195 protein-coding genes and 1 riboswitch (2 of these 196 running past the window's edge) are annotated in these 230,686 nt (G+C 37.7%); of the genes, 90 read left to right on the plus strand and 105 right to left on the minus strand.

The genetic code is table 11. From position 1 onward, the window contains the following. On the minus strand, positions 1-309 hold the 5' end (the start) of the coding sequence (gene secD / locus N0B48_RS01645) for a protein translocase subunit SecD (protein WP_259836114.1). The gene continues 2,601 nt to the left of window position 1, outside the view; the window shows 309 of its 2,910 coding nt (coding positions 1-309); the start codon lies at positions 307-309; its stop codon lies beyond the left edge, outside the window. A gap of 218 nt (positions 310-527) precedes the next feature. On the opposite strand from secD, the gene N0B48_RS01650 reads away from it, so the two are divergent. Then, the gene (locus tag N0B48_RS01650) at positions 528-1,898 is read left to right on the plus strand and encodes a PQQ-dependent sugar dehydrogenase (RefSeq protein ID WP_259836117.1); all 1,371 of its coding nucleotides are present in this window, start codon (positions 528-530) and stop codon (positions 1,896-1,898) included. Between the two features lie 50 nt (positions 1,899-1,948). Here the strand turns inward: N0B48_RS01650 and hemN are convergent, their stop codons facing one another. From hemN to N0B48_RS01665, 3 genes are all read right to left on the minus strand, one after another. Beyond that, positions 1,949-3,307 (minus strand): oxygen-independent coproporphyrinogen III oxidase, encoded by a 1,359-nt coding sequence (gene hemN / locus N0B48_RS01655; protein WP_259836120.1) that lies wholly within the window; start codon positions 3,305-3,307, stop codon positions 1,949-1,951. 210 nt (positions 3,308-3,517) lie between these two features. Next, positions 3,518-4,531 (minus strand): WD40/YVTN/BNR-like repeat-containing protein, encoded by a 1,014-nt coding sequence (locus tag N0B48_RS01660; RefSeq protein ID WP_259836123.1) that lies wholly within the window; start codon positions 4,529-4,531, stop codon positions 3,518-3,520. 55 nt (positions 4,532-4,586) lie between these two features. Beyond that, on the minus strand, positions 4,587-6,128 hold the full coding sequence (locus N0B48_RS01665; RefSeq protein WP_259836126.1) for an APC family permease: 1,542 nt from the start codon (positions 6,126-6,128) through the stop codon (positions 4,587-4,589). A gap of 166 nt (positions 6,129-6,294) precedes the next feature. Here N0B48_RS01665 and pnuC point away from each other — a divergent pair, with 166 nt between their 5' ends. From pnuC to N0B48_RS01690, 5 genes are all read left to right on the plus strand, one after another. Next, the gene (pnuC, locus tag N0B48_RS01670; RefSeq protein ID WP_259836129.1) at positions 6,295-6,972 is read left to right on the plus strand and encodes a nicotinamide riboside transporter PnuC; all 678 of its coding nucleotides are present in this window, start codon (positions 6,295-6,297) and stop codon (positions 6,970-6,972) included. Further along, complete coding sequence (locus N0B48_RS01675; protein WP_259836131.1) at positions 6,969-7,634, plus strand: hypothetical protein; 666 nt, start codon at positions 6,969-6,971, stop codon at positions 7,632-7,634. The genes pnuC and N0B48_RS01675 overlap by 4 nt, the downstream gene beginning before the upstream one ends. Positions 7,635-7,725: 91 nt before the next feature. Further along, positions 7,726-8,493, plus strand: a complete 768-nt coding sequence (dapF, locus tag N0B48_RS01680) for a diaminopimelate epimerase (RefSeq protein WP_259836134.1) — start codon at positions 7,726-7,728, stop codon at positions 8,491-8,493. A 28-nt stretch (positions 8,494-8,521) separates the two neighbouring features. Next, positions 8,522-9,547 carry an endolytic transglycosylase MltG gene (mltG, locus tag N0B48_RS01685; protein WP_259836136.1) on the plus strand — a complete coding sequence of 342 codons (1,026 nt, stop codon included), beginning with the start codon at positions 8,522-8,524 and terminating at the stop codon, positions 9,545-9,547. A gap of 170 nt (positions 9,548-9,717) precedes the next feature. Then, positions 9,718-12,285 carry a TonB-dependent receptor domain-containing protein gene (locus N0B48_RS01690; RefSeq protein WP_259836138.1) on the plus strand — a complete coding sequence of 856 codons (2,568 nt, stop codon included), beginning with the start codon at positions 9,718-9,720 and terminating at the stop codon, positions 12,283-12,285. 50 nt (positions 12,286-12,335) lie between these two features. On the opposite strand, the gene N0B48_RS01695 is transcribed toward N0B48_RS01690, so the two are convergent. The 4 genes from N0B48_RS01695 to N0B48_RS01710 form a co-directional block, all read right to left on the minus strand. Beyond that, complete coding sequence (locus tag N0B48_RS01695; RefSeq protein WP_259836140.1) at positions 12,336-12,788, minus strand: adenylyltransferase/cytidyltransferase family protein; 453 nt, start codon at positions 12,786-12,788, stop codon at positions 12,336-12,338. 116 nt (positions 12,789-12,904) lie between these two features. Further along, positions 12,905-13,924, minus strand: coding sequence for a UDP-glucose 4-epimerase GalE (gene galE, locus N0B48_RS01700; protein WP_259836142.1), 1,020 nt, complete (start codon positions 13,922-13,924; stop codon positions 12,905-12,907). 18 nt (positions 13,925-13,942) lie between these two features. Continuing rightward, on the minus strand, positions 13,943-14,386 hold the full coding sequence (locus N0B48_RS01705; protein WP_259836144.1) for a hypothetical protein: 444 nt from the start codon (positions 14,384-14,386) through the stop codon (positions 13,943-13,945). 3 nt (positions 14,387-14,389) lie between these two features. After that, the gene (locus N0B48_RS01710) at positions 14,390-15,514 is read right to left on the minus strand and encodes a DegT/DnrJ/EryC1/StrS family aminotransferase (RefSeq protein WP_259836147.1); all 1,125 of its coding nucleotides are present in this window, start codon (positions 15,512-15,514) and stop codon (positions 14,390-14,392) included. Positions 15,515-15,600: 86 nt separating this feature from the next. On the opposite strand from N0B48_RS01710, the gene N0B48_RS01715 reads away from it, so the two are divergent. Next, the gene (locus N0B48_RS01715; protein ID WP_259836149.1) at positions 15,601-17,205 is read left to right on the plus strand and encodes a S8/S53 family peptidase; all 1,605 of its coding nucleotides are present in this window, start codon (positions 15,601-15,603) and stop codon (positions 17,203-17,205) included. Positions 17,206-17,558: 353 nt separating this feature from the next. On the opposite strand, the gene N0B48_RS01720 is transcribed toward N0B48_RS01715, so the two are convergent. Continuing rightward, complete coding sequence (locus N0B48_RS01720; protein WP_259836152.1) at positions 17,559-20,093, minus strand: phosphoenolpyruvate carboxylase; 2,535 nt, start codon at positions 20,091-20,093, stop codon at positions 17,559-17,561. Positions 20,094-20,199: 106 nt separating this feature from the next. On the opposite strand from N0B48_RS01720, the gene N0B48_RS01725 reads away from it, so the two are divergent. From N0B48_RS01725 to N0B48_RS01765, 9 genes are all read left to right on the plus strand, one after another. Then, on the plus strand, positions 20,200-20,988 hold the full coding sequence (locus N0B48_RS01725) for a hypothetical protein (RefSeq protein ID WP_259836155.1): 789 nt from the start codon (positions 20,200-20,202) through the stop codon (positions 20,986-20,988). Positions 20,989-21,090: 102 nt separating this feature from the next. Next, positions 21,091-21,495 carry a putative periplasmic lipoprotein gene (locus tag N0B48_RS01730; protein ID WP_259836157.1) on the plus strand — a complete coding sequence of 135 codons (405 nt, stop codon included), beginning with the start codon at positions 21,091-21,093 and terminating at the stop codon, positions 21,493-21,495. A gap of 347 nt (positions 21,496-21,842) precedes the next feature. Further along, complete coding sequence (locus tag N0B48_RS01735; protein ID WP_259836160.1) at positions 21,843-23,318, plus strand: serine hydrolase domain-containing protein; 1,476 nt, start codon at positions 21,843-21,845, stop codon at positions 23,316-23,318. A 42-nt stretch (positions 23,319-23,360) separates the two neighbouring features. Next, complete coding sequence (locus N0B48_RS01740; RefSeq protein ID WP_259836163.1) at positions 23,361-23,975, plus strand: hypothetical protein; 615 nt, start codon at positions 23,361-23,363, stop codon at positions 23,973-23,975. Positions 23,976-24,136: 161 nt separating this feature from the next. Next, positions 24,137-25,300: an iron-containing alcohol dehydrogenase gene (locus tag N0B48_RS01745; protein WP_259836166.1), complete on the plus strand. Its 1,164-nt coding sequence runs from the start codon at positions 24,137-24,139 to the stop codon at positions 25,298-25,300. 424 nt (positions 25,301-25,724) lie between these two features. Beyond that, on the plus strand, positions 25,725-26,186 hold the full coding sequence (locus N0B48_RS01750; protein ID WP_259836169.1) for a lipocalin-like domain-containing protein: 462 nt from the start codon (positions 25,725-25,727) through the stop codon (positions 26,184-26,186). Between the two features lie 66 nt (positions 26,187-26,252). Then, positions 26,253-26,909, plus strand: coding sequence for a GDSL-type esterase/lipase family protein (locus N0B48_RS01755; protein ID WP_259836171.1), 657 nt, complete (start codon positions 26,253-26,255; stop codon positions 26,907-26,909). Between the two features lie 14 nt (positions 26,910-26,923). Further along, the gene (locus tag N0B48_RS01760; RefSeq protein ID WP_259836173.1) at positions 26,924-27,892 is read left to right on the plus strand and encodes a tetratricopeptide repeat protein; all 969 of its coding nucleotides are present in this window, start codon (positions 26,924-26,926) and stop codon (positions 27,890-27,892) included. Between the two features lie 218 nt (positions 27,893-28,110). Further along, on the plus strand, positions 28,111-28,551 hold the full coding sequence (locus N0B48_RS01765; RefSeq protein WP_259836176.1) for a lipocalin family protein: 441 nt from the start codon (positions 28,111-28,113) through the stop codon (positions 28,549-28,551). Between the two features lie 48 nt (positions 28,552-28,599). On the opposite strand, the gene N0B48_RS01770 is transcribed toward N0B48_RS01765, so the two are convergent. From N0B48_RS01770 to N0B48_RS01785, 4 genes are all read right to left on the minus strand, one after another. Beyond that, positions 28,600-29,961 (minus strand): DEAD/DEAH box helicase, encoded by a 1,362-nt coding sequence (locus tag N0B48_RS01770; RefSeq protein WP_259836177.1) that lies wholly within the window; start codon positions 29,959-29,961, stop codon positions 28,600-28,602. Between the two features lie 239 nt (positions 29,962-30,200). Then, positions 30,201-30,710: a hypothetical protein gene (locus N0B48_RS01775; protein WP_259836179.1), complete on the minus strand. Its 510-nt coding sequence runs from the start codon at positions 30,708-30,710 to the stop codon at positions 30,201-30,203. An 88-nt stretch (positions 30,711-30,798) separates the two neighbouring features. Next, positions 30,799-32,448, minus strand: coding sequence for an ABC1 kinase family protein (locus N0B48_RS01780; protein ID WP_259836182.1), 1,650 nt, complete (start codon positions 32,446-32,448; stop codon positions 30,799-30,801). Positions 32,449-32,846: 398 nt separating this feature from the next. Further along, positions 32,847-33,053: a cold-shock protein gene (locus N0B48_RS01785; RefSeq protein ID WP_349644526.1), complete on the minus strand. Its 207-nt coding sequence runs from the start codon at positions 33,051-33,053 to the stop codon at positions 32,847-32,849. 201 nt (positions 33,054-33,254) lie between these two features. Between N0B48_RS01785 and N0B48_RS01790 the strand changes: the two genes are divergently transcribed. From N0B48_RS01790 to N0B48_RS01800, 3 genes are all read left to right on the plus strand, one after another. Next, entirely contained in the window at positions 33,255-33,419 is a 165-nt protein-coding gene (locus tag N0B48_RS01790) for a hypothetical protein (RefSeq protein ID WP_167375270.1), read from the plus strand. A gap of 118 nt (positions 33,420-33,537) precedes the next feature. Continuing rightward, positions 33,538-34,350, plus strand: coding sequence for a helix-turn-helix domain-containing protein (locus tag N0B48_RS01795; RefSeq protein WP_259836188.1), 813 nt, complete (start codon positions 33,538-33,540; stop codon positions 34,348-34,350). Between the two features lie 74 nt (positions 34,351-34,424). After that, a complete protein-coding gene (locus tag N0B48_RS01800) occupies positions 34,425-36,101 on the plus strand; it encodes an alpha/beta hydrolase-fold protein (protein WP_259836190.1) in 1,677 nt (558 codons plus the stop codon). Between the two features lie 140 nt (positions 36,102-36,241). Here the strand turns inward: N0B48_RS01800 and N0B48_RS01805 are convergent, their stop codons facing one another. Beyond that, complete coding sequence (locus N0B48_RS01805) at positions 36,242-37,750, minus strand: carbon-nitrogen hydrolase family protein (RefSeq protein WP_259836193.1); 1,509 nt, start codon at positions 37,748-37,750, stop codon at positions 36,242-36,244. A gap of 398 nt (positions 37,751-38,148) precedes the next feature. On the opposite strand from N0B48_RS01805, the gene N0B48_RS01810 reads away from it, so the two are divergent. Further along, a complete protein-coding gene (locus tag N0B48_RS01810; protein WP_259836195.1) occupies positions 38,149-38,631 on the plus strand; it encodes a hypothetical protein in 483 nt (160 codons plus the stop codon). Positions 38,632-38,675: 44 nt separating this feature from the next. Here the strand turns inward: N0B48_RS01810 and N0B48_RS01815 are convergent, their stop codons facing one another. The 9 genes from N0B48_RS01815 to N0B48_RS01855 form a co-directional block, all read right to left on the minus strand. Further along, the gene (locus N0B48_RS01815) at positions 38,676-39,641 is read right to left on the minus strand and encodes a pepsin/retropepsin-like aspartic protease family protein (RefSeq protein ID WP_259836197.1); all 966 of its coding nucleotides are present in this window, start codon (positions 39,639-39,641) and stop codon (positions 38,676-38,678) included. 379 nt (positions 39,642-40,020) lie between these two features. Next, entirely contained in the window at positions 40,021-41,550 is a 1,530-nt protein-coding gene (gene guaA, locus N0B48_RS01820) for a glutamine-hydrolyzing GMP synthase (protein WP_259836200.1), read from the minus strand. 168 nt (positions 41,551-41,718) lie between these two features. Continuing rightward, complete coding sequence (gene purD, locus N0B48_RS01825; protein ID WP_223607544.1) at positions 41,719-42,957, minus strand: phosphoribosylamine--glycine ligase; 1,239 nt, start codon at positions 42,955-42,957, stop codon at positions 41,719-41,721. 88 nt (positions 42,958-43,045) lie between these two features. Next, positions 43,046-44,563 (minus strand): bifunctional phosphoribosylaminoimidazolecarboxamide formyltransferase/IMP cyclohydrolase, encoded by a 1,518-nt coding sequence (purH, locus tag N0B48_RS01830; RefSeq protein WP_259836204.1) that lies wholly within the window; start codon positions 44,561-44,563, stop codon positions 43,046-43,048. 293 nt (positions 44,564-44,856) lie between these two features. After that, the gene (purN, locus tag N0B48_RS01835; protein ID WP_259836206.1) at positions 44,857-45,420 is read right to left on the minus strand and encodes a phosphoribosylglycinamide formyltransferase; all 564 of its coding nucleotides are present in this window, start codon (positions 45,418-45,420) and stop codon (positions 44,857-44,859) included. Between the two features lie 77 nt (positions 45,421-45,497). Beyond that, positions 45,498-46,490 (minus strand): phosphoribosylformylglycinamidine cyclo-ligase, encoded by a 993-nt coding sequence (purM, locus tag N0B48_RS01840; RefSeq protein WP_259836207.1) that lies wholly within the window; start codon positions 46,488-46,490, stop codon positions 45,498-45,500. Between the two features lie 310 nt (positions 46,491-46,800). Continuing rightward, complete coding sequence (locus N0B48_RS01845; protein WP_259836209.1) at positions 46,801-47,352, minus strand: NADPH-dependent FMN reductase; 552 nt, start codon at positions 47,350-47,352, stop codon at positions 46,801-46,803. 31 nt (positions 47,353-47,383) lie between these two features. Further along, positions 47,384-48,112: a pirin family protein gene (locus tag N0B48_RS01850; RefSeq protein WP_259836211.1), complete on the minus strand. Its 729-nt coding sequence runs from the start codon at positions 48,110-48,112 to the stop codon at positions 47,384-47,386. A 428-nt stretch (positions 48,113-48,540) separates the two neighbouring features. After that, the gene (locus tag N0B48_RS01855) at positions 48,541-48,921 is read right to left on the minus strand and encodes a winged helix-turn-helix transcriptional regulator (protein ID WP_259836214.1); all 381 of its coding nucleotides are present in this window, start codon (positions 48,919-48,921) and stop codon (positions 48,541-48,543) included. 93 nt (positions 48,922-49,014) lie between these two features. Here N0B48_RS01855 and N0B48_RS01860 point away from each other — a divergent pair, with 93 nt between their 5' ends. After that, positions 49,015-49,614 carry an FMN-dependent NADH-azoreductase gene (locus N0B48_RS01860; protein ID WP_259836216.1) on the plus strand — a complete coding sequence of 200 codons (600 nt, stop codon included), beginning with the start codon at positions 49,015-49,017 and terminating at the stop codon, positions 49,612-49,614. A gap of 496 nt (positions 49,615-50,110) precedes the next feature. On the opposite strand, the gene N0B48_RS01865 is transcribed toward N0B48_RS01860, so the two are convergent. The 7 genes from N0B48_RS01865 to N0B48_RS01895 form a co-directional block, all read right to left on the minus strand. Continuing rightward, positions 50,111-51,517 (minus strand): MFS transporter, encoded by a 1,407-nt coding sequence (locus N0B48_RS01865; RefSeq protein WP_259836218.1) that lies wholly within the window; start codon positions 51,515-51,517, stop codon positions 50,111-50,113. Next, positions 51,517-52,038 carry a nuclear transport factor 2 family protein gene (locus tag N0B48_RS01870; protein WP_259836219.1) on the minus strand — a complete coding sequence of 174 codons (522 nt, stop codon included), beginning with the start codon at positions 52,036-52,038 and terminating at the stop codon, positions 51,517-51,519. The genes N0B48_RS01865 and N0B48_RS01870 overlap by 1 nt, the downstream gene beginning before the upstream one ends. Before the next feature lie 12 nt (positions 52,039-52,050). Next, entirely contained in the window at positions 52,051-53,913 is a 1,863-nt protein-coding gene (locus N0B48_RS01875) for an alpha-amylase family glycosyl hydrolase (RefSeq protein ID WP_259836221.1), read from the minus strand. 167 nt (positions 53,914-54,080) lie between these two features. Then, entirely contained in the window at positions 54,081-56,237 is a 2,157-nt protein-coding gene (locus N0B48_RS01880) for a glycoside hydrolase family 97 protein (protein WP_259836223.1), read from the minus strand. 106 nt (positions 56,238-56,343) lie between these two features. Next, positions 56,344-57,423: a SusE domain-containing protein gene (locus N0B48_RS01885; protein WP_259836225.1), complete on the minus strand. Its 1,080-nt coding sequence runs from the start codon at positions 57,421-57,423 to the stop codon at positions 56,344-56,346. Between the two features lie 16 nt (positions 57,424-57,439). Further along, on the minus strand, positions 57,440-59,041 hold the full coding sequence (locus tag N0B48_RS01890; RefSeq protein ID WP_259836228.1) for a RagB/SusD family nutrient uptake outer membrane protein: 1,602 nt from the start codon (positions 59,039-59,041) through the stop codon (positions 57,440-57,442). 12 nt (positions 59,042-59,053) lie between these two features. Next, complete coding sequence (locus tag N0B48_RS01895; protein WP_259836231.1) at positions 59,054-61,807, minus strand: SusC/RagA family TonB-linked outer membrane protein; 2,754 nt, start codon at positions 61,805-61,807, stop codon at positions 59,054-59,056. Between the two features lie 325 nt (positions 61,808-62,132). Here N0B48_RS01895 and metG point away from each other — a divergent pair, with 325 nt between their 5' ends. Beyond that, complete coding sequence (metG, locus tag N0B48_RS01900) at positions 62,133-64,169, plus strand: methionine--tRNA ligase (RefSeq protein WP_259836234.1); 2,037 nt, start codon at positions 62,133-62,135, stop codon at positions 64,167-64,169. Positions 64,170-64,391: 222 nt separating this feature from the next. Here the strand turns inward: metG and N0B48_RS01905 are convergent, their stop codons facing one another. The 8 genes from N0B48_RS01905 to N0B48_RS01940 all read right to left on the minus strand — a co-directional run bounded on the left by N0B48_RS01905 (position 64,392) and on the right by N0B48_RS01940 (position 75,470). Next, complete coding sequence (locus tag N0B48_RS01905) at positions 64,392-65,096, minus strand: class I SAM-dependent methyltransferase (protein ID WP_259836237.1); 705 nt, start codon at positions 65,094-65,096, stop codon at positions 64,392-64,394. A gap of 318 nt (positions 65,097-65,414) precedes the next feature. Then, positions 65,415-66,227, minus strand: a complete 813-nt coding sequence (locus N0B48_RS01910) for a siderophore-interacting protein (protein WP_259836239.1) — start codon at positions 66,225-66,227, stop codon at positions 65,415-65,417. A gap of 105 nt (positions 66,228-66,332) precedes the next feature. After that, the gene (locus tag N0B48_RS01915) at positions 66,333-68,543 is read right to left on the minus strand and encodes a TonB-dependent receptor (protein ID WP_259836242.1); all 2,211 of its coding nucleotides are present in this window, start codon (positions 68,541-68,543) and stop codon (positions 66,333-66,335) included. A 636-nt stretch (positions 68,544-69,179) separates the two neighbouring features. Next, positions 69,180-70,772, minus strand: a complete 1,593-nt coding sequence (locus tag N0B48_RS01920; RefSeq protein WP_259836244.1) for an MFS transporter — start codon at positions 70,770-70,772, stop codon at positions 69,180-69,182. A 208-nt stretch (positions 70,773-70,980) separates the two neighbouring features. Further along, a complete protein-coding gene (locus N0B48_RS01925; protein WP_259836246.1) occupies positions 70,981-72,093 on the minus strand; it encodes an HlyD family secretion protein in 1,113 nt (370 codons plus the stop codon). Positions 72,094-72,117: 24 nt separating this feature from the next. Then, positions 72,118-73,428, minus strand: coding sequence for a TolC family protein (locus N0B48_RS01930; protein ID WP_259836249.1), 1,311 nt, complete (start codon positions 73,426-73,428; stop codon positions 72,118-72,120). An 89-nt stretch (positions 73,429-73,517) separates the two neighbouring features. After that, the gene (locus tag N0B48_RS01935; RefSeq protein ID WP_259836252.1) at positions 73,518-74,363 is read right to left on the minus strand and encodes a helix-turn-helix domain-containing protein; all 846 of its coding nucleotides are present in this window, start codon (positions 74,361-74,363) and stop codon (positions 73,518-73,520) included. Between the two features lie 39 nt (positions 74,364-74,402). Continuing rightward, positions 74,403-75,470 (minus strand): DUF2891 domain-containing protein, encoded by a 1,068-nt coding sequence (locus N0B48_RS01940; protein ID WP_259836254.1) that lies wholly within the window; start codon positions 75,468-75,470, stop codon positions 74,403-74,405. A 481-nt stretch (positions 75,471-75,951) separates the two neighbouring features. On the opposite strand from N0B48_RS01940, the gene N0B48_RS01945 reads away from it, so the two are divergent. Continuing rightward, entirely contained in the window at positions 75,952-76,854 is a 903-nt protein-coding gene (locus N0B48_RS01945) for a DUF4349 domain-containing protein (RefSeq protein ID WP_259836257.1), read from the plus strand. A gap of 122 nt (positions 76,855-76,976) precedes the next feature. Here the strand turns inward: N0B48_RS01945 and N0B48_RS01950 are convergent, their stop codons facing one another. The 5 genes from N0B48_RS01950 to dnaA form a co-directional block, all read right to left on the minus strand. Then, on the minus strand, positions 76,977-77,354 hold the full coding sequence (locus tag N0B48_RS01950) for a hypothetical protein (protein ID WP_099766631.1): 378 nt from the start codon (positions 77,352-77,354) through the stop codon (positions 76,977-76,979). Positions 77,355-77,549: 195 nt separating this feature from the next. Next, complete coding sequence (locus N0B48_RS01955) at positions 77,550-79,349, minus strand: lytic polysaccharide monooxygenase (protein WP_259836262.1); 1,800 nt, start codon at positions 79,347-79,349, stop codon at positions 77,550-77,552. Positions 79,350-79,848: 499 nt separating this feature from the next. Further along, entirely contained in the window at positions 79,849-80,547 is a 699-nt protein-coding gene (locus N0B48_RS01960; RefSeq protein ID WP_259836264.1) for an SAM-dependent methyltransferase, read from the minus strand. Between the two features lie 161 nt (positions 80,548-80,708). Continuing rightward, a complete protein-coding gene (locus N0B48_RS01965; RefSeq protein WP_259836266.1) occupies positions 80,709-81,158 on the minus strand; it encodes a low molecular weight protein-tyrosine-phosphatase in 450 nt (149 codons plus the stop codon). A 134-nt stretch (positions 81,159-81,292) separates the two neighbouring features. Continuing rightward, on the minus strand, positions 81,293-82,747 hold the full coding sequence (gene dnaA, locus N0B48_RS01970) for a chromosomal replication initiator protein DnaA (RefSeq protein ID WP_259836267.1): 1,455 nt from the start codon (positions 82,745-82,747) through the stop codon (positions 81,293-81,295). A 136-nt stretch (positions 82,748-82,883) separates the two neighbouring features. Between dnaA and N0B48_RS01975 the strand changes: the two genes are divergently transcribed. The 5 genes from N0B48_RS01975 (at position 82,884) to N0B48_RS01995 (ending at position 88,416) form a co-directional block, all read left to right on the plus strand. Further along, positions 82,884-83,294 carry an acyl-CoA thioesterase gene (locus N0B48_RS01975; RefSeq protein ID WP_259836269.1) on the plus strand — a complete coding sequence of 137 codons (411 nt, stop codon included), beginning with the start codon at positions 82,884-82,886 and terminating at the stop codon, positions 83,292-83,294. Between the two features lie 187 nt (positions 83,295-83,481). After that, the gene (pheA, locus tag N0B48_RS01980; protein WP_259836271.1) at positions 83,482-84,330 is read left to right on the plus strand and encodes a prephenate dehydratase; all 849 of its coding nucleotides are present in this window, start codon (positions 83,482-83,484) and stop codon (positions 84,328-84,330) included. A 370-nt stretch (positions 84,331-84,700) separates the two neighbouring features. Beyond that, entirely contained in the window at positions 84,701-85,408 is a 708-nt protein-coding gene (locus tag N0B48_RS01985; RefSeq protein ID WP_259836273.1) for a hypothetical protein, read from the plus strand. A 112-nt stretch (positions 85,409-85,520) separates the two neighbouring features. Next, positions 85,521-87,746: a DUF2339 domain-containing protein gene (locus N0B48_RS01990; RefSeq protein WP_259836274.1), complete on the plus strand. Its 2,226-nt coding sequence runs from the start codon at positions 85,521-85,523 to the stop codon at positions 87,744-87,746. 229 nt (positions 87,747-87,975) lie between these two features. After that, positions 87,976-88,416: a hypothetical protein gene (locus N0B48_RS01995; protein ID WP_259836277.1), complete on the plus strand. Its 441-nt coding sequence runs from the start codon at positions 87,976-87,978 to the stop codon at positions 88,414-88,416. Positions 88,417-88,471: 55 nt separating this feature from the next. Here N0B48_RS01995 and N0B48_RS02000 read toward each other — a convergent pair whose 3' ends face one another. Then, positions 88,472-89,749, minus strand: coding sequence for a replication-associated recombination protein A (locus N0B48_RS02000; RefSeq protein WP_259836280.1), 1,278 nt, complete (start codon positions 89,747-89,749; stop codon positions 88,472-88,474). A gap of 102 nt (positions 89,750-89,851) precedes the next feature. Here N0B48_RS02000 and yidD point away from each other — a divergent pair, with 102 nt between their 5' ends. Both yidD and lgt read left to right on the plus strand, forming a co-directional pair. Continuing rightward, positions 89,852-90,103: a membrane protein insertion efficiency factor YidD gene (yidD, locus tag N0B48_RS02005; protein WP_259836281.1), complete on the plus strand. Its 252-nt coding sequence runs from the start codon at positions 89,852-89,854 to the stop codon at positions 90,101-90,103. Positions 90,104-90,526: 423 nt separating this feature from the next. Beyond that, on the plus strand, positions 90,527-91,396 hold the full coding sequence (gene lgt, locus N0B48_RS02010) for a prolipoprotein diacylglyceryl transferase (RefSeq protein ID WP_283950690.1): 870 nt from the start codon (positions 90,527-90,529) through the stop codon (positions 91,394-91,396). A 299-nt stretch (positions 91,397-91,695) separates the two neighbouring features. Here the strand turns inward: lgt and N0B48_RS02015 are convergent, their stop codons facing one another. After that, entirely contained in the window at positions 91,696-93,213 is a 1,518-nt protein-coding gene (locus N0B48_RS02015) for an NAD(P)H-hydrate dehydratase (protein ID WP_259836284.1), read from the minus strand. A gap of 245 nt (positions 93,214-93,458) precedes the next feature. Here N0B48_RS02015 and mscL point away from each other — a divergent pair, with 245 nt between their 5' ends. After that, a complete protein-coding gene (gene mscL, locus N0B48_RS02020; protein WP_259836287.1) occupies positions 93,459-93,839 on the plus strand; it encodes a large conductance mechanosensitive channel protein MscL in 381 nt (126 codons plus the stop codon). Between the two features lie 214 nt (positions 93,840-94,053). Here the strand turns inward: mscL and N0B48_RS02025 are convergent, their stop codons facing one another. The 3 genes from N0B48_RS02025 to N0B48_RS02035 form a co-directional block, all read right to left on the minus strand. Next, a complete protein-coding gene (locus tag N0B48_RS02025) occupies positions 94,054-95,013 on the minus strand; it encodes a D-2-hydroxyacid dehydrogenase (protein WP_259836290.1) in 960 nt (319 codons plus the stop codon). 98 nt (positions 95,014-95,111) lie between these two features. After that, positions 95,112-95,516 (minus strand): LNS2 domain-containing protein, encoded by a 405-nt coding sequence (locus tag N0B48_RS02030; protein ID WP_259836292.1) that lies wholly within the window; start codon positions 95,514-95,516, stop codon positions 95,112-95,114. Between the two features lie 196 nt (positions 95,517-95,712). Further along, a complete protein-coding gene (locus N0B48_RS02035; protein WP_259836295.1) occupies positions 95,713-96,129 on the minus strand; it encodes a carboxymuconolactone decarboxylase family protein in 417 nt (138 codons plus the stop codon). A gap of 109 nt (positions 96,130-96,238) precedes the next feature. On the opposite strand from N0B48_RS02035, the gene N0B48_RS02040 reads away from it, so the two are divergent. The 4 genes from N0B48_RS02040 (at position 96,239) to gcvT (ending at position 99,318) form a co-directional block, all read left to right on the plus strand. Continuing rightward, positions 96,239-97,075, plus strand: a complete 837-nt coding sequence (locus N0B48_RS02040; protein WP_259836297.1) for an AraC family transcriptional regulator — start codon at positions 96,239-96,241, stop codon at positions 97,073-97,075. 173 nt (positions 97,076-97,248) lie between these two features. Continuing rightward, positions 97,249-97,758 (plus strand): isopentenyl-diphosphate Delta-isomerase, encoded by a 510-nt coding sequence (gene idi / locus N0B48_RS02045; protein ID WP_259836299.1) that lies wholly within the window; start codon positions 97,249-97,251, stop codon positions 97,756-97,758. A 3-nt stretch (positions 97,759-97,761) separates the two neighbouring features. After that, positions 97,762-98,232 (plus strand): hypothetical protein, encoded by a 471-nt coding sequence (locus N0B48_RS02050; protein WP_259836302.1) that lies wholly within the window; start codon positions 97,762-97,764, stop codon positions 98,230-98,232. Positions 98,233-98,241: 9 nt separating this feature from the next. After that, on the plus strand, positions 98,242-99,318 hold the full coding sequence (gene gcvT, locus N0B48_RS02055) for a glycine cleavage system aminomethyltransferase GcvT (protein WP_259836306.1): 1,077 nt from the start codon (positions 98,242-98,244) through the stop codon (positions 99,316-99,318). Between the two features lie 59 nt (positions 99,319-99,377). Here gcvT and N0B48_RS02060 read toward each other — a convergent pair whose 3' ends face one another. Then, positions 99,378-99,566 (minus strand): hypothetical protein, encoded by a 189-nt coding sequence (locus tag N0B48_RS02060; RefSeq protein WP_259836309.1) that lies wholly within the window; start codon positions 99,564-99,566, stop codon positions 99,378-99,380. A gap of 183 nt (positions 99,567-99,749) precedes the next feature. Between N0B48_RS02060 and N0B48_RS02065 the strand changes: the two genes are divergently transcribed. Then, on the plus strand, positions 99,750-101,501 hold the full coding sequence (locus N0B48_RS02065) for an alkaline phosphatase D family protein (RefSeq protein ID WP_259836311.1): 1,752 nt from the start codon (positions 99,750-99,752) through the stop codon (positions 101,499-101,501). Between the two features lie 126 nt (positions 101,502-101,627). On the opposite strand, the gene N0B48_RS02070 is transcribed toward N0B48_RS02065, so the two are convergent. Then, on the minus strand, positions 101,628-101,984 hold the full coding sequence (locus tag N0B48_RS02070; RefSeq protein ID WP_259836313.1) for an arsenate reductase family protein: 357 nt from the start codon (positions 101,982-101,984) through the stop codon (positions 101,628-101,630). A gap of 122 nt (positions 101,985-102,106) precedes the next feature. Here N0B48_RS02070 and N0B48_RS02075 point away from each other — a divergent pair, with 122 nt between their 5' ends. The 5 genes from N0B48_RS02075 to N0B48_RS02095 all read left to right on the plus strand — a co-directional run bounded on the left by N0B48_RS02075 (position 102,107) and on the right by N0B48_RS02095 (position 107,399). After that, positions 102,107-102,574, plus strand: a complete 468-nt coding sequence (locus tag N0B48_RS02075) for an acyl-CoA thioesterase (protein WP_259836316.1) — start codon at positions 102,107-102,109, stop codon at positions 102,572-102,574. 39 nt (positions 102,575-102,613) lie between these two features. Then, complete coding sequence (locus N0B48_RS02080) at positions 102,614-103,450, plus strand: GLPGLI family protein (RefSeq protein ID WP_259836319.1); 837 nt, start codon at positions 102,614-102,616, stop codon at positions 103,448-103,450. 35 nt (positions 103,451-103,485) lie between these two features. Next, positions 103,486-103,553, plus strand: a riboswitch (Fluoride riboswitch). Positions 103,554-103,584: 31 nt separating this feature from the next. Then, positions 103,585-104,889 carry a voltage-gated chloride channel family protein gene (locus N0B48_RS02085; RefSeq protein ID WP_259836322.1) on the plus strand — a complete coding sequence of 435 codons (1,305 nt, stop codon included), beginning with the start codon at positions 103,585-103,587 and terminating at the stop codon, positions 104,887-104,889. A gap of 238 nt (positions 104,890-105,127) precedes the next feature. Further along, positions 105,128-106,006, plus strand: a complete 879-nt coding sequence (locus N0B48_RS02090; RefSeq protein WP_259836325.1) for a LysR substrate-binding domain-containing protein — start codon at positions 105,128-105,130, stop codon at positions 106,004-106,006. Positions 106,007-106,463: 457 nt separating this feature from the next. Continuing rightward, positions 106,464-107,399 (plus strand): YeiH family protein, encoded by a 936-nt coding sequence (locus N0B48_RS02095; protein ID WP_259836328.1) that lies wholly within the window; start codon positions 106,464-106,466, stop codon positions 107,397-107,399. Between the two features lie 227 nt (positions 107,400-107,626). On the opposite strand, the gene N0B48_RS02100 is transcribed toward N0B48_RS02095, so the two are convergent. The 8 genes from N0B48_RS02100 to N0B48_RS02135 form a co-directional block, all read right to left on the minus strand. Beyond that, complete coding sequence (locus tag N0B48_RS02100) at positions 107,627-107,806, minus strand: hypothetical protein (RefSeq protein ID WP_047448256.1); 180 nt, start codon at positions 107,804-107,806, stop codon at positions 107,627-107,629. 177 nt (positions 107,807-107,983) lie between these two features. Then, on the minus strand, positions 107,984-109,225 hold the full coding sequence (locus tag N0B48_RS02105; protein ID WP_259836334.1) for an MFS transporter: 1,242 nt from the start codon (positions 109,223-109,225) through the stop codon (positions 107,984-107,986). A gap of 73 nt (positions 109,226-109,298) precedes the next feature. Continuing rightward, positions 109,299-110,867 (minus strand): ribonuclease Y, encoded by a 1,569-nt coding sequence (gene rny, locus N0B48_RS02110; RefSeq protein ID WP_259836337.1) that lies wholly within the window; start codon positions 110,865-110,867, stop codon positions 109,299-109,301. 230 nt (positions 110,868-111,097) lie between these two features. Beyond that, positions 111,098-111,385 carry a cell division protein ZapA gene (locus N0B48_RS02115; RefSeq protein ID WP_080778693.1) on the minus strand — a complete coding sequence of 96 codons (288 nt, stop codon included), beginning with the start codon at positions 111,383-111,385 and terminating at the stop codon, positions 111,098-111,100. After that, positions 111,385-111,687 (minus strand): hypothetical protein, encoded by a 303-nt coding sequence (locus tag N0B48_RS02120; RefSeq protein WP_259836341.1) that lies wholly within the window; start codon positions 111,685-111,687, stop codon positions 111,385-111,387. The genes N0B48_RS02115 and N0B48_RS02120 overlap by 1 nt, the downstream gene beginning before the upstream one ends. Before the next feature lie 140 nt (positions 111,688-111,827). Continuing rightward, positions 111,828-112,610 (minus strand): type IX secretion/gliding motility protein PorT/SprT, encoded by a 783-nt coding sequence (gene porT / locus N0B48_RS02125; protein ID WP_047448268.1) that lies wholly within the window; start codon positions 112,608-112,610, stop codon positions 111,828-111,830. 3 nt (positions 112,611-112,613) lie between these two features. Next, positions 112,614-113,345 (minus strand): bifunctional demethylmenaquinone methyltransferase/2-methoxy-6-polyprenyl-1,4-benzoquinol methylase UbiE, encoded by a 732-nt coding sequence (gene ubiE / locus N0B48_RS02130; protein ID WP_259836345.1) that lies wholly within the window; start codon positions 113,343-113,345, stop codon positions 112,614-112,616. Between the two features lie 3 nt (positions 113,346-113,348). Continuing rightward, positions 113,349-113,918 carry a hypothetical protein gene (locus tag N0B48_RS02135; RefSeq protein ID WP_259836348.1) on the minus strand — a complete coding sequence of 190 codons (570 nt, stop codon included), beginning with the start codon at positions 113,916-113,918 and terminating at the stop codon, positions 113,349-113,351. 101 nt (positions 113,919-114,019) lie between these two features. Here N0B48_RS02135 and N0B48_RS02140 point away from each other — a divergent pair, with 101 nt between their 5' ends. Both N0B48_RS02140 and N0B48_RS02145 read left to right on the plus strand, forming a co-directional pair. Then, positions 114,020-115,087: a 3-oxoacyl-ACP synthase III family protein gene (locus N0B48_RS02140; RefSeq protein ID WP_259836351.1), complete on the plus strand. Its 1,068-nt coding sequence runs from the start codon at positions 114,020-114,022 to the stop codon at positions 115,085-115,087. 67 nt (positions 115,088-115,154) lie between these two features. Further along, positions 115,155-116,360, plus strand: a complete 1,206-nt coding sequence (locus tag N0B48_RS02145) for a metallophosphoesterase (RefSeq protein WP_259836353.1) — start codon at positions 115,155-115,157, stop codon at positions 116,358-116,360. Positions 116,361-116,743: 383 nt separating this feature from the next. Here the strand turns inward: N0B48_RS02145 and N0B48_RS02150 are convergent, their stop codons facing one another. Both N0B48_RS02150 and N0B48_RS02155 read right to left on the minus strand, forming a co-directional pair. Beyond that, complete coding sequence (locus N0B48_RS02150; RefSeq protein ID WP_259836355.1) at positions 116,744-117,496, minus strand: polysaccharide deacetylase family protein; 753 nt, start codon at positions 117,494-117,496, stop codon at positions 116,744-116,746. Between the two features lie 84 nt (positions 117,497-117,580). Next, the gene (locus N0B48_RS02155; protein ID WP_259836357.1) at positions 117,581-118,546 is read right to left on the minus strand and encodes an NAD-dependent epimerase/dehydratase family protein; all 966 of its coding nucleotides are present in this window, start codon (positions 118,544-118,546) and stop codon (positions 117,581-117,583) included. Between the two features lie 275 nt (positions 118,547-118,821). Here N0B48_RS02155 and ggt point away from each other — a divergent pair, with 275 nt between their 5' ends. Both ggt and N0B48_RS02165 read left to right on the plus strand, forming a co-directional pair. Next, positions 118,822-120,510 carry a gamma-glutamyltransferase gene (gene ggt, locus N0B48_RS02160; RefSeq protein ID WP_259836359.1) on the plus strand — a complete coding sequence of 563 codons (1,689 nt, stop codon included), beginning with the start codon at positions 118,822-118,824 and terminating at the stop codon, positions 120,508-120,510. Positions 120,511-120,778: 268 nt separating this feature from the next. Continuing rightward, on the plus strand, positions 120,779-122,059 hold the full coding sequence (locus tag N0B48_RS02165) for a dicarboxylate/amino acid:cation symporter (RefSeq protein ID WP_259836361.1): 1,281 nt from the start codon (positions 120,779-120,781) through the stop codon (positions 122,057-122,059). A gap of 613 nt (positions 122,060-122,672) precedes the next feature. Here the strand turns inward: N0B48_RS02165 and N0B48_RS02170 are convergent. The 7 genes from N0B48_RS02170 to gyrB form a co-directional block, all read right to left on the minus strand. Then, positions 122,673-123,563, minus strand: coding sequence for a diacylglycerol/lipid kinase family protein (locus N0B48_RS02170; protein WP_371830614.1), 891 nt, complete (start codon positions 123,561-123,563; stop codon positions 122,673-122,675). Positions 123,564-123,567: 4 nt separating this feature from the next. Beyond that, positions 123,568-124,395, minus strand: a complete 828-nt coding sequence (locus N0B48_RS02175; RefSeq protein WP_259836364.1) for an RsiV family protein — start codon at positions 124,393-124,395, stop codon at positions 123,568-123,570. 99 nt (positions 124,396-124,494) lie between these two features. Then, positions 124,495-126,426: a transglutaminase-like domain-containing protein gene (locus N0B48_RS02180; RefSeq protein WP_259836367.1), complete on the minus strand. Its 1,932-nt coding sequence runs from the start codon at positions 126,424-126,426 to the stop codon at positions 124,495-124,497. Positions 126,427-126,434: 8 nt separating this feature from the next. Further along, positions 126,435-128,327, minus strand: a complete 1,893-nt coding sequence (locus N0B48_RS02185) for a DUF3858 domain-containing protein (protein WP_259836370.1) — start codon at positions 128,325-128,327, stop codon at positions 126,435-126,437. Between the two features lie 45 nt (positions 128,328-128,372). Continuing rightward, a complete protein-coding gene (locus tag N0B48_RS02190; RefSeq protein ID WP_259836373.1) occupies positions 128,373-130,295 on the minus strand; it encodes a transglutaminase family protein in 1,923 nt (640 codons plus the stop codon). A gap of 379 nt (positions 130,296-130,674) precedes the next feature. After that, positions 130,675-131,100: a DUF5684 domain-containing protein gene (locus tag N0B48_RS02195; RefSeq protein WP_259836376.1), complete on the minus strand. Its 426-nt coding sequence runs from the start codon at positions 131,098-131,100 to the stop codon at positions 130,675-130,677. Between the two features lie 84 nt (positions 131,101-131,184). Further along, a complete protein-coding gene (gene gyrB / locus N0B48_RS02200) occupies positions 131,185-133,119 on the minus strand; it encodes a DNA topoisomerase (ATP-hydrolyzing) subunit B (RefSeq protein ID WP_259836378.1) in 1,935 nt (644 codons plus the stop codon). A 230-nt stretch (positions 133,120-133,349) separates the two neighbouring features. On the opposite strand from gyrB, the gene N0B48_RS02205 reads away from it, so the two are divergent. After that, positions 133,350-134,693 (plus strand): cytochrome ubiquinol oxidase subunit I, encoded by a 1,344-nt coding sequence (locus tag N0B48_RS02205; protein ID WP_259837532.1) that lies wholly within the window; start codon positions 133,350-133,352, stop codon positions 134,691-134,693. Further along, on the plus strand, positions 134,690-135,694 hold the full coding sequence (locus tag N0B48_RS02210; RefSeq protein ID WP_259836380.1) for a cytochrome d ubiquinol oxidase subunit II: 1,005 nt from the start codon (positions 134,690-134,692) through the stop codon (positions 135,692-135,694). The genes N0B48_RS02205 and N0B48_RS02210 overlap by 4 nt, the downstream gene beginning before the upstream one ends. 75 nt (positions 135,695-135,769) lie before the next feature. Here the strand turns inward: N0B48_RS02210 and lysS are convergent, their stop codons facing one another. The 4 genes from lysS to N0B48_RS02230 form a co-directional block, all read right to left on the minus strand. Next, positions 135,770-137,464: a lysine--tRNA ligase gene (lysS, locus tag N0B48_RS02215; RefSeq protein ID WP_259836383.1), complete on the minus strand. Its 1,695-nt coding sequence runs from the start codon at positions 137,462-137,464 to the stop codon at positions 135,770-135,772. Positions 137,465-137,992: 528 nt separating this feature from the next. After that, positions 137,993-138,919 (minus strand): 23S rRNA (adenine(1618)-N(6))-methyltransferase RlmF, encoded by a 927-nt coding sequence (gene rlmF / locus N0B48_RS02220; RefSeq protein ID WP_259836385.1) that lies wholly within the window; start codon positions 138,917-138,919, stop codon positions 137,993-137,995. Between the two features lie 2 nt (positions 138,920-138,921). Further along, positions 138,922-139,296: a c-type cytochrome gene (locus tag N0B48_RS02225; protein ID WP_259836388.1), complete on the minus strand. Its 375-nt coding sequence runs from the start codon at positions 139,294-139,296 to the stop codon at positions 138,922-138,924. Then, positions 139,296-139,520: a hypothetical protein gene (locus N0B48_RS02230; protein ID WP_259836391.1), complete on the minus strand. Its 225-nt coding sequence runs from the start codon at positions 139,518-139,520 to the stop codon at positions 139,296-139,298. Before N0B48_RS02230 ends, N0B48_RS02225 begins: the two co-directional genes overlap by 1 nt. Positions 139,521-139,660: 140 nt before the next feature. Here N0B48_RS02230 and N0B48_RS02235 point away from each other — a divergent pair, with 140 nt between their 5' ends. The 15 genes from N0B48_RS02235 to N0B48_RS02305 all read left to right on the plus strand — a co-directional run bounded on the left by N0B48_RS02235 (position 139,661) and on the right by N0B48_RS02305 (position 152,459). After that, positions 139,661-140,305: a hypothetical protein gene (locus tag N0B48_RS02235; protein ID WP_259836394.1), complete on the plus strand. Its 645-nt coding sequence runs from the start codon at positions 139,661-139,663 to the stop codon at positions 140,303-140,305. Positions 140,306-140,558: 253 nt separating this feature from the next. After that, complete coding sequence (locus tag N0B48_RS02240) at positions 140,559-141,983, plus strand: anthranilate synthase component I family protein (protein ID WP_259836397.1); 1,425 nt, start codon at positions 140,559-140,561, stop codon at positions 141,981-141,983. Between the two features lie 70 nt (positions 141,984-142,053). Beyond that, positions 142,054-142,662, plus strand: a complete 609-nt coding sequence (locus tag N0B48_RS02245) for an anthranilate synthase component II (protein WP_259836399.1) — start codon at positions 142,054-142,056, stop codon at positions 142,660-142,662. 1 nt (position 142,663) lies between these two features. Next, a complete protein-coding gene (locus tag N0B48_RS02250) occupies positions 142,664-143,146 on the plus strand; it encodes a hypothetical protein (protein WP_259836402.1) in 483 nt (160 codons plus the stop codon). A 52-nt stretch (positions 143,147-143,198) separates the two neighbouring features. Beyond that, entirely contained in the window at positions 143,199-144,188 is a 990-nt protein-coding gene (gene trpD / locus N0B48_RS02255) for an anthranilate phosphoribosyltransferase (protein WP_259836406.1), read from the plus strand. Positions 144,189-144,255: 67 nt separating this feature from the next. Beyond that, positions 144,256-145,029, plus strand: coding sequence for an indole-3-glycerol phosphate synthase TrpC (trpC, locus tag N0B48_RS02260; RefSeq protein WP_259836408.1), 774 nt, complete (start codon positions 144,256-144,258; stop codon positions 145,027-145,029). Positions 145,030-145,128: 99 nt separating this feature from the next. After that, positions 145,129-145,815 (plus strand): phosphoribosylanthranilate isomerase, encoded by a 687-nt coding sequence (locus N0B48_RS02265; protein WP_259837533.1) that lies wholly within the window; start codon positions 145,129-145,131, stop codon positions 145,813-145,815. Between the two features lie 127 nt (positions 145,816-145,942). After that, positions 145,943-146,395 carry an IS200/IS605 family transposase gene (tnpA, locus tag N0B48_RS02270; RefSeq protein ID WP_259836411.1) on the plus strand — a complete coding sequence of 151 codons (453 nt, stop codon included), beginning with the start codon at positions 145,943-145,945 and terminating at the stop codon, positions 146,393-146,395. Positions 146,396-146,478: 83 nt separating this feature from the next. After that, positions 146,479-147,003 carry a hypothetical protein gene (locus N0B48_RS02275; RefSeq protein WP_259836414.1) on the plus strand — a complete coding sequence of 175 codons (525 nt, stop codon included), beginning with the start codon at positions 146,479-146,481 and terminating at the stop codon, positions 147,001-147,003. After that, positions 146,987-147,532, plus strand: a complete 546-nt coding sequence (locus N0B48_RS02280) for a hypothetical protein (RefSeq protein ID WP_259836417.1) — start codon at positions 146,987-146,989, stop codon at positions 147,530-147,532. Before N0B48_RS02275 ends, N0B48_RS02280 begins: the two co-directional genes overlap by 17 nt. A 4-nt stretch (positions 147,533-147,536) precedes the next feature. Continuing rightward, positions 147,537-148,721, plus strand: a complete 1,185-nt coding sequence (trpB, locus tag N0B48_RS02285) for a tryptophan synthase subunit beta (RefSeq protein ID WP_259836420.1) — start codon at positions 147,537-147,539, stop codon at positions 148,719-148,721. An 87-nt stretch (positions 148,722-148,808) separates the two neighbouring features. Continuing rightward, the gene (gene trpA, locus N0B48_RS02290; protein WP_259836424.1) at positions 148,809-149,543 is read left to right on the plus strand and encodes a tryptophan synthase subunit alpha; all 735 of its coding nucleotides are present in this window, start codon (positions 148,809-148,811) and stop codon (positions 149,541-149,543) included. Between the two features lie 79 nt (positions 149,544-149,622). Further along, positions 149,623-150,351 carry a lipoyl(octanoyl) transferase LipB gene (gene lipB / locus N0B48_RS02295; protein WP_259836426.1) on the plus strand — a complete coding sequence of 243 codons (729 nt, stop codon included), beginning with the start codon at positions 149,623-149,625 and terminating at the stop codon, positions 150,349-150,351. A 775-nt stretch (positions 150,352-151,126) separates the two neighbouring features. Continuing rightward, a complete protein-coding gene (locus N0B48_RS02300) occupies positions 151,127-152,080 on the plus strand; it encodes a protein-glutamine glutaminase (protein WP_259836429.1) in 954 nt (317 codons plus the stop codon). A gap of 67 nt (positions 152,081-152,147) precedes the next feature. Beyond that, complete coding sequence (locus N0B48_RS02305) at positions 152,148-152,459, plus strand: hypothetical protein (RefSeq protein ID WP_259836431.1); 312 nt, start codon at positions 152,148-152,150, stop codon at positions 152,457-152,459. A gap of 112 nt (positions 152,460-152,571) precedes the next feature. Here N0B48_RS02305 and N0B48_RS02310 read toward each other — a convergent pair whose 3' ends face one another. Then, entirely contained in the window at positions 152,572-153,324 is a 753-nt protein-coding gene (locus tag N0B48_RS02310; protein ID WP_259836433.1) for an SDR family oxidoreductase, read from the minus strand. Between the two features lie 237 nt (positions 153,325-153,561). On the opposite strand from N0B48_RS02310, the gene N0B48_RS02315 reads away from it, so the two are divergent. The 6 genes from N0B48_RS02315 to N0B48_RS02340 all read left to right on the plus strand — a co-directional run bounded on the left by N0B48_RS02315 (position 153,562) and on the right by N0B48_RS02340 (position 157,647). Then, positions 153,562-154,194 carry an NAD(P)H-dependent oxidoreductase gene (locus N0B48_RS02315; RefSeq protein WP_259836435.1) on the plus strand — a complete coding sequence of 211 codons (633 nt, stop codon included), beginning with the start codon at positions 153,562-153,564 and terminating at the stop codon, positions 154,192-154,194. Positions 154,195-154,227: 33 nt separating this feature from the next. Next, positions 154,228-154,662 carry a MarR family winged helix-turn-helix transcriptional regulator gene (locus tag N0B48_RS02320; RefSeq protein ID WP_259836437.1) on the plus strand — a complete coding sequence of 145 codons (435 nt, stop codon included), beginning with the start codon at positions 154,228-154,230 and terminating at the stop codon, positions 154,660-154,662. Continuing rightward, complete coding sequence (locus tag N0B48_RS02325) at positions 154,663-155,085, plus strand: organic hydroperoxide resistance protein (protein ID WP_223607449.1); 423 nt, start codon at positions 154,663-154,665, stop codon at positions 155,083-155,085. Between the two features lie 188 nt (positions 155,086-155,273). Then, positions 155,274-156,011 carry a hypothetical protein gene (locus tag N0B48_RS02330; RefSeq protein ID WP_259836442.1) on the plus strand — a complete coding sequence of 246 codons (738 nt, stop codon included), beginning with the start codon at positions 155,274-155,276 and terminating at the stop codon, positions 156,009-156,011. 11 nt (positions 156,012-156,022) lie between these two features. Continuing rightward, a complete protein-coding gene (locus N0B48_RS02335; RefSeq protein WP_259836445.1) occupies positions 156,023-156,751 on the plus strand; it encodes a hypothetical protein in 729 nt (242 codons plus the stop codon). Between the two features lie 173 nt (positions 156,752-156,924). Further along, on the plus strand, positions 156,925-157,647 hold the full coding sequence (locus N0B48_RS02340; RefSeq protein WP_259836449.1) for an NERD domain-containing protein: 723 nt from the start codon (positions 156,925-156,927) through the stop codon (positions 157,645-157,647). A gap of 15 nt (positions 157,648-157,662) precedes the next feature. Here N0B48_RS02340 and N0B48_RS02345 read toward each other — a convergent pair whose 3' ends face one another. Beyond that, positions 157,663-158,292 (minus strand): peptide deformylase, encoded by a 630-nt coding sequence (locus tag N0B48_RS02345; RefSeq protein ID WP_259836452.1) that lies wholly within the window; start codon positions 158,290-158,292, stop codon positions 157,663-157,665. 178 nt (positions 158,293-158,470) lie between these two features. Here N0B48_RS02345 and N0B48_RS02350 point away from each other — a divergent pair, with 178 nt between their 5' ends. Continuing rightward, complete coding sequence (locus N0B48_RS02350; RefSeq protein ID WP_259836455.1) at positions 158,471-159,142, plus strand: hypothetical protein; 672 nt, start codon at positions 158,471-158,473, stop codon at positions 159,140-159,142. A gap of 49 nt (positions 159,143-159,191) precedes the next feature. On the opposite strand, the gene N0B48_RS02355 is transcribed toward N0B48_RS02350, so the two are convergent. The 8 genes from N0B48_RS02355 to N0B48_RS02390 all read right to left on the minus strand — a co-directional run bounded on the left by N0B48_RS02355 (position 159,192) and on the right by N0B48_RS02390 (position 168,099). After that, the gene (locus N0B48_RS02355) at positions 159,192-160,064 is read right to left on the minus strand and encodes a ChaN family lipoprotein (protein WP_259836458.1); all 873 of its coding nucleotides are present in this window, start codon (positions 160,062-160,064) and stop codon (positions 159,192-159,194) included. A gap of 379 nt (positions 160,065-160,443) precedes the next feature. Beyond that, positions 160,444-161,472, minus strand: a complete 1,029-nt coding sequence (locus N0B48_RS02360; protein ID WP_259836461.1) for a hemin-degrading factor — start codon at positions 161,470-161,472, stop codon at positions 160,444-160,446. A gap of 4 nt (positions 161,473-161,476) precedes the next feature. Then, positions 161,477-162,127, minus strand: coding sequence for a class I SAM-dependent methyltransferase (locus N0B48_RS02365; protein ID WP_259836464.1), 651 nt, complete (start codon positions 162,125-162,127; stop codon positions 161,477-161,479). 2 nt (positions 162,128-162,129) lie between these two features. Continuing rightward, the gene (locus N0B48_RS02370) at positions 162,130-162,900 is read right to left on the minus strand and encodes a heme ABC transporter ATP-binding protein (RefSeq protein WP_259836467.1); all 771 of its coding nucleotides are present in this window, start codon (positions 162,898-162,900) and stop codon (positions 162,130-162,132) included. Further along, positions 162,900-163,940 carry a FecCD family ABC transporter permease gene (locus N0B48_RS02375; RefSeq protein WP_259836470.1) on the minus strand — a complete coding sequence of 347 codons (1,041 nt, stop codon included), beginning with the start codon at positions 163,938-163,940 and terminating at the stop codon, positions 162,900-162,902. Before N0B48_RS02375 ends, N0B48_RS02370 begins: the two co-directional genes overlap by 1 nt. Beyond that, positions 163,924-164,802, minus strand: a complete 879-nt coding sequence (locus N0B48_RS02380) for a heme/hemin ABC transporter substrate-binding protein (protein WP_259836473.1) — start codon at positions 164,800-164,802, stop codon at positions 163,924-163,926. Before N0B48_RS02380 ends, N0B48_RS02375 begins: the two co-directional genes overlap by 17 nt. 22 nt (positions 164,803-164,824) lie before the next feature. Then, the gene (locus N0B48_RS02385) at positions 164,825-165,949 is read right to left on the minus strand and encodes an HmuY family protein (protein WP_259836475.1); all 1,125 of its coding nucleotides are present in this window, start codon (positions 165,947-165,949) and stop codon (positions 164,825-164,827) included. Between the two features lie 11 nt (positions 165,950-165,960). Beyond that, positions 165,961-168,099: a TonB-dependent receptor plug domain-containing protein gene (locus N0B48_RS02390; RefSeq protein ID WP_259836476.1), complete on the minus strand. Its 2,139-nt coding sequence runs from the start codon at positions 168,097-168,099 to the stop codon at positions 165,961-165,963. A 508-nt stretch (positions 168,100-168,607) separates the two neighbouring features. Between N0B48_RS02390 and N0B48_RS02395 the strand changes: the two genes are divergently transcribed. Next, the gene (locus N0B48_RS02395) at positions 168,608-169,420 is read left to right on the plus strand and encodes a T9SS type A sorting domain-containing protein (protein WP_259836479.1); all 813 of its coding nucleotides are present in this window, start codon (positions 168,608-168,610) and stop codon (positions 169,418-169,420) included. A 198-nt stretch (positions 169,421-169,618) separates the two neighbouring features. Then, positions 169,619-170,917 carry a T9SS type A sorting domain-containing protein gene (locus N0B48_RS02400; RefSeq protein WP_259836482.1) on the plus strand — a complete coding sequence of 433 codons (1,299 nt, stop codon included), beginning with the start codon at positions 169,619-169,621 and terminating at the stop codon, positions 170,915-170,917. 163 nt (positions 170,918-171,080) lie between these two features. Here the strand turns inward: N0B48_RS02400 and N0B48_RS02405 are convergent, their stop codons facing one another. The 3 genes from N0B48_RS02405 to N0B48_RS02415 all read right to left on the minus strand — a co-directional run bounded on the left by N0B48_RS02405 (position 171,081) and on the right by N0B48_RS02415 (position 172,940). Next, positions 171,081-171,371: a putative quinol monooxygenase gene (locus N0B48_RS02405; RefSeq protein WP_259836484.1), complete on the minus strand. Its 291-nt coding sequence runs from the start codon at positions 171,369-171,371 to the stop codon at positions 171,081-171,083. 88 nt (positions 171,372-171,459) lie between these two features. Further along, positions 171,460-172,347, minus strand: a complete 888-nt coding sequence (locus tag N0B48_RS02410; protein ID WP_259836487.1) for a sulfite exporter TauE/SafE family protein — start codon at positions 172,345-172,347, stop codon at positions 171,460-171,462. A gap of 185 nt (positions 172,348-172,532) precedes the next feature. Beyond that, the gene (locus tag N0B48_RS02415) at positions 172,533-172,940 is read right to left on the minus strand and encodes an RrF2 family transcriptional regulator (RefSeq protein WP_034726378.1); all 408 of its coding nucleotides are present in this window, start codon (positions 172,938-172,940) and stop codon (positions 172,533-172,535) included. Positions 172,941-173,072: 132 nt separating this feature from the next. Here N0B48_RS02415 and N0B48_RS02420 point away from each other — a divergent pair, with 132 nt between their 5' ends. The 7 genes from N0B48_RS02420 (at position 173,073) to N0B48_RS02450 (ending at position 184,802) form a co-directional block, all read left to right on the plus strand. After that, positions 173,073-173,501: a DUF4268 domain-containing protein gene (locus tag N0B48_RS02420; protein WP_259836490.1), complete on the plus strand. Its 429-nt coding sequence runs from the start codon at positions 173,073-173,075 to the stop codon at positions 173,499-173,501. Between the two features lie 781 nt (positions 173,502-174,282). Next, on the plus strand, positions 174,283-174,921 hold the full coding sequence (locus N0B48_RS02425; protein WP_259836493.1) for a hypothetical protein: 639 nt from the start codon (positions 174,283-174,285) through the stop codon (positions 174,919-174,921). A gap of 149 nt (positions 174,922-175,070) precedes the next feature. Then, a complete protein-coding gene (locus N0B48_RS02430) occupies positions 175,071-175,889 on the plus strand; it encodes a DUF2314 domain-containing protein (RefSeq protein ID WP_259836496.1) in 819 nt (272 codons plus the stop codon). Positions 175,890-176,180: 291 nt separating this feature from the next. After that, positions 176,181-177,842, plus strand: coding sequence for a T9SS type A sorting domain-containing protein (locus tag N0B48_RS02435; RefSeq protein ID WP_259836499.1), 1,662 nt, complete (start codon positions 176,181-176,183; stop codon positions 177,840-177,842). Between the two features lie 6 nt (positions 177,843-177,848). Further along, positions 177,849-180,716, plus strand: coding sequence for a hypothetical protein (locus N0B48_RS02440; protein WP_259836501.1), 2,868 nt, complete (start codon positions 177,849-177,851; stop codon positions 180,714-180,716). 7 nt (positions 180,717-180,723) lie between these two features. Beyond that, positions 180,724-184,323, plus strand: a complete 3,600-nt coding sequence (locus N0B48_RS02445) for a DUF6443 domain-containing protein (protein ID WP_259836504.1) — start codon at positions 180,724-180,726, stop codon at positions 184,321-184,323. A gap of 59 nt (positions 184,324-184,382) precedes the next feature. Further along, a complete protein-coding gene (locus tag N0B48_RS02450) occupies positions 184,383-184,802 on the plus strand; it encodes a hypothetical protein (RefSeq protein ID WP_259836507.1) in 420 nt (139 codons plus the stop codon). Positions 184,803-185,377: 575 nt separating this feature from the next. Here the strand turns inward: N0B48_RS02450 and N0B48_RS02455 are convergent. Further along, a complete protein-coding gene (locus N0B48_RS02455) occupies positions 185,378-185,524 on the minus strand; it encodes a hypothetical protein (RefSeq protein WP_259836510.1) in 147 nt (48 codons plus the stop codon). Between N0B48_RS02455 and N0B48_RS02460 the strand changes: the two genes are divergently transcribed. From N0B48_RS02460 to N0B48_RS02470, 3 genes are all read left to right on the plus strand, one after another. After that, entirely contained in the window at positions 185,515-186,354 is an 840-nt protein-coding gene (locus N0B48_RS02460; protein WP_259836512.1) for an SDR family NAD(P)-dependent oxidoreductase, read from the plus strand. The genes N0B48_RS02455 and N0B48_RS02460 overlap by 10 nt on opposite strands. 374 nt (positions 186,355-186,728) lie before the next feature. Further along, positions 186,729-187,643 carry a helix-turn-helix domain-containing protein gene (locus N0B48_RS02465; RefSeq protein ID WP_259836514.1) on the plus strand — a complete coding sequence of 305 codons (915 nt, stop codon included), beginning with the start codon at positions 186,729-186,731 and terminating at the stop codon, positions 187,641-187,643. Between the two features lie 868 nt (positions 187,644-188,511). Beyond that, on the plus strand, positions 188,512-188,946 hold the full coding sequence (locus N0B48_RS02470; protein WP_259836516.1) for a hypothetical protein: 435 nt from the start codon (positions 188,512-188,514) through the stop codon (positions 188,944-188,946). Between the two features lie 174 nt (positions 188,947-189,120). On the opposite strand, the gene gldG is transcribed toward N0B48_RS02470, so the two are convergent. From gldG to kbl, 5 genes are read right to left on the minus strand one after another with little or no spacing between them, the layout of a single operon-like run. Continuing rightward, positions 189,121-190,791 (minus strand): gliding motility-associated ABC transporter substrate-binding protein GldG, encoded by a 1,671-nt coding sequence (gene gldG / locus N0B48_RS02475; protein WP_259837534.1) that lies wholly within the window; start codon positions 190,789-190,791, stop codon positions 189,121-189,123. A 4-nt stretch (positions 190,792-190,795) separates the two neighbouring features. Continuing rightward, entirely contained in the window at positions 190,796-191,524 is a 729-nt protein-coding gene (locus tag N0B48_RS02480) for an ABC transporter permease (RefSeq protein WP_259836519.1), read from the minus strand. 58 nt (positions 191,525-191,582) lie between these two features. Then, entirely contained in the window at positions 191,583-192,134 is a 552-nt protein-coding gene (locus N0B48_RS02485) for a CopD family protein (protein ID WP_259836520.1), read from the minus strand. Between the two features lie 15 nt (positions 192,135-192,149). Continuing rightward, entirely contained in the window at positions 192,150-192,671 is a 522-nt protein-coding gene (locus N0B48_RS02490; RefSeq protein ID WP_259836522.1) for a hypothetical protein, read from the minus strand. 32 nt (positions 192,672-192,703) lie between these two features. Further along, positions 192,704-193,900 carry a glycine C-acetyltransferase gene (kbl, locus tag N0B48_RS02495; RefSeq protein ID WP_259836524.1) on the minus strand — a complete coding sequence of 399 codons (1,197 nt, stop codon included), beginning with the start codon at positions 193,898-193,900 and terminating at the stop codon, positions 192,704-192,706. Between the two features lie 160 nt (positions 193,901-194,060). Between kbl and N0B48_RS02500 the strand changes: the two genes are divergently transcribed. Further along, positions 194,061-194,939 carry a cupin-like domain-containing protein gene (locus N0B48_RS02500; protein WP_259836526.1) on the plus strand — a complete coding sequence of 293 codons (879 nt, stop codon included), beginning with the start codon at positions 194,061-194,063 and terminating at the stop codon, positions 194,937-194,939. A gap of 433 nt (positions 194,940-195,372) precedes the next feature. Here the strand turns inward: N0B48_RS02500 and N0B48_RS02505 are convergent, their stop codons facing one another. From N0B48_RS02505 to N0B48_RS02525, 5 genes are all read right to left on the minus strand, one after another. After that, on the minus strand, positions 195,373-197,304 hold the full coding sequence (locus N0B48_RS02505; RefSeq protein WP_259836527.1) for a M1 family metallopeptidase: 1,932 nt from the start codon (positions 197,302-197,304) through the stop codon (positions 195,373-195,375). A 254-nt stretch (positions 197,305-197,558) separates the two neighbouring features. Beyond that, a complete protein-coding gene (locus tag N0B48_RS02510; protein ID WP_259836528.1) occupies positions 197,559-199,484 on the minus strand; it encodes a M1 family metallopeptidase in 1,926 nt (641 codons plus the stop codon). An 87-nt stretch (positions 199,485-199,571) separates the two neighbouring features. Continuing rightward, the gene (dacB, locus tag N0B48_RS02515; protein WP_259836529.1) at positions 199,572-201,041 is read right to left on the minus strand and encodes a D-alanyl-D-alanine carboxypeptidase/D-alanyl-D-alanine endopeptidase; all 1,470 of its coding nucleotides are present in this window, start codon (positions 201,039-201,041) and stop codon (positions 199,572-199,574) included. Positions 201,042-201,201: 160 nt separating this feature from the next. Continuing rightward, positions 201,202-203,649 carry a replication restart helicase PriA gene (gene priA / locus N0B48_RS02520; protein ID WP_259836530.1) on the minus strand — a complete coding sequence of 816 codons (2,448 nt, stop codon included), beginning with the start codon at positions 203,647-203,649 and terminating at the stop codon, positions 201,202-201,204. Between the two features lie 802 nt (positions 203,650-204,451). Next, positions 204,452-205,360: an AEC family transporter gene (locus tag N0B48_RS02525; protein WP_259836532.1), complete on the minus strand. Its 909-nt coding sequence runs from the start codon at positions 205,358-205,360 to the stop codon at positions 204,452-204,454. A gap of 275 nt (positions 205,361-205,635) precedes the next feature. On the opposite strand from N0B48_RS02525, the gene N0B48_RS02530 reads away from it, so the two are divergent. Next, a complete protein-coding gene (locus tag N0B48_RS02530) occupies positions 205,636-206,511 on the plus strand; it encodes a C1 family peptidase (RefSeq protein ID WP_259836534.1) in 876 nt (291 codons plus the stop codon). Between the two features lie 284 nt (positions 206,512-206,795). Here N0B48_RS02530 and N0B48_RS02535 read toward each other — a convergent pair whose 3' ends face one another. The 4 genes from N0B48_RS02535 to N0B48_RS02550 form a co-directional block, all read right to left on the minus strand. Then, a complete protein-coding gene (locus tag N0B48_RS02535; protein WP_259836536.1) occupies positions 206,796-209,279 on the minus strand; it encodes a beta-mannosidase in 2,484 nt (827 codons plus the stop codon). A 153-nt stretch (positions 209,280-209,432) separates the two neighbouring features. After that, positions 209,433-210,095: a copper homeostasis protein CutC gene (locus N0B48_RS02540; protein WP_259836537.1), complete on the minus strand. Its 663-nt coding sequence runs from the start codon at positions 210,093-210,095 to the stop codon at positions 209,433-209,435. A gap of 32 nt (positions 210,096-210,127) precedes the next feature. Continuing rightward, positions 210,128-211,120, minus strand: coding sequence for an isoaspartyl peptidase/L-asparaginase family protein (locus N0B48_RS02545; RefSeq protein ID WP_259836539.1), 993 nt, complete (start codon positions 211,118-211,120; stop codon positions 210,128-210,130). 145 nt (positions 211,121-211,265) lie between these two features. After that, positions 211,266-213,476, minus strand: coding sequence for a glycoside hydrolase family 20 protein (locus N0B48_RS02550; protein WP_259836541.1), 2,211 nt, complete (start codon positions 213,474-213,476; stop codon positions 211,266-211,268). 160 nt (positions 213,477-213,636) lie between these two features. Between N0B48_RS02550 and N0B48_RS02555 the strand changes: the two genes are divergently transcribed. Beyond that, positions 213,637-214,455, plus strand: coding sequence for a DUF4197 domain-containing protein (locus N0B48_RS02555; protein WP_259836544.1), 819 nt, complete (start codon positions 213,637-213,639; stop codon positions 214,453-214,455). A gap of 300 nt (positions 214,456-214,755) precedes the next feature. On the opposite strand, the gene N0B48_RS02560 is transcribed toward N0B48_RS02555, so the two are convergent. Beyond that, positions 214,756-215,409 carry a CoA transferase subunit B gene (locus tag N0B48_RS02560; protein WP_223607397.1) on the minus strand — a complete coding sequence of 218 codons (654 nt, stop codon included), beginning with the start codon at positions 215,407-215,409 and terminating at the stop codon, positions 214,756-214,758. Positions 215,410-215,839: 430 nt separating this feature from the next. Between N0B48_RS02560 and N0B48_RS02565 the strand changes: the two genes are divergently transcribed. Continuing rightward, entirely contained in the window at positions 215,840-217,642 is a 1,803-nt protein-coding gene (locus N0B48_RS02565) for an ABC transporter ATP-binding protein (RefSeq protein WP_259836547.1), read from the plus strand. Positions 217,643-217,706: 64 nt separating this feature from the next. Here the strand turns inward: N0B48_RS02565 and N0B48_RS02570 are convergent, their stop codons facing one another. Continuing rightward, on the minus strand, positions 217,707-218,408 hold the full coding sequence (locus N0B48_RS02570) for a CoA transferase subunit A (protein WP_259836548.1): 702 nt from the start codon (positions 218,406-218,408) through the stop codon (positions 217,707-217,709). A 161-nt stretch (positions 218,409-218,569) separates the two neighbouring features. On the opposite strand from N0B48_RS02570, the gene N0B48_RS02575 reads away from it, so the two are divergent. From N0B48_RS02575 to N0B48_RS02585, 3 genes are all read left to right on the plus strand, one after another. Further along, the gene (locus tag N0B48_RS02575) at positions 218,570-219,067 is read left to right on the plus strand and encodes a DoxX family protein (RefSeq protein WP_259836550.1); all 498 of its coding nucleotides are present in this window, start codon (positions 218,570-218,572) and stop codon (positions 219,065-219,067) included. Between the two features lie 244 nt (positions 219,068-219,311). Next, a complete protein-coding gene (locus tag N0B48_RS02580) occupies positions 219,312-220,835 on the plus strand; it encodes a toxin-antitoxin system YwqK family antitoxin (RefSeq protein ID WP_259836551.1) in 1,524 nt (507 codons plus the stop codon). 688 nt (positions 220,836-221,523) lie between these two features. Beyond that, positions 221,524-222,210 (plus strand): DUF3667 domain-containing protein, encoded by a 687-nt coding sequence (locus tag N0B48_RS02585; protein WP_259836552.1) that lies wholly within the window; start codon positions 221,524-221,526, stop codon positions 222,208-222,210. Positions 222,211-222,319: 109 nt separating this feature from the next. Here the strand turns inward: N0B48_RS02585 and N0B48_RS02590 are convergent, their stop codons facing one another. Continuing rightward, positions 222,320-225,058 (minus strand): fibronectin type III domain-containing protein, encoded by a 2,739-nt coding sequence (locus tag N0B48_RS02590; protein ID WP_259836554.1) that lies wholly within the window; start codon positions 225,056-225,058, stop codon positions 222,320-222,322. 291 nt (positions 225,059-225,349) lie between these two features. On the opposite strand from N0B48_RS02590, the gene rplS reads away from it, so the two are divergent. Beyond that, positions 225,350-225,706, plus strand: coding sequence for a 50S ribosomal protein L19 (gene rplS, locus N0B48_RS02595; RefSeq protein ID WP_223607391.1), 357 nt, complete (start codon positions 225,350-225,352; stop codon positions 225,704-225,706). A gap of 319 nt (positions 225,707-226,025) precedes the next feature. Here the strand turns inward: rplS and N0B48_RS02600 are convergent, their stop codons facing one another. Beyond that, a complete protein-coding gene (locus N0B48_RS02600; protein ID WP_259836557.1) occupies positions 226,026-227,021 on the minus strand; it encodes an alpha/beta fold hydrolase in 996 nt (331 codons plus the stop codon). 329 nt (positions 227,022-227,350) lie between these two features. On the opposite strand from N0B48_RS02600, the gene N0B48_RS02605 reads away from it, so the two are divergent. After that, entirely contained in the window at positions 227,351-228,406 is a 1,056-nt protein-coding gene (locus N0B48_RS02605; RefSeq protein ID WP_259836559.1) for a DUF418 domain-containing protein, read from the plus strand. A gap of 49 nt (positions 228,407-228,455) precedes the next feature. Here N0B48_RS02605 and N0B48_RS02610 read toward each other — a convergent pair whose 3' ends face one another. Next, a complete protein-coding gene (locus N0B48_RS02610) occupies positions 228,456-229,436 on the minus strand; it encodes an EamA family transporter (protein WP_259836560.1) in 981 nt (326 codons plus the stop codon). Between the two features lie 128 nt (positions 229,437-229,564). Continuing rightward, positions 229,565-230,686, minus strand: the 3' end of a protein-coding gene (locus N0B48_RS02615; RefSeq protein ID WP_259836562.1) for a T9SS-dependent M36 family metallopeptidase. 1,476 nt of this gene lie beyond the right edge of the window; only the last 1,122 of its 2,598 coding nucleotides appear in the window; its start codon lies off the right edge, out of view — the gene reads right to left on this strand; it ends in the stop codon at positions 229,565-229,567.

The following is a 230,686-nucleotide window of genomic DNA, read 5'->3' on the forward strand; positions in this document are numbered from 1 at the left end:
ATAATTCGTTAAATCATTCACTAGGTCTCTTTGGTTGATTTCCAAAAGAACGTTGATCCCACCTTTCAAGTCAAGACCAAGTTTCATTTCCTTGTCTTTGGCTTTAGTGTAATAAAGTTTTGTGAATCCCAGGTTCAAAGTATCTTTAGAAAGTCTTGTAATTTCTTTCTGATACTTTTCCGGATTGTCTCCTGCAACAGCAGTTGCCTGCCTTTCAATTTTGCTGGCGTACCAAGTTGGTAATAGCTCATTTAAGCAAATTAACCCTAGTACAATAGCAACAATTGTAATAAGTCCTTTTCCTTGCATTTTGTTATAACTACGTTAAATTAAGTCGGCAAATATAATGATTTTATTATTATTTTATGAATTTTTTAACAGCAGAAATGGTTTATTTTCAGATATATCGGGGTTTTAATTTCTATTTAAGATTTAATAATTTTTCCTCCTTATCGTAATGAAATTTTCAAATTCCGATTGGTATAAAATTTTCATTCACTTATCAATACACTAAATATCAAAATATTATGAAAAAACTATTTTTTACTTTGTGCATCTTTTCTTCTTTAATTGCTAATTCTCAAAGCATTAATTTAGTAGAATTTGCGTCCGGACTTACCAGTCCCGTCGAGATTACGAATGCCAATGACACCCGGCTTTTCGTCGTCCAGCAGGACGGAATCATCAAGATCATCCAGCCCAACGGAACGATCAACAGCGCTGATTTTATGAACATCAGCTCCAAAGTTCTTTATGGAGGAGAACGGGGCCTTCTGGGTCTTGCCTTCCATCCCCAATATGCAACCAACGGATATTTCTTTGTGTATTACAACAACACAGCAGGAAATATTATCGTAGCGAGATATTCCGTAAACCCTACAAATCCGGACCTCGCAGATCCCACGACTGAAAAAATTCTTCTGAATATTCCAAAACCTTTTGACAATCACAATGGCGGAAGTATTCATTTTGCGCCCGATGGAAATCTTTGGATAGTGACAGGAGATGGTGGAAGCGGCGGAGATCCCGGCAACAATTCCCAAAATATCAATTCACTTCTGGGAAAAATGTTGAGGATTGATGTCAATGCCACAGGACCCTATAATATTCCACCCGGAAATCCTTTTGCAGGAACTTTAGTGACCGGAGCTGATGAAATCTGGTCGTATGGACTTAGAAATGCATGGAAATTTTCATTCGATACCACCACAGGAAATGTCATGATCGCTGATGTAGGTCAGGGACAGATTGAAGAAATTAACAGAATGCCCATTACACAGGCAGGAATCAATTACGGATGGCGCTGTTATGAAGGTAATAATGCTTACAATACGGCAGGATGCGCTGCGATGGCAACGATGACCTTCCCGGTAGCGGTGTATAACCATTCCGGAGGGAAATGTTCTATAACCGGCGGTTATGTGTACAGAGGAACCCAATATCCATCGCTTCAGGGGAAATATTTCTTTGCTGATTACTGTTCTACCCAGATCGGAATATTGAATACGGACAATTCTATTGTGTGGGGTCCGGCCAGTCCTGGAAATGATTTCTCTACTTTCGGGCAGAATTCTCAGAAAGAACTGTTTGTAGCAGCTGTATCCAGCGGGAAGATATTTAAAATCACCACCGGAACTCTGGGAACAGACGAAACTTCTGAATTTAATCCTATAAGCATTCACCCTAATCCGGCTTCTGAAAAAGTTTTCATTGAAGGCCTTACAGACAAAAACAGCACTGCAGACCTGATCAGTACAGAGGGGAAAATAGTTTTAGAGAAAGCTAAAATTGAAAATGACGGCAGTCTCGATATTACAGGAATTACTCCTGGAGCCTATTATCTGATTATAAAATCGGGAGATGTGAAATCTTACAGTCAGAAACTTATTATTAAATGATAGAATATTTTACTCAATAAAAAAGCGGTTCCGATGGAGCCGCTTTTGTTTTATATCGTCATAGAGAAAATTCTCGTTTCAGGTTTGTTTCTCATCATTCTGAGATCAAATACCATCGCGACGTTTCTCGTAAATGCTCTTCCTTTTTCTGTGATCTTGATTTGATTATCATAGATCTCCACCAGTTCATCCTTTTCCATTTCCTCCAGCATTTCAAATGCATTCTCCAATTCAGGGAACGAATTTTTATCCGTAAAGGTGGTTTCAAGCTGGCACATCAGATTCAGAATATGTCTTCTCACGGTAAGATCTTCTTCATCCAGAATATGACCTTTTACCACCGGAATCTGACCTTCTTCCACGATCTTCTGGTATTCTTCCACCGTTTTCACATTCTGGGCAAAAGCATACCACGAATCTGAAATGGCAGACATTCCAAGACCTACCATCAATTGCGTATTGCTTGATGTATAGCCCATAAAGTTTCTGTGCAGTTTTTTATGGATAAGAGATTGGTACAGATCATCGTGTTCCAGAGAAAAATGATCCATTCCTACCTCAATATATCCTAAATCCTCAAGAAGTTTTTTCCCGTCCTCATACAGACGACGCTTTTCTTCGCCGCTTGGAAGATCGTTTTCGTCGAAACCTCTCTGTCCTACTCCTTTCACCCACGGAACGTGTGCATAGGAATAGAATGCCAGTCGGTCCGGCTTAAGCTCCATTGTTTTTCTGATGGTATGCTCCATGGCATCCCAGCTTTGATGCGGAAGTCCGAAGACAAGATCATGGCTGATTCCACGGTAACCGATTTCCTTAGCCCATTCCGTGACATTTTTCACATTTTCAAAAGACTGAATTCTGTTGATGGCTTTCTGAACTTTAGGATCGTAATCCTGAACTCCAAAACTCACTCTTCTGAATCCAAGATCATATAAAGTCTGAAGATGGTCCCTTGTGGTATTATTCGGATGTCCTTCAAAAGAAAACTCAGGATGTTCTGCGATTTCTACCGTTTCAAAAATCCCTTCCAATAAGGTTTTTAAGTTTTTAGGTGAAAAAAATGTAGGTGTTCCACCTCCGAGGTGAAGTTCTTTCAGTTTCGGTTTCTCCTCAAAAAGCTCAAGATAGAGTTTCCACTCCTTTAAAACGCTTTCCAGATATGGAATTTCAACGCTGTGTTGTTTTGTAATACGCTTGTGACAGGCACAGAACGTACACAATGCCTCGCAGAAAGGCAGGTGAATATAAATAGAAATTCCCTCCTCTGCATTGCTCTCATGAAAAGACCTGATCACCGTCTCCCTCCACTTTTCGGGCGAAAATGTAGTTTCGTCCCAATAAGGAACAGTGGGATAAGAGGTGTAACGCGGTCCGGGAATATTATACTTATCTATTAAAGAATTCATTTCAAAATTTAAAATATTATCGAATCATGAAATTGGGACTAAACCAGTTTCATCCTGCAAAATTAACCATTAGTTATGAATTTTAAACCATGAAATATATTAGGCCGTATTTTATAATGAGTCTAAATACGGTGGTTACTGGAATTTCTCCAAGAATGATAAATTCTATACGTAAGATTTACAATTCTGATGCAGTTATTATTCTTTCTGTTAAAACTTTAGTCTCATCAAAGAAATCCTGTCTTTTCCAGCAAAAACAACGGTATTTCCATCTATCCAACTGCAAACAAAGAATCCTTTTTCATCAGAAATTTTCTTCCATGTTTTCCCGAAATCAGAAGAATAACTGATGTGTTGATCTCCCACCGAAATCATTTCTTTACCCCTGGAACCGGGTTTTATTTTTACACAGGTCGTGTAGCCTGCATTCTGTCCGGATGCCTGAATCTGCCAGCTTTTGCCACCATCATTCGTCGTAGCAATATTATTGACATTGGCGTCCTGTTTGGTATAATCTCCACCTACTGCAACTCCAAAGTTGTCATCATAAAAATCTATTGAATACATGCCCTGAGAAGATTCTCCCTGAATAAAAGGCGTGTTGAATGTTTCGATTTCTTCCGTTTTAAAATTTAATCTTAAAATCCGTGAAGATTTCCCTCCGGTGGCGATCCACAGATATTTTTTTGTTGAAGCGATATTGGTATTGCTTGCTGCAAATGCGGCTTCACCAGTGTTCAGCTGTATATTATTTTTGAACATACTCCACTTGCCATCTTTGTAGACAGCCAGCTTGAGCATATTATCCTTATCTGCATCACTGAAGGTATAAGCCAGCTTATCATTCACAAAATGAAAAGCATCATAAAAAGCAGTTTTCACGGTATCTGTAAACACAGTTTCTGATGTTAAACTTTTTTTATCAATCTTAAAGAAATAAGCCGGACTCTCAATATTAATTGCATAAAAAGAGTTTTTATCCTGAGCCAGCGTTCTGAATTGTAGCTTCTTTTCAGATAATCTGATCTGTTTCTGATTTTTGACATTCTTCAAATCAACAAACCCGAATTTAGAATCTGTTCCGCTATACCAGACTTTCCCGCCATCAACTTCCAGAGCTCTGATGCTTATTTTATCGTTAAGAATTGTCTCGAAACTTTCTATATGTTGAGAAAATGTAAAAATTCCCAGAAAGGAACATAAAATGAGGATTAGCTTTTTCATATAAGACAAAAATAAAAAAATCCGCAGTTATCTGCGGATTTTGATGGTATGTTTTTTAATCTAAATCATGTTTTTCCAAAGGCTCCTGTTCTGCTTTGAAAGTTTCTCCGTAGCCTCCGTTTTGAAGCTTAGAGTGCTTTTTACTGTACAGGAAGTATACAAAGAATCCGATAATCAGCCATGCGAAAGAATACATCTGTGCTTCTTTGCTTAGGTTAAAGATCAGATAAACGTTGATCGCAATACCTAAACAGGCAATAAGCGGTAAAGCCGGAACTTTAAAGTTTCTCTGTAAAGTAGGTTCTTTTACTCTCAATACCCAAACTGCTACACACACCATGGTAAACGCGAACAGAGTTCCGAAACTTGTCATGTGTGCAAGATCATTAATAGGAGTAAGAGAAGCTACGATAGCAATCACAACGCCTAAAATAAGAAGGTTTTTTGTAGGTACTCCTGTTTTAGGATTTACTTTTGAGAAAGTAGCCGGGATCAATCCGTCTTTAGACATTCCTAAGAAAATTCTTGACTGTCCCATGATCATTACCATCAATACGGAAATCAATCCTACAGTAGCAGCAATAGTGATAATGTATCCTGCCCATGCGTATCCTGCGATATCAAATGCATAAGCTACAGGAGCTTTGATCGCATCCGGATATTTTCCAAGTGGATTAAAGTCTGTATAATGCATCATTCCCGTTAATACTAAAGAAACAAGGATATATAAAAGTGTACAGATGATCAACGAAGCGATGATCGCAAATGGTACGTCTTTTTTAGGGTTAATAGCTTCTCCTGCCTGAGTGGAAACGGCATCAAAACCTACATAAGCAAAGAAAATTGCAGATGCTCCTGCGACTACTCCTCCTATACCGTAAGCGGAATGCGAGACCCCGTTTTCGGTGATGGTTGTAGGCTCAGGAATGAAAGGCATCCAGTTTTTAAAAGGATCAGCAGAATTTAAAATGATAAAAGCTCCGGCAATGATCACGAAAATAATAGCGGAAACCTTCAGTACAACAATGAAATTATTAGCTTTAGCAGCTCCTTTTGTTCCTCTTACTAAAATAGAGATCACAAGGAAAACAATTAAAAACGCGGGTAAGTTCATAGAGAAACCTGAATTTCCTGCTGCAATATAAGTCTGCGGATCTGTGGTAAGATAAGCAGGAAGGTGCAGCCCGAACATTTTGAGGAGTTTCGCAAAATATCCCGACCAGGAGACGGCGACGGTCATAGATCCCATAGCGTATTCCAGTATCAGCCCCCATCCTATGATCCAGGCGAAGATTTCCCCTACCGTTCCATAAGCGTAAGCATAAGCTGATCCTTCTACAGGAAGAATGGAAGCAAATTCTGCATAGCATAAAGCTGCAAATACGCAGGCTATTCCCGCGATAACAAATGAAAGTGCCAGTGCAGGCCCGGCATTATAATAAGCACCCGTACCCGTAAGTACAAAAATTCCTCCTCCAATGATTGCCCCGATTCCGATAGCAGTAAGGCTCCATTTTCCCAGAACGCGTTTCAGCTGGCTCTTTTTGATATCAGCTTCATAAGCGCTCATTGGCTTCTTAACCCAAATTTTAGACATGTTTTTTTATTTAATTAAAGATTTACGAAAATATAAAAATTTTACAAACCTTAACGTTTATTGATAAACTTTCGTGATTTATTTTAAATAAAAGGATTTAAAAAACTGATTTACACATTATTTAATTAATTTTCAAAAGTGTTAATTTTTGTTTATTTTTGATCGCATGAATTTATATGATCTTTTCGTAAAGCCTTATGAAAACTACAGTGCCATACAAATCCTGCTTGAAGCCTCTGGTACGGTTTTCGGAATTTTGAGCGTGTATTTTTCAATTAAAAAGAATATCTGGGTCTATCCTACAGGGATCATCTCCACGCTGATCTATGTCTACATTCTCTTTAATTTCGGGCTGCTTGGCGACTGTATGATCAACGTCTATTACACGGCGATGAGTGTTTACGGATGGATCTTATGGTCAAAAAATTCTAAAGACCACGTTCACGTGGATGTTTCCTGGGCTACCCATAAAGAAAGAATCTTTGCAGGTGTTCTTTTTATATTAAGTCTGGGACTGGTAACGCTGATCTATTATTACAAACCTTATATTGATAATCACTTTTCTATGCAGGGTACGAATTTAGGATTGTATCATCTTGACTGGGCCAATTGGCTGGATGTGATCACCACTTCTATATTTTTAGTAGGGATGTGGTTTATGGCCAGACAGCGCATTGAGAACTGGATTTTCTGGATCATCGGAGATTTTATTTGTATCCCAATGATGATTTTTAAGGAGCTTGGTATCACTTCGGTTCAATATTTGGTATTTACTATAATGGCGATCTTAGGATACGTCAATTGGAAAAAAAGTTTAAAAGAAAAAAGTACAATAAAGTCATGAAAAATTTACTTAAAATAGCATTCAGTATCGTTGCTATTAGTACTCTGACATCTTGTTTAGCTTACTCAGACGGATACGCAAACAACGGTGGTTACGGAGACCCATATTATAACAACGGAAATTATTATGCTCCTTCCGGTTATTACGGAAACGGCGGTTATTATGGAAATGACGGCTACTATTACAGAAATGACGTCAATTATTATTATGATAGTGGTGTTCCTTATTATTATTATAATTCAGGGAACAGCAGAAGAAAGGTATATGTAGAAAGAAAATCTAATTCTAATATAACTTCCCAAAGACCGAATAACGGATTCAGAGGCCAGCCTACAGGCAGTGGGAACAGTAACAGCAATGGAAACGGATTCAGAAATCCAAACAGCAGTTACAATAACGGTAACAACAACCAAAGACCACAAAGCAACAACGGAGGCTTCAGAAATCAATCGGGTGGAACGTATCAGAACAACCAGGGAAGCCAGAATAATCAGAGCAGTGGCGGTTTCAGAAATTCACAACAGAATAATCAGAACCAAAACCAGAACAGCACCAGAACGGAATCTTCCGGTGGGTTCAGAGGAAGCTCAAGCCCTCAGAACAACACTCAGCAAAACAGCAGTCCTACGAGACAGCCGTCCAGCGGAGGTGGATTTAGATAAAACGATTATAAATAAGAAAACGAACAGCTAACACTGTTCGTTTTTCATTTTAAATATATTAATTTTGCTCGTTAATTTTACACTAAATAATATGGAATTTTATAAATATCAGGGAACTGGAAATGATTTTGTGATGGTAGATAACCGTGATCTTCAGTTTCCCAAAGAGAAAGATCTTATTGAAAAACTATGTGACAGACGTTTCGGAATCGGGGCAGACGGACTGATCCTTCTGGAAAATGAAGGAGATTATGATTTCAAAATGGTCTACTATAATTCCGATGGCGGTGAAAGTACCATGTGTGGCAACGGCGGAAGATGCCTTGTAGCCTTCGCTTTCTTCCTGGATATTTTTGAAGATAAATGTAAATTCATTGCTACTGACGGTGAGCACGAAGCTGAAATTCATAATGGAATCATTAAATTAAAAATGATTGATGTAGATACTATTTCCGAAGACGGAGAAGATACAGTGATGAATACCGGATCGCCTCATTATGTAAGATACGTGGAAGATCTGGTGAATTACAATGTTTTTGCAGAAGGAAACGGCATCAGAAATTCAGAAAAATATAAGGAAAAAGGTATCAATGTGAATTTTGTTGAAAAATTTGATGATGATGAGATTTTCGTAAGAACCTATGAACGAGGCGTTGAGGACGAAACTTTCAGTTGCGGAACTGGAGTTACAGCTTCTGCTTTAACTTTTCTGCAAAAACACAATCTAATCTCTGTAAAAGTTAAAACTTTAGGTGGCGATCTTAAAGTTCATGCTGAGAAAAATGGAAATTCCTTTCAGAATATTTGGTTGGAAGGTCCGGCGAAGCAGGTTTTTAGAGGAAAAATAGATCTTATTTAAAAACAAACTTTTAATCAATTTTTTAATAATGAAAAAAACTGTTCTCGTTATCGCTCTTATTATTTTTGGAGCGGCAGGATTTTTTGGTTTGAGATTTTATAATAAATATTACGGCAACAATGTGGAAAAGGATGGCTATGTCTTAATTCCCCATAAAGCGGATTTGAAGCAGATCCTCGACTCCGTGGCTACGTATGTAAAAGATAAAGAAGCATTCGAAACTGTGGCCAGAGATAAAGATCTTGACAGGTATTTTAAGCCGGGCCGTTACCATTTCCAGTCGGGAGCAGGAAACACCAACCTGGTGAATATGATCAAGGCCGGAAATCAGGCCGAAAACAGCTTCAGAATCGGAGATTTCGGGGATATGTATCAGATGATCGGAAAGGTAACGAAAAAGACTGAGCTTGATTCTTTGCACTTCGTGAATGATCTGAATCAGGTAGCTGTAGAAAAAGGATATAAAAATGCAGAGGATTTAAAGAAATACTTCTTCATCGATACCTATAATTTCTTCTGGACCGTTAGTCCGCGAGAGTTTTTCAAAAAATTCGATGAGCAGTACAATGAGTTCTGGACAAGTGACAGAAAAAATCAGGAACAGCAGTCGGGTCTGAGCAGAGATCAGATTTATGCTTTGGCATCCATTGTTTATAAGGAATCGGGAGGAAAAAAGGATGAGATGAAAACGATCGCAGGGTTATACCTGAACCGTTACAGAAAAGACATGAAGCTCCAGTCTGATCCTACAGTGATTTATGCCATCAATAAGCAGACTAATTTCAAGGAACAGATCAAGCGGGTATTTTACAAACACCTGTCTACTCCATCGCCTTATAATACTTATGCTAACAAAGGAATCCCGCCGGGACCTATTTGTGTAGTAGACAAAAGCTCGGTAGATGCTGTTTTAAATGCAGAAAACAACAATTATATATTTATGTGTGCAGATCCGGCAAGGTTCGGCTATCATAAATTTACGGCCAGCGCAGAAGAGCATGCGATCAATGCAAAAGCTTATCAGGACTGGCTGAATTCAAAAAATATAAAATAGAAAACTAATTTAACTTTTATTTAACAATACGATAATTAACTTTTAACACTTACATACGACTTATACATCTATAAATAATACATAAATTATAATATTTTGAAAATCACCCCAATTAATGATTTCACAATGTTATAAGTTATACTTTCACGATTTTACACAAACAATACCTTATGAATCAGACGGAAATTGTCAACATTTTCACAAAAAAAACGCTAGCACTTACTTTTGTACTTTCGGCAGCTGCAATGGCATTTGCTCAGGATAAAGCAGGCGTTACGGGAATGATTGTCAACAAAAACAACCAGCCGGTTCCTTATGCTTCTGTGACGTTCAGCAATAAAGTGAACAAAGCATTAAGCGATGCTGTACTTACCGACGAAAATGGACAGTACAAGCTGGAATTAGCTCCTGGAAACTATGATATCACAGTAGAAGCCATCGACTACAAGAAGAGCACTATTACTAAAAATATTGCAGGCCCCGGAAACATCGGTGCTTTATCTATACAACCGGAAGCCACAACCACTCTGGATGGTAAAACACAGGAAATCCAGGGAGTAGTTATTACTGCTGCAGCCACGAAGCCTTATAAAGTGGAGCTTGACAAAAGAACTTACGACCCTTCTCAGGATATTGTAAGTAAAGGAGGAAATCTTCAGGATGTCCTTTCTAATGTTCCTTCTGTTTCTGTGGATACTGACGGTACTGTTTCGATGAGAGGTAGCTCCAATGTAAGATTTCTGATCAACGGAAAACCTTCTGCCCTTCTTGGAATAGATGATGGTGCCAATGCGCTTCAGAGTATTCCTGCAGACCAAATTGACAGAATTGAAGTGATAACGAATCCTTCTTCTAAATTTGAGGCAAGCGGTACAGCGGGTATTTTAAATATTATTTTAAAGAAAAGCAAGAAGACCGGTTTCAATGGTAGTGTTATCGGAACTTTAGGATATCTTCCTCAAACCAACCTGAATGCCAACCTTAACTGGAGAAAAGGAAATTTCACATGGTTTCTAAATGGTGGCGGAGGTTACAGAGAATCTAAAAATACCACAAGAACAGATGATTTTTTTACGAATGCAGCGAAAAGTAATGATTTAGTTACCAGAAATCAGGACTCTGAAACGAAGAGTAAAAACAATAACTATAATGCTTCTGCGGGTATTGTTTATGATATTTCTGAAAAAACATCGGTGAACGCTTCAGGAACCGTAAGGACTTTTGACAGTGAGAATTTTGGAAATATTGATTATAAATATTCTTATTTCACAGATCCGAATGGAGTTTCAAACAGAAACACTTTTGGAACCAATAATAATTTAGCCTTCCAGGGAGATTTTGGTTTGGATCATAAATTTGATGACAAAGGTCAGAATCTATCTTTATCATTAAGCTTACAAAGAAGCAGATCATACAATGATACAGACATTAATGAAACTCAAAACGGGGCATTTTTACTGAACAATATTGTTAACCAAAACACAGTTAACAAATCGGTTATAGGTAAAGCTGATTATGAATTACCGATTGGTGAAAATTCAAAGTTAGAGGCGGGTTACAGAATAGATATCAATACGAACGATTATAGTAATGATGTTTTGCAGAGTACCGCTCAGACTCCCACTTTAAGCTTCCTTAAGCCGTATACTTATGATGCCACTTATAAGGAGACTTTCAATGCTTTTTATTTACAGTTCAAAAGTAAAATAGGTAAATTAGGATATCAGTTAGGTGTAAGAGATGAATTATCCAGAGTAGATATTAATTATCAAAACCTTGATCCTACGAAACCAGCCATTGCTACAACCAAAAACTACAATAATTTATTTCCAAGCGTTTATTTAAGTTATGAGTTTGCAAAGGATAATCAGTTGTTGGTGAACTATACAAGAAGAATTGACCGTCCGAGATCATTCTTTATGATTCCTAACCCGAACTATAATGATAATCAAAATATTTTTGACGGAAATATAGATCTTAACCCATCATATGTAGATTCCTTCGAATTTGGATACAGTATTTCAAAAAAGAAATTTACAATCAACCCAACCTTGTATTACAGACATCAGACTGATGATACGAAAATGCTGGTATTCAATCTGAAAGAAAAATACCTTGATGCCAACCTGGTTGAGCGCGAGCGTATTGTATCTCATACAAAACCTATTAATCTAGGTACGGATGACCGTTTCGGTTTAGATTTAAACTTCAACTGGGATGCAACAAGCTGGTTGAAATTCTTAGGAAACGTGGATGTGTTTGGCTATAATACAAAAGGAAGCACTCTATATGACACCTTTGATAAAGACGGTAATCCTATTCAGGCTGTTGCCGATTTTAATGGTAAAGGTTTTTCAACAAGAGCGAGACTTTCGTCAACAATTAAAGTAGATAAAACATTCAGTTTCCAGCTACAGGGATTCTACAGAGGGGGCCAGAAAACGGCTTACCAGGATAGAAAAGACATGTATGCCATCAGTCTTGGTGCTTCTAAAACCATTTGGAAAGGTGACGGAACTTTAGCATTTAATGTTCAGGATATTTTTAATACAAGAGCAATGAGGTCTACAACATACACAGCCAATAGCGTAAGAGATTCTTACATGCAATGGCAACCAAGACAATTCTCCGTTTCTCTTACCTACAGATTCAAGCAGGGCGAGAAAGTAGAACAGCCTAAAAGGAAAAAAGACATCAACTCCAATGCATCTGGCGACGACCAGCAAGGTCCAATGTAATCATATTACACATAAAAAAAATCCCGAAAAATATTTTTCGGGATTTTTTTTTATTTTACGGTTTCTGTCTGTTCGGATTTTTCTTTTTCCGCTTCGTAGATTCTTCTTCTAAGGTCGCTGGTAGAAAACCTGTGATCTCTTTTGTTGTAAAAGATCTCAATTCCTTTCTCTTCACAATACCTTTTTCCGGTAAAATCTCTGTCCATATAATCATCACCAATGATCCTTACATCGATCACAAAAGATTTTAAAATATCCTGCAGATCTTCTTCTGTGTAATACGGAATGATCTCGTCTACGGCATTAACAGCCTTCAACTGGATGTATCTTTCTACAATGGTCTGGCTCGGCTTATTTTTATTCGGACGATCGTGAGACGGATCGATCTGAAGCCCTACAATTAAATAATCGCACACTGTTTTAGCTTCTTCAAGCATTTTGATATGCCCCGCATGAAGCAGGTCAAATGAGGAAAATGTAATCCCTATTTTTTGTGTTTTCATACTATTTTCAATTAATATCCCGTGACAGTCAACATTTCTTTACTCTGTAAAAAAAGTGAAGACTGAAGGAAATGATTTTGTAATTTGTTTTATAATCTGTTTTTTAAGTTCTTCTTTTAAACGGTCTGAGAATCCAGATACAGCTGCCATTTCCAGACTGTTCTCAAAGATTCCTCCAATGACGTCTCCGATTTCCAGTGAAGCTCTTTTTCAGCTTTGCGGACATCGGCATAAGCAACCGTAATATCACCCTCTCTTCTTGCACAGATCTGGTAAGGAACCTTCACATCATTAGCCGTTTCGAAAGCTTTCACCACTTCCAGTACCGATACTCCTTTTCCTGTTCCCAGGTTAAAAATATCAATCACTGTTTCATCACTACTCTGCATCAGCTTTTTCAGGGCACTTACATGAGCCTTGGCAAGATCAACCACATAAATATAATCACGGACCGGAGTTCCGTCTACCGTATCGTAATCATCACCCCAGATATTCAGTTTCTCACGAATTCCTGCAGCAGTCTGCATCACGTAAGGAACAAGATTGTTGGGAACTCCCATTGGAAGTTCGCCCAGTTTTCCTGAAGGATGAGCTCCAATCGGATTGAAATACCTCAGGAGGGAGATTCTTCTGTTGTAAGCTTTCGCAAAATCAGTTAAAATCTGCTCTCCCATCTGCTTGGTCTTTCCGTAAACACTTTCCGGAAGCTTCAGCGGTGTATTTTCATCGATCGGCATTTTTTCCGCCTGCCCGTACACCGTACAGGAGGAACTGAATATAAAATTAGAAAGACCTCTTTCTTTAAATTCCTGAAGAATATTGATCAGCGTGAATAAATTATTCTCGTAATAATCCACCGGTTTTACCTGGCTCTCTCCTACTGCTTTGGAAGCTGCAAAATTGATACATCCTTCGATCTGATGGGCATCAAAAACCTGAGTAAGGAGTTCTCTGCGTCTTAAATCGAAAGGGTAAAAAAACGGCTTTTTGCCTGTAATCTCTTCGATATTCTTTAAAATAAATCTTTCCGAGTTGGATAAATCGTCTACAATAACGACTTCAAAACCATCGTTAAGAAGCTCAACTACTGTGTGGGAACCGATGTATCCGAGTCCACCCGTAACAAGTACTGCCATTTTTTTGTAATATTTTTTTTAATCTGTGTGTTTTCCTATGTTTTCTATGTCGCTCTTCGCGGGCGTATGTCTAAAGTAATTTATAAGTAATATTGGTCCTATTAAAAACAAAGTAAGCCCAAATAAAAAAGAATAAATATATGCTCCCCATTTCTCATCATAATTAATATAAAAGCTCAGCGAACCTAAAATGATGATCGAAATCCCTGCAACGTTTAAATACATAAACATTTTTTTTGATTCTTTAAAAACATGTACAAATGTCACAATCAATAATGTAAATACTATGAAGTTTAAAAAATAAACAGGAATTCTAAATTGAATGTATTTTGCTACTAATCTATAACCTTTAAGTAAAACATTAATTACAAATACTCCATAGTAAATAATCCAACCTAAAATAAAAACAATTGTAAAAAAATAAGCAAACTTATTCTTAAGTATTCTTTCGTCGTGAAGCATACCTTATCTCATAAACTCAATCACCGCATCCGTAATATACTTCAGCTGCTCTTCGTCTAATTCAGTGTGCATTGGCAGAGAAATCACCTGCTCAAGAAGCTTATCTGTATTCACAAAATCAGCATCATTGCTTTCCTGGTAATACGCTTTCTGCTTTCTCAAAGCTACAGGATAATAAATCATAGCCGGAATTTCTTTCTCTGTAAGGAACTTTTGAAGCTCATTACGTTTTCCGTTCAGAATTCTCAAGGTATACTGGTGGAATACATGGGTAGAGTTTTCAGCTCTTTTTGGCGTTAAAATATTTTCGTTTCCTGCAAAAGCTTCGTCATAATAATCAGCTGCCTTTCTTCTTGCATCGTTGTAAGAATCAAGATTGGGTAGTTTTTTTCTTAAAACCGCCGCCTGAATGCTGTCCAGTCTTGAATTCACCCCTACCTCATCATGGTAATATCTTTCGTACATTCCATGGTTAACGATACCTCTTAAACGGTGTGCCAGCTCGTCATTATTGGTGGTAATAGCACCTCCGTCGCCATAGCATCCTAAATTTTTTGAAGGGAAAAATGAAGTTGTTCCCACAGTCGCCATTGTTCCTGCGTATTTTTGAGTCCCGTCTGAGAATGTATACTCTGAGCCTATTGCCTGAGCATTGTCCTCAATCACAAACAGGTTGTGTTCTTCAGCAATTTTAAGGATCTCCTCCATATTCGCACACTGTCCGAAAATATGTACAGGAATGATCGCTTTGGTTCTTGGCGTAATCGCTTTTTTAATTTCTTCTGTAGAGATTGTGAATGTATCGTAATCTACATCTACCAGCACTGATTTCAGTTTAAGCAAATGAATAACTTCTACTGTAGCGGCAAAAGTAAAATCGGCCGTGATTACTTCGTCACCTTCTTGAAGGTCTAAAGCCATCAGCGCGATCTGCAAAGCATCCGTTCCGTTTGCACACGGGATCACATGCTTTACATCTAAATAAGATTCCAATTCATTCTGGAAAGACTTTACTTCAGGGCCGTTGATAAAGGCCGCAGAATCCATTACATTTAAAACTGCATTGTCTACATCATTCTTTATTTTGTAATACTGACTTTGCAAGTCAACCATCTGAATTTTTTTCATAAATAAATATTTGTGTAAAAATAAGGAATTTAAAATCCTATCAAAAATTTTATTGATTTTGTTTTATCTTTATACAAAATAACTTTATGAAAAAACTTTTACTCTTTTGTCTTCTAGTGGGTTACTCTACCGCAAATGCACAGACAGAGCTTGTTTTTGTTTATTTTTCAGGCAAACCGAACAAAGCTGCTTTTTATGCCAATCCGCTTTCAGAACTGACCCAAAAATCCCTTAACAGACGTACCTCGCTGGGTATTCCGCTCAATGATCAGGATGCTCCCATCGAACAGTCCTATATCCAGAACCTTCAGAATCTTGGTTTTACCGTTACCGATTACTCCAAATGGCTCAACGGAGCGGCTGTCAATGCCACTCCTGCACAGATCACCATTCTGCAGGCACAGCCGTATGTTTCATCGGTAGGACGTTTTGCAAGAAATAATTCAACGGTTACCAAAACAGCAACCCATGACAAATGGAATACCTCTTCCGATACGCAGAAAAACCTTACCGTTTTTGATTACGGTTCCGGTTCTGCACAGATCGATCAAATCAATGTGAGACCTCTTCACCTGGCAGGATTTACAGGAACAGGTGTTTCCATCGCGGTTATTGATGCTGGATTTCCCTATGTCAATACGGGATCTGCTTTTGAAAGAATACGCACCAACAACCAGATCAAAGCCGTGTATGATTTTGTCACCAAAACAGACAACGTCTACAGTACATCCATCAGTAATCACGGATCTGCAGTTCTCGGTGCTATCGGAGGCTATATTAAAGATATTTTTGTAGGATCCGCTCCCGATGCAGACTTTTATCTTTACCGCAGTGAAAACGCTGTAGGTGAAATTCCTGAAGAGGAATTATACTGGATAGAAGCCGCTGAAGAGGCGGACAGAAAAGGCGTTGATATGATCACCTCATCTCTTGGGTACAATATTTTTGATGACACACGATACAGCTATACTTATTCCGATTTGAACGGAACAACTTCCTTCATCGCAAGAGCTGCTGAAATAGCAGTTAATAAAGGAATTTTTGTTCTCGCCGCTGCTGGAAATTCTGGTGTGCAGCCATGGCACTACCTGCTGACTCCAGCCGACAATGCTAAAGTTTTCACAATAGGATCAGTAGACTCTGCAGGAAATTCATCCGGATTTTCATCCTATGGTCCGAATTCCGTAGGTGTAGTAAAACCTGATGCAAGCGCAAGGGGAACAGCTTCTGCAACAGTCAATAACAGTACTTTAACTGCCGTTAACGGGACTTCCATCGCCACCCCAATTGCCGCAGGTGGTGTTGCGTGTTTCATTCAGGCTTTTCCTTCTATGAACAGGGAACAGATGAGAACAAAACTGAGACAAACGGCTTCTCTTTATCCAGGTCATACAGACCAGATGGGCTATGGTATTCTGAATTTTGGAAGCGTTTACAACCAAGTGTTGAATACTTCTGAGATCGTGAAAAAAGAAAAATTCGCCATCTTCCCGAATCCTGTAAAAAATATTCTGAATATTGCTTCTGAAGGTGATATCCAATCGCTGGAGGTCTTTGATAATTTAGGAAAACTGATCAGAAAAAATACCGGACTGAAATCTATAAAAGTGGAAGATTTCCCAAAAGGAACGTATTATCTGAAAATTCAGACGAAGGACCAGGTTTTCTATGAGAAATTTCTGAAGGAGTAGTTTAAAAAAAAACGCAAATTACACTAATATTTTGCACAAATATCACAAATTTGAATCTGTAACAGAAGTTATAGAAAATGAAATTTATTCCGTTTTTAATGGTAATAAAAGACAATAATTCTATTTTTATCTCCCACAGATTGCTCAGATGACACAGATTTTTACTGCATTCAATATATTCAATAGGAACGGGCTTTAGCCCGTTTTACTTTTAATCATCAATCCAATGGCTTCAGCCAAAACCTAAACTCATTTCACAAAATCATTGTGTTCATTAGTGAATCCATTTGTGTCATTTGTGTTTAAACAAAAAAAAAAAAACGCCTCTCAATCGAAAGGCGTTGTCTTATAAATTAAGCAGAGTTTCTACTCGCATTAATATTTCCAAATAATGATCTGGTCACCAGCTTTTCATAAGCTTCTTTATTGCCTTCTCCTTTTTGGATTTTCATCAATGCATACTGCTGAATACTCAACAGCGGAAGCACAATCTTCTCCCGAATCTTCACCGATTTTCTGGACAGCGGATCTTCTTCCTGCAGCATTTTAAATCCGGTAAGTTCAAGCATAATATCTCTTGAAAGGGTGTATTCATCAAATAATATATTCCAGAACGCGCCGAATTTTGGATTGCTTTTAATATAATAAGTCAGCGGAAAATAGGATTTATTCATACTCATCATCGAGTTCAGCACTAAGGTTTTAAAGAAATCAGAACCTTTATACAGTTCTTTTACTTCGTCCAGTCTTCCCTGCTCTTTCATCTGCTGCATCGCAAATCCGAATCCGAAAAATCCTGGAACATTCTGCTTCAGCTGCGACCATGAACCTACAAATGGAATCGCTCGAAGGTCCTCAAATTTCAATTCGCTGCCATTTCCTCTTTTGGACGGGCGGCTTCCGATATTGGTTTTACCATAATATTCCAGAGTACTCATTTCCTGGAGATATGGAACAAACATAGGGTGAGCTTTCAAGTCTGAATATTTTTTATAACTGATATCAGCTAACTCAGCGATCAGTTTTCTTTCTTTTTCTGTAAGGTCTTTTTTAGAATTTTTAAATACATCATTTTCCACTCCGGCAGTCAGAAGCTGCTCAAAATTGTATTTGGCCTGTTCTTTATTTCCAAAAATACTGGTAATCGTCTGTCCTTGTATAGTCAGCTCAATTTTATTGTTGGCAATGGTGTTTCCTTGTGAAGCATAAAAATCGTGGGTTTTCCCGCCGCCTCTTGCGGGTGGACCACCTCTGCCGTCGAAGAATACCACTTTAATTCCATTCTGAACGGAAAGTTTAGTTAAGACTTCTTTTGCCTTATAAATCTCCCAATTCGCCTTCAGATATCCACCGTCTTTTGTTCCGTCTGAAAAACCAAGCATAATCGTCTGTTGGTTTCCTCTGCGTTCAAGATGCTTTTTATACACCGGATTCTGATAAAGTTCGTTCATTACATGTTCAGAATTAGCAAGACCTTCCATCGTTTCAAAAAGAGGAACGATATCCATATTGATATCTTCATCCTGATAACCACAGATCTTAAAAAATGCATAGACATTCATCACATCTTTTACAGCATCGGAATTGGAAATAATGTAGCGGTTCATTCCTCTTTGACCATTCAGATCCTGGATCTCGGAAACCTGTGATACGGTCAGTAAAGTATCTTTAATGATGTCTTCAAACTGATCTGCATCTACCTTTTCACCAAGCTGAATCAGTGTATTGAATTTTTCTTCTTCAGAAGCTTCTGCACCTTCATATACTTTAGCAAAAACCTCATCGATTACTTTCTGATGAATCCTGCTATCCTGACGGACATCCAGTGTTGCAAAGTGAGTTCCGAAAATTTTCACACGGTCTCTGAAATTAACCAGAAGATCTAAAAACAGAGCATTGTGTTCATTCACCAATATCTTTTCCGCTTCATCCGTTTTTTTCAGAATATCGTCTGCTGTGATTATGTTTCCGTTAAAGATGGCTCCATACAATTCATCGCTCAATTGGGTCAGCACTTCAGAAACACCCCTGAAACTCAATCTTCTTCTGATAAATTTCAAATGACTGTAATAGGATTTCAGGATCGCGGAACGGAGCTCTTCTGCTACTCTTTTTGTAACATCAGCGGTCACAAACGGATTTCCGTCTCTGTCTCCGCCCGGCCAGAAACCCAGCTGAATGATATCTTCATGAAGATGGAAATGTCCGTTTCCAAAGGTCGTTCTGATCTTCGTAAACAGTTCTCCGATTGTATCATAATACACATATCTTAAATAGGAAATAATGCTAAGCGCCTCATCAATAGGCGTTGGTTTTTCTTTATTAACAAAAGGAGTTTTTCCCAGTTGCTGCAAAAGCATATCAATTTGTGTTACAGAATCACTGGTAATAGCGCCACGCAAGTCCTGAATAATTCTCTGTACCGAGCTTGGATAAAACTGGGTTGGATGCGCTGTAAACACAACTTTTACGGTAAAATCTTTCAGCTTTTCACGGACTTTTTCAAGCTTATGGTCCTGAAATGAACGTTCAAAAAGATTCGTCACCGTTCCACTGTCACTTTCGGAATGGAGATTGGGAAATGCAGCATCTTCAATACTGTCAAATAATACCACCTGTCTTTCAATGTACTGAATGATCTTAAAAAGCAGTTCAAGTTTCTGCTCTTCCGTTTGAAGGTCGGTATGGTTTTTAAAGAATTCTTCGACAATTTCCTCAGGGGTTTTGCCTTCTTCATATCCGTTTCGGCTTTCCTCGTAAAGGAATGGAAGAAGCATCCCGATATTGGTCATTTTATCATAAGGCAGGCTCATAAATAATGAATTGTAGATCTGGAACTTATTCTCCACGATCTGCCTGAATTTTTCTGCTCGTTGGTCGTGTATCATATAACAAATGTAATGGATTTTGGAATTAAATGAATTGACAAATGACAAAAAAATAAAGTGCCATGAATAAAATTATTTTACAGTTTTTTGATAAAATTAATTAGTTTTGGTGCCTAGGTTTTCTGTTTCCATGATCAAATTCAATTTCAAAGCCAATATCAATACATCCGGGACTGCAATCGACAAGAAAGGTTTAAAAATCATCTTAATTGTTTTTTCGCTATTTATTTTAATCGGTATAGCCATGTTTGTAGGCTTCTGGTCCTTTGCCTTCAGTAGGATCGATTATATACAAAACGCAAACGTGGAGCGGTACGAGCAGAAAAAAGCTATCGCTGCTCTTCCTGTTTTGAAATGTGTAGTCTATACGGATCAAACAATAACTTCCCCTGCATCCGGCGAAGAGGCGGCCCTTTATCTCCTGCGTGTTGGTAATGTAAAATCCTATATAGCTTCATCTGAGGCCCATTACGGCCAGTATAGAACTTATGAAAATTTCGACTACAATATGGTTGCGAGATATCCAAAAGGGACAAAGCTTTCTATCAACGGTAAATTATACCCCATTGATTTTAAACTCTGCATTATGGACAGTCTTGGCGGCGGAGAAACGCATTTCACTAAAGATATCTACAGTGCAAAAGCTCATGAAAAATACGATATACGGGTTTATAAAACTTCAGAAAACCTAAAAATGGATGCACTGAGAAATCTTCATCCGTGGATCAAGGATTATTATCATTCTTATAAAGGTTTGAAAAATATTTTAGTGCAAGAATATGTATTCAAAAATGGAGATTCTGTCTATATCAAAGGAAAGATAGAGCATAATAAAATTGTTCCGTTTGTGGAACATATGTTATATACTCCTTCGACATTAAGCGACAATCAGTAAACTATTCCGGAATATTCAGGAGTCGTCATCACATTCAGGTTTACAATAATTTTGAATACAACCATTTAATGATTAATTTTACTTTTCACAGAAATTAATCCAATGAAAAATATATTTATCTTTTTTTTAATGGCTTTTACTCTAACAGCCTGTGGTGAAGATTGCTATAATGCTCCCCAAACGATAGCTTTCAAGTTCGTAGATTCTAATAATGAAAATCTGATCACAAACGGAACGCTTGTTACTTATTCAATTAAAGATGAAAATCAGGTTGGAGTACAATTAACCAAAACATCCGAAGACATGATCATTTTAGAAAATGTGGGTGCTTATAATGGTACAAAAAATTACATTTTCTCCTCAAATATTAAAACTTTTAATTTTTCGATACAGTCGTCAGAATTTAAAGGAGGTTGTGATGGTTATCAGATCAATAAATTAACGTTTACGGGTGTAGGTATTGATGTCACAGATGAAAAAGGATACTATAAAATTGTCCTGCAGTAGAGAATTTTAGGTAGCAGGTAACAGATATTAGGTAGCAGGTTGTAGGGATTAGGACTTCTGCTGAAGGTTGAAATTATGGTCTTTCGATTTTAGTCAAGAGCTAAGAAACAAGATGCCGTATGCCAAACATCAGATTTCAGACACTGGTAGTGGTGGCTTCGAGGACCTCAGCCACCAGATACTGCACTCCTCATTGGATATTCCAACGAATGACTGATATTCCAAATGGTAGCTGAGGCTCCCGAAGCCACCATAAGACTCTCTCGCCCCTTCAGTTAAAATAAGAAAAGACTTTATAATGCATGTAATAAAAAGCTAAGTTACCATGTCTTATAACAAACAGTCCAATGAAAATCTTATTAAAATCATTTCTACTGATTATCGTTGTTATTTTCCCCAAAGATTATACAGCACAAAAGCGTTCTGACAGCATTGATACTTTCATCAGGCATAAAATGCAGGAATTGAAGATCCCCGGACTTCAATTGGCTATCATCAGAAATGATAAAATTGATCAGCTCAGCAGCTATGGGATGGCCAATATTGAACATCAGATTCCAACAAAAAACAATACTGTATTTTCAATCAACTCAATGACAAAAGCATTTGTTGGGGTTGCCATTATGCAGTTACAGGAACAGGGGAAATTAAAGACAGATGATGCTATTTCCAAATACCTCACTGATATTCCCGAAAGCTGGAAGAAAATAACCTTCAAACAACTTTTAAGTAACACATCCGGTCTTCCCAATAATATTGATCAAAAAGAACAGGTTTTGGGAGAAGGTATTGAAAGTAAAAACTGGGAAATCGTTAAAACCCTTCCGATGGAGTTTTCACCTGGTGAAAAATTCAGTTATAACCAAACGGGCTATTTTATCTTAGGAAAAATAATTACGCAGTTGAGCGGAATTCATTTCACAAAATTTATTGAAGACAATCAATTCAAACCTGCCAAGCTGCTTGTTACTCAATTTGGAGATTCCAATGATATTATTGAAAATAGTGCAGGGGCTTATTCCACGATTATCAATAACGACGGACAATGGATCAACGACGGAAAGCTTCACAACGTTTTCGCGACTTTCCCGCTCTTTTTCCGAACAGCTACGGGAATTATATCCTCAGCGGAAGATTTAAGCAAATGGCTTCTTGCTTTACAGGAAGGAAAACTGCTTAAAGATAAAAAAAGCATCAAAGAGCTTTTCACAACCATCAAACTCAATAACGGTGATGTAGGCGGTTTTAATAAACTCACGAATGGCTATGCTCTGGGATGGCCTACCGTTATAAGAGCTGAACACCCTGCCGTTGCCCCCGTTGGTGGCATGCGTTCTACTTTATTTGTATATCCTCAGGATCATTTGTCCATTGTGGTTTTAACCAATCTGCAGGGCTCAAATCCTGAATGGTTCATTGATGAAATTGCGGGATATTACCTACCGGATATGAAAGCTGAAAATGGTTTTGGGCTCAGTCCTCATATGAAAATGCTGTACTTACAAACTATTGCAGACGGTTATCAAAATGTAAGTTCGGTTTACCGGAAAATCAAAAAGAAAAACAAAAGCTTCACAGTGTCTGAAGATGAGATTAATTCATGGGGTTATCAGATGATAAACCGTAATCTTAAAAATGAAGCATTGGCTGTTTTCAGATTGAATACAGAATTATTTCCCAATAGCTCCAATGTTTTTGACAGTTATGGTGAAATATTAGATGTATTGGGACGTAAAGAAGAAGCCGTTGCAAATTATAAAAAATCATTACTACTCAATCCCGATAATACCAATGCGGCGAATTATTTAAAGGATAAAAAATAAATCTTCATCCATTTTCGTAAATTTGCCCAAAGCACTTCCTTTATGAGAATGATCGTCTTCGCTTCCCTGATCCTTTCCAATCTGTTTTTTGCGCAGACCACAGTTCCCGATGACTACAGGAAGATTCCGGATATTCTGGATACTACGGAATATTTGTACCCGTTTATTGTTCCGGACAAAGACTATGGTTACTGGAGAGTCCTTACCAATGACACTGATCCTGAAAAAGCAGTGATCTACGAAAGCCAGATGCCGGATTTTATGACCATTAATGAACCTCTTCCTGAAAAAGGCTTCTTCCAGCAATGTATCGGTATCCGATGCTTTTCCTACATCCTTGCCTGTAAAAAAGAAAGATCCGTTTATTTTTCCAGTGAGAAGCAGTTAAGAGATTTCATCGGAACAGTTGATAATCTTCCGGAAGCTGTTTTATTGGCTCAAACGTATGGTTTTTCCGTAGATACGAGCAATAAAGTAAGTAGCTCATATAAAATGGAGGACAGACATATCTATCTGTATGTTTCAAAATCTAAGGGATGTCCTGAAATCCGGGAATCATATTTGATAAAGATCAACAGAAAAACTGGTAAACTGGAATCAAAAAATAACGGTATCTATTTTAAAGCTGAAAATTGTAATCAGACCGTTTCCCCGTAAAAAACAAAGAGATCAATAGAAGTTTATCAGCTATGTTCTTATAGCAATGATAGCGACAATTTAAATCGTTATTATAAAACGCTGTGATAGTAATTTTAAAATTTCATTAACTCAGTTTTTGTATTGCTTTCCGTAAATTTGAATCCAATAAATTTAGAACAATGCTTAATTTCGAGTTTAAAAATCCAACAAAAATACTTTTCGGAAAAGGTGAAATCGCCAAGATCTCCCGTGAAGTTCCGAAAGATGCCAAAATATTAATGATCTACGGAGGCGGAAGCATCAAAAACAATGGTGTTTACGATCAGGTAAAAGAAGCTCTGAAGGATCATGATCTGTACGAATTCGGTGGTGTTCCCGCCAATCCTGAATACGAAGTACTGATCAATGCTTTAAGTGTTATCAAAGAAAAAAAGATCAACTATCTTCTTGCTGTGGGTGGAGGATCTGTCATCGACGGAACTAAATTCCTTTCAGCAGCAGCCAACTATGACGGCGAGCCCTGGGATATCCTTAGAAATTCGGTGAGAACTTTTGAAGGGGAAGGAATGCCATTCGGAAGTATTCTGACATTGCCGGCAACAGGTTCTGAAATGAATTCAGGCTATGTTATCTCAAGAAGGGAAACCAACGAGAAACTATCTTCAGGAGGTCCCGGTCTTTTCCCTCAGTTTTCAGTATTAGATCCGGAAGTAATCAGAACAATTCCTAAGAACCAGATCGTGAACGGGATCACAGATGCTTATACTCACGTTTTGGAACAGTATATGACTGCTCCATCTTCCGCAGATCTTCAGGAAAGAATCGCTGAAAGTATCCTCATCAGCCTTCAGGAAACCGCTCCTAAAGTACTGAAAGGTGATTTTGATTATAATGCGGCCGGAAACTTTATGTGGTGCTGTACAATGGCTCTGAATGGACTGATCCAGAAAGGAGTAATCACAGACTGGGCGGTGCACGCCATGGGACATGAACTGACTGCTTATTTCGGAATCGACCACGCAAGAACTTTAGCCGTGATTGCGCCTTCCCACTACCGTTATAATTTTGAAACAAAGAAAGGAAAACTGGCTCAGTACGCTGAAAGAGTCTGGGGAATCAAAGAAGGAACACTGGAAGAAAAAGCTGAACTGGGAATTAAAAAAATGGAGGAATTCTTCCACAGCCTGGATATCAAAACCAAACTTTCCGAATATACAGAAGAATATAAAGGAACTGCTGAAAGAGTGGAAAAAGCATTTACCGACAGAAACTGGTCAGGACTTGGCGAGTACAAAAAACTGACGCCTCAGGATGCTTATAAGATTGTGGAGATGAGTTATTAGGGGTGCGGGATTCGGGATTTTGAGTTTCGGGATTCGGGGTGAGAGAGTTTGAGAGTTTGAGAGTAAATGTGTTGAAGGGTTGCCGGTTGCTTGTTTGGAGTAATTAAGTTAATGAGTTATTGTCTGACGTCTGATGTCTGATGTCTGGCATCTTGGCTCTTGATTACCGGCTCTCACAACCTAAAACTCCCCATTCACTTGCGAAGCAAAATTGACAATTGACCTTACCAGAGACAAAAATTGTAAACTCTGACACATCCCCTGCAACCTAGCATCTGCTATCTGTTACCCATAAAAACCTTTCACTTTCCAAGCTTCATAATATAAAATCCTGTTATTTATAAACATTCGTTTAAAAAAGCAGGATTTCATTATAGATATTTCAAATTTATTTATATTTTAGCATATTCTAAAATTTGTGAAAATGAAAAAACAGCTACTTTTATTTGCCTTTTCTGCTTTAGCACTAACTTCCTGCAAAGATGACAACCTCGAAGCTTATGAGTTAGAGATGATGAGCGGAGACTGGAAGGTAAGCAAAATCCAGACTATTTCCGGAAAAGACAATAAAACAGTACTTTTAACTGAAACACCTTCCGACTGTGAAGCTAAAAATACGCTACATTTCAGAAGTGACTATTACACAAGCTTCACGTATTACTCCGGAACCGGCGCTAATTGTCAGATTAGCGGAAAAAATGAAGGACAGTTTACTTATAACGAAGAGTCTAAACTGTTGAGCATCAAAAATACCAATGATACCGAGAGATGGCACAGAGTGGAAGTCCTGACAAGCCAGGATCTGAAGCTGGCACAACTGTTCGGAGCTTACGACTACAACAACGACGGTACTGACGATCTGATCTACATTACCTACAAAAGATAAACACAGACTCCCGATAAAATCGGGAGTTTTTTATTACTTTTATCTGATATTTTAAAATTGACTCTAATGAAGAAGATTCTCTCGGTATTCCTATTGCTGTACTTTGCCTTATCCTTTTCTCAGGATAAAAAGTCAATGTTCTGGCAGGACATTCAGAATTTCAAAAAAGCCGATCAGGAAAACACCCCGCCCAAAAACGCCATCCTGCTGATAGGAAGTTCCTCTTTTACAAAATGGATAGATGTGGCCAGCTATTTCCCTGACAAAACAATTATCAACAGAGGTTTCGGAGGTTCAAGAATGACGGATCTTAATGATTTTGCTGATGATCTTTTAAATCCTTATCAGCCTAAACAGATCATCATCTATTGCGGCGATAATGATTTCGCAGACAACCATGACCTGAAGGCTGAAGTAGTCGTTAACAGGTTTAAAACATTCTACAAGAAAATCCGACAAAGATTTCCGGATATTGAAGTGGATTTCATCTCCATCAAATTTTCTCCGAGCCGCGAAATTCTATGGCCGCAGATGAAAGAAACGAATGAGAAAATCGCTGCATTCATGAAAAAGGAACCTAAGGCAGAGTTCATCGATATAACAAAAGCCATGGAAGATTCCAATGGAAAGGTAAGAAGAGATCTTTTCCTGGAAGATATGCTTCATCTGACTCCGGAAGGCTATGAAGTGTGGACGAAGGTCATGAAACCTTATATGAAATAATTTAAATAAAAATGATGAAAAAAAGAATATCCATTTTAATTTCAGTCTTTGCCTGTGTATCAGTTTTCGGACAGAAAAAAGAAAGCTTTGATAAACAAAAATTGATTCAGGAGCTTTCTGATAATGCGTGTAAATGTGCAGATTCAATTACTTTATTTAACAGAGATAAAAAAGACATTTTAAAAGATATCCATGCTTGTATTGATCAAAATGCAGGAGCACTACAGTTTGGAACATTAATAGGTAATGTTGAAACTTTAAAAGAAAATGCCCCTGTGGTCAATGGCAAAAAGGAGGTAAACCTGACCCTTAACACAGATAAAGATTCTCAACAATATATAGAAAGTTATAACGAGCTTGAGCGCTATCTGATGAAAAACTGCACAAGTATACAACATGCAACCAGAATAACAGAAACTAAATCTGAAGGACTTTCAAAAGATCCGATTGCTTTAGAATTCTATGAAAAGGCATTAGAGGCATCAAAAAAAGAAGACTGGGAGAATGCGATCAAAAACTATGAACAAGCTGTAAAAAAAGATCCTAAGTTCACTTATGCCTGGGACAATTTAGGGATCAATTACAGAAGAACCGGGGAATATGATAAAGCTCTTGATGCGTACAAAAAATCGCTTGAAATAGATCCTAAAGGTAAAATGCCTTTGCAGAACATTCCAATGGTTTACATTTACAAGAAAGACTTCCAAAAGGCAATTGAGGCATATTTAGCACTAGAAAAAATATATCCCGAAGATCCTGAAATGTATTACGGAATCGGTCAGGTATACCTTTCCGGTATTAAAGACAATGAAAAAGCATTGGACTATATCTGTAAAGCTTACAGAATTTATAACAATCAGAAATCTCCCTACAGGGCAGATGCAGAAACAGTGATATCATCCATCTATAAAATGATGAAGGAAAAAGGTGAAGTTGAAAAATTTAAAGAAATTTTGAAAAAAAACAATATAAATTTTCAATAAACCAAATCCAGCTTTGCTGTTTTTTGTTTTTTAAGAATACGCCATTACCAATCATTATCCCTTTTCCAGCATTTTTTAATCCGAATTCAGGTTTTTTCATTAATTTGTAGTACCAAACCCATTACAAACTGATATGAAAAGAATGATAATTGTATTCATTGCAGTTATTATTTCATGCGGTTCTGAAACAATAAAGTGAAACATTGATTACAGGAACTATGAAAAAATATAAGTTGACATTATGGCTGTCAGTTCTTGTCCTGACTTCCTGCCAAAAAGATGACCAGGCGGATTCTCCCGTTTTAGGAATGTGGAAAGCCACAAAAAACAGGATCATCTCGGGTAACAACAGCATGATCCTGTTACAAAATCCATTAACGGGCTGCGAGGCAAGTACTACTTACCAGTTCTGGTCCAACGGTGATTTTGAATACAGACAGTACTGCAGCACACCATCAATCCACGAAACGGGAACCTTCAGTTATGGTGAAAACAGTAATACTATTACCTTTTATATTACTACTGATGGTAATAATCAGCTGGGATCAGAGACATTATATGCACTCACCAACACCGAAATGCAGATTATCACTGGTAAATCTGACTATGATATGGATGGCGTTCAGGATACATCAGTCACTGTGTATACCAAACAGTAACATACTTTATCTAAACAAAAAAATCCCTGAACGGGATTTTTTTTATCTTTATTTCTTTTTCTTAGATTTTGATGTAGATATGGATTTCTGCTGAGCTCTGTTCGCTCCAAACTTCTTGGGTGCTTTTCTTTTTGAAGGTCCGCCCCAGTTTTCTTTTTTGTTTTTATCCTTTTTCTCGTGGAATGCTCCTCCTCCTTCATACAGTTTTACCTGTGCCGGATTTTTCATAATGATCACATCTTCTTCGGAAGCGATCTTCTTAGGATTTATTTTTACTTCTGCAGGGAAATCAGTAAACTTAAGATCTTTGTCCATCAATAACTCAATGTCAAGAACATAAGCTTCTTCTTTTTTAGTAACAAACGTAATTGCTTTACCGTCTTTATCTGCTCTACCCGTTCTACCTATTCTGTGAATATACTGTTCAGGAATTTCAGGGGTTTCAAAGTTGATAACGTGGGTAATATTTGAAATATCCAGACCTCTGGCCATTACGTCAGTGGTAATCAATCCTCTGACCTCTTCATTTTCAAATCTTTTCATGGCTTTAAGCCTGTAGTTCTGAGATTTGTTTGAGTGAATCACGTCAAATTGCTCAGGGAAAAGTTCATCAATTTTAGCAAAAAGAAGATCAGAATTTTTCTTATTATTCGTGAAAATCAACACCTTGGACATTTCATCTTCATTGGTCTTCAATAAATGCTCAAGAAGGTTAATCTTTGTATTAAAGTTTTCAACTTTATAACCGGACTGCTCAATTTTTTCAAGAGGCGTTCCTGATTTTGCCAGTGAAATTTCTATCGGACTCGCAAAATATTGGTCCAGCATTTCATCTACAGCTTCCGTCATGGTAGCCGAGAAAAGAATATTCTGTCTCTTCGGCTTCATCATTTCAAAAATATGGGTAAGCTGCGGTCTGAACCCTAAGTTTAGCATCTCATCAAACTCATCAATGATCAGCTTTTGAACTTCTCTTAATGAAATAGCGTTGTCAATGGCAAGGTCCATTACCCTACCCGGAGTTCCTACCAGAATATCACATCCATTGTTAAATAACAGTTTCTGTGTATTGATATTTTTCCCTCCATATATTCCGATCACCCTTGCGGTAATATTTTCTGTAAGTTTCTCAACAATTTCAGCTACCTGTACTACCAATTCTCTTGTAGGTACAAGGATCAAAACAGTAGGATTCCCGTTTTTGTTGTATTTCCATGTTTTAAGAACCGGCAGAAGATAAGCTAATGTTTTCCCGGTTCCGGTCTGTGCGATCCCCATTACATCTCTCCCGGAAAGTATAGGCCCAATGCTCTTTTCCTGAATAGGTGTAGGCTCGAATAATTCCAGATCCGCTAAAACATCAAGAATTTTAACCGGCAGGTCAAAATCCGCAAAAGTGAGTTTTTCCATGGTGCAAAGATAGGTATTTAAATTTAGAGGATTATCTTGTGTGAATGGTGAATTTTGCTTCGCAAGTGAATGGTGGCTTCGAGTTCCTCAGCCACCAGATATTGCGCTCCTGATTGAATATTCCATTGAATAAGTTGATATTCCAGATGGTGGCTGAGGAACTCGAAGCCACCATCACCTATAAACTCAATTTACACTAAGACTCTAAAACCCTCCGACTCTCAAACATGCCCCGAAGCTCAATTTACCTTCACGCTTGTACTCTTAATCCTGATATCATCATCTTCCCATTCGCTTGAGGTAATGATCACATATCCTTTCTTTTTAGGATCTTTTTTGATAGGAAATTTTTCTTCTTCCCATTGTGAACAGTGTGTAGAAATAGATGGTACCAAAGGTTTCCAACCGGTTTTACTTAGTGTATAGACATGAAAGCCATGCCAGCAGCTTGTACACCAGCCGGGATAAAAACCAACTTCATCTTTTCCATCTTCATTAAGGTCTCCCAGATTGTACAGTCCACCGTTATTGGCAGGTGAAATCGTAAACGATTTTATTTTTTGATCGCTGAAATAAATGGTGGTTTCACATTTTCCATCGCATTCATCCGTACAGTCGCTGACTTTTGTGTAGGCGTATTCTTTTGTCCCATTGCCGTCATAGTCGCCAAGAATTCCTTTTTCATCGGATTCCTGCGCTATGAACAATGCGCTGGAGAAAGTAAGGGTGGCTAAGATTAGTTTTTTCATGGTTTTTTTTTTGCGGGTTTCGAGTTTCGAGATGCGATTCTGATGTCTCATGTCTGAAATCTGATGTCTGATGTCTGATATTTAACTTCTATTTCCTGGCTACTCTCAATAAAAGTATCACGACCAATATCATAGAAAATATAAAGCCTAAAACCCCTACAACAGACAACTCTCCTATTCTGGGTCCGGATTCCGAAACAAAAACAATAGCCGTAGCAATAATGTTGGCTCCCAGAATCATGGCTAAAATTAAATTGATGACGCTTGATTTGATCAGCTGGTTGGTCTTTTCAATATTTTTAATTTCGCTGGATATCGTGAATTTATTGTCATCCAGTTTCTGGAGAACAGATCTGAGTTCTTTCGGAATTTCATCCACATTATCTGTGAAATTCAACATCCGGTCCATTCCGGTTTTTAAAAGATTCTTTGGTTTGATCTTATTGGTTAATATTTTTCTGGTGTACGGATGAAGGCTTTTTACAATATCAAGATCCGGATTGATCGTCCTTCCTACTCCTTCTATCAGGCTGATTCCTTTAAACAAAAGATAAAAATAGTCCGGCATATACAGCCTGTTATCTTTCAGAATATCTTTCATTTTATTGATGATCACCTGAACATTGATATCCTGCAGCGAGGAACTGTGAACAAAATTCAGAATGTCTTCTACATCATTTTCAAATCGTCTCTCGTCAGGAATTTCATAACTGACTGCCATTTTTTTAAGGTGACGTACAATTTTATGTGGATTTTTAGCGACAAAGCTTACAATCAGATTTTCGAGGATCTCCTTATCATTCGGTTGAATTTTTCCTACCGCACCAAAATCGATGAAAACAATTTTCCCATCCTTTTTGACTAAAATATTTCCGGCATGCGGATCGGCGTGAAAAAATCCGTAATCAAGAATCTGCGAAACAAACAGCCTCAATCCTACTTCGGAAACCTTTACAGGATCAATATTATTGGCTAAAAGTTCCGCTTTATCAGTAACCTTAATCCCATCAATAAATTCCATACAGAGAATATTGTTGTTGGAATAGTCCTCATAGATTTTGGGAACATAGGTTTCTTTATGGTTCTTAAAATTCCGTGCAAAATGCAGGATATTTTCCTTTTCGTTGATCAGGGAAACTTCCTCCAGTAAAGATTTTTCAAAAGTGGAAATCGCCTGTTTCAGATTGAGTTTTTCTCCGATTTCGGAATAGGCCGAGACCAGCTTTTCCAGATCTTTGATGAGCAGCAAATCATCTTCAATAACCGTTTGTACATCAGACTTTTTAAGTTTGAGGATGACAGGGCTGCCATCCATCAAAACAGCTTTATATACCTGTGCAATAGATGCTGTGGCCAAGGGTTCTTTCTGAATTTCCTGAAAATGGTCTTTGATGGATATATTGAATTCATTTTCAAGAATTTCTTCTACATCCATATCCACGGTATCCACTTTGTCCTGAAGCTTCTGCAGCTCCTGAATCAGTTCCGGCGGAAGAAGATCTTCCCGGTTACTGAATGTCTGTCCCAATTTTACAAAGGTAGGCCCGAGCTCTTCCAGCACCAGCCTGATTCTTTCATATACCGTTCCTTTAGAAATCACCTCGTCCGGATCAGCAGAGATGGGTTCCTGTTTATTTCCTGTATTCATTCTCGCCAGCATATCTTTAAATCCGTATTTACTCAGTACGGAAATTAGTCTGGCCGATCTTTTCAGTTTTCTTTGCTGTTTGTCAAACATATGTTTCTCAATAGTTGATGCAAATTACTCCAAAAATTGTTCCTATTGCTATTTTAATTTTTATTTGAACGGTAAATCTTAGAATGAAGCAGATATAGAATTGTCTTTTGATCTGGCTTTAAATGATGAGCTTTTAAAACTTTTTTTAATCTGCTCTATCTGTGTAATCTGCGAGAGAAAAGATTAATGGAGTATAGAACCGAGTGACTTGGGAATCTGATAGGACTGCATCCTATCTTGGGTTAAATCGCCACGTTGTGACTGGGTTTTCTCAGCAGATTTTAATTACAGGATTTTAAGGCTAAAAATGAGTCTGATCCTTTTTTATAACCCAAAAATTTACAAAAAAAAGCCGCCTGAAATGGCAGCTTTATTTGAAACAATATCTTAATAAGTTATTATCCTACTATTCTAACATTGTCTGCTTCAGGTCCTTTTTTACCTTCTTTAATATCAAATTCTACTGCCTGTCCTTCTTTCAAAGTTCTAAGGCCTGAAGACTGAATGGCTGAATGGTGGCAAAAAATATCGTTTCCGCCTCCGTCTGGTGTAATAAAACCAAAACCTTTTGTTTCGTTAAACCATTTTACTGTTCCTGTCATTATATTATATTTAAATTGATCAGTGAAGATAGTAATTTCATGAATATCCTGAAAAAAAAATACCACTCTTCTTTGATTTTTTTTTGTAACGTCCACAAAATAAAATAAATAAAAATGAAAAAAATTTACTGATACAATTATGTAAAAGGATTTTTTTATCTTTATCCTTAACAAATTACCAACTAACCTATAAAATTTTACAAAATGAAAAATTTACGTAACAGCAAACTTTCAAGAGAACAATTAAAAGGAATTTCAGGGAGCGGCATCGTTATCGGCAACTGTTCAAACAAGTGCTGCCCGGATGATGGAAGACCAAGATGCCCAAGACTGATCTGTCCTGCAGTAGTATGTCCTCAGCTAGCCTAAGAATTTGAAGAAATATTCAACAGAGAGCAGAAATCCATCTGCTCTTTTTTATTTTACGGGAGAAAGATCTTTAAATTGTCTATATTGAGCTCAAATGAGAAAAGACCAATTCTAGAAAATGAACGATACATTTGAAACTTTTAAACCTAAGAATTCATTGATCAAATCTTATGTTGATTATTATTATCTGGATATAAAACCGGATAATGTGATTACCGAATTTCAGTGTTTTCCTCATTTCAACAATACGATTTCTCTTTATCAATCCCATACCCAGGTAGAAAAAGGACATGTCATCTTCAATGAAGCTGCAAAACCATTCCAGATCTTCACTCCTATCAGGGAAAAAGTCCTCCATATTATACAATCCGGGAAAGTACATAGAATCGTTATCGTTTTTCATCCTCTGGGAATACAGCAGTTTTACAGACAGTTGAATTTTGCAGATTATATCACAGATTTTGAATTCCTCAGTCAACAAGAGCTGAATACACTTTTTTCAACAGAAGATCCGGAAGTCTTCACCAATCTTTTGGACAGTTGTCTAGAAAAGAGATTTAAAAATTTTGAAAATGCTATTCTTGAGCAGTCTATTGACTATATTTTCAGTCAGTGTGATGATTTTACGGTTGCAGAACTTTCCTCCAAATTAGGGATAAGCAGACAACACCTGAACAGGAATTTCCAGGCTCATTTAGGGGTTTCGGTAAAAAAATTCCATGAAATTGTGCTTTTCAGAAAAACCGTCAATGAGAAACTGTTTGAAAATCCGGATAGAAATTTCACAGAACTGGCGCATGAATTCAACTATAACGACCAGTCGCATTTTAACAAAGCTTATAAAAATTTTACCGAGAATTCTCCCAAAAGCTTTTTCGATAAAGGCACAATCCTGGGAAATCAGGATACATTCTGGTGTTTGCAGCCATAATTTGAAATGTTCCATTTTTACAATTTTTCACAGTCTTCAATGAATAACTTTGTCTCATCGAATTTTTAGATTGTATGAGATATTATTTAACGTTGAGCTTATTTCTGGTATGCCTTCTTGTCAACGGGCAGGAAAATTATTCAACTTTGACACAAAAAGCACTGGAAACGATGTGGAAAGCCAAAGATGAGACAGGTTACCAAAAATCACTGGACATGTATGAAGAGGCCTTTAAAATTTATCCTGACAGTATTGACGGGACAGGACTTTATAAAGCTTCCGTTTTGGCTTCAGAATTAAAAAATACAGATAAAGCTTTTAAATATCTTACCCCTCTTGCAAAAATGAAAGCTGATGAAGACGGATATCCCGGCTGGGGTTATGTGATTGGTGAATCTTCTAATGGTGAATACAAAAATTTACTTAATGATCCCAGATGGAAAACGCTTGTACAAGGCGCGGTGCGGGATAAAGAGCTTTTTTATAAAGATTTAAAGGAAATCCAGGATGAGTTTTTCAGAACAAAGGATTATTCTTTTGACGAAAAGGAAAACGCAGCTGTACTTTATTCCAAAATAAAGAATTCTTATCCTTATTTACCTAAAAAGCAGCAGAATTATTCCGTTTTATTTAAAGTAAATGATTCCACTAATACCTCCTATCTCGTTCATCTTCCCAAAGATTATGATCCTGGCAATAAGTATCCGGTTCTCTTTTTTCTTCATGGTGCCGTACGCAACAACGTTCTTACCGATTATCAGATGCCTGCGGAAAATCTTGGCGGTTGGAACAGGTTTTACACGAAATACGCAGATCTGAATCATGTTATCCTGGTTTTTCCGAAAGGTGGAAAAAAGTACAACTGGATGACTCCCGATGACGGATTTTTCATGATTCCGGAAATGCTGAAACAGATTAAAAAGACCATCAACGTAGATGATAATAAAGTCTTTATTTCCGGACATTCTAATGGAGCCACAGGTTCGTTTTCGTATCTTATGAAACAGCCTGGCCCATTTGCAGGGTTCTATGGATTTAATACATTTCCCAAAGTTTTTACAGGCGGAACTTTTATTGAAAATATAAAGAACCGTTCTTTCATTAACTTTTCTACCGATCAGGATTATTATTATCCCCCGAATGCCAATGATGATTTCACCAAACTGATGAAAGAAATCAAAGGTGATTATAAAGAACAGCGCAATAACGGATTTCCGCATTGGTTTCCACAGTTTGATGAATCGGAGCCGGCTGTCCAAACTGTTTTCAATGATTTAAAAAGCCGTAAAAGGAATCCGTTTCCAAAAGAAATAACCTGGGAATACGATGATAACAACTATGGAAATATGGATTGGATTTCTGATATGAAACTTGATACACTCCAATCCAAAGCCCAGTGGCACCAAGCATTAAATTTTAAAATCACAAAGTGGCTGAAATACGATAAGAATGACAGTCTGATCACTGAAAATGTAAATAAAAATGCCTTTGATTTCCCAAGAAAGTCAGGGAAGATAAAAGCTGTCTACACCGAAAACATCTTTAAGATCAAAACATCGTGTATACAATCTTTTTCCCTCAATATTTCTCCGGAAATGATTAATCCTGATAAAAAATTGAAGGTCTTTATCAATGGAAAGCTGTATTTCAATGGAAAAATAGAATATGACCGGAAGCTAATGCTCAGGAACTTTGAAAACAACAGAGATAGGGAACAGATCTGGATTTCTTCGCTGCATTTTAAGGTGTAAAATCATCAAACTAAAATATCCTGCCACATGACAGGATATTTTACATTTATTTAGAAGTCATTCACTATTGAGAATAAATTATAATTATACACTTCGACTTCGCTCAGTGTGACATTGCTAATAAAAGCCTGTTTTAGGTCTTACTTAAGGTAGGTTTCATAGAGGTCTTTTCTGCGGTCATTCATCACCTGAACGGAGCCGTTATGATGAAGATCTTTCAGTAAATTAAGGTCTACATCCACAATAAGAGTCATTTCCGTATTCGGAGTAGCCTCTCCTTTCACCGCATTGGATGGAAAAGCAAAATCTGAAGGCGTAAACACGGCAGCCTGACCAAACTGGATATCCATATTATTCACACCCGGAAGGTTTCCTACACAACCAGCAATAGCAACATAACATTCATTTTCGATGGCTCTCGCAGCGGCACAATGACGTACTCTGATGTAGGCATTCTGCGTGTCGGTAAGGTAAGGTACAAAGAGAATTTTCATTCCCTGATCGGCCAAAATCCTCGGCAATTCCGGAAATTCCACATCGTAGCAGATCACAAGACCTATTTTCCCGCAGTCGGTATCGAACACTCTGATCTCGTTTCCGCCCTTCATTCCGTAGTATTTTCTTTCATTTGGCGTGATGTGGATCTTTCGGTATTCATCGATCCGCCCGTCGCGGTGAAGCAAGTAACTTACATTGTACAAATCATTGTTATCAGGATCGAAAACAGGCATACTTCCGGAAATAATATTGACATTGTAGCTGATGGCCAGTTCGGAAATTTTCTTCTTGATATCCTCACTTAATTTGGCCAATTCGATCATACTGTCTCTTTCTGAAAGCTTGTTGAAAGGCGCCAACAGCGGCGTATTGAATAGTTCCGGGAAAAGGACAAAGTCCGATTTATAATCCCCCATCACATTGACAAAAAACTCAACCTGCTCATAAAATGCATCGATGTTTTTAAAATGCCTCATCTGCCACTGCACCAGTCCCAAACGGATGATGCTGTCCTGCATGGTATTGGGCTTTTTGCTGTAATAGATGTTGTTCCACTGCAACAAAACGGCATTTTCCAGAGATGATTCATCTTCCGGAAGGTATTTCTTCAGGATTTTTATGGGAAGGAAGTTGTTGGAAAGCTGGAAAGACAGCACTGGATCGTAAATTTCCTTGTCTCTGACTCTTCTGATGTATTCTCTCGGGGAAAGTTCGTCGCTGTATTTATGATAGTTCGGGATTCTTCCACCCAGAATGATCGATTTCAGATTAAGCAGTTCGCATAATTCTTTTCTGGCATCATAGAGTCTTCTTCCCAAACGCAGTTCACGAAACTCAGGATCTACAAAGACCTCAATTCCATAAAGAACATTTCCAGTTGAAAGGTGGGTATTGAATGTATAATTTCCTGTAATATCCACATAGGTATGATCATCTCCGAACTCGTCATAATTCACAATAATGGAGAGGGCTACGGCCGCTAGTTTTCCGTCTACCGTGATGCAGATCTGGCCTTTAGGAAATATTCTGGTGAGTTTTTCTATGCTTTTTTTAGACCAAATAGATTCGGACATTTGCGGATAAGCGCGTTTCATTGTTATTACCAATTCATCATAATCCTGAAGACTCAGGGCTCTTGTTTCTATTTGCATTTGACATAATTTTACTTAAATTTAGGGAAAAATAATCAGGAGAGAAACTTCTTATCAAAAACACATCTATAAAAATGAAACCATATGCCTTAGTTCTAGCTATAAGTCTCACGATTATTTTTATTTTAAGAATTTTTTATCCAGACTCAACAATCAATGTTTTACACAACTTAAACTTGTTTTCAGTATCTGAAATAAATACCCGAGAATTAAAACTTTTTGTGTATATCTATTTAATGGGGGCAATGTTATCAAATTATCTCATCTACCATAAACATATACTATTCAAGTTTATATATTGTTTATTAATTACTATCAATGTTTTACTTATCATTTTTTCGTTAAAACAATTCTAACCCAAATACTCCTCAATAAAGAGTCCATAGAACTTTAAAGCAATGGCTATTATCATACAAAATCAATCTGAATGCCCGATCTGCCATACTATTTTGTTTGATCATCAGAATATCGTTATGTTTCCGGCTTTCATACCCAATGTAAAAGATTCAATGTATTTGTTCAACGATGCTGGTATACATTATTCCTGCCTGGAAAAACATCCTTTGGGCACTAAGGCTTTAAAATTTGTGGAGAAAGTGATATTTAAAACAAGACCTAAAAACAGAATCTGCGATATTAGTGGAAACACAATAGATCTTCCTGAAAATCATTTATTTACCAATCTATTGACATCTAATGAAAAGGATGAACTGTATTCTTTCAACTTCATGAATATTGACATCCGAAATATTTCAAAATGGAAGGACAAACAGAATTTTATTGATGCCATTGAAAGGTTTGAGAAGGAGGAAAAATGGGAAACAATTGGACCGTTTAATTACTTAGAATATGTCTTGAAAAAATTAAAATCCCACCCTTAGACAGGCAGGATAATTTTATTTCGCGGTTATATGAGCTTCTTAAATTAGTTCACTACCCCAAATTTTTTATTTTTAAAATCAAGGACGACAATATTATTGACAAAAAATGCATTTCCTGTTAGGCCATCAACTTGCTCAGCTTTATTGAATTCCTGAAGTCTTTTGTTATCATTATACCAGGCATAATCATTTTCCAGTTTTCTTTTTCCAAGGTATACTTTTTCTTTAATCGGTCTGCCATAGAACTTTACTTTCTCACCCCATGAATTGGCTATAATTGTATCTGTTTTGGCGGTTTGATCAACCAGTGAAGTCCAGAGTTCTTTATTGGTATTGATCGGAAATAAGCTGGCTCCGGTATCGAACAGAAACCAATGGGTTTTGCCTGCAATAGTCAATGGAATATGGAGTCTGCCATTATTGGATTTGGCATCTACAAACGTGGCCACTTTTTTCCAATGACTGTCCAAAGAATCAAGCACACACATTCTTTTGTTAGGATAATCAATGATCAGGATTTTATTGTTAAACATATCTGCTCCTAAAGTTCCGATATGTTTTGGTTTCTTCGTAAATAAGGAATCTTTGACAATTTTATCCCCGTAATCCGCTTTATACACCAGATTATCTTTTGACAGTTTTCCTAAATGATAGATTAGTCCTTTTGTTTTGTACACATTTTTCCCTCCGTTATCCGTAGATTTCGAGCTTTCTATGATGAAGTTTTTGATGTCACTTTCTTTGTAATAGCTGTCTATTGTATTTCCGTAAATCAGAGTTGCATCGCTTCCAAGGTCGAATTGTAGAGTAAAATCTGCATTTAAATCATTCACTTTCACCGGAACGAGCATGGCTACTTTATCAAAATTCTTTCCTGAAATTTTTGCAGCATACCATGAAAATGGGAACCATGAATAGCTGTCGGCAGAAGAAATGTTTTTATTTGCAGCTGTGCAGCTAGTCAAAGCCCAGCTAAGGCCGATCATTATAAGCAGATGTTTTATTTTCATTTTCCGGAATATGAGTTTGGGCATTAAATGTATAATAATTCTGAGGATAAACAGTTTTTAATTTATTTTTCAATTACATTCTGAAAATCAATATTTTAAAACATAAAATAATATATATCAAGGAAGATTGTACTTTTAAAAAAATCATTCACTATTACTGAAAATTAATAAATCAACTTACACACTTCGACTTCGCTCAGTGTGACATTGCTAATAAGAGGCTGCTTTAGGAACTTTGTCAGTCTGAGCGCAGTCGAAGACTTTTTTACAATATCACTCCTACATGAACAACAAATAGGAATATCATTTAATACGAACAAAAAATCCTGCTTATAAAGATATAAACAGGATTTTTTTATTTTAAAGAAGTAGAGTAAGATTACTCCCACTCAATCGTTGCAGGTGGCTTGCTTGAAATATCGTAAGCTACTCTGTTGATTCCTCTTACTTCGTTGATGATTCTGCTGGATACCGTATCCAAAAACTCGTAGGGAAGTCTGCTCCACGTTGCCGTCATAAAGTCGATGGTGTTGGCAGAACGAACTACAGCAGTGTATTCATACGTTCTCTCGTCTCCCATTACTCCTACTGATTTTACAGGAAGAAGCACTACGAAAGCCTGAGATACTTTTTCGTAAAGATCGTTTTTGTATAATTCCTCAATGAAAATATCATCAGCTTCCTGAAGAATTTTCACTTTTTCAGCGTCTACAGCTCCTAATATTCTGATTCCTAATCCAGGACCCGGGAAAGGGTGTCTGTGTACCAAATGATGCGGAATACCTAACTCCTCACCTACTTTTCTTACTTCATCCTTGAAAAGCTCTCTTAGTGGCTCTAACAATTCGAATTCCATATCTTCAGGAAGTCCTCCTACATTGTGGTGAGACTTGATCACTGCAGATGGTCCGTTTACAGACTGGCTTTCAATAACATCAGGATAAATAGTTCCCTGAGCTAAGAATTTAGCACCCTCAATTTTATGGGATTCTTCATCAAAAACGTGAATAAATTCGTTTCCGATGATCTTTCTTTTCTGTTCCGGATCGTCTACTCCGGCCAGTTTTGAAAGGAATCTTTCTTTAGCATCAACCATTTTAATGTTCATATGGAAGTGCTCTCCATAGTTGTCCATTACTTTCTGGCCTTCTTCTTTTCTCAATAAACCTGTATCCACGAAGATACATGTCAGCTGATCACCGATCGCTTTGTGAATTAAAACCGCTGCTACAGAAGAATCAACTCCTCCTGAAAGACCAAGGATCACTCTGCTGTCTCCTACTTTTTCACGGATTTCTTCAACTGTTTTTTCGATATAGTTCGTCAGTTTCCAGTTTTTCTCAGCATCACAGATAGCAAAAACAAAGTTTTCAAGCATCTTTCCACCTTCTTCTGTGTGAGAAACTTCCGGGTGGAACTGTACGCAGTAGATTTTTCTGTCTTCATTTGAAATAGAAGCAATTACCCCTGATTTTGCGTTTAATTCAAAACCTGCCGGCAGTTCTCCTACTTCGTCAAAGTGACTCATCCATACGATAGAATTCTGAGTAACTCCTTTCAGCAAAGCATTTTCTTTGATGATATCCAGGTGCGCTTTTCCGTACTCTCCTTTTTCCCCTTTGTTTACTTTTCCGCCTAAAAGGTGAGCGGTAAGCTGCATTCCGTAACAAATTCCCAACACAGGAATTCCTTGTTCATACAGTTCTTTTTCTACCAGGTGAGCATTTTCTGCATTCACAGAACTTGGTCCTCCGGAAAGGATGATTCCTTTTGGCTGTTTTGCTAAAATATCCTGTAAAGGTGTATTGAAAGGGAGGATTTCAGAATATACGCCCATCTCACGGATTCTTCTTCCGATAAGCTGGTTGTACTGTGATCCGAAATCTAATATGATAATACCGTTGTTCATTTTATGTTATAAATGATAATTGATGATTGATTAATGATGAGAGCTTTTGGCCAATAGCTTTTGGCTTCTTGCTCTTAAAAGCTATAGGCTTTGTATCGCCTACTACTCTTTTAACTTTGTTACAAAAAAAGACTTGGAAACGTTCCAAATCTTTTTTCGTGATTTATTTTAAAACTTTCCGATGTCTTCTCTGTAGAATCCGTAATCGAAATGAATGTGGGCTGCATCTTCATATACTTTTTTGCGGGCATCGTCGTAAGTAGCTCCGGTAGCCACCACGTTCAGAACTCGTCCGCCGTTGGAAACCACTTTGTCGCCTTTTCTTACGGCACCTGCATAAAGAAGCTTAGAATGTTTCAGTTTGTCTTCTCCTACAATTTCGTACCCTGTTTCGATGTTTCTTGGGTAACCTCCTGAACACATTACAAGACATACTGCTTTTTCGTCTTTAAACTTAAGCTCGATATCTTTTCCATCCATACAATCCTGGATCACATCAAGAAGATTGTTTTCCATAAGTGCCATTAACACTTGAGTTTCCGGATCTCCAAATCTCATGTTGTACTCAAGAAGGTAAGTTCCGTTTTTAGTCACCATTAATCCGAAGAAAATGATTCCTTTAAAGCTGAATCCTTCTCCTTTAAGACCGTTAATGGTAGTTTCTAAGATATTTTTTTCAAAATCAGCGTAGTGCTCCTGCGTAAAATCAGGGCTTGGCGCTACAGATCCCATACCACCGGTATTTGGTCCTGTGTCACCGTTTCCAGCTTTTTTGTAATCTTTTGCAGCGATACATGGGAAAATCTTTTCACCGTTTGAGAATGCAATGATTGAAGCTTCAAAACCTTCTAAATATTCTTCAATAACCAGACGGATTCCGGCATCTCCATAAATTCTTCTGATCATGAAGTCGTGGATTGTAGCTTCAGCTTCTTCAAGATTGTCACAGATGACAACTCCTTTTCCACCTGCCAATCCACTAGCCTTAACCACTAAAGGATACTGCTGTGTCTGAACATATTCTTTAGCATCATTGTATGAATCAAATACTACAGCCTTAGCCGTTTTGATATCATAGGTCTGCATAAATTTCTTAGAGAAAGCTTTACTTCCTTCCAGACTTGCTACTTTTTGGTTCGGACCGAAAACTTTAAGATCATGCTTTTTGAATTCATCCTTCAACCCCGCTACAAGAGGAGCCTCAGGACCTACGATGGTAAGATCTACCTTCTCTTTAATTGCGAAATCTCTCAGTTCTTTAATCTCTGATAAATGAACGTTTTTTCCTATTACATCGGTGGTAGCATTACCGTTAGCAAAAAACATTTTAGAAATTCTTGGGTCATTCTGAAGCTTTGCTGCTAAAGCAGATTCTCTACCGCCTTCACCTATGATTAATATTCTCATACTTTATTTATTATCTAGTCTAATTTACAAATATATAATTTTGAATGCTATAAAAACCATCCCAAATTATTTTTTAATTCTATTTTAATTAGTGTAAAAAGTGTCTAACACCGGTAAACATCATTGGAATACCGTGCTCATTGGCAGCTTCAATACTGTCCTGATCTTTTACACTTCCGCCTGGCTGAATGATGGCTTTGATACCTTCCTTGGCGCAGAAATCCACTACATCACGGAAAGGGAAAAATGCGTCAGAAGCTAAAACAAGATCTCCTGAGAATTTCTCTTTTGCTCTTTCAATAGCCTGTTCAGTAGCCCAGATTCTGTTGACCTGTCCGCCACCGATTCCGAAAGCCTGAATACCATTGGAAACAACGATAGCATTTGATTTTACATACTTCACTACTCTCTGAGAGAAAAGAAGGGCCTTTTTCTGCTCTTCTGAAGGCTGTACATCCGTTACTACTTTGATATCGTCTGAGAAGTGAGAGTCGTTATCCTGAACCAGGATTCCTCCGTCAATTTTCACCCACGTTTGCTTGTCAGAAACCGGGTTAACGATTTTTATAATTCTAAGGTTTTTCTTTTTTCTTAAAACTTCAAGAGCCGCTTCATCAAAGTCCGGAGCCATTACGATCTCAAGGAACGTTTTGTTCAGTTCTTCAGCTGTTGCTGCATCGATCTTGTAGTTCATTGCAACAATTCCGCCAAAAATAGAAATCGGGTCACATTCGAAAGTTTTCTGATACGTTTCCAATGCAGAAGTTCCGATTGCTACTCCACAAGGCGTAGAGTGCTTCACAGCGCAACATGCCATTTCTTCTTTGAACTCAGTGACTACTTTCCAACAAAGGTCCATATCACGAAGGTTGTTGAAAGAAAGTTCTTTACCACCAAGCTGTTCGAAATCTTTCATCGCACCGTTCTCAAACGTAGAAACGTAGTAAGCTGCGGTTTGGTGAGGGTTTTCTCCATATCTTAAATCGGATGCTTTTTTGTAAGAAGCATTAAGATAAGCAGGATATTCTTCATCTAAAAGCATTCTTGAAATAGCCCCGTCATAAGCTGAAGTAAGGTTGAATACTTTTCCGGCCAGCTTTTTACGTGTTTCGATGTAGGTATCACCGTTCTGTTCCATTTCCAGTTTTACCGTTGCATAATCTTCCACATCGGTAATTACGGTAACAGAATCGAAATTCTTAGCCGCAGAACGAAGCATTGAAGGACCTCCGATATCGATAAATTCTACTTTCTCATGTAAAGAAATGTCTTTGTTTACATTTTCAAAGAAAGGATAAAGGTTTACGATCACCATGTCGATCAGGTCAATTCCGTGTTCCTGAACGGTTTTCATGTGCTCTTCATTGGAACGAACTGCTAAAAGACCTCCGTGAACTTTCGGGTGAAGGGTTTTCACTCTTCCATCCAGCATTTCAGGGAAATTGGTTACCTCATCGATCTGAATCGGATTTAAACCAGCGTCTTTCAAATGCTTGAACGTTCCTCCCGTAGAAATCAACTCATAATTCTGGGCTTCCAAGAACTGGGCGAATTCGATCAATCCGCTTTTGTCAGAAACACTGATTAAAACTCTCTTTTTACTCATTTTTACTTTTGATTTTTTTCGCATAGGATTTCATCCTATGTTTGTTTAAACCGTCCCGGGGATTTTTTAAAACATAGGATAAAAATCCTATGCTTGGCTAAATCGTCCCTTCGGGACTTTTGCTTTCAATTTTTACTTTTTACAGCTATTTCAAACTGTTGCCCGGTCTTTCACCCCCGGACTTACTTTTATTTACTTAGATTTCTTTTTTAATGTAACAATGGATCAGTCTAACAATGTAACAATGAATTCAATTGGTATACTGGTACATTGTTATATTGGTACATTGTTATTTAATTTCCTAAAACCTTATTGATTGCCTTTGGAAATATCTCATATTCAATATGATGTACTTTTTCTGCAACGGTTTCAGGAGTGTCTTCACCTGTCACTTCAAATGATTTCTGAAGAATAGCTTCCCCTTCATCGATTCCCGGAGTTACAAAATGTACGGTAGCTCCGCTTTCCTTTTCTTTAGCTTCAATAACCGCATGGTGAACATGCATTCCCCACATTCCTTTTCCTCCGAATTTCGGAAGCAGTGCCGGGTGGATATTGATGATCTTTCCGGTCCAGTTTTCACAGAATTCAGGTTTTAAAATGGAGAGGAATCCCGCCAATACAATAAGATCTGTATCTTTTGGAATTACATTCGCCAATTCACTACTAAAATTCTTTCCTCTTGGGATCAGAATATGGTCTATGTTATGATTTTTTGCTCTTTCAAGTCCGTAGCATTCTCTATCTGCCACTACCAGAGATACTTTTGCATTCTGGATTTCTCCGCTGTCAATGGTATCTATGATTCTCTGCAGATTGGTGCCGGAACCTGAAACGAGTATAACGATGTTTTTCATGTTTCTTAATGTAACAATGGATCAGTCTAGCAATGTAACAATGAATTCAATTGGTACACTGGTACATTGTTATATTGTTATATTGTTAAACTAATTTTCTCGGTTCCTTCTGTGATCTCTCCGATTTCGTAAGCATCATCTAAAAGGTGCAATACTTTTTCAGCGTGTTCAGCATCAGCAACGATGATCATTCCTACTCCCATATTGAAAGTTCCGAACATTTCTTCACGGGATACACCTCCTCTTTTTTCCAATTCAAGCATTACACTAGGAATTTTGATTGTGGCAGCATCGATAGAAGCACAAAGTCCTTCAGGAATAATTCTTGGTACATTTTCATAAAGACCACCTCCTGTAATGTGAGCAATACCGGAAACTTTAACTTCCTCCAATACTCTGTGGATGTCTTTATAATATAGTCTTGTTGGTACTAATAACGTTTCAAATAAAGGTTTTCCTTCAAATTCTTCTTCGAAGTTTGGGAATACTTTTCTTACCAATGAAAACCCGTTGGAGTGGAATCCTGAGCTAGGAAGGGCAATGATTTTATTTCCTGCCTTGATCGTAGAACCGTCAATGATCTGATCTTTTTCAACGATTCCTACACAGAATCCTGCAACATCATAATCTCCCGGCTGATACATTCCCGGCATTTCAGCAGTTTCACCACCAATCAATGCACAGTTGTTGTCCTTACATGCTTTTACCATTCCAAGAACGATCTCAGCGGCAATTTCGGAATCCAGCTTTCCACAAGCCAGATAATCTAAGAAAAATAATGGTTTTGCACCGTGGCAAAGAATATCATTGGCACACATGGCGAAACAGTCGATACCGATAGAATCGTATTGTTTGGTATCCAAAGCTACTTTAAGCTTCGTTCCTACACCGTCTGTTCCTGAAACCAGCACAGGATTTTTATATCCTCCGATCTCATAGAAAGCTCCAAAACTTCCCAAATGGTTCAATACATTTGAGTTGTGGGTCTCGCCTACTGCCTTTTTGATCTTGTCAACGGTTTTGTACCCTTCTTCTTTGTCTACGCCTGCTGATTTGTAAGTGTTGCTCATGTTTAATAATTTTATTAATGTAGCAATGTATCAGTTTAACAATGTAACAATCATTTTGTTTCGGAAACCAAAAAACTGGTATATTGATACATTGGTATATTGGTACATTTTTATTTCTATAATTACTTTTTATTCAGATTTTAGAAAATAAAAAAGCCGACAATCTTGGTAGATTATCGGCCGTTATTTTATCTCAGAATTTCAGAGCCCACAGTTTTCCCTTTCTCTGAGAAACATTCTTTAAAAGTGGTCTGAATTTTCATCTTATTTCTTTTTGCAAAAATAGTAATTTTAAATTAATATTCAAATTCTATTTTTCAAGGATGGTTTCAATGGCTGCAATCTTCTTAATTTTCTCTTTTAATTCGCTGTCTTTCTCGCCGTTAGAAATTTTCTGTTCAGCTTTGTCAAAGTTATCATTAAAGAAAGGAAGTGAGAAAGTTTCTACAATATTTCCTCCGTGGAAAGGGAAACGCTTCGATGCAGCTTCTAAAACACCTGCTCCACCTCTTCCTCCGGGAGATGTAGACATCAATAACATGGGTACTTCATTCCATACCGTTCTGTCTTTGATTCTCGATACCCAGTCGAACACATTTTTGAAGGCTGTAGAGTACGTTCCGTTGTGCTCAGGTAGTGAAACCAAAAGGAGATTGGCTCCGTCGATTTTTGATGCAAAATCATGCGCTTCCTGAGGAACTCCGCCTGCTAGTTCTCTTTCGTGCTTATAAATTGGCATTTCAAAAGGATTCAGGTCTACGACTTCTACGTCTGCATTCTCAAATAAGGATGATGCATAGGCTACTAACTGTCTGTTCATTGAAGCATCCGAATTGCTTCCTGCTATTGCTAAAACTTTCATTTATTGTTTATCTGTTTAATGTTTCTGATTATTATTTCAAATAAGCCGGTAAGTCCATGGGTACTTCCATTAATAAGATCTCAGCATCTTCTACGGCCTCGATATTAAAACTCTGAGTATCCCAGATTCCCAATCCGTCTCTTTCGCTCAAAACTCTGTCTCCTACCTTAGCGCTTCCTTTTAAAACAAAGACATACACTCCGTTTCCTTTTTTGTTGAGCATATAATTTTTGCCGTTTCCTGCTTTAAAATTAGCTAAATTAAACCATGCATCCTGATGAATCCAAACGCCGTCATCATTTTTATTGGGAGATAAAATCTGCTGGAATCCATTGATCTTTTCCCCTTCTTTAATGCTTTTCTGATCATATCTCGGCTCAACATTCAATTCTTTTGGAAAAACCCAGATCTGAAGAAATTTTACGGCTTCATCTTTATTTCTATTGTATTCGCTGTGCATTACACCGGTACCTGCGCTCATTACCTGGATTTCTCCTTTTTTGATAACGGCAGTAGTTCCCATTGAATCTTTATGTTCCAGATCACCTTCCAAAGGAATTGAAATAATTTCCATATCCTTATGAGGATGTGTTCCAAATCCCATTCCCTGTGAAACGGTATCGTCGTTCAATACTCTCAGCACTCCAAAATTCGTTCTGTCCTTATTTTGATAGTTGGCAAAACTGAAAGTGTGGTAGCTGTTTAACCAGCCGTGATCTGCGTGGCCTCTTGAATCTGCTTTATGATATACTGTTTTCATACTGTGATTATTTTATGGTACAAATGTAGGATATGGAGGTGTTTGAAAGTGTTGATGTAGGTTAAGAAAGGATTTTAAGCTGTAATAGAGGTGAAAATTATAATTGTTTTGGGTAATGTTTTTTGGTTAAATGCCAAGACGCAAGTTTTTTACTCTCCGGATAGTTTTAAGGCGCGAGGGTTTTATCAATGATAAAATTGATTGGGGATATTGATTAGTTTTAAAATGTTTTTTCATGTGCCGTTGATCCGGTGGTATTTTAAGTTTTGGCTAAAGCCTTTATCTATATGTTTAATTTGAAAGCGGGCTAAAGCCCACTCCTATTGAATTTTATATTCAAATTGATCCCTATTTATTTCTGTAATGCATTATTTTTTATCTCGCGTAGATTTTGCCGATTGAGCATATTTGTCAATGTTAATAAGCATTTATTTAGCTTTTTCAGGTTTTTCAGTTTCCGTGGGGGTTCCGAAAATATGTTTACGGTGGTTTTCACCCCAGTCTTTTAAGGATTCTACAACGGGGTGTAAGGTCTTTGTGTATTGTGTAGGGCAGTATTCAATGCTTACGGGATAGGTATCTTTAACGATTCTTTCAACCAAGCCGTTTTGCTCGAGTTCTTTTAATTCTTTGGCTAAAACTTTTGAGGTCAGCTTCGGAATGCTTCTTTCAATTTCTGTAAAACGTTTGTTTCCTGCATTTAAGGAAATAATAATCTGCAATTTCCATTTGCCGTTAATAACATCTAATGTATCGCGAACTGGCTTTAATGCCTGCATACAATCTTTATGGTTGTGCTGTTTTTCCATTTTTTTCACTTTCCTTTAGGTAACTGCTATACTTTGGAAAGTAAATTTACAATAATTTTGTCATTAATAAAAACGAAAAAAATTTAAAACAAAATGGCAAATATTTTAAATATCCAAACCAGCATCAGCGGAGAAAACTCTGTAAGCAATAAGCTTTCTCAAACTGTAATTAATCAGTTACTGGATAAAAACCCAAACAGCAAAGTTACTGTTCGTGATTTAGCTTTAAACCCAATTCCACATTTGGAAATTCATCATTTCAGTGCCTCCAGAATTCCGGACGAAGAAAAGAATGATGAACAGAAGGAAGCATCAAAATATTCTGACGAATCATTAAAAGAAATTCAGGAGGCTGATATTATTGTTATTGGGGTTCCTTTTTACAACTTCACTTTTCCTTCCACTTTAAAATCATGGATCGACAGTATAGCTGTTGCCGGAAAAACATTCTCTTATGCTGACGGAACTCCAAAAGGTCTTTTACAAAACAAGAAACTATATTTAAATATCTCCGTTGGCGGAATTTATGAAAACGGACTTATTGAGAATATGGAGCATTATTTAAAAACGTTATTCGGGTTCATTGGGATTACGGATGTGGAAGTTTTCAAATCTCAGGGAATGATGGTTCCTCAGCTGAAAGATGAGAATTTCTCGAAGACCGTGGCGGAAATTGAAACGGTTTTGGCGTAAGTAAGTTTTAATTGTTAAGATAGTAAGTCCTTTTTGACTTGCAGAAGATTTAAAAAAGGCTTTCTCACTTTTGAGATGGCCTTTTTTGTCGTGATCTATTGTTTTTGTGTTTGTTGAAATACGCAATGACGTAAGGTTTTTCTATTCTTCTGTTTTAAGGCGCAAGGATTTTATCGAAGATAAAATTGATTGAGGATATAGATTAGTTTTGAAATGTATTATTTTTTGATCTCTGGTGGATGGAGCAGGTTTTTAAAATGCGGACATTTGTGTTCGTTACAAAATAGATGTGAGAATATATTGAATCAAATTACCGGGATATCTTAAATTTTGGCTAAAGCCCAGATTGGCATGGATAATATAAAAGCGGGCTAAAGCCCGCTCCTATTGAATTTTATCGTAGATAATTGATTATAATGAGATTCGATTTCTCCGCGCTTCCATCTTCCATCTTTCATCTTCCATCTTCCCGCTTCTAACTTCTAACTTCTGTCCCCTAAAAATGCACCTGCTTAATCTCACCCTCAATTTCCTTAGGCATTTCGTCTTCCGATTTTACGAAGATCATGGTGACAATGGCTCCGATGAGCATGCATACGCCGCCAACTACAATATAATCTATGGCGCGGTTTCCGAAGAAATTGCTCACAATAGGCCCCCCAAATAATCCATTGATGATCTGGGGAATAACGATGAAGAAATTGAATATTCCCATATACACGCCCATTTTTCGTTGAGGAATTACCTCAATAAGCATCGCGTAAGGCATAGCAAGGATACTTGCCCACGCAAATCCCAGTCCTATCATGGAAATCCATAAAAGATTGGTGTCTTTAATAAAATACATGGAAATAAGACCTACACCTCCACATAGAAGCGCCAGTGCGTGGGTTTGCTTCTTTCCTATCTTTTTTGCGATCGGGGTTAATAAAAATGCGAATGGTATCGCCCACAGATTGTACATTCCGAATAGTTTTCCGGTCAGATCTCCTGCATTATTGAATGCTTTGGAATGGGTATCTTCAGGGGAAAGTCCGAAATGATGAGTTGCCAGGGCACTTGTGGTGAATACCCACATGGTGAATAAGGCGAACCACGAGAAGAACTGCACGGCACCCAGTTTTTTCATTTGTAAAGGAATTCCTGTGAAATCTTTAAAAATATCCGCGAATTTTGAAGGTTCCTGCGGAGCTTCTTTTCCGTCCTCAAATGCTGCAAATTCTTCCGGAGAATACTCTTTGGTGGTAAAAATAGTATACAGTATCGTCAGTAATAATATCCCGGCTCCTACATAAAAAGAGTAAATCACATTATCGGCGACAAACCCCTCCGGCGCTTCATTGGAGACTCCCATCGAGGTCAGTATTCCCGGAATATACGATCCTACCACAGCTCCAATTCCGATCAGAATAGTCTGCACCGAAAAACCCAGAGTTCCCTGATGTTTTGGGAGCATATCTCCCACCAAAGCTCTGAATGGTTCCATGGCAACATTAACAGAAGCGTCCATCATCGCAAGAAATAAAACAGCCAGCAGTAATGCATTAGCGGCAAAAAGATGAGTGACAGTGGCGGCATTGGGAAGAAGAATCAATCCAATTGCACATAAAACAGCTCCAATTAAAAAATACGGTTTTCTTCTGCCCAAAGGACTCCAGGTATTGTCACCCATATGCCCGATGATTGGCTGCACGATAAGTCCGGTAACGGGTGCTACCAGCCAGAACCATGATAGCTCATGAACATCGGCACCTAAATTGGCCAGAATTCTGCTCGCATTTCCGTTCTGCAGCCCGAAAGCCATCTGAATACCCAAAAATCCCATACTCATGTTGATGATCTGAGGCATGGAAAGATTCGGTTTTATTCTTCCTGAAGAAGTTTTCTGTACAGAATTCATCATTATTTTTTCAATTCTTTGATTAAGACATCCTCAATGGCTGCTTTTTCTAAAACTACTTTATCCACTACATCATTGGGAACGGTTACAGAAAGAACGTACTGTTTCACTTTCCACGTTCCGTTTATTTTTTCGACAACGCCTGAACCTCTGCAGATTTTCATCTGAGTATCCAGAACCTCATCGAACCATGCTAATTTTCCGTCTTTGCTGAAATAGATATTTCTTTTAAGTGAAGTAAAATTCCAGGTTTTCTTTTTATCAAAATAAGGTTTTGCCCACACCATAAAGGCTTTCTTGTCCCAGACTTCCGTAGCATCAGTTCCGATGAATGTAGATTCATCCGCAAAATAATTGAAATAGGTATCGAAATCTGATTTTGCAGCGGCTGTATTGAAACCATCCAGCATGGTTCCTATGGCTGTTTTATCTTTGTCAAATTTGGAACTGCCGGATTGGGCATTAATTCCTATAAAACCAAGCATGAAAAGTACAAGCGTACAGATAATTGTTATTTTTTTCATTATATAATTAATTTAGTTTTGGAGTTCAATGATCAGCGGAGTTTTTGCAGGTACGGAAAGGCTGTTTTCCATAGAAAATACTTTTTCTGAAATGACATCTTTACCTTTCGTCACCCCATTCAGTGATTCTGCAAAACGTTTTAAGTCTAACGTCTGATCTTTTTCATTATTGTTGATGATTATCATTACATTTTCTTTACCATCATATCTAAAATACACAAAAATGCCGTCCTGAGGAACGTAATTTTTAGTTTTTCCGTTATGAATCACATTTTTACCTTTTCTCCAGTTCAGTAATTTCTGGGTAAACTGATAAAATTCTTTCTGCTCAGGAGTCTGTGATGAAGGATTGAACGCATTATTTGCATCCGATTTCCATCCGCCCGGAAAATCTCTCCGGATATCTGCATCACCACCTTTGGTTTTGTCTCCTCTCATGCCTATTTCTGATCCGTAGTAGATCTGTGGAATACCTCTGACAGTAGAAATTATAGCCATTGCCATTTTGTAAGCTTTCGGATCGCCATTGAAGATTTCATTCCACCTTTCGGTGTCGTGATTTTCAAAGAAAACCAGGAGATTATTAATATCCGGATACAGGAAATCACTGGTAAAAACATTATAAAGCTTGATCATTCCACTGTCCCATCCTTCTTTTTCTTTAAGGGCTTTCGGCATATCGGCGAAGAGCATAAAATCCATCACAGATGGTAAGTTTGAATTATAACCCGCAGCTTCACCCGTTTTGGAATTTTTCTGCCACGCAGAGATCTGTCCCGCAGTATACAGCCATGTTTCCCCTACAATATTGAATTTCGGATATTCGTCGGTGATGGCTTTTGCCCAAGTGGCCATAGCTTCTTTATCGTTGTAAGGATACGTATCTACGCGCAAACCTCCCAGATCGGCATATTCTATCCACCAGATTGCATTTTGGGTCAGATATTTTAAGACCAGCGGATTTTTCTGATTGACATCGGGCATTGTTGTATCGAACCAGCCATCCAAGGCATATTTTTTATCGATTTCTGAAGCGTTGGTATCAAACTGAGTCGTTGTTTTATAATTGGAACGGTAAAATCCGTTGTTCCCTTCGTCAAACCAATGGATCCAGTCTTTTGAAGGCAGATCTTTGATCATCCAGTGAGAGACGCCCCAATGATTGGTCACATAATCCATGACCAGTTTCATGTTTCTTTTGTTCAGTTTTTGTGAAAGCTCGCGGTAGTCTTCATTGGTTCCATACCGTCCATCAATTTTGTACAGATCGGTTTGGGCATATCCGTGGTAGGAATATACTTTTTCATTGTCTTCATTCACGGGTGTCAACCAGACAGACGTTGCCCCAAGGTTTTGAATATAGTCGAGATTATTGATAATTCCGCGAAGATCGCCACCATGTCTTCCGTTTGGTAAGCTGCGATCATTTTTTTCGATGAGATCGGGTCTGGAATCATTTTTTTCATCGCCGTTGGCAAAACGGTCCGGCATAATGAGATACATGACATCTTTTGAGGTAAAAGATTCACGGTTTGCAGATCCGGCGGTTCTTTGTTTAAGCTCATAATCGTAAGAGCTTATATTTTTCTTTCCTTTTTTTATATTGATTTTAAACTTCGGAACATTGATTTCATTGGTATTAACGGTAATAAAAACATAGTTTAGATTTTCAACTTTTTTTATGTCTTTAATCCGAATACCATCGGAAAGTTCAATTTCATTTTGTGCAACATCTTTTCCATACACCAGAATCTGAAGTTCAGGATTTCTCATTCCTTTCCACCAGAAGGCAGGCTCCACCTTTTCTAAAGGTTTGGTTTGAGAAAAAGCGGCAGAAGCTATTGAAAGCGCGAATACAACATAGATTTTTTTCATGATTCGAAATCAGATTTCAATTTAATATTATATTTTGAAAAACAGGGTCAATTGGGTTCAATATATCTTTTATGCAATCATTTATTTCACCTCAATAAAAAATTAATGCCCCGAATCATTTTCCTAAGATAGAATGAGCCGGGGCATAATTTTTATCAATTTACCACTTAATTGACAGGCTTAACTGAAACTGCGAAACCGCCGCTTCTTGCCATCTTGAAGTTCAATTTAGATTTGCTGGTGATCTGTTTTTTGTAGATGTTATAGCTTTGAGGATTATCGATGTAATCTGCATCTTTTCCATCTTCGTAAACGGTTATCTCATATTTTTTTCCTTTATCCAGGAAAGAGAAATCTACGGTGTATTCACGCTTATTTTCATCGGTAATACCTCCTACGAACCAGTTTTCTGTTCCTTTTGCTTTTCTGGCTGTGATCACATAATCTCCCGGTTCTGCGGAAAGAATTTTGGTATCATCCCAGTCTGCCGCAACATCCTTGATGAACTGGAAGGCATCCATATGCTTTTTGTAGTTCTCCGGAAGGTCTGCCGCCATTTGGAGAGGCATATACATCGTTACATATAAAGCAAGTTGTTTTGCCAGGGTAGTTTTAACGAAACGTGTATCACCAGGGAAATAATAATCCAGTTTGGTCTGGAAAATCCCCGGCGTATAGTCCATAGATCCACCCATCCATCTTGTGAAAGGAAGAACGGTCTGGTGATCCGGTTTGTTTCCTCCGAATGCTTCATACTCCGTTCCTCTGGCTGCTTCTGCCGAAATATAGTTCGGGTAGGTACGGCTTTCCCCTGTAGGACGCACAGATTCATGGGAATTGACCATGATTTTATACTGGTTTGCTTTTTCTGCAATTCTGTAGTAATGGTTGATTGTCCACTGCGAATAATGATGTTCTCCTCTAGGAATGATATCGCCTACATATCCTGTTTTCACAGCATCATAGCCGTATTTATTCATCAGTTCAAAGGCTTTGTCCGCCCATCTTTCGTAGTTCGTTGCAGAACCTGAAGTTTCGTGGTGCATGATCAGCTTAATCCCTTTTGAATGGGCATAATCGTTCAGCATTTTAATATCAAAATCCGGGTATGGAGTGATAAAGTCGAAAACAAATTCTTTTGAATGACCGAACCAGTCTTCCCAACCGATATTCCAACCTTCAATCAACAATCCCTGAAAACCATTTTCAGCAGCGAAATCGATGTATTCTTTAACTTTTGTAGTATTTGCAGCATGTTTTCCGTTTGGCGTAAGCTTTGAAAAATCTGTTTTATCCACATGAACATTTTCTGCGGTAGAATAAGCCCACTGGGATTTTCCGATGATCATTTCCCACCATACGCCCATATATTTTGTAGGGTGAATATAGGAAGTGTCTGTGTATTTTGTAGGTTCGTTCAGGTTAAAGATCATTTTGGATTCCATCACTTCTTCTGCTTTCGGGGAAACAATAATGGTTCTCCACGGCGTCACAGATGGGGTTTGGATATATCCTTTTGCTCCTTGTCTGTCGGCAGTAAGGTGTGTTTTGAATTTAAAATTCTGAGCGTCCACTTCAAGATGGGAAGCCGGATAGTCTAAAACGGCTGCTTCCGCGACATTCACATACAATGGCTCCTTACCTTCTTTTTTAAGCATTAACGGAGACTGAACTGCATTTTTCACCAATCTTTGTGAAGCATTGGCATCGAATGCTTTGTCCCATTTGGAAGGAATTTCAGAGATCTTTGTTTCCTGGTACTGATATTCCTGGGAATCATAATCTGCTACCATCCACCAGGCTTTCATATCCGTAGGAAAATCGATTTCAGAATCTTCTTCTCTGATCACGAAATAGTTCAGGTTTTTCTGCTGTGGGAATTCATATCTGAATCCAAGACCATCATTAAACAGTCTGAACTTTACCACGATACTTCTGCTTGTAGAAGCCTGGTCCAGCGTAACTGCCAGCTCGTTATAATGATTGATATAGTTTTTCTTTTCACCCAGAACCGGCTGCCAGGTTTCGTTTTTGGAATCACGTTTTTCATCTGTTTTTGTGAATCCGTTGTTCAGATCAAATTTAGCATCGTCCGGTTTTGCAATTTCGGACGCAAATTTGATGGCTGAGTCTTTAAATAATCTTAATCCTAACTTAGAATCTTCTACCACCACAGCTCCGTTATACTTCAGATTGTAATACGGAACTCCTTCTTTAAGCTGAAAGTTCATTTCAAACTTTCCATCCGGTGATTTCAAAGACTGTGCTTTCACCCCCACGAACATCATTGAGAGCAGCATGGCTCCAACTGTAATTTTCTTCATAATGACTATTTATAAACTTAAAAATAGATAAAGTGCTGCGGTAAAGCAACACTTTACTGTATAAATTCGTTGTAATTTACTATTAAATGTATACTTTTCAGATATTTTAGTTAATGGGAACTACTGAAAATTCACCTGTTCCATCATTAAAATAAACATCATAATGATATGTCGTACCCAAAGGAATATTAGCACCACCTATAACGGCTGTTCCGAAAAATTCCTGAGCCACCCCCCAACTTGTTGCCCAAGCATGATTGGCTCTGAACTTAAATTCTCCGGCATTCAGCATTACATTTTTCTTCACCCATACGTGGGCATCAAAGGTAGACTGTTCCATATCAAGATCGGTATTCCATGTTCCGGAAGCTGTTCCGATCATAGAAATTGAGGTATAGGTAACAGCTGGCGGCGTAACTGGAACCAATGTATAGGTTAGTGCTACCGTATTGACTGTCAATTTATAATATCCTGCAGTCGCTACTGAAATATCACCTGATCCGCCACCTGCAACCAATGTTCCTGCAGAGCCTCCCATTCCATACTGAGTATCCCAGGTTCCCGGAGTTTTAATCAGCTTAAAAGCACCTGTAGTAAAGAAGCCTGTGTAGGTATAAGAGCCTGCTGTTACTGTTTTCTGTAAAGGATAAAGTTTGGCATTGGTCGCATCATTTGTCCATCCGCCTGCAGTAGCATTACCAATCAGATACAGATCTGTGAAAGCATACACTGGTCCTTTTTGATAAGGTGTAATATTTAGATCAAGAACATTTGAATAGAAAACTGCTGCTCCTACAGATGTTTGTAATCTGGACTCAATCTGATTAACCTGACCTGTTTTCGCCCCTAAATTCAACATGAGAGCGTTTAAGCCTGCATGGGTTAAAGTTCCTGTTACTGCATTATTATCTAATGAAAAAGTAACGCTGTTTTTAAACCCGGTTCCTTTAATTCCAAATTCTATCAGCTGCGATGAAACAACAGGAATGTTGAACGAAGATTTCGTCCATGTGAAATTAAGTGCGGTTTCAGATTCTGTATCTTTGTTAAGGACCACTGTATTTTTATCAACAGTCATTTTAGATGCAGCTGTTTCATTAAGAATGGCCTGATCTTCATCTTTCTCACAAGAGATGATAAGAAACCCGATCGCCAGGACCATACATATTTTAAAAAATTTTTTCATTTTCTGTTTTTTTTAATTAATACCCAGGATTCTGGATCAGATTAGGATTCGCTACAATATCTCTGTTCGGAATAGGAAAAAGGTTTCTGAAGCTTTCTACTGCTTTACCTTCTTTAACATTTCCTTTCCAAGGCCATAAATAATCCGCTGTCGTATATCTATTGAAACGGATAAGATCTGATCTTCTGGTTGTTTCCCATGACAGTTCTCTTGCTCTTTCATCTAAAATGAAGTTCAGGTTGATAGAAGTTACGTTTCCGTTGGTATTCCCGTAAGCACGCTCTCTCAGTTGATTAACGTAAGTAACCGCAGTTGCAACACTTCCTCCGGCACCACCTCTAAGAACAGTTTCCGCATACATCAGGTAAATATCTGCCAGACGATACAAAGGAATATCGGCTTCTACCCAGTTATCATGGGCACCGGGAGTTCCGCTACTTTTAATATTTTTATACTTAATAAATGCATATCCATCGGTAAAGACACCCAGATTATTAATTTCCAGATTCTGCCCTGAAGTAAAGAACCTTCCTCTTTTATCACTTCCATCAGTAGGGAACAAGCCTACGAATGCCTTTGTCGTTCTTAAACCAGCCCATCCGCCATTGACTCCAAACTCAGAGGCCTTCATATCCCCGCCTATTGAAGCATGAACAAGATAGGTGGTTCCACCGTTGGTCTGGGTATTGATTCCGTCAAAATTTACACTTAGAATTTGCTCAGGGTTATTGATATTGTTATCCGCAAGAAATAATTCGTCATATTTTGGTTTTAGAGAATAACCTGCTGCAATCACTTTGTTACAGTACGTGATACAGTCTGTATTTCTCTGCGTTCCTGTATATACTTCTGCATTCAGATATAACTTTGCCAACAATGACCAGGCTGCAGCTTTATCTGCTCTTCCGTATTCATTTGTTTTAGGATCTTTCAGTTCACCGGCTACTGCCAGGAGTTCGGACTCAATAAAGTCAAATAATGCTTTTCTTTCTATCCTCTGTGGAGGCGTTAAAGATCCCGGTACGTAAGTTTCGTCCACAAAAGGAACATTTCCAAACATATCGATAGCGTGATAATAAGACTGTGCTCTCAGGAAGCGGGCTTCTGTTCTCATCAGCTTAGCTTGCGCAAGATTGTCACCGGTAATATTATTTTCTGCTAATTTTGCATCGGTTACATTTCTCAAAAACTCATTACAGAAAGCAATTTCCGTATACACTCTGTAGTACATCGCTGCTATAAATTCGTTGGAAGAATCCCAGGTCATTTTATGAAGTGTGTGAAGGTTTCCGTCATTCCAGCCAATGACAGCTTCATCCGTAGTCAGTACATTCAGATTGTACAGTAATCTTGTGTATTGTGAAAATCCTCCATTGATTCCGTTGATATCGCTATCCGGCTGATCACCGTCACCACTGATCTGCCCTCCCATGGCAAAGCCTCCATACAGTTTTGCAAGAATATTTTTATAGTTTGAAAAATCTTTATAAATTGTTTTTGCAGTAGCATCCGTAATAGGCTCTCTTTCCAGATCATTGACACATGACGCTGCCGTCAGTAGAAATGCAGCAGAAAGAGGCAGTACTATATTTTTAAGTTTGATTGTATTTAGTTTCATCTCAGTTGTTATTTAAAATTGAAAGTTAAAGCCTAAAGAATAGATTCTTGGCATCTGATAATATCCGTTATCTATTCCCCCAAAAACCTCAGGATCTACTCCTGTATATTTCGTAATCACGAAAACGTTCTGAGCCATACCATATACTTTCAGGTTGCTTCCTTTAGAAAAAACTTCCCCGAAATTATAGCCAATATTAATATTATCCAATCTTAAGAACGACGCGTTTTCAACATAAATATCTGACTTATACTGAGGTACGGAAAATTTATATTCCGGAGCAGTGGAGAATACATTCTGAAGATATTCGTTGGTAGAGGCAGACTGCAATGAACTATTAGAAGCCATATTGTTATACACATAGTTTCCTAATACAGCTCTTGCGCTCAAGGCAAAGTCCCAGTTTTTATGGGAAACTTTCGTTGAGAATCCTAAAATAGCATCTGGGGTGGTGGATTTGTAATAATACATATCTTTCGTATTGATTACACCGTCCGCGTTTCTGTCTACATACGCTCCGTCTACAGGTTTTCCATTCGTATCATACACCTGCTGATATACCCAAAATGCATTGGGAGCATAGCCTACCGCATGAGCCTGGATTCTGTTTCCAGATCCTCCTTCGATACCTCCTACTTCCATATTGAAAAACTCATCAGCTCTGTCTTTCAGCTTGGTGATTACAGGCTTGTAGTGGGTTGCATTAAAGCTTACTTCCCAGGTTGTTTTTTCATTTTTAACAGGAATTACAGTAATACTCCCTTCGATTCCTTGATTCTTCATATCTCCCACATTCTGCCAGCTGGCATTGCTTAAACCTCCCGCAGGCTCGTCGGCATACACTAATAAATCCTTGGTATCTTTTCTGAAAAGGTCGATAGACCCGGTAATTCTGTTTTTAGCAAAACCATAATCTAAACCGATATTTTTTGTCGTAGTGGTTTCCCAGGTAAGATTTGGATTATAGTTGGTAGGTCTAAACATGAAATAGAATTCATTTCCAAACTGATAACCAGCTCCCGGATAACTTGGATTGTAAGAAGCAAAGGCTGGATAATTATTGGGTTTATTGCCATTCAGGGCTGGAAGTTCCTGCTGACCGGTTTTTCCCCATCCGGCTCTCAGTTTAAGTGTACTGATTGCAGAAATATTTTTGATGAAACTTTCCTCGTTAAGCTTCCAGGCTAAAGAAACCCCCGGAAAGACACCCCATACATTATCAGTAGTTCCGTTAAAGAATCTGGAAGAACCGTCTCTACGTACAGATCCTGAAATAACATACTTATTGGCTATGGTAAAAATAGCTCTCCCATAAAAGGATACCAACGTATTTTGAGTCTGGAAATCCAGGTCCTGCGCATTGATTCCTGTTCCTTTATAGGTAACAGCTCCAGGAATGTTCAAACGGAAATCCTGATAGGCATATCCTGCTGTAATGTCCACACTGGTATTGATCGCGCTTATATTTTTTACATAGTTAAAATAGGTTTCCAGAAGCTTGTTATTCTTTTCCATAGAATAAAAATTGGAACTCCCCTTATCACCATAACCCTGTCTTAAATTACCATCCTTAAATTTATGTCCTTCACTTTTAGTGTAATCATATCCGGCATTTACGTTAAAATGCAGGTCTGGAAGAAAGTGAAATTTATAATCTAACTGGATATTTCCCAATCCTCTGGTTACCGATGATACATCTCTTACGCCTTCAATCATTGCCAATGGGTTTGAATTGGCATTCACGTTATATCCAGTTGCAGATCCTGCATCCAACCACTCATAATAACCTCCGTATTTGGAGTTTCCTGAATATACTGGCTGAGTAGGGTCAAAATAGGTAGCCGCTTTGATCACTCCGCCATCTACAAAACGGTTATCCGTAAAGGTTCCTTTGGCATTCACATTCACAGATAAATGATTGTCAAAGAATTTAGGACTTAAGTTTAAACCTATTGAAGTTCTTCGGAATGAATTTGATTTTACAATACCATTCTGCTCATTATAACCTAATGATAAACGGTAAGGTAATCCTTTAATACCTCCAGAAAAGGCCACATTATTATCCGTACCCCAGGCTGCTTGATAAATCTGGTCCTGCCAGTTGGTGTCTGCATTTCCAAGCTTGGTTTTATAGCTGGCCGGTGCGTAGGTATTAACAAAGTCTCTGAATTCCTGTGCAGTCAGAACATCTACATTTCCCATTTTGGTGGACACTGAAGTCACAGTGGAAAAATTAAGCTTAAATTTTCCCGAAGTTCCTTTTTTGGTAGTAATCAAAATAACTCCATTGGAAGCCCTGTTACCATAAATGGCCGTAGCAGATGCATCTTTCAGGATGTCAAATGTTTCAATATCATTGGGATTAATTAATGATAAGGGATCAGAAACCCCGTTCATTCCTACAAAATCCTGCGGAACGCCGTCAATTACAATCAATGGAGAGTTTTCCCCGCTCAAAGAAGAAGTACCTCTGATTCTGATCTTGGTTCCTGACCCGGGAGCACCACTGTTGTTGGTGATCTGTACCCCTGGCGTTTTACCCTGAATCAGTTGTCCTGCAGAAACTGCTCCTCCGTTGAAGTCTTTTGCACTAACCGAAGTAATGGAACCTGTAAGGTCAGATCTCTTCTGCTTTCCGTACCCGATCAGCACCACCTCCTCAATCTTTTTCTCCTTATTGAGAGAGTCTTGGGTCTGTGCATGTATTATTGAACTGGCCAGTAAAAAAGCCGGTGCAATTTTTAATACCGTTGTAAAATTTTTCACAATATCGTTTTTTTAGTTTCGTTTTAAAAAGCTGTGTTAACAGTTTTGCAATTTATAAAAAAAATAGAATTATTATAATATTATTGAAAATTTGGATAATTTTACGTAAATTGCTTGACTATTTAAAACCAAATATCTGTTTTTCACATGATTACGTTAACGTATGCTTAGCATAATATGTATAAAATATCAACAAAATGTTAAACATCCGTTTAACTAAACTTAATATCAAACGCTTTCCAGAGTGGAAAAAACTTATTATATGGGAAGTTTAGGCGGTTTTAGGGAGATATTCCTTATCTTTGCAGTTAAAATTTTACTATAAATGTCAAACAGAAAGATGATTACGGCAGCTTTGCCTTATGCAAACGGACCGGTTCATATAGGACATTTGGCAGGTGTATATATTCCTGCGGATGTCTACGCAAGATTTCAGAGGAGATTAGGAAAAGATGTAGCGTTTATCTGCGGGTCGGATGAGCACGGAATTCCTATTACCATCAGAGCAAAAAAAGAAGGAGTAACGCCTCAGGATATCGTAGATAAATATCACGAAATCATTAAAAAATCTTTTTCGGATCTGGGAATTTCATTTGATGAGTATTCCAGAACAACTTCCAAAAAGCATTACGAAACCAGCCAGGATTTCTTCAAAGTTCTTTATGAAAAAGGGAAATTCACGGAAGAGGTTTCTGAGCAGTATTTTGATGAGCAGGCCGGAGAATTCCTGGCAGACCGATATATTGTAGGAACATGCCCGAACTGTGGCAACGAAAATGCTTACGGAGACCAGTGTGAAAAATGTGGTTCTACCCTATCCCCTTCAGAGCTGATCAATCCGAAATCCATGTTAAGCGGAAATGTTCCGATCCTTAAGGAAACCAAAAACTGGTATCTTCCTTTAAACGAATATGAAGACTTCCTAAACGAATGGATCATTGAAGGCCATAAAGACGACTGGAAACCGAATGTTTACGGACAGGTTAAATCATGGTTAAACGATGGTTTAAAGCCACGTGCCATGACCAGAGACCTCAACTGGGGCGTTCCTGTTCCACTTCCGAATGCAGAAGGAAAAGTGCTTTATGTTTGGTTTGATGCGCCTATCGGATATATTTCTTTCACTCAGGAATGGGCGGAGAAAAATGGAAAAGACTGGAAAGATTACTGGCAGAGCGAAAGCAGTGACCTGGTGCATTTCATCGGAAAGGATAATATTGTATTCCACTGTATTATTTTCCCTGCGATGATGAAGGCTCACGGTGATTATATCATGCCGAAAAATGTCCCTGCTTTTGAATTCTTAAACCTGGAGAACGACAAGATCTCAACGTCCAGAAACTGGGCGGTTTGGGCTCATGAATATGTAGAAGAATTCCCTGGACAGCAGGATGTTTTAAGATATGCCCTTCTTTCATCAGCTCCGGAAACAAAGGATAATAATTTTACATGGAAAGATTTCCAGACTAAAAATAATTCTGAGCTGGTAGGAATTTTCGGAAACTTTATCAATAGAGTGGCCGTTCTTATCCATAAATATTATGACGGTGTTGTTCCTCAGGGAGACGTCAACAGCCCTGAATTGGAAGAAATCAATAAAGCAGCTAAAGAAATTTCAGGATTCTTAGAAAATTATGAGTTCAGAAACGCATTGACTGCATTAATGAATCTTGCCCGTTTCGGAAACCAGTATCTTCAGGCTGAAGAACCTTGGAAAACGATTAAGGACAGTCCTGAAAAAGCAGCACAATCTCTATTTGTGGGAGCTCAGCTGGCTGTTGCTTTAGCTCAGTTATGTGAACCTTTCATGCCTTTCAGCTCTGAAAAACTTCTTACGATGTTTAATGCTGAACAGGTGAAATGGAGCGATGTTGAAACCCAATCTGTTTTAATAGAAACAGGTCATAAAATCAATGAAGCTTCTCTTCTTTTCTCAAAAATTGAAGACAGCGTCATCGAAGCTCAGATTGAAAAACTGGAACAGACCAAACAAAACAATAAAAAAACAAACCCTAACGCCAATCCTATGAAAGAAGAAATTTCTTTTGATGATTTTACTAAAATAGACCTTAGAACAGCAACCATTTTAGAAGCTGAAAAAGTTGAGAAAGCTGACAAATTATTAAAGTTCAAAGTAGATACCGGCGTTGATATCAGAACTGTGGTTTCAGGAGTTGCAGAAAGCTTCACACCGGAAGAGCTGATCGGAAAGCAGGTGATGATTTTACTGAACCTTGCTCCGAGAAAAATCAGAGGAATTGAGTCTCAGGGAATGTTCTTATTAACGACAAAACCAGACGGAAAACTATCTTTCGTAACACCGGATGACAGCAATGTAGAAAACGGTATTGAGATAGGATAAACCCTATATTTCCAGATAAAACAAAAGACACATGATTTTTCATGTGTCTTTTTTATTTTGTTTCTGTCATTGCGAGTGCAGTGAAGCAATCTCTTAAGTAAAGCTTAAACTTAATGATCTTAAAAACTTAATTTTAATCTTAATGGTTTAAAAATAATAACCATTAAGAAAGAGTTTAGTGATTAAGATTGCTTCGCTGTGTTCGCAATGACGAGGACACATTTACTTTTTTATCAGTTTTGCCAGGTAAGAATCTTCATCCTGCATTACTTTTTCTATGGTAAGGCCATTATTTTCAGCCGCATTTTTCAGGGTTTCAAAATCAAGATAGAGCCATTTGATAGGATCTTCAGATTCTCCTTTATAATGAACGATATAATCCAGTTCACCATAATAACCGCCGGCCGGTATATAAACGCCACCATCTTCATCACGGTCAAACATATACAGAATATCTGTACTGTCGATAATGATTTGTCCGTTATCACTTACTAGAGTGTGCAGTTTTTGAAGATAGGTATCAATTTTTTCCAGGCTTTCAAAAATCCCGGTTCCATTCATCAGAAGCAGAACCGTATCAAAAGTTTCTCCAGAAAAATTCAGCATATTTTCACATACCGCTTTTTTGATTCCTCTCAATTGGCAGACTTCAATAGATTTTGGTGAAATATCTAACGCTAAGACATCAAGATCTCTTTCATTCTGAAGATACAAAGCATGAGAACCTGCACCGGCTCCAATATCCAGTACTTTTCCCTGAGCAAGCTCAAGCGCTTTCTGCTCAATACCATTCATCTCTTCAAAATCTCTGAAAAGATAATTTACCGGAAGTTCATCCAGTTCCGAGATTGAAGTTTCCGTCTGCAGATCCTCAGGATTTTCGTTGTGAAAATAATCCCAGACTGCCTTACCCATTAAATCTTTCATTGTCGTCTTTAAAAGTGCAAAGATAGGAGTTTTCGGGTGAAGGTTGCAAGTTTCGGGTGTGCGTTTCGGGATACGGGATTAGAGATACGGGGTTTGGGTGAGAGTGTTTTTTAGTTGTCAGTTGCTGGTTTTTTAGTTGCTAGTTTGTAGTAATTAAGTTAATGAATTCAGCGTCTGATATCTGAAATCTCATATCTATTATAAAAAATTCACCATTGACAACTATCCCGCCTACAATCCAAACAAACAACCATAATTTAAACTACGGCCTATTCCCTGCAACCTGCTACCTATTATCTGCTACCTAACACCTGCCACCTACCCCATCGAATCCTTCTCCTTATGTCTATCCTTTTCCGATTCATTTTCTGCTACACCTGCTTTCCAGTAGGAATAGGCATTGAGCTCCTGAGCGGTCCAGTTTTTTTCTTTTCTGAGATAGGTACGGATTTCTTTAACGCTTGAAAATTCTGCTGCCACATAGCCGAATTTTGTAGTTTCCGGAAGGGTGATTTTTTTTACGGTATCAGCCATTTCGCTACTGATATGCGGAGTGGCGTTATGAAGCCATTTGAATTCAATATCAGCTTTGGTTTCAAGGGTTTGCTCATCTTCTTTTCCATGAACTTCAATGATGCAGACTCCTTTTGCTGTTTCCGTCAGGGTTTCCAACATGGCACTCAGAACAGGAATGGCAGTAGCATCTCCTACAAACAGGTACCATTCGGCTTCCGGATACATTTCTTTTGCTTCGGTTCTCATCATGATGCCCAATTTTGAACCGGCTTCGGATTCACGGGCCCATTTGGATGCAGGACCGCCATCGCCGTGGTCAACAAAATCAATGATCAGTTCATTCTTCTCAAGATCAATCCCTCTGTGGGTGTAGGTTCTTACGGCAGGAGCCACTTCTTTCGGAGGATACACCCATTGGCGGTTTTCATCCAGTGTCGGAAAATGAATTTCATCCAGACCTACAGGAGGAACAGCGATTTTATTATTGTCACCGATGGTTGTATTTTTAAACAAATGAGCTTCCGGAGTATACAGATAGACTCTGATATAATGATCAGTGATATACTCTTTTCTCGTCATTTCCGCAACAATGCGGCCTGTTTGAATTTTAGCCATAACTGAATTTTTAAAGTTAAAATCCGGCTTCCGTTGATGATGAGAAGCCGGATCTGTTATTATATGATGCATTTAAATCAAGACTAAACGGCTCGATTTAAATTTTTAAAAATCAAAGGTATAAGACAGGTTAAATGTTCTTCCTCTTCCTTTGTAGTTGAACAGTTCAGGAAGTCCGTAAGTGGAATATAAAACCTGGGAACGTTTGCTCCAGATGGTCTGATAATCGGTATTGAAAATATTCTGGATTCCAAAATTGAATTTACCCCAGTCGAAACGGTATCCTACCATTAAATCTGAAGTATTGTAACCATCGATTTCATTTTTAAGATCGTCCGTCAGTTTGAAATTCTGTAAAGACTGGAATCTGAATGACCAGCTTTTAACGTTATATCCGATGTAGGTAACCAATTTTGAAGGGGAAGCATTGTAAATTTCCTGCTTTTTCCATTCATCATTATTCTCAACCTCTGATTTAATCAAAAGTCCGCTGGCTCCGAAGTAAACCCCGTTGTTCATGGAGTAAGAAACCTCAGCTTCTATCCCCATATTTCTCAGCTTTAGATCATTGACAAGGATCTGGAATGTTTTTCTGTCAACAGTAACTGTTTTATCTGAATTGCTTAAGAAACCGGCGATCTGTCCTCTCAAACCACCTTTGTTGATACGATATCCCACTTCAAACTGATTGGTTTTGATAGCTTGTAGCGGCTGTTCTTTTACATTGATACTTGAAGTTACATCCCAGTTTGCACCGTTCAGTTTATAAACACCAATTCCGTAATATTTCGATGGATCTGCCAAGCTCACTCCCTGAGAAAATGTTCCCCAAGCCTGATGTTGTTCATTGAATTTGTAGAGTAAACCGGCATTGGCCAATGTTACATTATACGAGCTTTCTCCACCCGGAATAGCAGAAGCTGACCTTCCGTATCCCATGGCAACCTGAGTCTGCTGCACTGAACCTACAAAATCATCTACTTTTACATGGATATTCTGATATCGGATTCCTCCATTCAACTGAAGTTTAGGTAAGATATCGTATTTAGCCTGAACATATCCTGCGTAACTCTGAGAATTGTTGGTAGGATATCTTCCCAGGCTGTATTGAGTCTCATTGACCAAACCTCCGCTTGACATTGTTTTGGCAATATCATAGACCGACTGGGTTCCTTCGAATTTTTCAAGATCAACATCTACTCCATACGTCACATTCAGACTTTTCCATGATTTCGACAACAATGCTTTTACCCCAGAATAATAGGTGTCCTGTTGTGAAGAAGACATATAAGCAACAGGTAATGTACCAATTGCAACATTTCCAGGAAAAGGATAAAATCCTAACTTCTCTCCTCTCGCAGCCAACTGTACATACAGATCCTGACCTCCTAAAATATTGTTTCCGTTGTAGGCAACCGTTCCCATGAAACGTTCTGTTCCTACATTTTTATCGGATGAAAAACCGTCACGCATTTCCAGAAGTCCTGCATTCTTCGTTGTAAAAGCACTTAAATTCTGGCCTAAATAAAGACTTCTGTCTCCATTAAACTTAGAATTGTAATATTGAAGAGATGCGGTGATTTTATGCTTGTTATTAAATTTATAACCTCCTGTTGCCAATATATCAATAGACTGGTTGTACTGAAGATCGGTTTGAGTAATATCGGTTAAAACCTGGTTTTCATCGGCACCATAAACACCGCCATTCTGTTGGTAAGCAATGCCTAGTCTTCCGAAAAACTTCTCTCCTTTTACTGCAATAGCTTGTGCTGCACGGAAATCATGGTCGTCTTTGCCCATGAATCCTGTTCTTGCTCCCAATTCCGTTTCTCCGCTGATCCCGTTTTTAGGAGGTGTTTTTGTGATGATATTAATGATACCGCCGGTTGCATTCCCTCCGTAAATAGAACTGGCTCCGGAAAGCACTTCTATTCTTTCGATATTAAACGGATCAATAGCGTCCAGCTGGCGGCTGATGGCCCGGATACTGTTTAGCGAAACTCCGTCTATCATTACTAATGCAGAACGGCCTCTCATGTTCTGTCCGTAGTTGGTTCTTCCCTGTGGCCCAATGTCCATACTTGGAATCAGGATCGCAAGCATTTCTTTGATAGGAACTCCGCTTTTCGCCTGTTCCTGAATTTTTTCTTTCTGAACCACCCAGACCGTTCCCGGGATATCCGAGATCTTTGTCGGTTTTCTGGATGCCACGATCACTACATCATCAATCCTTTTGGAGGCTATAGAATCATTCGCTGTCTGGGAAAATACAATTCCCGAAGCTAACAGACCTATGAATGCATACTGCTTTTTCATTCTTTCTTCTCAAGTTTTATAAACCTCCAAATTTAATTTTTATTCTTTCTAAATAAAAACAGCAAGATATGAAATTATTCATATTTCATTAAAAAGAGCCTGAATCCGGGATAAGACATTTGTTTTTCTAATGATTTCAGGATGCTCAAAGTATACATCTGAGCACCTCATAACGTTTCAGGATGCGAGGTTTCCTAGTTCAAGCGAGGAACTGCCTTTTACATTTATACAATCTTTCAATTTCAAAACTTGGACGTGAGATAAGCCTTTTTTTAACGCAAAGATTTACAGTAATTATGCATAGTTTAAAGGTTGCAAAGACGGAATCGATCTTTGATCGATTCGATTAAGCGGATGTTTTATAACGGTAGCTTCATCAGTGACACGGTCACGACCTTTGCCTTCCTCAAAACTGAACGTTAGCAAAATGAACCTTTGCGTTAAAAAAAGCTTATATTTTCCTCAACTTTTACAAGTGATCCAATGTATTTTCAAGTCTAAAATTCCACACTTTTTCTCATGAAATAACTGAGCCCAAACTCAGGTTAAAAAGGCATGTTTTATCTATAGCCATAAAAACGTAAGATCCCGGACTTCGCAAAGCCAAGGATCTTACTCATGAAAAACAAGGTCTCTTTAAACCGCAGGCCCGGCTGCGTCTTTTATTTCTTCTAATAGTTGTTTCCGTTCACGGAGTCTTCTTCTCGCAATCACAGATTTACCACCAAGCACTCTAATGAATCTTAGATACTGGAATCTTTCTCTTCCGAAATGATGCGTCATCACATACAAGAGTACTCCAAAACCTACCAGAATAATGTAACCGAAGATCTTTTTGCCGGATACAATGATGGCATTCAGCTGAAGAGTTTTCATATTGGCTGCCAAAGTCTGCGGAGTAACCGTCATTCCATCGATATACACCGCAAGATCTCCTACTGCCGTAATCTGAAAACGATACTGAAACCATGAATACAGTGCTGAAAAGAATCCTACCGCCAGAAACGTTCTCCATACCAAAACCAGCCCGATCGCCGCCAGCATATCATCCATTTCAAGTTTGTCCAGGGTATAGAACCATACTGAAATAAACAGTGAACACATTCCGAATCCTTTTAAAAACATCGGCAGGTACCAGTTCTCATAATTGAATTCTAGAACCATCGAAAAGTACATAATCAATGCATACCCCATCATCGCCGAAAACCCCGAGAAGATGTACATTTTCAATGGTATTTCTTTTTTAAACCAGAATACGGCAATCACTCCTGCCAGGATAATTCCGGGAACCATGAGCAGATTCAGTCCTGCATTCGTCTGCTGATCATATCCGAGAACTCCTACCGCAAAGGTATTCTGAAGCGAAGTCGTTCCTAAGAACATTCCCAGCCACAACAGCATAAACAGGCCGTGCTGCACATTATTCTTTTTGAAAATTTTGAATGATAAATAAGGTCTTTTTAAGGTGAACTGACGAACTACAAGCAATGCAAAACTCACAAAAGCTGCAATACTCGCATTCATAATATTTTTAGAATTCCACCAGTCCTGCTGTTTCCCGAAAGAAAAAACATAAGCGGAAAACATAAACGTAGAAACAAACAGCATGATGCTCATCCAGTCAATGTAGTGCAACGGAACCTTTAATGCAAAATATTTATTGTGCATAAAGATCCAGTGAATTAAAGCCAGTATAAAACATAATACCGCTGCAATCACATAGAAATGCTGCCAGTTATAATTAATGGAAATCACCGCCGCATAATAAGCCGCCACCTGGTTCATCGCCAAAACAAAGGTGTAAAACAGTCCGTAAAACATTCCTCTGTTTCCAACCATCACCATAAGCGGAAGAAATAACTCAATGGTCACCATCATCTTTAAAAAACCAATTCCCAGAGCCGTAAATACAAAGATCATTGGCTGCATCGTTGTAGCATTAATATAACTCAACACCCCCAAAAGTACGAGCAGTACCGCCATTTTATCCCTGACCTTAAATCTCATCTTCAGTCTGATAACAATGGGCATACAAGCCCCCATTCCGATTGTGGTCGCATAATTCGCCCACATAAAATATTCTGTCATCGCTCCGGTACCGCTTACCAGATAACTGATGTTTCCGGTATACACCCCGCCAAGCGGCATCACCACTGCCAGTAGCAGTACGATGAGCAGCAGCTGTACGGGTTTTGGTACCCAGTCGTTATATAGTCCTTTGTTGTACATTTTTTTTTAGATACTAGATGTCAGATTTCAGATAACAGACTTTATTATTCCGTCCTCAATTTCTTCTTCAGTTAAAAGTCTGAGATCTGATATCTATTAGTCTTAATTTTATGTAGTTTATTTTATCAGATGCCAGATAGCAAACATTCATCATCCTCAATTCCTCACTCCAAAGTGTCTGATATCTGATATCTGATGTCTCTCAGTCTTAATTGATATTCACATTCATATTCATTCCCGCGCTCAGTTTTTCCAGATCTTCTTTTTTATTGGAAGTGCTGAATTCTATTCTTACCGGAATTCTCTGCTGTACTTTGATAAAGTTACCCGTAGAGTTGTCTGTTGGAACGCTGGAATATCTTGAACCTGTCGCTGCAGAGATAGCTGTGACTACGCCTTCAAATGTTTTTCCTCCCAAAGCATCAGCTGTCATCGTCATTTTTTGACCGATCTTAATATTCGGCATCTGTCTTTCCAGGAAGTTGGCTGTCACCCATTTCTGACCATTCAGAACAATGGTAGCGACCTGCTGTCCCGGTTGGATCAATTGTCCTTCAGAGATCGTTCTACGACCCATAATTCCGTCATATGGTGCTGTGATTACGGTATAGGAAAGATTAATTTTTGCCATATCCAGTGCTGCTTTCGTTCTTTTAATCTCAGCATCATTAATTCCCAATTTACTTCTTACTTCAGTGGTAGAAAGGTTAGCTGACTGCTTTTGATTGACCAAAGTTTCATACGCCGCTTTCTGAGCATCATATTCAGTTTTAATCTGATCGTATTGTTGTCTGGTCACCGCTTCTGCAGCGAGAAGATTTTTATATCGGTTTAAATTCTGCTCCGCGTTCCAAAGTCTGGCTTTTGCGCCTGCAATATTGGATTCCATCACACTTACGTTATTGGAAACGGTATTAACAGATGAACTTGTTGCCGATCTCTGTGCCATCGCATTCTGATAAGCTGCTTCTGCCTGACCCAGTTGGGTTAATATTTCATTTTTATCCAGAATAACCAGCGTATCTCCTTTTTTCACCTTCTGATGTTCAATGAATTTGATGTCTTTGATATATGCTGAAACTCTCGTATTGATCGGGTTAATGAATTCCTCTACCTGAGCCGCTTCCGTGTAGGTTTTGTCTCCAATGTGGAAATATTCACGGACCAGCCAGAAAAGCCCGAATCCAATCACCAGAAATACAACCGTATTGGAAATGATGGCTCTTATTTTATTTTTTTTGTTCTGTTTCTTTTTAACGGCTGCTCCTGATTGAGCCGGAGCGGCCTGGGTATTTTGAGTAGTTTGTTCCTTGTTTTCCATTATCTTGATTTTCAGTTTTTAAAATTAAAGCGTTCCTGAAGCCTTCAGCAGGTTATAATATTGATACAGCACATTGATCTCCGCATTGGCAAAATCCAGCTCCGACTGAAGTTTCTGATTCTGCGCATCGATCATTTCAGCCTGTACCGCCAATTGGTTTAAGTATTTAGCTTCCGTGATCTTGTAGTTTTCTTCTGCCAGTCTTTTTGAATCATTCAGGATGTCAGCCTGTTGGATCGATTCCTGGTATTTCACATACGCTGCATTCACTGCCATATCTACATTCTGCTGAACCAGTGTCACCGCATCGCCGGCCTGATTTTTCTGTAATTCACCAAGCTTTACTTTTTCTTTGGTCTTGTATAAATTATCGATATTATAGCTCAGTGAAACGCCAGCTTGCCATCCTCCGGAATACATATCCAAAACTGGATTTCTATTCGTAATCGGACGCTGTAAAGTGTACCCTCCGAAACCGGATAATGTTGGCATCTGATCTGTTTTAATAATTTCAATGTTCTTATCGGCAACATCAATATTTTTCTTTGCTGATTTCAACTGAGGATTGCTGTCATGAGCAAGATCCATGTAGTAATCTATCCCGATTCCGGATTCTTTATCCGTTAAACTTTCAACGGGAACGATTTCTGTTTCCGAAGGAAGTCCTAAGGCAATATTTAAATTGTAATTAAGAATCTTTTTATTATTCGTCAGCGTCAGAATACCCTGATCAAGATTTTTAATGGCTAGTTCTCCACGGATTACTTCATTACGGGTCACCATTCCTTGTTGATAGAATTTCTGGATATTTTTCAGACGTTCCTGAGCCAGTTTTTTATTATTTTCAAAAACGGTTTCCTGATTGAACATTTTATAAACGTCCAGATAATTGGAGATCACCAGAAATTTTACATCAAGTTTATTTTTTTCCAGATCCAGTTCAGAAAGCTGCTCACGCAGACCGGCCATTTCAATGGATTTGCTTACCAAACCTCCTTTAAAGATCAATTGGGTAGCCTGTACAGCATACGAGCTTCCGTAATGAGGCATCGGAATATTGGTTGAATTCGAAAAATCTTTATCGATAGCTACCGCATCTCCCAAATAGAACTGACTGGTAGATGCTGTGATGTTAGGAAGCTGCTGAAGTTTTGCAACATTTGTATTCTGTTTTGCAATGTCAATATTCTGGGCAGCCACTTTTAACTGCTGGTGGTTTTTCACAGCCAGATCGGCGGCTTCACCTGCGGTCATCTGTTTGATCTGTTGAGAAAAAAACAGCGCAGGGAATAGAGCTATCACGAGTGATAGTGCTGTTTTTATGTTATTTGTCATTTTACCTTGTTTTACGAATACAAAGTTACGGCGACAACAAATTCAATCAAATGTTTGAATTTTGGAAAAAGATGTTCAAATGTAAGATTTTAACTTTCGAATTGATGTCTGTACTGTCTGGGACTCACTTCCAGATGTTTTTTAAAAAAGTGGGAAAACGCATACTGATCACTGAAACCAAGGATAGAAGAAACTTCCGAAACCGGTTTATTGGAGGAGTTTAAAAGTACTTTTGCCTCATTCATCACAATCAAAGCGATGATCTGGCTGGCGGACTTCCCTGTAATGGATTTTACGACCGATGAAAGATGTCTGGTTGTAATCGATTGCCGCTCGGCATAAAACTCAACGGTTCTCTCTGTCAGATGATGTTCGGCAAGGTCTGTTAGGAATACAAAAACGATCTCTTCCTGTCTGGACATCTGATTCATGGAATAATTATCCTCTTTTGAAATAATTCCGGCCATCTGATAGCAGAAAACAGAGAAAAGATGCTCTACCATTTCCTTTTTATAGAGCATTTCGGTTTCTGAATCTAAAATATATTTGAGGAAATTGACGCTTTTCCAGACTACTTCCATTTCACTTTCGGGAAAAGGAACTCCCCTGTTCATCTGCTGGCGGAAATAGCGATACGTGATCAACCTGTTGAATTTCAGAGATAACGCGGAAATAAATTCTCTTTTGTAAGAAACCATCCTGGACTGGAAATCGCCGCTCACGGAAACCATCTCATAAATCGTCTGAGGATCGGTGACCATAAACATATTAGCTGAAAGCTCCAGATCGCTGAAATGCTGACGGAGTTTTATAGTACCCGATTTAATAAAAATAAAAGCAGGGTTTTCCGGACGGAAAGGTTTATCCGCAGAAATTCTCTCGAAAATATTATGCTGAGTGAAAATTTCAACACCGAATTTTTCTAAAGCTGACATAACACAAATGTAGCCAATATATTCTGCGCCTACAATAATTTAGTCTTCCAGAGAATAAACCGCAAAGCTTGCCAGCCAGTGATCTCCGCCATAATTCCCCTGAAATAGCATAGGAAGTCCGTTGGCTAAAAATACATCGGCTGTTTTCTTAAAGTCTTTTTTCAATGGATGCCCGTCAGGAAGCGCTTTTGAGATTCCTTTCATACACCACGCTTTGGAAAAAGAAAGTCCAACAAGATGAACGGTCTGATAATCGCTCAGATCACTGACAATCGGAATTTTCTCAATATTCTCTAAACTTCTCTTCTCGTAAAAGTTGTTCAGCCACAGGACAAATTCTTTTTGTGGCAATACCCTTCTCATCAGGTCTGCAATTTCAAGACTTGGCGAAAAGAAATCAGATCCGTCCGGTTCCAGATAAGCTGGTGTTTTCTGATCTTTACCGTAAAAATATTTCGCTTTTTCCTTGAGCTGGTTCTCGAATTTTACGTCATGATTCGCTTTAGCCCAATCGATGGCGAATGCCAGACCAAAAGCTGTATTGGGGTGAACTCCGGTTCTGTTCGGATAAGTCTGTTTAGGAAGATACGCTTTCCATGACTGTAAGATCTTATCTGTTAATGGTTTTAAATTTTCATGCCAGATCTTAGCTTTAGGATGATTCCAGGTGGTCAGCTCCTCATCCAGTTTCAGAAGCCACGCCCAACCATAGGTTCTTTCAAACGTTGTGGTCAGTTGATATTTTGTGAAATAATCAGCTTCGGCCTGTAGATTTTCTTTATTTAACGAATTGTCAAGAATTTTTTCAATGTCTTTTGCATTAGCCAGATTAGGTTTCGTCTTCAGCAATCTTACAAGCATCCAGTGTCCATGAACGGAGCTGTGCCAATCGAAACAGCCATAGAAGCTTGGGTGAAGATCTTTTGGAGTCAAAGTAACCTCGCCGGCGTTATTGATGATATGGGCTGTTTTATTTGGATATTCCTGATTAATGCAGTGAAGTGGTTTTTCCAGTAGTTTAGCTGCCATTTCATCGGTCAGTTTCGGAACTTCCTGGGCATATAGTAGGAATGGAGAAAATACGAATGCTAAAAGACTTTTTTTCATTCATTAAAAATAGAAAATAATTTAGATTTCAAATTATATTAACCTTTTATTTTCCTCAAGAATGAAAAAGAAAAAACAGATCATGTACATTGATCCAATTGAAAAATTTTTGATTTTCCTGCCCCTTAAATATCCATACAACTTAAAGCAAAAAAACATAGCATTCAAATTTTAATAATATTTTGTTGGAAAAACGCAAAGGAACGCAAAGCATGAACAAAATTGAGAATATTTTAAGGCGCAAAAAAATCAAAGATTTTTAGCAAGTTAACTGGCGTTTAATGAGCAGTATACAATTTTATCTGCGATAAAATCCTACCGCCTTAGCACATCATCTTTTCAAATTTATTTCCGCCCTTTTGCGTTTTTCCAACAAAAAAGCTTAATGATTAAATCACAGGTATTTTAATAAAATAGTATGAATTTTTAATAAAATTAAGTTTTAAGCATAATTTTTGATAAGCTTCTTTAAAAAATATTCATGAGAAAATTATTTTTACCTTTCTGCATACTCCTTTTGATGAGCGGATGCAAGAAATCCGAGCTGGATGTTGCCACTTCCTCTCCGTCCGCATCAGCTGATAAAGCAGTAGCCGTTGCTGATTATGAAATGGAAGCTTCTAAGTCACCACAAGTAGCTCCTTCAAATACGATCAGTGAAAAACTACTACCGGATGAAAATGTGTCTGCGCAACCCTCCGTAACCCCTAAAAAGATTGACACTATTGCCAAAAAAGTCATCAAAAACGGGAATATGAAACTCCAGGTGGGAGATATTAAAAAAGCTCAAAGTCAGGTGGCAAATATTCTGAAAAAAAATAATGCTTATATCCAAACGGAACAGTTCCAAAACACTGATGTAGACGATAATCTGGATCTGGTCATCCGTGTTCCGCATAAAAATTTCGATGCGCTGATCAATTCATTTTCTGACGGAGTAGGTTCTGTTTTGTCCAAAAATATTTCGTCTGATGATGTCACCGAAGAATATACCGATGTTTCCATCAAATTAGCCAATAAAAAAATCTATCTGGAAAAGTACCGTGATATGCTCAGAAGTGCTTCTACCACAAAAGATATGATTGAAATCCAAGAGAAAATCCGTGAACTTGAAGATGAAATAGATGTAGCAGAAGGCAGACTCCGTTTCATTGATGACCGGGTGAATTACAGCACACTCAATCTGAGTTTATACAAAGAAAAAGTAAGAAGCTCTGCCACTTCTAAAATTGGTTTTGGAAGCCGTTTCGGGGATTCTGTGACTGAAGGCTGGAATAGTTTTGTGAGCTTTCTGTTGGGAATTATTTCATTCTGGCCGTTTTTATTACTCATTCCAATCCTTATTTATCTGTGGAGAAAGTGGAGAGCGGGAAGAGCAAAATAATGCGAGGGTTCGAGATCCGAGGTTCGGGTTAGTAGCCAATCGTATCACTAGAGTAACTTTTCATATATAAATAAAAATCCGGATATCGCTGATATCCGGATTTTTACTGCACTATCAATGACTTAAGCATTGAAATAATCTTTAACCGTCTCGAGCACCTGCTCGTCCGACATTTTCTGCGCTGTATCTAATGTTATCGTAAGGTTTTTAAATTGAGCCGTATCGTGAAGATACTTTTTCAGCTCTTCCTGAATGGTTCCCGGGCCTGTAATATAGACTTCCTGGGAATTGGTCAGAAGATGCTCCACTTCTTTAAAGAACTTGACTCTGTTGGTACGTTCTGCATTATTCGCGGCATTTTCACTGGAGTTCCCATGCTGTATTTCCGCTTTTACCGGGCTGCAAAGGAAAAACTTGAATGCATTCTGAGCATCATGATTTTTTACTACCACTGCCTTTTCTGTATCGATCCAAAGTCCTGCTAATTTCTTGTCTGACATAATTTATTTTTTTTGGTGTTATACCCTATACAACACAAGAATGATGCAAAGCGGATGTTAAGGGCTGTTAAATGTTGAAAGAAGCTCAAAAAGGAATATTTTTAATCCTGTTAATGTTTTCTTTAAAAGCTATTAATAGAAAAGCCGCCTTACGATGAAGGCGGCGGCTGTTAATTATTTATTTTAATTTCTGAACTACTTTTTGATCGTTTTAGTGACACTTCCACCATCTTTATACTGAATTTTCACAAAATAAATTCCACGTTGAAGAGTACTAATATTTAAGCTGTTCTTTGAAACATTTCCGGAAGAAAGCATCTGAAGTCCCTGTGTATTGAATACCTTCACTTCACTGATTTTTCCGTAATAGCTTTCCGGTGCAAAATTAATCTGATCATCCGATACAATGACTGAAAGATCATCATCCTGACTATTTCGCCCTGCAACTGTACATTCCGGACCTTCATTGCAATTGCTTACCACTTTCCAGACGGCATTGCTTCCGGGTGCTTCTCCCGGATTAGCATACCATTTATTTTCCCAGATTTTGCAGGCATGGAATACCTTGGTACCTGCAGCTGCATAAGCTTTTGCCGGATTATAGGACTGAGATCCGCAATAGGTAACAGGACCGCTTGTCTGACAGTTCGGACCTTCAGTACATGCACTGATTTCCTCCCAAACCATATTGCTTCCTGGAAGTTCATTCGGATTAGCATACCATTTGTTTTTCCAGATTTTACAGGCATAGAATACACTTGTCTGAGCCGTTGGATAAGCATTGGCAGGATTATATTGCTGTGCTCCACAGTAGACCTGTCCATTTCCGCCTTCTATTTTTTTAGTCCTGATTTTTAATTCATTACTGGCATCGGAGATTTGATCGTTCTTCGCGACAGCTTTTATAGTGTAGCGGTATTCAGTATCTTGGACCAAACCTGTACGTAAGAAGCTGGTTTGTGTGGTTTCTGCAACCTTAACTCCATTTTCAAAGACCTGATAGTTTTTAATACCCAAAGTATGATTTGAAGCCATCCACATCAGCGAAACAGAGTTTTCAGTGGCTCCCATTGAGTGGAGGTTTGACGGAGCTACAGGTTTTTCAGGCGTGCTTTGGTCATTCGTCTTTACAATAAGCGGTGCGCTTTTCGGTGAGGTCAGTCCTGTAGAACCTTTCGCCTGTACTTCATAAGTATAATTCGTATTGGCAGATAAACCCTGGTCTTCAAATTCAGGAACGTTTACGGTCTGTATAGCCTGTCCGTTACGGAAAACCGTGTAAGAGGCAGCATCTGCTTGTGGTGTCCAGCCGATTTTTGCAGAAGAACTCGTTACACTTATTTTAGCCAATCCGGTTGGCATAGCGGGTTGCGTAGGTGTTACCGTAGACTGTACATTCACGTCGATTACATTATAAAATGCATTAGCCGTATCTGCAACATCCCAAACGGCGAGAATCACATGATATCCCTGGCGATTAGCCGGAATGGTAATATGATGCGGCGTATTATCCTGTGGTGGTGTCCCATTATGAACCACCTCGCCTATAAGCTCAAGGTTCTGACGGGAAAGCGGCTGATTGGGATTCCAGCCCGGTTTCGTCATATAATAATGCCATTTTGCTGTGGCGTGATAAGCGAGATACTTCCAGATAAAAGTATTCACGCCGGTTGTGATATTGGTTTTCTTCCATCGGTCAGCGGTTTGAATATCGAGAATAGTGTTCCCTCCTATACTTCCACTGGCAGAAGCAATCATTCCATCTGCCGGACCCAATGCCGGAAATCCTTTTTTGGCTTCAAGAGATCCCGGTTCATTAATGACGCTGCCATATATTCCCAATGCGGCGGTATATCCTAATGTAGCTTTATCCAGACTTCCCTGATAGCCCCGTGAAGCCGGACTCATCACATATCCATGGGCTGACAGCTGTGTTGAAGAAAATGCCAGAGCGCACAACAATAGTGCTGAAAAAAAAATTCTAAGTTTAATCATATTTAATTATTTAAGGTGTTTTATTACGGTTTGCTAATCCAGAGAAAAGACTCTACTCTATTTTCTAATCACCCGTTTTTTTGAAAACATGACAAATCCAGTATTTTCAAACCTGTGTATGATTAAAATTATGGGTGGATATTCTAAAGAATTTTTTGCTGATGTTTTACAAATTAAGCACTGCAAAACTTCTGAGATTAGCTTAGTTATTGAAGCATGGTAAACGGACCCGACAAAGCAATACTCAAATTTAAAAAAACATATGATAAATAATACAATTAATTAAAAATTAACATAAATAAATATAATTATGATTAATATTAATCAACATAAATCAATTATGTAAATAAATTATTCTATTTTAATATTTATTATGAATTATCTGCAAATTAAAAACATCACAAAACCACCGATCGCCACCACTTTTCTTAGTGTCAATCAGTGTTAAGAGATGGAATTGATGAGTGTAAATCCGAAAAAATTTTATCTTTTCAACCTTTTATTTTCCCAGTACGAATACTGCGGGAATTTTGTGAAGCTCCGGCTTTGCTTTTTTCCAATCGTTGATCGTTTTTGTCTGGATAAACTCATGTTCCGGATCGTTGATATTGGCTGCGATACAGAGCTTTGTGTTCGGAGACAAGAATTTGGTCAAATCTTCAAAAAGCGGATTATTCCTGTACGGAGTTTCCATAAAGATCTGAGAATATCCGGTTTGTTGTACCAGGCTTTCAAGACGCTGGATCTGCTTTTTCTTCTCACTTTTATCTATCGGAAGATAACCATGGAAGGTAAATTCCTGACCATTAAAGCCACTGGAAATCAAAGCTAAAATAATAGATGAAGGCCCTGAAAGTGGGATCACTCTGATATTTTTCTCATGACACCATTTCACAATAAGATTTCCGGGATCAGCGATACATGGAAGACCCGCCTCAGAAAGGAGTCCGAAATCCTTCCCCTGCATCATCAGGTTCTGAGCTTCTTTGATATCGGCATTTTCCGTGTATTTATCCAGTAGAAAAAGCTTCAGGTCTGACTGTTTCTTTTCGGGAGCAAAGAATTTCACCACTTTTCTGGCTGTTTTCTCGTTTTCTACAAAGAAATAATCCGTCTGCATGATGTATTCTTTCAAAACAGGTGAAAAATGAGTGATAGAAGTATTTTCAGATAGATAAGCTGGGAGTAAAAAAAGCATTTTATTGTTTTTTAGTTCTTTCTTGCAAAGAAGTTTGTTTGAAATGATGAGCGAGTTCAACGGAAAATGTAATGGCTGAAATTTCCCATTCGTCGTTTATTTTAACAAAGGTAAGAATTTCTTTCTCTGTGTAAAAATACCGCTTGCCTCAGCAGATACATTTAAGTCAGGATTTGTTTCTTAATAGCATCACAACCTCTGTCCAACAACTGGAAAACCTCTTCAAAATCTTTCATATCTCCCCAGTACGGATCGGGAACCTCAGCATTTTTGTGATCACCCGCAGCTTCCAGAAATAATGAAACTTTCTGACGCTGTTCTTCATTTCTAGTTTTTGAGATCACATCTTCATACACGTCAATATCCATGCAGTAGATCTTATCAAAAACCTCCAAATCCGCTTTGGTAATCGGTCTGGATTTCTGATTTGAAATATCAATATGATGATTAGCCGCTGTTTTTATTGCTCTTTTATCCGGATGCTTTCCTTCATGCATGGAAATTGTTCCTGCGGAGTCTACCAAAAAGTTTTCCGGGAGCTTTGTCTTCATAATTCCTTCTGCTAAAGGACTTCTGCAGATATTTCCGAGACAGACCATCAATATTTTCATATCGTTTTTTTAATTGAAAGATTAAATGATTTAATGATTAAAAGATTTCAGAACCATTGACCAGCCACAAAACTAAATAAAAAATGAAGAATAAAACTATTCTCCATTTCAATTTATTCAGATTAAATTATTTTCTATTTTTTGATTCTTTCTGCAAGATCTTTAACGTACTTCTTGACTTCTTTATCAATTTTCGACACATCTTTGATGGTGTCACAAGCGTACATTACTGTTGAATGGTCTTTTCCTCCCATTTCTTCACCGATCTTTGTAAAGGTGGCATTCGTTAGCTCTTTTGAGAAATACATCGCCAATTGTCTTGGTAGAGCGATTTCTCTTTTTCTTGTCTTGGAAAGAAGCTGTTCTTTTTTGATTCCAAAATAATCACATACCACTTCCTGAATATAAGGAATATTGATTACTTTTTTCTGGTTGGCTGCGATCTTATTGATGGTATCTTTCAGCAATTCAAGACTTAAGTCTGTTTTATAAACCGTAGAGTAAGCGATCACAGAGTTGATGACTCCGATCAGCTCTCTTACATTCGTTTTAGCTTCAGCAGCAAGGAAATCAAGCATATCTCCAGGAAGAACGATTCCGTCTCTGCTTAATTTATCTACAATGATCTGTCTTCTTGTAGAAAGATCCGGAGATTTGATTTCGGCAGAAAGTCCCCATTTGAAACGGGAAACAATTCTTTCCTGAATATCCATAATGTCAGCAGGCGCCTTATCAGAGGTAAGGATGATCTGCTTTCCGTTCTGGTGTAAATGATCAAAGATATGGAAGAAACTGTCCTGTGTCGCAGATTTACCGGACAGGAACTGAATATCATCAATGATCAAAACATCTACCATCTGGTAGAAGTTCGCAAACTCAGTTTGCTTATGGGCTTTCGCAGCAGAGATAAACTGCTGGATGAATTTCTCAGAAGACAGATAAAGAACTACTTTATCCGGAAACTGGCTTTTTACCTCAAGGCCTACAGCCTGTCCCAAGTGAGTCTTTCCTACTCCATATCCTCCGTGAAGAAATAATGGATTGAAAGCGGTTGCTCCTGGTCTTTTAGCAATAGATCTGGCTACTGTGGCAGCAAATTTATTACTTTCTCCTTCTATGTAATTATCGAAAGAATAGTCAGACTTCAGGTTCGAGTCTATATTTACTTTTCTTATTCCCGGAAGTACAAAAGGATTAACAATATTGGCAGAGAATCCTTGTGGCATCGTCTCCTGCATTTTTGGTGTAGGAACGCTTTTCCCCTTCATATTCATAGTCATTGGCTTTTCCTCTCCGGTAGGCCTGTTTTCCATGACAGAGTACCACAATTTCACTCCTTTTCCAAGATTTTTCTTCAGGGCAGCAGAAAGCAGGGATAGGTAATTATCCTCAATATATTCCTTGTAAAAATCGCTCGGCACTATAAGCGTAAGGTTATTGGCAACCAACGAAAGTGGCTGTACCTTATCGAATAGCATGTCGAAGGATTTTTCAAGCTTCTTTAGATCAGAATTGTCTTCAGCTGCGTTCAAATTATCCCGCATGAACTGAAGGCACTTCCGCCATATCATCATTAAATTTTCATCCATATTTATGCCCCGATTAGTTCGTTGTTAGTACTTTTTGTAGAAGGAAGACAAAGGTCCAATTTTTTCTTTTCAAAAAAAAATATTGCAGGTATTGATTATTTAAAAATATATTTGTATGTATAAATAAGGCACAAAAATGATACACACAACACACTCAATACGAGTACGTTACGGAGAAACAGACCCTATGAAATATGTGTACTATGGGAACTACGCACAGTACTTCGAGATTGGCAGAGTTGAACTGTTCAGAAACATTGGAATGGCATACGATGAAATTGAAAACCAAGGAATTTGGCTTCCTGTTTCGGACTATAAAATTAAATATCTCCGTCCGGCACTGTATGACCAAAAATTAGAAATCCACACTTATATTAAAAAAATTCCAGGGGTAAGAATAGAATTTGAATACGAAATTTTCAATGAGGAGCAGGTAAAAATCACCGAAGCCTCTACCACTCTTTTCTTTTTAGATGCAAAAACCAATAAAGTCATCAGGTGTCCGGATTTTCTGATGAAGCTGATTGAAGAGCACTGGAAAGAATAGGTTTTAGGGAGCAGACTTTAGGTAGAAGGTTGCAGATTTTAGGTTGTAGGTTGCAAGTGGTAAACTGAAGACCGGCGGTAGAAAATTGAAGGAACCTGATCATGAAAAGTGGTTGTTTTTAAACTAATTTGCATCTTTGTACTTCAAATTTGAATAATACTATTATCTACATTTATATACAATACATATGAAGATCGCCTTTTTGGGCCCTCATGCAAGTTTCACACAGCTTGCGGCCACACAGCTTTTTCCGGATGAAGAACTTCTGCCACAGGCTAATATTTTAGACTGTTTTAATGCCGTGGAGAATGGAGAAGCTGATCAAGCTGTAGTCCCTCTGGAAAATTCTATTGAGGGAACAGTTTCTATGACGCTGGATTATCTCTATAAAACTCCTTCTATCAAAATTGAAGCGGAAGGCGTAATGCCAATTGCCCACCACCTGATGATCCATCCGGAAAATAACATGGAGGAGGTAGAAAAAATTTATTCACATCCGCAAGCACTTGCACAGAGCTTTCACTTCCTGGACAGCCAATTTAAAGAAGTTACAAGACAGGATTTTTCATCAACTGCTGCAGCAGCAAAGTATGTTTCGGAAAATAAGGATTTGAAAATAGCTGCGGTTGCCAATCAGTTTGCGGCTAATTTATATGGGTTGAATATTGTCCACAGGAATATTCAGGATTTTGAACAGAACCATACCCGTTTTATCGTTATTTCCAAAAAACAAACGAAATATAACAACCCGGACCTTGAAGTTTTGGGAGAAAAATCCGGGATGCTGATTAATCTTCCGGAAGATCATCCTGGTGGACTGCATCAGGTTCTTTCCGTTTTCGCGTGGAGAAAAATGAACCTCAGCAAGATTGAATCCAGGACTCTGAAAACCGGACTCGGGAATTACTTCTTCTTTATCAATGTACAGGGAAAATGGGAAGATATCCTGCATGGAAACGCACTTCTCGAACTTCAATCGATCAACGCGGAGGTTGATTTCCTGGGAAATTATAAGGAATTTCTTCTTGAAAGCTAAAAAAATAAAACTATCGAAACCATTAAATTAACACTGCTCCAAAAGCAGTGTTTTTTTATTAAATTCCCCCACCAATAAAGGGATTACTGACATAATTGCAGCACAATCTGTCACAAAAAGTGACAATATAGAGTGATTTTTCAACACATATTAAATCATTAATACGTGATATATTAAATAAATTACATACTTTTACATCGGTTAAAAATTCTAAAATAAAGATTCATAACTATATTACGAAATATTAAACATCAATAATTAGAGATATAATTAAATTATTCTTATCTTTATCAAATTATAAATGAATAAATCATAAATAAGGCATGATTTTTGCATTATAAAATTTGAAAACTAATTAAAAAACTTACTCATGAAAACCAAAATTTACAGCTTATTCTTAGCTTTATCCGTCGTTCCCGTATTCTCACAAGTTGGAATTAATACTAGTACGCCAAGCGCTACGCTAGATGTAAACGGAACTATTAAGGTTCGAGACATTCCTTTAACCCCAGCTCTTCCAGGTTATGAAATTCTGGCACTCAATACCGGAAGTTCCCAGATAGCCAAAGTGGATCCCCAGTTGCTTTACAGTTCTACCGTGAATACCAGTGTTTATGCCGCCAAAAAAACTACAGGAATTAATCTTCTGAGTTTAGGTCTTTTCCCTGCTGGATTCAGGGCTGTCAACTTTGTAGCTTCTGAAAGATCAGTAGGATCTGCAGCATTGTTCTCGGATACGGATAATACATACATCATTCCATCAGATGGTGTCTATAATGTGGCATTTTCGTTCCGTTACGGTTCAGGTCTTCAGGCTGCTATTTTAACGAATACTCCGGGAATTGGTATCTTCAGAAACAGAGCGGGAGTAGGAACTCTTCTTGACAGCCGTTCATTCAGTGGTCTTACCATTCCGTTGCTTTTAAGTTTAACCATCTCTGAAAGCTCTATCAACTCCATGTATAGCTTCGAGGCGGGAGACAAAATCTCATTTGGACTTACAGGATCTTCTGCTCTAGACATCGGATTACTGGGAGCCAGTGTAGGATCTTTCTACGTTTACAAAGTTTCAAATTAATTAAGAACATAATTTAATCGCTCTGCACAGTTAATCCATCACAGAATATGTGATGGATTAATTTTTCTCAGGGGTTAAAAACATTTGCTCTATATTTGATAAAAACTAAAGAATGAGTGAAATTCTCCTGACGATATTAATTATAGCGGTCATCTTTATCTTCAGCCATCTTAATAATAAGATCAGAAGACTGGAGAAGGAAGTTGATGATCTGAATTCTAAAATCAAACAGCCTCATCAAAACATTCTTGTTCAGCAACGAAAAGAACAGGAGCATCTGCCTGTGATAGAAACAGCAACTTCTCATCCTGTGCAGGAACATACAGCGCACGAGGAAAGAATCACCGAAGAAACTCCTTTACGGTCTCAGCCGCAAAAAGACTGGATGCAACCTTTTTTTGACTTTTTAAAGCAAAACATTCTGACCATTGTTGGTATTTTCACACTCGTTCTTGGGATCGGTTATTTTGTCAAATACGCGATAGATAAAAACTGGATCGGAGAAACTCCGAGAGCAGGGCTGGGTCTGGCTGCCGGAGCAGGAATTATGCTCATTGGACATTTTCTACGGAAGAATTATGCCGTATTTGCCTCCATCATTACAGGAGGTGGAATTGCCGTTTTGTATTTTACAACCACCATCGCTTTCCGGGAATACCATTTGTTTACTCAGAATACAGCATTCGTTATTACTACTCTGATCACGATTGTTTCGATCGTCCTTGCCTATTATTATAAAAGTGAAGTATTAATTATTATTGCTCTATTGGGAGGATTTACCGCTCCACTGATGATCAGTACAGGACAGAGCAACTACCCTTTCCTTTTCACTTATCTCACCCTCCTTAATGTGGGTATGCTTGCCGCTTCCTTTCTTAAACACTGGAAAAGTGTGGGATGGACGGCTTATGCCTTTACCACTATTTACCTTTTTTACTGGACATCGGAACAAACTCAATTGCTCAGTATTGTCTTTTATATCATCAGTTACATTATTTTCTACCTATTTGCTCTTCAGGACTATTTCAAAAAAAATATTCTGTCGCCATGGGATACATTAATGCTTGTCCTGATCAATTTTTCGAGCATTATCGGCCTGATCTACATATTTAAAACATTGAGCTATGAACCGGTTATTATCTTCCCGCTTGCTTTTGCGGCAGTCAACGCTGTCCTTCTGGCAAGAGAATACGGAAAGAAAAGTTTTGGTTTCAGCTACTCCATTTTTGCAGCACTCACGATCAGTCTGATCACGGTAGCAGTGGCACTTCAGTTTAAAACCCATCTTATCACAAGCGTTTGGGCAGTAGAAGCCTCCCTTCTCCTTTATATCTGGAAAAAAAGCGGACATGGTATTTTCAAAACATGTTTCTATGTGCTGTTTCCTTTGGTCATCATCGCTCAGCTGATGACATGGTCGGAATATTTCAACACAGACAACATGAGCATTGTTTTCAATCCTGTATTTTTAACCAGCCTTGTGACGATTGCCACCACGATTCTCAATCTGTTTTTATTAAAAAGAATCAATGAGACAAGAAAACAGGAAGATAATTTCTTTGAAAACGTTTTCGCTGTTGTAAGCTATGGTATCATATATCTCGCCTTACTGCTGGAAATCATTTATCATATTTCGCATAGGCCGTGGTCCGCTATCACCAGTATCGGGCTTCTGTTCAGCATCTATTATATTTTCGCATTGATCCTGTTAAGGAAAAAGCTGGATATCGACACTACTATCCAGACCGGACTTACTTACCTGTTCCTTATTCTGATTGCTTTCAATGCTTCATTTGTTGCATCAGAAGTTGCTTCGGCAGTTTTATACAAAGAACTTAGTTTCGGTTTTTATATGATCCATTTCCTTCACTGGATTCCTTTTATATATATGGTATGGAATGCTTCTTCAATTCCAGACTTTTATAAAACAAATCTATCGTACTGGGCTATTTCAGTGACTATCGTCATTGCTGTAAGCTGTGGGTTTTACAATACCTATCTTGTAGGTTCTGTGAGTAACGTTTCCCTTCTTTATAAAGCCAAAGAGCATTTCAATATTCTCTATCTTCCTATTATATGGACTGTTCTGTCCAGTATTTTCATTTATATCAGTTTAAAAAAGAACATTCCCGAATACAGCAGAATCGGTTTTATCCTTTTCGGAATCATGATTCTGAAATTGTACAGCTATGATGTCTGGCAGATGGATAATATCTCAAGAATCACCGCATTTATTGTGCTGGGTATTATTTTATTATCGAGCTCTTTTACATTCCAAAGACTGAAGAATATTATTAAAAACATGGTAGATAAGAAAGAGGAGGAACACGAGAATTAAGCTAGAAGAATAAAACGAGTTAGTTATTGGCTAATTGGCTACAACTCTTCTTTTCCAGACTCCATGATCCTGTCTTAAAACAGAGGCTTAAATAGCACATTTCCAAAATTGAAAATCCCTAACAAAAGTTTTTATTCCTAAGCAATATTTAAAATATCATAAAAATTCATTCACATTTTGTAAAAATTAATTATATTTATCCAGTTTTTAACAGTTACATATTCCCGTTATGAAAAAAATACTCTACTCTTTTTTAATATTATCATCTGTAGCATTATCTGCGCAGAAGAATCCTGCTGTAAAATTTGCAGTTGCCAATGATATTGTCGGTACGGTTGGCATGTTCAATGCAAGAAAAGCTATTGTTCAAAGTTCAAATGCCTATAAAAGTGCTGCAGGACTTCCTCAAGGTTTAAAAAAATACAGTTTCCTTGCCGAAAGAGGACTTACAGAAGTAAAAATCAAAAACGGTTTTGAAGGTCTGGACAGAATATCTCTTGCTCAGCTGAACGAACAAAACGGGCTTCCTGAAAACACACCTGTTATGATCGAAGGTTACGAATTTCCTGACACGACCGTAAAGATCTACGGTGACATTATGGGCGGTACTGAAGTTAAAGATTATAACGGTAAGAAAACCCTTTTCTTAAAGGTAAGCAACCTCAAATAGATTGTACATAACTATATTATAATAAAAGGATACTCTCGCGGTATCCTTTTGTCATTTAATATCTGTTGCTCCATTTTTTCTTAAGCTCTTCGTAAATCTTCTTTTCCGTAGCATTGTTGCCGGGCTGATAAAGCTTTGCATTTCTAATTTCTTCCGGCAGAAAATCCTGATCTACAAAATTTCCTTCGTAAGAATGGGCATATTTATATTCTTTGCCGTAGTCCAGATCTTTCATAAGTTTGGTAGGTGCATTTCTAAGATGTAATGGTACAGGTAGATTACCGGTTTGTTTTACCAGAGCCAGCGCATCATTGATCGCCATATACGTTGAATTACTTTTAGGAGAAACAGCCAGATATACGGCGGTTTCACTTAGAATAATCCTTGATTCCGGGTTTCCGATCACATTCACCGCCTGGAAACAGTTATTCGCAATGACCAAAGCATTGGGATTAGCCAATCCGATATCTTCAGCGGCAAGAATCAGCATTCTACGGGCAATAAATTTGATATCTTCACCTCCTGCAATCATCCTTGCCAGCCAATAGACAGCACCGTTCGGGTCGCCACCGCGCATAGATTTTATGAAGGCTGAGATAATATCATAATGTTGCTCGCCGTTTTTATCATAGAGCGCCATCGTTTCCTGCAAAATATCCAGGACATCCACATTGCTGATCTCTTCCTTATTTGAATTCATGTATTGATTAAGAACCAGTTCCACTGAATTGATCAATTTTCTGGCATCTCCACCTGAATATTGGATGAACGCTTCTTTTTCTGCAATTTTAAAATGAGTTCCTTCGTCTTTATTGTATCTCTGTGAAGCCGTATCAATTAACTCTTCCAGTTTTTCATAGCTCAGCGCCTTCAAAATATAGACCTGGCTTCTTGATAAAAGAGCGGATACCACTTCAAAACTTGGATTCTCTGTAGTTGCCCCAATTAAAACAATCCATCCTTTCTCCACAGCATGCAAAAGTGAATCCTGCTGAGATTTATTAAACCTGTGGATCTCATCGATGAATAAAATGGGAGATTTTCCCGAAAATAAATTCTGTTTTTTAGCATCTTCAATAACATCGCGCACGTCTTTCACCCCTGAAGAAACTGCTGAAAGCTTATAAAACTTTCTTCCTGATTTTTCAGAAATGATTTCGGCCAGCGTTGTTTTCCCTGTTCCGGGAGGTCCCCAAAGAATGAGTGAATTCAGTGCATCGTTTTCGATCATCTTCCTGATCGTGCCTTTTTCGCCGGTAAGATGGTCCTGCCCAAGAACTTCTTCCAGGGTTTTCGGTCTTAATTTTTCGGCTAACGGAGTATTTTGGCTCAAGATATTTTATTTTTTTTGATGAACAGATTCAGGTTTTGTATCCCTGAAACTTATAACAAAATTAAACTAATTTTAAATTTTTTACCCTATTTTTGCATTGTTTTGAAACTTACATTCAATAAAATCATTAGTTTTCCTTTGGTAATTTTGATAAAAATTTACCAGTGGTTTATTTCGCCCTTACTTCCCAAAAACTGCCGTTACGAACCTACCTGCTCTCATTATATGGTGGAAGCGCTTCAGGTGCATGGTATTTTCAGAGGATTATGGATGGGCATTAAAAGAATTTCAAAATGTCACCCATGGGGAGGCAGTGGCTACGACCCTGTTCCGCCGAAAAATTTAAATCAGTAACAAACTATTAAATCAATAGAAATGAGTAACCTATTTTTCAGAATTTATCTCGTCTTATTTGCGTTTATCACCCAGTTCGCATTCGCCCAGGAATATCCGGGAGGTTTATCGGACGGAACTCTGAAAGTAAACGGAGCCGCCATTCCGGTCAAGATCTATTCTACCACAGAAGTCATTGATCTTAATGCTTTTCCTGAGAAAACGACGGACAGCAATGTTCTGGTCATCTTTAACGAGTCAAATTTTGAACCTGCTTATTTCGAATCAAGCATCATTACTTTAGCGAAATACAAAACTTTCAAATATCAGTTGTTCGATAAAAATTTCAAACTGATTGAAACTCCTGCTACAAAAGACAATATCACCGCTTTCAAATATGCTGTAAAGTCAGCAAAACCTATCACTGAATCTGAATCCGTAGCGCTGGAAACGCCTTTCAAAATCTGGGATCCTTCAAAAGGTATTCAGTTAGGACCGGTTACCCTGCATTTCTATAGTTTAATGTTTGTCTTTGCATTTGGTTTCGGATATTTTTTAATGCTGAGAATCTTCAAAATTGATAATGTCAACCAGAAATATCTGGAGCCGCTTTTCACGTGGACATTGATCGGAACTATTCTTGGTGCAAGATTAGGACATGTTATTTTCTATCAGCCGGAATTGTTTAAGCAGGATTTCTGGAGTGTATTTTTACCCATAAGCACTAAAAATGGGTTTAAATTCACAGGATTTTCAGGACTTGCGAGCCACGGCGCTACCATAGCTCTGATTTTCACTACTTTATATTATTCTTTTAAAATCATCAAGAAAAATCCTTTCTGGGTGTATGACAGAATCGGAATTGTGGTTGCTTTAGGCGGCGCTTTCGTAAGAATCGGTAATTTCTTCAATTCTGAAATCGTAGGAAAAGCTGTTGACCCTAATTCTCCACTGGCTATTCTTTTCCCTCAGCAGAGCAGTGAATACGGTGCTACCGTTCCACGTTATCCAGGCCAACTTCTTGAAGCTGTTGGATATTTCCTACTGTTCATCCTGTTATGGGTATTATACAGAAAAACAAATAAAAAATATCAGCAGGGATGGTTGTTCGGACTGTTCTTTATCATTCTTTGGGCTGTAAGATTCTTTGTAGAGTTCCTTAAAGAACCTCAGGGCGATGAGTTCATCCAGATCGGCGGACTGAATACGGGACAAGTGCTTTCCATTCCGTTTATGATCGCGGGAGTGGTTATTATGATTATTTCTAAGAAATTCAAAATTACTCAGGCAGAAAACGAAAAACCTGAACAATAAGAAATACAAAAATGAAAGGGCAAATTTACATCCAGTGAATTTGCCCTTTTTCTATTGGGATAAGAATCAAAATGTGAGATATTAGATATTAGATTTCAGACATCAGACGTCAGACGTCAGACTGAACCAGCAACTAGCAACTAGCAACTAGCAACTAGCAACTAGCAACTAGCAACTAGCAAAACTATTAAGTCTAAATCTCTCAAACACTCCGTCCCTCAAACTCTCAAACACTCTGACACTCTGACACTCTGACTCTCAAACTCTAAAACTCTAAAACACTCTGACTCTCAAACACTCTAAAGTTTCACACCATTTCTCTTGTTCAGTTCCTCGAAGACACTTCCAAACGTATTAATTACATCCGTGGGAAGCATAGATTCTTTGGAGTACTTTTCAGCCGCTAAATCAGCTGCTCTTCCATGAAGCCAAACTCCTAAAATACAGGCGTCTTCCTGAGAATATCCCTGAGCGAGAAGTGAAGTTAGAATTCCGGTAAGGATATCTCCGCTCCCACCTTTGGCAAGTCCTGCATTCCCTGTGATATTATAGAATACATTGCCGTCGGGGCTGACCACCTGTGTATGGTGATCTTTCAGCACAATATAGATATTCAATTCTGCAGCTTTTTCGCGAGCTAGCTTCAGTCTTTCAAAAGAGTTTTCCGTACTTCCGAATAACCTTTCAAATTCCTTTGGATGTGGTGTGATCACAGATTTCTCGGGAATCAGGTTTAAATTTTTAGGGTCTTTTGAGATAATGTTCAGTGCATCGGCATCCAAAACCAAGGGTTTATTGTATTTTTTCAGAAAATTCAGTAGTCCTTTCTGAGTCTTTTCATTGGTTCCCAATCCTGGTCCAACTCCGTAAACCGTTTCGTTTTCTGTTTCGAAATTTTCTATGAATTCATTTCCACCTTCCGTAAACATCGCTTCTGGACAGGATATCTGCAAAATTTCATAACCACATCTTGGCGCTAGTGTAAAGGTAAGACCGGCTCCTGTTTTCAGGGCAGATTGGGTGGCCAATACTGCAGCGCCCATTTTACCATAGCTTCCACCGGCAATGGTCACTTTTCCGTAGGTTCCTTTGTGTGAAAAATCCTGTCTGGGTTTAAAAATAGCATCGACAAGTTTTTCATTAATGACAAAATCTTTCGTAGTTTCTGTCTGTAAGTATCCTGAATGCAACCCTATATCCAAAATGATCACTTTCCCTGTGTATTTTCCTGTTTCGGGATGGAGAAAGCTCTTTTTCCAGCTTTGAAAGCTTAAAGTATAATCTGCTTTAAAAATCGCAACATCATTTTCAGGTATATCATCAGCGGGCAGACCTGAAGGAAGATCAATAGAAATTTTAATACAGTTTTCCTCATTCAGAACCTCAACCAACTCCTTAAAAATCCCTTCCAAAGGTCGTGACAAGCCGGTTCCAAACAGGGCATCAATGACAACAGTTTTAGCATCAAAATTATATTGCTCCGCTTCTTTAAATTCTCTCACCGAAATTCCTGAGAGATCCCGCAGGCGCTTTACATTGACCGAAGCATCATCTGAAAACTTACCTTTAGTATATTTTACAAAAACATCTACATCGAAGCCTTTCATATACAGTATTCTTGCAACGGCAAATCCATCGCCGCCATTGTTTCCGTTACCACAGAATATGGCAATTTTTTTGTGGTTTTTGCAGTTTTCGGAAATCCAGCCGGCCAATGCTTCAGAGGCTCTTTCCATAAGCTGTATGGAGGAAACAGGTTCGTGAGAAATCGTAAACGTGTCCCAGCGGCGTATTTGTTCTGCAGTAAATATTTTCATAAGATGGTCTCAAACTTTCAACCAAAATTACGAAAGTTCTATTTCTAAGCCAATGATATTAATAAAAATCCAATCATATTATGGTCCCTATGAAATATTTAATTGAAAGAATAATCTCACGTCTAAAATCTTTTTAAACACCATCTATAATTCAATGTTTATGGAATAAAAAAACTCTGAAAAGTAGCGTTTTTTACATTTTTTAATTATATTTTTGTGTGTATACTAATTAAAAAATATAAATTATGGGATTTGTTAAAGAATTTAGAGACTTTGCTTTTAAGGGCAATGTGCTTGACCTGGCTGTCGGTGTAATCATCGGTGGAGCATTCGGAAAAATCGTTTCCTCATTGGTAGAAGATGTAATCACTCCGCTTTTACTGAATCCGGCATTGAAAGCTGCAGGTGCAGAAAACATTTCAAAACTTTCATGGAATGGGGTTACTTACGGTAATTTCCTTTCTGCGGTGATCAGCTTCCTGTGTATCGCTATGGTACTTTTCTGGATCATCAAAGGTGCTAATAAAGTAGTTAAAAGAGAAGACGCTGCTCCAGCCGGACCTACTGCAGACCAACAATTGCTGACGGAGATCAGAGATCTTTTGAAAAGCAAAAACAATATATAAAATAGAAAAGACTGCCTTCTTAGGCAGTCTTTTTTTCTAATTACAGTTTTGATTTGTTCTTTTGCCTTAAAGCAAAATGAACCAAAAATTGTCTCCATAAAGTCGACGAATGTTATTTCAAGACTTAGAAACTTCCATTTAATTTTAGTACAGAAAAGAAAAGACCATCTCATTTAAGAGACAGTCTTCCTTTTATTTTTATCCGGTTCAGTGATTACTGAATCTGTAAAATACTTGAAATCTGTTCTGCCAGAGAAAGTCCGATCCTGTCCTGTGCTTCCAAAGTAGAAGCGCCGGTATGAGGCGTCAGAGAGATCTTTGAATGATTCAATATGGTTTTAGAAGGAGTAGGCTCATTGATGAATACATCCAATCCTGCAAATTTCACCTTACCTGAATCCAATGCCTCAATTAAAGCGGATTCGTCGATAACACCGCCTCTTGAGCAATTCACGATGGCAACACCGTCTTTCATCATATCAAATTCATTTTTCCCGATCATATATCCTTCTTTCTGAGCCGGAACGTGCAATGTAATGAAGTCCGAATGTTTCAGCACATCCTGAAGCGGTTCAGTTTCAATATCTACATTGATGAACTGATTGTTGTAAAATTTTACTTTAATGCTTGCTTTTCCTACATTACTATCTGCTGCCACTACTCTCATTCCTAATCCAAGAGCAATTCTTGCAACCTCCTGTCCTATTCTTCCCATTCCAACGATACCGATGGTTTTTCCTCTTAATTCGATACCAGCAGTATATGCTTTTTTAAGACCGGAAAATTCCGTATCCCCTACTAAAGGCATTTTTCTGTTTGAATCCTGTAGGAATCTCGCTCCTGAAAACAGATGAGCAAAAACAAGCTCCGCTACTGATTCTGAAGAAGCAGACGGCGTATTGATCACATGAATTCCTTTTTCTCTTGCATAATCCACATCAATATTATCCATTCCTACACCCCCACGTCCGATAATTTCAATCGACGGACATCCATCAATAATATCTTTTCTTACCTGTGTAGCACTCCTTACCAACAGGGTACGGATCTTATGCTCATTAATGTAATCTACCAAAAACTCCTGTGGAACTTTTGCAGTGATCACTTCAAACCCTTTCTCAGCCAGGGCATCAATTCCAGATTGATCCAGACCGTCATTTGCTAAAACTTTCATAAATACAATTGATATTAAAAGTGAAAAGATTTAAAAATTAAAGAATTTCAGTGCGTACACTTTGATCGTTCAATTTTTAAATCTTCGTATATGTTTTCTTAATCTTCTTTGAAAACTTCAATAGTTACCTGCTTTTCTACAAGGTCTGTAAATCTGCCTTTGTATCGTGTAGCTCTTACCAGGTGGTTGTCTATCCAGTGATAGTTGCCCCCTCTTGGTTTTCCGCAGAGTATGCTGTGGTATTTGAAGCCGTGCTTGTCCAGCCAATCGATGGTAATCTGCTTCAGATTTTCTGTTCTTGAAGTGAAGAAACAGATCTGGTGTCCTTCGTCATACCATTTATTTACTGTTTCAAGTGCATCCGGGTAAGGTTCGCAGGTCACCATTCTTTCCGGTTCTTCATTCGGAACATCGTCTGTAATGGTACCGTCTATGTCAATTAAATAATTTTTTACCCCGTCCTTAAGAATAGGACTTAAATGCTCTTTATATTCTAATTCCATCAGTAATTATTAAGATGCAAAGTTAAGTCTTTTATAAGTAAATGAGACATTAAACTTGGTTTAAGTTAAAAATTTACTACTAAAACTAGTATTTAATGTATAATATAAATAATTTATTCACATTTTGATCCCTTATGGTTAAAAATTTTCTCATTTATAATTTCATTTTCATAATGGCCTACTGCTTAATTACTGTTTAAAATCTATCTCCCAAACTGATCCGTAAACGATTTAAAGCATTCATTAAGGAAATACTGGAAGTGAGTTCTACAATCTCTTTTTCTGAAAACTCCTGCTTTAATTCTTCAAGTAAAAACTCCATATCTTCGCTTAAACCGGTCACAGCATCTCCCCATCTTAATACCAAAATCTGTTTACGGTCAAATGAAACGGAATGTTTATACCCCGGTATTTTATCAATTAAAGATAGCTCCATTCCCATTTCTCTTAATTCGTTAGCATGAAAACTACAGCAAAATGAACATCCGTTCAGCTGGGATATACGCAATTCGGCCAGTGCAATAAGTTTATTATCAATCTCAGAATTTCTAATGCTTGAATGCGCCTGATACAGGTACCCTACTGTCTTTTTTGAAATCTCTTTATAATCCATTCTTTTTTTTACAAAGTTACAAGTACAGCTGTTTTTAGAAGAGTATAAAAATCTGATCAATCAGTAAAAATAAAAGATATAACTTTGCAGAATACAGCATGGCAAAGCAATGGATCATATACAAGAGCTTATTGAAATAGAGATCACCGAACTCACTGAATGGAAAGACAGATTCCGCAAAAACAGTTTTTTTGAATTGGTATTTATTCTTAAAGGAAAAGGAATTCAAAGTATAGAGTACCGAACCCAGACTTATGAAAAGAATGATTTTTTTCTTTTACCATACTCTAAATGTCATGCCTATGAAATTTCGGAACCTACCACCTTCTTTTTTATCCGGTTTACAGAACATTATTTTAAAAATCTTAAGAATACCTCAATAGATTATTTACAATGGTATAGTAAGCTCAATTACATTATCGGGTTTTATGATTTCAATACGGGGCTTTATTTCAATGATGAAAAAGATAAAAGTCAGGTGAAAAAATTGTTTGAGATTATACTTATAGAAAAAGACCAGAAGTATGAGTATTCAGAAACATTAATTGCTAATACGTTGGCCTCGATCTTAACGATAATAAGTTCAAAATTAACTAAGTCAGTTGATGTACATAAGAAAAGTCATCACAGATTGGCAGACATTATTCAACATATCAATCAGAATATCGTTGATGAAAACAAGCTATCTATTCAATATCTCTCGGAGAAGTTTAACATTTCCAACAAGTATTTCAGTGAATATTTTAAAAGGAATGCTAATGAAACACTCAAAGAATACATTCAGAAAACAAAGCTCCAGATAGCAGTCAACAGAATAAAATATACCGAAGCACCTTTGCAGGAAATAGCATGGAGTCTTGGTTTTACAGACGGCAGCCATTTAAACAAAGCTCTGAAAAAACACCTTGGAGTAGCATCATCTGTTTTAAGAAAAGAGAAAAAATAGATTTTTATGTTAATTATCTTTATGACAATGGTCAAAAATTGAAGCCAAATTTAAACTTACTCTTCAAGAAGCATATTTTTTTTAATATTTACCCGCTTCACCCTTCAATTTCTGTCCTATGATGTTTATCCAAAAATTTTCAAAATACATTTATAAGGCTTACATTTGTAGAAATGGAAGAATTTGTAGTTTTAGTAAATCCTGAAGATGAAGTTTTGGGTCTTATGGAAAAGCAGCAGGCTCACATCAACGGTCTTCTGCACCGTGCTTTTTCCGTCTTTTTGTTCAACAGCAAAGGAGAGATGCTTCTTCAGAAAAGAGCGTCCGGAAAATACCATTCTCCCAATCAGTGGACCAATGCAGTATGCTCCCATCCGCGAGAAGGTGAAACTTATCTTGAGGGTGCAAAACGTAGAATAAAAGAGGAACTTGGAATTGAAGCTGAGCTTTCGGAAAAGTTTAATTTTATTTACAAAGCAGATGTAGGAGGTGGCCTTTGGGAACACGAACTCGACCACGTATTTGTAGGAAACCATGAAACGGATTTCAATTTAAATCCTGAAGAAGTGGAAGAAGTAAGATTCATTTCCACGGAAGATCTGGATAAGGAAATCGCTGAAAATCCCGGCCATTTTACAGAGTGGTTTAAAATTATCCTCGAAGAATATAAACACCATTTTTAATTGATGAAAAAAATACTGCTCGTATCCGCTTTTTTATCGGCAAGCTTATTTTTTGCCCAGAAAGCAAAAGTCTTTGACAGTCCCGGCTACTCGATCAATGTTCCGGAAGGCTGGCGATCTACCAATGACAGCGATATTGTGAATATTTTTCCTTCCAATGAGGTTGGAGCCATTACCATTTCAGAATATCACGGACTTGAGCTTCCAAAAGCAGATATGAAAAAGTTTATCCTGGCACTTTATAAATCTGAAGAGCCGGAAAGCAAAATAAAGGAAAACAAAGGCAGAAAAGGATATACAGAATATTTTTACGAATATTTTGATGAAAAGGAGAAACTGTTCTGGATCACCAGGGCATTTCAGAAGGACAAAGATCTGTATCTTATTTCCATCAACTGTGGCCAGAAATTCTGGAACGGAAATTATATGAGTCTATTCAACGAAACTTTCAACAGCTTTAAAATAAAGAAATAAAAATTAAATATGAAGAAAACAGCCTTATACGATAAACACGTTTCTTTGGGCGCTAAAATCGTACCTTTTGCAGGTTTTGAAATGCCTGTACAGTATTCTGGTGTAACGGAAGAGCATTTTGCGGTAAGAGAAAAAGCAGGATTATTCGATGTTTCGCACATGGGACAGTTTTTTATTGAAGGACCGGGATCTAAGGATCTTTTACAGTTTGTGACTACTAATAATGTAGATGCTCTTGAAAACGGAAAAGCTCAGTATTCTTGCCTTCCAAACGAAAACGGAGGAATCGTGGACGATCTTATTGTTTACAAAATGGAAGACGACAAATATTTTGTGGTGGTAAACGCGTCAAATATCGAAAAAGACTGGAATCATATCTCAAAATATAACACATTCGGTGCTCAGATGACCAATGCTTCTGATGCGATGTCATTATTAGCAGTTCAGGGACCTAGAGCTACAGAAATCCTTCAAAAGATTACAGAGACTAATCTTTCTGAAATCCCTTATTATAATTTTGCAGTAGGAAGTGTTGCTGGTGTAGAGAATGTGATCATTTCGAACACAGGATATACTGGAAGTGGTGGATTTGAGATCTACTTCAACAATGAAAACGCTGTTCAACTTTGGGATGCGATCATCAATGCTGGTGAAGCTGAAGGAATTGTTCCTGCAGGTCTTGCTGCAAGAGATACTTTAAGATTAGAAAAAGGTTTCTGTCTTTACGGAAATGATATTGATGATACCACTTCTCCTATTGAAGCAGGATTGGGATGGATCACGAAATTCGATAAAGATTTTGTTTCTAAAGAGACTTTCGCAAAACAGAAAGAAGAAGGGGTTACGAGAAAGCTTGTAGGCTTTGAACTTCAGGACAAAGGGGTTCCAAGACATGATTATCCGGTAGTGGATGCAGAAGGAAATGTAATCGGAAAAGTGACTTCAGGGACACAGTCTCCAATGAAAAAGATCGGTTTGGGTCTTGCTTATGTGGACAAACCTCATTTCAAACTGGGTTCTGAAATCTTTATTCAGGTAAGAAACAAGAACATTCCTGCAAAAGTAGTGAAAGCTCCTTTCGTATAATTGTTCAAAAAATATTAAAAAACAGGCTGTAATTTATTTTACAGCCTGTTTTTTTGTGATTAATAGCAGATACAGCAAACCTTTCTGTCCGGACTACAGGCATCCCCGACTCCAGGAGTATTGGAAATAACGCCGCCACCAGGCCCGCAAAGGGTAAAGCAGTTAACAATTGGTGGTCTTACGCCTCCCATAATTTCTTTTAATGCTGATCTTTTAAGATTCTTCGTTTTTAAAAAGTTTTTTGTCATGATTTTATTTTTTGGTGATATTAAATATAAGTATTTAATAATGAATTGTTTAAAAAAACACTGATAAATATTAATTCTTATCATTTTAAAATTATCCCGATTAAATAATCATAAAGTATAATTAAAGCTGAGTTAATAGACTTGTTCTTCCAATTATCTTTTTTTGCAGGGAAAAATAAATTGATGGAAAACAATAACTCAATCAACAGACGAAAATTTCTTAAACATTCATTGTTGGCTGCGGGAGGAATCCTGATAGCTCCTTTAATTGAAAGCTGTACCAATGATGATTTTACCGACATCGGAAATGCTCCGGATAATCTGAAAAATGCAGGATTTGAAACCGGGGTAGCCAGTTTTGATCCCTCAGAAACAGGAGTCATTATCTGGACAAGATATTCCACAGGTATTGATGCTGAAATTATCTGGGAAGTAAGCAGAAACAGCAATTTCTCCGATATAGTGAGGAAAGGGCAGGTCAATGTAACTTCAGTGAATGATTTCACAGTTGCAGTGGACGTTCAGAACATACCTTCCTATACAAAGTACTTTTACAGGTTTTACAATATTAAAACCAAAGAAAGCAGCATCACAGGAGAAACGCTCACTTTACCATCAAAAACAGATTCTGTAAACGAAGTGAAAATGGCTGTGGTTTCCTGTTCCAATTTTCCGGCAGGACTTTTCAATGTATATGGAGCAATAGCTCAATCCGAAGCCGATGTAGTGGTTCATCTAGGAGATTATATCTATGAATACGCTCCGGGACAGTATGGAACCAATCCTTACACCAATCAGCTGGGAAGAGCTCATCAACCCGCAAAGGAAATCCTTACTCTCGCCGATTACCGTGAAAGATACAGACAATACAGAGGAGACAAGAATCTTATGCTTCTTCATCAGAAGAAACCTTTTATCTGCGTTTGGGATGATCATGAATTTGCCAATGACACTTATAAATCCGGAGCAGAGAATCATCAGCCTAATGAAGGAAGTTTTGAGGTCAGAAAAATGGCTGCATTTCAGGCTTACAGCGAATATATTCCTTTAAAAACAGGCAAGGATCTGAGAATCTACAGAACCTTTAACTTCGGAAATATTGTTTCTCTTTATATGATGGACACAAGGGTAATCGCAAGAGATAAGCAGCTTGAATACTCGGATTATCTGGATGCTGCAGGAAACTTTGATCAGACACAGTTCAAAACTGATTTCTTAAGTCCCGGCAGAAGACTGATTGGGAGTGAGCAGATGCAGTGGCTGGGTTCTCAGATCAATGCAGATACTGCAAAATGGAAAGTATTGGGACAGCAGATCTTAATGACCAAAATGATGGTTCCTGCTGAAATGCTGATGGTATTAAATAAAATTCTCGCAGAAATAAAACAATACGGAAGTGCACAGCCTACGACGATGCTGTTGCTTAAAAACACCATTTCCCAGCTGATTGTTCTTAAAACGAGACAGCTACAACATGATCCAACACTTACCGCTCAGGAAATAGCAAGAATCACCACAACATTACCTTACAATCTGGATGCCTGGGATGGGTATTTCATGGAGAGAGAGCAGCTCTACTCTATTCTTGCCGGAAAAAAAGTAGTGGTACTGGCAGGAGACACCCACAATGCCTGGCTGGGGAAATTGACAGATGCACAGGGAAACTTCATAGGAACAGAGTTGGCTTGCAGCTCCGTATCTTCTCCCGGACTGGAAGGTTATCTGGGAATTACTTCCGATCCAACACAAGCTATAGAACTGGCTCAGGCGTTTTCGATACTTATAGATGATCTGGAGTATGCTAATCTCTATAAAAGAGGATATTTGCAGGTGAAATTTACTTCTGCAAGCTCACTGGCAGAATGGAAGTTTGTAGACAATGTGGTTTCAGAAACCTATACTGTTCTCACTGAAAAAACATACACGATCACATAATAATAAGGCTTTAATTTTCAATTTCTATAACACAAAGAGCTACGGAATTTATCTGTAGCTCTTTATTAAATTCATTTTCTGTTGATCAGATTTAGAATCTTATTTCGACAAGCTTGGTTTAATATCTTAATCTTCCACTCCAAAGAATTCTCTCAGAGCTTCTACATTCTTCTTATCATTTCCTACAAAAATTTCGTTATCCGTTATAAAAACCGGACGTTTCAGAAAGGTGTAATGATCCAAAAGAAGGTCCTTAAAATCTTTTTCTTCAAGAGATTTGGCATCCAGACCTCTTAGTTTAATCTGTGTAGATTTTTTGCTGAACAGTGCTTCGTATGATTTTGTTTTTTTATACATCGCGGCCAGCTCTTCTTCTGTCATGGGTTCTTTTTTGATTTCGCGAAGTTCCCAGTCTGCAAGGTCAAACTGTGCCAGGATTTTTCTGCAGGTATCGCATGTATTAAGATAGAATACTTTCTTCATTGTTATTTTTTAAATCTGTTATTCGTTAAATTTCCTTCTTCATTGAAGTTTCGTCTTTCAAAAGTAGGATTTAATCTAAAATTCTGGAAATTATTAAATAACTTTATTAAAATTTTATAAAGATGCAGAACAAGCCCATCACTTTTCAGTTTATTTCGGAGCCTTCAGACGTGAATTATGGAGGAAATGTACATGGAGGAAGCGTCATGAAATGGATCGATCAGGCAGGTTATGCGTGTGCCACAACATGGAGCGGAAATTATTCGGTAACCGTTTATGTGGGCGGGATCCGTTTCTATGAACCCATCAAAATCGGGGAAGTGGTAAAAGTAGATGCACAGGTGATTTATACCGGAAAATCGAGCATGCACATTTCGATCAATGTTTTCTCAAGAAACCTGAAACAGCCTACATTTGTTAAAAAAACCCATTGTATCATTGTTTTTGTTGCGGTAGATGAAAACGGCAAAAAACTTCCCGTCCCTGCATGGATCCCAGAAACTGAAGAGGAAAAACAGCAGGAACGCTATGCGAAACGTCTGATGAATCTCAGAACGCAGATTGAGGATGAAATGAAACCGTTTTTATAGATAAATCATTTCTGCCTTTTGCCCATAAATAACCGCTTCATGAGAAATATTTTTGCAATATCTGCCCTGTTTTTTATCACATTAGCTCAATCGCAGACCCATAGATTCATTTATGAGCTGCAATACAAAATGGATTCTACGGAAACCGGTTATGAAAAGCTGAATATGCTTTTGGATATTAGTCCAAAAGAGGTAAAATTTTATGGTCAGAATTTAGCAGTAACAGACTCTCTGAACAACAAGTTCGGCACCAATAATAGCCATACCGATATGTCTGGACAGGTGGTGAAAAGAAAGATCAATACTTTTGACAACGAAAATTTCATTGCCATTAAAGAAGGATATTATTCTTTTAAAACGATAGACAAAATCAGCTGGGTTATTTCAGATGAAACAAAGAAGGTCGAAAATTATACTCTTCAAAAAGCATCTACAAAGTTTGGAGGCCGGACGTGGACAGCATGGTTTTGCAAGGATATTCCGTTTAATGAAGGTCCTTACAAATTTCGTGGACTTCCGGGGCTGATTTTTGAACTGTCCGATTCCACGAAAAATTTCATCTATCATCTGGTTAAAAGCCAGAAACTCCCTGATATTTATTCTACCGACAATTTTGTAGAATCCAATTTCGGAAATAAAGCGGTACCGATTAATGAAAAGCAGAAGAACAAACTTATCATGGATTTTTATAATGATCCTTTTGCATTTGAAAGAAACAATTTCAACAAAGCGAATAACAATCTGAAGATTAATATCAACGGAAAAGAGATTCATACGGTAGATGAACTGAATACCCAAACCAAAAATATGCAGGAGGTAATCAGAAAATACAACAACCCTATAGAAGCAGACAAAGCTGTTCATTACAAAAAATAAGTATTTTGCAAATAAATTCTTATTTCTATCTTTGCATCACAAAAGGAAATGGTGCTCTTCCTTACCCAACCGCTTTACAAAAGCTGATGACGCCTGATTAAGAGATTATTAACCAATAACTGATCAGGATTATTATGTCAAAAAAACAACGGACACTTCATAGAAAAGCAGTTTTTCACACCCAATTATTTTTCAAAAAACACCCTGCTCTGCCTTATATTTCAAAATGGTTATGCATCAGTATGATTATTGGTGGTTTAGCCGGAACAGCTTCTGCAGGATTTTTACAGTCCCTGGAATGGGCAACCCAATTCAGAGAAAGTCACATCTGGCTCATTGCCCTGCTTCCTATTGCCGGTTTTCTTGTTGGGCTTTTATATCATTATTATGGAAAAGACGTAGAGGCGGGAAACAATCTGCTCATCGACAATATTCATGATCCAAAGGAAATTATTCCATTTAAAATGGCTCCATTTATTTATCTGGGAACCATTGTTACGCATTTCTTCGGGGGCTCGGCCGGTCGTGAGGGAACAGCTTTACAGATGGCAGGCGCTATTGCAGACCAGTTCAGCAAACCTTTCAAGCTTGACAAGAGTGAAAGGAAAATTCTGCTGATCGCTGCCATTGCCGCAGGTTTTGGATCTATTTTCGGAACACCATTGGCCGGAGCCGTTTTTGCACTGGAAGTTTTCCTGATTGGAAGAATACGGTACAATGCTATCTTCCCGGCTTTTGCTTCAGCTATTCTCGCAGACTTGACGACTAATCTCTGGAATGTCAAACATACCCATTATCACATCGATTTTATTCCTAAACTTGAATTTCTGCCCATTTTATACAGTATTCTCGCCGGAATTGCTTTTGGAATCTGTGCTGCAGGATTCAGCAGAATAATTCACTGGACAGGTTCTGTTTTTAAATCTAAGATAAAATACCCTCCGTTTCGTCCCGTAGTCGGTGGGATTATTGTTGCTGTGGCTGTTTTTGCCATGGGAACCACAAGATATATCGGACTGGGAATTCCTGTCATTCTGGAATCTTTTAAACAACAACTTCCACTCTATGATTTTGCTTTAAAAATGGTTTTTACGATTGTTACCCTTTCTGCAGGGTTTAAAGGTGGCGAAGTCACTCCTTTATTTTTCATCGGGGCTACTCTCGGCAGTGCGTTGTCTCTGTTTATTCCGTTACCATTCGGCTTGCTTGCAGGAATGGGCTTTGTAGCTGTTTTTGCCGGAGCTACCAATACTCCACTGGCCTGTATGTTGATGGGAATTGAGCTCTTCGGAGCAGAATCCGGCGTCTATGTCGCGATTGCCTGTGTGGTTTCCTACTTACTTTCCGGCCACAACAGTATTTATACAAAACAAAAGATTGGTGAAGCGAAAAACCGGAGATATGAAAGTGATGGAGACAAGTCTTTTTCGGATTTGTAAGGAGGTGCGGGTTTAATGAGATACGGGGTTTACGAGTTGCGAGATTACTAGTAGTGGGACACAGGTTTGACGGGGTTCAGATTTCCGAATTCTCATTTCTGCACAAAATGGCCCAAATCTCAAAATATACCAACTCTTAAACTCTACCGCGAAACCCGAAACTCGTAAACCCGAATCTCAAAACCCGAAACCCGCAACCCGTATAATTTTACTAAATTTGTTACCATAAGCTCCCCCCATGTTTGACTACAGATTAAAAGTTTTCCATACCGCTGCCTCAAGACTGAGTTTCACGAAAGCTGCTGAGGAACTTCATATTTCCCAACCGGCGGTAACCAAACACATTAAAGAAATTGAAAATCAGCTGGGTACAAAACTGTTTGATAGGAAAGGAACTTCCGTACATCTTACTCAAAGTGGACAAATTTTGTATGAATATGCAGAAAAAATCCGGAACCTCTACCGTGATCTGGAATTTGAGATCAGCCAGGTAAATGAACAGCACAAAGGAAAGCTGATTATCGGGGCCAGTACCAGCGTTGCCCAATATGTTTTGCCAGAACTCCTGGCCAAATTCAATACGTATTACAAAGACATTAAGATCGAACTGATCGCGCATAATACAGAAATTATTTCCGAACTTTTAAAAGAAGGGAAAATAGACCTCGGAATTATTGAAGGGGAATCTCAGTCTTCATTTTTTGACTATAAAATCTTTAAAGCTGATGAAATTGTTCTTACGGCAAAAGCTAATCATCCATTAGCCCAGAAAACTTTAAGTTTAAAAGATCTTTACGACTTAAATCTGATTTTCCGTGAACAGGGCTCCGGTACCCAGGAATTCATCCAAAACCGCTTAAAGGAAAAAGGAATCAACATCGAAGAGCTTAACACCGTTATGCAACTGGGAAGCAGCGAAAGCATCAAAAATTACCTTTTACATTCAGACTGCATGGCATTTCTGTCGATCAGCACCATTTTAAATGAATTAAAAAACAATACCCTAACCATTATTGATATCAAGAATTTCAGTATAGAAAGAAATTTCCACTTCATACTTCCGAAAGGAGAACAGTCGGAGGTGATTAAGCTTTTTTTGAGATTTGTGAGGAGTTAGGTGGCAGATGATAGGTTGCAGGGATTAGGATGGTGACGCAGTTTGAAACTTTGATCTTTTGATTTGATTTTAGACGGAGTAGAGTCAATGGTGAATTTTGCTTCGCAAGTGAATGGTGAATTTTTGGGCTAGATTTCAGATATTAGACGTCAGATTTCAGATATTAGACAACAGACAGCAGATGCAAAATATGGTATAGCTATAAACCAACAACGTTATTTTCAACCAGCAACTAGCAACTAGCAACTAGCAACTAGCAACTAGCAACTAGCAAAGTTACCCCTCTTCCAAACTCATTTACCCCAAACCTCTCAAACACTCCCACTCTCAAACCCTCAAACTCTCAAACTCTCTCACACCACAACCCATAACCAAAAGTTATCCATCATAATAAAATACGATTTACTTTGTAATACTATATTTCGGAATTTTGGAGTCTGATTTCAAAACTTATCTTATGAAAGAGCTCATCCAAAATGAAATGATCCGAAAAACGATTTTTATTATACTCGGTGTTGTATGTCTTACCCCATTAGTTTCCTCTCCTATAGCGCTGGCTTTGGGCTTTGGTTTAGCTGTTCTTATTGGAAATCCGTTTGAAAAGCATTTGCACAAATACATTCATCTGCTGCTTCAGATCTCTATTGTAGGGCTGGGTTTTGGGCTCAAACTCAATGAAGCACTTCAGGCGGGGAAAACAGGATTTATTTTAACGGTTGTCAGTATTTTTACAGTAATGGTTCTTGGATACATTTTAGGAAAGGTATTTAAGCTTGAGAAAAAGCTTTCTTATCTGATCTCTGCTGGAACTGCGATTTGTGGCGGAAGTGCTATTGCTGCTGTTTCTCCAATCATCAAGCCGGGTACAAAGGAAATTTCTTTAGGCCTTGCGATTATTTTCACCTTGAATTCTGTAGCATTGTTTATTTATCCGGCTATCGGGCATATGCTGCATCTTTCTCAGGAACAGTTCGGGCTTTGGTGCGCGGTGGGAATTCATGATACCAGCTCTGTGGTTGGTGCAGCCGGCAAATATGGAAATGAGGCTTTAAAAATAGCGACAACTGTGAAACTGGCCCGTGCCTTATGGATTATTCCGGTTTCTGTGATCACCATGTTTATTTTTAAAAACAAAGAGTCGAAAATTAAAATACCATGGTTTATCGGATGGTTTATCCTTGCTATTCTTCTGAATACTTATTTTCCTGTTTTTGATGGTTTGAGCAGTTCTGTCACTGCTGTGGCGAAATCAGGGCTGAATCTTACTTTATTCTTTATCGGGTCTACTCTTTCGATCCGGACTTTAAAAACGATAGGAATTAAGCCGCTGGCCGTGGCTGTTATTTTATGGATTACGATAAGTGTAGGGAGCTTGCTTTATATTATCAGTTGATTTTTTTAGTTCTCTTTTGTGTTTATTATTTTTAACCACAGATTGCACAGATTTTCACAGATGTTTGCGTTTTTCCAGCTGTAGAATTTTTATATAAAAGAGAATTTAATTTGTTTTTTAATTAATTTTCCTCCAATCTTTAAAATGACAAAAACCTTTTGGAAGGTCCCAAAAGGCTTTTGCGTATTAAATGTGGAAATGTTTCGTTTTCTTACTGAGATACAGTCTTAAATTGCAGACTCACCACAGTTGTATCCTTGTGTACAAGCAATGTGTTGTACGCAATACCAAGGTCCGGTTACAGAACCTGAACAACTGCATCCGCAAAGTGATAAATCAGGTTTTCCGCTGATTCCTCCGATAATGTTCTTTAGATCTGCTTTTCTTAATTTCTTAGCGTTTTTCATAGTGTGAAATGATTTGGTTTGAGATTAAACAATATAGTTTTGTTACCTTTCAAAGTTAAACAAATATTAATTATCCGCAACATAATTTAAATAAATTTTCAATAATACATTGATTCCATTACGTTTATTACGATATAACTGCAATTTTCAATCTTAACATTTCTTAAACAACATTAATTATTCGGTAAATTCCAGGTCTTTATTATGCGTTTCTGAAATAGTCAATGCCGAATAAAAGGCCAGGCCAAAGACAACAATTCCAACGATTGCCGCACTGATGATGACCGTGAAATTATTTTTCAGCAGATCAAATGCCAGGATCATCACCGGCACCAGACCTCTTACCATATTGGGAACGGTGGTGGTTGCCGTATTTCTGATATTCGTTCCAAACTGTTCTGCAGCGAGAGTCACAAACATCGCCCAATATCCGGTACCCAAGCCCAGCCAGACACAGAACATATAGTATTTCGTTTCGGTATTGGTATTTCCAAAGAGCATGATCGCCACTCCCACTATCGTGAACAACAACATATAAAAAATGGCCATTTTCCGCGATTTCAAAGCATGGGAAATAAAACCGCTCATCAGATCACCGACAGAAATACCTATATACGCCCACATAATGGCTTTTCCGGGATTCAGGTCCTTTATCCCAAATTCAGGAGCAAATTGATTGGCTAAAACGGCGAGAATCCCTATACAGTACCAGGTAGGCAATCCGACTGCAATGCATTTGAGATATCTGGTCAGACGGTCTTTATTGGTAAAGAAGGAGAGAAAATTGCCTTTTGAAACACTTTTATGCACGATATTTTTATAGATACCGGATTCTGAAACGCTGATTCTAAGCAACAGCAGCATGATTCCCATAATTCCTCCAATGATGTAGGAAATATTCCAGCCACCGGCTAATTCTACGGTAAGTTGTGCTACAACAGCCCCCATCAGTCCAAATCCGGCTACTACGGAAGTTCCGATGGCTCTTAAACTCTTCGGGAGGCTTTCAGAAACCAGGGTAATTCCGGCTCCAAGCTCTCCGGCGAGTCCTATTCCGGCAATAAACCTTAAACCCGCATATTGGTACACGAGATGCTCTTTCGGAAAGTAAGGCAGGAATCCACAGGCTATATTCGCCAGGGAATAGACTAATATGGAACCGAAAAGTACGGAAAGTCTTCCTTTTTTGTCTCCGAAGATTCCCCAGAACACGCCACCGATAAGAAGTCCTACCATCTGACAGTTGAGAATAAAGGTTCCATCGGCGTCAGGATTCAGGCCTAAAGCCTTTAAACTTGGAATTCTTACGATACCGAATAGAAGCAGGTCATAGATATCTACGAAATAGCCCAGCGCGGAAATGATAACGGGGATTGAAAAGATGTACTTCAGTTTTGAAGACAAGGACAGTTCTTGCATTTTTAAATTTTGATAAAAATAAAAAACCTTTCAATTTCTTGAAAGGTTTTTATACAATATCTTTATTCTGTTATTATCTTGCAATATTCACAGCTCTTGTTTCTCTGATTACCGTTACTTTTACCTGTCCCGGATACGTCAGTTCATTCTGGATCTTTTCAGAGATGTCGTAAGAAAGCTGGTTGGCTACTTCATCATTTACTTTTCCGCTTTCTACCATTACTCTCAGTTCTCTACCTGCCTGGATCGCATAAGCACTTGATACGCCATCGAAACTTAATGCAGCAGATTCAAGATCTTTCAGTCTCTGGATATAAGATTCAAGTACCTGTCTTCTTGCTCCCGGTCTGGCTCCTGAGATGGCATCAGCCACCTGGATGATCGGTGATAATAGTGACTTCATTTCAATTTCGTCGTGGTGAGCTCCGATCGCGTTAACGACTTCTGCATTTTCACCGTATTTTTCAGCCCACTGCATTCCCAGTAAAGCGTGAGGAAGTTCAGATTCCTGCTCAGGAACTTTACCGATATCGTGTAAAAGACCTGCTCTTTTCGCTAGTTTTACGTTCAATCCTAATTCAGCAGCCATCGTTGCAGCGATGTTCGCTACTTCTCTTGAGTGCTGTAGTAAGTTCTGTCCGTAAGAAGAACGGTATTTCATTCTACCTACAATCTTGATCAGTTCCGGGTGTAATCCGTGGATTCCTAAATCAATGATTGTTCTTTTTCCTACTTCAATGATCTCTTCTTCGATCTGTTTTTTTGTTTTTTCTACTACTTCTTCGATTCTTGCCGGGTGGATTCTTCCGTCCGTCACCAATCTGTGTAGGGATAATCTTGCGATCTCTCTTCTTACCGGATCAAAACATGAAAGAAGAATAGCTTCCGGAGTATCATCAACGATAATTTCCACGCCCGTCATTGCTTCCAAAGCACGGATGTTTCTACCTTCTCTACCAATGATTCTACCTTTTACTTCGTCAGATTCAATGTTGAAAACAGATACTGAATTTTCGATAGCCTGTTCTGTACCAATTCTCTGAATGGTCTGAACAACAATTTTTCTAGCTTCGTTCTTAGCGTTCAGCTGTGCTTCCTCCATAATGCTCTGAACGTGTGCCTGAGCTCTTGTTTTAGCTTCTGCCTTCATGGTTTCTACCAATTCTGCTTTAGCTTCTTCTGCGGTGTAATTGGCAATTTTCTCCAGGATCTCCACTTTTTTAGTGGTCGCTACCTCAAGTTCCTGCTGTTTTCTCTCTAAGATCTCATTCTTCTTAGCGTAATCTCCAATCTGCTTGTCAAGGTCTTTTTCAAGTTTTCCTGTCTTGCTAAGCTCGTCGTTAAGCTTATGTTCCTTGTCTTTGGTTCTTTTTTCCACCTCCTGCATTTTTTTCTCACGGGATTGAATATCCGCATCATGCTGAGATTTCAGTTCCAAAAATTTTTCTTTGGCCTGTAGGTTCTTTTCTTTCTTTATGGATTCAGCTTGAACATTTGCTTTTTCTATAAGGTTTTCGGCATTTTTCTTTGCATCATCTACAATAAATTTTGCCTTGGTATTCAGCGAGCTCTTAGAGAAAAGAATCCCTATCACTGCGCCAATAACTAAGCAAATAACGCCGACTATAATGGCTGTTGTCATAATATATATTGAGTTTTAATTGTCTTACACTTATTTAAATAAAAAAAACCTACAATAATTCAGTGATATAGAGTAAACTCCTAATCAACACGATTTGAACTGATTTCCACTGTCTGTAATCCGGGAGACCCGGCTCGCCATTCAGAGGACATTTGCTCGGTAATTGTTTAGCGTTGAGTTTACCTTTAATGTGTTAGAATTATTGTAGGCAGTCTGATGGGAAAAAAAATCTATTTCCCAATTTCATTCAACGACTGATTAATCTTCACTAATCTTTCGTTGGTAGAATTTATATTTTTTTCGTAGTTGAGAGAAACTACTTCTGCGTTGGTTCCCAGTTTAAGGGCACACATCGCCAAAGCGTCCTGTTTGTCTCTTACATCGAAGTTCTGTTCAAAATCTTTAATCATATTTTCGATCTGCTTTCCTACCTTACGCAGAGTTTCCTCCTCTGCGGCCGGCACGTTCAGCGGATATACCCTTCCTGCAATGTTGATGGTTATTCTTCTTACCTCCATTATAATCCACTGTTTTGAAGCTGCGCAATACAAAAGTCAATTTCTTTTACCAATCTGTTGATATGGTTTTTCATTAACCTGTTGTGTTCAGGATTTCCTGATATTGCTGAATAAAGCTTTATATTTTTTTGTTCTTCTGCTAATACCTGATTTCTTCTTCTTTCCTCATCATACTTCGTTTTCAGTTCTTCATGCTCAACACTTAAGTCTGCTAATCTTTCAGTAAGATTTTTATAATTCTTTTGTAAAAGGTAAATCTTTCTCTCTAATTCTGAAAAATTGTTTTCTAAATCTTGAAGCATTTCAGGTTTTCTATATTCTAACTAGCAACAAAAATAAAAAAATAATAACAGTAACAAAAATAAATGTCTCTATATTTTGATTTGCCATGAAAAAAGGAGATGCAGATGCACCTCCTTTTGTATTTTTAATGTGTATTTTCTTATTCAAATTTCAAAACAAACATCACTGCTCTTGTCTGAAGCGTAGACATTGCTGTCGCCCAGTATGGAGGTGTAGTCGCATTATCGGCTACTTTCTCGTTGTTCATGAAGAATGTTCCTCTGATGGCCGGAGTCAGTTTGAATTTATTGAAATAAAACTGAATTCCCATTTCAGCCGACCATGCAAAATTATGCGTAGTAGATCTGAAAACCTGCTGCATATTGTCATCCACAGAATCTGAATTGGACTGAAGGTTCACAATATAGTTCACCCCTCCTGCAATATAAGGTCTTGAATTGTACCATCTGTTACCATGAAGTTCCAATAATACAGGAATATCCACCAAAGTAGATTTAATCTCTCTTACTTTATCTTTTTCAGTTAAAGCAATTGGGAAAAAAGGTGGGTTAGTCAATGTTCCGGCAGCATACTGGTCATTGGACTGGGTGTTAAAAATCAACTGTCTTTGAGCAAATTGCAAGCCTGGCTCCAATCTTAGGTCCAGATTATCATTCAGTCTCCACTTGGCGATTAAACCAGCTCCGAAACTGTAGCTTTCTCTGGATTTTACAAGATTCTGATTACCTTCCGCACCATATCTTGGATGAAGGACGATACGGTAGTCTAGCCTGTTGCCATTCAAATAAAAACCCCAACTGAATTTCTGCTCGTCAAAGTCTTCCAACTTATCCATTCTGTTTCGGGTTCTGAATTGCGCATCTGCAAAAACTGCAATATTAACTGAGGCTAAAACCAGTGCTCTTAATAGAAATTTATTCATAGGTTACTTTGTTGCTTTATAAATTGTGGCTATACCTAAACTTAGCTTTTTATATTCTACTTTCTTAAATCCTGTATCTAAAAGAATTTGCTTCATCTTTTCCCCGAAAGGAAAAGCATTTACAGAATCCGGAAGGTATGTATACGCCCTATTATCTTTGGAAACCAGTCTGCCGATGGCAGGTAATACGTTTTTGAAATAAAACATATAAAATGGACCTAAGAACCCCTCAACCTTTGAAAACTCCAGTATATAAACACTCTTGTTATCTTTAACTACTCTTCTTAATTCTGCCAAACCTTTGGTAAGGTTTTCAAAATTCCTTACTCCAAATGCAACGGAAACAGCATCGAATCTATTGTCCTCGAAAGGTAAATTTTCTGCATCCCCTTTTTGCATGGAAATTTTGCCGTCTAATTTAAGTTTTTTTATTTTAATAACGCCAACATTCAGCATTTGTTGTGATAAATCTAAACCAATTACTTTTGCATCGGTTCCTTTTTCAATCGTGATTGCTAAATCTCCCGTTCCTGTAGCCACATCCAGCACTTCTTGCGGATCGTCTTTTTTCATCATTTTCACCAATGTATTCCTCCATAAAACATCTATTTTCATAGATAAAACATGATTCAGAAGGTCATACTTCGGTGCAATATTGTCGAACATATCCTCTACCTGGCTTTTTTTCGTAGCCTCAGAATTGTAGGGAGTAACTTTGGTAATATCTTTTGTCAAAACTTAAAACTTGTAATATTCTTTGTAATAATTCAGGAAATCCTGCTTTCTGAAAATCTTTGATCTCGATTCCACCTGCTGAATGTTTTTGATCACTTTATCGTAATCCTCATCCACATTGTAATAAAAATCTTCAGTATAAAGCTTGTTGAAGCGTCTTGCTCCTCCGAAATAAACTTTTCCGTCTATTGTGATTTTGTCCAGGGCCAAAAGTAATGAATCTTTTTTAAGATTGTACCCATAATATTGATCATTAATATAATAATCCTGATGAGCGATGTTAAGCAGCCCACGAATCTTATTCACTTCAAATGCAGAATCGTAGAGCATTTTTTTATTCTTATCGAAAACCTGGATCGAATTTTTCCCCTTTTTAATATCCACGTGAACATATTGTCCCGCTGAAATTATTCCCTCAGAACCGTTATTGATCTTAAAATAATAGGTATCGGGTGTAGGGTTGTCTACTATAAAATAATTTTTCTTGGCTAAAAAAAAGAAGTAGACCCCAAAAGCAACGATAAACACCACAGCTGCAATAAGTAAGCCTTTTAAGGACGAGTTGTTTTTCATACGATTGTAAAGTACAATTTTTGCAAATTTAATAATATTTTTAATTCTCCGTTATTAATATTAATTATTAACTTTGCATCTTTAAAAAATCATTTAAACGAATGCCGAATACGATCATTATTGGTTCCGGATCCTATATTCCTAACAGAATTATTGGTAGAGATTATTTCATGGATTCTGAGTTCTACACTGAAGACGGAGTTAAGATTGAAAAACCTGCTGAAGAAACCATCGCGAAGTTTGTAGAAATCACAGAAATAGAAAACAGAAGATTTATTGAAGACGATCTTTCCAACTCACAGATCGGTTCTGAAGCTGCCAAAGCAGCCCTGGAGGACGCGAAAATAGATGGCGAAGACCTTGACTATATCATTTACGCAAGCAATTTCGGAGAAGTTACTGTAGACGGATATGTGAATTTCATGCCTAATATGGCAGCAAGAGTGAAAAATAAGCTGGGCATTAAGAACAGAAAATGCATCACTTATGATATGATCTTCGGATGTCCGGGATGGGTGGAAGCCATGATCCTTGCAGACAACCTTATCAAGGCAAAAGCTGCCAAAACCATTCTTGTGGTAGGTGCAGAAACATTAAGCCGTGTTACGGATCCGCATGACAGAAACAGAATGATTTTTGCTGATGGCGCCGGTGCAGTGGTTGTACAGGCTACAGACCAGGAAAATGTAGGTATCATCGCGCACAACACGATCTGCGACAATGGTCCGGAACTGTGTTATCTTGAAAACGCTTCTTCTATTAACGCAAACGTAGATCAGAAACGTCTTTACGTAAGAATGCAGGGAAGAAAAATCTATGAATACGCGCTTAAAAATGTCCCTTCAGCCATTAAGGAAACCATTGAAGATGCAGGACTTTCCATTGAAAATATTGATAAAATCCTTATCCACCAGGCGAATGCAAAAATGGATTATGCCATGATCGAAAGACTTCACAAGCTTTATAATGTGAAAGATTACGACCACGCGATCTCTCCTATGACCATTCAGGACCTTGGAAACACATCTGTAGCAACCATTCCTACCATGTATGATTTAATAATTAAAGGAAAAATGACAGGTCAAACGTTTAAAGATAAAGGTAACATTGTGATGACGTCGGTAGGTGCCGGAATGAACATCAATGCTATCGTTTACAGATTTCCTTAAAATATTTAATTAACAAAAAAATATAAAGCACAGGGAAACATATTCTTTGTGCTTTTTTAGATTTATCATGCAGAGAAATTTTTTGATCATTGCCGCTATCTTTCTGGTTCTGGAAGTTTATATCTATCAGGCTATAAGAACATTAACAGATAATTTCTGGATCAGGCTTGGGTATTGGGTTGTATCTTTGACCGTTTACGCGATTTTCGCCTATGAAATTACTCATTTCCAAAGATCAGATAAAAGCTCTGTTAGGGTTCAGATCACCATTTCGTTATTCCTGATCTTTATACTCCCAAAAATCTTTGTGGTTCTGTTTTTATTAATTGATGATATTTTCAGAACCGGAGGATATTTAATCGGATTAACACAGCCTAAAGAAAACTTTTTCCCTGAAAGAAGGAAATTCCTGAGCATCGTTGGACTAGGCCTTGGAGGCGTTCTTTCTGCCCTTTTCATCGATGGAATTACGTTCGGAAAATACAGGCATACCGTAAGAAGAATCAAGGTGAAAATTCCGGGGCTTTCGAAAAACTTTGAAGGCTATAAAGTAATTCAGATTTCCGATGTACACAGCGGAAGTTTTTCAGACCCATCTAAACTTCAGCACGCTATTGACCTGATCAACGAACAGAATCCTGATCTAGTGCTTTTCACCGGGGATATGGTGAATAATATTTCTGATGAATTCAAGCCTTTCATTCCTCTATTTTCAAAGATAAAAGCCAAAGACGGCAAGCTTGCAGTGCTTGGAAACCACGATTACGGTGACTATGTAACGTGGACTTCTCTTGATGCCAAAAAGAAAAACCTCGACACCCTGATTGAATATGAAAGACAGGCAGGTTTTGATATGCTGAGAAATGAACACAGAGTAATCGAGAGAAACGGAGAAAAATTGTATATTCTTGGGGTTGAAAACTGGGGACTGAAACCATTCCCTCAATTCGGAAAGATTGACGATGCTTTAAAAGGCGTACCGGAATCTGCCCCAAAAATTCTGATGAGCCACGACCCTACCCATTTCGATTACGTAGTTAAAAAACACCCAGGAAACATCCATCTGACCCTTTCGGGACACACGCACGGAATGCAGTTCGGTTTAGATCTGAAAAACGTTAAATGGTCTCCCGTTCAGTACCGTTACCCAAAATGGGCCGATCTTTATGAAAGTGAAGGGAAAATGCTGTACGTGAACAGAGGCTTTGGTGTTCTGGGCTATCCGGGACGAGTTGGGGTATTGCCGGAGATTACTTTGTTTGAGCTGAGTTAGTTTTGAGTTTGAGAGTCTGAGAGTGAGAGAGTTTGAGAGCCTGGGGGTTTTAGAGTAGATGAGTTTGAAAGGGGATTGTCAAGTTGCTAGTTACCAGTTGCTAGTTGCTAGTTGCTAGTTGCTAGTTAAAATAACGTTCCGGGTTGCTGGCTTGTTGTAAATAAAATGCTCAATCTCAGTCTCAACCTTAGCCTGAAATCTGATGTCTGATGTCTGATGTCTGATGTCTGATGTCTAAAATCTATTCCAAAAACTCACCATTCACTTGCGAAGCAAAATTCACAATTGCCATCAATCAAGCTCAAAATCCAAATCAAAAGGCCATAATTTCAATCTTCCGCACAATCCCTAATCCCTACAACCTGCTACCTAATATCTGCCTCCTAAAAAATATAATCCTTCATCCGCGAAGTCGCCATATCGTGCTCATTCACCCAGGTAAGAAGAGCATCGAGTTTGTCTTCCATTTTCTTTCCTGAAAAGAGGCTTCGGTAAAATGGAATATCGAATCGGTATTTTTTAAAATCGGTGAACTGCCAGGAGTTTAGATAGATCAAAACAAAATCATCATTCTTCAGGGTTTCAAAAACCATACTCTGATAATAGTTCATCGGCAGGATCTGAAACACAAAATCATTATACGGCAACTGACTGTAAGGTGAGATACTTTCAGGCACAATACTCAGTCCATCCTCTTCATTAATCTCGGTATCTCTTTTCAGTCTTTTAAACGGAAAAAGAATATCTGCATTATCGATATTGGAGACGTAATTAAACTCCAGCGATTTCAGATTTTCCTGAGGCAGCTTATAATCTTTTTGTCGAATTCCTCTGACCTGTTTTTCCAGAAGATCCTGAATATTTTTTTTCACTTCTTCAATTTCCTGAAGATTTGAATTCAGATTATAAAAAGCAATTTCATGCCCTTTGGATGAAATTGCTTTTATTAAATTCTGCAGTTTTTCCGAGATAGAAATCTCCACAAAAAAACTGGCTTTGATGTCATGAATATCTAAAATCCGAAGAATAGCTTTTGTATTATCTTCCGTGATCTTCAGTCTCTCTTCATCAGAAATCTGTACGCCGTTTTTAGCTTCAGCCTGTATATTTAAGACGTTAAAAGTCAATAAAATCATTTAAATTAAATTTTAGATAACATTCATAATCATTTATAAATCAGATGTTAAAATAAAATTTATTTAAACATCAACTTTAAGTAATTAATTTTTATTCAATTTCACCTTAAGATTCTTGATCATGTCCTTCGACATTTCAGAAATTCCGAAATCATAGGTCAGTCCCCAGTCCTTTTTAGCCACAGAATCGTCGATAGATGCCGGCCATGAATCTGCAATCGCCTGTCTGAAATCCGGTTTGTAATCGATCGTAAATTCCGGTATTTCTTTCTTGATTTCTTCGGCAAGTTCCTTCGGCGTAAATGACATTCCTCCTAAATTATAAGACGAACGAACCGTAAGACTTTCCTTCGGAGCTTCCATTAATTTCAATGTTGCGTTGATCGCATCATCCATATAAAGCATCGGCATTCCTGTATCTTCAGAAATGAAACTTGTGTATTTCCCTTCCTCGATAGCTTCGTAAAAAATCTCAACAGCATAATCTGTAGTGCCACCTCCGGCAGGTGTTTTCCATGAAATTAGTCCCGGATATCTGATACTTCTTACATCTACTCCATACTTATCGAAATAATATTCGCACCACTTCTCTCCTGCCATTTTCGAAATTCCGTACACCGTAGTAGGATTTAAAACTACATCCTGCGCTACATCATGTTTCGGAATTCCTTTCCCGAACACAGCGATTGAACTAGGCCAGAAGATCTTTTTAAGAAGCCCTTCTTTTGCCATTTCACAAAAATGAAGAAGAGGTTCAAGATTCAATTTCCAGGCGAAAATAGGCTGCTTTTCTGAAGTTCCTGATAAAAGCGACGCCAGGTGGTACACTGTAGTGATCTCATAATCTTTGATCACCTGTCTTACCAGCTGCGTATTGGTAACATCCATTCTTTCGTAATGTCCGGCAGCGGTAATTCCCTTTTGCCATCTGTCCAATCCTGATGCTACTACATTATCAGCTCCGTGAATTTCAACTAGTCTGTTGGTCAATTCGGTGCCGATCTGTCCCAGAGCACCTGTAATCAATATTCTTTCCGTATAGGATTCCATTTTTAGATATTTTTTTTAGAGTTGTACAAAAGTAAAAAAATCATGCTTATCATAATAATAAAGCTGCGGTTAAAAACAGATTCTGAATAACTGTCAGGAAAAAATAATATTTAAGAGAAACCAATCATATTGACTATTCAATAAAAATTCATCAAAAAATACCTGACTCAATCTTCTTTTTCTCTATTAATAGCTTCATACATAGATATTCCATTTGTTTAACCAGCAACTATTTACATTAAAAAATTATCTACTTTTGTTCTAAACAAAATCTTATGAAGAAGCTTTTTATTGCAGCAGTGCTGTTTGGCGGTCATATGTACTGGGCTCAGTTCACTGATTTCAACATTATCAAGGAAGTAAAAATAAAAAATAAAGGCGCAGTGGTATCTGCTCATCCCCTAGCAAGTGAAGCAGGTGCAAAAATGATGAAGATGGGTGGAAATGCCTATGATGCTGTTGTTGCGACCCAATATGCGCTTGCCGTCGTTTATCCTCAGGCTGGAAATATCGGCGGTGGCGGTTTTTTAGTGGGAGTTAAAAATAATGGTGAAAAATTCACATTGGATTACAGAGAAACAGCTCCCAGGAAAGCCTCAAGGGACATGTACGTTGACAAAAATGGAAAAGCCAATACAGATCTTTCTCAATACGGAAGGCTCGCTGTAGGGATACCGGGAAGTATCGCTGGGTTTTATGCCACCTTGAAATATTGTAAACTTCCGATGGACAAAATCATCCAGCCAGCGATTGATTTAGCGGAAAAAGGGTTTGCCATCACAGAAATGGAAGCTGAAATGCTGAATACCCACAAAGAAAAATTCCTTAAACATAATACATCAGCTATCGCTTTTGTAAAAGATACTCCATGGAAATCGGGTGATATTCTGATACAGAAAGAACTGGCTGCTACGCTTAAATTAATTCAGAAACAGGGCGCAAAAGGATTTTACGAAGGAAAAACAGCTGAGCTTATGGTTTCCGAAATGAAAAAAGGAAACGGGATCATGACTTTGGAAGATCTCAAAAATTATAAAGCAGCAGAAAGAAAACCTTTGGAATTTGATTATAAAGGAAGCCGAGTGGTTACCATGCCTTTGCCTTCCAGCGGTGGTGTATTGCTTGCCCAAATGCTTACCATGGCCGGATATGAAAATCTGGAAAAGTATCAGCAGAATTCAACGGAAGCTGTACAGATCATGACGGAAGCGGAAAGAAGAGCTTTTGCAGACAGAGCAGAATATATGGGTGATCCTGATTTCATTGAAGATAAAACCACTTATCTGACTTCCGATGCATATTTGAAAAGCAGATGGAAAAGTTTTAGTTTCAACAAAGCCACACCGAGCTCTGAGGTAGGAAAAATCATCAGCCAACCGAATGAATCTACGCAAACCACTCATATTTCCGTGATCGATAAAGACGGAAACGCCGCTTCTGTGACGACTACCCTTAACGGATATTATGGAAGTAAAGTTGTGGTTTCAGGAGCAGGATTTTTTTTAAATAATGAAATGGATGACTTTTCTATCAAACCGGGAGTTCCAAATATGTTCGGAGCTGTTGGCGGAGAGGCCAATTCTATTCAGCCTAACAAAAGAATGCTTTCTTCTATGACTCCTACGATCCTGCTTAAAAACGGAAAACCTTATATGGTGGTGGGAACTCCCGGAGGAACTACCATTCCTACATCAGTTTATCAATCGATTGTAAATGTGGTAGATTTTAAACTGAATGCCAATATCTCTGTGAATGCTCCGAAATTCCATCATCAGTGGCTTCCGGAAAAAATAACGGTAGAAAATAATTTTCCTGAAAGTACGATTTCAGCCCTGAAAAGCAAAAATTATGTGATCGAAAAAATAAAATACATCGGAAAAACAGAACTGATTCTGATGGACGACAATGGAAACATTCATGCTGTGGCAGATGGCCGCGGAGATGATTCTGTTGCGGTAGAATAAATTGAGTTATAAATGCTATTAATGCTTCGACTCCGCTCAGCATGACAACGTTGATAAGTACGTCATGCTGAGCGGAGTCGAAGCATTTTTTGTTGCTGTAGCCATATTCAATCATAAGACTAAAATAACAATTGAAAACTTCCCAATCCTCCATCTCCCATCTTCCTTTCTTCCATCTTCTCTCAAAACCATCAATTTAACTGACTTTTGTCATGTTTTAAGATAAAAATTCTTAATTTTCCGGCTTCAAAATCTAAAAAAGAATCCTTTGAAATCGAAACCACTTTATCATCAGCTTTATTTTCAAGTCATTATAGCCATAGCAGCCGGTATCCTTTTAGGAAGGTTTTATCCCGAATTAGGTGAAAAAATGAAACCACTCGGCGACGGGTTCATCAAACTGGTGAAAATGATTATCGCTCCGGTGATTTTTATTACCCTGACTTTAGGAATTGCTCATATGACTGATCTCAAAAAAGTCGGCCGTATCGCTGTAAAAGCAATGATTTATTTCTTTACGTTCTCGACTTTGGCTCTGATCATCGGATTAATCGTCGGAAATCTTCTACAGCCGGGACACGGCTTAAATATTGACCCCGCTACTCTATCCGGCGATGTTTCGCAATATCAGCAAAAGGCTCACGACTCTACCCTGACCGGTTTTATCATGAATATTATTCCTGAAACACTTTTCAGTCCACTTGTTGGTGAAAATATACTTCAGGTACTTCTTATAGCTATTTTAATGGGTATTGCTCTGGTTTTAACCAAAGAGAAAAGTCAGAAAGTGACTGATTTCCTGCAGGATTTATCTACTCCTATTTTCAAAATTGTCCATATGCTGATGAAACTAGCTCCTATCGGGGCTTTTGGAGCAATGGCCTTCACCATCGGAAAATATGGTCTTCACTCGGTACTGAACCTGATATTTCTAGTAGGAACTTTCTATATTACGTCTGCCCTTTTCGTGGTATTGGTTTTGGGAGCGGTGGCCTGGTACAACGGATTCAGTATTTTTAAACTGATGTTTTATCTGAAAGAGGAACTTCTATTGGTTTTAGGAACCAGTTCTTCAGAATCCGCACTTCCGGGAATTATGGAAAAGCTAGAAAAGGCCGGTTGTTCGAGAGCTATTGTGGGACTGGTAGTTCCTACCGGATATTCCTTCAACCTGGATGGCACCAATATTTATATGACACTCGCTTCTCTATTTATCGCTCAGGCTCTGAATATTGATCTTCCTTTAGAAAAACAGTTAATGTTGCTTTTGGTAGCAATGTTAAGTTCAAAAGGAGCCGCAGGAGTTACAGGAGCAGGATTTGTGACACTAGCTGCAACATTGGCTGTCGTTCCCGAAATCCCGATTGCAGGAATGACTTTGATACTGGGAATTGACAAATTTATGAGCGAATGCAGAGCTTTAACGAACGTTGTTGGAAATTCTGTGGCTACGGTAGTTGTTGCCAACTGGGAAAAGCAGCTGGATAAGGAGCAGCTACAGTATTGTCTGAATCATCCGGCTGAGATTGAGAAGAAGCTGGAAGTTTGATGGTTTTCCGTTTAGGTTTTTGGTACTTTAATATTTTATTATTCAGATGGTTGGAAAAGCGCAAAAGGCGCAAAGCCCGATTAAAAATACGAATATTTTAAGGCGCAAGAAAATCAAAGATTTTCAGCCAGGAAGAAATGTGAACGATCAATATAACACAATCAATTTTATCGCAGATAAAATCCTAGCGCCTTAAAGCATAATCTTTTTAAATTTCTTTGCGGCTTTGCGATTAAACCAATTTAATACTTCCTTAAATAAATTACCATTTCATTAAAACAAGATTAGAAAGAGCTTTGTGCTAAAAATTTATTGAAATAAAAAGTTTTACCTTACAAAGGGCAGTTAACACTCAGCAAAATTTATCGTAAAACAAAATGTAGGTTTTAGCATTAAGAAATAAATAGAATTTAAACTAATTATTCTTTTTAACCACAGATGACAAAGATTCTCACGTATGATGACAGTAAATATTTTTGTGATTGTTCGTGTAACTTGTGTTTTAATTTTTAGATTTTGGCTAAAGCCGAATGAATAAGGGTTTATTTGTAAGGCGGGCTAAAGCCCACCCCTATTGAATTTCAAAATGATCGTTTTTGCCTTTACCTTTATCTTATACTAAAATATTCAGACTTGCGGGCAATACCTTCACATGAACCGGTGATTCTATTTTATTAAATTCACCATCGAGATGCCAGTTTTTGGTGGTTACTTTGAATGAAATTTCTGAAACGGGAAGATAGGTTACATATTCGTCATCCTTCAGTCTTTTGGTAAACATTCTGAAGGCAAAAAGAGCGGAATAGGTCAGCGGGAATTTCTTCACCAGTACCATATCAACCAATCCGTCACTTTTACTCGCGTTGGGAGCAATGTAAGCGTTATTTCCGAACTGACGGGTGTTAGCGATATTCAGCATCAGGTATCTTCCGTTGTACTGTTGGTAAGCTTCGTCGGTAAATTTAACCTTGATGGGTTTATAATTAAAGAATGTCTTCAGAGAGACTTTGATGTAATTTTTGAATCCACGGGTAGTTTTTTCAAACTCTTTGACTACTTTTCCATCAAACCCGGTGCCTGAAACGTTGATCGACAGTCTCTCATTTACTGTAAAAGTATCAATCTTCCTGAATGCTTTCGCTTTAATTTTCTCCAGAAGTTCATCCAGATTTTTATTAAATTTAGTCTCATTGGAAAAGCCATTCCCCGATCCTGCAGGAAATATAGCCAGAATTTTTTCTGTATTAATAAGATTTCTCGCCACAGTGGAGATCGTTCCGTCACCACCTATAGCAACAAAAATATCGACCTTGTCAAAATTAGCCTTAATAAAATCATCTGTCCCCGGAATAGATTCAGAGATATAATACAAAGGGTTGTCAACCTTTTTTTTGAGTTCGTCAAGAAACGGCTGATAATTTTTTTTGGCCGAAAAGGGATTAATGATAAAAGCTGCTTTCTCCATTACCGCAAAAATAGAAAATGCTTCCTGATCCGGAAGCATTAATTTACTTTATTTTCATTCTTTCTTTAAATTCTGCATTCAAAGTTCCCTTCAATTCATCCCAGGAAACCGGAATAACAATATCTCCTGCTGCAAAAGCGGCAATTTCGTACGGGCTGTAATGGAAATACAGGTTCTTCTGATCAAAATAGAAATTATTCGTGGCCGGAATCACTTCTACCAGCAGCATTTCTGAGTTTTTCACTTCTCCTTCAGCATCTGTTGTTCCACTTTTTACTTTATTAAGATTCTTCATCAACAGCGCTTCCAGTTTGGCTTTCGGCATGGAAGTCACATCTTTAAGTTCCAGTTTTCTATTGTTTTTAAGATCAAAAACTCTTTCTGAAAATCCAAAATTATCGTGGGCACCGCCTTCATATGAGCTCCATACATATCCGATATGCATATAATCATTCTCATTAGAGATCAAATCCATATAGGAATTGGTGTACCAGCTTTGGGCATACGAGACATCTGAAATCCAGTCTTTGCTTTCACTTTTCGTTGATTTGAAGTATTCATTTTTCTGATTATCAAGGTAGGCTTGCAGTCCTTTTTCAGAAAAGTCATTTATTCCCTGCTCATGAAAATAGATACTGTCTAATAATTTTTTTTCTTTCAAAGTTGGAAAAACGAGCAATTTTGAAGTAAATTTCACACTCAATGAGTCTGCAATCTTTGAAGAATCACTTACTTTTACAGAATCCACTGCAAATTTTTCAGGCTGCGCTGTCTCCATTTTATCAGAAGGTGCAGCTGTATTTTCCGCCTTTTTACAAGCTGAAAAAGCAAGAAAAGAAGAAACTGCCAGAACGGCAATCATATTTTTCATAATTTATTTTTCTATTGCTAATACAAAAACCATTCAAAAAATGAATGGTTTTGTAAATTTATTTTTATTTGATGTAAAAATCTAAACAGAAATAGTCTTTTATGATTTTTTAATCAGACTGATTACCTGGTTTTCACTTTTTGAAGCGGTACCCCAAATCTGTTTAAATGCAGGATAATATTCTTTAGGATAATCCGGACTTACAATTTTTGTTGTGGAGGTAACTTCCAGCTTATTTCCTTTCTGCTCGGCAACATAGCTGTACTCTATTTCTTTATCCTGGGTAACAATTTTTTTACTTTTAGGCATGCTTTCTATGACATAGCCGTCCGGTATTTCCAGAATTACTTTTTTCACTTTAGTATATGCAGATATAAAGTCTATAGGATATTTTCTCTCCTCTGTCTGGTCAAATTCATTAGAATTTTTGTTCAGGAAAAGCATTGGATTGATGATCATTTTTTTTCCTACTCGATCAATCATATTGTCTGAAGAGAATTTCATGGTACTTTCAAAATCTCCGTTTTCCAAAATTTTCGAATCAATGCCTGCAAAATCTATTGAAAAGTTGTCTTTATACTGTTTTTTGTATTTTTCAGCATTTTCATCATAACTTTCTTTAGCAAACATCGCATACGTACCGGTATCTTTATCAGAATATTTCCCGGAAATGCTTCCATCTTCATTGATTTTTGCTTCGGCTGTAAGATAATTAAAACTTGATGACAAGTTGGGCATCTGTATATGTAGTATTTTCTCTTTTGCGATCAAAATACCGTATTCATTCCAGTCTCTAGGCGGAAGATTGTTTGCAGAAGACTGTTTTGAGGTAGCATCATATAGCTGATAGCTGTCTTTTATTCTAACGGCAGCAATCACAAAGTTGGCACTATTCACACTTGGCGAAGCCAAATTGATAAGACCGTGGTCTACCGTGGAAATAATTAGCGGATCTGCCTTAAGTCCTGCTTCTCTCAACATGGTGACCAAAAAGAGATTAATTTCAGCGGCATTTCCTGTTTTGGTTTCCAACAGCTTTTTGATTCCTTCATCTGTAGATATGCCTCTGTCCTTATTCCAGATGAATGTATTTTTCACATATTCAAAAATGGCATCCGCCTTTTCTTTTTCAGATTTCATCTCTGAAACTGTTGCAGGAATACGTTCTTTAGCAAGTTTTGTTCTTTTCAATTCATCTCCGAAATCATTACTGAGGTAAAGCTTATCCTTGATTTCATCCCATGATGAAGAGTACATTTGTAGCTTTGAGAATAAGGTGGAGTGAAGTTCTGCACTTATTTTTGTCCGGTAGTTTTTGTCGTTTTTAATAAATTTTTCAGTTTTGAATCCTTTCAGATTTTCATATCCGAACCTGTATGTTTTATAATCCAGTCCATACATTGCCCTTTCTTCTATTTCTCTATATTTTGGGACTAATGATCCTGTATAATTTACATTGTAAGATATATTCACCGGTGTATCCAGAATATATTCCGTGTACAAAGATGGTACATCTGTTTCTATCACCACCTGCGGAACAGAATATAAAAACGGAGATAAAATCGCGTACTGATATTCAATAACGGATCCGTTCTTTACATTGGGAAAAGCAAATTTATTGATAGTCACAAACTTACTTTCTTTACTTTTATATTTTGAGCTTTTATCCACTTTTGTGGCTACAGAAGCACCATTCTCAAGGTTATAGGTAAATGCTTTTATCTTTTCCAATGTTTCTCTTTCCGAGCTCAGATAAAGCGGAATTTCAAGGTTCAGCCATTCTTCCGCCTTATCTTTATCATAGATTTTAACTCTGCTGAAAACGCTTTTACGGAGGTTTCCGGTAGCAGGATCAATATTAAAATGCACTGATCTGTATAAAATCTCGGCAGGAGCATTTTCATCCAGCAAAGATTTTGGTTTGGTAAGATCTGCATCGTTAAATTTAGGCGGATCCAGAAATTCATGTTTCTGACCGTTTACATAGGTCAAAATCCCGGAACAGAAAGCTATCAATAATGCTTTTTTCATACTTATGTTTAAATTTTAGTTATTAATATTTTAGAATTGTCCGTATTCATGGTTTTTTTACGGAAACTCACATAGTCGTTGTATTTCTCTTTTGGAAATATGCCTTTGTTTATTTTAATGAAACGGTTCACTTTTACTGATTCTCCGTTTTTCACAAGCGTAAGTTTGTAGGTTCCAAATTCAGAATTGATCGTCACATTTTGTGGAACTTCGTCTATTTTATAATTTTTTGGAAGTACAAAATCTATTTCATATTCATCCTCAAAAGACTGTCCTATTTCAAAAGGAAGCTCTCTGTTTTCATCAGCTTTGTAATGACTGTTAGAAAAAATAGGTACAGCTCTGAATATCAAGCTTTCTCCCGTAGATTTGGAATAATTATTAGCTTTAAAATCCATATTGAATTTTACAACAGCATTATCTTTATCATTCACAAAGTCTTTCATTTCCACTTTCTCAAAATTCAGAACATCAAATCTGCTTTTCATAGATTCAATTCTTTCTTTGGGTGACAAATAAGCATATGATAAATTACTGTCATACTGACTTCCGGTATATGCAAACTGGCCTTCTCCTTTTATGGTACTGTCTTCACTCAGGGTAATTTTTAAGATCTGCTTCTCTCTGTTTTGTTCCGCAGTATAGGTCGGTGTATTGATAAGTTCAATTCCTTTTTTGGTTACAGCAAGCACATTTCTGTCTGCAGTACTATAACCCAGATGATTAAAAGCAATCTGCTGGGAAGTATTTTCCAACCAGATATTTCCCTTTTCAGTAGGAACCATCAAAATGGCGTGATTTCCGCCCATCGCTGGAAAGTCAGGATCAAAAGAAACCTGAGATGCGCTGGAATTGATGACACAGTAATTAGATGGAATTCCGGCCTCATTCAACAGGGTTTTCATGTAATTAGTAAGTCCTTTACAGTCTCCATATCCTTTTTTATGCACTTCATCCGGAAGCATGGGTAGCCATCCGCCTATTCCCAATCCTACGAATATATACCTGGTTTTTGTCTGCATATACTGGTAGAGTTTTTTGACTTTTTCCTCGGTTGAACCTTCTAACTTTAAGGCAGCCACCTCAGCCTTAATAGCAGGGGTAGATGCAGAAACCGGCTCTACGAGATTGGTATAATACCAGGTTCCGAAATCTGTCCAGTTATTCAAAGTCCCTTGTTTTCCTTCCAGATTGAATTTAGCTAATGCAAAACTTACTTTCGGTAAAATTTTTACAGGCTGTGGAAGCATCTGGGCATCATCAATAGCCGGAACATTTTTATAGGAATATGTTTTTTCACTTCCGTTATCAGTTGTCAGTACGGAAGTATAGTCATATTTTGAAGGATACGTTTTGGTTCTGAGCTCGATCCCTGATTTATTGATTATTTTAAACTGCGCTTCTTCAAGAGATATATTGGGCGAAGAAAATGGTACAAAATCAGGAATGAAAATGGTATTATCATTGGTGATCTGATAAGAAAAATCAATGGTATACGGGTAATAAGCCGAAGTGTATGACAACCCCAAAATCCTGTTATCAGAATAAAAAACGCCCTGTGTATTGTTTGCAAAATCACCGAAATCAGATTTGGAAAAACTTTTCACCTTTTTTCCGGCCTCATCATAAACAGTAACCTTCACATCTGAAACATTATCTCCTTTTTGATAAGGTATATAAATCAAAGCTTTAGAGTCACCATCTTTATTTAAAACGGTCGTTACTGTATTGAACTGGTATTTAATTTCATCAATTTTATTAATTTGAGCCGTGGTAAAATCTTTTCTGATGACTACATCAGCATTTTTCTTTAAATTTTCAGGAATGGCAGATGCCGGATACGTTTGGGCAAAATATATCGAGGCGGTAGATAAAGCCCCTAGAATTAATATTTTCATCATTGCAGTTAAGTTTTTACGAGATAATTTATTAAATAATTTTGATCACTATTTTTTTTCCAGCGTGATCACCTGGTTTTCAAAATCTGATATAGCTTTCCATATCTGTTTGAAAAAAGGATAGTATTCTTTAGGATAATTTTGGCTTGCGACATTTACTTTTGAGGTAATTATTATCTTATTTCCGGTAGTTTCAACCTTGTACGTATAAGATATTTCCTTATCATCCGTAGCCATTTTTTTATCTTTGGGAAGACTTAAAATCTTATAATTCTCAGGAATGACCAGTTCAATTCTCTTTTCTTTTTCAAAGGCAGAGATAAAATCAATCTGATTCTTTCTTGCTTCAGGCTGGTCAAAAGATTCACTTTTCGTATTCAGAAATAATACAGGATTAATAACTACTTTATTTCCAACAACATCCATAAAACTATTACCGGAAAAAGCCATCTGAGACTCGAAATCACCATTCTCAAGAAGTTTAGACTCTACCTCCTTGATATCCGCATTGTAGTTGGAAGCAAAAGACTGGTTGTATTTATCTTTACTGGTATCGAACTCATCATAGGATTCTATGGCAAACATTCCATGATCTTTCTGTAAAAATGTTCCTTTTATGGTTGAATTTTCAATATCCAGGCTGGCTTTGATGATCTGTTCTTTTTTGCTGATATTCGTATTGGAATAGGACAGGTCTGTTCCTTTATTTTTTTCAAGAAGGATTCCAAAGTCATTCCAGTCCCTTTCCGGAAGAATATTTGCTTTTGAACTAAAAGAAGTCGCATCATAAAAATAGATCTGATTCTCAATTTTAACGGATGCCAACAAGAAATTAAAATACCTGAGACTTGGTGAAGCGATATTCAGAATTCCATTATCTACGGTAGAAATCAAAAGTGGATTGGCTTCAATACCTGCATTTCTTAAAAGCATAATCAGAAGGAGATTAATTTCTGCACTGTTTCCGGCTTTCGTCTTTATAAGCTGTTTAAGGCTTTGGGAGGTCAGTATGGCATCTTCTCTGTTCCATTTATAATGATCTTTTACAAAATTGAAAATTTTATCTGCTTTTTCTACGGAGCCGTAGCCCGTTTTAATTTTTTCCGGAAGTAGGTCATTCACATTACTCCTCAAAAATCCACCAAAATCATCACTTTTATCCAGCTGCTTTGCCACTTCGTTCCAATCCTTGGAATCAAAATAACTAAAATAGGTTCCTGAATATTTCTTTAATTCCGGCTTTACTTTCCCACGATATCGGTCCACATTCTTTACAAACTTTTCTTTCTGAACCGATTTTATATTTTCGTATCCAAAACGAAATACATTATACAGCGCACCAAAACGGTCTTCTATACTTGAAACATGATATTTAGGCGTTGTAATAGACCCCGTATTATTAAAATGGTAGGCCAGACGGTCATCCGGATATTCCAGATTATATTCCTGATAGATCACAGGAATATTATACTCAAGAAAATAATTCAGATTGACTACATTTTTGGTCACCAATTTATAGCTGTATTCAATGATTGACCCATCCAGAATATTGGGAACCGCAAGTTTATAGATTTTCAGACCTTTGGTGAAGTTTTCTTTCAGCTGCTCTTTTTTATCTATTGAAATCTTATCTACTTTGTTATTGGCCAGGTTATAGATTTTTACATCATATTTTTCCAGCTTATCTTCAGAAAACAGAGGGATTTCAATATTCAGCCATTCTTCCGCATTCTTTTTATCATAGATCTTGATCTTTGAATAATACTCCTTTTCTACCGTACCATCCGCCAAAAAATTATACCGAACAGAATTATAAAGTATTTCTGCGGGTGCTGTTTTTTCTATCAGTGAATTTGTTTTTTTTAGATCAGCTTCATCAAAAGCAGGCTGAACCAGAAATTTATGCTGTGTAAAAAATAGATTAAAGGCTAAACAGCAGATTGCTGTATTAAGTTTGCTGCTAATTCTCATATACTCTTTTCAGTCATTAAAAAAGAATTAATTTTTACAGAACTGCACAGCATTATTTTTTCAGCATATACTGAGGCTTCATGTAAAGCTCCGAAAACTAATTTTTTCATCATGGTTATTAAAATTGGGCAAAAATAATAAAATCTTAATAAATGTTAATTTTTTATTTTAATATAAATACGGATACTAAAGAAAAGCCTTCGTTATAGAAATCTGTTTATATTATGATTTAAACAATTTATATCTCTAAATAAGGATATTTTGTCATTTTTAAACTCAAATATTTTTAAAAATAATAATTTGTTAAATTTTCAAATTCTACAAAAAGACACAAAAAAAAGACTTCATTTCTGAAGTCTTTTATCTATTTCTTTATTAATTACTGATCATTTGGAATTCTGTTACTGTCATACTTATCACTGCTGAAAGCAAGAACAGGCACAAAAATGAACCCAAAGAAGAAAAGAAGAATGGTATAAACCGGAGTTTCTTTTCCAAAGGCTTTTGCCAATCTGTCATTTACCACCCATGAAGCAAATAAGTTCACAAAAGGAATCAGGAACAGGATGATCCACCAAATTGGTTTCTTAACAATATCAAGCAGCACGATGATATTATAGATTGGGATAAAAGCTGCCCATGCATCTTCTCTTCCTGCTTTCTGAAATATTTTATACATACAGTATCCATAAAATAGATAAGCCAGCAATCCGAAAATCATAGAGCCCATTCCCAGTCCTGCAGCAGCGGCACCAGACATTGCGTCAGCCCCGTCATAAGGGTCTGTTTGTAAAAGAGTTAACATATTATTATTTTTTATTGGTTTTCACCAAATATAGAAAAAGCTTCTAATAAATAGAAGCTTTTTTTCATATATTTTTAACAATAATTATGCGTCAATCTTAGCATACTTTGCATTTTTCTCGATAAATTCTCTTCTTGGTGGTACCTCATCTCCCATCAACATTGAGAATATGCTATCTGCTTCCACTGCATTATCAATGGTTACCTGCTTTAAGATTCTGTGTTCAGGGTTCAGGGTTGTTTCCCAAAGCTGCTCAGGATTCATTTCCCCAAGACCTTTATAACGCTGTACCTCTACACCTTTTCCGTCCGGAGCCATTTCCAAAGTAAATTCTTCACGCTCTTTCTCGTTGTAAGCATATATCTTTTTGTTTCCTTTCTTTAATAAATATAAAGGCGGCTGAGCAATATAGATATATCCGTTCTCGATAAGTTCCTTCATAAATCTGAAGAAGAAGGTAAGAATCAGGGTAGAAATGTGAGATCCGTCAATATCGGCATCGGTCATGATCACTACTTTATGATATCTCAGTTTAACCATATTCAGGGCCTTACTGTCTTCTTCCGTACCTACAGAAACTCCAAGAGCGGTATAGATATTTTTAATTTCCTCGTTGTCATATACTTTATGAAGCATTGATTTCTCAACGTTCAGAATCTTACCTCTTAATGGTAAAATAGCCTGGAAATGTCTGTCTCTACCTTGCTTAGCGGTTCCACCTGCGGAATCTCCCTCTACTAAGAATAGTTCAGATTCTGCCGGATCTTTAGACGAACAGTCGGATAATTTCCCTGGAAGTCCTGAACCTCCCATCGGAGATTTTCTCTGAACCATCTCACGGGCTTTCTTCGCTGCCTGTCTTGCTTTTGCAGCTAAAACTACCTTTTGAACGATAATTTTCGCTTCATTAGGATTTTCTTCAAGGAAATTAGAAAGCATTTCCCCTACAATTTTATCTACAGCTCCTGAAACTTCAGAGTTTCCTAGTTTCGTTTTGGTCTGTCCTTCAAACTGAGGCTCCATAACTTTTACAGAAATCACAGCGGTTAATCCTTCACGGAAGTCATCACCGGTAATTTCTACTTTTTCTTTCTGAGGAATACCCAGATCATCAGCATATTTCTTTAGTGTTCTTGTCAGAGCACGTCTGAAACCGGCAAGGTGAGTTCCCCCTTCATGGGTATTGATATTGTTTACGTAAGAGTGAAGATTCTCGCTGAATGACGTGTTATAACGCATCGCCACTTCTACAGGAATATCATCTCTTTCTGCTTCCATGAAGATCACATTCTCCATGATAGACTCTCTGTTTCCGTCGATATATTCTACAAACTCTTTCAGACCACCTTCAGAATGGAAAATTTCTGACGAGAATGTTCCGTCTTCGTTAGGATTTCTCTCATCAATAAGCGTTATCGTAATTCCTTTGTTAAGGAAAGCAAGTTCACGTAATCTTGTAGCAAGAGTATCGTAGTTGTAAACCGTTTCCTGAAAAATGGTAGCATCCGGCTGGAAGAACACTTCTGTTCCTCTTTCCTCGGTAGTTCCTATTTCAGCAACATCTGCAAGTGCTTTTCCTTCTGAATATTTTTGTTGATATAATTTACCGTTAAGGCTTACTGTAGCCACCAATAAAGTAGAAAGTGCATTCACACAAGATACCCCTACTCCGTGAAGACCTCCGGATACTTTGTAAGAATCTTTATCAAATTTCCCTCCTGCTCCGATTTTAGTCATGACAACCTCTAGAGCAGATTTTTGTTCTTTTTCGTGAAAATCTACAGGAATTCCTCTACCGTTATCTTTTACAGAGATACTCTCTCCTTCGTGGATGGTTACCAGAATGGTATCGCAATACCCTGCCAAAGCCTCGTCAATAGAGTTATCTACTACTTCATAAACCAAATGATGAAGACCTCTTACTCCTACATCTCCAATGTACATTGATGGTCTTAGTCGAACGTGTTCCATACCCTCTAAGGCCTGGATACTGCTAGCTGTATATTGTTTTTGACTCATATAAAATTAATAAATTTTGCCTAATGCAAAGACCTACAAATATCGTGATTTTTTTCGACTTATGAAAGTTAAAATATGTCAAAAAAGAGTAGAGTTTTTATCAAAACCAGAAGTCATGTTTTATCTAAAAAAGTTTAAAGTTATTACCTATTTCCCAAATAGCATCTGTATAAAATCATATTATACATCCGTATTTTATGCTTAAATTTATTTACTCAAAAGTTGATTATATGGATGATTTTATTGCAGCCCGCGCGCAGATGGCCCTCTCGCTGGGCTTTCATATCATTTTCGCCTGTGTGGGAATGGTGATGCCCTTTCTGATGGCCTTCGCTCACTGGAAATACCTTAAGACCAATAATGAAGTATACAAAGGCCTTACAAAAGCCTGGAGCAAAGGAGTTGCGATTCTGTTTGCTACCGGTGCCGTTTCAGGAACCATGCTTTCTTTTGAGCTTGGACTTTTGTGGCCGGGATTTATGAAACATGCCGGACCCATCTTCGGAATGCCGTTTTCTCTTGAGGGAACCGCATTTTTTATTGAAGCCATTGCCATCGGGTTCTTTTTATATGGCTGGGAAAAATTCAATAAATGGTTCCATTGGTTTTGTGGATTTCTGGTAGGTCTTAGCGGACTGGCTTCCGGTATTCTTGTGGTTGCGGCTAATGCATGGATGAATTCACCGACAGGTTTCGACTATATCAACGGACAATATTTAAATATAGATCCTATCAAAGCGATGTTTAATGATGCCTGGTTTCCACAGGCTCTTCATATGACGGTGGCTGCGTTCTGTGCGACAGGATTTGCCGTTGCAGGGGTTCACGCCTTTTTAATTATGAAGAAAAAGAATGTGGAATTTCATACGAAAGCATTCAGAATTGCAGCCGGATTTGCTTTAATCGGAGCATTTGGAGCACCATTAAGTGGTGACGTAGCTGCTAAATCCGTTGCGGAAAGACAGCCTATCAAACTTGCTGCAATGGAAGCTCACTTTGAAACTGAAAAAGGAGCCCCGTTCATTATCGGCGGAATTCCTGACCAGGACAAAGGTGAAGTAAAATATGCCATTAAAATTCCAAAAGTACTAAGCTTTTTGGTGAGCAATGATTTCAATCATGAAGTTAAAGGATTAAATGATTTCCCAAGAGACGAATGGCCGCCGGTAGCCGTTGTTCATTACGCTTTTCAGATTATGATCTTTTTCGGGGTGGTGATGATTATCATCGGAAGTATTTATCTGTATGCTTTCTTCTTTAAAAAGGAATGGCTGACTAAAAACTGGCTTTTAAAGACCTTTCTGTTCGCTACTCCTTTCGGATATATCGCTCTGGAAGCAGGATGGACAGTGACCGAAGTGGGAAGACAACCATGGATCATCTACGGAATTATGAAAACGGTAGATGCCGTGACCCCAATGCCGGGAATACAGTATTCTTTCTACTTCTTTACCGCTATTTTCGTGTCATTATCACTGATCATTATCTTCCTTTTAAAAAGACAGATCCAGATGGTACCTAAACTTTACGACCCTACAGACGCTCAGTTTAACGATAAAAACAAAAAATCATGATCTACGTTGTAATAGGATTTCTATGGCTTTCTATCTGCCTGTATATCATTTTGGGCGGCGCTGATTTCGGAGCCGGAATTGTAGAGCTGTTCACCCATAAAAAAGCCCGTCACAAAACCGAGGAGATCATGTATGAATCCATCGCGCCGGTATGGGAGGCTAATCATATGTGGCTGATCATCGCGATCGTGATCCTTTTTGTAGGATTTCCTGAGATTTACACTACGATGTCCACCTACCTTCATATTCCTCTGGTTCTGATGCTTTTAGGCATTATCGCAAGAGGAACCGCTTTTACTTTCAGACATTATGATGCCGTGAAAGACAATATGCAGGTTTTATATACGCAGGTTTTCTATTATGCAAGTCTGCTGACACCGTTTTTCTTAGGATTGATTGCTGCAGCAACGGTTTCACATTCCATCAATCCTGATGCAGTAGGATTTTTAGATTTATATATTTTCAGCTGGCTGAACTGGTTCGGTGTTTCTGTAGGTTTATTCACCGTATCATTATGCGCTTACCTGGCCTCGATATTTTCATTAAGAGAAACCCGTGATAAAGCTGATCTTACCCTGATGATCAAAAAATCCAGACAGACGATGGTTTTTGTAGTGGTCACAGGAATGCTGGTGTTTTTGACAGCTTATATTTCTGACATTCCTCTTGTGATGTGGGTATTTTCAAAACCGTTGGGAATTATGGCCATTTCCTTTGCAACAGTGGCTCTGGGACTGATCCTTCGTGCTCTGCATCGGCGAAAACTGCTTCCTGTACGGGCATTGGCAGGCTTTCAGATGGTGATGATTCTGATTGCAGCTACCTATCAGCATAATCCCGATATCATCCTGCTTGGAAACGGACAGCATCTTTCATTACTGGAACACATGGCTCCGCCAAAAACCATTAATGCTCTGGGTTGGGCACTCATGCTCGGTTCTTTGTTTATTCTTCCGTTTTTATTTTATCTGATGGCTTCATTCAGTAAGCAGAGAAAGTAAGATCTGGCTAAGGAAATAAAAAAACCGGTACAGAATGATTCTGTACCGGTTTATATTTATTTTATATCGTAAAGCTTACGCCAGTTTCATTAAAAGAACGTCGTCAATTTTCTCTACTTTCACCAAATTATTCTTAGTCAAAGTTTTAGACGCTTTATCCCACTTCTTACCGGAAAGCTGACTTTGTTGTTTTACATCATTCAATGCAACTTGCTCGCCTGACTTTAAGATTTCCAGAATCACTTTTTCATCTTCACCTAGTTCAATCTGAGGAACCGTTTTCTCCGGTCTCATCTGAGGGAAGAATAATACTTCCTGGATAGATGCATTGTTTGTCAAGAACATGATCAGTCTGTCCATCCCAATTCCTAATCCGGAAGTTGGAGGCATACCGTATTCCAATGCTCTTAAGAAATCCTGGTCAATGAACATCGCTTCATCATCTCCTCTTTCTGACAGAGCCATTTGAGATTCGAAACGCTCTCTCTGGTCAATCGGATCATTCAGCTCGGAATAGGCATTAGCAATTTCTTTTCCACAAACCATTAATTCAAAACGCTCTGTTAAACCTTCTTTGCTTCTGTGTTTCTTCGTCAATGGAGACATTTCGATCGGATAATCCGTGATGAATGTCGGCTGGATGAAGTTTCCTTCACACTTTTCACCGAAGATCTCATCAATTAATTTTCCTTTCCCCATCGTTTCATTCACGTCAATTCCGATAGATTTAGCAAAATCAAACAGTTCCTGCTCAGTTTTTCCGGTGATATCGAAACCTGTATATTTTTGGATCGCCTCGGTCATAGAAACTCTTGGATAAGGTGCTTTCCAGTTGATTGTATGTTCTCCGAAAGTAGATTCCGCACTTCCGTTCACCTGATTGGCACAGAATTCCAACAGTTTTTCTGTGAAATCCATCATCCAGTTGTAGTCTTTGTATGCGACATAGATTTCCATCGCTGTAAATTCAGGATTGTGGGTTCTGTCCATCCCTTCATTTCTGAAGTTTTTAGAGAACTCATACACCCCGTCAAAACCTCCAACAATTAGTCTTTTAAGATATAATTCGTTCGCGATTCTTAAATATAATGGAATATCTAAAGCATTATGGTGCGTGATAAACGGTTTTGCTGCCGCTCCTCCCGGAATCGACTGCAGGATTGGTGTTTCCACCTCAAAATATCCGGCATCGTTGAAGAAAGTTCTCATCGCATTGAACATTTTTGTTCTTTTCACGAAGATTTCTTTCACCTGAGGGTTAACCGTTAAATCTACATAACGCTGTCTGTATCTCAGTTCAGGATCATTAAATCCGTCGTGTACTACTCCATTTTCGTCAGTTCTTGGTTGAGGAAGCGGACGTAAAGCTTTAGTAAGAAGCGTAAAATTCTTTACTAAAATTGTCATTTCCCCTACCTGAGTAGTGAATAAAGTTCCTTCGATACCGATAATATCTCCGATGTCCAAAAGGTGTTTGTACACTTCATTATACAGTTCTTTGTCATCACCCGGACAGATCTCGTCTCTGTTGAAATAAACCTGGATCTTACCCTTAGAGTCCTGCAATTCAGCAAAAGAAGCCTTCCCCTGAATTCTGCGGGACATCAATCTACCAGCGATCTTCACCTGTTTATTCTCAGAAAAATCCTGTTTTATAGATTCTGTAGTATCTGTAATCGTATACTCCTCCGCAGGGAACGCATTTATTCCCATTTCAGTAAGCTTGTTCAGCTTTTCTCTTCTAATGATTTCTTGTTCTGATAATTGCATTTCTTATTTTTCTAAAAGCGTACAAATTTAGGCATTTTTAGTGATTTGTCAATGATGATTTTTTTAATTGTGAATGGTCAATGGGGAATTTGCTTCGCAGGGAATTTATTGATGGAGGTTATCATTAGAATTAAACGTTAAACGTGAATGGTGAATGGTCAATCTGCTTCGCAGTGAATTCGTTGATGAAGATTATCATTGGGACTAGCAGTTAAAAGTGAATAATGAATGGTCAATCTGCTTCGCAGTGAAGTTATTGATGGAGGTTATCATTGACGAATAACGGTTTAAATGTGAATGGTCAATTATGAATCTATTTCGTAGTGAATTTATTAGAGGATAGTATGAACAGTTTAAACCAACGCCATCAATTTTGAATGGGCTCGCAGGAAATTTCTTTGAACAAATTTATTATTGGCAATTGACTTGCGCTGCAAAATTCACAATTGAAATTACCTCCGGCCATTAAAACTATTCACCCAGAATACCATTCACCATTGACTTGCGAAGCAAAATTGACAATTCACTTTAAAACGAAGCTTTCCGATATTTCTGAGGAACAAAAGTCCATGCCAGCATTCTGCTTACTTTTTGGCCCTGAGCCATATCAATGGTTTTGACATCTAATGCTCTGACTTTCTTCAAAAGGGAATTCAGCTTAGGAAGATTATCTTTTTTAGAAACCAAACACGTAAACCAAAGCACCTGTGAGGAATACTGAGCACTTTCCTCAATCATTTTTGAGATAAAAGCTATTTCACCGCCTTCACACCACAATTCTGACTGCTGTCCGCCAAAATTAAGCAGAGGTTTTTTACCCTTAGATTTATTAATGTTTTTTGTTTTTCTGAGATTTCCCTTCATGGCAGATTCCTCGGAATCATGGAAAGGAGGATTGCACATAGAAAATGTAAAACGGTCACCGTCCTCGATGATATTTTTGAAGATATGATGAGAATCAGGCTGCTGTTTTAAATGAATAGCAGATGATAAATCCGGGTTTTCATCCAAAATACGCTGAGCATTTTCAAGAGAACTTTTATCAATATCTGTCCCAAGCATTTTCCAACCGTAAGATCTGTGGGCTAATAAAGGATAAACAAGATTTGCTCCTGTTCCGATATCTAAACCCGATACAGAAGTCCCGGTCGGGATTTCAGCCTGTTGTTCGCCTAAAAGATCTGCGATATAATGGATATAATCGGCACGTCCGGGAATAGGAGGACACAGATTAGTCTCAGGAATATCCCAGTTTTTAATGTTATAAAAATGTAAAAGTAGCGCCTGATTAAGCAGTTTGACCGCTTTGGGAAGACTAAAATTAATGGTCTTCGTTTCGTAAGCATTAACGAAGACATAGTGTTTCAGTTCTGGCACACAAGAAATAAGCTGATCAAAATCATAGGGATTGCGATGCAGATTTCTTGTGTGCAGACTGGATTTTTCAGTAGTCATATTTATTTTTTCTGACTCAAAATATATTCTACCATTTTTTTAGCATCTTCTTTAGACACCTGTGGATGAGGAGCCATCGGAACGCCTCCCCAAACTCCGCTTCCGCCTTCTATAATCTTCGAGGCCAGCATTTCAATATCTTTATCAGAATATTTCCCTGCGATCTCTTTATAAGAAGGTCCTATCATTCTCTCATTCACGGCATGGCATCCTGAGCAGTCTAATGTTTCGATGATCTGGTCACCTGAAAGATTAGCTTTTACCGGCTCTGAAACAGCGGATGTCTCAGAGGGTACACTTTGTGCCTCCGTATTTTCTTTTTTAGAACAGGATAGGATCAAAAATCCCAACGCTCCTGCCAAAAGGAGTTTTTTCATTATTTTTTAGCTGCAGTAGAATCTTTTTTCGCTGCTTCAGGAGTAGCTGGTGCAGGTGTTACAGCTGCAGCCGGAGCCGCTTTCTTAGCTGTAGAATCTACTACCGCCGGAGCATCTGGTTCTGGCAACATTGTATTGCTGTCCTGTAATGTATGATCCGGTTTCTTAGAACAGTTTACCACTAATAAACTTCCGATAAATGCAATTGCTAATACTTTTCTCATTATTTTTTCTAATAAAATTTAGACAAAAATATAAAAAATAAGCGTTTAAACTCATGACAAATGTTCACCTCATCTATATTTCTCTGGAAAATTAATGTTTAGATAATGATTATTTGTACCAATAGTTTTAAATTTAAGCTATGATTTTCGTCTCCAAAATTCTGTTTTTCACCAGTCATCATGGTTTTTATACCGTGATTATTCTTCTGGTGTTCTTTAGTCTGCTTTCTTTTGTGACCAAAAAAGCATGGTTTCTCGCTCCTATTATTCCTTTGGCTATATTGAATGGTGTCGCAGGACAGTATCTGAATGCCTGGTTTCTAAATAAATACGGTGTTGAAAGTACAGCTATTATCACTTCTGATGTAGAGACCAATTCCACACTGAATGAAATGTATATTCATGATTACGAAGCGATTGTCAAAAAACAGGACAGAAAATACGCCTCAACATTCTTTTCGACGACCAGCGCAACGATCTACCCCATTGAAAATGCCATCAGGATTCCGCAAATGGGACAGCATTTTCCGGTAAAATATATTCCGGGGTATGAGAAAAACATCGTGATTCTTTACTATCAGTCTGAGGAAGGAAACAAAATGCTGAAGTATGAAAAATTGGCCCCGGTAGAATCAGCGAAGATTAAATATGAAGCGGACAGAACGAATAGAGAATTCATTGAAGAATATATTGCCGCCCTGGAAGATTATCTAAAAACCTATGACAGTGAAGAATACAAAATAAAAATTGAAGAATTAAAAGCAGAGCTGAAGCAGCTTAAATAGAGAATTTTCATTTTAAGTTTTTTAATTTTTGGACTTTTTCTTGTTTTTGTATTAAAAAATTTTCTACATTTGTCCCATGTTTAATATGAGCAACAATATTTGGTGGTGGCTTTCAAACTCTTCGTCGGGTCTGGAGGTATTGTCATGTTGCTAAAGGTTTAGCAGAATAATTAAAATACACAATATATAGGCTTTGACGGATTCCGTTGAAGCCTTTTTTTTATTTCACCCACAACAAAAAAATACACGTCAGATGACCACTCAAAAAATTAAAATAAAAACCGATTCCAAAAAAACACTGGGAGACCTTTATACTCCCATGAATATCTATCTTCAGATCAGAGACCGATTCAGGGATACGATTCTTTTGGAAAGTTCAGACTCCAAGAACATTGACAATAATTTTTCTTTCATTGCCGTGAATGCTGTGGCAGGAATTGAAGTTAAAAACCTGACTGAGTTTGAAATCAAGCTTCCAGGTTTAGATCCTGTAAAACAATTAATCGGGGATAAAAATCTCGCGGATATCTTTGATGAATTTCAGAGTACTTTCGAGTGTGAAACTACACTTGATCCTATTGAACAGACCGCTCAGAGCCTTTTCGGATATACCAGTTTTGAAGCGGTGCAGTTCTTTGAAGACATTCATTTAAAGCCGCAGAGTCCGGAAGTGGAAATTCCAATTTTACGTTACAGATTATATCAATATGTGATTGCCATCAACCATTACAATGATGAAATGCATATTATTGAAAATCAGATTCCCGGTTTAAAATCTGATCTTTATCTGCTTGAAAATCTGATCAGAAACCAGAATACTCCGGTCTATCCTTTCGAAAAAGTAGAAAACGAAACTTCTAACCTTACCGATGAAGAATATATTGAACTGGTAAAAACAGCTCAGAAACACTGTATGAGAGGTGATGTATTCCAACTGGTGTTAAGCAGAAGGTTTGAACAGAAATTCAAAGGGGATGAATTCAATGTGTACCGTGCCCTTAGAAATATCAATCCATCGCCCTATCTTTTCTTTTTTGATTACGGAAATTATAAATTATTCGGATCAAGCCCTGAAAGTCAACTGATTATTAAGGACAACAAAGCCATCATCCACCCTATTGCAGGAACTTTTAAAAGAACCGGACATCTGGAAACGGATCTTCAGTCGATTGAGGCTTTGAAAAACGATCCAAAGGAAAACGCAGAACATACTATGCTGGTAGACCTTGCCAGAAATGATCTTGGAAAACTGGGCAAAAATGTAACTGTTACTAAACTTAAAGAGATTCAGCTTTTCTCACACGTAATTCATATGGTAAGCGAAGTGACCGCTGATCTTCCGGAAAACATCAATCCTCTTGATATGGTTTCCGCAACATTTCCGCAGGGAACTTTAAGCGGTGCGCCAAAACATAAAGCCCTTCAGCTAATCGATCAGTATGAAAAAGATTCCAGAGGATATTATGGAGGATGCATCGGGATGATCGGATTAAACGGAACCTGCAACCAGGCGATTATGATCCGTACTTTTTTAAGCAGAAACAATACTCTTTATTATCAGGCCGGAGCCGGACTGGTGGCAAAATCTGTCCCTGAAAATGAATTGCAGGAAGTGAACAATAAATTAAACGCCTTAAAAAAAGCGGTAGACAAAGCCGGAAAGATAGTGATGAGTTAAAAGTGATGAGTGATAAGTCAAAAATAACTAGCAACTAGCAAAACTACCCCAACCCATTAAAAAACAAAAAATGAGCAACAATATAAACCAACCGGAAACTCCTACTCAACTTAAAGTTCTGGTTTTTGATAACTACGACAGCTTCACCTACAACCTTGTCCAGATCATTGAACGAATTCTGGATCAAAAGGTAGATGTCGTTAGAAATGATCAGATCACCTTGGAAGAGATCGGGAAATATGATAAAATCATTCTCTCTCCGGGCCCCGGAATTCCTGAAGAAGCTGGAATATTACTCGATTTGATCAGAGAATATGCTTCTACTAAAAGTATTCTGGGTGTATGTCTTGGTCAACAGGCCATCGCAGAAGCTTTTGGAGGAAGCCTGATCAATCTTTCAGAAATTTTCCATGGGGTGGCAACGTCTGCCGAACTGGTTAAAGAAAATACAAAGATTTTCAGAAATCTGGCCTCAGGAATGGAAGTGGGAAGATACCACAGCTGGGCAGTCAATCCGGAAGGTTTCCCGGAAGAGCTTGAAATCACGGCTGTAGATAAGGACGGAATGATCATGGCCCTACAACATAAAACTTATGATGTGCACGGCGTACAGTTTCACCCGGAAAGCATTTTAACTCCGGATGGAGAAGTCATTATCAGAAATTTTTTACTGAACTGAGATGACTAAGGAAGAGTTTGAGCAGTTTCTTGCCAAAAAAGAAACATATAATCAAAACAGCAGAACCCAAAGTTCTGATGAAGAAGTTCTCCAGATCTATGCTTACATTTTGGAGCATGAGAACTGGGACAGCGATTGGTGGAGTGAATGCCATGGTACTGATCATGTCATAAGGCTCATTCAAAGTTCCAGTGAGAATATTCTTGAAAAAGTAAAAGAAGATGTTCGCAATTGGAGTGGTTTTCAAATCGAATTATTTGCCCAGTCTTTAATTTCAAGTTTAGAACTTGATTATAAAGTAAATGAAAGGATCACACTGTATTTAGAATTATTTGATTTCCCAAAACATGATTGTGATCTCTATATAATCTTTGATCAGTTACACATTAATTTAAATCTTGCAGACCAAGAAGTTTTAGAAAGACTTGCTGAGAAACTTAATTTCAGCTCAACTGAAGCTTTAATGCAATTTGTTTACCCGTAGAATTATGAAACCAACAGAAAACGATTACGCGACAACCATAAAAACTCCACAAATGAAAGAAATATTACAATACCTGTTCAATCATCACACTTTGTCTAAATCTGAGGCAAAGGCTACCATGATTGAGATTGCTCAGAATAAATTTAATCCGGCAGAAGTGACGGCCTTTATCAGCGTTTTTCTAATGCGGAATATTACCCTAAAAGAACTGGAAGGATTCAGGGAAGCTCTTCTGCAGATGGCAGTTCCCGTACATCTTGACCATCATGATACAATGGATATTGTGGGAACCGGAGGTGATGGCAAAAACACCATCAATATATCAACGCTGGCAAGTTTTGTTGTGGCCGGAACAGGACAGAAAGTGGCCAAACACGGAAATTACGGAGCATCTGCTACCACAGGATCATCTAATGTCATGGAAGAGCTTGGCTATCAGTTCAAAAACAATTCAGATGAGCTGAATAAAGATCTTGATCAAGCCAATATATGTTTTCTGCACGCTCCGTATTTTCATCCTGCCCTTCAGTCTGTAGGTGCTTTGAGAAAAGCATTGGGATTGAGAACGTTTTTCAATCTTCTGGGGCCGTTAGTCAATCCTGCCAAACCGAAATATTCCGTGATTGGTGTTTACAATCTTGAAATCGCAAGAATTTATCAATATCTGTTGCAGAAAGAAGAACGTGAATTTATCCTTGTCCACGGATTGGACGGTTATGATGAGATAAGTCTTACACAGGACAGCAAAATCATTACGAAAAACGGTGAAGAGATTTATTCAGCGGAAGATCTGGGATTTGAATCCGTAAGTCCGGAAAGTATTCTGGCGGGTGAAACCCCTCAGGAATCTGCAAAAATCTTCAGGAATATTCTGGAAGGAAACGGTTCAATACAACAGAACTCTGTAGTTCTTGCCAATGCATCGACTGCTCTCTTCCACACCCAGAAATTCGGGAGCTACGAAGATTGTCTCTTAATGGCCAAAGAAAGTCTGGAAAGCGGAAAAGCTTTGAGAAGCCTGGAATTACTGGTGAATGGATAACACTTTATAAACTATTCTCGAGCACATCTAACTTCTAATTTCTAACATCTAACTTCTACAAGGAAACATGACAATACTCGATACAATTATTGCAAGGAAAAAAGAAGAAATTGCAGTTTCAAAAGCTGAAATTTCAATTGACCGTCTGAAGAATTCTGATTTTTTTGGAAGAAAAACTTTTTCTCTGAAAGAATTTGTAAAAAATAAAAGCGGAATTATTGCTGAATTTAAAAGAAAATCTCCTTCAAAAGGAATCATCAATGATCAGGTTCAGCCTCTGGAAGTAACTTCTGCTTATGAAAATTTTGGAGCTTCCGGAATTTCAATTCTTACTGATAAAGATTTTTTTGGAGGAAGTTTTGATGATATTCTGAATGTAAGGAAGCGTATCAACATTCCAATTCTCAGAAAGGATTTTATGGTGGATGAATACCAGTTTTATGAAGCCAAAAGCATCGGAGCTGATGTGGTTTTATTGATTGCAGCGTGTTTATCTCCCAATCAGGTTCAGGAGTTCACAGAATTAGCACACGAACTGAATCTGGAAGTGTTATTGGAGATTCATACAGAAGAAGAGCTGAAACATTGCAATGCTAAAATTGATCTTGTGGGAATTAATAACAGAAATTTAAAAGACTTTAAAGTGGATCTTCAGCATTCAGTACAGTTAAAAGACCAGCTTCCAAAAGATGTTTTATCTGTCGCTGAAAGTGGCATTTATAATCTCGAAGATTTTAAATATTTAAAGGAAAAAGGATTCGACGGTTTCCTGATGGGAGAATATTTTATGATTAATGAGGATCCGGCGAAAGCGTTTGAAGAGTTTACTTTGGCGATTTGATGATTTGCTAATACGATGATTTGGTGATGTGATGATATGTTGATGTAATGATGAGAAAACAGAATGAATAACCTACGAAATAACAACTTTATGAATTTTATGAACCTGAAACCTGACACCAACAACTTGTTCCCTAAACTTAAAGTATGTGGTTTAACAAGACCTAATCAGATTGAGGAATTGATTTCCATGAAAGTAGATTTTCTTGGCTTTATTTTCTATGAAAAATCGCCCAGATATGTTCTGAATCATTTGAAACCAGAAGATATTGTTAAGATCAAGCATCAGGGAAAGACAGGCGTTTTTGTGAATGAAGAAATTGGCAGAATTGTTCAAATTGCAGAACAAGCAGGATTAAACCTGATTCAGTTGCACGGTAATGAAAGTGAAGATTTTATTATTGAATTAAGACAAAAACTACAGCCGGATATTAAAATCATAAAGGTGATCAGGATTGGGAATAATGATCAGGAGACCAGAGAAAAAGTAGAAAGTACAATCAATTCTCATCATTCTATTGTCGATTTTTTCCTTTTTGATACAGACGGAAAAGCATTTGGAGGAACAGGACAACAGTTCGACTGGACCTTATTAAATGAATTTGATATCCCACTCCCCTATCTTTTGAGCGGTGGAATTTCAGAGGAAAACATCGAAGATATCAGTCTTTTGAATCAAAAACCATTTGCCATTGATATCAATTCAAAATTTGAAATAGAACCTGGAAATAAAGACCTGGAAAAAATAAAAAAATTATTTCATAAGAGTCCCAAGGGGACGATTTAACAAAAGATCGGATACAGTCCGATTAATAGAAACACAGAAAAAATAAAAATTATATCGAAAGAGTCCCAAAGGGACGATTTAACATAGGATCGGATGTAATCCGATTAATATAAAAACACAAAATAAAATGCCCCAGTCCCTAGTAAAAAACTACATCCATATTGTTTTCAGTACAAAGTACCGGCAGGATTTCATTGATGAAGAAATAGAAAAAGAGTTGTTTTCTTATATTGCTGTGCTGTGTAAAGATTTTGAAAGTCCGGCCTTGCAGATAGGTGGAACTGATGATCATATTCATATTTTATGTCTTCTTTCACGGAAAATACCGTTGATGAAGCTGGTTCAGGAAATCAAAGCTCATTCTTCAAAATGGATGAAGACTAAAGGACCTCAATATGAAAACTTCTTTTGGCAGGATGGATATGCAGCCTTTTCAGTTTGCAGAGATGAAGTGAATAGGGTTACCAATTATATCAAAAACCAGCGGATTCATCATCAGAAACAAAAATTTAAGGATGAAGTGATTGAAATGCTGGAAAAACATCATATTGATTATGATGAAAAATACGTTTGGGATTGAATGCAATGATAGAAGTAAAGGACTTCATCCTTTACTATAGTTAAATCGTCCCTTCGGGACTCTCTAAAAAAATACACACTAAGATGATGAACATCCATCAGTTAAAAAAAACATTTTATAAAACCTTATTTCCGCCAAAATTCGGGAATAAAAAAATCCAGTCTCTGTATAATTTTGTTTCGCAAAATGATAGCGATACAGAATATTGGAGCATAGACGGGCAGTTGCAGGAATTTATAGGCATTATCAAAAGCTTTGATGAGGGTGATATCCAGTATTTCTTTGAAAGGATCAGTCTCTGGAACAGCTATTATCTGGTCATTATTTCTGACAAATTTTTAGACAGTCATGTCAGGGCGAATGTCAAATATGATCTCGGAAAGATTTATGCGAAGATTTTTTTGCTTTATGAAGATTCCGATCCGTATTTTTTAATTGACAATCTGGAAATTGCGGTCACGATGTATGAATCTAAAATAGATACAGGGACATTAATTGACCTCACCAGCAAAATTGAATTCATGCATCATAAAAAACTGATCACCAGACAGCAGCGTAATTACAACATCCATTTTATCAATAGTTTAATCGATGAATTATCAAATTAAAAAACCAGGCGAGCTGACCGATTCAGAAACAGGATTTATTCTGAACCTGTGGGAAGTCCCCGAATGGAGCGAGATGACACCTTCAGATTTTCGCACTTCCTTTAAAGATTCGGAATTTCATTTGCTGTTGGGCTTAGAAGGTGAAATACTGGCGGTTATCCGGCTTAATTTTGATTTTGTCCTGGAAATCTCCGGAAAACAATATTCTTTTGCGGAGGTGGTTGGTCTGGTTTCTGCTCAGGAGAAAAAAGGATACGAATCGCAGCTGGTCCGGTCTTTTACAGAAAATGTCATTCAGAGAAATCTTGAAACTATAGGATTCTGTTTTACAGATCTGCGCCCGCTTTACCATCGCTGTGATATTGAAATTTTGGAAGATAAAGCCAAAGCCATTCTTGAAAATGATGAAACCGGATGGATCAGCTCTGAAGATGATGATATTTTAATTTTTAATACTTCCGAAGAAACAAAAGAGCTGCTCAGACAGCTTGGCCCGGGAAACAATGCTTATTTAATCACTAAAGAATAATACAATGAATTATAAAAACCCTGATGAACACGGATATTATGGTGAATTCGGAGGCGCTTTCATCCCTGAAATGCTTTACCCGAATGTAGAAGAACTGCAGAAAAATTATCTTGAGATCATAGAATCCGAAGAGTTTCAGAATGAATACCAGGACCTGCTGAAAAACTATGTGGGACGTGCTACACCACTCTATTTCGCTAAGAATTTAAGCCATAAATACAATACTCATATCTATTTAAAAAGAGAAGACCTCAACCATACCGGAGCCCATAAAATCAACAATGCCCTGGGACAGGTTCTTTTAGCAAAACGTTTGGGGAAAACCAGGATTATTGCTGAAACCGGTGCCGGACAACATGGCGTGGCTACCGCTACGGCCTGTGCTTTACTGGGTCTGGAATGTATCGTTTATATGGGAGAAATCGACATCCAGCGACAGGCTCCGAATGTAGCAAGAATGAAAATGCTGGGGGCAGAAGTTATTCCAGCAATTTCAGGTTCAAAAACATTAAAAGACGCAGTAAATGAAGCCCTCAGAGACTGGATCAATAATCCTGTGACCACCCATTACGTTATCGGAAGCGTAGTAGGTCCTCATCCGTTTCCTGATTTGGTAGCCAGATTTCAAAGCATTATCTCAAAAGAGATCAGGGAACAATTGAAAGAGAAAATCGGAAGAGAAAATCCTGATTATGTGATCGCCTGTGTAGGCGGAGGAAGCAATGCAGCGGGTACTTTTTATCATTTTGTGGAAGAAAAAGAGGTGAAAATCATTGCTGCGGAAGCTGGCGGATTAGGTATTAATTCCGGAAAATCAGCTGCGACGACTTTTCTTGGAACATTAGGTGTTCTGCATGGAAGCAAAAGTCTTGTGATGCAAACCGGGGACGGTCAGGTTATTGAACCCCACTCGATCTCTGCCGGACTTGATTATCCGGGAATCGGGCCGTTTCATGCTCATTTATTTAAGGAAAAACGCGCTGAATTTTTCAGCATCAATGATGAGGAAGCCTTACAATCTGCTTTTGAACTGACAAAACTAGAAGGAATTATCCCGGCACTGGAAAGTTCTCATGCTCTGGCTGTTTTGAATAAGAAGAAATTTAATGAAAATGATATTGTCGTAATCTGCCTGAGCGGACGTGGGGATAAAGATATGGAAACGTATTTAAGAGAAATTAGAAGCTAGAGATTAGAAATTAGTCCTTTAACACCTCCAATTTATAATACCTCTTCTAACTTCTAATCTCTAATTTCTAACATCTATATTATAACAATGAAAAAACTAAACATATATTTCACAGCAGGAATTCCGCAATTGGAAGATACCGCTGATATTATAAGACTGATCCAGCAGTCCGGAGCGGATATGATGGAAATCGGAATGCCTTATTCTGATCCGGTGGCAGATGGACCGGTGATCCAGCAGGCTCATGAGCAGGCTCTAAAAAATGGAATGACGATTGAAAAACTGTTTTCTCAATTAAAAACCGTTAAAAACGAAATACAGATTCCCATTATTCTGATGGGTTATATCAACCCTGTTTTGAGTTTCGGATTTGAGGAGTTTTGCCGTGAATGTTCTGAAAGCGGAGTTTCGGGGCTTATCATTCCCGATCTTCCTCCTATTGAATTTGAAAACAATTATCAGCAGATCTTAAAAAAGTATAACCTTAATTTTACGTTTCTGGTAACTCCTGAAACTTCCGATGAAAGAATTCTGTATCTGGATTCTTTAAGTTCCGGTTTTCTGTACGCGGTAAGTTCGTCATCAACCACCGGAAATGACAATGCCGTTCTGAAAAATGAAAACTACTTGTCAAGACTAGCTTCTCTTCCGATTAAGAACACCGTGATGATCGGTTTCGGCATCAAATCTAAAGAAAATTTTGAAAATGTGACTGAAAAAGCAGACGGTGGAATTATCGGAACAGCCTTTGTGCATACGCTGTTGAATCATAAAGACTGGAAGAATACTGCCATAGATTTTATCCATTCTATAAAAGGTTAAAATTCACTAAATTTGTATGTCAGAAAAATGGCAGGACATCACAACTCCATATGGCCATTAAGAAAACAGACAGCAACGTATGAATACAAATCAAAATAAATCAGTAGAATTTGAAGATCTTGGTGTAAAAGAATATCAGCCAGCCTGGGATTATCAGGAGAGTCTGATGAAAAATATCATCGATACCAAAATTAAAAACCGCGATTTACCGGCAGAAGAACATATTACAACACCCAACCATTTCTTACTGGTGGAGCATCCTCATGTTTACACTTTGGGAAAAAGTGGTCACGAAGAGAATATGCTTGCCGGAATCGACAAACTGAAAGAAATTGATGCTACTTTCGTAAAAGTGAACCGTGGTGGAGATATCACTTATCATGGTTTCGGACAGATTGTAGGCTACCCTATTCTGGATCTTGAAAACTTCTTTACGGATATTCATTTGTATATGAGAAATCTGGAAGAGGTGATCATCAGGGCTATTGGTGAGTTTGGTCTCAAAGGAGAACGTTCACCGGGAGAAACCGGAGTTTGGCTGGATGTGGGAAAACCGTATGCCAGAAAAATCTGTGCGATGGGTGTGAAAGCCTCACGATGGGTAACGCTTCATGGTTTTGCCTTAAATGTCAATACTGATATGCGTTATTTTGAATACATTGTTCCTTGTGGAATCAAAGATAAGCAGGTAACTTCTGTAAAAAGAGAACTTGAAAGAGATCTGACCACCGAGGAAGTAGAAGATTTAAAAGCTAAGATCAGAAAGCATTTTGCAGATGTTTTCGGAGCTGAACTTGTCTATAAATAAGATATACTTTGCTATAAAAATAAAAACCGGCCGTAGTTCTACAGTCGGTTTTCTTTTTGTATTATTTAATGAGTTGTCATATATAGGGTATAGAACGCTTTGTTTCTTTAACGCAAAGGAATAATTAATATGATGGAAATTTAACAGTAGCAAAGAGAAATCAACTCCGTTGATTGACGAAGCTAAATATCTGATCTACGAAATCTGTGGAATCTGCGGGATTTTTTTTAAACGCAAAGAAAAACAAAGAATTAATTTTAATTTCTTTAAAGTAAGATAAACAAAGGCGTTTCACTTATTTCCGAAATACAAGATTTTCACATCAATCAAAACCTCTTAATTTTTGAGATTTTTCCGGTATTTTTTGTTTTACTCTTTTAAATGAAATGCCTTTGTTTACCCTTGCGATTATTAAACCTTTAAAACGGTATGCGGACATTTTATTATATGTTTAATTAGTAGCTTTGTTACCTTTTTACCTCTCAAAAACGTACCTCTTATTATTTTCTGCTTTCGATTTAGGTTTTACGATTATCGAAACCTTACCGATACATTGGTATTAAAAACCCATTACAATACCCTAAAACAAAGGTTTTATTCAAACATATGTTAAAATAATTAACATTTTATTGGAAAATAATTTGCCGATACACTATTTTTGTTTACTTTTAATATCACATTAAAGTGAACTATTTTTTTTGTTATTATTAAAAAACGACACACACCAAAACTTAGATAAATACATTTTATTACTAACCACCAAACTATGAAAATTATGAGAAAATTTCTGTTATCAATGATGGTATTCGTGGCAGCCTTGTCATTCAATGCCTGTAACGACTCTAATGCGGAACAGCAAATGAGTCAGAACGAAACGAGTAACAAAGCTTTGACGGATCTTGGAAAAACAATTCCTGTTGGGATAGAAGATGAAAACGGTACGCTAAAAGTATCTTTCATCGTTACAGCACAGTTCTATACCATCACGCCTACAAAGGAGAATGAAGCGTACATTAGCCTGATCAGAGAAGCGGTAAAAAACGAATCTCCTATCCAGGTTTTTATCAAGCCGAACACGCATGAAATTGCCAAAGTAGAAAAAGGAAGCGAGGAAGATGTTCGCTTTTTCAAATCTGCTTATACCAAAGAGGTTAAAAATGAAACAAACAAACTAACCAGCGTTCTTCCAAACGTAGCCACACTGAACAGTATGTTTAACCTTATCAAAAATCAGGCGTGCGGTACTTCTACAGCATCTTCGCCATGTATTACCTTCAGATATCCTGTAGATGGATGTTATGCAAGAGCTCACAAAATGAGACAAATCCTGATCAACAACGGTTACGACTGTGAAAAGCAGTTTGTATACGGAAACCTGAAAGCATCTACCGGTACTTGCTGCGTTGCATGGAGTTATCACGTGGCGATCCTGGTAAGCTATAAAAATGCATCAGGCGTTACTGAAAAAAGAATCATAGATCCTTCCCTGTTCCCTAGCGGACCTGTAACGGACACAGCATGGAGAAACGCTTGTATCAATACTACATGTGGATCTGCATCAGTATCTTCTTACGCTAATACAGCAGGAAATGTGTACTACAGAAGCCCTTCTAATTCTTATTTGTATGACAATAACTTAGTGAACACGAATTGTGTACTGACGATATTCTCATCACTTTCAGGATGTTCTCCATCACCGGCTCCAAATGTTGGCAGCTGTGGATTTTAATTAACTTATACAGCTTCTGCAGTTTTAATAACTTAATGGCAGGAGCTGTTTACTAAATATTTTTTCTATGAAACCCTGGACTTATATACTATTACTACTATTTATGATCACATCCTGTTCCGGAAGCTCAAGTTCACAGAACCTGACCTGGTATAATAACTCTGTCATCACTGATGTCACTGAAGATCCGGAAAAACCGGAAGAATTCACTCGTGTATCTATTGGAATAAGTCCGCAGATCTTTTACCTGTCTAAAAAGGCAGAAGATTATAAAGCCCTTCTGGAGAAAACAAGCCAGAGTAAAAAAAGAGGAAAAGCATATAATATAGGTATAGAAAATAATACGAATATTATTAAACAGGTGAATGAAATTCCGTGACAAGAATTTCTCCACCTTCCAATCGAAATACTGCACTTAAAGCAGGCCGATGAAAAAAACCAACCACTTCCTTTAAAATCCCCCATCACAGAGAATGATGGGGATTTTTAATTTATCTGATCACGGAAATTCCCGCATCTACCTTTAGCTCCGTACCGTGAATGTAAGAAGCCTCTTCAGAAGCCAGAAACAAGACAGCATGAGCAATCTCCTCCGGTTCACCCTGTCTTTTAAAAGGAATGGTAGGAATAATATCATGAACTGCACTTTCAATCTGTTCAGGATTTAAACCCGTATTGTTGAAAATATTTGTTTTAATATGACCGGGACTTATCCCATTGACTCTAATTCTACGTTCTGTAAGTTCCACCGCAAAAGTCTTTACAAAGGACTGCACCGCCGATTTGGCAGCAGAATATATTGAAAAATTGGGCATTGCAATTTCAGTAGCCACCGAGGTATTGAAAATGACTGAACTTCCTTTTCCCATTAACGGTAACATCTGCTGAACGGTAAAGAAAGGTCCTTTTACAAGCACATTGAACAGCTCGTCATAATGTTCTTCGTTCACATGTTCAATCGGAAAGAATTTTCCATATCCTGCGTTGGCAAAAAGTAGGTCAATGGTTTCCGTATATTTTTTCACCTCAGTTTGCAGATTCATAAGGTCTTTCATGTTTCCTGCATCTGAAACAATTCCGAAAGCGTGATTTCCCAGTTTATTTAATGCAGTATGTACTGTATCTTCACTTCGGCCTGTGATGATTGCTTTTCCACCTTCAGCAATGAACTGTTGCGCCGTTGCAAACCCCATTCCATTGGTTCCCCCTGTGATCAGGGCTGTTTTGTTTTTAAATCGTAGCATTATTTTCTGTTTAAAATTTCTATTACAAAGTTTCAAATAAAGGACATCTTAAAAAATCTGATTCCTGCTGAATTTACTTTCCCTCCCACTATTTAGCTTTTCTCTAAAATCGCGATAAATTAAATCTATTAAAATTAAATTGCACACAATTTAATTGATCGTACATTTGCTATAGAAATTCATCACCGGAATTTTTCGGGGTGATTAAATAAAGAAATATAATTTAAAACAATAGAAATGTCATTAATACAAGACTTACAATGGAGACACGCTGTGAAAGCTTATGATCCGTCAAAAAAAGTATCACAGGAAGATCTTAATACTATTTTAGAAGCAGCGAGATTGGCTCCTACTTCATCAGGACTTCAGCCTTTCCGTATCATTGTAGTGGAAAACCAGGAATTAAAAGAAAAAATGGTGGCCGGAGCTCTAAATCCTGAAGTGATGAAAGATTCCTCTCACGTTTTGGTATTTGCAGCGTGGGACAGCTACTCAAATGAAAAAATTGATAAAGTATATGACCATCATACCGATGTAAGAGAATTGCCACAAGGCCGTTTTGGAAGCTATACGGATATGCTTAAGCAAATGTATGGCAATCAGACTTCTGCGGAACATTTTGCGCATACAGCCCGTCAGACTTATATTGCTTTGGGGTTTGCTTTGGCTCAGGCTGCAGAATTAAAAATCGACAGTACACCTGCAGAAGGATTCAGTACTGAAGTGGTGGATGAAATTCTTGGATTAAAAGAATTAGGATTAAAAAGTGTCAGCCTTCTGTATCTTGGGTATAGAGATGAAGAAAAAGACTGGCTTTCAACGATGAAAAAAGTAAGAGTTCCTATGGAGGAATTCATCATCAAAAAGTAATATATTCACAACAAATCTTTCATGCTCAGCTTTATGGAAAATTCAAAATCGTTACAACTAGACAACCAGATCTGCTTTCCGCTTTATGTGATTGCAAAAGAGATTACGGGACTTTACCGGCCGTTTCTTGATGAGATCGACATTACGTATCCGCAGTATCTCGTTTTGATGGTATTATGGGAAAACGACGGTCTTGCAGTGAGCCATATCGGTGACAAACTTTTTCTGGACAGCGGAACTTTAACGCCACTTTTAAAAAGACTGGAGAATAAGGGAATCATCGACAGAAAACGAAAAAAAGAGGATGAAAGAGTCGTTGAAGTCTTCTTAACCGAAGCAGGGAAAAAGCTGCAGCAAAAGGCATGTGAAATTCCCGGAAAAATACAAAATAAGATCGGAGTAGAAACAGAAGATCTTATTCATCTTAAGGAAACTATCCAAAAAATATTAAACAAAATAGAAAAATAAATGAAAACGTTATATACAACACAAGTAACAGCACAGGGCGGAAGAAACGGCCATGTAAAAAGTGAAAACGGAGTTTTGGATCTTGAAGTAAGAATGCCTAAAGCTTTAGGTGGTGGTAATGATGATTTTGCCAATCCTGAAATGCTTTTTGCAGCTGGATATTCGGCTTGTTTTGATAGTGCGCTTAACAGAGTGATCAGTTTAGCTAAAACCAAAACAGGAGAAACCACGGTAACTGCTCAGATCAGCATCGGACAGATTGAAAACGGAGGTTTCGGTTTGGCTGCAGAATTAGATGTGAATATTCCCGGAGTTTCTATCGAAGAAGCGCAGGCTTTGACAGAAAAAGCACACCAGATTTGCCCGTATTCCAATGCAACAAGAGGTAATATGGAGGTGAAAATTGTGGTTACGAATAACTAAGTTTAATTCCTTTCATGAAATCAAATCTGTTTCTTTTCGAAACAGATTTTTTCGTTAAATAGGTTCTATTTTTATATATCCAGTATTTTAAAGATTGTTTTCAGGCTAAAATTATTTAATTTTATGGAACTATAATTTGGACCGACATAACCTTTTGAGACATTGTCTACTCCATCATAAAAATCACAATGATTAAATATTTATTCTTGATTCTGAGCTTTACTTTTCAAATGGGGAACTCACAAATCCTTAAACCTTTTGATAATGAAAAATGCCAATACTTTTCATATAAAATTAAAGGAAATGAAGCCGTAAAATTTGAATTTCTCAGTGAACAAGACTACAATAATTTAAAAACCAAAAAAATAAAGTTAAATCCAATCTTCAACTTAGAAAACCAAAATTTATTAACTGAATTTAAAACGAAGTTTCCAAAAGTTTTTCAAGATTCTTGTGCAACATTCTCTTTTTACGAAAACAACAAATTAAGGAAATCAAAATCCTGTAACATAAAATTTCGTCTTGTTGACAAAAAATCTGATTACTATATTTTTAAAATGTCTGGATTTGAAATATCAGGATTTTTATTATTTAATGAAAAAACTAAAATTTCACGAGTTACAGATAGTTTTCCTCAAATTTTAGAAAATGGGAAATATATTGCCAGTTTTGATAACGGATTAGACTCAACTACAATAAACTTTTATAAAAAAAGTGAGAAGAGTTATAATGAATATGAATTGAGTATAACACCAAGATTTAGGATTGATGAATATAATCTTTACAAAAATCCCTATGGAAATTTTGATGTATTCATTGCCGTATCTTCAAAAGGTCTTAAGTTGATTGAAGAGGGAAAGAATGGGGAAAAATATGAGTCTGATGAAAATAATGGTTGCCATTTGAAACTAAAAATAAGCTACTAAAAGATATCTTAATGAAACAATTCACTTTACTTCTAATGGTATTCTCTATATTGATTTCCTGCCATAAAGAAAACAAATCTGGCTTTGATTCCTCGGAAGAAAGTATAAAATCAGTATTGGAAAATTTTCCAATGATTGATAAAAAATTAGAAAAAGTAACAAAGGTTGATCTGGATTCCTTATCTATAACACTTTATAAAAATCCACAAAAAAAAGATTACGACGAAGTTTTAGTTTTTGAAAAGAACAAAAGATTTTATTCCATTCCATTCTTTTCAAATATGTATTTTGATTATTGGGATTTTACCAACGAAAAGCAACCTCAGCTTTATCCGAAAACCAATACAACTTTTGAAAAGCAAATGAAGATTTTAGTCACAGAGTTAAATTTAAAACCGGCAGACTTTACAATCCTGACAAAAGCAATGATGGGCAATATTTTAAATACTGAAACCAATCTCTATTTAAAACCAAAAATTTTCGAAAATTATGTTTATTCAACCTATAGAGTAGATAAATACAAAACGGAAGATTCCGATTCCTGTGTCAATAGAACTCAATCGGTTTTCAATCATATTCTGAAAGATTCAGAAAAAACAATCCGATACAATCAATACTTTTTAGATTCTGAAAATGGAAGAGTTTATGAGCTGATCAATGACTCCAGAAAAAGAGGTGAACTAAAATTTAAAATCAAAACATATAGAATTGACTGTTTTTCACACATCTTAAATATTTAAGATAGCTACCTTGACGATGCACTTAACAGAATCATCAATTTATTTAGAACCCTTTGACGGAAAGGACATCAGAGGTGAAACTTTCTGTTACGAGTAACCAAGCTTAATTTTTTTTAATTAAAATAAAATCTGTTTTCTTATGTAAGCAGATTTTTAACTAGTATACAAACAGCATGGACAGTAGTTTTTTAATCATTTTTATCTTAGGCATCCTGTACTTAATCATTAGATATTATACTCCAAAAATAAAGGGATATATTGGTGAACGACGGGTTTCTGAAATTCTTAAAAGATTAAACAATAAAGAATATATTGTCCTGAATAATATAGAATTAAAGATTAAAGGCTCCATTTCACAAATAGATCACATTATTGTTTCAGATTATGGAATATTCGTTATTGAAACCAAGAATTATAAAGGCTGGATTTTAGGCTATGAAAAAGACAGGTATTGGTTTCAGGTTATTTATAAGTACAGACGTAAGTTTTACAATCCTATTTTACAAAATCAGGGTCATATTTATGCTTTAAAACACGTCCTGAAAAACTATCCATATTTGCGATATTACTCAATAATTACATTTACAAAAAGGGCAACCCTCAAGACCAAAACATATACTGATGTTGTTTATACAAATAAGTTATTCAAAACCATAAAAAAATATGATTCAGCTTATGTAAATGAACGAACCAAGAACGAAATTGTCGCAACAATCCTCACTGCAAGGAAAAACAGTCGTACTGAAGATAAAAGAATAATAGCCAACTCTAATATCAACCGAAATATTTCATGCCCAGATTGTGGAGGAAACCTTATTAAACGAAATGGTCAATATGGATCTTTCTGGGGCTGTAGTAATTTCCCGAAATGTACATATACAAGAAACAATAGGTAAGGCTTCTATCAGATATTATCTCGTCGTAGAATCGCTTTTCTTAAAAGCATCCACTTTCTTATAAGAATCATTCTTCTCTTTTTCTTTTTTATCTGAAATCAGAATTCCGAAAAGGTGGTCTATTTCATGCTGGAAAATAACCGCCGTAAAACCTTCCACAATCTCTGAGTATTTCTGCCCTTTCAAATCCACATATTCCAGCTGAATAACTTTGCTTCTGTAAAACTGATCCCTGAATTCAGGAATGGATAAATCTCCCTCCGGGCCGAGGTTCTGTAGTTCTGATCTCCAGACAATCACCGGATTGATGAAATATTCTATTGGGTTTCCTTCTTTGTCAAAACGCTGCACCCAAATCACTTTTCTGTTGATTCCGACTTGTGGTGCCGCAATTCCTACTCCACCGTCTGTTGAGAGAAGAGATTCTTTCATTCTTTTCACTAAAACAGCGGTATTGGGATCCACCGGGCTGATTTCTGAAGAAAGATTTAATAAGGTTTTATGCTGATCAGCGTCTGTCGTCTGATAAATTGGCATTGCCGTATTGATATCCCCTTTATTAATGACCGAAATCTCACCAGGTGTCAACTTTTGTGCGTTGATAAAACCGATAAAAAGGATGAGTAGAAAAGGTATTTTTTTCATTTTTACTATTTGGAGCTACAAAGATAAATATTGTATTTTGAATAAACAGTAGACCTAAGCTAATGTAAGTGCCTGTCTATAAAAACTCCACGATTTTTTTTATAGGAAAAGTAATTATCATTTTCACTATATTTATTCTGCTAAATATATAGTTTATTACAATATTAAAAACACAGTTATGGCTGATTTAGAAATTCGTAAACATGCCAAGCAGGCATTAAGAGTCCTGACAGATAAAGAGAAAAAAAGTGTCTGGCATAAAATAAGAGAGTTCTTATTGGAAATATTCATCATCGTTTTTGCCGTATCACTTTCTATCTGGCTCCATGGGATCAGTGAGAAAAGACATCAGGCAGAAGAAGTAAGAGAGTTCCTCAGTGATCTGAAAGTTGATTTAGCCAATGACAGGCAAGAAATTTTAAATCTAAAAAAAGCATTTCCAGCAACCAATCCTGAAAAAATAAAGACGGATACAATCCGTATTAAAGATTCTCCGGCTAAGGGTACTCCGGTAGAAATTCAGCTACAAAGAATTATCAGAAGTTCAAACTTAGGAAACTATGAGGGGTTTAAATCCAGCGGGAATATTGCGTATATAAGCAACAAACCTTTAAAAAGAAAAATTTTAAAGTACTATGAGCAGGATATAAAATTATTAGAAGGCCTTGAAAAAACTTATAATAATCAAGTTGAAAGAATTGCTGATGAATTTCTGGATGCTAAATCACAGCATTTAAGGACGAATAATTTTCTCCTGGAAACCTACCGCCAAAGTGTTAATGAAAAATATGATCAGACTATTCTGGAAATCAATATCATTATAAAAGAAATTGATACTGAAATAAAATAAAAAAACGCACAAATTTTATAATTGTACCTGTAAAATTTGTGCGTCTTAGTTAAAGTGTTTTCGTCATATCTGCCGGAATGATCAGATTGAAATCTGTCGGGCTATATTCTTTCGCAGGAACTTTCAATTCAGGATCTTCGGATTCAAAAACAGAGATCACCGCCATTTTAAGATTCGGGTTCTTCTGCTTGATGTACCAGTAGATTCCACCGAATTCCTTGCTGTGATAGTTTCCGTTATAATGAATAAACGTTTTCCCAGCCTGCATACTTTTCAGGATAGATTCAGCCATGGTAGCATCTTTCGTCGCCTGTGCCGAGATGAAATTCATTACTTTCGTACCTTCTGCATGGTCTCCCATCATTGCTTTCATTTCCTGATAACCGGGAGTATCCAGCGTAACTTTAATCGGAAGCTGAGCAATATAAGTTTTCTCTTTATCACTCAATTTATTCAGAGATTCAAGACCTTCTTTTGCAGTCTGAGACGCATATTTCCTTGGAATATTGGTGGCGATAAAGTTCAGTTTTTTAGTTTTAGCAAAATCAACCAGTGGTTTGTAATCCGTCGCGTAATTGTTCCATAAGCGGGCGGAATCTTTTAATGTTTTAGCATCAAATTTTCCTTCCAGATATTGATTCAACTGAGCCTGGTTATCTCTTTCGAACATTTCTGCGCCCAGAATGATCTGTCCGTTTTTCTTTTGGAATAAACCTTCCGTCACCTTTAGCTGTAGCCAGTGGTTGATAGAACTGTTGTGATTTTCGCCAAAGAAAACCACATCATATTTAGCCAGTTCTTTAACCAGTTTTTCGGTCTTTACTTCTTTCCCTTTCTTATCATAAAACTGATAGGCTTTGATATCCTGCCCGCTTAATGAGCAAAAACCCGCCAGCAAAACGGCTATGAAAATATTCTTCATTTTTATTTTATTTAAATACAAATTACACAAATGTTTCTTCACAAATATCACAAATTTTTACGCTGATTTTAAACCACAAAAGACTTTTTAACACTTTAGTTATTTCAAAAGTCAAATACATTACGCACAAGAAGTACACTTAAGTTCTATGAAAATCAAAGATTTTCAGCTTATGTGCTCTTACCATTTTCAGGATTGTAAAGCTTTTAAAACTAAAGTGCTCTAAAGTGTTCAAATAAAAAGCTTTTGTGAGTTTTGTGGTTTAAAAAAATTTGCGAATAGAATTGATTTATTCTTCAGCAAATCCAGCGATCTGCTTCAAAACAAAAGGCCGTCTTGAATTAAAAAACAAAACGGCCCATTCAAAATTATCTAATTATTATTTCTCTAATTCTGCTACAAGATCTTTCCACTCCTGTAATTCAGGGATTCCCGGCTTTCTTTTTCCGAATAACTGGACGATGAAGTCTCCGTCCTTATTGAATACTTCGATAGCTGTTACTTCTCCGTCTTCAGTAGGTTTCTTCACGATCCATGCTTCTGCAATTTTCGTCACATCCAGGTGCAAATTGAAATCCGGATCCATTACATTGAACCACTGCTGGTGCCAAAGTGTTTTCTTTACGTTTCCTGTGTGGATCTGGATAATTCCTCTGTTTCCAACGAATACCATGATCGGGATATTCTTTTCTGAAGCATCTTCAAGAACATTCACCACTTTAGCATTATCGATTTTTTTAGCAAATCCTTCCGGAGCTAATCTCAATGCCTGAGTTCTGCTTACCCCGAATTTTCTTGTCATCATAAAGAAATCGTGGGTATCTTTTAATTCTGTCCATGCTTTTTTGAATCCTTCAGCATCAATTTCAGCATCTGCTTTTTCAGGAGCTTTTGGAGTCACTGCCTCCACAGCGAACACCTGATTCTGATCTTCTGCCTTAAACTGTTCTACAATAGCATCGAAAGCTGCTTCCTCACTGTTTTTTGTCAGGTAGATCTTATGAAGGGCAAGACCGTCTTTTCCGAAAAACTGAAGGCTTTTCTTGTCACCTTCCACTAGTGCGAATGCAGATTTCCAGTGGTTAAGGAATATTCTAAGGTCAATATCTTCTCCTACGAAAAGCTGTGCATGAGGGCTGCTGAAATCCCCGTTTTGGTAGATTCCTTTTCTTTCGTGCACACATTCGTCGTTGCGGGTAAGTGCCATCACTTTTCCAAGCTTCTCTGCTTCGGTAAGGATCGCAGGGAATTCAGAGTTCAGGACAGTAACGCCTTCTCCAATGCTTGTTACCAATAATTCAGCTTCGCTTACACCTAATTGTGCTGCAGCGTTTCTTATTCTTATATGTGGATTTTCTGCTTTCAGAGCTTCCCATTTTTCCTTTAGATCATTAACTAACGTGCTCATTATCTTATTTTTTTATGGTTAAAACTGTATAAATTCTGTGGATGGTTTCGTTTCCTGATTTGCTTTGAATATCTTCCTCTTTTTCAGAAATTTTCATTCTCTTGAAGTGGCTTTTGGAAACCAGTTCCTCCATTTCGCTGTTGCTGTACATGGTGAAATTGTATTCCGTAAACGGCAGGGTTTCCATGAATTTTCTCTGTCCGAAAGTAAGAACGAATGTTCCGTCATTCTTTAAAACTCTATAGATCTCATTGAGAAACTCAACCGGGTTTTCCCAGAAATAAACGGTATTGACGGTAAATATTTTATCAAACGTTTTATCTTCAAAAGGAAGTTTTTTTCCTTCGTACAATACAAAATCGGCCTGGCTTTCAAAGTCTTTATTCAGCTTTCTGGCTTCATTGTACATGGTTTCAGAAATATCTACTCCTGTATATTTCAGATTTTTAGCTCTGTTTAAAATATTTTTCAGATGTCCGGCATTTCCGTGCCCTATTTCAAGGAGGTGTTCATCATCTTCTATTAAAAGCGTTTTGATGCTTTCTAATGTCATGCTGATGTTGGTAGCGTTCATCATCTCGCCGATCTCAATTCCTTTTTCTCCCTGTGGATTGGCAAGGTTCTGAGCGAGGATTTTTAATTCATCTTTTTCCATGGTTATCCAAAAATGATCATTGGGTTATTGGTAATAGGGTGTTCGCAGATGGTGCACGGGAAATTATAGGCATGACTGATATTTTCAGCTGTGAATACTTCCTGTGGCGTTCCGTATGCGGAAACCTTTCCTGATTTCATTAATAAAATTTTGTCAGCAAACTGGGCTGCAAGATTAAGATCATGCAAAACAACAATAGCGCTGTTGGCTTTTTTGGTGAATTTTTTAATCATTTCCAACGCCTTATACTGATGTTTGATGTCTAAATTATTCAGTGGCTCATCCAGAAATACCAGTTTGTGGGCAATTTCATTGTCGAGCTGTGCCATTACTCTTGAAAGATGTACACGCTGTTTTTCGCCTCCGGACAGGGTATTGTATTCTCTGTCTTTAAGATGAAAAATGTCGGTTTCATACATCATATTATTCATGGCTTCAAGATCTTCTTTTCCGGGTTGGGCATCAAAATAAGGATACCTTCCCATCATGACAACATCTTTTACTTCAAGTGGAATATCATTGCTGTTGTGCTGGGAAAATTTAGCCTTATGCTGAGACAGTTCTTTCACATCCCATTGGGTGATCTCTTTATCTTTAAATAATATTTTCTGTCTGGATTTGATCTCATTAGCCAAAACGCTCAGCAAACTTGATTTTCCAGCTCCGTTCGGGCCTACAATGGCAAGAAATTTACCGTATTCAAGAGCAACATCTATCCCGTCCAGAATATGGAAATCTTTGTGTTTATAACTGATCTGATGCGCCTTTATCATTACAGAGATTTTTTGAATTTAATTAAAATAGCAATAAAAATAGGACCTCCCATCAGTGCCGTAAGAATCCCGATCGGAAGTTCCGATGGTTCTACAATGCTTCTGCTGAACGTATCTGCCGTCAGCAGTAATATACTTCCGCATATGGCTGATAAAGGCAGGATAAATGTGTAATTCGACTTAAATAGAAGTCTTAGAATGTAAGGGACAATAAGTCCTACAAATCCTATCGTTCCTGAAAATGCTACACACGTTCCCACCATTAATGCTACAATAATAATGATCTGCTTTTTAAGCTTTTCCACATTGATTCCTAAATGCTGTGCATCTTTTTCCCCAAGCATCATGGCATTTAAAGCCTTTCCTTTGGGAAGCAAAATGATGTAAGAAATGATCAGAACTACTGCTAAAATAATATTTTTCGTCCAGGTTGCCGCTGCCAGACTCCCCAGGTTCCAGAACGTAAGGTCTCTGAGCTGCTCATCTTTTGATATATAGATCAAAAATCCAGTGATCGAGAACCCGATTGCGGTAATAGCTACTCCAGAAAGGAGCATCATAACTACATTGGTTTTTCCGCCAGCCGTAGAAATCCTGTATACGAGCATCATGGATAAAAGGGAACCGATAAATGCTGCAATACCAACTATTGAAAATTGTACGGCTTCAGGAAGATACTGTTTGAAATGTCCTCCTAAAACAATGGCAATTGCCGCCAGCAGTGTGGCTCCCGATGTAAGACCTATCAGATCTCCTGTCGCCAGAGGATTTTTAAAAAGCCCCTGCAGACCGGTTCCTGAAACTGCCAGCATGCTTCCTATTAAAATCGCCATAATGATCCTTGCTGCGCGCACATCCCAGATCACATATTTGTTGCTTAAAGATAAGCCCGGATCTCCTTTTATATATTGCCATAAAACTTTGAAGGGTGATGTTCCTTCAAAGTCGTAGACTCCTGTATTAAGCGCCAGTACTGCTATAATGACAAGCAGTACGGCGCCTATAGTTAGATAAAAGTATAGTTTACTTTGTGTTCTCAATTAAAAGTTTGTTTAATCCTACTGCTGCTTCTCCTAGTCTAGGTCCGAACCCTGAAACTAACCCTCCATCCATTGCGATGATCTTCTTATTTTTACCTGCGTTGGTTTGTGCTACGCCCGGCATTTTAAGAGCTCCTTCGTTTCCACCTGCACCTTCAAGGCCGGTTGAAAAGAAGAATAAAACGTCCGGATTAGCTTTTACTACTGCTTCCGGTGTCAAAGGTTTGAAATCTTCGAAATCGGTTACGGCATTCTGTCCGCCGGCAAGGGTGATCAGTGCATCCATTGGCGTTTTTGTTCCTGAAACCATCAGCATGTTTCCTCTTGCATAGATGAATAATACTTTCGGCTTTTTAGCGATAGGCTGGATTTGCTTTAAATCAGCATCGATTTTATCATTTAATTTCTGATACTCTGTATTTCCAACAGCTTTTGCTACATCAGCAATCAATTTTTTAGTTCCTTCTACGGTATACTCCTGCTTGAAAACCTCAACTTTAATTCCTGAAGATTTGATCTTCGTCATCAATTCAGGATTGATATCTTTTTCTGAAGCTAAAATTAAAGTCGGATTTACCGCCATGATCGGCTCAATCGTTATTGATCTTACGTGACCCAAGCCTTTAGCTGTAGCTTTTAAAGTTTCAGGATAAGTGCTTGTCACGTCTGTTCCAACGATTTCTTTTTCGTGACCCAATGCACTTACAATCTCCGTAACGCCACCGCTTAATGTAACAATTTTGTTATTGCTTTTCGGAGCTTCAGCAGAGGTTTCTGTTGTATTTTCTTTTTTTGCTCCTTCTTCTTTTTTGCATGAATAAACTGCCATCAAAATGGAAGCTGCAAGGATTATTTTTTTCATGATATACGATTTATTTGATTGATTATAAAGGTTTGTACTCGAATTGAGGGAAGCCACGTTCACCTTCTACTCCAGTATTATCTGTTTTACTTTTTGTAAGTCTTGTAAACTTCAGTTTGAAATAAAATCCATCCGAATCTTTTAGAACATAAAAACGGTCACCGTAGACTTCAAGCCCATTAGTGCCTACCGGATTTCTCCAGTTTCCTCCAATGACACGGTGGTCGTTGTAAACAAGCTTAGAATCATTTACATCTGCCTTTTTAAAATTATTGTAAGCATCAATTCCTGAGCCTGAAGTAACTACAACTTCGTAAGCCCCTACTTTGCCAACATTGTTATTATTTACAAAATCCGCATAAATATAACTTCCCGCTCCCGTAATGGTATTGGTAAATACCGTAAAGCACAGATCCCATTTATTTTTTTCAGGCTGAATGAATACCGGTTTTTTATTTTTTAAACTAACGAAACTATAATTGTAAGCTGCATTTTTAGCTACTGTTACTTCATAATAGTTACTTCCGTCAAGATCTGCTGATTTCACCTTATAACCTTCTGCGGCTCTTGTGATCTGAACTTTTTTCCATCCTCTTGCATCACCACCTGTCATTACAGATCCTACAGCTATTGAACCTGAGTAGATTTCTTTACCCATATTCACAAGATATACTGCATTCTCGGAATCTACAGCTTTAATCTCTTCTATTGCAGTAGTTCCTGTTGGGAAATCACCTTTCACATCGTCAATATAAGCGACATTGGCAGGATTAAAATTAGCAACCTGTACCTGATTTTTCAAAGCAGTCACACTAGCTTCTGTTACCTGATTCAAAGTTGTAACGTTCGGAATTTTTCCGGCAGCCATCATGATTGATGAATTGATAACCACTTTAAAATTGGCTCCCGAATAGAATGCCAAATCCCAGTCTGTTCTTTTGGTAAGAGTTTGTACAGGTCCTTTTGTACCCGGATCTATTTCACTTAAGTCAATCCAAACCTGATTGGGCTGTGCGGCCCCTCCTACAGTGGGATCTCCTATAGCACCTTGAACAGGGGCTACTGCTACAGGATCTTCATTATCATTAATACAGGATTGAAAAACAAATGAAGCACCGAATAAAAGGCAAAATATTACTTTTTTCATTCTAATTCTTATTAAAAATTATAGTTTAAACGGGCAAAATAACTTCTGCCATAGAAAAGATTCTGTTTACCAGAACCAGCATTATGACTGTCACCTGCTACAGTTGTGTTTCTGATGCTGGATACATCAAAAATATTTTTTATTCCTAAAGCCAATTCAAAATGATCCTTAAAGAATGGCTGAGAAACTGTAAAATTCATCATATTAAAATCTCCGATTTCCCCAAGAACATACTGTCCCGGATCCAGTGGATCCTGAGCATTCGCTTTATGAACATATTGTCTGCTTACGCCTGAATATTTATAATAAAGTGCAAAAAGTGTCTTGGTTTTTGGAAGGGTATAATTCGCAGCTACATTAGCTTCTACATAAAAATTAAAGTCTTCCGGAGAATTAAGTTTTCCCGTATTCAGAGATTGTGAAATTCCTAGTGTAGAAACTCCCGCGTTAAAACTCAGGTTGTCTTTTCTAACATTGACACTTCCACCAAATAACAGTGATTTATAACTGTCAATATTTAAGTAAGTATATTTAAGAGGGCTGTTGCTGACAATTACACTTTCAATTCTGTTTTTCACATCAAGATACATTCCTGAAGCGCTGACGTTGAATTTCCAGTCATTAGCATTTTTGAGGTTATAATCCCAGAACAAACCTAGAGAATATCCCGTTTCCGGTTTAAGGTTTTCATTTCCTCTGATGTCGTGGTTATTGTCCACCATATAGGTATATAGCTCATCGTAAGTAGGAAATCTGTTTGCTGATCCGAAAACCCCACGGATATCTGACTTTTCATTAAAGTTATATCTTGCGGTCATTGAATAATTGAACTGAGAGTCAAATTTATCACTCAATGCCAATCTTGCTCCGGGACGTACAGAAAAACGATCTGTCAGCTTCCATTCTGCTGATAAGAAATTAGCGTAATTGAAAATTGTTCTGCTGATATCCTCTTTTCCTGTCATTCCGAAAGTTCCTGTAGTACTGCTCGCAAAACCTTTCGTTCTGTCTAATTCATATCCTAACTGAAAATTGATTTTTTCACTATTCAGGAAATTGCTAAACATACCTCTTGAATAAAAAACTTCTGATTTGTAGTAAGTTTCTTTAACGTTTCTTGATTTTTCAGTTCTGTTTGGAACATCGTATTTATAATCCTGATATTTTCTCTCCTGACTTTGATAAGAAAAATCTCCCGTATAGTTTATTCTTGAACCCAGTTTTGTCTGAATATTAAACTGGTGAATCCATCTTTTTGTGAAATAATCTTTATCATTTGACACATATGTTCTGTTTCCTTCACCCAATATATCTACCGTTACAAGCGGATTATAAAAATTCACGGTTTCGGTAAGGAAATTAACCTTGTAGAATAAAGATGTATTGTTTTTTGCATATCGAATCGCGGCATTGGTTATCAACTGGTCTTTTGGTTGCCATTCGTAACCTCTGGATGCTTTATCCGGATCAAAGAACTTGTACCCCTGATATTTCCCTTTGTATCCCTGAAAATCGTTGTGGTTGATATCAGCCGTAATAGTCCAATTTTCCGATAATTTATATCCGATATTTAAAGACTGGACGTGACGTCCGTTACCTTTTTTAAACCAGTCATAGTCTTTCCCTACGGTTTCTTCCTGTAAACTGGCAGAAAGATTAAACTTTTTCGCATAGTTCTTTTTGGTAATAATGTTGATAACACCTGCTACAGCGTTATTTCCATATTCTACTCCCATTGATCCTTTTACAATCTCGATTCGCTCGATATTATTTACATTAAGTTTTGTAAGGTCAACCAGGTTTCCCATTCCCTGATCGCTTACAACAGGAATATTATCAATAAGAACTTTAGTATATTCTCCACTCAACCCCATGATATTAGCGTTGGAGTCTCCGCTACTTCTATCGGGTTGTATTAAGATATTAAGATTTTGATTAAGAACCTCCGCTACATTTGTAACAGCCATATTCTTGATCTGTTCCGCATTAATAACTTCTACTTTATAAATGGATTTATTAATAGACTGTTGAGTATATTGTCCCGTAACGACAACTTCTTCTATTTTCTTCTGATTAAGAGAATCTTTTTCTTGTGCGTTCATCCATAAGGCTATGGATAATGATAGAACGGAAAGCACCTTCTTCTTCATAGAGTAAAAATTTTGGCAAATATAACGCTTTATTTAGAATAGTTAAAAATAATGAAAAATATTATTTATTTTTTTGCCTTTTTATCACAAATATCACTCTACAGAAGCACCTATATAAATGTTTTTAACCAAATATTGATATTTATCATGATTTTTTTCGTTCAAAATAAAATATGATGAAAAAATAGAATTATTAATGATAAACAGACAAATTAATGGAATACGCAGGTTGGAAGTTAGCAGCAGCCTTGTAACTTACGAAAGTCTCAATAATTTAACTGATTAACTTTAGTAAAAAGGGCAATAAAATAAGCCAGGAATTAAATTTTAATTTCAAACCATTTCCCTATTCCCTCTTCCATCTCCAATACTTGCGAATAATTTTATACTGAAAAACAACCGGTTTTATGTCTACAATAATAAAATTTGAATGTTAAATTTATGATTATTTAGAACAATTAAAAATTAATACTTATTTTTGTAGAATAATTCTAAATAAAGATACGCTATGAAATTAAAACTACTTTTAGGAACATTAATGTTGACGGCTTTTACAGCGAATGCACAAGTATCATCTATCAACGAAAATTTCAGCTCTTTTACTACAGGTGCAGGTTCATTACCTCAAAAGTCATGGAGTACTTTTCTACCTCCATCGTCAAATCCTACCAACCCTAGCTGGGTTCCTATGCTTACCGTTGAGCCCGGTACTGGAAACAGCTTTGTACAGGCGTATTCATTTTTTGCCGGAAATAAATCTTTCTATCTGATTACACCACAAATTGTTGCTCCCAATGGTTCTCAAACTTTATCATTCAGTTCAGCGCTTATCGGTGGTACACCCGGAGGAACAGGAACACTTGAAGTAGGTCTGGTAGCAAGCCCTACAGACATGTCTACGTTTACTCCTGTTGGAACTCTTATCAATCTTACATCTCCTACAGATGCTACGACAAGTTTTACCGTACCCGCTTCAGCTTACCAATACATTGCATTTAAATTTACAGCCTCTACAGTTCACGTAGCCTTACGTATGGATGATGTGGTATTAACGGCTGCCGGTGCACTAGGGGTTTCCGATCATTTGAAATCAAAAGATCAAGTAAAATTTGCCGTAAATGCTGATCATACTGCTCTTGAGTTTGTTTCAGCAAAAGCACCAAAAAGTATTGAAATCTACTCTGCAGCAGGACAGAAAGCTACAGAAGGAAAACTGAACGGACAAAGATTCGATATCAGTACACTTCACACAGGAGTTTACTATATCCTTATCGAAACGGCAGAAGGTTCACTCATAAAATCTAAGTTCATCAAAAAATAAGGTTTATTAGACAGTATCCCTTTATAAAGCCGGCTGGAAGTTTTCCAGCCGGCTCTTTTTATCTCAAAAAAATCAGTATTGATCATGAAATTGTAATGAAACAAGATAAATATCATGTTTTTATTTAGAATGATTAAAAATAATTATATACTTTTGTAGAATCATTCTAAATAAGGATACCTATAAATTTTACTTGTTATGAAAACAAAATTACTTTTGACTTCTTTGTTTGCACTTTCAGTTCAACAAACCGTACTGGCACAGACCGATGCTAATGGATATACGACAGTTAACCTGTCTATGGGGAGCAGTTACCAGAACCGCGTTTTTTTCGACTTTAGCGCTAATAATATAGTATCACAGCCCGCTAATTCATGGGATGTAGCTTTTTACAGAGCTTCTGCAACTAATTTTGGAACAAGAATTAATGATGCTTATGATATCAAAGTCTATCAGGCATCTGCCAATCCAGCTGACTGGAATACCATCACAAGCAATAGCGTAGCTTCTTACGGAGCTCCTCTTTTTAATGTTGACAATACGACCTATCTTCAGGAAGGTGCTTTTGAACAGGGTTCTGCCACCTATGGATGGGGAGAATATAACTCTGGAAACCACCATGTAGAAGGGAAAGTCATCTTCATTATGCAGTACGCTTCAGGAGCATCTGTTAAATTTATGATCGAAGATTATTTTGGAGGTTACACTTTTAAATATGCAAAATGGAATGCAGGTACCTCTTCATGGGATGCCACGCAGACTAAAACGATTGCCAACGGCACTGATGATGCTTATTTCAACTATTTCTCATTCGCTACCGGTGAAAAAGTGTCCAATCTTGAGCCTGCAAAAGCGAACTGGGATCTGATGTTTACCAGATATTACACTGATTACCCTTATACAGACCCACAAGGAAACCCACAAACAATGAAATACAGAATGTCCGGGGTTATCCAAAACTCGAATATTTCAGTAGCCAAAGTGAGACCTGAAACCCAGGCAACTGCCACATCTACTATTCCGGCATCAACAGCATTCTCCGGTAATATCACGACTATCGGACATTCATGGAAGCCGACTTCAGGAGTCTATGCTGATGCAGTATATTACGTAAAACAGGGTACCGACTACTACAGAATGTATTTTACTTCAAATGAAGGTACTCAAACCGGGAATATGTATTTCAAATACAAAAAGATAACAGCCACTCTGGGTATCACAGAAGTAAGCAAAAAAGCTTCTTTCGGGATCTATCCAAACCCAACAACGGCTGACAAAAAGGTAACAGTTCTTTTTGACGTTAAAGAGAAAGCCAACAATAAAGGAAGCATCGAGGTCTATGACCTTACAGGGAAAAAAGTACATACTGCAGAACTGACCAATCAGGCAGGTTTCTACAAGCAGGATCTGAACTTATCTCACCTTACTGCAGGAAATTATTTAGTAAAAATCACTTTCGGAGGCAGTACGGAAACGAAAAAACTTATCGTAAAATAAACTCAAAATTTTAATACTTTCTATTTTTTCTAATCAAAAGGCGGTTTCAGTATCTGAGACCGCCTTTTATATGATATTTTTTAATTGAAAGATTGAAGCATTTAAAGATTAAAATCCTTCAATTTCTAAATATCCAAATTCTTAAATTTTTAAATCCTTAATATCAATAAATCTTAAACCCCTTATACACCTCCGTAGCGCTTTCCATCATTTTTGAAGCGTCTTTACGGAAATTCAGAAGATGGTCCTGACCAAGATGCCTGCTATGGTGCTCAACGCTTTCCCACAGCTCGATCAGAAAGAAAGTTCCTTTGTTATCTTTATCCTCGATAAGGTCGTATTGAAGACATCCTTCCTCTTTCCTCGTCTCTTTTACCAGATTTTGAAAAAGCTCTACAGCGTCCATCAGATAGTTTTCATTAAACTTAAAAAGCGCTACTATATGTAAATTCATGTTCTATTATTTAATGGTGTAAAAGTAGAATATTTTCAAAACGAAAAATGTTTTTGAAGCATTTATTTTTCTACAAATATCACTTGGATTAATTAAAAACTGATTTATAAATAGTTATGGAACTCATTACAATCACAAGGATTCCAATGACTATGAACATTTTTTTCACAGGAAGCTTTGCAGTAAGCATGGCAGAAAAAGGAGCCGTGATAATTCCCCCTATTAAAAGTCCCAGGATAATATTCCAGTGCTGGATTCCCAGAGTCAGAAAGAAAGTGATGGCAGCCGTTATGGTCAGTATAAATTTAGCTACAGTAGAACTTCCCACTGCGAATCTCGGTGTGAATGCATTTTTGATCAGGGTTCCGGTCACCAATGGTCCCCAACCTCCGCCTGCAAATGAATCTATAAATCCACCAATGATCCCAAGTCTTGTAAGATTTGTCTTTCTTTTCATCGCCCGGTTTTGCTTCTCTTTAAAGGCATTGGACAGAATCTGAATTCCCAGATAAAGGGTATAGAAAGCGATAATGGTCTTGGTAATTTTGGCATAATATTCTCCCAGATACGTAAGGCTTACTGCTCCGACAATGGCACCGATGACCGCCGGAATCGCTAACTTTTTAACCAGACTTTTGCTTACATTTTTGAGTTTGATATGGCTTAAACTTCCCGCAGCCGTCGTAAAACTTTCCGCGGAATGGATGCTCGCACTGACAATATGAGGAGGAATATTAAGAAACAGAAGAGTTGTTGTACAGATCACGCCATAACCCATCCCCATGGATCCGGCTACAATTTCTGCCAGAACCCCTACCAGAAGCATCCAGTAGAAAATATAATGGTCCTTAGCTAAAATATTCAGCAGCTCATCCATATACCCCATTTCGTACATGGATAAAACGGCGATCAGCAGTACTGCAGCTGTAACAAAGAATACATTAAGTCTTATCTGAATTTTTCTTGAGATTATCATATTAAATATCATTGCAGCCCTGCTCTACCCTTTCAGTTCTACAAATCTTTCCGTTCGTAGAAACTTTTAAAACCTGCACAGAAGCAGTTTTTAGTGTGATTGGGTTATTTGGGCTACTGCAAATATCAAATAAAAATATTATCCTACCAAAAAAGTAGACTAATTATTCAAAAAAAAGGACCGGGTTAGTCAACCAGATCCATTAAAGTTTTTTTCTCGAGAATATTCAGTGATGCGTCCCGGACTTCAATAAGTACGTCATGCAGTCCGCAGTGGTCTTCGTTGCAGTCTTCACATTTTTCATAGAAATTCAGACTGACACAGGGAAGCATGGCAATAGGGCCATTCACCAGCCGGATAATCTTAGCCAGTTTCACATTTTCAGGATTTTCTCTCAGGAAGTATCCTCCTCCCTTTCCTTTTTTACTGTCAAGGATATCTGCTTTTTTTAATTCCAGCAGAATATTTTCTAAAAACTTTAAAGGGATCTTCTTACGTTCCGCAATTTCGGAAATAAGGACCGGGCCATCATTCCTTTTTTCTACAAGGTACGAAAGCGCTTTAAAAGCATATTGAGATTTTTTTGAAAGCATTACAGCAAAAATAAGAAAATAGTTTGAATTATATAAATGGAGAATGATGATCATAAAAAGTTAAATTCTCCAATTGATACATTAGCCTTCATAACGTTGTCCTTTTCCCATTAAATTCTTAAGTTTGTTCACATGTTCAGTAAACAAGAAGCACAACAGTTAAAAAAGGAGTTTTGGACGGCTTTTGGAAAGTCTTTTCCCAGAAAATGGCTCCTTTATGATACGAAGATCAAGGATATGTCCTTTAAATTTAATGCCGATAATAAAAAAGCAGAAGTTTCATTGGATATCGAAATGAAGGATGAAATCTTCAGGAATGCTTATTATGAGAAGATCTGGTCTTTGGAAGATATTTTGAAAGATTTTATAGGAGACTTTCAAAAAGAGGAATTTTTCACCCTTGACAATGGAAAAGTGATCAGTAAAATCTGGATTGAAAAACAAGGTGTTTCCGTGTTCAATAAAAATACGTGGCAGGAAATTTTTGAGTTTTTCTGGGAGAAAATGGATGGTTTTGAAAGGTTTTACTATGAATACGAGGACTTTATAAAAGATGTTTAATTTAAATAAAAGTATCAAACAGGCATAAAGAAACCAAATTTTATCTTTTTAATAAAACTAATAAAAATATTAGACCTCAATGTCTGTCTGAATGTACATTTAATCATGAAGAAATGCAGATTTTAGAACAATATAAGCTCTTTTTTGTAGACCATCCCTTCACTTTTCCCGGTGACAAGACGGTTAATATGAAAACAGCCATACATCGTGTGGACCTTGATTTCCTGGGGTGTTTTCCGCTATGGAGAACGGTAATCCCGAGACGCCATATATCTATGCTTCAGAGATGGAAATGGCATACCCGGACTTCTTATCAAAAAATCCTTATTATAAAAATTCAGATATAATTCTTTAATTCTCTGATTTTAAATATATTTGAACTTACAAAAACCCACTCCATGAAAACTGAATACAGAGACGAGAATTTCAGGCTCGTAGACAGCATCCATTCTTATGGTAAAAAATACAAATGGTACGTCATCCAGACCACCAGAATAAAACCCTAATATCCCCATACGGCGGATACTGATTCCGCTAAAGATAGCTGTACCCTACACTATTAACGAATTTCTATCACAACTGTACATATAATTGGCTTAACTCTTCAGGAACAGTAGTTCTGGGAAAAATTATGCGTGAAATTGCATAAAATTCCTAAAGCCAACTTAACCAATGCCAGATAATTCTATCTAAAGGCAGTGGGATTTCAGGATGTGCAAGATATTCACTATTTCTATGGACACAAACACAATGATAACACAACCTACAATAAACGACTAACATGAAAAAAGTATACAAAAACATTTTTGGAGAAGTTATTTCAAAAGCCAAAGCTGAAAAATTAGACGATTATCACTTATATTATTATGAAAAAGAGTCTGAGGTACTCAAAGAGATCGAGTTTCTCGCTGAAGATGAAATATATAGCATCAATTATTACATGAGCCCCGATGAAGAGGAGGCACAGATTGTGAACTATCTTAAAGAAAAATCCGACCTTTTTGATATTGAGCAAAGAGAATCTGCGGGAGACTTCATCATTGCCACCAACAAAATGTATTCGCTGGCCGTAGATGAAAATCCTTTGGTTTCAAAGACCGTTTTTTATCACAATGATCCTGAAAATTTTATCTGTTCTCAAATCTTTGATAATGAAACCCTTCAACCGGTACCTGAAAGAACAACGAAGTGCTGGTATGCTTCTGATGAAAACGGCGAAAAATATGCAGCCATTGAATTCAGTTACCAGGAAGACGGGAAATTGGAGCTTGCAATAGATAAAACACCCAATCCTGATAACGATGAGGAATGGGAACATTATGAATACGCTACGTTTAAAAATCTGCAGAACAGAATCGATGCGGATATAAGTTATTATAAGACAGCTGCCCTCCTTCCAAAAATGGCAGAAAAAGAATAAAATACATTAAAATTTTACCTAAAAAAAAACCAAATATTAGTTTATATTTTTCGTAATATAGTGAAATAAAACATGCCGGGTTTAAGAGTGATTCAGAACACTTTTGAACCCGGCATCACTATCAACTGCTAACTTATCAACCAATCACAATGGAAGAGAATTCGTTTGTATTTACCGATGGGAAGGATCCTAAAATGATCGAAGCGTATGAAAAAGCAAGAGAAACTTTTAAATATTTCTGGCGGGAGCAATCCTGGGAAAACAGAAGAATTATACCGGGCCTTGATCTTGCCTGCGTGAAGGCATCATTCAGCCAGGAAGATTCTGAAACCGGAGAAATTACCGTGGAACATATGTGGATCAATGAAATAGATTTTGACGGCGACACCGTAAGCGGTTTCCTGATCAATGAACCCAACGATCTTACGAATATACAGGCCGGAGATTATTTTGAAATTCCTCTGAATAAGATCAGCGACTGGTTGTTTGCCATTACCCCTGCAGCAAAGAAACCGAAAGGGCTTTCCAAACTGTTTTCCTCATCTGAAAATCCTTTACCGAAAACTTACGGCGGATTTACGATTCATAAAATGCGTGCCGATATGCCGGAAGATGAAAGAAGGGAGCATGATAATGCCTGGCAGCTTGATTTCGGCGATTTCAACGAGATACTGGTCGTGAATGAACAGAAGGAAAAGCCAGAAAACCTGACAGAGCATCCAATGAGTAAAAATATGGAGGGTGAATTCGTAAAATTTCTACAGGAATATCCTGACGAACTCACTAATACAGATGACAACGGCCTTACTTTGCTTCATAAAGAGACGATTGCCGGAAATTTAACTTCTGTAAAAATCACCCTGGAAGCCGGAGCTGACAAAAATATAAAATCGAAAAATGGAAAAACAGCCCTGGATTATGCACAACAACTGAATTGGGAGCACATTATTCCGGTTTTACAGGGATAAAAAATATTTTACCTGAGAATAATATATATAAAAGAGAAGCTTCGGTTTCTCTTTTTTTTGCTCCGTACTTGATTTTTGCTGATTATGTTTTCTTCAACAATCCTCAAATTTCATCACGAACGATTATAATGCGTCATGTTTTGTCGCTATGTGAGGATATCTTTACCTCATCAAAACTAAAGGTGATAAAATTCACATTAAATCTCATTAAAGAGATTTGCCTGCGTGTTAAAAAACGTTAAATTTGCGGCGATATTTAAAAAACTAAAATTAACTAAAAAACACAAATAGATGAAGATATTCTATTCCGGTGCATTGATCTTATGCACTCTTCTGGGGCTTTCTGCCCAGGAAGTATTGTGGCAGAAAGACATTAAGTCTTCTACACAGAATTTTCTAAGCCAGGTTACGGCAACCATTGATCAGCAATATCTTATTTCGGGAAGCTCGATTCATCCTTCGACAAGCTCAGGATCCAGCCAGACGCCAGCATCTAATAGCCAAAAGCAAAACAATGGTTACGATTTTCACTTAATCAAACTCAATCAGCAAGGTGAGCAGGTCTGGGAAAAATATTTCTCAGGGCAGAACCATGACTACCTCTCAGCTTCTGTAGCTACTCAGGAAGGAGGATTTCTTCTGTCCGGAACCTCTTATTCCGGAAAAGGACTCGATAAAAAAGAAGATTCAAAAGGCGGATCTGATATCTGGCTGATCAGAATCAATGAATTCGGAGATGAGCTTTGGCAAAAAACACTGGGAAGCTCTTCTGATGAGGAAGCCAGGTCAGTTATTCAAACTACGGATCTTGGATTTTTTGTAGCTGGAAACAGACAAAGTTCCCTTCCCTTCGACTACGCTCAGGGTAAACTGCCTCAGGGAACTAGCGGGTACGGTTCAAAAGATGTTTGGATTTCCAGATTGGATAAAAATGGGAAGGTTCTTTCTGAAACTATTTTGGGAGGAAAAGGTCTGGACGAAGTGGAAAAAATGATTCCTACGAGAGATGGTGGAGCATTGTTGGGAATTTACTCGAGGAGTTCCGAGATCCGGGTTTCAGGTTCTACAGATAAGTCGTCTGCAACAACCCCGCATCCCGTATCCCGAACTGCTAAATCTACAGAAAACTTCGGCGAGGGAGATTACTGGATTGTCAAGCTCGACAAAACCGGAAAAGTAGAATGGGAAAAGAATTTTGGAGGAAAAGGCGATGATCATATCAGAACATTGGCATTAACATCAGCTGGATATGTAATCGGTGGAGAATCCAGATCTGAAAGGTCAGGAAATAAAACGGTAGGGATTGAGGAAGGAACAGATTTATGGCTTATTTCTTTAAACGAAAGAGGTGATGAGATCTGGCAGAAATCCTTCAATTTCAAGAATAGAGATATTCTGATGGGAATGAGTGTCCTCCATTCAGCAGATGACAAATCTTCAAAAGGGATTCTTTTAGGAGGTTATACTCAGGCAGAAGGAAGGATTCAATCAGATGACGAAACATTCTGGATGCTGTATCTAAATCAGGATGGCCATGAAGAGTGGAGAAAATATGTAACAGGAGACAAGAGACAAAGAGAGGAGAGACTTTCAGATATTAAGTTAAACAGAGACGGTTCCATCATTCTTGCCGGAACGAGCGCTGAAGAACTTGGAAAAGAGAACTGGAAAATTATGAAGCTTGGAGACAGCCAGATTAATAAGCTGATTGAAAAACAGGATATCAAGATCTATCCGAATCCTGTTTCAGATTATGCTTACGTGGAAATAGGCTTTGACTTTAAAGAAGCGGATATTATGCTGTATGATATGGGTGGAAGACAGTTGCAGAACTTGAAAACTAAAAATAAAGTGACGAAGATTAATACTCAGAATTTGATTCAGGGGGCTTACTTGGTGACGATAAAAACAGATACGAATAAATCGGCGAACGCTAAACTTATTAAGAAATAAACAAAGATGAAAAAAATATCTATAAACATTTTGGCGTTGCCACTCTTTCTAACTATTGGAATACAGAAAGGGTACGCACAAAATAATCTTGGTGAAGTAGTAACCAATCCAATTGCTTCACCATCCATGGCATCACTATCCCGTTATTCAGATGTCCCTATTAATGAAGCTACAGGAATACCCAATATAAACATTCCGCTACTAAGCGTTCCGATGGCTGATAACGGAATGTCATTTCCGATCAGCTTAAGTTATAATGTCAAAAATTATGAAAATGCTGAGCGGATCAGTGATGTAGGCTTTGGGTGGTCTCTGTTGGGGACCAGTGTAATTTATAAAAAAATTATGGAAGATCTGGATGAATGCTATGATAATCCTGCCAGACCTGGCCATATCAATAATGAATTCGACGATCTCTATTATTATGCATTGCCGGGTTTATCCGGAAAGTTTAGAATCAAAAGAGATGTTATTGCCAATACATTCACGCTTATCAATCTTAGCCCGAACAATGCCAAAATAGACTATGTAAGAGATAATAATACAGCAACATTTAAGGCAGATCATTTCACTATAACGGCAGATAATGGCTATAAATATTATTTTAAGGAATATGATTACGGACAATATGCATGTCCAGATGCAATAGCGCCACATAGCTTTAAAACATCATATTTTTTGACAAAAATTGTTAATCCTATCGGGGTTGAGATCGCAACATTGCAATATGAAAAGAAAAATTACATTCTCAGTACTGGAAAAATTGTATACCAATATTGTAAAATAAAATCTATAAAAACCACAAAAGGAGAAATAGTATTTGATTTTGCCTATGATGAGAATTTAAAGGAGACAGTCAATGACCCTTTTACTTTGAATAAAATTAGCTTGAAAAACCCTGCTGGAGAGGTGCTATATAGCTATTTGACAGACAATAGTATTGTCATACATCCTTACGACGATCCCCTGAAAAGAAAACGTGTTTTAAACTCTATCAGAAAAAATGATAAAAATAATGTAAAAATTGAGCAGACATCCTTTGCTTATCAGCATGTGGCAGACGAAATAGGTCGTACGAGTGATGGCATTCTGGAAAAAATGATCCTTCCTACAGGAGGGGTTGTCAATTACAATTACGAAAATAACGAACAGTTTTTTGACTACAGCAATCCTGATCATTTGGCATCTCTGGACCAATATGGTTTTGACCCTGCCGTTCAGACTAAAGAAACTCTTATAAACTCTCCAATCAATACTCAAACTACCCAAACTTACAACTTCACCATCCCCGGAGATGTCAGTAAGGTTAAAAGATTTGAATTGGCCATAGATGTCTCAGACTTTACGTATCCGATTCCTCCAAATCCGGACCCTAATGACCCTTTTAATCCGCAATTGCCCCAACCTGACATTCATCCCAGTCTTACTTTTGTGTTGAAAAAAGGGAACCAGCAAATTGTGGACAAACAATTTACCTATTACTCCTCTCACGGTACCGTTGATATTACAGTTAATCCTGGGAATTATACCCTTGAAGTCTCTTCAGTGGATGGAGCGAAAGGTGTGGGCAGTTTCCAGGTTATTGGAAGAAAGTTTTTACCGGGACCTTTCAGAAACTCAATTGCTGCAGACGGAAAGAGAATTAAGAATATCAAATATTTTAAAAGTCTGTCAGAAACCACTCCGGAGAAAACCATAAACTATGGGTACGATTCTTTCACATTACCCAACAGCACCAGTGGCTATTTATTTTATAGTGAAAGAGATAGCCAAAATGACCCGAACACACCTTATATACTTTACAACAGTGTGAAAGTTTCGGAAAATGGTAAAGGATATATCAAAAAAACGTTTAAAACACCCGATGATTACCCAAAATACCAGAATGGAGGAACACCGCAGTTACCTACTTATTTTTGGCCGTATTATAACATTACAAGGGGTGGTCTGCCTTATAAAGAACAGATCTACGACGAACAGAATAAATTACTGATATCAAAAGAAATCAACTATGAGTTTGATACTTATTCCGATGTTGAATACAACTTAAATTTATTATTAAACGATTGGCAATTTAGTAAGCCTACCTACATAAAAAAAACGACCCAAAAGGATAAATTGTTTTATGCAAGTGGAAGGACCATAGACAATGAGTCGGAAACTCAGATTAGTAATTTAAATTTCAAACCAAACTATGCAAAATCAGTTGTTGATGGAGATATAAAAGAAAAACTAATGACTTATCCTCTAGGTTTATCGGGGTATACTCATCTGGAAAATGCATATATGACAGGAATACCTGTAATCATCGAGGAAAAGGAAAATGGCAAAACTCTGTCTAAGTCAAAAACAGTATTTGCTAATACTTCTTTATTACCAACATCTGTAATAGAAACCAATATAGCAGATGGGACTCCAAAAGAGAACTTAAAAATGGATCTCTATGATGACAGAGGAAATCTTCTCCAGTTTTCAAATTCCGGAGGATTTACTACTGCCCTGATTTATGGTTATGACAAGACTTCCTTAATTGCAAAAGTGGAAGGCGCAACCTATAGCCAGATAGCATCAATGGCCACTGATATTATTAATGCCTCAAACAACGATAATCTGAATTCTTCTACTGAATCTGCACTGATTACGGCTTTGGATAATTTTAGAAAGAATGCGGCATTAGCTAATTATCAGGTTACCACCTATACATACGATCCTCTGGTAGGCATTACCACTACGACACCTCCATCCGGTTTAAGGGAAATTTATGAATATGACCTTTCCGGAAAGCTTATAAAGGTAAAAAGAATGGAAAAAGATCCCGGGGGAACCATTACTTATAAAACATTAAAAGAGTTCCAATACAACTATAAACACTAATATAACCATGAAAAAGATTTTAAGTATTTCAAGCTTTTTGTTTGTAGCCATGTATTTTGCACAGACAAATCTCACCCCTTCTGAAAACTATGTGTACAGCAAGATCTGCCTTAATGGTGACTGTACAAAAGTTTCAGAAAGTGTACAGTATTTTGACAGTTGGGGAAAACCCATTCAGACGATTGATATAAAAGCAACCCCACAGGGAAAAGATTTGGTAGGTCATATTGAATATGATCAGTTTGGCAGACAGGCGAAAAGCTATCTTCCCATACCACAGGCCGGAACCCAGAATGGAGCCATTTACACATCCCCACTTTCCAATGCCCCTGCCGTATATGGTGCGGAAAAAATATATTCAGAGAAGATATTCGAAAACTCACCATTAGATAGGATAAACCAGCTTATACAAGCGGGAAATGACTGGTCCAATAAACCTGCTCATCTTAATTATGACGCCAATAGCGATGGTGAAGTCGTTAAGTATACCGTTACTACGTCCTGGTTTGAAGGAAGAACTAAATATGTTATCGATAATCCGGGTAGTTATAGTAGCGGAACTTTGTCGAAGAATACGGTCACCAATGAAGACGGGAATATAAGTATAGAATTCAAAAACAAAAAAGGACAAACGGTTCTTGTCAGAAAAAAGGATGGCAACCAGAATGTAGATACCCATTACATTTATGATGAATATGGGCAATTAGCCTATGTAATCCCTCCTCTGGCTTCACAATCCGGCTCGGTTGATGAGACTACATTAAATAATCTTTGCTATCAGTATCATTATGACGGCTGGCACAGGTTGGTTCAAAAGAAAGTTCCCGGAAAGGGTTGGGAATTTATTGTGTATGATAAACAAGATCGTATTGTAGCCGTACAGGATGAGGTGATGAGGCCCAAAGGACAGTGGATGTACACCAAATATGACCGCTTTGGACGAGTAGCATTTACCGGAATCAGTACAGGTGGAGAAAGAACCACAGAGCAAGCGAATGCCGACAGTTTTGGAAGCAACAATGTAACCAGAACTTCAAATGTTTTCTTTAATCGGGAGGGAATGGATGTCTACTATGACCCCAACTATACCTATCCTTATGTTAGCTGGGTAAAGCTTTTATCCGTCAATTATTATGACACCTACCCTGCTTATAGTTTTAATCCTGTTTTTCCCGGGATGATACTGGGACAGCCTGTTATTACCCATGCACAAAATGCTTCAGTGAATACGTTGGCGATGCCTACCTTAAGTCTTGTTAAAAATATCGAAGACGACAACTGGACTAAAAGTTATATATATTATGATAGCCAAAGAAGACCAATTGGAACTTATGCTATCAATCATTTGGGTGGCTATTCGAAAACAGAATCCGAGCTGGATTTTGCCAGTGTAACAAAGCTGGCTAAAGTATATCACAAAAGACTCAGTACAGATACCGAAAAAGTGATCTCTCAGACTTTTGAATATGATAGCCAGAACCGTCTGAAAAAGCAGTGGCATCAGATTGATGGCAATATGTCAGAACTGATGAAAGAAAACACTTACAATGAATTGTCACAGCTTACCGTTAAAAAAGTGGGAAATAACCTCCAAAGCATCAATTACACGTATAATGTAAGAGGTTCTTTAGTTAAGGTGAATGATCCTGCCAATCTCGGAACCCAATTATTTGGCTATGAAGTAAAGTATCAGAATCCTCAGGCTTCAAATGTTGCAGGAGGGAAATACAACGGAAATATTTCAGAAGTTGACTGGAAAATGGCCAGCGACAATACCCTTAAAAGATATTCATACGTTTATGATCCTCTGAACAGGCTTAAGGATGGGATTTATTCGGAACCCAATTCTACCAGTCCCTATAATAATAACTATAATGAACATGTATCTTACGACCTGAATGGGAACATCAAGACCTTAAAAAGAAATGCATTTCCTATTTTAGGAGCCACTTCAACCATGGTAGATGATCTTGTCTATCAGTATACAGGAAACCGTTTGGATAAGATCACCGAAAATTCTCTGAATGATACCGGCTATGAAGGTGGGAACAATATGATCGATTACGATCTGAATGGAAATATGATCACCATGAAGGATAAAGGCATTCAGACCATTAATTATAATTTTCTGAGCCTGCCGGATACTTTCGAAATTGTGCAGGCAACATGGGGAGAAACCGTGCGTTCTAATTTAAACTATCTGTACCGTGCAGACGGAACTAAGCTGAGAAAAACCTACACCAGTCAAAGAGATGGAAGAGGTAGCGTTCTAACAACGCGTATAACTGATTACTTAGATGGTTTCCAGTATTCTTATAGCGATGGAGGCGGAGGTATATGCGTGACATGCAGAACGGAAACCGCTTTTGAGGAACAGGCATTTAAAAACATCAATGAATTTCCGGGAATTGGTGGAACACCGGAATGGAAACTGGATTTTGTACCTACTGCAGAAGGCTTTTACAGTTTCACGGAAAACCGTTATATTTACCAGTACAGAGATCATCTAGGAAATGTAAGGGTAAGTTTTGCCAAAAACGGCACAGGTGCTCCTGAAATTTTAGATACCAGCAATTATTATCCTTTCGGACTAAACCATACCGGAGGAAACGGATTAAACAGTTCCGGTTTCGGAAGCTGGCAGAGCTATAAGTACAACGGAAAGGAGCTTCAGGAGACAGGAATGTATGATTACGGTGCCAGAATGTACATGTCAGATATTGGCAGATGGGGCGTAATCGACCCGATGGCTGAAAAAATGAGACGACACTCTCCATATAACTATGCTTTTAACAACCCTGTTAATTTTATAGATCCCGATGGAATGGCCCCTGGAAAAGCAGATGGACAGATAAGCTGGATGGATGGCTCCGGGCATTGGAACTTTGATCCTGCTACCACCATAATGGGTGGAGACTGGTTTGGGGGTGCTCAGAATATGTTCTCGCAAGATGGAGGAGGTGGAAGTGGATTTGGAGGAGGTGGCCCATCTTTTCGTTTCCCAGAGGGTATGGAAAAGTTCTACAAAGAGAATTATCCTGCTTTTTATAATTTAGTGGTAAATATTTTACCTAAAATCCTTAATGATAAGAATTTTTTAAATGCTTTTATGGATATAACAGGTATGACAGAAGATGAAGCCAGAAAAGCTTTTACTTACGGGCAAGGACCTACTCTTCAGGATTGGGAATCCTCCTCCTCTGAAGGGCAATATGATTACGCAGTAACTAAATTTATAGGAGATTTGCATAGTATTTCTATAGATAAGGAGGTGTTAAATTGGTTTGAAAATGCAGATAAAGATTTTAGCACTATAAATGGGCTAATAAATCTATTCTATATGACATCTCTTGTTGGACACGAGGGATCTCATTGGGGTAATAATATTAAGGGACCTGGAAATTCAACTATATTGAATAAATATAAAAATAACGAAGGAGTTTCTGAACATGGTAGAGCTTTTGAGTTTAAAATGCTCCAAAGTATGTATCCCGAAGCTAGGCCGGGAGGAGGATTAGATAATGGGAATTATGGAAGTGACATTTCAATATACTTAAAGGCTTACGTAAAGAAGAATTTTCAAATGTTGACCAATATTTATAAATAATAATAATAATAATAATAATAATAATAATAATAATAATAATAATAATAATAATAATAATAATGAAAATACTATGTTATTTACTGGTATGTATAAGTCTATATACTTCGTGTGGTTCACAAAGCAATACTAAATCAGACATATATAAAAATTTTACTGAACAATTTTTTACTAATAAAAATGTTTATAGAATTTTAAAGAAATATGCTCAAAATAATCAAATAAATATAACAGATTCAGATCAAAAACTAACTAATGAATTCTTAATGTTTAAAAATAACGATCTTACTATTAATATTAGTAATGAAAGAAAAAGTGGTAATGATTTCGCTGTTAAAAAAGTAATAATTGATAAAAATTTAGCATTTATAGTTTTATGGTATAAAGATACAACTACAGCAATATGCTTTTATCCAATAAAAAGTCAGTATACTCCTGATCTATGGATAATCGAAGAAATTACAACAAGGAGCATCAAATAGTCTTCTTATTATTACTGGGTTTTCAGCCAGTTAAGTTAGACAAATAAGCCCCCAGCTAGCGCGAGCGTCCTTTTAAAAATAAACCACTGTTTTTCGCAGTGGTTTTATTTTAAACAAAAAGAACTATTATATTTACAGATCACTTGATATCGAAGCTATTAAACAAAACAATGATGACCCATTTTGCGGCATGAAAACTCTCAATTATGAAAACATTTGATAAACATGAATTTATTTGTAATAGACATAGAAAGCGATTATCAAAGTTTAATTGATAAAAGATTTTACTACCCTATTAATAAATAACGACAACAGCAAAAATCCTAATACAATCTGCATTCAACGACCAACATCCTCTCTTACAACCGTCCCTAGCCCCATCCACAACCACCTCTACCCCCTTGAACAGGTGGCGACACCCCCTTACCCAAGGGGGTAGACAGGGTTCATTAAGGGGCTGTCGGCAGTTTACAAACGGCCTAAGAAGGCTTATCCAAGGGGTTCCATGGGCTTCCTAAGCGGGTAAAGACCGTTAGATAAGTAGCTCCGGAGACTTATTCAACGGCGTGACTTCATTAAGAACCAGCTGGGAACGCCTTAAGATCTCCTTTTCCCATCTCCATCCACGATCTGGTTACATCATTCATTGATTGGGCTACGTCTACCCTTTCCGATCCCACGATCTTTGTACCATCATTTAAACCCAATAAAAATGGAAACAAAAAAAGTATGGTTCGTAACAGGAGCCTCAAAAGGTCTGGGATTGGCCTTAGTAAAAAAATTATTAGAGAATAACTACCGTGTGGCTGCTGCTACCAGAAATGCACAGTCATTAATCTCAGAAATCGGAGAAACATCTGATGTATTCTTGCCCATTGAGCTCAACTTAACGGATAATGAAGATGTACAGTCAGCGGTCTCAAAAACGATAGAGCATTTCGGGCAGCTTGATGTAGTGGTCAACAATGCAGGATACGGGCAGATCGGTACACTGGAAGAACTTACAGACCGTGAAGCCAGAGCCAACTTCGATGTCAATGTATTTGGAACACTGAATGTGATCAGGAATGCAGTTCCTTATCTTCGTGAGAAGAAATCCGGACATATATTCAATATTTCTTCTATCGGAGGTTATTCCGGGAATTTTCCGGGCTGGGGAATCTATTGTGCGACTAAGTTTGCGGTAGCGGGATTAACTGAAGCACTGGCTGAAGAGATCAAAGAATTCGGTGTTCATGCCACAGTGGTTTATCCAGGTTATTTCCGTACTGATTTCTTAAGTAAAGATTCTGTGAAAACACCGGAACATCCAATCAAGGCTTATGAAACAGCCAGAAGTTCCGAGCAGGCACATCTTAACGAAATTAATGGCAATCAGCCCAATGATCCCGAAAAAGGAGCAGCAGCCATCATCGCACTCAGTAAAGAGCAGAATCCACCGGTTCATTTCTTATTGGGAAGCGGCACCGCTGAATTTCTGGATAATAAAATAAAGACCATTACAGCTGATGCAAAACAATGGGAAGCACTGACGATGTCTACGGTGATATAGCTTTAAAATCTAAATCCTTTGTCTATGTTCAGAATGACAATGACAAACCTATCATATGTTTTTCTTAGCACATGAACATGATGTATTAGAAATGTCATGCTGAGCATAAACTGAAGGTTTACGAACGGAGTTCATGAAGGATTTAGCAATAAATATTTTATACTTTATACATCACACAAATATCCTTCGGCTACGCTCAGGATGACAGTGCTAATACTACATTGCTTTACAATTGAAAGGAACTTACAAGACATCAAACCAAGCAAAACCAACCCCTTAACCAATAACTAGCAACTAGCAACTAGCAACTAGCAACTAGCAACTAAAATACTTTTCACATTAGACGTTTACTCAAAAAAAATTAAATTAGCATCATGAAATCTCCCTTCCGCTTCAATTCAATTTCAGAATTTCATGCCTTCTGTAATCTTCCCAATCCTGAGCATCCTTTGATCAGTCTGATTGATTACAGCAAGGTCAACTACCCCATGGATGACAATGAGTTGAAATGGATTCAAAATTTCTACTCCATTGGGCTTAAGCGAAATGTGAATGCGAAGTTCAACTATGGCCAGCAGGAATATGATTTTAATTCCGGAGTTTTATGTTTTGTGTCTCCGCTTCAATTTCTGAAACTGGAAATGAAGTCTGATGTAGTAGTAGAACCCACGGGTTGGCTGCTGGTGGTTCATCCGGATTTCCTCTGGAATACGCCGCTTGCAAAAAAGATAAAATCGTATGACTTTTTCAAATATAACGTCACTGAAGCGCTTTTCCTATCAGACAGGGAAGAAAAAATTGTCGTCGATGTTCTGAAAAATATAGAAAAAGAATACCAGTCGAATATCGATAAATTCTCTCAGGAGCTGATTGCTGCGCAGATTGAACTCCTTCTTATTTATTCCGAACGTTTTTATGAGCGGCAGTTTTTCACCCGGAAAAAATCCAGCCACGAGCTTTTGGAACGTTTTGAGGAAGTCCTTTCCCGGTATTTTGACAGCGGAAATCTCATAGAAAACGGAATTCCCTCTGTAAAATCCATTGCCGGAGAGATGAATATTTCTCCCAACTATCTAGGATCCCTATTGCGCATTCATACCCAACAAAATACGCAGCAGCATATCCAGAATAAACTGATCGATCTGGCTAAGGAACGCCTCAGCACCACTCACCTATCAGTAAGTGAAATTGCTTGTGAACTGGGGTTTGAGCATCCGCAGTCTTTTAGTAAGTTGTTTAAACAGAAAACGAATCAATCGCCACTGGAATTCAGGAAAATGTTCAATTGATAGATACGAATGTCTATTCAATTTAAACTTTACGTTTATTAAAACACGAACTGCACTAATATTTTCACGAATCACACCAATATACATGACGTAATCGTGTTATTTGTGAAAAAAAATTGTGGCATTTGTGGTTAAAAAAATTTTAAAATTCAGATGGTTTATTTTAACGCAAAGAAAATTATTATAATGTTCATAAAGGGAAGCAAAGACGTAATCAATTTCATTGATTCTGAGGAAGGGATTGCATACAGATTGCCTGATTTTAAAATTTCACGCAGATGAATCAGATGATGCAGATTTTTAATTTGTTAATCCGCTTGATCCGTATGATCTGCGAGAGAAAAGATTCAAATCATTAAGATTTCAAGAATATTAAGTTTTTGCTTTGCTTTAAGACGTACAACTTAAAAAATCAAATGATTTTTTCTTAACTAACCTTACATCTTTCATTGATCTTAATGTTAAAAAAAGCGTTAAATGGGAACCTTTTCCATCAACTAAATCTTTGAGAGGACATCAGAATAAACACCCTTTTGTGGTTTTAAAAAAAATATTTTAAAAACCAAAAGGTATATTTTATATAACGAAACCTTATAGGACATATAAAGGTTTGATTTATTTTTGATTTTACTCCACAAGTTTTTGAGGCTTAATTTTCATATCCCACATTAGCTTTTTCGCATCAACCTTTATATAACGTAAAGTCCCACCAATACAACAAAACCCTAAACAGCAATACATTAACCTCAAATCCCTCAGATAATTTACGTCAGAAAAATAAAAAAAACCATAAATTCACTACCTTAGGATTTAGATAAGTGGAATCCGAAAAGCTTTAAAAGAGTAGGAAAACCAAAAACTAATTATTATGAAAAAAATAATCCTACTCATCTTGATGCTGATCTTCGGAATTGCGTTGGCACAGAAAGTAAAAAAAGAAGAAAAAGTAAAAGACAAATTTGAATCGCGGCAGCCTCAGGATATGTCTGTTCCTCCGCCTCCGATGGTGGCTTTTCCTGCTCAATATCCCCAAGGCAACAAAGCCTTTATTGACAATGTGAAAAAGAATTTAAATGCAGATGCTCTTAAGGTTCTCGGTAAAGATTTAAAAACGAAAATCATCCTGAAAGTAAACTCAGAAGGTAATGTAATCAATGTCTCCACTTACGGAGGTGATGAAACCTTTAATACCGAAGTAAAAAAAGCAGCTGAAAAGGCGACTTACAACGTAAAATGGGAAGCCGGAAAAAACAACAGGGGCGAAAAAGTAATTGATATTGTGAACCTTCCGTTTAAATATTAAGGTAGCAGATAATAGGTAGTAGGTAGCAGGGATTAGGGAATGAACGGACTAAAGTCCGTTACTATTGATGTGAAAATCCCAAAGCTGACGAACTTACCAATGCTGGCGCGAGCGTCTCGCTCGTGCCCACAACCAATAAAAAACCACCATTTTTCACGGTGGTTTTTATATATTCTATCCAAACTTTCTTTTCCTCATCCAGAAGAATAATCCTCCCAACAGGCCTATTACTACTAAAGGCAGCAGTAAATTCAGCCATTGCCAGTTTGCTTTTTCCTCCGTGATTCGGTTTCTGTCCAGAAGTCTTTCTTCAATGTTTCTGTTTCTAAGCGCCATCAGATTGCTGTCATCCAGAAGATAATCCAAAGCGTTTCTCAGGAACTGCTCGTTTCCGAACTCCTGATTCGTCAGACGGTCAATTCCCATTGGAAGCGGCTCGCCTTTGTGCATTTTATTTCTTCCGACATCTCCGTCAGCAATCACGATCATTTTGTTTTCAGGACTCTGGCTTTTGAAACCCGGATATCCTTTTCTTTCAATTCTTGATGCGTAGGCAGAATTAAATTTCCCTTCCAATGCAACAGCAAAGATCTTAGGTTTGCTTGGTTTTTCCATTTGGCCAAGACTGTCTACACTGGCAATCTCTTTAAGGTCCACATAGTTCGGAACCTGTTTCAGAAGTGTTCTCTCACTGGATTCGAAGAGAACCTGTGTTTTTATATTTTTTCTTCCGCCCAAGGTATCAATAGAGGTCGGGAATTCAAATTTTACAGGGTTAATATTTTTCGTGATCGGATTATTGTTTTCAGCAATTCCAAGTGGAAAATACGGCCACGGAAGACTCGTATACTGAGGATTTCCTCCTACTTCACCGGTTACCAGTTTCAGCAGGGCAAATTTCTTTACATCCTTCACCAATGCCGGATTGATTCTGATTCCATAATTGAAAAAGAAATCCGTCATATTGATATCTACAGGGAAAGGCATTACCTTTTGAGATCTTGTCAGCGTATCCATTTCAGCATTTACGGCATCGATCATCCAAAGTGTTTTTCCGCCATTCATAATGAACTGGTCAAGAATTACTTTTTCGTTATCCGTGAATGCTTTTCTAGGTTTTGCAATTACCAAAGCGCTCATCTGCTTCAGTAACGGAAGATCTTCAAGAGTAAGTTCTGTCTGATTTTTTGGGACCACAGGACCTGCATCATAATTTTCCATCGCCAATTGCATAAAACCATGGAACTCTTCAGGACCAAGCTCATCCTGATTCACCAGAATTCCTACCTTCTTTCTCTTATCAGCCGCAATATTTTTGATATTGGAAACCAGACTGTATTCCAGACCTTCAATAGATCTGGTCAGCTGCTGATCTGCATCTATTCCTGCCTGTTGAACCACCAAAGGAATAGACACCCCCCTTTTATCATATTTGATAACAGCATAAGGGAAAAGCGTGATCTGTGAAATCTTGCCGTCTTTGACATCAGGAAGAACAGAAGGCTGCATCCCCATCGCCATCAGCGTGTCCCGGGACATTTTAGTTTTAATAGGATCGATGAATTTAAAATCGATCTTCGGATTGATCTTTCTGAACTCTTCCAGCATAAATCTGGTTTCACTCTGAAGCTGCTTAAAGCTTGCCGGAAAATCTCCTTCAAGATAAACATCTACTGTAAGCGGCTTTTTCACAGATTCCAGCACTTTTACCGTACTGTCCGAAAGCGTATATCTTTTTTCTTTTGTTAAGTCTAATCTGATTCCCGAATAGGTAAGCAGAATAACCAAAGGTACTATTACAATCAGGAAAATTCCTAATGGAGATTTAATATTGAACTTCTTCATCATACTACTTCTTTTTAGAGATAAAATGGTTGGACAATAATAACGTAGCACCGATGATCAGAACAAAATAGGCCACATCCTTAAGATCGATAAGACCTCTTGTAAAGCCTAGAAAATGCTGATAAAAACCTATATTCTGAAGAACAAAATCGGCACCGCCCAAAAGTTTGTAGCTCGCCAGCTGCTCTATTCCAAAGTACATGATGAAACACATGAAGACCCCTAAAAGGTAGGCCATAATCTGATTCTGCGATAACGAAGAAGCCAGAATTCCAACACCTGAGAACGCTGCAATCAGCACAATCAGTCCGATATAGCTTCCGAAGGTCATTCCAAGGTCAATATTCCCGGCTGGAACGCCCAAAACGTATACGGTATAAAGATAAATCAGTGACGGAATCAGGCATAAAACCCCAACAATCCATACTGAAAGAAACTTCCCTGTTACCAAGTCTGAAACTTTTAAAGGCTGCGAAAACAACCAGTTCAGTGTTCCCGTCTGCTGTTCTTCCGCGAAAGTCTTCATAGACAGTGCAGGAATAATAAACATCAGCAGCCATGGAACCAGTACGAAATAGCTCTGCAGAGAGGCCATTCCGATGTCGAAAATATTAGAATCATTCTCGAAAAAAAACAGGAAAAGAGCGGTTATCAGACTGAATGCGCCGATAATCACCCATGCGCTCCAGTTTCCAAAGTAACTCCAGAGTTCCTTTTTTAAAATTGCAATCATAGTTTTTCTGTGCAATGTAAAAGGTAAAATGTATTCATGTACATTCTACTTTCCACAATTATTTGTTTTTTTTATTTTTATTAACGAGTTTCACTGTCATCATGATCAGAAATACAAGAACGAAAAATCCGGCGATTAATTGCCACCAGTACTCAATAACTGAAGATTTCAGGATCACAGTAAACACCACAAGGAACAGAAGGAATGTAGCGATCTCGTTGGCTTGTCTCAGTTTGATATTAGGTGTTTCGATAGTCTGTCCGTTCAACTCTTTCAGTTTCAGTACTTTTTTCCAGCACCAGTAATGATAAACGGCAAGACCGATCAGGAAAGTCAGTTTTAAATGAAACCAGGGCATTTTCATCAGTCCGGTATTCAGAAAGATCATGACAATTCCGCAAACCGCCATTATCACACCTGCCGGAACAGTAATGATATTCCAAAGTCTTCTGGCCATGAAAGTATACTGTTCTCTAAGGATTTTCTTTTTTTCTTCAGCAAATTCATCCGTATCCTTATAGTAAACGAAAATTCTTACGAGATAAAAAATTCCCGCAAAATAGCTTACCATAAAAATGATATGCAGTGCTTTGATTATTGTATAAAGCATCAGTAGATATAAAAATTATTGATCGGTAGCGTCAACAGGCTGCATTTCCTGTAGCTTTACTCTTTTTGCACCGAGATTAACGTAATACTTCTCCAGCTTGTTCAGATGATCCTCACTGGTTTCCTTTCCTTTTACATGAAGGCTGTAATCACTCCAGATATTAATACAAAAAAGATCCTTAACTAAAAACCTGGTGTTAGATTGTTCAAAATTTTTAGAAAGAAATGCCTCCAGATCCTTTTTTGTTTTAAACTCATACACCATTACTCCACCGTCATTTCCTCTCGGATTATTATACGTGAAAGTGTAGAAATTTTTGATCACAGATGCGGTTTCCGGGTCTTCTATTTTTGAAATAATATCGGGATTATCCGTCACAAAAGGGATCTTTGTAATCCCGATATCTTTCATTTCTTTATCTATTGTAGCAGGTTTCATGCCCTGCAGTTCTACATTTTTAAGATCGAAATCCATAATGCTTTGTGCGGAGAAACTTTGAAAACATACAAAACCGATGATGAGAAGTATTTTTTTCATAAAACCTGTTTTAAATAGTTTAATATTTTTAATTAAGAAATAACACCAAGCTCTTTACCTACTTTTTCAAAAGCAGCAATTGCTTTGTCAAGGTGTGCTCTGGTGTGGGCAGCAGAAAGCTGTACTCTGATCCTTGCTTTTCCTTTCGGTACTACAGGATAAAAGAACCCGATCACATAAATTCCCTCATCCATAAGCTTTTCAGCCATTTTCTGAGCAAGAGGCGCGTCGTATAACATCACCGGAACAATCGCAGCATCGCCCTCAGGAATATCAAATCCTTTGGCTACCATTTCTTTTCTGAAATATTCAGCGTTTTCCATGACCTGATCACGAAGTGAAGTATCCTCAGAGATCATATCTAAGACTTTCAATGCAGCTCCTACGATACCAGGCGCTAATGAATTGGAAAATAAATAAGGACGGGAACGTTGTCTCAGCATATCGATGATCTCTTTTTTACCGGAAGTAAATCCTCCTAAAGCACCCCCTAAAGCCTTTCCTAGCGTAGACGTGATAATATCCACTCTGCCCATTACTTCATTGGCTTCGTGTGTCCCACGACCTGTTTTCCCGATGAAACCTGTAGCGTGAGAATCATCCACCATTACTAATGCATTGTATTTGTCAGCAAGGTCACAAACACCTTTCAGATCAGCTACAATACCATCCATAGAGAAAACTCCGTCGGTAACAATGATTTTGAAACGGTGATCTTTTTCAGAAGCAGCGATTAACTGTGCTTCCAGATCAGCCATATTATTGTTTTTATAACGGTATCTCGCTGATTTACAAAGACGTACTCCGTCAATAATTGAAGCGTGGTTCAGTTCGTCTGAAATAATGGCGTCTTCTTCAGTAAACAAAGGTTCAAAAACACCTCCGTTTGCATCAAAACATGCCGCATATAAAATCGTGTCTTCAAGACCTAAGAAATCCGCGATTTTTTTCTCTAATTGCTTGTGAATATCCTGTGTTCCGCAGATGAAACGTACAGATGACATACCGTAACCGTGAGATTCTATCATGTCCTGAGAGGCTTTCATGACCTCCGGATTGTTGGACAGACCCAGATAATTATTGGCACAAAAGTTCAGAAGCTTCTTTCCGTTAGCTTCTATTTCTGCACTCTGCTGGGAGGTGATGATTCTTTCTCTTTTATAAAGACCGTCATTTTCAATGTTTTGCAGTTCGTTCTGTAAATGTTGAAGATATTTTTCAGAGATCATTTTTTAGTAATTTTTTAGATGCGCTAATTTAATAAAAAGGTGTTAAAATATCAGCTTTTAAAAGTTTAATTCTAAAAATAGGGTTCAAATTCAGTTTTAACACAATTAGTCTACTAATTTAGTAGGATAATAATTATATTTGTGATCTAAACTGAGGAATATGAGACTGACTCCGATAGAAAAAGTAAAGACAATAAGTTCCCGAAGCTTTATACAGAATCATATGAAGCTGCGTCTTCCTGTTATTATGGAAGATTTCATCGATCCGGGAAGTCCTGCCTTTAAAAAGTGGAATTATGAATACTTTAAGGAAATAGCAGGAAATCAAAAAGTTAACATCTACGGAAGCGAGCTGGAATCTCTGGACAGAGTGGCCAGCAGCCCAATTGGGCAGACTACATTCTCAGAATATCTTGACCTGATCAGCACAACACCTACGGAACACAGACTGTTTTTATTCAATCTGCTCAACATCAGGCCGGAGCTTAAAGATGATCTTCATTATAACGATGTGACGAATGGGAAAATACTGAAATGGCTTCCTTTCATGTTCTTCGGCGGCGAAGGATCCATTACAAGAAATCACATCGATATTGATATGTCCCATGTTTTCATCACCCAGTTTCACGGCATCAAAAGGATCTGGCTTTTTCCGTGGGAACAGTCGGATCTGATGTATAAACTGCCTTACAACTTTCACAGCTTACCCAATATCAAAGATCCCGACTACAGGGAATTTCCTGCTCTTCTCTACTTAAATGGTTATGAAGCGCTGTTAAAGCCGGGTGAAACGCTCTACATCCCTTCCGGCTGGTGGCATTATATACAATATGAAACCGAAGGTTATTCCGTTTCTGTAAGGGCTCTTCCTTCTAGTCTCCTTGAAAAATGGCGCGGCTTCAAAAATATGGTCGTGACCAGAAATTTTGATAATATGATGCGAAAGCTTTTTAAAGAGAAATGGTTCAGATACAAAGTAAAAACCGCCAGAAAAAGAGCTGCCAGGGCTGCCAGAAGACACAAAAGCTTCCTGATCTAAAAACCTCATCATAATATGTTTAACCTTAAATTATTTTAACAATGGAATTACTGTACGCCATACTATCTGCTGAACGCGCTCATTATTTTTACTATCCGCTTTTTTAACCTCTTTATGGCTGGTGAAACTTTCCAGATCATTATCAGATAAACTCTCACCTGCTTTTGAACTTTTTTGGATACTATTTTACGTGACTGCTATTTCTAAGAATAACAAAAACGGACTCAAGGTCCGTTTTTGTTATTTAATCTAAATTCGTTAAAATAAAAAGATTGAAGTTACCGTTCGTATCCTTGTCAAGGTTTAAAACCTTGCCAAGGATAGTTCGAGACTTTTTTCCGGATTAGTTTATTGAAAAATTAATAAAACGTTATCCAATTCTGATTTTAGTTTCAAACACTTCCCTCTTCCAGCTTCAAACTTCCTGATTATTTTAATGCTTGACAAATTTCATATTTCTCTCCTGAACCGTAAAGATGTAGGTTCCCGGCACCAACTCTGAGATCTCAATTGATTTTCCAGGTTGATATACTGACTTTCTGATCAGCTTTCCATCTATAGAATAAATGGAATAATCAACTGATCGATCAACTCCTTTTAAGTACAGTTCATTCTTAGCCGGATTCGGATACAACGCAAAATCTTCTTTCTCTACGGAAGATACACTTAATGTATTATCCTGAACCACGGTAGAGTTCTTGTCCAGAATCTGATGTTCATAATTAAACTGAACACTTGTAACAGGGAAAGGAACCGTTTCAAGGAAGCCCTGATTATTCGAAGTGTGATTCAGAACAAAATAAGCGGTCTGCCCTCCGGCTCCATTGACTTTGATCGGTAATGGCATTTCAAAAAAGCTTACAGAAGCATTACTCTGGGTCTGTCCTGCTTTGAAGAAGATCTGATTTCCGGTCTGCTTCCATTTGATATTGTAGGTAGGATATCCTTGCCCATAGAGCCAGTCATTAAAAAACTCGGTGAGGTCTTTTCCACTGGATTGAAGAAATGAAGCTTTAAAATCTGCCGTACTTGCATAACCATAGGCTAAATCCGGTCTTGAATGATAGTCTTTTACGGCCTGGTAGAAAGCGGTATCACCCAAAATCCATTTGATCATTCTTACTATATATCCTCCTTTTGCATAAGAAAGTCTGCTGCTGAAGATTCGGTTTGAGTTGGAAAGTTCTGCATCCGAAACATAGGTACTTCCTCCGGGAGAACTGGTAATGGTATTTTTTTCATCAACCAGAAAACTCATAAACTGAGCATTGGTCATTAATAGTTTCTCATTCGCCAAATGTTCCCCGAAAGTGGCAAAACCTTCATTCAACCAGATATCATTCCATGTTGCACAGGTTACTTTATCTCCAAACCATTGGTGAGCAAGCTCATGAGCGATAATACTTCTACTCCAGCTCCCCATAGAAGACATAGTCTGATGCTCCATACCGCCACCCCATTGAAATTGCATATGCCCATACTTTTCATTACGGAAAGGATAAGGCCCAAAATAGGTTTCAAAGGTATCCATCACCTGTTTTGTCCATTCAATATTAGACATTGTCGTCGTATTGGAAGCGGTGGACGGAAATACGTAATTCACAAACGGAAACGGTGGGTTTCCGATGGTACTGTTTACTTTGGTAAAATTGGTAATCGAAAGCGCGATCAGATACGCTGCTGTGGGATATGCTGTTCTCCAAAAGGTCAGTTTCTTTGAACCGGGAAGTGTCGTTTCAGACATCAGTTTTCCGTTGGCAGCCACATTATACTGTGAAGGTGTTGTTATTTTAAAGTCGAATCGTTCAATTTTATCGTTAAGACTCTGCTTGGTAGGAAACCAATCCTGCGCACCATAAGGCTCACTTAATGTAGAGAGAACAGCTGTTCCGCCCTGGGTTCCATTAAAAAAAGCACTATTAGTCCCAGATGGAGCCCCGGAGTAATTGATCGTCAGAGAATCCAGTGTATTGGCAGGAATAGAAGCTGGAAAATCTATTTTCAACTCTTTTGTGGAAAGCTGTTGAAACGTTAGATCCGCTCCGTGGTATTTCACCTGAGAAACCGTAAGCGTATTGACAAAATCAAAATAGATACTGCTCATATTCTGATTAGGCTTAAAATGTGAGGTTACAGAACCTGAGATATTATAGACCGCGGGGTCCACAGCAATGTCCATTCTCTGATATTGAAGATCGTAATTTAAGGTATTAGGATTCACATTGTAAGAAGTCATTTTTTTTGCAAAGGATTTCTTTTCCATTGCAATCATTCCTTTCTTTTCAATATTGTGATCATGTGTATTCTGGCCATAGACCATCTGCGGCAGCAAGGCGCTCAGAATCAAAAGATAAAGTGTTTTCATTTCCCAAAAAAATTATTCGGTTAAATATAAATAAAAACCTTTTAATCTTGGATTAAAAGGTCAATTTTATGCAAATAGATATTTATACAAAAAACTATAACATTTTACTGCTTTTTTAGAATATTTATTTCACGATATATTCAATAACACATCATTTTTTTAATCGAAAACAAAGACAGATCACAATCATACTTTACAATTATTAGTACGTATCACTATACTATTGTGAATAAAAGAGATTATACAATGCATTTTTATTGTTTTATAAACTTTATATGTTGTTCATTAATGGTAAAAATATAAGCCCCCGGAACCAGTTCTGAAATTCCGATTGTTTTTCCAGACTGATAAACCGATTTTCTGATCAATTTTCCATCCGCAGAGTGAATAGAATACTGAGCAGTCTTATCAAAACCTTTCAGATACAATTCATTTTTTGCCGGGTTTGGATATAATGAAAATTCATCCTTCTGTACGGAAGAAACGCTTAATGTATTATCCTGAAGTACGGTAGAATTTTTCTCAAGAATCTGATAATCATAGTTGAATTCAACGCTGGCAACCGGGAAAGAAACCGTTTCTAAAAACCCTTGGTTATTAGCAGTATGATTCAGGGCAAAATAAGCAATCTCCCCTCCTGTTCCGTTGACTTTGATTGGTAATGGCATTTCAAAAAAGCTTACGGATGGGCTGCTTTGGGTTTGTGAAACTTTAAAAAAGATCTGGTTTCCAGTCTGTTTCCATTTTGTCGTATAGCTTGGATACCCTTCACCATACAACCAGTCATTAAAGAATCCTGTGAAATCTTTTCCTGTGGATTGTAAAAGCGATGCATTGAAATCTGCAGTTCTTACGTAACTGTAGGCTAAATTCGGTCTTCCGTGATAGTCTTTTACGGCCTGATAGAAAGCAGTGTCTCCTAAAATCCATTTAATCATTCTTAAGATATAGGCTCCTTTTGCATACGTCAGTCTGTTGCTGAAAATCCTGCTTACACTTGAAAGCTCTGAATCCGGAACATAAGTAGAACCATTGGGAGCGGAAGTGATATTATTGATCTCCCCCAACAGAAAATTCTTAAATTCTACGTTGGTCATCAGTAGTTTTTCATTGGCCAGCGTAGCACCGAATGTTGCAAAACCTTCATTCAGCCAGATATCATTCCATGCACCACAAGTCACTTTATCTCCGAACCACTGGTGAGCAAGCTCATGAGCGATCAGCCCTTTGCTCCAACTTCCCATAGATGACATGGTTTGGTGTTCCATTCCGCCGCCAAATTTGAACTCCATATGCCCGTATTTTTCGTTGCGGAAAGGATAAGGTCCGAAATAGGTCTCAAAAGTATTCATGACCTGCTTGGTCCACTCAATATTAGCCATACTGGTGGCATTGGCGTTGGTGGAAGGATATACATAATTCACAAACGGGAACGGCGGATTCCCGATCGTATCATTCAGTTTAACAAAATTGGTGATGGAAAGCGCGATCAGATAGGCTGCAGTAGGATACGCCGTTCTCCAGAACGTAAGTTTCTGATTTCCGGGAAGTGTGGTTTCAGACATCAGTTTTCCGTTGGCAGCCACATTATACTGTGAAGGTGTGGTGATTTTAAGATCAAACCTTTCAATTTTATCATTCATGCTCTGCTTTGTCGGAAACCAGTCCTGAGCTCCGTAAGGTTCACTTAAAGTGCATAAAATAGCAATTCCGCCCTGTGTCGTTGTATTGAAAGCATTTCCAACAGTGGGGGCTCCTGAGTAATGGATCGTGAGAGAATCAAGGGTATTGGCAGGAATAGAAGCGGGAAAATCGATCTTTACTTCTTTGGTAGGAAGCTGCTGGAATGTTAGGTTACTTCCATGGTACTGCACCTGAGAAACTACCATGATATCAGACAGATCGAAATAAATGCTGCTCATATTCTGATTCGGCTTGAAATGAGAAGTCACAGAACCTGAAATATTATACACCGCAGGATCCAGACTGACATTCATTCTCTGGTACTGAAGATCATAATTTAACGTGTTCGGATTGATATTGTAGGTGATCATTTTTTTCGTAAAAGCATTCATTTCTTTTGCGATCAGCCCCTTCATTTCAATATTGGGTTGTTGTTTCTGGCTAAAAAACTGCTGGGAGATTAAAAAGCCAAGAACTAAAAGATAAAATTTATTCATACTCAGGATATTAGATGTAACCAAAGATAAAAAAAACCTTCTAATCATTGATTAAAAGGTTTTTATAAATATTAAAATAAATATTGTTTAAAGATCGAGAGCCGGCTCAAGAATTTTTTCCATTCTTTTCTTCACCATATCTACAGATCCTGAATAATTGTTAACCATTAAAGAAAACACCAATGTTTTTCCTGAGTTCGTTTTCAGATATCCTGCTAACGTTTTCACTTTGTTTAAAGTTCCTGTTTTAGCAAAAACCTGTCCGTTTCCGGTACCAATGAACATTCTTTTCAACGTTCCGGACTGTCCTCCTACCGGCAGTGACGTGAAATACGTTTTATAATATTTCTCATCCATTAAAGAGGTCAGGAATTTTACCTGGGAAATTGGCGTTACGTTATTTCCTCTTGAAAGTCCGCTTCCATCCATATAATTCAGCCCGATCATATCGAAGCTTTCATTTTTAAGGTGGTTGGTTACTACTATTCTTCCTGATTCTGAAGTCTGGTCGCCCATTTTCTGGTAACCTACCGTTTTCAGTAAAGCTTCTGCCAGAGAATTGTCGCTGTGCTGATTGGTATAGAATACGATATCACCTAATGTCGGAGATTTATACGCTGCTACCAGTTTCCTGCTTTCAGGTGTTGCATCCGTCATTTTTGGGGTTACTTTTCCGGTCACTCCAATTCCGCTTTTTACTAATGTCGTTCTGAATGTATTGGCAAGATAAGCCGGAGCATCAGGAAGCTTTGTCGTTAAAACACCGTCGCCATCATACTTTTCAGCATACACCATCTGGTTGACATAAGGAGAAACGTAGAAATACTTTTTATCAGAAGCAAATCCTGATTTTTTCACGATCAGCTTTTCGTTGGCTGGATTAATTTCGCGGGTAGTTCCTACAGGCAGGTAGTAATTATTGTTTTCAAGCCATACAACATTTTCCGGAAGCATTGTAATATTGCCTTTGAAAAGCGCTGTCTGAATGATAATATCACCATTTACCTTTTTAATCCCTTCGCGGGAAAGTCCACTCATGAAGTCTGCAACAATGTCTCTGTACGACCACGCTCCTGCTTTATTGGTTCCTAAAGAAGGGTCTCCGCTGCCTATCAGATACAAATTTCCATTTAAAACTCCACTTTCATCAATAGTCCCTGAATATTCCAGCTGCGTCATCCAACGGTAGTTTTCGCCTAAAAGGTTCAACGCTGTTTCCGTGGTTAATAATTTGGTAGTAGAAGCCGGAACTAAGGGAGTATTTTCATTGTACGAAGAGATCACCTTCTTCGTTTTGGGGTCATACACTACGAATCCCCAACTTGCATTTTTCAGCACAGGATCCGCCATCATTGTGTTTACATTAATATCTACGAGCTCTTTGGCCGACAAAATCGTTTTCTCCGCTACCGAAGTAATGGGAGAAGGCAGATTCAAAGTATTCCTTTGACTATCGTAAGCCTGTGAGTAAAGAACTGTAGAAACGGTAGATTGAGCAAGGAATAACCCAGAAGCCAATACCGCTGCACTTGAAATATATTTTCTGTAATTTACCATCTATCTTTTTTTGGTTCCATAGTTTGACACTGTAAAAAATGATAAGTTAAATCATCCAATTAAAGAGCCAAACACTTAATCAACGACCAAAAGTAGAAATTATTGTCAGATAAAGGGTCACAGAAGTCTTATAAAAGACTGTAAAGTTTGTTAAAAATTGTTAAAAATCTACAATAACGTCTTTTTTAATACTTTGATAAGCAGTGATTTCATCAAATTCATTCAAACTCAGCAAAACCATTTTTTTAAATTCATCATACTTTTTCCCACGTGGAAGTTTAAGCATAATTTGGAATTGGTATAAATTATTAAGCCTTGCAATCTGCGCTCTTTCAGGTCCCAAAACACATTCTTCGGGAAGATATTTTCTTAAAATAGATCCTAAAAACTGGGAAGCGCGGTTCACTTTGTCTTCTTTCCGATGCTTCAGCTCGATCATAATCAGCTTTGTGAACGGTGGATAGTGGAATTTCTGACGTTCGGTAAGGATATATTTATAGATTTTCGCCGGGTTATTCATCTTGATCAGCTGAAAAACGGAATGATCAGGATTATAAGTCTGAATTAAAATTTTCCCTTTTCCGGAAACTCTTCCCGCTCTTCCGGATACCTGCGTGATCAGCTGATAGGCTCTTTCCTCCGCTCTGAAATCCTGTACATACAACAGGGAATCGGCTTTGGGAATGGTAACCAGTTCGATATGGTCAAAATCAAGACCTTTAGAAATCATCTGCGTTCCTACGATAATGTCTGTTTCGCCGTCTTCAATTTTCTCGTACAGCTTTTCATACGCAAATTTCTTACGCATGGAGTCTACATCCATTCTATCTACTTCATGATCAGGAAACAGTTTGGATACTTCTTCATGGATCTGCTCTACGCCCACTCCCCTTTCATTCAGGTTTTCGGACTGACATTTCGGGCAGCTTCTAGGCTTTGAGGCTCTCTGTCCGCAGTAGTGGCATTTCATTTCATTCGCAGCCTTGTGATAGGTCATTACGACATCACAGTTCGAACAGTAATTGACATAGCCGCAGGTTTCACATTCTATGACGTTGGCATAACCACGACGGTTATGAAGCACGATAGCCTGATTTTTTTCATCCACCGTTTTTTTAATCTCATCAATCAGGTGTAAAGAAAAGTTCCCGGAGACCTTTTTAGATTCCTGGGCTTCTTTAAAGTTGATGAGCTCGTATTCCGGCAGATTCACATTCCCGAATCTTTCATTCAGGAAGATATATTTTATTTTATCTTTTCTCGCATTGTAGTAGCTTTCTACAGAAGGCGTCGCCGATCCGAGGATCACACCTGCTCCATATAGATTTCCTAAAACCAGGGCAGCATCTTTTGCATTAAAATTAGGGGAAGATTCTCTTGGTCTGTATGCAGAATCATGTTCTTCATCCACAACGATCAGTCCAAGATCTTTAAACGGCAGAAACATGGCGTTTCGGGTGCCTATGAGAATTTTGATATCGTTCTGTTTGATTCTTCTCCAGACTTCTACCCGTTCAAAATCCGTTAGTTTCTGATGATAGAAACCGAGCTGTCTTCCGTATTTTTTTTCCAGCCTTTGGGTAATCTGTTTGGTAAGAGAAATTTCGGGAAGCAGGAACAGTACATTTTTCCCTTCCTGAATACATTCTTCGATTTTCTCTAAATAAATATGCGTTTTTCCTGAGGAAGTTACTCCATGCAGTAATACATTTTTCCCTTCTTCAAAGGCCTCATCTATTTCAATTTTAGCTTCTTTTTGCTCATCGGAAAGTTCTTCAAGCTCTTCAATTTCTCCTTGATAACTCTCGATCCTGTCTTTCTGCACATAATATTCTTCGACAAGACTTTTATCTACAAGCGCTTTAAAATGGGAGCTTCCGAAATACCCGTCTTCAAACAGTTCTGCTTTTTTGATCGGAATCTCCGGATGTTCCGTCTGTTTTTCTAAAATGGCAAGGAAAAGGTCTTTCTGCTTTGGAGCCTTATTTAATTTTAAAAGAATTTCTGTCAGATTCTGATTGCCCAAAACCTCATCATTAATCTTTACATACGCAACTTCCTTAGCTTTATATTTCTCTGCAATTTTTTCATCAATTTCAATATACTGCAGATCAATCAGGGAATTGATCGTTTTAATGATATCTTTTTTAGGAATAAAAGCTTCAATATCGGTCAGATTAATCAACTGACGAACTTCCAATGCCTGAATAAGGTACATTTCATTGACGTCCAGGTTTTCAAAATCAACTGTTATATTGGGTTTTAATTTTAAATAGGTTTCACTTTCCAGTTTTAAAGAGGAAGGAAATGCAAAACGGTAAATCTCCCCCAAACCGCACAGATAATAATCTGAAAGCCAGTTCCAGAAATTGATCTGCTCTTCGGGAAGGATCGGTTGGTCATCCAGAATACTGATGACTTCCTTGGCTACAAAATTTTCAGGCGTATTGTCATGAAGTTCAAAAACAATTCCCGTATAAATTTTCTTCCCACCAAACGGTACCAGCACACGCATTCCGGGCTGAATATCTGATATCAGCTCGTCAGGGACTTTATAGGTGAAAGATCCTTTTAAATTAAGTGGTAAAACGATTTGGACGTACTGCAAGGGAAAATTTTAAAGTGTAAAATTAGATTTTTCTTTAGAGAACTGCAATTTTTTGTTGAGATTGTGTTGGGGTATTGTTCGCAGCTGTGGTGAAATTTAAATTTTGGCTAAAGCCGTTTGATTTATTATTAAAATTGAACGGACTAAAGCCCGTTCCTCTTGAATATATCTGTCGTATCTACATCATACGGATGCTCATATTGGGCTAAAAGTTTCTCGCTGATTGAGCAAATTATACAGATTTAAAATACATAAGCTTCTGCTGAATCTGTTCCATCTGTGGGAGATTATTTTTAATTTGTATGATTTTTTAAACGCAAAGTTTAATTTAAAGAACGTTTAATTTTAAGAAGGTAAAGAGCTCGACTGTGTCGCTGATGAAGCTGCATAGTAAAACGCCTGCTTAGTCGAATCAATTTTATTGATTCCTTCTTTGCATTCCTTGCAATATGCGCCATCAAAATCGAACTTTGCGTAAAAAAGGCTAAAGCCCGTTCCTATTGAATATGTTTGTCATATCTACATCATATGGATGCTCATATTGGGCTAAAGGTTTCTCGCGGATTGAGCAAATTATACAGATTTAAAATACATAAGCCTCTGCTGAATCTGTACAATCTGCGAGAGATTATTTTTAATTTGTGCGATTTTTTAAACGCAAAGTTTTATAAAAAATGCTTTTGAACTTAAGGAGAGCAAAGAATTCGACGGCGTCGCTGATGAAGCTGCAGGGCAAAACGCCTGCTTAGTCGAATCAATATTCATTTTTTTTGCTCTGGTTGATAAATTTCAGTCTATTATTTTAGAAAAGCCATTCGGTGATTTGATACCAGACGGCAGAGGTTATGAATCCTACGAGAATACTGAAACCTATGATCAGATTGGTGAGCTTGGTATTTAGCCTGAATTGTTCGGCAATAATACTTGAGGTGACGACTGTAGGCATCGCGGCCTCAAATACGGTGATTTTTGCCACATCTCCTTTTATGTTAAGTAATAATGCTAATCCAAGTACGATTGCCGGAGCCAGGATCAATTTATAAAGCATGGAAACAGACATCTGAGGGATTAGTTTTTTCCAACCATTGAATTTAAGCTGGAGTCCAACGGAGAATAGTGCCAGCGGACTTACCGTTGCTGCCAGTTTATCGAAGAATGGTTCTGCAACAGTAAAATCAATAAACTGCGATAATACCAATGCCGCGATGCATCCAATTAATGGAGGAAATGTGATCAGTCTTTTCAGAATAAACAGGGCACTTACTTTTCCGGATCTGCTTCCTCCTTTTACGGCTGCAATAATTCCCATGGTGGAAAGGGCAAAAAACATGGTCTGATCACAGATGATCGCAATATTTAAAAGACTTTCACCATAAAAAGCACTGATCAAAGGAAAACCTATAAAGGACGTATTGCTGTATCCGCTCGTCAATTCCAATGTGCTTCTCGACCGTCTGGAGTAGCCTTTGCTTTTGCTGTAAAACATCATAAAGAAGAAACAGAAAACAGAGACCAGAAAAGTAGCAGCGATGGGGAACAGCATTTCTGTGGTCCATTTTACTTTGGGCAGATATTTAAAGGACACGGCAGGCAGAGCCAGATAAAGAATCCAGGTGTTAATTCCTTTGTGAGCATCGGGATGGATAGATTTTGTTGCCTTGAATACCATTCCTGCGATAATACACACTGCAATCAGAACAAAATTTACCATAATGTGTAAGAATAATTGGCAAAGTTACGGCTGATTTTTCAGTTATGGCCGCCAAAAATTAAATTTTAATGACAAAAATCTATTTTTATTTAAAATAAATTTAATTTGAATTAACGCAATTAAATTCAATAAGCATCACGTTTTGAGAATACTCCATCTCAACATAATTATTAAATATGATCAATTACTAATGTTAAATTTTAATATTTCATACATAATAAATCACAAAATATTGAATAAATTATTAATTTTACAAAACCACAAAAATTTTTAATATGAAAAGTAAACTAATGTCTTTAGCACTAGGCGTGCTATTCCTGTCCTCCTGTAATTCCAACGAGGACATCACCACTTCAACACCGGAACAGGCTTCCCAAAAACAGTACGCTCTGGGAGCCAGACTGGTGGATGAACAAACTTTTAACTCTTATGAAAAAACAGATGTTGATGCATTAACGCTTAAGTTTAAGGGGAAAAGTTCTGAGGCTGCCAAAGTAAGTCTTCCAAGCAGCTATTCTATTCCAAGTTCAACAGTTGGTAACCAGGGATCGGAAGGTTCGTGTGTTGCCTGGGCTACGGCTTATGCTGCAGCGAGCTCTCTTGAATTGAACTTTAAAGGGGTGACGCAAAGCAGAAGCCCCGAGTATGTTTACAACCAGATCAAAGTCGGTACATGCGCCCAGGGAGCTTATGTCACCGCAGGACTTAATCTGATTAAAAACCAGGGAGTCTGCAGCTGGAATGAAATGCCTTACACCGATGCGGGATGTTCTACCCAACCTAATGCAACGCAGAAAAACGCTGCTAGTTCCCACAAATTTACAAGCTGGGGAACGGTTAATAAAACTGACCTTGCAGGCGTAAAAAACCTACTGAGCATGAATCTTCCTATTGTCATTGCCATAAGTGTAGATGACAGTTTTTACAATATGGGAAGTACAGGATGGATCTGGAAAGCCCATTCCGGTCAGAACTATGGAGGACATGCGATTTGCGTTATCGGGTATGATGACAGCAAGCAGGCGTTTAAAGTTCAGAATTCCTGGGGAACCTCGTGGGGAAGCAGTGGATATTTCTGGATAGATTATACCTTCTTTGCAAAAACCTCTAATGGCGCCATTAATGAGAGTTATGTTGCATATGTTCAGTAAATAATTATCAGCACCAAATTATTATATATAGAAAGAAGCCTTCCAATAACTACGGAAGGTTTTTTGTTGTTGGATTATCGCAAAGGCGCTATTTTTTGCATGCTTTGTGTTGTAAGGCGCGAGGATTTTATCAAAGATAAAATTTTATGCTGTGGATTGTTGCTATGCTGATATTGAACTTTGGAAATAGTAAACCTCATACGTTTTTGAAACCTATGAGGTTTGTTTTTTGATGCTCGTGCAGATTCAGCTGATGATGCAGATTTTTGTTTTCTATTCCTGATTTAATTCTGTAAAGTATTCCAAAGGCTCATTACTTCGATATTTTTCAAAGGTTTAGAAAGTTTGACCTTTTTTGAAGTATGGGGAAGAAGGTCGAAGAAATTATCACTGAAATGGATGTCTCCGATCAGATAAATATCTTTTGCCAATACCTCTGTGGAAATTTCAATTTCATCCTGAGAAATTCTTTTGATCTTGATATTTGGTTGCGTCAGCTGCAGGTCTTTTGGTTTAGCAAAGAAATGGTTATTGACAGCGATGGTTTTTCCTTCTTTGTCTTTTAGCGTAAGCTGTAAAAAGCTTTTATTTTTTTCAGATTCAGCAATTAAATTTTTAATTTCAATAGGATCAAATTTTAGAATACTTTCCAATGCTTTTTCTTTTGAAAGGGCTTTGGTTTCTTTTAAAACCTTTCCGTCAAAATTCACTGCTTTGATTTCTAAATTAACATCAGTAAAATTCTTAATTCCATCATTAATGGCATAAAAATTTAAATTACCATCTTTTTCATCAGTTAAAATAACCTGTTGTTCAAAGCTTCGTTTCATCTGATATTGAAGGGCTTTCCAATTTCCTAAATAATCAATGGAAGACCATGAAACCACGGGCCAACAATCGTTCAGCTGCCAGTATAAAGTTCCCATATTATAAGATTTTGCACGACGATGGGCTTCTACAGCGATTCTCATTCCTCTCGCCTGCAGCAATTGGGAAATATAATTGTATTGTACAAAGTCTGTGGGAAGTTTATAGTCTCTTTTAATGTATTCGTTAATAATTTCCCAGCCTCTTCCATGTTTTTCATGAGCTTTTACGATAGGATTTTGTAAATTCAGATCGGGAGTTCCAGAAAACATGGACTTCATAGCTTCCAGGCTCGGCATTCCTTGAAAACCGTATTCAGACATAAAGCGGCCTACTTTTTCATTATAAATTTCAAATGGTTGCTCTCCCCACCAAACTCCCCAGTAATGGGAATCTCCTTCCGTAAGGCTTTCTTTATGTCCCCAACCGATGGATGGCGAACTGGGCCAGTAGATATTTTTTTCAGGAGTAAGATTTTCCTGTAACGCATTTGGAATCAAGTCCTGAAACAGCTTTTTATAATCCTTCCAAACCTGTAGGGAATCGTCTTTTGAATATTTGAACTGTTTTTGATATCCCCAGTTGACAATGGCTTCATCAACTTCATTATTCCCGCACCACAAAGCAATCGACGGATGATTCTGAAGTCTGTTCACCTGATCTTTTACTTCTTCTCGGACGTTGTTTAGAAAAGCTTCATCAGCCGGATAAAAGCTTCCTGCAAACATAAAATCCTGCCAAACCAGAATACCATTTTCGTCACAGGCTTTGTAGAATTCATCGTCTTCATAAATCCCACCGCCCCAGACACGAACCATATTCATATTGGCTTCTTTCATGTCTTTAATCAGTTTCCGGTATTTTTCTTTGCTTACTCTGGGGGGAAAACTGTCGGCAGGGATCCAGTTGGTTCCTTTCGCATACAAAGGTTTTCCATTGACTTTAAAATAGAACGATTTTCCTGTAGCATCTTTTTCCTGAACCAGTTCTACCGTTCTAAGTCCTACTTTTATATTTTTTTGGTCTAAAGTTGTCTTATTTTTTAAAAGTTCGATTTTAAAATCATGAAGATTCGCGTCTCCCCATCCGTTGGGCTGCCAGAGCTTGTACCCACTCATATCATAAGGAAGACGAATGGTGTTCATTCCTTTTTTAAGAGAAATGACCTTGTTCAATTGATTAATTTTCAAGCTATAATTCCCGGATTCCTCTGCATTAATCTCTATCTCAAAATTAAAATCTAAAATTTCATTTGAAAAGTTCTGATGGTATTTAACCGTTTCAATTTTCGCGAAATTCCAGAATTTCAATTGTATATCTTTCCAGATTCCTGCGGTCACTAACCTCGGTCCCCAATCCCATCCAAACTGATACTGAGATTTTCTCACAAAACTTCGGGGTGATTCCGGCATCGTAAACGGAACTTTTTTAGCAAATTCCTTTCCTTCATTCACTGCCGATTTGAATTTAATCTGCAAGTCATTATCCCCTTGTTTCAGGAACTCTTTCACGGGAACGTTCCATTTCCGGAACATATTGTCTGTCTTTTTCAACAGTTTCCCGTTCAGATAGGTCTCTGAGAAGGTATCAAGACCATTAAAAATCAACTCAATATGATCATTTTTGAGTTCTTTTGCGGATACTCTAAACGTCGTTTTATATTCCCAATCTTCATTTTCTATCCATTGAACCTTTTTTTCGTTTTCATCTTTGAAAGGATCAGGAATCACTTTATTCTCCATCAGATCAAGATGAACGGTACCCGGAATTTTTGCAGAAAGCCAAGTCTGCTCTTTCGTATTTTTGAACTGCCATTTCTCCGAAGACAAACTTCGTTCTGTAAGCTGTGCAGTCATCATTGTCTGAATAAAAAGGAAGATAAAAAGGATAGATTTATTCATTTAAGGAATTGATTTAGAAATTTTATAGTAAAAGTTTTAAACACTCATTTTGTCATTCCGAGGAACGAAGGAATCTGTATTATTTATTGAGATTCTTTCACTCCACTTTGTTTCGTTCAGAATGACAAACGCTGTTCATATCACTTCTAAAATTTAACTATTCTTCAAAGCAATAACCTCATCCGCAATAGCAAAAGCTCCACCATCCGTGATCGCTGAAGAATGAAAATAGCTAGCATTAGTAAATTCCCTTATTTCTTCAATATTGGTAGAGCGAAGACCTCCCCCAACAAGAATTTCAATCCTGCCATTGGAAAGTTCAACCAGTTTTTTCAAATTTTCTTTTCCTTCTGAAACATTGGGTTTCTGGCCTGACGTTAGAATTGTTTTAAAACCACAATCTATTACTTTTTCCAGAGAATCTTCAAGGTTTGTGGCGCGGTCAAAAGCGCGGTGGAAAGTACATGGAAGAGAACCTGCCAATTCAACTAAGACTTTGTTCTGTTCTACGCTCACCTTATCATTGTTGTCTAAAATCCCAAAAACAAAGCCATCTGCTCCTAAAGATTTCAACTGAACCAATTCTTTTTTCATCTGCTCAAATTCGGCTTCCGAATAGGTAAAATCTCCACCTCTTGGTCTGATCATTACAAAAATCGGAATATTAATTTTAATTCTGAGTTCTTTTACTGTTTCGAAATCGGGAGTTGTTCCGCCTTCGCTTAATCCGTCACATAATTCTATTCTGTCTGCTCCGTTTTCAAAAGCAATCATGGCTGATTCCGGATTGAAACATGCTATTTCTATTTTTGACATTTATTTTTTTGTTGAATGGTAAGAAAATATTTTTATTTCAGGGCAAATTCCGGCTTTTCAAGGCGGTTTCCTTTCTGATCATACACTGCGAAATTAAATCCGTCCTGGATGCAGTAAGATCCGTACTCTCCTTTTTTATTTAAAGCAATAAAGCCAACCTGAATATCTTTCAGATTTTTATTTCTTCTCTTAGCAATATTGACAATCCTTTCTACGGCTTCTTTGCAGGCCTGCTGAGGATTTCGGCCCTGTCTCATCAATTCAACCACAAGGTGTGTTCCTACGGTTCGGATCACTTCCTCGCCATGACCTGTAGCGGTAGCTGCTCCTACTTCATTGTCTACAAACAGACCCGCCCCGATAATCGGTGAATCTCCTACTCTGCCATGCATTTTAAAAGCCATTCCGCTTGTCGTACAGGCTCCGGAAAGGTTTCCCTGTGCATCAAGAGCAATCATTCCTATGGTGTCGTGATTTTCAATATTGGCAACAGGCTTATATTCGCTGGTTTTCAACCATTCTTTCCATTCTTTTTCAGATTCGGGAGTGAGGAGGTTTTCTTTTTTAAAGCCTTGAGAAAGGGCGAACTGTAAAGCTCCGTCTCCAACCAGCATTACGTGTGGTGTTTTTTCCATAACCGATCTTGCCACGGAAATAGGATTTTTGATATGCTCTAAACATGCAACGGAACCGATATTATAGTTTTCATCCATAATACAGGCATCAAGAGTTACTCTTCCGTCCCTGTCCGGACGTCCGCCATAGCCTACACTTCTTTCTGTAGGATCCAATTCTACCAGACGAACTCCTTTTTCTACTGCATCAAGGGCTTTTCCGCCTTTTCCAAGAATGGTCCAGGCTTCTTCATTGGCTTTCAGACCGAAATTCCATGTGGAAAGAACGATTGGCTTTCCAACTGTTTTAGAATGATCGGGTAAGTCTTTAGCGATGAGATCCAGAGGATTTACAGCAAGTGCCAGAGAAGCGGCTGCCGTTTTTTTGATGAAATTTCGTCTGCTTTGCATGTAAGATGTATTTGGCTTCCAAATTAGCAATTTTCCCGCTAGCATAAAAGGAAAAAAGACTACAGCAATTGCTCTGAAGTCTTTTTCTTATTTTTAATGATTAATGAATCAGTTTAGCATATAATCTGGTCATTTAACTTCGGGATTAATTTATTCCAATTTCATCTACAAAAAGCCACGCTTTTGAGTCAGCTCCGGGATTTCCGGCAGGAATAATACCTGCGTTTTCTATTTTCAGTTTGATGTATTTTGAATTCTGGCTTCCTACATTTAGCTTTATTTTTCCTTTTGAGCTCTGAATTTCGTCTTTTCCAATTTCCTTGATCATTTTAAAATTCTTACCGTCATCAGAAATAAAGATCTGTGCAGATTTCGCCAGATGGATCCAGCTTCCTTTATTCTCTAAAGTATTAAAATAAATTTCTGAAAAACCGGTCTTCTGACCAAGATCAATGGTTGCTACGACATCTTTTCCCTGAAAACCCAGCCATGTTTTACCCAGCTGTCTGGTATTCCCGATAATTCCATCCACTAAAGTAAAAGCTCCACCGAAAGAATAATTTTCACTTGGTTGCTGCTCTAAGGTTATTTTTTTTCCTGTAGATTTTGAAACTGTAAATTCCTGTGTAGAAACCGCACTTTTCAGTTTTCCCTCCTCGAAATAGGCAGATTTAACGGTTAAAGATTTAGAAATATTGATGGGTCCCTGATATACCTGTGAATTCAGAGAAGGTTCCGTTCCGTCTGTTGTATATCTAATTCCTTTTGGATCCTGTGAAACCGTAAGCTCATAAGAGATACCATTACTGGCAGGAATTACTTTTCCGGAGATATTGTAAATGCTTTTTGCATAATTCACCTTCATTTTGTCCAGAATTTTGAACTGGCTAATGACTCTGTTTTCAAATTCTTTATAATTTTTAGGATCTGCTGTTCCCCATCCAACTTCGGAAATCGCCATCAGTCTTGGAAAAATCATATATTGAACCTGCTTAAAATCTGTGATATATTCAGTCCATAAATTGGCCTGAACACCCATGATATATTTTGCCTGCTCTGCATTTAACTCTGAAGGAATAGGATTGTAAGAATACACTTTATCTAAAGGCGTAAACCCTCCAAAAGCATTAGGCTCCGACTGCGGATCTCCCTGATAATGGTCAAAATAGCAATAAGCTCCGGGTGTCATCACTGCGAAATGTCCAGATTTTGCAGCTTCAATTCCTCCGTTCACACCTGTCCAGCTCATCACAGCCGCGTTTGGTGCAAGACCACCTTCCAGGATTTCGTCCCAACCAATGATCTTTCTGCCTTTACTGTTGACATATTTTTCAATTCTGTGGATGAAATAGCTTTGAAGACCATGTTCATCTTTCAGATTATTTTTCTTAATCAATTCCTGGCAATGGGCACATTCTTTCCATCTTGTTTTCGGGCATTCATCGCCGCCGATGTGGATGTACTGGGAAGGAAATAACTTCATGACTTCATCAAGAACATTTTCCAGAAAGGTGAATGTTTCTTCTTTCGGGCAGAAAACATCGTCAAAAACGCCCCATTTTGTAGCAGATTCAAATGGTCCTTTTGTACATGCAAGTTCCGGATATGCAGATAAAGCGGCTAAAGCATGTCCCGGCATTTCTATTTCCGGAACGATGGTAATATGTCTCTGCTGAGCATATTTAACGACGTCTTTGATCTGTTCCTGAGTATAAAAGTATGGACCGTAAGGTTTTCCGTCAAATGTATTGTCTACATAAGCCCCGATCATTGATTCTTTACGTTTTGAACCGATCTCAGTCAGTTTCGGATATTTCTTAATTTCAATTCTCCAGCCCTGATCGTCTGTAAGGTGCCAGTGAAAGGTATTCAGCTTGTACATGGCCAGATAGTCGATGTACTGTTTTACTTCGTCAACACTGAAGAAATGACGGCAGACATCCAGGTGCATTCCGCGCCAGGCAAATTTTGGATTGTCTTTTATTTCCATAGCGGGAATAGTACCATCTTCTTTATGTTCTTCAAAAAGCTGGATCAAGGTTTGAAGAGCGAGAAAATAGCCTTGTTTGGTATCTGAACTTATAAAAACTCCTTTTGGAGAAATGTCAATGGAATAACTTTCTTTCTTACTTTCAGGATTAATCGGAATTTTCGGCTGCGGAACCTGTATATACATTACATGAACTTTTTCCGTACTGCTGCTCGACTGAAATTTAACCTGAGAACCCAGACGTTTTTTGAAATATTCTGTTTCTTCTTTCGGAAGTTTGTCGTTCAGGATCAAGGTTTCAGGAATAATAAATTGACCTTCCTGTATGGTTACGCTTTGAGGATAAGGAATTAAATTGGGCTTCATCTGAGCATTAAAAACAGTGGAAAAAAGAATTGAAAATATAAGAAGAAAACGTCGCATCTGGGTATGATTAAGGTTTTAGCTAATATAATTATTTTCTAAAACTCTTTGGAGCATTTTAACTTATTAAATAATAAAACATCTAAATTTGCAAAAAAATACAATGAGAAAAAGCATTTTACTGGCCGCAGGATTATTATTTTCAATTTCTGCACAGGCACAGCTCTTAGATCTCATCAAATCTACGGTTAAAACAAAAACCGGTGTTGATCTTGATAATCCGGCGAAACCTAAAACTCCAGCAACGACAACCACTACTTCAACCACTACGACTACTCCAACTAAAACCTCGCCCATTAATCTTGGAAGTCTTACTTCAACACAGATTTCTTTAGGATTAAAGGAAGCATTAAGCATTGGAGTGACTGATGGTGTAAAGAAACTAGCTCTGACAGACGGATTTTTAAAAAATGAAGCCGTAAAAATTTTAATGCCTGAAAAGCTAAGAAAGATTGATACTACGCTACGCTCTCTGGGAATGGGAAGTCTTGCAGATGAAGGGGTAAAATTATTAAACAGAGCTGCTGAGGATGCGGTGACGGAAGCTGCTCCTATTTTTACAAAAGCGATCACATCCATGACGATTACGGATGCTAAAAATATCTTGTTAAGCAGTGATAATGCAGCAACCAATTATCTACAGACCAAAACGCAAAGTCAGCTGTTCACCGCGTTTCAGCCTAAAGTGAAAGCTTCATTAGGAAAAGTAGGCGCCGATACGGTCTGGAAAAATCTGATCTCCAAATACAATACGTTCACCGGACAGGCTGTAACCACTGATCTTAACGAATATGTAACCACAGAAACCATTAATGGTGTTTTCAAAATGGTAGCGGAAAAGGAAAGCGGCATCAGAAATACGCCGGCAATGAGAACGACTTCTATTTTACAGAAGGTTTTTGGGGCACAGGACGGGAAATAGATGTTAGATATTAGAAACTAGATGTTAGTTTTAAGACTTGTCATTAAGATTTTTTAATGATATCATATTAAGCATCTTAGATTATATTTCAGTAATTATATTGAGTCCATTTAAAGCATAAAAAAGGCTGTCTCAGAAATTGAGACAGCCTTTTCTTTTGTCTTGAAACAAAAATTATATGATATGCTTCGACTCCGCTCAGCATGACATCGTTAAAAATCTACATATAGTATTAGAAATGTCATGCTTAGCATAAACAGAAGGTTTATGAACAAAGTTCACGAAGCATTTTCAATTATATTAGAATTGCATTTCAGGAATTTCACCTTCAATGATCAGATCAGCTTCTGTAGATTTTACGATGTGCTCCACAGAAACACCCGGTGCTCTTTCTACCAGTTTGAAACCTTCAGGAGTAACGTCTAATACTGCTAATTCAGTAACTACTCTTTTCACACAGTTAACGCCAGTAAGCGGAAGGGTACATTTTTTCAGGATCTTGCTTTCTCCAGCTTTGTTCACGTGCATCATCGCAACGATAATATTTTCTGCAGATGCTACCAGGTCCATTGCTCCACCCATTCCTTTTACCATTTTTCCCGGAATTTTCCAGTTGGCGATATCACCGTTCTCAGAAACTTCCATCGCTCCAAGGATGGTAAGATCTACTTTCTGACCGCGGATCATCCCGAAACTGAAGGCCGAATCGAAAAATGAGCCTCCCGGCAGAATAGTGATGGTTTGTTTTCCGGCATTGATGATATCGGCATCTTCTTCCCCTTCGAAAGGGAAAGGACCCATTCCGAGCACTCCGTTTTCACTCTGAAATTCTACGGAAATACCATCCGGAACATAGTTAGCCACCAATGTAGGGATTCCGATTCCCAGGTTTACATAATATCGGTCTTTCAGTTCTTTTGAAATCCTTTTAGCAATTTGTTCTTTTGTAAGCATAATAAAAACTTAGACTGCAATTTAATTCTTTTCACTTGAATACAAAAGGGCTTTGTTACTAAGGTTGAGATAAAGGTGAGGCAGGTGGCAGATAGCAGGTTCTAGGTTGCAGATATTAGGTAGCAGGTTGCAGGGATTAGGGACTAGGTGATAAGGGTTGAAATTATGGTCTTTTGATTGTAGTCAAGAATTAAGAAACAAAATTCCAGATGCAAAAAATAATATATCTATAAACCAGTAACTAGCAACTGACAACCTTCTTTCAAACTCATTTACTCTAAAACCCTCCGACGCTCCGACACTCAAACCCGTACCCCGCATCCCGTAACTTTCAGCTTCCAACCCCTTCATATTAATTTTCTTAACCGAAACTCAGCTTAATGCCATAAGTCAAAATAATATCTCTAATTTTGCAACATTATTTACTAGAATGAAAATACTTTTAAGATACCTTAAACCTTACCAGTGGTTGATCGCGCTTTCTTTGCTGCTGGCCACTATTAATCAGGTTTTTTCTTTATTTGCTCCGGCCATTACGGGTAATATCCTGGATCAGCTGGTTACGCATCCCAACTTTTTCGACAAGGAAAAACTCCTGCCGAGAAATCTGAATCAATATTTATACGGAAGTGGTGTTTATCACGGTATTTTTTACTTTCTGGGATTACTTATCGGAACAGCGATGGTGAGCAGAATTGCCAAAGCTTTTCAGGATTATGCGGTAAGCGTTATTACTCAAAAGTTTGGCGCAAAAATCTTTACAGACGGTTTAAAACACTCAATGGCATTGCCTTATCAGGAATTTGAGGATCAGAGGAGTGGTGAAACCTTATCTATTTTAACGAAAGTAAGAGAAGATACGGTGAAATTTATCACCAGCTTTATTAATATTTTCTTCGGAATTCTGGTCAGTATCATTTTCGTTTCTGTGTATGCGATCCGTTTACACTGGTCGATTATGCCTGTCTATATCTGTGGGATTTTCCTGATTGCTTTCATTACTAATTTATTGAGTAAAAGAATAAAAGGCATTCAGAAGAATATCGTTTCGGAAACTACGGCTTTAGCAGGAAGTACGACGGAAAGCTTAAGAAATATAGAAATTGTTAAAAGTTTAGGGTTAACGAATCAGGAAGTGATCCGTTTAAATAACAATACGTACAAAATCCTTGGACTTGAACTGAGAAAGGTGAAAAGCATCCGTTCTTTAAGTTTTATCCAGGGAACGATGGTCAATTTTCTTCAGCAGATGATTACTATGACGTTGTTACTTTTGATTTTTAAAAACATTGTCACTCCGGGACAATATCTGTCTCTGATGTTCTATGGATTTTTCATTTTCGGGCCGATGCAGGAAATCGGGAATATCATTATTTCTTACCGCGAAGCTGAGGCTTCTCTCCAGAATTTTGACAATTTAATGAAGAAGGAAGTGGAAGAAAAACCACTTCATCCGAAACAAATCGGGGCTATTGAAGAATTGGAATTTAAACACGTTTCTTTCAAACACCAGTCGGCTCAGTATAAAGCTTTAAATAATATCTCTTTTGATGTTAAAAATGGCGAAACCATTGCTTTTGTGGGACCGAGCGGTTCAGGGAAAAGTACGTTGGTCAAATTGCTGGTTGGGCTTTACAGGCCTCAGGAAGGCAATATCTTTTACAATGGGATTAATGGAAAAGAGTTTGATTTTGATGAACTGAGAAATCAAATTGGTTTTGTGACCCAGGATACTCAGCTTTTTGCAGGAACCATCAGGGAAAATCTTCTTTTTGTTAATCCTAATGCTACCGAAGCGGATCTGGAAATCGCATTAAAGAAATCCAGCTGTACTGCATTACTTGAAAGAGCCGAAAAAGGTATCGAAACGGTTATTGGTGAAGGCGGACTGAAACTGAGTGGCGGCGAAAAACAGAGAATTGCCATTGCGCGAGCACTTTTAAGAAAACCACACTTATTGATTTTTGATGAAGCAACTTCAGCTCTGGACAGCATCACAGAAGAGGAAATAACTTCTACCATCAAAGATATTTCCAAAGAAAAGGAACAGATCACCGTTCTTATTGCCCACCGTTTAAGCACGATTATGCATGCAGACAGAATCTATGTCCTTGAACGCGGACAGGTGATAGAAACAGGATCTCACAGCCATCTCATTGCCGAAAAAGGATTGTATTTCGCGATGTGGCGACAACAAATCGGAGAAAGAAAAAATCTTATTTCACAGGAATAAAAAAAGCGCTGAACATCTGTTTCAGCGCTTTTCTTTTATTGTTAAAACTGTATTTAAACAGAAATTAATCTTTCTGTCTTACCGTTCTTTGTTCAATTCTCTTTTCAAATTTCTCACCCTGGAAAATTCTCTGGATCATAATCCCGGGAATATGGATTTCGTTAGGATCTAATACACCCGGCTCTACCAATTCTTCCACTTCAGCAATAGTAATTTTTGCCGCACCCGCCATCGGATGGTTAAAATTCCTAGCAGAACCTTTAAAAATCAGGTTTCCAAGGTAGTCTCCTTTCCATGCTTTTACGATTGAGAAATCTGCTTTGTAAGCGTGTTCAAGGATATGAGGTTTTCCGTCAAAATCTTTTACTTCTTTCCCTTCTGCGATCTCTGTTCCGTAACCTGCAGGAGTGTAAAAAGCAGGAATTCCAGCCTGAGCTGCTCTGCATTTTTCTGCCAAAGTTCCCTGTGGTGTAAGCTCTACCTCTAGTTCTCCGGACAGCATCTGTCTTTCGAATTCAGCATTTTCGCCTACATATGAAGAGATCATTTTTTTTATCTGTCTTTTCTGAAGCAGCAATCCTAATCCAAAATCATCGACACCGGCGTTGTTTGAAATACAGGTTACGTCTTTCACATCGCTCTCTACCAAAGCATTTATTGAGTTTTCAGGGATACCGCACAGACCAAATCCGCCCAGCATTAAAGTCATTCCATCATTAATTCCTTCGATGGCTTCCTTTGCATTTTTTACTCTTTTATCTATCATGAAATATTAGATTTTCTGTCCGCTAAATTTAATCATTTTTCTCATATCTGCATTATTCAGAAATTTATTTGAATTCAGATCTAACTTTTGACGGATTCCGGCATCATAGTTTAAGTTAAATCCTTTAAACCATTTAAAAATTTAATTTATACCTCTATAATATGGAAAAGAATACTACCAGTAAATCCGGCGATCTATTTTATGTTATTTGCAGAATAAGCATCGGGCTGTTCTTTTTCATCACGGGTTTCAATAAACTTTTCCATCCGGTTTTTCAGGGTTACATGCTGAAAACCATTAGCAGTCTTGGTTTTTCTCATCCTCAGTTTATGGCTAATTTTGTAGCTTTTAATGAGGCGTTCTGGGGATTATTTTTACTGTTGGGGCTTTTAACGAGATTCAGTTCACTGTCTTTAATCGTCATCATGCTTGTGGCATTATTCACCAAAGACCTTCACTCTATTCCTTCTGAACTTGTTCCCGCAGATCCTGCCGTTGGAACCCGTTCTATGGACCCTTTCACATGGCTTACCTATTTCTTTTATCTGCCGCAGGTATTATTTATCATGCTGTTGGGCATGTTTTCTCTCAATGGATACAAAGCCTTTGGAATCGATCAATTGATCAGAAAGAAAAAGAAGGATTTCTTTTATTTGTAAAAACATTGAGCAGTAAAAGGCAAATCAATCCATTTTTCATAATATTCTTATAGTAAAATTTCTCAGGAAAAATTCCGTGATTTTACGGAGGTTTTATGCTTTCAATTCCCTTTATTTCTCGCTAAATTGACTTATATTTGACGTGATCAATCCAATGGTTATGACTATTTTTTATTGGTATGGATTGATCCTTCTATTCCACTTCAAATTATCACTACTGAATCATTTAAACTTTAATAAAAACATGAAAAAATTATTTACCTCCACGCTTCTTGCCCTGATTCTCAGCATCAGTGTAGGCGCACAGGAAAAAATCTATTTTGACGAAAACTGGGAGAAAACCACTCAGGATAAAATGGAATTCTACCGTGAAACTGAAAATAAAGGCAAGCTTACTTTAATTAAAGATTTTTATAAAAACGGTAAACCGCAGATGGAAGGTCTTGCTTCCAATACAACTCCTGGCAGCGAGGTCTATGAGGGAAAAGTGATCTGGTACAGCCCTGAAGGTAAAATAGTAAGCACAGCCACATTTTCTGGCGGAAAGCAGATAGGACCAGCCCAAATGTTTGATGAAAAAGGGAGACCTGTAGAAGATCTTGTGTATAAAGCAGACGGTACCTTTAAAGGAAAAATGTACACCTACAAAGACCCTGAACTCTCCTCTTTATACAACAGCATTACCATCTATGAGGATTCTGAGAATTTCAAAACGATAGCCTATGATGACGATATCAAAGGAATCCGATACGAAATCACTACAGACAACAAAGGAAAGTACGAAACTAAATATTACGGCGATAAAGGAAAACACATTGGCACAAGCAATGCCGGTAACTCCGACGACAATGTAGTAGTAGAATATTATTACGATCCGATGCGGGTATCCAAAATCGAAAAGCAGAAAAGTGACGGAACCATTAAAGAAAGCATCATCTATTCAAAGAGTGGAAAGATCCTTCAGGAAGATAAGAAAAACAAAAAAGACGGTTACAAAACAACCTATGATGAAACAGGGAAGAAAATAGGAAACCTGATCTACGTTTACGATAAGGAATCCAGTTATTATAAACCTCAGGACGGCGAAGATTATCAGTTCAGCTATGATCTGTCCGGCTTTACAGCGATCGATGTATATAAAGACGGATCTTTAATTCTGAATAAATATTTCGATGAAGATGGTAAATTATCTTCTGAAAAAGTACTAAAAGATGATATGGTACAGGAAATGAAATATTATCATCCGGACGGAAGGCTGAAAGGGACTATAACGTATAAGGATGACATGCCTTACAACGGTACCTTGTTTGAAGAACTTAACGAACAGCAATATAAGGACGGTATTTTAGTTCTTTCCAGGTCTTTCAGAGAGGATGAAAAGCTAAAATCCGAGAAAAAAATGAATGCCAAGCAGACCGGATATGATTCTACGGTTTATGATGATAAGGGAGCTATTATTTATACCTATAGCCAACCGTTGGAATCAACAGAGGGTTTCACCGCACAGATCGTACAGTATGCGAAAGGAAAACCCGGCAATAAAGCTGTTGTAAAAGACGGAGTTCTTCAGAGCGGAAAAATTAAGTATAAAACCGAATCGGGTTTAAAGGAAATGGAGCGTAGCGGAAAATGGATACTTTTAAAAGTTTATAATCCAGATGGAAAGCTTATTCAGGATTCAAAAATTCTTTCTGATACTGAACTTCAAGATCCTTACAATGCTTTGAGTTCGACTTTACAGGAGGATGATCTTCTGTATGAATTTTAAAAATAGTATTAAGTTTAATATAAAATCGGCTGTTGGTAATGGCCGATTTTTTTTGCGGAAAATTTAACCTTTTGTATCGTATTTTTTTGATGCAAAGAATGATTAATTATGCTAAAAATTTAAGGGTTGCAAAGAGGAATCAACTTCGTTGACTGGATGAAGCGAAATGTCTGAGTGCATGAAAAAATCTGCGAAATCTGTGGAATCTGCCGGATTTTTTTTAACGCAAAGAAATACAAAAAATTCATTTTTAATTTTTAATTTTTAATTTTTTAAAGTAAGATAAACAAAGGCGTTTCACTTATTTCCGAAATACAGGATTGTTACTCAAAATCAGAACTCTGAATGCTTGATATCTTTCCGGTGCTTTTTTGTTTTACTTTTTTAAATGAAATGCCATTGTTTATCTTTATTAAAATTGTTTCATTTCAAAAAAACTTTGTTTACCCTTGCGATTATTAAACTTTTAAAACGATATCAAAATATCAACACAAATACCGGAGAATTGAGAGATTTCCGGATATTTACTAAGCTGAAGTTGATCCCGTTAGTAATTTCTTTCATTCTGTTTCTGTTGAATAATGAGTTTTTATCATTTTCCATTAGATAAAAATACCAAAAACTAAACTAAAGTGTAAAGCATATGTAAAACTATTTATCTTTTTTTGCATTTAAAACTTAAACTGCTATGAATGAAGAATTTTGCTCAAACTGTAGACAAAATTTAAAACCGAAAAGAATAGACGGACATTACATCCTCCATGAAATCGAACACGTTTTACATTTTGACAGAGGTATTTTGTATACCATACGAGAGTTATTAATAAGACCCGGCGAAAACATCAGGAATTTTATCAGTGAAAACAGAAGCCGGCTTGTTAAACCAGTGATATTTATTATTGTTACATCATTAATTTACACCCTTATCAATCATTTTTTCCATATCGAAGAAAGCTATATAAAAATTGATGGTGCGGGAGATTCGAAGCTCAATGCCATTAATAATTGGGTTCAGGGTCATTATGGATATTCCAATATTATTATGGGTGCGTTTATCGCTTTTTGGCTAAAAATATTTTTCAGAAAATATGATTACAATTTTTTTGAAATACTGATCCTTCTGTGCTTTATTCTTGGAATGGAAATGCTGATTTTTTCTGTTTTTGCCATTGTTGAAGGAGTCACAAAATATTATCTGATGCAGATTGCTGCAGCGATCGTGTTTGTCTATTTTTCCTGGTCTGTAGGACAGTTTTTCGATAAAGGCAAGGTAGCCAGTTATTTTAAAGCCCTTGTTTCCTATGTATTGGGAATGATCACATTTGGTATTTCGATCATGATTTTAGGAGCTTTAATGAACTTAATTTCACATTAAAAAATAAAAGAGATGATCATTGTTATTTGTATTTTATTATTCCTCTTTGTATTAAATAGAAAAAGCAGGAAATAATTTTCCTGCTTTTTTCCAATATGTTGTTAGAATATTACTGTATTACCAGTTTTAAAGTAAATAATTTTCTTGTGTGTACTTTCACGAAGTATACGCCTTTCGGAAGATTTTCATTTACCAGAGAGAAACGTTGGTTGTTGATGTTTTTAGATTCATACAATAACTGTCCTGATGCCGATAACAGCTCAATTTTCTCAATTGGATAATCACTCTTGATGAAGGTAGGCTCACCCGGTTTCGTTGGATTCGGATAGATCACTACATTTTTCTCTGTGCTTTTCACTTCATCGGTTCCCAGTGTTCCGGAGGTTACCTGGAATTGTTTTCTGTTGGAAACTTCCGTATAAGAGTCATTCGTAAACATTACCATATAATAATTCCCCGGTGTTGTAGGAAGTGCTGTTCCCTGGATGGTTTTCGTTCCCTGAGTCACCCCATCGAAATACGTATATGAAACAAAATTATCATCCGGAGTCTGAACACTCTGAGGGTAAATTCCTAACCAGTCTTTGATAATCCCGGGAGAATCCGTCCAGGAAGCGGTAATATTTTCACCTAATGTATAGACCGGTTTGTTGATCCACAAATCTGTTACGATATCCCCTACTTTAAAGAATACCTTATCTCCTATTCCTGTATATCCGTCTTCAAGAAGATACTGGGCGTAATAATATCCTTTCGGAAGCCCTGTGAAATTCAATGTTCCAGCAGCCGTTGTTACATAGCTCCATTTGATGGCAGTATTGGTTCCCGGTGTCTGACCCATTTTATAAATCCCGATCCAGTCTTTCACCAAATTAGGTCCGTTACTATAATTAATGACAACCGTTCCTCCTACAGGATACGTATCTGCTGTAGCCTGTAGCACTACTTTCGGTCCTACATAGAAACTTTTTCTGCCTGTAATTTCAGTATATCCTCCATTAGCAAAGAAACCTGCAAAATACTGACCTTTATTAGCAAGACCATTCGTGAACACCGCTGTTCCCGCCGTTTGTCCGTTTGTGTAAATAAAGCCCTGAGAAGTTGTAGTCGCAGGAGTCTGTCCTTTTTTATAGATTCCAACCCAGTCCTGCTGATTTCCAGGCCCTCCGGTGTAAGTAGCCGTGATAGGCTCAGCTTGTGTATATTCAGTTTTGTCTAATGCAAAGGTAGGATTGGAAACCACACTTCCGGCAACCTCAAACTGTTTTACATCACTCCAGTCACTCCATTCCAGGTTTCTGTCTCTGTAACGAACCTTTACATAATAAGTACCGTTTGAGATAGAGTTCGCGGCAATGGTAGCTTTTGTAATATCAACTCCGGCATTTAAGTTTTTCGTTTTATCCGGTGTTCCGTTTCCGTCTTTTCCGAACCAGTTTTCATAATCACGGTAAAATTCTTTTTCAATGACTGAAAAATTCGCTGCCTTACTGATTTGGAACTGTGTCGTATTCAGAAGTTCTCCGTTGGATGATGCAAAAGCGCTTCCGTCAAGAGTCAAAGGTAACGTTACTGATGCAGAAAAAGTATTGGTAACAGATGGTTTTGAAGGTTTCGGCTGGTTTTTATACCTGTGGAAAGTATCTACCAGTTCATTTTGCTTCTTATTATATACACCACCGATTGAGTAGCATTCTATATCTACTTTCCCGGTCTGTACATCTACTTCCACGATCTGATAGGTCCAGTCGGTCAGTGTTTTCTGTACATCGTCAAAATCCTGCTCATTAGACATTCCCCAGTACTGGTCCCAGGCGGTACCTCCGGAAATGATCTGATAATTCGGAGTTTCTTTCAACTGACCTCTGTGGTATAAATGGTGGTGAGCTCCAACGTGCATTAAATATTTATTGGAAGTCGTCAGCAACGGCACTGCATTGTTTCTTACCCAAGTAGAAATATCTCCTACATACTGCTCAGCCTGATAAGGTCTGTGGCTCAAAGAGATGATCCAGTCTACTGTAGGATCAGCATTGGCTTCAGTCAGAATTTGAGAAAGCCAGGTCTGCTGTGCGGTTCCTGTATGTTCAGAACTTAAACTTACAAACAGAACGTTTCCAGCCTGTTGTGCATAATAATTTTCATTTCCTGATGCGATATTTTTATATTTAATTTCATCAATGTAGAAATGCGCGTAATAAGAATTCATCCCAAGCGTTCCATAGGTCTCATGGTTTCCTACTGTTGTCTGAATAGGAAGATATGGTGATAATTTGATGTTCTTTTTAAAATGGACATTTTCATAATGATCCAGTGTTCCCACGTCTACCTGGTCTCCTACCATAAAAGTAAGGGCGATATTATCTGAAGGATCTGTGCTGGCTCCAAATTTCTGTTTTAGTTTGTTAAAAGCATTCAGAGTCAATGTATCATACCTTGGTTCCGCTTTGATCTGGTTGTCCCCCATGATCAGGAAACGGATTTTTCCATCTGCCGTAGCAGCCTGTCCCGGAAGAGGAAGGGTTCTGAAATTATAAACCGCAGATTCTGCAGTTCCTGTCTTTATTTTATAATAGTATTTCGTGTTTGGCTGAAGACCGGCCACTTTTGCAGTGTGGTAATAATAGTTATTGTTATACCCTGTATCGGAAAAAATGTTTGTTGTTCCCGTAACCGTCACGTTCAGACTGGTTGGAGAGGTTCCGTAGATCATGGTTGTTTCGTTGTCAGAAGCTGTTTTCCAGTTGACAATCATCGAGTTTGGCGTCGGATTCTGCAGGTAGGGAAACAGGGCCTGCCCGAATGCCATCTGGACGGCAAAACAGAAAAAGAAGAAGTAATGTTTCATAATAGTTTACTTTTGTATAGATTTATTTCGATTTATAAATCAGGTCATTAAAAAAATAATGATCTGATTTTTTAATTTCGGGCAAAAGTAGACTTCCTATATAAACTATGCCTGCCGGGAACTTAAAGGAACTGTTAACTTTACGACAGATTTGGGGTGAAAAAATTATAGTTTTTAGTACATTAATTATTTGGTAGAATCAAAAAGTATTTTGTATCTTTGCGACCTGTTATTCAACCTCTGACGAAGAACGTGTAAGTTGCTTAGCTTTAACATTTTATTTTATTAATAATGGATTTATTAAAGTACGTACAAGACCAGTACATTACTAAAAAAGATTTCCCTGAATTCAAAGCAGGAGACACAATTACTGTGTATTACGAAATTAAAGAAGGACAAAAAACAAGAACTCAGTTCTTCAAAGGTACCGTTATCCAATTGAGAGGTACTGGCGCTACAAAAACTTTCACTATCAGAAAAATGAGTGGTGATGTAGGTGTAGAAAGAGTATTCCCTATCAACATGCCTGCACTTCAGAAAATTGAAGTTGACAGAAGAGGTAGCGTTAGAAGATCTAGAATTTATTACTTCAGAGACCTTAGAGGTAAAAAAGCTAGAATCAAGGATGCTGCTTACAAGAAAAAGTAATTCAGACAACAATACATACAAAAAGAGACTATCTATTCAGGTAGTCTCTTTTTATTTTGATATAATTGCGGGGCTTCGGGAACCTCAGCCTCCTTTTAGAGGGTACTTATGATTGGGCCAAATTCTGATAGGACTGCATCCAATCCTGGGCTGAATCGCCACGTTGCGGCTGGCTTTTCTCAGCAGTTTTTAACCTGGGATTTTCTTAAAGAAAGTATAGCTTAAAAAACCTTTAGATTGTATTTTAACTATTCTTGCTCTTTCAATAACCTTAATCTTAGCCTCGACCTTAGTCTTAATCTTAGTCTTTACCTCAACCTCATTTAATAAACTCGTACAGAGCACTAAAAAACTTAGGATACACTTCTATATGTGGAAGATGTCCGACATTTTCCAGCTCTATTAATTTTGAACCGGCAATTTCCAGCTGTGTCTTTTTTCCCAATTCCTGATACTGGCCCATTTTAGGCTGTAATTCTTTAGGTGCTCTATCTTTTCCTATTGCCGTCCTGTCTCTCGTTCCGATAATAAGCAATGTTGGCGTTTTGATATTTTTAAATTCATAACAGACAGGTTGATTGTAGATCATATCTGAAGTAAGCGCAGCATCCCAGGCTACCATTGGATAATCTTTGTGCAGCGTCCAGCCGGCAATAAGGTCCAGCCAAGGCTGATATTCATCTTTCCATTGATTATCATAATAGAATTTCATCTGATAATTTTTGTACGTTTCAGCTGTATTTTTCAGTTCCGACTGATACCCCTGATCTATGGTCTGGTAAGAAGCAAAAGTTTTATAATCTTCCAGTCCGATTGGATTTTCCAGAATCAGTTTCTGAACTTTTTCAGGATAAAGAAGGGTAAATCTCGTGGCTACCATTCCTCCCATGGAATGTCCTAGAACGATTACCTTCTCAATATGAAGTTTGTCCAAAACAGCTTTTGTATTCTCTGCCAGTTGTGAAAAAGAAAACTGATATCTATGCGGCTTAGAAGACTTTCCAAATCCGATCTGATCGGGAATAATTACCCTGAAACCTTTTTCTGAAAGGTCTTTCGCCGTCTTTTCCCAATAGGCTCCGTTGAAATTTTTTCCATGGAGAAGCATGATTGTTTTCCCGTTCGACTTTTGGGGCTGTACATCCATATAAGCCATTTTGAGATCATTATTCTGAGATTTGAGATCCAAATAGTGAACTTCATACGGATATTGATAATCAGACAACATGGCATCAAGTGGTTTTGTCTGTGAAAATAAGAAGGTAGGCACTGCAGCCAGCATGATTACAGCTACTGTCTTTCTGAAATAGGTCATGTAGTACTTTATTTTGGATATTAAAATTAATGAAACTCATCTAAAAATATTATTTTCCGGCATTTATTTTTTGGAGTTCCTCATAACTTTAATAGAATTTATATTTTATACCGTTCTTTTATAAAAACATTAACGCATATAATGTTTACGATGAAAAAGACAAACGTATATTTGAAAAAACTAATAAAATCCATCTTACTAGAATTATTCTTTTCTGCCAGATGATTTAACCATATCTTTTTATGCATGATAACAGCCCAATCTTACAAAATCAGCGGACACCCATAATTGATATTTTAAGAGGTTGGTCATTATTCAGTGTGGTCATTATGAATTATTCCACCATCTATACCTGGAATACCCATTCCGCTCAAACAGAAAGCGATCCATTAGCATCTTTTATTGAAAGTATCTCTGAGGTTATTTTAGGATCAAAAGGATGGACTTTACTGGCTGTATTATTTGGCTTCGGATTTTCAGTACTGCTAAAAAAGATTAGTGACAGCGGTCAGCCTGCCAGTTCTTTTTTTATCAAACGTATGTTGTGGCTGTTTGTCTTCGCCTTCATCAATACGCTTTTTTTCGGAGGTGATATTCTTAATGATTACGCTTTTATGGGCTTGATTTTGCTTATATTTTACCCCTTGAAGACCAGAAACCTTTTCATTTTTGGGATAACCATACTGCTGTTGACTCCTTTTCTACAGTCCTTTCTGGGAAGACATCATTTATTGTTTTCCCCTAAAAGTCGGGATCTGTTTTATCACTTCTATGATAAAAATACGTTTCTGGATCATGTAAAAGCCAATCTGGTGATGAGATACCAGTGGATGTTACGTCTCAGCTATTCAATTATCCTGCATCTGATACAGCTGGGTTGTTTTTTGATAGGTGCCGCTTTGCATCGGAGCCGTTTTTTCTATACTATAAATAATAATTCAAAGCTTTTAAAAAATCTATTCCGAATCAGTTTAAGCCTTTCAATAGTGCTTTTTTTTTCACAGCTTTTAATAGAAAAGTATGAGTGGACATTCAATACCTACTACAATCTATTTTATCCTGAAGTGCTCTCTATAATGACTTGTACAACTATCGGAATTATCTGGCTATACCAGACAGGAAAAGTCAAAAATATTTTTTCTGCTCTTCAGATAGCAGGTAAAATGACCCTTACCCATTACATTGTACAGAATATTATTTCATTTATTCTCTTCATCTGTTTAAAACCGGATTGGGCATTACACTGGTACATTCTGACAGCCATTCTGGTATTTATTCTGCAGATTTTCTTTAGCAGATGGTGGTTTAAAAGGTTTAATTATGGATTGCTTGAATGGCTTTGGCGGTCATTAAGCTATGGAAGAAGATTTCCTTTGAAAAAATAGAAAACCGTCTCAAAAGAAACGGTTTCCTATAAAATTTATTGATTATTATTTAAGCTACTTCAACTGCTTTTAATTCTTTTTTCGCGGGAAGATTCATCAGAACAATTGCAAAAAGGATCAGAATAATCCCTCCCCACTGTACCAATAAGACTTTTTCTCCTAATAAAACGAAAGCCATCGTCACTGAGACCGGAAGTTCGAGTGATGAAACAATACTTCCGAGGCCAAGTCCCGCATTCGGGAAACCTACATTGAATAAGATAGGCGGCACAATGGTTCCAAACAAAGCCAGAACAAATCCGTATGTCCAGAAAATGGAATAATTGAAAGAGTGAATATGCTCTGTATTGGCTGTAAAATTTAGGTATAATGATTTTAAACCATCAAAATACATCGGTCCGATTTGGGCAAAAAACAGGAATCCAAATATTACAATTGCGCCACCGGAAAGCATGATGATACTTTTTCTGAATACCGGAAGGTGGGTAGCCAGTGTATTGGATGTAAACATGGTCATGGTATATGATGCAGCAGCCATTAAGCCCCAAAAGACACCATGCCAGTCCAGCTCGATGTCCATATTAATCAGGTTTGTCGCTAAAATCGTTCCTACCAGTACGATAATCACGGAAACCACTTTTCTTGCATTAGGTAATTTCTTTGCGATGATACTTTCCACCACCACACTGAACCAAACGGACTGCATCAGCAACACAATCGCTATGGAAACATTGATATACTGAACTGCAATATAATAGAACAGACTCGTACAGCCTAAAGAGGTTCCGGCGATCATCAGCATTCTCACTTCTTTAGCACTCGGTGACGAAAGTTTCTGTTTGGATGTGATTGTCTGCATGAAATTCAGCAACAAAAGCCCAACCAACCCCATTACAAACTGAGCGGTAGTCACTTCAGAAGTGGTATAGCCGTCATGATAAGCCATTTTCACAAATGTGGCCAGCATTCCGTATATACTGGCACCGATCCCTACGAATAAAACTCCTTTGAGTATATTTTTCTTCTTCATAATTTTTTTTACAGCCTGCAAAGTTACAATATAATAATGAAAATACTGGGAGACGTCATTATGATAGATAAATAAAATCGCCGCAAGCAAGCTTGCGGCGACTCTCAAAAAATTGATTTATGTAGTAATTATTTCTTAACGATTACTTTAGATGAAGCTTCAAAACCAAGTCCTTTCACTTTTACCATATAGGTTCCGTTGATCAGGCCATTAGTAGAAACTGCTTTTCTGGCAACCGGTGAAATCTTATCTTCTGAAGAAACCAGTTTTCCAGACATATCATAGATCTCAAGGCTTACTTTTCCTATTGTACTGCTTGGGAAGTTGATATAGAACTCTTCTTTAGCAGGATTCGGATAGATAGAGATGGTATTTTTAGCTGCTTTTACTTCTTCTGTTGACAATGCAGAACATCCTTCAGGAAGAGCAAAGCTTTCCGTCTGGTCGTTGATGTTAGTCATAGACCCTGCTGCGGCAAGTGAACCCAAACCTCTTTTAGCAAAAACTCTCCAGATCATACATTTATCCACTCCTCCTGTTGTTGCCAATTCAGCCTGAAGGATCGCGTTTCTTCCATCGATAAACGTTGGATTACATACCTGCAGTTTCAATGCATCTGTTACTAACTGAAGTACTCTTGCACTTCCGCTGGTAGCATTAGCAGTTACGTCAGATGCATAGCCGTATTTCTCAACATATTTCCAGTTAAGATCCCAAAGCATGGTTGCCCAGATAAATCCGATAGAGTGAGAATTCGGGACAATAGCTGATCCATTGTTGAATTCCATCCCATTGGTTCTGCCGTACGTGTAGTTATTCACTGCAAAATCCGGTGAATATTTAGCCGGTCTGATTCCTAAGCCTGTAGTTGCCTGCCCGATAGGATACGTTCCCATTCCTCTGGCTACTGAAGCGTTATCTCCAGGTTTATTCGTAATCATTAATGCAAAGAAATCTGACCATCCTTCTCCCATCTGCTCTTTATCATCAGTTGAATTTAAACAGTTATACCCTGTCCCGGTCAGTCTGTTGGAGATTCCGTGACCATATTCATGGGCAACGATTCCGTTATCAAAACTTCCGTCGTATTTTGTATCTGCTCTTAAATCAACGTTGACAGGAATGCTTGCAGCTAATTTTGTTTTAATAAACTCTCCTTCAGCATTCGTTATTAATATTGTTGGTGTTGTTATGGTAATATCACTACCGGCCATATTGCCTAAAGTAGACCCATTTGCTGCGTTGTTATA

The sequence above is a fragment of the Chryseobacterium herbae genome, assembly GCF_025154075.1.
GTDB lineage: Bacteria > Bacteroidota > Bacteroidia > Flavobacteriales > Weeksellaceae > Chryseobacterium > Chryseobacterium herbae.

Excerpts from the sequence above, each read along its gene's own strand:
- N0B48_RS02360 (WP_259836461.1), bottom strand. The coding sequence starts at position 161,472 with ATGAGCACGTTAGTTAATGATCTAAAGGAAAAATGGGAAGCTCTGAAA.
- N0B48_RS02305 (WP_259836431.1), top strand. The coding sequence starts at position 152,148 with ATGAAACCCTGGACTTATATACTATTACTACTATTTATGATCACATCC.
- mscL (WP_259836287.1), top strand. The coding sequence starts at position 93,459 with ATGGGATTTGTTAAAGAATTTAGAGACTTTGCTTTTAAGGGCAATGTG.
- N0B48_RS02070 (WP_259836313.1), bottom strand. The coding sequence starts at position 101,984 with ATGAAGAAAGTATTCTATCTTAATACATGCGATACCTGCAGAAAAATC.
- N0B48_RS02405 (WP_259836484.1), bottom strand. The coding sequence starts at position 171,371 with ATGAATTTACATATAGTAGCGCTTTTTAAGTTTAATGAAAACTATCTG.
- N0B48_RS02570 (WP_259836548.1), bottom strand. The coding sequence starts at position 218,408 with ATGATAGATAAAAGAGTAAAAAATGCAAAGGAAGCCATCGAAGGAATT.
- N0B48_RS02395 (WP_259836479.1), top strand. The coding sequence starts at position 168,608 with ATGAAATTAAAACTACTTTTAGGAACATTAATGTTGACGGCTTTTACA.
- N0B48_RS01745 (WP_259836166.1), top strand. The coding sequence starts at position 24,137 with ATGCTTAATTTCGAGTTTAAAAATCCAACAAAAATACTTTTCGGAAAA.
- trpB (WP_259836420.1), top strand. The coding sequence starts at position 147,537 with ATGAATTATAAAAACCCTGATGAACACGGATATTATGGTGAATTCGGA.
- N0B48_RS01905 (WP_259836237.1), bottom strand. The coding sequence starts at position 65,096 with ATGAAAGATTTAATGGGTAAGGCAGTCTGGGATTATTTTCACAACGAA.
- N0B48_RS02210 (WP_259836380.1), top strand. The coding sequence starts at position 134,690 with ATGATCTACGTTGTAATAGGATTTCTATGGCTTTCTATCTGCCTGTAT.
- N0B48_RS02250 (WP_259836402.1), top strand. The coding sequence starts at position 142,664 with ATGACTAAGGAAGAGTTTGAGCAGTTTCTTGCCAAAAAAGAAACATAT.
- N0B48_RS01855 (WP_259836214.1), bottom strand. The coding sequence starts at position 48,921 with ATGGAAAAACAGCACAACCATAAAGATTGTATGCAGGCATTAAAGCCA.
- gldG (WP_259837534.1), bottom strand. The coding sequence starts at position 190,791 with ATGAAGAAGTTCAATATTAAATCTCCATTAGGAATTTTCCTGATTGTA.
- N0B48_RS01710 (WP_259836147.1), bottom strand. The coding sequence starts at position 15,514 with ATGAAAAAAATTCAGATGGTTGACTTGCAAAGTCAGTATTACAAAATA.
- N0B48_RS02335 (WP_259836445.1), top strand. The coding sequence starts at position 156,023 with ATGAAACAATTCACTTTACTTCTAATGGTATTCTCTATATTGATTTCC.
- dacB (WP_259836529.1), bottom strand. The coding sequence starts at position 201,041 with ATGGTAAATTACAGAAAATATATTTCAAGTGCAGCGGTATTGGCTTCT.
- N0B48_RS01665 (WP_259836126.1), bottom strand. The coding sequence starts at position 6,128 with ATGTCTAAAATTTGGGTTAAGAAGCCAATGAGCGCTTATGAAGCTGAT.
- N0B48_RS02510 (WP_259836528.1), bottom strand. The coding sequence starts at position 199,484 with ATGAATAAATTTTATCTTTTAGTTCTTGGCTTTTTAATCTCCCAGCAG.
- N0B48_RS02535 (WP_259836536.1), bottom strand. The coding sequence starts at position 209,279 with ATGAATAAATCTATCCTTTTTATCTTCCTTTTTATTCAGACAATGATG.
- N0B48_RS02170 (WP_371830614.1), bottom strand. The coding sequence starts at position 123,563 with ATGCTTCCGGATCAGGAAGCATTTTCTATTTTTGCGGTAATGGAGAAA.
- N0B48_RS02540 (WP_259836537.1), bottom strand. The coding sequence starts at position 210,095 with ATGTCAAAAATAGAAATAGCATGTTTCAATCCGGAATCAGCCATGATT.
- N0B48_RS02365 (WP_259836464.1), bottom strand. The coding sequence starts at position 162,127 with ATGGAAAAAGATGAATTAAAAATCCTCGCTCAGAACCTTGCCAATCCA.
- N0B48_RS01955 (WP_259836262.1), bottom strand. The coding sequence starts at position 79,349 with ATGATTAAACTTAGAATTTTTTTTTCAGCACTATTGTTGTGCGCTCTG.
- rlmF (WP_259836385.1), bottom strand. The coding sequence starts at position 138,919 with ATGACTACTGAAAAATCCAGTCTGCACACAAGAAATCTGCATCGCAAT.
- porT (WP_047448268.1), bottom strand. The coding sequence starts at position 112,610 with ATGAATAAATTTCTATTAAGAGCACTGGTTTTAGCCTCAGTTAATATT.
- N0B48_RS02435 (WP_259836499.1), top strand. The coding sequence starts at position 176,181 with ATGAAGATATTCTATTCCGGTGCATTGATCTTATGCACTCTTCTGGGG.
- N0B48_RS02445 (WP_259836504.1), top strand. The coding sequence starts at position 180,724 with ATGAAAAAGATTTTAAGTATTTCAAGCTTTTTGTTTGTAGCCATGTAT.
- N0B48_RS02150 (WP_259836355.1), bottom strand. The coding sequence starts at position 117,496 with ATGATTTTATTGACTTTTAACGTCTTAAATATACAGGCTGAAGCTAAA.
- N0B48_RS02185 (WP_259836370.1), bottom strand. The coding sequence starts at position 128,327 with ATGATGAAAATATTAATTCTAGGGGCTTTATCTACCGCCTCGATATAT.
- N0B48_RS01990 (WP_259836274.1), top strand. The coding sequence starts at position 85,521 with ATGAGTGAAATTCTCCTGACGATATTAATTATAGCGGTCATCTTTATC.
- N0B48_RS02440 (WP_259836501.1), top strand. The coding sequence starts at position 177,849 with ATGAAAAAAATATCTATAAACATTTTGGCGTTGCCACTCTTTCTAACT.
- N0B48_RS02560 (WP_223607397.1), bottom strand. The coding sequence starts at position 215,409 with ATGCTTACAAAAGAACAAATTGCTAAAAGGATTTCAAAAGAACTGAAA.
- N0B48_RS01935 (WP_259836252.1), bottom strand. The coding sequence starts at position 74,363 with ATGTCAGCTTTAGAAAAATTCGGTGTTGAAATTTTCACTCAGCATAAT.
- dnaA (WP_259836267.1), bottom strand. The coding sequence starts at position 82,747 with ATGGATGAAAATTTAATGATGATATGGCGGAAGTGCCTTCAGTTCATG.
- N0B48_RS02320 (WP_259836437.1), top strand. The coding sequence starts at position 154,228 with ATGGAAAATTCAAAATCGTTACAACTAGACAACCAGATCTGCTTTCCG.
- pnuC (WP_259836129.1), top strand. The coding sequence starts at position 6,295 with ATGAATTTATATGATCTTTTCGTAAAGCCTTATGAAAACTACAGTGCC.
- N0B48_RS01810 (WP_259836195.1), top strand. The coding sequence starts at position 38,149 with ATGGCTATTATCATACAAAATCAATCTGAATGCCCGATCTGCCATACT.
- N0B48_RS02325 (WP_223607449.1), top strand. The coding sequence starts at position 154,663 with ATGAAAACGTTATATACAACACAAGTAACAGCACAGGGCGGAAGAAAC.
- N0B48_RS01790 (WP_167375270.1), top strand. The coding sequence starts at position 33,255 with ATGAAAAATTTACGTAACAGCAAACTTTCAAGAGAACAATTAAAAGGA.
- N0B48_RS02340 (WP_259836449.1), top strand. The coding sequence starts at position 156,925 with ATGGACAGTAGTTTTTTAATCATTTTTATCTTAGGCATCCTGTACTTA.
- N0B48_RS01735 (WP_259836160.1), top strand. The coding sequence starts at position 21,843 with ATGAAAATCTTATTAAAATCATTTCTACTGATTATCGTTGTTATTTTC.
- N0B48_RS01690 (WP_259836138.1), top strand. The coding sequence starts at position 9,718 with ATGAATCAGACGGAAATTGTCAACATTTTCACAAAAAAAACGCTAGCA.
- N0B48_RS01880 (WP_259836223.1), bottom strand. The coding sequence starts at position 56,237 with ATGAAGAAAATTACAGTTGGAGCCATGCTGCTCTCAATGATGTTCGTG.
- gcvT (WP_259836306.1), top strand. The coding sequence starts at position 98,242 with ATGAAGAAAACAGCCTTATACGATAAACACGTTTCTTTGGGCGCTAAA.
- N0B48_RS02430 (WP_259836496.1), top strand. The coding sequence starts at position 175,071 with ATGGAAGAGAATTCGTTTGTATTTACCGATGGGAAGGATCCTAAAATG.
- N0B48_RS01705 (WP_259836144.1), bottom strand. The coding sequence starts at position 14,386 with ATGCTTCACGACGAAAGAATACTTAAGAATAAGTTTGCTTATTTTTTT.
- N0B48_RS01815 (WP_259836197.1), bottom strand. The coding sequence starts at position 39,641 with ATGAAAATAAAACATCTGCTTATAATGATCGGCCTTAGCTGGGCTTTG.
- N0B48_RS02400 (WP_259836482.1), top strand. The coding sequence starts at position 169,619 with ATGAAAACAAAATTACTTTTGACTTCTTTGTTTGCACTTTCAGTTCAA.
- N0B48_RS01925 (WP_259836246.1), bottom strand. The coding sequence starts at position 72,093 with ATGGAAAACAAGGAACAAACTACTCAAAATACCCAGGCCGCTCCGGCT.
- N0B48_RS01775 (WP_259836179.1), bottom strand. The coding sequence starts at position 30,710 with ATGAAAAAACTAATCTTAGCCACCCTTACTTTCTCCAGCGCATTGTTC.
- N0B48_RS02080 (WP_259836319.1), top strand. The coding sequence starts at position 102,614 with ATGAGAAATATTTTTGCAATATCTGCCCTGTTTTTTATCACATTAGCT.
- N0B48_RS02225 (WP_259836388.1), bottom strand. The coding sequence starts at position 139,296 with ATGAAAAAACTCCTTTTGGCAGGAGCGTTGGGATTTTTGATCCTATCC.
- N0B48_RS02095 (WP_259836328.1), top strand. The coding sequence starts at position 106,464 with ATGAAAGAGCTCATCCAAAATGAAATGATCCGAAAAACGATTTTTATT.
- N0B48_RS01940 (WP_259836254.1), bottom strand. The coding sequence starts at position 75,470 with ATGAAAAAAAGTCTTTTAGCATTCGTATTTTCTCCATTCCTACTATAT.
- N0B48_RS02600 (WP_259836557.1), bottom strand. The coding sequence starts at position 227,021 with ATGACCTATTTCAGAAAGACAGTAGCTGTAATCATGCTGGCTGCAGTG.
- galE (WP_259836142.1), bottom strand. The coding sequence starts at position 13,924 with ATGGCAGTACTTGTTACGGGTGGACTCGGATACATCGGTTCCCACACA.
- N0B48_RS01750 (WP_259836169.1), top strand. The coding sequence starts at position 25,725 with ATGAAAAAACAGCTACTTTTATTTGCCTTTTCTGCTTTAGCACTAACT.
- N0B48_RS02460 (WP_259836512.1), top strand. The coding sequence starts at position 185,515 with ATGGAAACAAAAAAAGTATGGTTCGTAACAGGAGCCTCAAAAGGTCTG.
- N0B48_RS02180 (WP_259836367.1), bottom strand. The coding sequence starts at position 126,426 with ATGAAAAAAGCATTATTGATAGCTTTCTGTTCCGGGATTTTGACCTAT.
- N0B48_RS02565 (WP_259836547.1), top strand. The coding sequence starts at position 215,840 with ATGAAAATACTTTTAAGATACCTTAAACCTTACCAGTGGTTGATCGCG.
- N0B48_RS01930 (WP_259836249.1), bottom strand. The coding sequence starts at position 73,428 with ATGACAAATAACATAAAAACAGCACTATCACTCGTGATAGCTCTATTC.
- N0B48_RS02390 (WP_259836476.1), bottom strand. The coding sequence starts at position 168,099 with ATGAAGAAGAAGGTGCTTTCCGTTCTATCATTATCCATAGCCTTATGG.
- N0B48_RS02060 (WP_259836309.1), bottom strand. The coding sequence starts at position 99,566 with ATGACAAAAAACTTTTTAAAAACGAAGAATCTTAAAAGATCAGCATTA.
- N0B48_RS01730 (WP_259836157.1), top strand. The coding sequence starts at position 21,091 with ATGAAAAATATATTTATCTTTTTTTTAATGGCTTTTACTCTAACAGCC.
- N0B48_RS02105 (WP_259836334.1), bottom strand. The coding sequence starts at position 109,225 with ATGCAAGAACTGTCCTTGTCTTCAAAACTGAAGTACATCTTTTCAATC.
- N0B48_RS02420 (WP_259836490.1), top strand. The coding sequence starts at position 173,073 with ATGTTCAGTAAACAAGAAGCACAACAGTTAAAAAAGGAGTTTTGGACG.
- N0B48_RS01985 (WP_259836273.1), top strand. The coding sequence starts at position 84,701 with ATGAAAACCAAAATTTACAGCTTATTCTTAGCTTTATCCGTCGTTCCC.
- N0B48_RS02350 (WP_259836455.1), top strand. The coding sequence starts at position 158,471 with ATGGCTGATTTAGAAATTCGTAAACATGCCAAGCAGGCATTAAGAGTC.
- N0B48_RS02525 (WP_259836532.1), bottom strand. The coding sequence starts at position 205,360 with ATGGTAAATTTTGTTCTGATTGCAGTGTGTATTATCGCAGGAATGGTA.
- N0B48_RS01660 (WP_259836123.1), bottom strand. The coding sequence starts at position 4,531 with ATGAAAAAGCTAATCCTCATTTTATGTTCCTTTCTGGGAATTTTTACA.
- N0B48_RS01650 (WP_259836117.1), top strand. The coding sequence starts at position 528 with ATGAAAAAACTATTTTTTACTTTGTGCATCTTTTCTTCTTTAATTGCT.
- idi (WP_259836299.1), top strand. The coding sequence starts at position 97,249 with ATGGAAGAATTTGTAGTTTTAGTAAATCCTGAAGATGAAGTTTTGGGT.
- N0B48_RS01885 (WP_259836225.1), bottom strand. The coding sequence starts at position 57,423 with ATGAAAAAATTTTTTAAAATATGTATGGTCCTGGCGATCGGGTTTCTT.
- N0B48_RS02245 (WP_259836399.1), top strand. The coding sequence starts at position 142,054 with ATGAGCAACAATATAAACCAACCGGAAACTCCTACTCAACTTAAAGTT.
- lysS (WP_259836383.1), bottom strand. The coding sequence starts at position 137,464 with ATGCAATTATCAGAACAAGAAATCATTAGAAGAGAAAAGCTGAACAAG.
- N0B48_RS01915 (WP_259836242.1), bottom strand. The coding sequence starts at position 68,543 with ATGAAAAAGCAGTATGCATTCATAGGTCTGTTAGCTTCGGGAATTGTA.
- N0B48_RS01870 (WP_259836219.1), bottom strand. The coding sequence starts at position 52,038 with ATGAAAAAAATAACAATTATCTGTACGCTTGTACTTTTCATGCTTGGT.
- N0B48_RS02575 (WP_259836550.1), top strand. The coding sequence starts at position 218,570 with ATGGAAAAGAATACTACCAGTAAATCCGGCGATCTATTTTATGTTATT.
- N0B48_RS02050 (WP_259836302.1), top strand. The coding sequence starts at position 97,762 with ATGAAAAAAATACTGCTCGTATCCGCTTTTTTATCGGCAAGCTTATTT.
- N0B48_RS02300 (WP_259836429.1), top strand. The coding sequence starts at position 151,127 with ATGAGAAAATTTCTGTTATCAATGATGGTATTCGTGGCAGCCTTGTCA.
- purD (WP_223607544.1), bottom strand. The coding sequence starts at position 42,957 with ATGAGAATATTAATCATAGGTGAAGGCGGTAGAGAATCTGCTTTAGCA.
- N0B48_RS02235 (WP_259836394.1), top strand. The coding sequence starts at position 139,661 with ATGATTTTCGTCTCCAAAATTCTGTTTTTCACCAGTCATCATGGTTTT.
- N0B48_RS02380 (WP_259836473.1), bottom strand. The coding sequence starts at position 164,802 with ATGAAAAAAATAATCCTTGCAGCTTCCATTTTGATGGCAGTTTATTCA.
- N0B48_RS01780 (WP_259836182.1), bottom strand. The coding sequence starts at position 32,448 with ATGTTTGACAAACAGCAAAGAAAACTGAAAAGATCGGCCAGACTAATT.
- N0B48_RS02545 (WP_259836539.1), bottom strand. The coding sequence starts at position 211,120 with ATGCAAAGCAGACGAAATTTCATCAAAAAAACGGCAGCCGCTTCTCTG.
- N0B48_RS02485 (WP_259836520.1), bottom strand. The coding sequence starts at position 192,134 with ATGCTTTATACAATAATCAAAGCACTGCATATCATTTTTATGGTAAGC.
- ggt (WP_259836359.1), top strand. The coding sequence starts at position 118,822 with ATGAAGAAGCTTTTTATTGCAGCAGTGCTGTTTGGCGGTCATATGTAC.
- N0B48_RS02385 (WP_259836475.1), bottom strand. The coding sequence starts at position 165,949 with ATGAAAAAAGTAATATTTTGCCTTTTATTCGGTGCTTCATTTGTTTTT.
- N0B48_RS01695 (WP_259836140.1), bottom strand. The coding sequence starts at position 12,788 with ATGAAAACACAAAAAATAGGGATTACATTTTCCTCATTTGACCTGCTT.
- N0B48_RS02500 (WP_259836526.1), top strand. The coding sequence starts at position 194,061 with ATGAGACTGACTCCGATAGAAAAAGTAAAGACAATAAGTTCCCGAAGC.
- N0B48_RS01795 (WP_259836188.1), top strand. The coding sequence starts at position 33,538 with ATGAACGATACATTTGAAACTTTTAAACCTAAGAATTCATTGATCAAA.
- N0B48_RS02075 (WP_259836316.1), top strand. The coding sequence starts at position 102,107 with ATGCAGAACAAGCCCATCACTTTTCAGTTTATTTCGGAGCCTTCAGAC.
- N0B48_RS02085 (WP_259836322.1), top strand. The coding sequence starts at position 103,585 with ATGTCAAAAAAACAACGGACACTTCATAGAAAAGCAGTTTTTCACACC.
- N0B48_RS01805 (WP_259836193.1), bottom strand. The coding sequence starts at position 37,750 with ATGCAAATAGAAACAAGAGCCCTGAGTCTTCAGGATTATGATGAATTG.
- purH (WP_259836204.1), bottom strand. The coding sequence starts at position 44,563 with ATGAGTAAAAAGAGAGTTTTAATCAGTGTTTCTGACAAAAGCGGATTG.
- N0B48_RS02555 (WP_259836544.1), top strand. The coding sequence starts at position 213,637 with ATGAGAAAAAGCATTTTACTGGCCGCAGGATTATTATTTTCAATTTCT.
- N0B48_RS02155 (WP_259836357.1), bottom strand. The coding sequence starts at position 118,546 with ATGGAATCCTATACGGAAAGAATATTGATTACAGGTGCTCTGGGACAG.
- N0B48_RS01845 (WP_259836209.1), bottom strand. The coding sequence starts at position 47,352 with ATGAAAGTTTTAGCAATAGCAGGAAGCAATTCGGATGCTTCAATGAAC.
- metG (WP_259836234.1), top strand. The coding sequence starts at position 62,133 with ATGTCAAACAGAAAGATGATTACGGCAGCTTTGCCTTATGCAAACGGA.
- N0B48_RS02015 (WP_259836284.1), bottom strand. The coding sequence starts at position 93,213 with ATGAAAATATTTACTGCAGAACAAATACGCCGCTGGGACACGTTTACG.
- N0B48_RS02140 (WP_259836351.1), top strand. The coding sequence starts at position 114,020 with ATGCCGAATACGATCATTATTGGTTCCGGATCCTATATTCCTAACAGA.
- N0B48_RS01675 (WP_259836131.1), top strand. The coding sequence starts at position 6,969 with ATGAAAAATTTACTTAAAATAGCATTCAGTATCGTTGCTATTAGTACT.
- trpA (WP_259836424.1), top strand. The coding sequence starts at position 148,809 with ATGAAAAAACTAAACATATATTTCACAGCAGGAATTCCGCAATTGGAA.
- N0B48_RS02330 (WP_259836442.1), top strand. The coding sequence starts at position 155,274 with ATGATTAAATATTTATTCTTGATTCTGAGCTTTACTTTTCAAATGGGG.
- N0B48_RS02450 (WP_259836507.1), top strand. The coding sequence starts at position 184,383 with ATGAAAATACTATGTTATTTACTGGTATGTATAAGTCTATATACTTCG.
- tnpA (WP_259836411.1), top strand. The coding sequence starts at position 145,943 with ATGCCCCAGTCCCTAGTAAAAAACTACATCCATATTGTTTTCAGTACA.
- mltG (WP_259836136.1), top strand. The coding sequence starts at position 8,522 with ATGAAAAAAACTGTTCTCGTTATCGCTCTTATTATTTTTGGAGCGGCA.
- N0B48_RS02505 (WP_259836527.1), bottom strand. The coding sequence starts at position 197,304 with ATGAAAACACTTTATCTTTTGATTCTGAGCGCCTTGCTGCCGCAGATG.
- N0B48_RS01740 (WP_259836163.1), top strand. The coding sequence starts at position 23,361 with ATGAGAATGATCGTCTTCGCTTCCCTGATCCTTTCCAATCTGTTTTTT.
- N0B48_RS01760 (WP_259836173.1), top strand. The coding sequence starts at position 26,924 with ATGAAAAAAAGAATATCCATTTTAATTTCAGTCTTTGCCTGTGTATCA.
- N0B48_RS01850 (WP_259836211.1), bottom strand. The coding sequence starts at position 48,112 with ATGAAAACAGTATATCATAAAGCAGATTCAAGAGGCCACGCAGATCAC.
- N0B48_RS01765 (WP_259836176.1), top strand. The coding sequence starts at position 28,111 with ATGAAAAAATATAAGTTGACATTATGGCTGTCAGTTCTTGTCCTGACT.
- N0B48_RS02205 (WP_259837532.1), top strand. The coding sequence starts at position 133,350 with ATGGATGATTTTATTGCAGCCCGCGCGCAGATGGCCCTCTCGCTGGGC.
- N0B48_RS02580 (WP_259836551.1), top strand. The coding sequence starts at position 219,312 with ATGAAAAAATTATTTACCTCCACGCTTCTTGCCCTGATTCTCAGCATC.
- N0B48_RS02025 (WP_259836290.1), bottom strand. The coding sequence starts at position 95,013 with ATGAAAGTTTTAGCAAATGACGGTCTGGATCAATCTGGAATTGATGCC.
- N0B48_RS01920 (WP_259836244.1), bottom strand. The coding sequence starts at position 70,772 with ATGTACAACAAAGGACTATATAACGACTGGGTACCAAAACCCGTACAG.
- N0B48_RS01890 (WP_259836228.1), bottom strand. The coding sequence starts at position 59,041 with ATGAAACTAAATACAATCAAACTTAAAAATATAGTACTGCCTCTTTCT.
- trpD (WP_259836406.1), top strand. The coding sequence starts at position 143,199 with ATGAAAGAAATATTACAATACCTGTTCAATCATCACACTTTGTCTAAA.
- kbl (WP_259836524.1), bottom strand. The coding sequence starts at position 193,900 with ATGATCTCTGAAAAATATCTTCAACATTTACAGAACGAACTGCAAAAC.
- rplS (WP_223607391.1), top strand. The coding sequence starts at position 225,350 with ATGGATTTATTAAAGTACGTACAAGACCAGTACATTACTAAAAAAGAT.
- purN (WP_259836206.1), bottom strand. The coding sequence starts at position 45,420 with ATGAAAAACATCGTTATACTCGTTTCAGGTTCCGGCACCAATCTGCAG.
- N0B48_RS02490 (WP_259836522.1), bottom strand. The coding sequence starts at position 192,671 with ATGAAAAAAATACTTCTCATCATCGGTTTTGTATGTTTTCAAAGTTTC.
- N0B48_RS02265 (WP_259837533.1), top strand. The coding sequence starts at position 145,129 with ATGAACCTGAAACCTGACACCAACAACTTGTTCCCTAAACTTAAAGTA.
- N0B48_RS02480 (WP_259836519.1), bottom strand. The coding sequence starts at position 191,524 with ATGATTGCAATTTTAAAAAAGGAACTCTGGAGTTACTTTGGAAACTGG.
- purM (WP_259836207.1), bottom strand. The coding sequence starts at position 46,490 with ATGAGCAACACTTACAAATCAGCAGGCGTAGACAAAGAAGAAGGGTAC.
- N0B48_RS02605 (WP_259836559.1), top strand. The coding sequence starts at position 227,351 with ATGAATTATTCCACCATCTATACCTGGAATACCCATTCCGCTCAAACA.
- N0B48_RS01950 (WP_099766631.1), bottom strand. The coding sequence starts at position 77,354 with ATGTCAGACAAGAAATTAGCAGGACTTTGGATCGATACAGAAAAGGCA.
- rny (WP_259836337.1), bottom strand. The coding sequence starts at position 110,867 with ATGACAACAGCCATTATAGTCGGCGTTATTTGCTTAGTTATTGGCGCA.
- N0B48_RS02145 (WP_259836353.1), top strand. The coding sequence starts at position 115,155 with ATGCAGAGAAATTTTTTGATCATTGCCGCTATCTTTCTGGTTCTGGAA.
- N0B48_RS02410 (WP_259836487.1), bottom strand. The coding sequence starts at position 172,347 with ATGATAATCTCAAGAAAAATTCAGATAAGACTTAATGTATTCTTTGTT.
- N0B48_RS02040 (WP_259836297.1), top strand. The coding sequence starts at position 96,239 with ATGGATCATATACAAGAGCTTATTGAAATAGAGATCACCGAACTCACT.
- N0B48_RS02190 (WP_259836373.1), bottom strand. The coding sequence starts at position 130,295 with ATGAGAATTAGCAGCAAACTTAATACAGCAATCTGCTGTTTAGCCTTT.
- N0B48_RS02120 (WP_259836341.1), bottom strand. The coding sequence starts at position 111,687 with ATGCTTCAAGATTTAGAAAACAATTTTTCAGAATTAGAGAGAAAGATT.
- N0B48_RS01770 (WP_259836177.1), bottom strand. The coding sequence starts at position 29,961 with ATGGAAAAACTCACTTTTGCGGATTTTGACCTGCCGGTTAAAATTCTT.
- N0B48_RS02195 (WP_259836376.1), bottom strand. The coding sequence starts at position 131,100 with ATGTTAACTCTTTTACAAACAGACCCTTATGACGGGGCTGACGCAATG.
- dapF (WP_259836134.1), top strand. The coding sequence starts at position 7,726 with ATGGAATTTTATAAATATCAGGGAACTGGAAATGATTTTGTGATGGTA.
- N0B48_RS02590 (WP_259836554.1), bottom strand. The coding sequence starts at position 225,058 with ATGAAACATTACTTCTTCTTTTTCTGTTTTGCCGTCCAGATGGCATTC.
- N0B48_RS02230 (WP_259836391.1), bottom strand. The coding sequence starts at position 139,520 with ATGAGAAAAGTATTAGCAATTGCATTTATCGGAAGTTTATTAGTGGTA.
- N0B48_RS02530 (WP_259836534.1), top strand. The coding sequence starts at position 205,636 with ATGAAAAGTAAACTAATGTCTTTAGCACTAGGCGTGCTATTCCTGTCC.
- N0B48_RS02100 (WP_047448256.1), bottom strand. The coding sequence starts at position 107,806 with ATGAAAAACGCTAAGAAATTAAGAAAAGCAGATCTAAAGAACATTATC.
- N0B48_RS01960 (WP_259836264.1), bottom strand. The coding sequence starts at position 80,547 with ATGCTTTTTTTACTCCCAGCTTATCTATCTGAAAATACTTCTATCACT.
- N0B48_RS02315 (WP_259836435.1), top strand. The coding sequence starts at position 153,562 with ATGTCATTAATACAAGACTTACAATGGAGACACGCTGTGAAAGCTTAT.
- N0B48_RS02550 (WP_259836541.1), bottom strand. The coding sequence starts at position 213,476 with ATGAAGCCCAATTTAATTCCTTATCCTCAAAGCGTAACCATACAGGAA.
- N0B48_RS02470 (WP_259836516.1), top strand. The coding sequence starts at position 188,512 with ATGAAAAAAATAATCCTACTCATCTTGATGCTGATCTTCGGAATTGCG.
- N0B48_RS02065 (WP_259836311.1), top strand. The coding sequence starts at position 99,750 with ATGGAAAACAATAACTCAATCAACAGACGAAAATTTCTTAAACATTCA.
- N0B48_RS01910 (WP_259836239.1), bottom strand. The coding sequence starts at position 66,227 with ATGGCTAAAATTCAAACAGGCCGCATTGTTGCGGAAATGACGAGAAAA.
- N0B48_RS01860 (WP_259836216.1), top strand. The coding sequence starts at position 49,015 with ATGGCAAATATTTTAAATATCCAAACCAGCATCAGCGGAGAAAACTCT.
- N0B48_RS01755 (WP_259836171.1), top strand. The coding sequence starts at position 26,253 with ATGAAGAAGATTCTCTCGGTATTCCTATTGCTGTACTTTGCCTTATCC.
- N0B48_RS01965 (WP_259836266.1), bottom strand. The coding sequence starts at position 81,158 with ATGAAAATATTGATGGTCTGTCTCGGAAATATCTGCAGAAGTCCTTTA.
- trpC (WP_259836408.1), top strand. The coding sequence starts at position 144,256 with ATGACAATACTCGATACAATTATTGCAAGGAAAAAAGAAGAAATTGCA.
- N0B48_RS02355 (WP_259836458.1), bottom strand. The coding sequence starts at position 160,064 with ATGAAGAATATTTTCATAGCCGTTTTGCTGGCGGGTTTTTGCTCATTA.
- N0B48_RS02465 (WP_259836514.1), top strand. The coding sequence starts at position 186,729 with ATGAAATCTCCCTTCCGCTTCAATTCAATTTCAGAATTTCATGCCTTC.
- N0B48_RS02280 (WP_259836417.1), top strand. The coding sequence starts at position 146,987 with ATGAATTATCAAATTAAAAAACCAGGCGAGCTGACCGATTCAGAAACA.
- N0B48_RS01995 (WP_259836277.1), top strand. The coding sequence starts at position 87,976 with ATGAAAAAAATACTCTACTCTTTTTTAATATTATCATCTGTAGCATTA.
- N0B48_RS02425 (WP_259836493.1), top strand. The coding sequence starts at position 174,283 with ATGAAAAAAGTATACAAAAACATTTTTGGAGAAGTTATTTCAAAAGCC.
- N0B48_RS02090 (WP_259836325.1), top strand. The coding sequence starts at position 105,128 with ATGTTTGACTACAGATTAAAAGTTTTCCATACCGCTGCCTCAAGACTG.
- hemN (WP_259836120.1), bottom strand. The coding sequence starts at position 3,307 with ATGAATTCTTTAATAGATAAGTATAATATTCCCGGACCGCGTTACACC.
- gyrB (WP_259836378.1), bottom strand. The coding sequence starts at position 133,119 with ATGAGTCAAAAACAATATACAGCTAGCAGTATCCAGGCCTTAGAGGGT.
- pheA (WP_259836271.1), top strand. The coding sequence starts at position 83,482 with ATGAAGATCGCCTTTTTGGGCCCTCATGCAAGTTTCACACAGCTTGCG.
- N0B48_RS01865 (WP_259836218.1), bottom strand. The coding sequence starts at position 51,517 with ATGATGAATTCTGTACAGAAAACTTCTTCAGGAAGAATAAAACCGAAT.
- N0B48_RS02240 (WP_259836397.1), top strand. The coding sequence starts at position 140,559 with ATGACCACTCAAAAAATTAAAATAAAAACCGATTCCAAAAAAACACTG.
- N0B48_RS02175 (WP_259836364.1), bottom strand. The coding sequence starts at position 124,395 with ATGAAAAATATGATTGCCGTTCTGGCAGTTTCTTCTTTTCTTGCTTTT.
- N0B48_RS02415 (WP_034726378.1), bottom strand. The coding sequence starts at position 172,940 with ATGCTTTCAAAAAAATCTCAATATGCTTTTAAAGCGCTTTCGTACCTT.
- N0B48_RS01800 (WP_259836190.1), top strand. The coding sequence starts at position 34,425 with ATGAGATATTATTTAACGTTGAGCTTATTTCTGGTATGCCTTCTTGTC.
- N0B48_RS02275 (WP_259836414.1), top strand. The coding sequence starts at position 146,479 with ATGATGAACATCCATCAGTTAAAAAAAACATTTTATAAAACCTTATTT.
- N0B48_RS02035 (WP_259836295.1), bottom strand. The coding sequence starts at position 96,129 with ATGGATTATAAAGAGATTTCAAAAAAGACAGTAGGGTACCTGTATCAG.
- N0B48_RS02115 (WP_080778693.1), bottom strand. The coding sequence starts at position 111,385 with ATGGAGGTAAGAAGAATAACCATCAACATTGCAGGAAGGGTATATCCG.
- N0B48_RS01715 (WP_259836149.1), top strand. The coding sequence starts at position 15,601 with ATGAAAAAACTTTTACTCTTTTGTCTTCTAGTGGGTTACTCTACCGCA.
- N0B48_RS02345 (WP_259836452.1), bottom strand. The coding sequence starts at position 158,292 with ATGAAAAAAATACCTTTTCTACTCATCCTTTTTATCGGTTTTATCAAC.
- lipB (WP_259836426.1), top strand. The coding sequence starts at position 149,623 with ATGAATACAAATCAAAATAAATCAGTAGAATTTGAAGATCTTGGTGTA.
- N0B48_RS02030 (WP_259836292.1), bottom strand. The coding sequence starts at position 95,516 with ATGGAATTAGAATATAAAGAGCATTTAAGTCCTATTCTTAAGGACGGG.
- N0B48_RS02370 (WP_259836467.1), bottom strand. The coding sequence starts at position 162,900 with ATGATAAAGGCGCATCAGATCAGTTATAAACACAAAGATTTCCATATT.
- N0B48_RS02610 (WP_259836560.1), bottom strand. The coding sequence starts at position 229,436 with ATGAAGAAGAAAAATATACTCAAAGGAGTTTTATTCGTAGGGATCGGT.
- N0B48_RS01875 (WP_259836221.1), bottom strand. The coding sequence starts at position 53,913 with ATGAAAAAAATCTATGTTGTATTCGCGCTTTCAATAGCTTCTGCCGCT.
- guaA (WP_259836200.1), bottom strand. The coding sequence starts at position 41,550 with ATGAACAACGGTATTATCATATTAGATTTCGGATCACAGTACAACCAG.
- N0B48_RS01720 (WP_259836152.1), bottom strand. The coding sequence starts at position 20,093 with ATGATACACGACCAACGAGCAGAAAAATTCAGGCAGATCGTGGAGAAT.
- N0B48_RS01945 (WP_259836257.1), top strand. The coding sequence starts at position 75,952 with ATGAGAAAATTATTTTTACCTTTCTGCATACTCCTTTTGATGAGCGGA.
- N0B48_RS02585 (WP_259836552.1), top strand. The coding sequence starts at position 221,524 with ATGAATGAAGAATTTTGCTCAAACTGTAGACAAAATTTAAAACCGAAA.
- N0B48_RS02310 (WP_259836433.1), bottom strand. The coding sequence starts at position 153,324 with ATGCTACGATTTAAAAACAAAACAGCCCTGATCACAGGGGGAACCAAT.
- N0B48_RS01975 (WP_259836269.1), top strand. The coding sequence starts at position 82,884 with ATGATACACACAACACACTCAATACGAGTACGTTACGGAGAAACAGAC.
- N0B48_RS02135 (WP_259836348.1), bottom strand. The coding sequence starts at position 113,918 with ATGAAAAACAACTCGTCCTTAAAAGGCTTACTTATTGCAGCTGTGGTG.